This is a genomic window from Pseudomonas sp. NPDC090201, from assembly GCF_044746825.1.
Lineage (GTDB): Bacteria > Pseudomonadota > Gammaproteobacteria > Pseudomonadales > Pseudomonadaceae > Aquipseudomonas > Aquipseudomonas putida_AD.
In genome coordinates this window covers 548897-739005 of record NZ_JBIVCX010000001.1, presented here as the reverse complement: position 1 = coordinate 739005, position 190109 = coordinate 548897, and the positions used below count along the sequence as shown (strand labels likewise).

180 protein-coding genes, 2 tRNA genes, 3 pseudogenes and 1 riboswitch (1 of these 186 cut by a window edge) are annotated in these 190109 nt (G+C 61.2%); of the genes and pseudogenes, 106 read left to right on the top strand and 79 right to left on the bottom strand.

Translation table 11 applies throughout. The annotated features are described in order from the left end of the window. Positions 1 to 214: 214 nt before the first annotated feature. Entirely contained in the window at positions 215 to 1840 is a 1626-nt protein-coding gene (locus ACIPOO_RS03410) for a methyl-accepting chemotaxis protein (protein ID WP_400604423.1), read from the bottom strand. A 514-nt stretch (positions 1841 to 2354) separates the two neighbouring features. After that, positions 2355 to 5828 carry a NahK/ErcS family hybrid sensor histidine kinase/response regulator gene (locus tag ACIPOO_RS03405; protein WP_400604421.1) on the bottom strand — a complete coding sequence of 1158 codons (3474 nt, stop codon included), beginning with the start codon at positions 5826 to 5828 and terminating at the stop codon, positions 2355 to 2357. Between the two features lie 346 nt (positions 5829 to 6174). Here ACIPOO_RS03405 and ACIPOO_RS03400 point away from each other — a divergent pair, with 346 nt between their 5' ends. Together ACIPOO_RS03400 and ACIPOO_RS03395 are read left to right on the top strand one after the other, a co-directional pair. After that, the gene (locus ACIPOO_RS03400) at positions 6175 to 7320 is read left to right on the top strand and encodes a TDT family transporter (RefSeq protein WP_400604419.1); all 1146 of its coding nucleotides are present in this window, start codon (positions 6175 to 6177) and stop codon (positions 7318 to 7320) included. 111 nt (positions 7321 to 7431) lie between these two features. After that, positions 7432 to 9303: an MFS transporter gene (locus tag ACIPOO_RS03395; RefSeq protein ID WP_400604417.1), complete on the top strand. Its 1872-nt coding sequence runs from the start codon at positions 7432 to 7434 to the stop codon at positions 9301 to 9303. A 104-nt stretch (positions 9304 to 9407) separates the two neighbouring features. Here the strand turns inward: ACIPOO_RS03395 and ACIPOO_RS03390 are convergent, their stop codons facing one another. After that, positions 9408 to 10361, bottom strand: a complete 954-nt coding sequence (locus ACIPOO_RS03390) for a bile acid:sodium symporter family protein (protein WP_400604415.1) — start codon at positions 10359 to 10361, stop codon at positions 9408 to 9410. 263 nt (positions 10362 to 10624) lie between these two features. Next, on the bottom strand, positions 10625 to 11545 hold the full coding sequence (gene rdgC, locus ACIPOO_RS03385) for a recombination-associated protein RdgC (RefSeq protein ID WP_400604413.1): 921 nt from the start codon (positions 11543 to 11545) through the stop codon (positions 10625 to 10627). Between the two features lie 160 nt (positions 11546 to 11705). On the opposite strand from rdgC, the gene ACIPOO_RS03380 reads away from it, so the two are divergent. Continuing rightward, positions 11706 to 11781, top strand: a tRNA-Val gene (locus ACIPOO_RS03380). A gap of 20 nt (positions 11782 to 11801) precedes the next feature. Beyond that, positions 11802 to 11878, top strand: a tRNA-Asp gene (locus ACIPOO_RS03375). A 134-nt stretch (positions 11879 to 12012) separates the two neighbouring features. On the opposite strand, the gene ACIPOO_RS03370 is transcribed toward ACIPOO_RS03375, so the two are convergent. Beyond that, the gene (locus tag ACIPOO_RS03370; protein WP_400604411.1) at positions 12013 to 12483 is read right to left on the bottom strand and encodes a MaoC family dehydratase; all 471 of its coding nucleotides are present in this window, start codon (positions 12481 to 12483) and stop codon (positions 12013 to 12015) included. 50 nt (positions 12484 to 12533) lie between these two features. After that, positions 12534 to 13478, bottom strand: a complete 945-nt coding sequence (locus ACIPOO_RS03365) for a lysophospholipase (protein WP_400604409.1) — start codon at positions 13476 to 13478, stop codon at positions 12534 to 12536. Positions 13479 to 13686: 208 nt separating this feature from the next. On the opposite strand from ACIPOO_RS03365, the gene fadD2 reads away from it, so the two are divergent. The 4 genes from fadD2 (at position 13687) to ACIPOO_RS03345 (ending at position 23064) form a co-directional block, all read left to right on the top strand. Then, complete coding sequence (gene fadD2 / locus ACIPOO_RS03360; RefSeq protein ID WP_274134305.1) at positions 13687 to 15375, top strand: long-chain-fatty-acid--CoA ligase FadD2; 1689 nt, start codon at positions 13687 to 13689, stop codon at positions 15373 to 15375. A gap of 386 nt (positions 15376 to 15761) precedes the next feature. Then, positions 15762 to 17459, top strand: a complete 1698-nt coding sequence (gene fadD1 / locus ACIPOO_RS03355; RefSeq protein WP_274134306.1) for a long-chain-fatty-acid--CoA ligase FadD1 — start codon at positions 15762 to 15764, stop codon at positions 17457 to 17459. Between the two features lie 274 nt (positions 17460 to 17733). Further along, positions 17734 to 21645, top strand: coding sequence for an ATP-dependent RNA helicase HrpA (hrpA, locus tag ACIPOO_RS03350; RefSeq protein WP_400604406.1), 3912 nt, complete (start codon positions 17734 to 17736; stop codon positions 21643 to 21645). Between the two features lie 297 nt (positions 21646 to 21942). After that, entirely contained in the window at positions 21943 to 23064 is a 1122-nt protein-coding gene (locus ACIPOO_RS03345; RefSeq protein WP_400604404.1) for a beta-ketoacyl-ACP synthase III, read from the top strand. 298 nt (positions 23065 to 23362) lie between these two features. Here ACIPOO_RS03345 and ACIPOO_RS03340 read toward each other — a convergent pair whose 3' ends face one another. Beyond that, positions 23363 to 24679, bottom strand: a complete 1317-nt coding sequence (locus ACIPOO_RS03340; RefSeq protein WP_274134309.1) for a putative porin — start codon at positions 24677 to 24679, stop codon at positions 23363 to 23365. 279 nt (positions 24680 to 24958) lie between these two features. Here ACIPOO_RS03340 and ACIPOO_RS03335 point away from each other — a divergent pair, with 279 nt between their 5' ends. Then, positions 24959 to 26083 carry a GNAT family N-acetyltransferase gene (locus ACIPOO_RS03335; RefSeq protein WP_400604402.1) on the top strand — a complete coding sequence of 375 codons (1125 nt, stop codon included), beginning with the start codon at positions 24959 to 24961 and terminating at the stop codon, positions 26081 to 26083. A 137-nt stretch (positions 26084 to 26220) separates the two neighbouring features. Here the strand turns inward: ACIPOO_RS03335 and ACIPOO_RS03330 are convergent, their stop codons facing one another. The 4 genes from ACIPOO_RS03330 to ACIPOO_RS03315 form a co-directional block, all read right to left on the bottom strand. After that, complete coding sequence (locus ACIPOO_RS03330) at positions 26221 to 28080, bottom strand: ABC transporter ATP-binding protein (RefSeq protein ID WP_400604400.1); 1860 nt, start codon at positions 28078 to 28080, stop codon at positions 26221 to 26223. A 180-nt stretch (positions 28081 to 28260) separates the two neighbouring features. Continuing rightward, entirely contained in the window at positions 28261 to 28818 is a 558-nt protein-coding gene (locus ACIPOO_RS03325; RefSeq protein ID WP_274134312.1) for a peptidylprolyl isomerase, read from the bottom strand. A 180-nt stretch (positions 28819 to 28998) separates the two neighbouring features. Then, complete coding sequence (locus ACIPOO_RS03320) at positions 28999 to 29796, bottom strand: alpha/beta fold hydrolase (RefSeq protein WP_400604397.1); 798 nt, start codon at positions 29794 to 29796, stop codon at positions 28999 to 29001. 24 nt (positions 29797 to 29820) lie between these two features. Next, positions 29821 to 30747 carry a LysR family transcriptional regulator gene (locus ACIPOO_RS03315; protein WP_400604395.1) on the bottom strand — a complete coding sequence of 309 codons (927 nt, stop codon included), beginning with the start codon at positions 30745 to 30747 and terminating at the stop codon, positions 29821 to 29823. A gap of 51 nt (positions 30748 to 30798) precedes the next feature. On the opposite strand from ACIPOO_RS03315, the gene ACIPOO_RS03310 reads away from it, so the two are divergent. The 6 genes from ACIPOO_RS03310 (at position 30799) to ACIPOO_RS03285 (ending at position 34463) form a co-directional block, all read left to right on the top strand. Further along, positions 30799 to 31113: a 3-phosphoglycerate kinase gene (locus ACIPOO_RS03310; protein WP_274134315.1), complete on the top strand. Its 315-nt coding sequence runs from the start codon at positions 30799 to 30801 to the stop codon at positions 31111 to 31113. 153 nt (positions 31114 to 31266) lie between these two features. After that, positions 31267 to 31866: an FMN-dependent NADH-azoreductase gene (locus ACIPOO_RS03305; RefSeq protein WP_400604393.1), complete on the top strand. Its 600-nt coding sequence runs from the start codon at positions 31267 to 31269 to the stop codon at positions 31864 to 31866. A 315-nt stretch (positions 31867 to 32181) separates the two neighbouring features. After that, positions 32182 to 33048, top strand: coding sequence for a carboxylate/amino acid/amine transporter (locus tag ACIPOO_RS03300; RefSeq protein WP_400604391.1), 867 nt, complete (start codon positions 32182 to 32184; stop codon positions 33046 to 33048). A gap of 152 nt (positions 33049 to 33200) precedes the next feature. After that, positions 33201 to 33437: a hypothetical protein gene (locus ACIPOO_RS03295; RefSeq protein ID WP_400604389.1), complete on the top strand. Its 237-nt coding sequence runs from the start codon at positions 33201 to 33203 to the stop codon at positions 33435 to 33437. Between the two features lie 3 nt (positions 33438 to 33440). Further along, a complete protein-coding gene (locus ACIPOO_RS03290) occupies positions 33441 to 34007 on the top strand; it encodes a hypothetical protein (protein ID WP_400604387.1) in 567 nt (188 codons plus the stop codon). Between the two features lie 228 nt (positions 34008 to 34235). Next, the gene (locus tag ACIPOO_RS03285; RefSeq protein WP_400604385.1) at positions 34236 to 34463 is read left to right on the top strand and encodes a hypothetical protein; all 228 of its coding nucleotides are present in this window, start codon (positions 34236 to 34238) and stop codon (positions 34461 to 34463) included. 203 nt (positions 34464 to 34666) lie between these two features. On the opposite strand, the gene ACIPOO_RS03280 is transcribed toward ACIPOO_RS03285, so the two are convergent. Genes ACIPOO_RS03280 through ACIPOO_RS03265 form a run of 4 tightly spaced genes read right to left on the bottom strand, consistent with a single transcriptional unit; the run spans position 34667 to position 39802 of the window. After that, complete coding sequence (locus ACIPOO_RS03280) at positions 34667 to 34888, bottom strand: formate dehydrogenase subunit delta (RefSeq protein WP_274134321.1); 222 nt, start codon at positions 34886 to 34888, stop codon at positions 34667 to 34669. Further along, positions 34885 to 37770 (bottom strand): formate dehydrogenase subunit alpha, encoded by a 2886-nt coding sequence (gene fdhF, locus ACIPOO_RS03275; RefSeq protein WP_400604382.1) that lies wholly within the window; start codon positions 37768 to 37770, stop codon positions 34885 to 34887. Before fdhF ends, ACIPOO_RS03280 begins: the two co-directional genes overlap by 4 nt. Further along, entirely contained in the window at positions 37767 to 39326 is a 1560-nt protein-coding gene (locus tag ACIPOO_RS03270) for a formate dehydrogenase beta subunit (RefSeq protein ID WP_400604380.1), read from the bottom strand. Before ACIPOO_RS03270 ends, fdhF begins: the two co-directional genes overlap by 4 nt. Next, positions 39326 to 39802, bottom strand: coding sequence for a formate dehydrogenase subunit gamma (locus ACIPOO_RS03265; protein ID WP_274134324.1), 477 nt, complete (start codon positions 39800 to 39802; stop codon positions 39326 to 39328). Before ACIPOO_RS03265 ends, ACIPOO_RS03270 begins: the two co-directional genes overlap by 1 nt. Positions 39803 to 40194: 392 nt before the next feature. Here ACIPOO_RS03265 and ACIPOO_RS03260 point away from each other — a divergent pair, with 392 nt between their 5' ends. Further along, on the top strand, positions 40195 to 41547 hold the full coding sequence (locus ACIPOO_RS03260; protein WP_274134325.1) for a DEAD/DEAH box helicase: 1353 nt from the start codon (positions 40195 to 40197) through the stop codon (positions 41545 to 41547). Between the two features lie 112 nt (positions 41548 to 41659). Here the strand turns inward: ACIPOO_RS03260 and ACIPOO_RS03255 are convergent, their stop codons facing one another. Continuing rightward, complete coding sequence (locus tag ACIPOO_RS03255; RefSeq protein ID WP_400604377.1) at positions 41660 to 41935, bottom strand: hypothetical protein; 276 nt, start codon at positions 41933 to 41935, stop codon at positions 41660 to 41662. 181 nt (positions 41936 to 42116) lie between these two features. Between ACIPOO_RS03255 and ACIPOO_RS03250 the strand changes: the two genes are divergently transcribed. Further along, positions 42117 to 42512 (top strand): transcriptional regulator, encoded by a 396-nt coding sequence (locus tag ACIPOO_RS03250; protein ID WP_274134327.1) that lies wholly within the window; start codon positions 42117 to 42119, stop codon positions 42510 to 42512. A gap of 116 nt (positions 42513 to 42628) precedes the next feature. Here the strand turns inward: ACIPOO_RS03250 and ACIPOO_RS03245 are convergent, their stop codons facing one another. From ACIPOO_RS03245 to ACIPOO_RS03230, 4 genes are all read right to left on the bottom strand, one after another. After that, positions 42629 to 43498 (bottom strand): DUF6279 family lipoprotein, encoded by an 870-nt coding sequence (locus ACIPOO_RS03245; RefSeq protein ID WP_400604374.1) that lies wholly within the window; start codon positions 43496 to 43498, stop codon positions 42629 to 42631. 63 nt (positions 43499 to 43561) lie between these two features. Further along, a complete protein-coding gene (locus tag ACIPOO_RS03240; protein WP_400604372.1) occupies positions 43562 to 44305 on the bottom strand; it encodes a TorF family putative porin in 744 nt (247 codons plus the stop codon). Between the two features lie 170 nt (positions 44306 to 44475). After that, on the bottom strand, positions 44476 to 44961 hold the full coding sequence (locus tag ACIPOO_RS03235) for a hypothetical protein (protein WP_400604370.1): 486 nt from the start codon (positions 44959 to 44961) through the stop codon (positions 44476 to 44478). A 181-nt stretch (positions 44962 to 45142) separates the two neighbouring features. Further along, a complete protein-coding gene (locus ACIPOO_RS03230) occupies positions 45143 to 45322 on the bottom strand; it encodes a hypothetical protein (RefSeq protein ID WP_274134331.1) in 180 nt (59 codons plus the stop codon). 368 nt (positions 45323 to 45690) lie between these two features. Between ACIPOO_RS03230 and ACIPOO_RS03225 the strand changes: the two genes are divergently transcribed. Together ACIPOO_RS03225 and ACIPOO_RS03220 are read left to right on the top strand one after the other, a co-directional pair. Next, a complete protein-coding gene (locus ACIPOO_RS03225) occupies positions 45691 to 46527 on the top strand; it encodes a S1 RNA-binding domain-containing protein (protein ID WP_400604368.1) in 837 nt (278 codons plus the stop codon). Between the two features lie 27 nt (positions 46528 to 46554). Next, positions 46555 to 46962 carry a DUF2177 family protein gene (locus ACIPOO_RS03220; protein WP_400604366.1) on the top strand — a complete coding sequence of 136 codons (408 nt, stop codon included), beginning with the start codon at positions 46555 to 46557 and terminating at the stop codon, positions 46960 to 46962. Between the two features lie 133 nt (positions 46963 to 47095). On the opposite strand, the gene ACIPOO_RS03215 is transcribed toward ACIPOO_RS03220, so the two are convergent. Then, complete coding sequence (locus ACIPOO_RS03215; RefSeq protein ID WP_400604364.1) at positions 47096 to 47476, bottom strand: hypothetical protein; 381 nt, start codon at positions 47474 to 47476, stop codon at positions 47096 to 47098. 241 nt (positions 47477 to 47717) lie between these two features. On the opposite strand from ACIPOO_RS03215, the gene ACIPOO_RS03210 reads away from it, so the two are divergent. The 3 genes from ACIPOO_RS03210 to def all read left to right on the top strand — a co-directional run bounded on the left by ACIPOO_RS03210 (position 47718) and on the right by def (position 49738). Beyond that, positions 47718 to 47909: a CsbD family protein gene (locus ACIPOO_RS03210; protein WP_274134337.1), complete on the top strand. Its 192-nt coding sequence runs from the start codon at positions 47718 to 47720 to the stop codon at positions 47907 to 47909. 244 nt (positions 47910 to 48153) lie between these two features. Continuing rightward, positions 48154 to 49140 carry a YihY/virulence factor BrkB family protein gene (locus ACIPOO_RS03205; protein ID WP_274134339.1) on the top strand — a complete coding sequence of 329 codons (987 nt, stop codon included), beginning with the start codon at positions 48154 to 48156 and terminating at the stop codon, positions 49138 to 49140. A 58-nt stretch (positions 49141 to 49198) separates the two neighbouring features. Next, positions 49199 to 49738, top strand: coding sequence for a peptide deformylase (gene def / locus ACIPOO_RS03200; protein ID WP_274134341.1), 540 nt, complete (start codon positions 49199 to 49201; stop codon positions 49736 to 49738). 184 nt (positions 49739 to 49922) lie between these two features. Here def and ACIPOO_RS03195 read toward each other — a convergent pair whose 3' ends face one another. Next, entirely contained in the window at positions 49923 to 50753 is an 831-nt protein-coding gene (locus ACIPOO_RS03195; RefSeq protein ID WP_400604361.1) for a class I SAM-dependent methyltransferase, read from the bottom strand. A gap of 155 nt (positions 50754 to 50908) precedes the next feature. Here ACIPOO_RS03195 and ACIPOO_RS03190 point away from each other — a divergent pair, with 155 nt between their 5' ends. From ACIPOO_RS03190 to ACIPOO_RS03160, 7 genes are all read left to right on the top strand, one after another. Continuing rightward, positions 50909 to 51850, top strand: coding sequence for a fatty acid desaturase (locus ACIPOO_RS03190; protein ID WP_400604359.1), 942 nt, complete (start codon positions 50909 to 50911; stop codon positions 51848 to 51850). Between the two features lie 8 nt (positions 51851 to 51858). Further along, positions 51859 to 52638, top strand: a complete 780-nt coding sequence (locus tag ACIPOO_RS03185) for a phosphate/phosphite/phosphonate ABC transporter substrate-binding protein (protein WP_400604357.1) — start codon at positions 51859 to 51861, stop codon at positions 52636 to 52638. Between the two features lie 214 nt (positions 52639 to 52852). After that, positions 52853 to 53359 (top strand): sigma-70 family RNA polymerase sigma factor, encoded by a 507-nt coding sequence (locus ACIPOO_RS03180; RefSeq protein ID WP_400604355.1) that lies wholly within the window; start codon positions 52853 to 52855, stop codon positions 53357 to 53359. 65 nt (positions 53360 to 53424) lie between these two features. Continuing rightward, positions 53425 to 54438, top strand: a complete 1014-nt coding sequence (locus ACIPOO_RS03175) for an ABC transporter substrate-binding protein (RefSeq protein WP_274134272.1) — start codon at positions 53425 to 53427, stop codon at positions 54436 to 54438. Between the two features lie 97 nt (positions 54439 to 54535). After that, positions 54536 to 55084, top strand: coding sequence for a GNAT family N-acetyltransferase (locus ACIPOO_RS03170; RefSeq protein ID WP_400604352.1), 549 nt, complete (start codon positions 54536 to 54538; stop codon positions 55082 to 55084). A gap of 82 nt (positions 55085 to 55166) precedes the next feature. Further along, on the top strand, positions 55167 to 55667 hold the full coding sequence (locus tag ACIPOO_RS03165; protein ID WP_400604350.1) for a hypothetical protein: 501 nt from the start codon (positions 55167 to 55169) through the stop codon (positions 55665 to 55667). A gap of 26 nt (positions 55668 to 55693) precedes the next feature. Continuing rightward, positions 55694 to 56131 (top strand): nucleoside deaminase, encoded by a 438-nt coding sequence (locus ACIPOO_RS03160; RefSeq protein WP_274134270.1) that lies wholly within the window; start codon positions 55694 to 55696, stop codon positions 56129 to 56131. A 111-nt stretch (positions 56132 to 56242) separates the two neighbouring features. On the opposite strand, the pseudogene ACIPOO_RS03155 reads toward ACIPOO_RS03160, so the two are convergent. From ACIPOO_RS03155 to ACIPOO_RS03135, 5 genes and pseudogenes are all read right to left on the bottom strand, one after another. Next, positions 56243 to 56680 (bottom strand): annotated as a pseudogene (locus ACIPOO_RS03155) (methyl-accepting chemotaxis protein); the annotation flags it as partial. A 99-nt stretch (positions 56681 to 56779) separates the two neighbouring features. Beyond that, positions 56780 to 57562, bottom strand: a pseudogene (locus tag ACIPOO_RS03150) (PAS domain-containing protein); the annotation flags it as partial. Positions 57563 to 57997: 435 nt separating this feature from the next. Beyond that, a complete protein-coding gene (locus tag ACIPOO_RS03145) occupies positions 57998 to 58999 on the bottom strand; it encodes a diaminopimelate epimerase (RefSeq protein ID WP_400604348.1) in 1002 nt (333 codons plus the stop codon). A 55-nt stretch (positions 59000 to 59054) separates the two neighbouring features. Further along, on the bottom strand, positions 59055 to 59657 hold the full coding sequence (locus tag ACIPOO_RS03140) for a LysE family translocator (protein WP_400605175.1): 603 nt from the start codon (positions 59655 to 59657) through the stop codon (positions 59055 to 59057). Between the two features lie 63 nt (positions 59658 to 59720). Continuing rightward, a complete protein-coding gene (locus ACIPOO_RS03135; protein WP_400604346.1) occupies positions 59721 to 60557 on the bottom strand; it encodes an AraC family ligand binding domain-containing protein in 837 nt (278 codons plus the stop codon). A gap of 350 nt (positions 60558 to 60907) precedes the next feature. Between ACIPOO_RS03135 and ACIPOO_RS03130 the strand changes: the two genes are divergently transcribed. Both ACIPOO_RS03130 and ACIPOO_RS03125 read left to right on the top strand, forming a co-directional pair. Further along, positions 60908 to 61243: a hypothetical protein gene (locus tag ACIPOO_RS03130; RefSeq protein ID WP_274134265.1), complete on the top strand. Its 336-nt coding sequence runs from the start codon at positions 60908 to 60910 to the stop codon at positions 61241 to 61243. Positions 61244 to 61302: 59 nt separating this feature from the next. Next, the gene (locus ACIPOO_RS03125) at positions 61303 to 62463 is read left to right on the top strand and encodes a PQQ-dependent sugar dehydrogenase (RefSeq protein WP_400604343.1); all 1161 of its coding nucleotides are present in this window, start codon (positions 61303 to 61305) and stop codon (positions 62461 to 62463) included. A gap of 19 nt (positions 62464 to 62482) precedes the next feature. On the opposite strand, the gene ACIPOO_RS03120 is transcribed toward ACIPOO_RS03125, so the two are convergent. Next, on the bottom strand, positions 62483 to 62914 hold the full coding sequence (locus tag ACIPOO_RS03120; protein ID WP_400604341.1) for a PACE efflux transporter: 432 nt from the start codon (positions 62912 to 62914) through the stop codon (positions 62483 to 62485). Positions 62915 to 63028: 114 nt separating this feature from the next. Here ACIPOO_RS03120 and ACIPOO_RS03115 point away from each other — a divergent pair, with 114 nt between their 5' ends. Beyond that, on the top strand, positions 63029 to 63928 hold the full coding sequence (locus ACIPOO_RS03115; protein ID WP_400604339.1) for a LysR substrate-binding domain-containing protein: 900 nt from the start codon (positions 63029 to 63031) through the stop codon (positions 63926 to 63928). Positions 63929 to 64055: 127 nt separating this feature from the next. Here ACIPOO_RS03115 and ACIPOO_RS03110 read toward each other — a convergent pair whose 3' ends face one another. After that, entirely contained in the window at positions 64056 to 64694 is a 639-nt protein-coding gene (locus ACIPOO_RS03110) for a LysE family translocator (RefSeq protein WP_400604337.1), read from the bottom strand. A 171-nt stretch (positions 64695 to 64865) separates the two neighbouring features. Between ACIPOO_RS03110 and ACIPOO_RS03105 the strand changes: the two genes are divergently transcribed. After that, positions 64866 to 67037, top strand: a complete 2172-nt coding sequence (locus ACIPOO_RS03105) for a TonB-dependent siderophore receptor (RefSeq protein ID WP_400604335.1) — start codon at positions 64866 to 64868, stop codon at positions 67035 to 67037. A gap of 248 nt (positions 67038 to 67285) precedes the next feature. Beyond that, entirely contained in the window at positions 67286 to 67762 is a 477-nt protein-coding gene (locus tag ACIPOO_RS03100) for a GNAT family N-acetyltransferase (RefSeq protein WP_400604333.1), read from the top strand. Between the two features lie 120 nt (positions 67763 to 67882). Here ACIPOO_RS03100 and ACIPOO_RS03095 read toward each other — a convergent pair whose 3' ends face one another. Beyond that, a complete protein-coding gene (locus ACIPOO_RS03095; RefSeq protein ID WP_400604331.1) occupies positions 67883 to 68350 on the bottom strand; it encodes an REP-associated tyrosine transposase in 468 nt (155 codons plus the stop codon). A 245-nt stretch (positions 68351 to 68595) separates the two neighbouring features. On the opposite strand from ACIPOO_RS03095, the gene ACIPOO_RS03090 reads away from it, so the two are divergent. From ACIPOO_RS03090 to ACIPOO_RS03025, 14 genes are all read left to right on the top strand, one after another. Continuing rightward, entirely contained in the window at positions 68596 to 69366 is a 771-nt protein-coding gene (locus ACIPOO_RS03090; RefSeq protein ID WP_400604329.1) for an AraC family transcriptional regulator, read from the top strand. A 110-nt stretch (positions 69367 to 69476) separates the two neighbouring features. After that, a complete protein-coding gene (locus ACIPOO_RS03085; RefSeq protein WP_400604327.1) occupies positions 69477 to 70796 on the top strand; it encodes an MFS transporter in 1320 nt (439 codons plus the stop codon). Positions 70797 to 70879: 83 nt separating this feature from the next. Beyond that, positions 70880 to 72157: an RNA polymerase sigma factor gene (locus ACIPOO_RS03080; RefSeq protein WP_400604325.1), complete on the top strand. Its 1278-nt coding sequence runs from the start codon at positions 70880 to 70882 to the stop codon at positions 72155 to 72157. Between the two features lie 328 nt (positions 72158 to 72485). Next, entirely contained in the window at positions 72486 to 72887 is a 402-nt protein-coding gene (locus tag ACIPOO_RS03075) for a YciI family protein (protein WP_274134254.1), read from the top strand. Continuing rightward, on the top strand, positions 72884 to 73321 hold the full coding sequence (locus ACIPOO_RS03070) for a YybH family protein (protein WP_400604323.1): 438 nt from the start codon (positions 72884 to 72886) through the stop codon (positions 73319 to 73321). Before ACIPOO_RS03075 ends, ACIPOO_RS03070 begins: the two co-directional genes overlap by 4 nt. Before the next feature lie 35 nt (positions 73322 to 73356). Further along, a complete protein-coding gene (locus ACIPOO_RS03065; RefSeq protein ID WP_400604321.1) occupies positions 73357 to 73827 on the top strand; it encodes a VOC family protein in 471 nt (156 codons plus the stop codon). A gap of 403 nt (positions 73828 to 74230) precedes the next feature. Then, positions 74231 to 74524 (top strand): LuxR C-terminal-related transcriptional regulator, encoded by a 294-nt coding sequence (locus tag ACIPOO_RS03060; RefSeq protein ID WP_400604320.1) that lies wholly within the window; start codon positions 74231 to 74233, stop codon positions 74522 to 74524. 127 nt (positions 74525 to 74651) lie between these two features. Beyond that, positions 74652 to 75371, top strand: coding sequence for an ABC transporter ATP-binding protein (locus ACIPOO_RS03055; protein WP_400604319.1), 720 nt, complete (start codon positions 74652 to 74654; stop codon positions 75369 to 75371). Beyond that, positions 75358 to 76566 (top strand): ABC transporter permease, encoded by a 1209-nt coding sequence (locus tag ACIPOO_RS03050; protein WP_400604318.1) that lies wholly within the window; start codon positions 75358 to 75360, stop codon positions 76564 to 76566. The genes ACIPOO_RS03055 and ACIPOO_RS03050 overlap by 14 nt, the downstream gene beginning before the upstream one ends. A gap of 59 nt (positions 76567 to 76625) precedes the next feature. Further along, positions 76626 to 77348 carry a hypothetical protein gene (locus ACIPOO_RS03045; RefSeq protein ID WP_400604317.1) on the top strand — a complete coding sequence of 241 codons (723 nt, stop codon included), beginning with the start codon at positions 76626 to 76628 and terminating at the stop codon, positions 77346 to 77348. Between the two features lie 50 nt (positions 77349 to 77398). Beyond that, positions 77399 to 77707 carry a hypothetical protein gene (locus tag ACIPOO_RS03040; protein WP_400604316.1) on the top strand — a complete coding sequence of 103 codons (309 nt, stop codon included), beginning with the start codon at positions 77399 to 77401 and terminating at the stop codon, positions 77705 to 77707. Beyond that, on the top strand, positions 77708 to 78865 hold the full coding sequence (locus tag ACIPOO_RS03035; protein WP_400604314.1) for a TolC family protein: 1158 nt from the start codon (positions 77708 to 77710) through the stop codon (positions 78863 to 78865). It begins immediately after the preceding gene. Next, on the top strand, positions 78858 to 80111 hold the full coding sequence (locus tag ACIPOO_RS03030) for an efflux RND transporter periplasmic adaptor subunit (protein ID WP_400604312.1): 1254 nt from the start codon (positions 78858 to 78860) through the stop codon (positions 80109 to 80111). Before ACIPOO_RS03035 ends, ACIPOO_RS03030 begins: the two co-directional genes overlap by 8 nt. Before the next feature lie 598 nt (positions 80112 to 80709). Beyond that, a complete protein-coding gene (locus ACIPOO_RS03025) occupies positions 80710 to 81582 on the top strand; it encodes a hypothetical protein (protein WP_400604310.1) in 873 nt (290 codons plus the stop codon). Between the two features lies 1 nt (position 81583). Here ACIPOO_RS03025 and ACIPOO_RS03020 read toward each other — a convergent pair whose 3' ends face one another. Further along, positions 81584 to 82651: a diguanylate cyclase gene (locus tag ACIPOO_RS03020; RefSeq protein WP_400604308.1), complete on the bottom strand. Its 1068-nt coding sequence runs from the start codon at positions 82649 to 82651 to the stop codon at positions 81584 to 81586. A gap of 287 nt (positions 82652 to 82938) precedes the next feature. Between ACIPOO_RS03020 and ACIPOO_RS03015 the strand changes: the two genes are divergently transcribed. The 3 genes from ACIPOO_RS03015 to ACIPOO_RS03005 all read left to right on the top strand — a co-directional run bounded on the left by ACIPOO_RS03015 (position 82939) and on the right by ACIPOO_RS03005 (position 84686). After that, positions 82939 to 83574, top strand: a complete 636-nt coding sequence (locus tag ACIPOO_RS03015; protein WP_400604306.1) for a LysE family translocator — start codon at positions 82939 to 82941, stop codon at positions 83572 to 83574. An 83-nt stretch (positions 83575 to 83657) separates the two neighbouring features. Beyond that, positions 83658 to 84248, top strand: a complete 591-nt coding sequence (locus ACIPOO_RS03010; protein WP_400604304.1) for a nucleotidyltransferase domain-containing protein — start codon at positions 83658 to 83660, stop codon at positions 84246 to 84248. A gap of 3 nt (positions 84249 to 84251) precedes the next feature. Continuing rightward, complete coding sequence (locus tag ACIPOO_RS03005) at positions 84252 to 84686, top strand: DNA-binding protein (protein WP_274134246.1); 435 nt, start codon at positions 84252 to 84254, stop codon at positions 84684 to 84686. Between the two features lie 117 nt (positions 84687 to 84803). Here ACIPOO_RS03005 and ACIPOO_RS03000 read toward each other — a convergent pair whose 3' ends face one another. Together ACIPOO_RS03000 and ACIPOO_RS02995 are read right to left on the bottom strand one after the other, a co-directional pair. Next, positions 84804 to 85439, bottom strand: coding sequence for a polyribonucleotide nucleotidyltransferase (locus ACIPOO_RS03000; RefSeq protein ID WP_400604302.1), 636 nt, complete (start codon positions 85437 to 85439; stop codon positions 84804 to 84806). A 376-nt stretch (positions 85440 to 85815) separates the two neighbouring features. Further along, entirely contained in the window at positions 85816 to 86748 is a 933-nt protein-coding gene (locus ACIPOO_RS02995) for a restriction endonuclease (RefSeq protein ID WP_400604300.1), read from the bottom strand. A 116-nt stretch (positions 86749 to 86864) separates the two neighbouring features. On the opposite strand from ACIPOO_RS02995, the gene ACIPOO_RS02990 reads away from it, so the two are divergent. Next, positions 86865 to 87155 carry a hypothetical protein gene (locus ACIPOO_RS02990; RefSeq protein ID WP_400604298.1) on the top strand — a complete coding sequence of 97 codons (291 nt, stop codon included), beginning with the start codon at positions 86865 to 86867 and terminating at the stop codon, positions 87153 to 87155. Between the two features lie 139 nt (positions 87156 to 87294). Here the strand turns inward: ACIPOO_RS02990 and ACIPOO_RS02985 are convergent, their stop codons facing one another. Continuing rightward, positions 87295 to 87579, bottom strand: coding sequence for a pentapeptide MXKDX repeat protein (locus tag ACIPOO_RS02985; RefSeq protein WP_337993900.1), 285 nt, complete (start codon positions 87577 to 87579; stop codon positions 87295 to 87297). 342 nt (positions 87580 to 87921) lie between these two features. Here ACIPOO_RS02985 and ACIPOO_RS02980 point away from each other — a divergent pair, with 342 nt between their 5' ends. Genes ACIPOO_RS02980 through ACIPOO_RS02970 form a run of 3 tightly spaced genes read left to right on the top strand, consistent with a single transcriptional unit; the run spans position 87922 to position 88886 of the window. Further along, entirely contained in the window at positions 87922 to 88410 is a 489-nt protein-coding gene (locus ACIPOO_RS02980; protein ID WP_400604296.1) for a hypothetical protein, read from the top strand. Continuing rightward, entirely contained in the window at positions 88407 to 88643 is a 237-nt protein-coding gene (locus ACIPOO_RS02975) for a hypothetical protein (protein WP_400604294.1), read from the top strand. The genes ACIPOO_RS02980 and ACIPOO_RS02975 overlap by 4 nt, the downstream gene beginning before the upstream one ends. Positions 88644 to 88646: 3 nt before the next feature. After that, positions 88647 to 88886, top strand: a complete 240-nt coding sequence (locus ACIPOO_RS02970; protein ID WP_400604292.1) for a hypothetical protein — start codon at positions 88647 to 88649, stop codon at positions 88884 to 88886. Between the two features lie 113 nt (positions 88887 to 88999). Here ACIPOO_RS02970 and ACIPOO_RS02965 read toward each other — a convergent pair whose 3' ends face one another. Together ACIPOO_RS02965 and ACIPOO_RS02960 are read right to left on the bottom strand one after the other, a co-directional pair. After that, a complete protein-coding gene (locus tag ACIPOO_RS02965) occupies positions 89000 to 89407 on the bottom strand; it encodes a type VI secretion system amidase immunity protein Tai4 (protein ID WP_400605173.1) in 408 nt (135 codons plus the stop codon). 57 nt (positions 89408 to 89464) lie between these two features. Then, complete coding sequence (locus ACIPOO_RS02960; RefSeq protein WP_400604290.1) at positions 89465 to 89992, bottom strand: Bro-N domain-containing protein; 528 nt, start codon at positions 89990 to 89992, stop codon at positions 89465 to 89467. Between the two features lie 392 nt (positions 89993 to 90384). Here ACIPOO_RS02960 and ACIPOO_RS02955 point away from each other — a divergent pair, with 392 nt between their 5' ends. The 4 genes from ACIPOO_RS02955 to ACIPOO_RS02940 all read left to right on the top strand — a co-directional run bounded on the left by ACIPOO_RS02955 (position 90385) and on the right by ACIPOO_RS02940 (position 95339). Next, a complete protein-coding gene (locus ACIPOO_RS02955) occupies positions 90385 to 91860 on the top strand; it encodes a type II restriction endonuclease (RefSeq protein ID WP_400604288.1) in 1476 nt (491 codons plus the stop codon). 267 nt (positions 91861 to 92127) lie between these two features. Next, on the top strand, positions 92128 to 93555 hold the full coding sequence (dcm, locus tag ACIPOO_RS02950) for a DNA (cytosine-5-)-methyltransferase (protein ID WP_400604286.1): 1428 nt from the start codon (positions 92128 to 92130) through the stop codon (positions 93553 to 93555). A gap of 35 nt (positions 93556 to 93590) precedes the next feature. Then, complete coding sequence (locus tag ACIPOO_RS02945) at positions 93591 to 94061, top strand: very short patch repair endonuclease (RefSeq protein WP_400604284.1); 471 nt, start codon at positions 93591 to 93593, stop codon at positions 94059 to 94061. A 201-nt stretch (positions 94062 to 94262) separates the two neighbouring features. After that, positions 94263 to 95339 (top strand): hypothetical protein, encoded by a 1077-nt coding sequence (locus ACIPOO_RS02940; RefSeq protein WP_400604279.1) that lies wholly within the window; start codon positions 94263 to 94265, stop codon positions 95337 to 95339. Positions 95340 to 95422: 83 nt separating this feature from the next. Here the strand turns inward: ACIPOO_RS02940 and ACIPOO_RS02935 are convergent. The 4 genes and pseudogenes from ACIPOO_RS02935 to ACIPOO_RS02920 all read right to left on the bottom strand — a co-directional run. After that, a pseudogene (locus ACIPOO_RS02935) lies at positions 95423 to 95803 on the bottom strand (transposase); the annotation flags it as partial. Between the two features lie 352 nt (positions 95804 to 96155). After that, positions 96156 to 97175 carry a hypothetical protein gene (locus ACIPOO_RS02930; RefSeq protein ID WP_400604277.1) on the bottom strand — a complete coding sequence of 340 codons (1020 nt, stop codon included), beginning with the start codon at positions 97173 to 97175 and terminating at the stop codon, positions 96156 to 96158. Positions 97176 to 97256: 81 nt separating this feature from the next. Further along, the gene (locus ACIPOO_RS02925) at positions 97257 to 98507 is read right to left on the bottom strand and encodes a ribonucleotide-diphosphate reductase subunit beta (protein ID WP_274134241.1); all 1251 of its coding nucleotides are present in this window, start codon (positions 98505 to 98507) and stop codon (positions 97257 to 97259) included. Positions 98508 to 98869: 362 nt separating this feature from the next. After that, entirely contained in the window at positions 98870 to 101791 is a 2922-nt protein-coding gene (locus tag ACIPOO_RS02920) for a ribonucleoside-diphosphate reductase subunit alpha (protein ID WP_400604275.1), read from the bottom strand. Between the two features lie 705 nt (positions 101792 to 102496). Here ACIPOO_RS02920 and ACIPOO_RS02915 point away from each other — a divergent pair. From ACIPOO_RS02915 to fhuF, 3 genes are read left to right on the top strand one after another with little or no spacing between them, the layout of a single operon-like run. After that, entirely contained in the window at positions 102497 to 103234 is a 738-nt protein-coding gene (locus tag ACIPOO_RS02915) for a response regulator (protein ID WP_274134239.1), read from the top strand. A 16-nt stretch (positions 103235 to 103250) separates the two neighbouring features. After that, a complete protein-coding gene (locus ACIPOO_RS02910; protein ID WP_400604272.1) occupies positions 103251 to 104879 on the top strand; it encodes an ATP-binding protein in 1629 nt (542 codons plus the stop codon). Then, the gene (gene fhuF, locus ACIPOO_RS02905; RefSeq protein ID WP_400604270.1) at positions 104876 to 105571 is read left to right on the top strand and encodes a siderophore-iron reductase FhuF; all 696 of its coding nucleotides are present in this window, start codon (positions 104876 to 104878) and stop codon (positions 105569 to 105571) included. Before ACIPOO_RS02910 ends, fhuF begins: the two co-directional genes overlap by 4 nt. Positions 105572 to 105649: 78 nt before the next feature. On the opposite strand, the gene ACIPOO_RS02900 is transcribed toward fhuF, so the two are convergent. Both ACIPOO_RS02900 and ACIPOO_RS02895 read right to left on the bottom strand, forming a co-directional pair. Beyond that, positions 105650 to 106384: a 4'-phosphopantetheinyl transferase gene (locus ACIPOO_RS02900; RefSeq protein ID WP_400604268.1), complete on the bottom strand. Its 735-nt coding sequence runs from the start codon at positions 106382 to 106384 to the stop codon at positions 105650 to 105652. Between the two features lie 152 nt (positions 106385 to 106536). Continuing rightward, complete coding sequence (locus ACIPOO_RS02895; RefSeq protein ID WP_274134236.1) at positions 106537 to 107343, bottom strand: dienelactone hydrolase family protein; 807 nt, start codon at positions 107341 to 107343, stop codon at positions 106537 to 106539. Positions 107344 to 107535: 192 nt separating this feature from the next. On the opposite strand from ACIPOO_RS02895, the gene ACIPOO_RS02890 reads away from it, so the two are divergent. From ACIPOO_RS02890 to ACIPOO_RS02880, 3 genes are all read left to right on the top strand, one after another. After that, on the top strand, positions 107536 to 108144 hold the full coding sequence (locus ACIPOO_RS02890) for a hypothetical protein (RefSeq protein ID WP_274134235.1): 609 nt from the start codon (positions 107536 to 107538) through the stop codon (positions 108142 to 108144). A 103-nt stretch (positions 108145 to 108247) separates the two neighbouring features. Continuing rightward, positions 108248 to 108925, top strand: a complete 678-nt coding sequence (locus tag ACIPOO_RS02885) for a response regulator (RefSeq protein WP_274134234.1) — start codon at positions 108248 to 108250, stop codon at positions 108923 to 108925. Continuing rightward, the gene (locus tag ACIPOO_RS02880) at positions 108922 to 110265 is read left to right on the top strand and encodes an ATP-binding protein (RefSeq protein ID WP_274134233.1); all 1344 of its coding nucleotides are present in this window, start codon (positions 108922 to 108924) and stop codon (positions 110263 to 110265) included. The genes ACIPOO_RS02885 and ACIPOO_RS02880 overlap by 4 nt, the downstream gene beginning before the upstream one ends. Before the next feature lie 10 nt (positions 110266 to 110275). Here ACIPOO_RS02880 and ACIPOO_RS02875 read toward each other — a convergent pair whose 3' ends face one another. After that, positions 110276 to 111274 carry an AraC family transcriptional regulator gene (locus ACIPOO_RS02875; RefSeq protein WP_274134232.1) on the bottom strand — a complete coding sequence of 333 codons (999 nt, stop codon included), beginning with the start codon at positions 111272 to 111274 and terminating at the stop codon, positions 110276 to 110278. Positions 111275 to 111615: 341 nt separating this feature from the next. Here ACIPOO_RS02875 and ACIPOO_RS02870 point away from each other — a divergent pair, with 341 nt between their 5' ends. Continuing rightward, positions 111616 to 112950, top strand: coding sequence for a dicarboxylate/amino acid:cation symporter (locus ACIPOO_RS02870; protein ID WP_274134231.1), 1335 nt, complete (start codon positions 111616 to 111618; stop codon positions 112948 to 112950). 269 nt (positions 112951 to 113219) lie between these two features. Next, positions 113220 to 114416 (top strand): CaiB/BaiF CoA transferase family protein, encoded by a 1197-nt coding sequence (locus ACIPOO_RS02865; RefSeq protein ID WP_400604263.1) that lies wholly within the window; start codon positions 113220 to 113222, stop codon positions 114414 to 114416. Here ACIPOO_RS02865 and ACIPOO_RS02860 read toward each other — a convergent pair. Both ACIPOO_RS02860 and ACIPOO_RS02855 read right to left on the bottom strand, forming a co-directional pair. Next, complete coding sequence (locus ACIPOO_RS02860) at positions 114391 to 114885, bottom strand: SprT family zinc-dependent metalloprotease (RefSeq protein WP_274134229.1); 495 nt, start codon at positions 114883 to 114885, stop codon at positions 114391 to 114393. The two genes, ACIPOO_RS02865 and ACIPOO_RS02860, sit on opposite strands and share 26 nt — an antisense overlap. 196 nt (positions 114886 to 115081) lie before the next feature. After that, positions 115082 to 115684, bottom strand: a complete 603-nt coding sequence (locus tag ACIPOO_RS02855) for a Yip1 family protein (RefSeq protein ID WP_274134228.1) — start codon at positions 115682 to 115684, stop codon at positions 115082 to 115084. Positions 115685 to 116110: 426 nt separating this feature from the next. Here ACIPOO_RS02855 and ttcA point away from each other — a divergent pair, with 426 nt between their 5' ends. Next, the gene (ttcA, locus tag ACIPOO_RS02850) at positions 116111 to 116935 is read left to right on the top strand and encodes a tRNA 2-thiocytidine(32) synthetase TtcA (protein ID WP_274134227.1); all 825 of its coding nucleotides are present in this window, start codon (positions 116111 to 116113) and stop codon (positions 116933 to 116935) included. Between the two features lie 147 nt (positions 116936 to 117082). Here ttcA and ACIPOO_RS02845 read toward each other — a convergent pair whose 3' ends face one another. The 11 genes from ACIPOO_RS02845 to arsC all read right to left on the bottom strand — a co-directional run bounded on the left by ACIPOO_RS02845 (position 117083) and on the right by arsC (position 126294). Next, positions 117083 to 118120, bottom strand: coding sequence for a proline racemase family protein (locus ACIPOO_RS02845; protein ID WP_400604260.1), 1038 nt, complete (start codon positions 118118 to 118120; stop codon positions 117083 to 117085). 152 nt (positions 118121 to 118272) lie between these two features. Continuing rightward, positions 118273 to 118995: an amino acid ABC transporter ATP-binding protein gene (locus ACIPOO_RS02840; protein WP_274134225.1), complete on the bottom strand. Its 723-nt coding sequence runs from the start codon at positions 118993 to 118995 to the stop codon at positions 118273 to 118275. Beyond that, positions 118988 to 119638: an amino acid ABC transporter permease gene (locus ACIPOO_RS02835; protein WP_274134224.1), complete on the bottom strand. Its 651-nt coding sequence runs from the start codon at positions 119636 to 119638 to the stop codon at positions 118988 to 118990. The genes ACIPOO_RS02840 and ACIPOO_RS02835 overlap by 8 nt, the downstream gene beginning before the upstream one ends. Positions 119639 to 119648: 10 nt before the next feature. Beyond that, positions 119649 to 120314, bottom strand: a complete 666-nt coding sequence (locus ACIPOO_RS02830) for an amino acid ABC transporter permease (RefSeq protein ID WP_274134223.1) — start codon at positions 120312 to 120314, stop codon at positions 119649 to 119651. Beyond that, positions 120307 to 122082, bottom strand: coding sequence for an aconitase X (locus ACIPOO_RS02825; protein WP_400604257.1), 1776 nt, complete (start codon positions 122080 to 122082; stop codon positions 120307 to 120309). The genes ACIPOO_RS02830 and ACIPOO_RS02825 overlap by 8 nt, the downstream gene beginning before the upstream one ends. Before the next feature lie 147 nt (positions 122083 to 122229). Next, a complete protein-coding gene (locus ACIPOO_RS02820) occupies positions 122230 to 123048 on the bottom strand; it encodes a transporter substrate-binding domain-containing protein (RefSeq protein WP_400604255.1) in 819 nt (272 codons plus the stop codon). Positions 123049 to 123366: 318 nt separating this feature from the next. After that, a complete protein-coding gene (locus tag ACIPOO_RS02815) occupies positions 123367 to 124050 on the bottom strand; it encodes a GntR family transcriptional regulator (protein WP_274134220.1) in 684 nt (227 codons plus the stop codon). A 92-nt stretch (positions 124051 to 124142) separates the two neighbouring features. Continuing rightward, entirely contained in the window at positions 124143 to 124814 is a 672-nt protein-coding gene (locus ACIPOO_RS02810; RefSeq protein WP_400604252.1) for a DNA-3-methyladenine glycosylase I, read from the bottom strand. A gap of 124 nt (positions 124815 to 124938) precedes the next feature. Then, on the bottom strand, positions 124939 to 125346 hold the full coding sequence (locus tag ACIPOO_RS02805) for a DUF2069 domain-containing protein (protein WP_400604250.1): 408 nt from the start codon (positions 125344 to 125346) through the stop codon (positions 124939 to 124941). Then, entirely contained in the window at positions 125339 to 125944 is a 606-nt protein-coding gene (wrbA, locus tag ACIPOO_RS02800) for an NAD(P)H:quinone oxidoreductase (protein WP_400604248.1), read from the bottom strand. Before wrbA ends, ACIPOO_RS02805 begins: the two co-directional genes overlap by 8 nt. Continuing rightward, entirely contained in the window at positions 125941 to 126294 is a 354-nt protein-coding gene (arsC, locus tag ACIPOO_RS02795; RefSeq protein ID WP_274134216.1) for an arsenate reductase (glutaredoxin), read from the bottom strand. The genes wrbA and arsC overlap by 4 nt, the downstream gene beginning before the upstream one ends. Positions 126295 to 126394: 100 nt before the next feature. On the opposite strand from arsC, the gene ACIPOO_RS02790 reads away from it, so the two are divergent. Further along, entirely contained in the window at positions 126395 to 126862 is a 468-nt protein-coding gene (locus ACIPOO_RS02790; protein WP_274134215.1) for a TlpA disulfide reductase family protein, read from the top strand. A gap of 133 nt (positions 126863 to 126995) precedes the next feature. Here the strand turns inward: ACIPOO_RS02790 and ACIPOO_RS02785 are convergent, their stop codons facing one another. The 3 genes from ACIPOO_RS02785 to ACIPOO_RS02775 all read right to left on the bottom strand — a co-directional run bounded on the left by ACIPOO_RS02785 (position 126996) and on the right by ACIPOO_RS02775 (position 130892). Further along, entirely contained in the window at positions 126996 to 127400 is a 405-nt protein-coding gene (locus ACIPOO_RS02785; protein WP_400604245.1) for an META domain-containing protein, read from the bottom strand. Continuing rightward, the gene (locus tag ACIPOO_RS02780) at positions 127397 to 127834 is read right to left on the bottom strand and encodes a hypothetical protein (RefSeq protein ID WP_274134213.1); all 438 of its coding nucleotides are present in this window, start codon (positions 127832 to 127834) and stop codon (positions 127397 to 127399) included. Before ACIPOO_RS02780 ends, ACIPOO_RS02785 begins: the two co-directional genes overlap by 4 nt. 304 nt (positions 127835 to 128138) lie before the next feature. Then, positions 128139 to 130892 carry a response regulator gene (locus ACIPOO_RS02775; RefSeq protein WP_400604242.1) on the bottom strand — a complete coding sequence of 918 codons (2754 nt, stop codon included), beginning with the start codon at positions 130890 to 130892 and terminating at the stop codon, positions 128139 to 128141. Positions 130893 to 131139: 247 nt separating this feature from the next. Here ACIPOO_RS02775 and ACIPOO_RS02770 point away from each other — a divergent pair, with 247 nt between their 5' ends. The 7 genes from ACIPOO_RS02770 to ACIPOO_RS02740 all read left to right on the top strand — a co-directional run bounded on the left by ACIPOO_RS02770 (position 131140) and on the right by ACIPOO_RS02740 (position 139723). Beyond that, a complete protein-coding gene (locus ACIPOO_RS02770) occupies positions 131140 to 131871 on the top strand; it encodes a response regulator transcription factor (RefSeq protein ID WP_400604240.1) in 732 nt (243 codons plus the stop codon). Continuing rightward, the gene (locus tag ACIPOO_RS02765; RefSeq protein ID WP_400604238.1) at positions 131864 to 133243 is read left to right on the top strand and encodes a histidine kinase sensor domain-containing protein; all 1380 of its coding nucleotides are present in this window, start codon (positions 131864 to 131866) and stop codon (positions 133241 to 133243) included. Before ACIPOO_RS02770 ends, ACIPOO_RS02765 begins: the two co-directional genes overlap by 8 nt. A 217-nt stretch (positions 133244 to 133460) precedes the next feature. Beyond that, positions 133461 to 134363 carry a cysteine synthase CysM gene (cysM, locus tag ACIPOO_RS02760; protein ID WP_400604236.1) on the top strand — a complete coding sequence of 301 codons (903 nt, stop codon included), beginning with the start codon at positions 133461 to 133463 and terminating at the stop codon, positions 134361 to 134363. Beyond that, positions 134363 to 135718, top strand: coding sequence for a 23S rRNA (uracil(1939)-C(5))-methyltransferase RlmD (gene rlmD / locus ACIPOO_RS02755; RefSeq protein ID WP_400604234.1), 1356 nt, complete (start codon positions 134363 to 134365; stop codon positions 135716 to 135718). The genes cysM and rlmD overlap by 1 nt, the downstream gene beginning before the upstream one ends. A 158-nt stretch (positions 135719 to 135876) precedes the next feature. Continuing rightward, a complete protein-coding gene (gene relA, locus ACIPOO_RS02750) occupies positions 135877 to 138120 on the top strand; it encodes a GTP diphosphokinase (protein WP_274134207.1) in 2244 nt (747 codons plus the stop codon). A 187-nt stretch (positions 138121 to 138307) separates the two neighbouring features. Continuing rightward, a complete protein-coding gene (mazG, locus tag ACIPOO_RS02745; RefSeq protein ID WP_400604232.1) occupies positions 138308 to 139141 on the top strand; it encodes a nucleoside triphosphate pyrophosphohydrolase in 834 nt (277 codons plus the stop codon). A 39-nt stretch (positions 139142 to 139180) separates the two neighbouring features. After that, positions 139181 to 139723: a DUF2058 domain-containing protein gene (locus ACIPOO_RS02740; protein ID WP_274134205.1), complete on the top strand. Its 543-nt coding sequence runs from the start codon at positions 139181 to 139183 to the stop codon at positions 139721 to 139723. Between the two features lie 54 nt (positions 139724 to 139777). Here ACIPOO_RS02740 and ACIPOO_RS02735 read toward each other — a convergent pair whose 3' ends face one another. From ACIPOO_RS02735 to purM, 4 genes are all read right to left on the bottom strand, one after another. Then, a complete protein-coding gene (locus ACIPOO_RS02735) occupies positions 139778 to 139969 on the bottom strand; it encodes a hypothetical protein (protein ID WP_274134204.1) in 192 nt (63 codons plus the stop codon). Between the two features lie 467 nt (positions 139970 to 140436). Next, positions 140437 to 141153, bottom strand: coding sequence for a DUF3108 domain-containing protein (locus ACIPOO_RS02730; RefSeq protein WP_274135353.1), 717 nt, complete (start codon positions 141151 to 141153; stop codon positions 140437 to 140439). 32 nt (positions 141154 to 141185) lie between these two features. Beyond that, positions 141186 to 141839 carry a phosphoribosylglycinamide formyltransferase gene (gene purN, locus ACIPOO_RS02725; RefSeq protein WP_400604229.1) on the bottom strand — a complete coding sequence of 218 codons (654 nt, stop codon included), beginning with the start codon at positions 141837 to 141839 and terminating at the stop codon, positions 141186 to 141188. Between the two features lie 8 nt (positions 141840 to 141847). Beyond that, entirely contained in the window at positions 141848 to 142906 is a 1059-nt protein-coding gene (gene purM, locus ACIPOO_RS02720) for a phosphoribosylformylglycinamidine cyclo-ligase (RefSeq protein WP_274135355.1), read from the bottom strand. 302 nt (positions 142907 to 143208) lie between these two features. Here purM and ACIPOO_RS02715 point away from each other — a divergent pair, with 302 nt between their 5' ends. The 6 genes from ACIPOO_RS02715 to ACIPOO_RS02690 all read left to right on the top strand — a co-directional run bounded on the left by ACIPOO_RS02715 (position 143209) and on the right by ACIPOO_RS02690 (position 148548). After that, entirely contained in the window at positions 143209 to 144270 is a 1062-nt protein-coding gene (locus ACIPOO_RS02715; RefSeq protein WP_400604227.1) for a DUF2066 domain-containing protein, read from the top strand. Between the two features lie 55 nt (positions 144271 to 144325). Beyond that, positions 144326 to 145399, top strand: coding sequence for an AI-2E family transporter (locus ACIPOO_RS02710; protein WP_274135358.1), 1074 nt, complete (start codon positions 144326 to 144328; stop codon positions 145397 to 145399). Between the two features lie 277 nt (positions 145400 to 145676). Continuing rightward, complete coding sequence (gene hda, locus ACIPOO_RS02705) at positions 145677 to 146381, top strand: DnaA regulatory inactivator Hda (protein WP_274135360.1); 705 nt, start codon at positions 145677 to 145679, stop codon at positions 146379 to 146381. Then, positions 146378 to 147163: an NAD-dependent deacylase gene (locus ACIPOO_RS02700; RefSeq protein WP_400604224.1), complete on the top strand. Its 786-nt coding sequence runs from the start codon at positions 146378 to 146380 to the stop codon at positions 147161 to 147163. Before hda ends, ACIPOO_RS02700 begins: the two co-directional genes overlap by 4 nt. A 67-nt stretch (positions 147164 to 147230) precedes the next feature. Next, a complete protein-coding gene (locus ACIPOO_RS02695) occupies positions 147231 to 147920 on the top strand; it encodes a C40 family peptidase (RefSeq protein WP_400604222.1) in 690 nt (229 codons plus the stop codon). 91 nt (positions 147921 to 148011) lie between these two features. Beyond that, positions 148012 to 148548, top strand: coding sequence for a C40 family peptidase (locus tag ACIPOO_RS02690; protein ID WP_274135364.1), 537 nt, complete (start codon positions 148012 to 148014; stop codon positions 148546 to 148548). A 177-nt stretch (positions 148549 to 148725) separates the two neighbouring features. Here ACIPOO_RS02690 and ACIPOO_RS02685 read toward each other — a convergent pair whose 3' ends face one another. Further along, positions 148726 to 150072, bottom strand: a complete 1347-nt coding sequence (locus ACIPOO_RS02685) for a PQQ-dependent sugar dehydrogenase (RefSeq protein WP_400604219.1) — start codon at positions 150070 to 150072, stop codon at positions 148726 to 148728. 122 nt (positions 150073 to 150194) lie between these two features. Continuing rightward, positions 150195 to 150413, top strand: a riboswitch (cobalamin riboswitch). Between the two features lie 108 nt (positions 150414 to 150521). Between ACIPOO_RS02685 and cobO the strand changes: the two genes are divergently transcribed. From cobO to ACIPOO_RS02635, 10 genes are all read left to right on the top strand, one after another. Further along, the gene (gene cobO / locus ACIPOO_RS02680; RefSeq protein ID WP_400604217.1) at positions 150522 to 151133 is read left to right on the top strand and encodes a cob(I)yrinic acid a,c-diamide adenosyltransferase; all 612 of its coding nucleotides are present in this window, start codon (positions 150522 to 150524) and stop codon (positions 151131 to 151133) included. Continuing rightward, entirely contained in the window at positions 151130 to 152425 is a 1296-nt protein-coding gene (locus tag ACIPOO_RS02675) for a cobyrinate a,c-diamide synthase (protein ID WP_400604215.1), read from the top strand. The genes cobO and ACIPOO_RS02675 overlap by 4 nt, the downstream gene beginning before the upstream one ends. 160 nt (positions 152426 to 152585) lie before the next feature. Then, complete coding sequence (bluB, locus tag ACIPOO_RS02670; RefSeq protein WP_400604213.1) at positions 152586 to 153236, top strand: 5,6-dimethylbenzimidazole synthase; 651 nt, start codon at positions 152586 to 152588, stop codon at positions 153234 to 153236. Positions 153237 to 153246: 10 nt separating this feature from the next. Next, a complete protein-coding gene (cbiB, locus tag ACIPOO_RS02665; protein ID WP_400604211.1) occupies positions 153247 to 154155 on the top strand; it encodes an adenosylcobinamide-phosphate synthase CbiB in 909 nt (302 codons plus the stop codon). Then, complete coding sequence (cobD, locus tag ACIPOO_RS02660) at positions 154148 to 155140, top strand: threonine-phosphate decarboxylase CobD (RefSeq protein ID WP_400604209.1); 993 nt, start codon at positions 154148 to 154150, stop codon at positions 155138 to 155140. The genes cbiB and cobD overlap by 8 nt, the downstream gene beginning before the upstream one ends. 20 nt (positions 155141 to 155160) lie before the next feature. Next, complete coding sequence (locus ACIPOO_RS02655; RefSeq protein ID WP_400605171.1) at positions 155161 to 156630, top strand: cobyric acid synthase; 1470 nt, start codon at positions 155161 to 155163, stop codon at positions 156628 to 156630. Continuing rightward, positions 156630 to 157151, top strand: coding sequence for a bifunctional adenosylcobinamide kinase/adenosylcobinamide-phosphate guanylyltransferase (cobU, locus tag ACIPOO_RS02650; protein WP_274135374.1), 522 nt, complete (start codon positions 156630 to 156632; stop codon positions 157149 to 157151). The genes ACIPOO_RS02655 and cobU overlap by 1 nt, the downstream gene beginning before the upstream one ends. Next, positions 157148 to 158200: a nicotinate-nucleotide--dimethylbenzimidazole phosphoribosyltransferase gene (cobT, locus tag ACIPOO_RS02645; RefSeq protein WP_400604207.1), complete on the top strand. Its 1053-nt coding sequence runs from the start codon at positions 157148 to 157150 to the stop codon at positions 158198 to 158200. Before cobU ends, cobT begins: the two co-directional genes overlap by 4 nt. Continuing rightward, a complete protein-coding gene (gene cobC, locus ACIPOO_RS02640; protein WP_400604205.1) occupies positions 158197 to 158778 on the top strand; it encodes an alpha-ribazole phosphatase family protein in 582 nt (193 codons plus the stop codon). Before cobT ends, cobC begins: the two co-directional genes overlap by 4 nt. Further along, positions 158779 to 159516, top strand: a complete 738-nt coding sequence (locus tag ACIPOO_RS02635; RefSeq protein WP_400604203.1) for an adenosylcobinamide-GDP ribazoletransferase — start codon at positions 158779 to 158781, stop codon at positions 159514 to 159516. A gap of 130 nt (positions 159517 to 159646) precedes the next feature. Here ACIPOO_RS02635 and ACIPOO_RS02630 read toward each other — a convergent pair whose 3' ends face one another. After that, positions 159647 to 160324 (bottom strand): type 1 glutamine amidotransferase domain-containing protein, encoded by a 678-nt coding sequence (locus ACIPOO_RS02630; RefSeq protein WP_400604201.1) that lies wholly within the window; start codon positions 160322 to 160324, stop codon positions 159647 to 159649. 159 nt (positions 160325 to 160483) lie between these two features. Between ACIPOO_RS02630 and ACIPOO_RS02625 the strand changes: the two genes are divergently transcribed. Continuing rightward, positions 160484 to 161035: a glutathione peroxidase gene (locus ACIPOO_RS02625; RefSeq protein ID WP_400604199.1), complete on the top strand. Its 552-nt coding sequence runs from the start codon at positions 160484 to 160486 to the stop codon at positions 161033 to 161035. Between the two features lie 277 nt (positions 161036 to 161312). Here ACIPOO_RS02625 and ACIPOO_RS02620 read toward each other — a convergent pair whose 3' ends face one another. The 3 genes from ACIPOO_RS02620 to ACIPOO_RS02610 form a co-directional block, all read right to left on the bottom strand. Continuing rightward, on the bottom strand, positions 161313 to 162611 hold the full coding sequence (locus tag ACIPOO_RS02620; RefSeq protein ID WP_274135383.1) for an OmpP1/FadL family transporter: 1299 nt from the start codon (positions 162609 to 162611) through the stop codon (positions 161313 to 161315). A 139-nt stretch (positions 162612 to 162750) separates the two neighbouring features. Further along, a complete protein-coding gene (locus tag ACIPOO_RS02615) occupies positions 162751 to 163242 on the bottom strand; it encodes a hypothetical protein (RefSeq protein ID WP_400604196.1) in 492 nt (163 codons plus the stop codon). Positions 163243 to 163521: 279 nt separating this feature from the next. Then, a complete protein-coding gene (locus ACIPOO_RS02610) occupies positions 163522 to 163746 on the bottom strand; it encodes a hypothetical protein (protein ID WP_274135385.1) in 225 nt (74 codons plus the stop codon). A gap of 1102 nt (positions 163747 to 164848) precedes the next feature. On the opposite strand from ACIPOO_RS02610, the gene rmuC reads away from it, so the two are divergent. The 3 genes from rmuC (at position 164849) to ACIPOO_RS02595 (ending at position 168341) form a co-directional block, all read left to right on the top strand. Continuing rightward, positions 164849 to 166210 carry a DNA recombination protein RmuC gene (rmuC, locus tag ACIPOO_RS02605; RefSeq protein ID WP_400605169.1) on the top strand — a complete coding sequence of 454 codons (1362 nt, stop codon included), beginning with the start codon at positions 164849 to 164851 and terminating at the stop codon, positions 166208 to 166210. A 359-nt stretch (positions 166211 to 166569) separates the two neighbouring features. Then, on the top strand, positions 166570 to 168021 hold the full coding sequence (locus ACIPOO_RS02600; RefSeq protein ID WP_400604194.1) for an NCS1 family nucleobase:cation symporter-1: 1452 nt from the start codon (positions 166570 to 166572) through the stop codon (positions 168019 to 168021). 194 nt (positions 168022 to 168215) lie between these two features. Continuing rightward, a complete protein-coding gene (locus tag ACIPOO_RS02595) occupies positions 168216 to 168341 on the top strand; it encodes a PA1414 family protein (protein WP_256601618.1) in 126 nt (41 codons plus the stop codon). A 159-nt stretch (positions 168342 to 168500) separates the two neighbouring features. On the opposite strand, the gene ACIPOO_RS02590 is transcribed toward ACIPOO_RS02595, so the two are convergent. The 3 genes from ACIPOO_RS02590 to speB form a co-directional block, all read right to left on the bottom strand. Continuing rightward, positions 168501 to 168785 carry a hypothetical protein gene (locus tag ACIPOO_RS02590; protein ID WP_400604192.1) on the bottom strand — a complete coding sequence of 95 codons (285 nt, stop codon included), beginning with the start codon at positions 168783 to 168785 and terminating at the stop codon, positions 168501 to 168503. A gap of 255 nt (positions 168786 to 169040) precedes the next feature. Continuing rightward, positions 169041 to 170420 carry a sodium:solute symporter gene (locus ACIPOO_RS02585; protein WP_400604190.1) on the bottom strand — a complete coding sequence of 460 codons (1380 nt, stop codon included), beginning with the start codon at positions 170418 to 170420 and terminating at the stop codon, positions 169041 to 169043. 250 nt (positions 170421 to 170670) lie between these two features. Next, positions 170671 to 171621 (bottom strand): agmatinase, encoded by a 951-nt coding sequence (speB, locus tag ACIPOO_RS02580; protein ID WP_274135393.1) that lies wholly within the window; start codon positions 171619 to 171621, stop codon positions 170671 to 170673. A gap of 164 nt (positions 171622 to 171785) precedes the next feature. On the opposite strand from speB, the gene ACIPOO_RS02575 reads away from it, so the two are divergent. Together ACIPOO_RS02575 and ACIPOO_RS02570 are read left to right on the top strand one after the other, a co-directional pair. Continuing rightward, positions 171786 to 172679, top strand: a complete 894-nt coding sequence (locus ACIPOO_RS02575; protein WP_274135395.1) for a LysR family transcriptional regulator — start codon at positions 171786 to 171788, stop codon at positions 172677 to 172679. 13 nt (positions 172680 to 172692) lie between these two features. Beyond that, entirely contained in the window at positions 172693 to 173283 is a 591-nt protein-coding gene (locus ACIPOO_RS02570; protein ID WP_274135397.1) for a tRNA-uridine aminocarboxypropyltransferase, read from the top strand. 3 nt (positions 173284 to 173286) lie between these two features. Here ACIPOO_RS02570 and ACIPOO_RS02565 read toward each other — a convergent pair whose 3' ends face one another. From ACIPOO_RS02565 to ACIPOO_RS02555, 3 genes are all read right to left on the bottom strand, one after another. Beyond that, positions 173287 to 173505, bottom strand: a complete 219-nt coding sequence (locus ACIPOO_RS02565) for a DUF6316 family protein (protein ID WP_274135398.1) — start codon at positions 173503 to 173505, stop codon at positions 173287 to 173289. 291 nt (positions 173506 to 173796) lie between these two features. After that, positions 173797 to 174411 (bottom strand): NAD(P)H-dependent oxidoreductase, encoded by a 615-nt coding sequence (locus ACIPOO_RS02560; protein WP_274135400.1) that lies wholly within the window; start codon positions 174409 to 174411, stop codon positions 173797 to 173799. Then, positions 174404 to 175798 carry a class II fumarate hydratase gene (locus tag ACIPOO_RS02555; RefSeq protein WP_400604186.1) on the bottom strand — a complete coding sequence of 465 codons (1395 nt, stop codon included), beginning with the start codon at positions 175796 to 175798 and terminating at the stop codon, positions 174404 to 174406. The genes ACIPOO_RS02560 and ACIPOO_RS02555 overlap by 8 nt, the downstream gene beginning before the upstream one ends. 261 nt (positions 175799 to 176059) lie before the next feature. Here ACIPOO_RS02555 and ACIPOO_RS02550 point away from each other — a divergent pair, with 261 nt between their 5' ends. The 7 genes from ACIPOO_RS02550 to ACIPOO_RS02520 all read left to right on the top strand — a co-directional run bounded on the left by ACIPOO_RS02550 (position 176060) and on the right by ACIPOO_RS02520 (position 184236). Beyond that, positions 176060 to 176593 carry a DUF2059 domain-containing protein gene (locus tag ACIPOO_RS02550; RefSeq protein WP_274135404.1) on the top strand — a complete coding sequence of 178 codons (534 nt, stop codon included), beginning with the start codon at positions 176060 to 176062 and terminating at the stop codon, positions 176591 to 176593. A 12-nt stretch (positions 176594 to 176605) separates the two neighbouring features. After that, positions 176606 to 176902: a BolA family transcriptional regulator gene (locus ACIPOO_RS02545; protein ID WP_274135406.1), complete on the top strand. Its 297-nt coding sequence runs from the start codon at positions 176606 to 176608 to the stop codon at positions 176900 to 176902. Positions 176903 to 177205: 303 nt separating this feature from the next. Further along, positions 177206 to 178192, top strand: coding sequence for a rhodanese-related sulfurtransferase (locus tag ACIPOO_RS02540; RefSeq protein ID WP_400604184.1), 987 nt, complete (start codon positions 177206 to 177208; stop codon positions 178190 to 178192). 36 nt (positions 178193 to 178228) lie between these two features. After that, on the top strand, positions 178229 to 178831 hold the full coding sequence (locus tag ACIPOO_RS02535; RefSeq protein ID WP_400605167.1) for a DsbA family protein: 603 nt from the start codon (positions 178229 to 178231) through the stop codon (positions 178829 to 178831). Between the two features lie 10 nt (positions 178832 to 178841). Beyond that, positions 178842 to 180665, top strand: coding sequence for an ABC transporter ATP-binding protein (locus tag ACIPOO_RS02530; RefSeq protein WP_400605165.1), 1824 nt, complete (start codon positions 178842 to 178844; stop codon positions 180663 to 180665). Positions 180666 to 180936: 271 nt separating this feature from the next. After that, the gene (locus tag ACIPOO_RS02525) at positions 180937 to 183402 is read left to right on the top strand and encodes an EAL domain-containing protein (protein WP_274135408.1); all 2466 of its coding nucleotides are present in this window, start codon (positions 180937 to 180939) and stop codon (positions 183400 to 183402) included. A gap of 36 nt (positions 183403 to 183438) precedes the next feature. Beyond that, entirely contained in the window at positions 183439 to 184236 is a 798-nt protein-coding gene (locus ACIPOO_RS02520) for a TenA family transcriptional regulator (protein WP_400604181.1), read from the top strand. A gap of 6 nt (positions 184237 to 184242) precedes the next feature. Here the strand turns inward: ACIPOO_RS02520 and ACIPOO_RS02515 are convergent, their stop codons facing one another. From ACIPOO_RS02515 to ACIPOO_RS02495, 5 genes are all read right to left on the bottom strand, one after another. Then, positions 184243 to 185169, bottom strand: a complete 927-nt coding sequence (locus ACIPOO_RS02515) for a GGDEF domain-containing protein (protein WP_274135410.1) — start codon at positions 185167 to 185169, stop codon at positions 184243 to 184245. Between the two features lie 860 nt (positions 185170 to 186029). After that, complete coding sequence (locus ACIPOO_RS02510; RefSeq protein ID WP_400604179.1) at positions 186030 to 186776, bottom strand: YciK family oxidoreductase; 747 nt, start codon at positions 186774 to 186776, stop codon at positions 186030 to 186032. A 129-nt stretch (positions 186777 to 186905) separates the two neighbouring features. Further along, positions 186906 to 187577 carry an N-acetylmuramic acid 6-phosphate phosphatase MupP gene (mupP, locus tag ACIPOO_RS02505; protein ID WP_400604177.1) on the bottom strand — a complete coding sequence of 224 codons (672 nt, stop codon included), beginning with the start codon at positions 187575 to 187577 and terminating at the stop codon, positions 186906 to 186908. A gap of 3 nt (positions 187578 to 187580) precedes the next feature. Further along, positions 187581 to 188279: a bifunctional 2-polyprenyl-6-hydroxyphenol methylase/3-demethylubiquinol 3-O-methyltransferase UbiG gene (gene ubiG / locus ACIPOO_RS02500; RefSeq protein WP_274132325.1), complete on the bottom strand. Its 699-nt coding sequence runs from the start codon at positions 188277 to 188279 to the stop codon at positions 187581 to 187583. Positions 188280 to 188362: 83 nt separating this feature from the next. After that, entirely contained in the window at positions 188363 to 189691 is a 1329-nt protein-coding gene (locus ACIPOO_RS02495) for a TRZ/ATZ family hydrolase (protein WP_400604174.1), read from the bottom strand. Between the two features lie 135 nt (positions 189692 to 189826). Here ACIPOO_RS02495 and mtnA point away from each other — a divergent pair, with 135 nt between their 5' ends. Continuing rightward, positions 189827 to 190109: the 5' portion of an S-methyl-5-thioribose-1-phosphate isomerase gene (gene mtnA, locus ACIPOO_RS02490; protein WP_400604172.1), read on the top strand. 794 nt of this gene lie beyond the right edge of the window; only the first 283 of its 1077 coding nucleotides appear in the window; its start codon is at positions 189827 to 189829; the stop codon falls past the right edge of the window.

The window sequence follows — 190109 nt, the reverse complement described above, 5'->3', positions numbered from 1 at the left end:
TCTCCTTTCTTGTCCTCACTTCCCCCCCGCCGGGGGGGGGCGCCGCGCCCCCCGCCCCCCCCCACACCCCCCCCCCGCCGCCCCCCCCCCCCCCCCCCCCCCCCCCCCCCGTCGCTTGTAGGAGCGCGCTTGCCCGCGATTTGCGGTGTGTCTGTATCAACGAGGTTGATGTGCAGACGCCGTCGCGGGCAAGCGCGCTCCTACAGGCTATGCGCTACAACACAAACCTCGTCACCAACCCATTCAAATCCACGGCCAGTCGCGACAATTCCTGGCTGGCTGCCGAGGTCTGGGTGGCGCCCGCTGCGGTTTGCGTCGACAGGTCGCGGATGCTCACCAGGCTGCGGTCCACTTCCCGCGCCACCAGAGACTGCTGCTCCGCCGCGCTGGCGATCACCAGGTTGCGCTGGTTGATCTGCGAGATCGCCGCCGTGATCTTCTCCAGTGCCTGACCAGCGCCGCTGGCCCGTTGCAGGGTCTGCTCGGCCTGGTTCGCACTGTTCTGCATGGCCCCGACCGTGTCCTGGGTGCCAGTCTGGATGCTGCTGATCATCTGCTCGATTTCCTGGGTCGAATCCTGGGTGCGCTGCGCCAGTGAGCGAACCTCATCGGCGACCACCGCAAACCCGCGTCCCGCCTCGCCAGCCCGCGCCGCCTCGATGGCAGCGTTCAGTGCCAGCAGGTTGGTCTGCCCGGCGATGCCACGAATCACCTCCAGCACCTTGCTGATGTCCTGCGCCTGAGTGGCCAGGCCCTGGGCCTGCGCCGATGCGCTCATGACTTCTCCCACCAGCCCCTGAATCGACTCGATGGTCTGGGCGACCTGCAGATGGCCGTGCTGGCTGTCGGCATCGGACGCCCGTGAGGCCTCGGAGGTGGACACCGCATTACTCGCCACCTCATCCACCGCCGCGCTCATTTGCGTGACCGCCGTGGCGGCCAGTTCGATCTCGTCGTTCTGTGCCTGCAGGCTTCGGGTGCTTTGCTCCATCACCGAACTCATTTCTTCGGCGGCCGAAGCCAGTTGCTGCGACGATTCGCTGATGCCCTGAATGGTCGAGCGCAGGTTCTGTTGCATGCTCGACAGCGCCGCCAGCAGTTGTGCAGGCTCATCCTGACCTTCCTGGGTGATGCGCGCGGTGAGGTTGCCACCGGCGATGGTCTGCGCCACCTCCAGTGCCTGGCGGATGGGCTGGACGATACTGCGAGTCAGCAGCCAGGCCAGAATCAGGGTCAGGATCAAGGACGACACGATGATCGACGCGACGATCGTCCACGATCGCTCATACAGCTCGGTGGCGTCGCGGGCCGCAGTGTCCGCGCCTTGCTGGTTCAAAGTGATGAGGCCTTCCAGCGCCGCGTCCAGCTTTCTGCCGATGCCGGCCAGTTCGCTGTTGATGCGGGCGCCGGCCTGTTCGACTTGCCCGGCATCGATGCTGACGATGACGGCGTCCAGCACCCGCTGATAGTCAGTGAACAGATTCTGCACTTCGGAGAGCTGCGCCAGATCCTGCGGCTCGTTGGTCAGGGCCTTGTAGGCGCTGAGGTGACCGTTCCAGGCGCTGCGCTCTTCGGCGATCACGCCCTGGCTCTTGCGATGGCTGCCCGGATCATTGTTGGCGATCAGGCGCAGCGCCTCCATGCGAATGGTCATGACGTTGTCGGCGGCGTCGTGGATGGCTTCGATCTTGGGCATCCAGTTCTGCTCCAGGACTTCGGCACTGGCGCGCAACCACGACATCTTGGCCAGGCAGAACACGCCGACCACTGCCAACAGCAGGCCCACGACTCCAAAACCCAATCCCGCCCTGATCCCGATACGCATGTTTCTGATGAACATCTACAACTCCTTTGGCATTCGAATTTGAGGTTCTCCAAGCCTTTTTTGTAGTTTTGTGCGATGGCTCTCCAGCCTGTATATCAAATAGCTATCACATTGATAAAGGCGGGTTTTTTCGCGTGGGAGTGGGTTTTGAAGGGGGAGGAGGGGCTGAAATTCGCGGATGCAGATCTGTAACAAATCTGAGACACGCGGCCGACCCCAGCAATCGCGGGAAGGTGAAGTGTTGGTTTTTGTTAAATGTTGACCGAACGGCCGTTCTGATTCTGACTAAACGGCCGAGTTAAAATAAATGTGTGGAAACACAAAAGGTTCGGTGAACTGTAGGAGCGCGCTTGCCCGCGACCTGCGGTGTTGCGGCTACGATGCGTGTACCTGACACACCGCAAATCGCGGGCAAGCGCGCTCCTACAAGAGCGGATGATGGTGTATCAATGTTGCGGCTGCGATGCGTGTACCTGACACACCGCAGGTCGCGGGCAAGCGCGCTCCTACAAGAGCAGACGATGGTGTATCAATTCAAGCTCACATGCCGGCTCAACAACGCCCGCAGCGCCGCTGGCTTCACCGGTTTTGCCAGATATTCCAACCCCGCCGCATGCACTTGGGCCAGCAGTTCCGGGCGGCCGTCGGCGCTGATGAGCACGCCGGGCACCGGCTCGCCCAGTTGCGTGCGCAACCAGGCCATGACCTCCGTGCCGGTTTCGCCGTGGTCCAGGTGATAGTCCACCAGCGCCAGGTGCGGGCGGATGCCGTCGTCCAGCAGGGCCTGGCATTCCTCGCGGTTGCGTGCGGTCCAGACCTGACACCCCCAACGGCTCAACAGGCTGTTCATGCCGATCAGGATGCTGTCTTCGTTGTCGATGCACAGCACCTGCGTGCCGTTGAGGGCTGCACGTTTGGGCTCGGCGCTGGGCTGCGGTGCGAGGGTCGGGGTCCGCGCCAGCGGCACGGTGACGCTGAACACGCTGCCCTTGCCCGGCCATGAACGCACTTCAAGGCTGTGACCCAGGACGCGACACAGGCCGTCGGCAATCGCCAGCCCCAAGCCCAGGCCCTTCTCGGCGCGGGTCTGGTGGCTGTCCAGGCGCTTGAACTCTTCGAAAATCACTTGGCGCTTGTCTTCGGGAATGCCCGGCCCGCGATCCCACACTTCAAGGCTCAGATGCTGGCCCTTGCGTCGAACGCCCAGCAGGATCGGCCCCTTGGCGTAGCGGAAGGCGTTGGTCAGGAAGTTCTGCAGGACCCGGCGCAGCAGCTTCACGTCACTGGCGATGCGCAGGTCGCTGCCGCGCACCCGGAAGCTCAAACCCTGCTCCTGGGCCAACGCCTTGAACTCGGCACCCAGGGTGTCGAACAGGTTGCTGAGGGGAAAGGGCGCAATGGTCGGTGCGAACTTGCCGTTTTCCAGGCGGGAAATATCCAGCAGGTCGCTGATGAGGTCTTCGGCCGAACGCAGCGAACTGTCCAGATGGTGAATCAGCTTGCGCGCCTCATCCGGCACATTGTCGTCGGTGTGCAGCAGGGCCGCGGAAAACAACCGCGCGGCGTTCATCGGCTGCATCAGGTCATGGCTGAAGGCAGCGAGAAAACGGGTTTTCGACTGGCTCGCCGCTTCGGCGTGGGCCTTGGCTTCGGTCAGCGCCAGGTTCAGTTGCGACAGCTCGCGGGTACGCTCGGCGACCCGCTGCTCAAGGCTTTCATTGACGCCCTTGAGTGCCTGCTCGGCTTCGCGGAACGCGGTGATGTCAGTGAAACTCATGACGAAGCCCCCGCCGGGCATCGGGTTGCCGATCAGCTCGATCACCCGGCCGTTGGGGAACAACCGTTCGGAGGTGTGGGCACGGCCCTGGCGCATCCAGTGCAGGCGCCGCGCCACATGCACCTGTGCCTCGCCGGGCCCCAGCAAACCGCGCTCGGCGTTGTAGCGGATGATGTCGGCGATGGGCCGCCCGACGCTGATGAGGCCGTCGGGGTAGTTGAACAACTCAAGATATCGGTCGTTCCAGGCCACCAGCCGCAGGGACTGATCCACCACGCTGATGCCCTGGGTGATGTTCTCGATGGCGCCTTGCAGCAGCGCCCGGTTGAACTGCAAGACTTCGGACGCTTCGTCGGCGATGCGCACCACGTCTTCGAGCTGCATGTCGCGGCCTTCGATGGCCGCCTTGACCACCGCACGGGTCGACGAGGCACCAAGCACGCCCGCCAGTAGCCGTTCGGTGTGGGCGATCCATTCGCCGTTGGCGTTCTGGTTGGGGTTGAAGCCCTTGCCTTGGCGGTAGGCGAAGCGGATGAAACTCTGCTGCGCACGCTCTTCACCGACAAAGCGCGCCGAGAGCTTGAGCAAGTCCTCGATCTGCACCGCCAGCAGCGAGCGGCTATTGGACCTGGCTTGCAGTTCCTGGCCGATGAATCGCCCGGCCTGCCAATGCTCCGACACCCGCGTGCGGGACAGCAACGACACCCAGGCGAATAGGATGAAGTTGCCCGCCATCGACAGCAGCACGCCTTGGGTCAGCGGGCTGATCGGCAGGTTGAACGGGTTGCTGTGCAGCCAGGCCAGCAGTGGAAAACTGTTCAGCGACCAGCCCATGCTGTGGGCGGTCATGGGCAGTACCAGGGTGTAGAACCAGATGAACACGCCAGCCGCCAAGCCCGCGAACACCCCGCGGCGGTTGGCCTGCTTCCAGTACAACGCGCCGATCATGGCCGGCGCCAGTTGCGTGATGGCGGCGAACGCCACCTGGCCGATGGTCGCCAGGCTCGCCGTCGAACCCAGCAGGCGATAGCTGACGTAGGCCAGCAGCAGAATGGCCACGATGCTGACCCGGCGGACCGAAAGCATCCAGTAGCGGAACACTTCGAAGGGGCGCTCGGCGGTCTTGCGGCGCAATAGCCAGGGCAGAAGCATGTCGTTGGACACCATGGTCGACAGCGCCACACTGGCGACGATCACCATGCCGGTGGCCGCCGAGGCGCCACCGATGAACGCCAGCATCGCCAGCGCCGGGTGGGCGTGGGCCAGCGGCACGCTGATGACGAAGGAGTCGGGCAGTACCGAGCTTGGCAGCAGCATCTGCCCGGCCAGTGCGATGGGCACCACGAACAGCCCGGCCAGTAGCAGGTACATCGGGAACACCCACTTGGCCAGGCGCAGGTCCTGGGGCTCGATGTTCTCGACCACCGTCACATGAAACTGTCGGGGCAGGCAGACGATGGCCATCATCGCCACGCCGGTCTGCACCACCATCGACGGCCAGTTGACCGTCTCTTTCCAGTATTCCTCAAGGCGCGGCGCCAGCATCGCCTGGTTGAACAGGTCGTCCACGCCGTCATACAGGCCGAAGGTCACGAAGATGCCCACGGCCATGAAGGCGAACAGCTTGACCAGTGATTCGAAGGCAATCGCCAGCACCATGCCACGGTGGTGCTCGGTGGCGTCAAGGTTGCGGGTGCCGAACACGATGGTGAACAGCGCCAGCACCAGCGAGACGATCAGCGCCGTGTCCTGGGCGCGGGTGCCGGTGGCGTCGGCCCCGGCGCCGATCAGGATGTTCACGCCCAACACGATACCCTTGAGTTGCAGGGCGATGTAGGGCAAGACGCCAATCAGACAGATCAGCGCCACCACCACCGCCAGCGTTTGGGATTTGCCGTAGCGGGCGGCGATGAAGTCGGCAATCGAGGTGATGTTTTCCTGCTTGCTGATGAGCACCATTTTCTGCAGCACCCAGGGCGCCAGCAACAGCAGCAGGATCGGCCCCAGGTAGATCGGCAGGAATGACCACAACTGTTCTGCGGCCTGGCCGACGGCGCCAAAGAAAGTCCAACTGGTGCAGTACACCGCCAGCGACAGGCTGTATACCCAGGCGCGCAGCCTAGGGGGCAGGGCGGCGCTGCGCCGGTCGCCGTAGAAGGCGATGGCGAACATGATGGCCATATAGGCCAGGGCGACGGCGGCGATCAGTCCGCTGGACAGCGACATGGGGAACTCCAGACTCAAGCAAATATCGTTTCAGCGGCGATCCATCACCGCCCGGACAGTCTCGCACGCCCGGTGGCGTTCGTCTGTCTCGACCAAGGTCTGAGCGGCAGGGTGTCGCAGGACAGACGCCACCGTTGTAGGAGCGCGCTTGCCCGCGATAGCGGTCCTCCAGATACATATTCATGGCGGGCAGGACGCGGTCGTCCGAATGCGGCGCAGAGCAAGCGCGCTCCTACAGTGGGTTATATCTGTTTTATCTATGACATATACAGAAATTACCCGCTTAGTAGATATGCACCCCGGACGTACCATGAATCCCACCTCACACGAGGACAGGAGACCCTTCATGACCTACGCCACCTTTACCCCCGGCAAGCCTTTCAGCCAACTGAGCCACCCCCGGGAAGTCATTCGCCAGTTCACCCCGAACTGGTTCGCCGCCACCATGGGCACCGGGATTCTCTCGGCCGTCCTGACGCAACTCCCGGTGCAGGTGCCCGGCCTGTTCCAGCTGGCCGAAGCGCTGTGGATGCTCAACATCGTGATGTTCGTGACCTTTGCGCTGCTCTACATCGCGCGCTGGGTGATGTTTTTCGAGCAGGCGCGCCGAGTGTTCGGGCATTCCACGGTGTCGATGTTCTTCGGCACCATTCCCATGGGCATGGCGACCATCATCAATGGCCTGTTCACCTTTGGCCTGCCGCGTTGGGGCGATGGCGTGCTGCCGCTGGCTGAAGCGCTGTGGTGGCTGGATGTGGCGATGTCGCTGGCCTGTGGCGCGCTGATCCCGTTCATGATGTTCACCCGCCAGGAACACCGCATCGATCAGATGACCGCAGTCTGGCTGTTGCCGGTGGTGGCGGCGGAGGTTGCGGCGGTCAGCGGTGCCCTGCTGGCGCCGCATCTGGCGAGCAGCCACAGCCAGTTCAGCGTGCTGATTACCAGCTATGTGCTATGGGCGCTGTCGGTGCCGGTGGCGTTCAGCATCCTGACCATCCTGCTGTTGCGCATGGCCCTGCACAAATTGCCCCACGAAAGCATGGCGTCGTCGAGCTGGCTGGCGCTGGGACCGATCAGCACTGGCGCCTACGGCCTGATCGTGCTGGGTGCCGACTCGCCTGCCATCTTCGCCGCCAATGGCCTGCCGGGTGTGGGCGAGATTGCCGCGGGCCTGGGGCTGCTGGCCGGGATCATCCTGTGGGGCGTGGGGGTGTGGTGGCTGTTGATGGCGACACTGATCACTGCGCGCTACCTGCGCAACGGCATGCCGTTCAACCTGGGGTGGTGGGGGTTCACCTTTCCCATCGGGGTCTTCGCCCTGACCACCCTCAAGCTGGGCGCCTTGCTGCACCTGGGATTCTTCTCGGCATTCGGCACGCTACTGGTGGCGGGTCTTGCGGCGCTGTGGCTGGTCATCATGCGGCGCACGGTCATCGGCGCCTATCGCGGCGAACTGTTCGTCTCGCCCTGTATCGCAGGCGTGAAACCATGATCCCGGGCGCTATCGACAATTAACGGTTGAACGTCTTCAATGTGGCTCGGATTGGTTCGCCGGCGTTCCAATCCTGTAAGCCGATTCCGGCGCCACTCAGGATCGAGATCGATGAGTCAGTCGCAGTTCAGTCTGTTGGGTAAGCGGCGTTTCCTGCCGTTTTTCGTGACGCAGTCCCTCGGGGCCTTCAACGACAACATCTTCAAGCAGTCGCTGATCCTCGCCATCCTCTACAAGCTGGCCATCGACGGCGACCGGTCGATCTACGTCAACCTCTGCGCCTTGCTGTTCATCCTGCCGTTTTTCCTGTTTTCGGCGCTGGCCGGGCAGTTCGGCGAAAAATACCCCAAGGATCGCCTGATCCGCATGATCAAGGTGCTGGAGATCGCCATCATGGTGGTCGGTGCCGTGGGCTTTCTGTTCGATCACCTGTCGCTGATGCTGGCCGCGCTGTTCGCCATGGGCACTCACTCGGCGCTGTTCGGGCCGGTCAAATACTCGATCCTGCCGCAGCACCTGCATGAGAACGAGCTGGTGGGCGGCAATGGCCTGGTGGAGATGGGCACATTTCTGGCGATTCTGGCGGGCACCATCGGCGCCGGGATCATGATGTCGACCACCCACTACGCGCCCGTGGTGTCGGTGGCCATGGTCAGCATCGCCTGTCTGGGTTACCTGGCCAGTCGCGGCATTCCTCCGGCGCCTGCGGCGAGCCCGGAGATGCGCCTGAACTGGAACATCTTCAGCGAGTCCTGGGCCACGCTCAAACTCGGCCTGGGGCAGACCAAGGCGGTGTCGCGCTCCATCGTCGGCAACTCGTGGTTCTGGTTTGTCGGTGCGATCTACCTGACCCAGATCCCGGCCTACGCCAAGGAATTCCTCTACGGCGATGAAACCGTCGTCACGCTGATTCTCACCGTGTTTTCCATCGGCATCGCTGCAGGCTCGATGCTGTGCGAGCGGTTGTCGGGGCGCAAGGTGGAAATCGGCCTGGTGCCATTCGGTTCGATGGGCCTGACAGTGTTCGGCCTGTTGCTGTGGTGGCATTCCGGAAACTTCCCGCAGAACGTCCAGGCCAACGACTGGCTGGCGATTCTGGGCTACGGCCAGGCGTGGTGGGTGTTGCTGGACATTCTGGGCATCGGGATCTTTGGCGGCTTTTACATCGTGCCGCTGTATGCGTTGATCCAGTCCCGCACGCCGGAGAAAGAGCGCTCGCGGGTCATTGCCTCGAACAACATCCTCAATGCGCTGTTCATGGTGGTGTCGGCGATTGTCTCGATCATCTTCCTGAGCGTCGTCAAGCTGTCGATCCCGCAACTGTTTCTCGTGGTGTCGCTGATGAACATCGCGGTCAATACCTACATCTTCAAGATCGTCCCGGAATTCACCATGCGTTTCATGATCTGGCTGCTCAGCCATTCCATGTACCGCGTCGAGCACCGTGATCTGGAGCAGATCCCAGAGGAGGGCGCGGCGCTGCTGGTGTGCAACCATGTGTCGTTCGTCGATGCGCTGCTGATTGCAGGCTCGGTGCGTCGGCCGATCCGGTTCGTCATGTATTACAAGATCTTCAACATCCCGGTGCTCAACTTCATTTTCCGCACCGCCGGTGCGATCCCGATTGCCGGGCGTGGCGAGGATCTGCTGATCTACGACCAGGCATTCAAGCGCATTGCCGAGTATTTAAAGGAAGGTGAGCTGGTGTGCATCTTCCCAGAAGGGAAATTGACCACCAACGGCGAGATTGACGAGTTCAAGGGCGGCATGACCCGCGTGCTGGAGGAGACGAATGTGCCAGTGATTCCGCTGGCGTTGCAGGGGTTGTGGGGCAGCTTTTTCAGCCGCGATCCGGACAAGGGCGTGTTTCGCCGCTTGTGGTCGCGGGTGACCCTGGTGGCGGGGCCTGCATTGGCGGGCGATCAATCTGAGCCCGCGCTGGTGCGCGAGCGGGTGGCGCAGTTGCGTGGGGAGATGCGCTAACCCCCCCCTTGTAGGAGCGCGCTTGCCCGCGATTGCGCTGTGTCAGATTTGATATTGCTGACTGACACGACGCTGTCGCGGGCAAGCGCGCTCCTACAGGTGCGTTATTCGGTGGCGGTTTCGCCGGCGGGCTCCGGCTCCATCTTGCGGAAATACGTCGAAAGCAACGCGCCGCTGATGTTGTGCCACACGCTGAACAGCGCACTCGGCACGGCCGCCAGTGGCGAGAAGTGCGCGCTGGCCAGTGCGGCGCCCAGGCCTGAGTTCTGCATGCCGACTTCCAGCGACAGCGACTTGCGCTGCGCCAGTGGCAGTTTGAACAGCTTGCCGGTGAAGTAACCCAGCAGGAAGCCGAAGCTGTTGTGCAGGATCACCACGGCCATGATCAACAGGCCCGATTCTGCGATCTTCGCCTGGCTGGCCGCGACCACCGCGCAGACGATCATCACGATACTCACCACCGAAATCAGCGGCAGCACGTCGACGGCGAATTGCACCCTGGCGCCGAGCAGACGCTGGGCAACGACGCCGAGCACGATCGGCAGCATCACCAGTTGCAGGATCGACCAGAACATTTCCATGAAAGACACCGGCAGCCAGGCAGAGGCCAGCAGCCAGATCAGCGCAGGGGTCAGCAGCGGGGCGAGGAGGGTGGTGACGGCGGCGATGGCCACCGACAGCGCCAGATCGCCTTTGGCCAGCCAGGTCATGACGTTGGACGAAGTGCCGCTCGGGCAGCAGCCGACCAGGATCACACCCACGGCGATTTCCGCCGGCAGGTGAAACACCTGGCACAACAGCCACGCCACACCCGGCATGATCACGAAATGCGCGACCACACCCAGGGCCACACGCCACGGATGGCGCACGACCTCGGAAAAATCTTCAAGCTTGAGCGTCAGGCCCATGCCGAACATGACCAGGCCCAACAAAGGCACGATCAGGGTCTTGAGGCTGATGAACCAGCTGGGGAACAGAAACGCCAGCACGGCGAACAACAGCACCCAGTATGCAAAGGTATTACCGACAAAACGACTCAATGCAGCCAGGGCACGCATGGCTTGCTCCTTTTATTGTTTGGTTCTACATGCTGTAGGAGCGCGCTTGCCCGCGACTGCGGTGTGCCAGACAACATCTACATTGCTGACCCACCGACATCGCGAGCAAGCTCACTCCTACAGGATTTCGATTGGCGCAGAATTCACAGACGACATGAATCATGTAGGAGTGAGCTTGCTCGCGATGGCTATTCCCTAGGCGCCATCTCTGTATCTGACCCACCGCCATCGCGGGCAAGCGCGCTCCTACAAGGCGTGGTGAATCAGATCCCCTGCGGAATCTCTTCACCGCCCAGGGCGTTGAACAGGTCAGGCAGGAACTCGCCGAAGGTCAGCATCATCAGGGTGAAGCTGGCGTCCTGCTGGCCCAGGGCATCGTCGCCGCCGTCCTGTTCGGCCTGATCCTGCAACAGGTCTTCGAACTTCAGGCGCTTAACGCCCAGTTTGTCGTCCAGCACGAAAGACAGCTTGTCCTGCCAGGCCAGCGACAGTTGAGTCACGACCTTGCCGGTGCTCAGGTGCAGCTGGATTTCGTCGCTGGTCAGGTCCTGACGCTTGCATTTGACGATGCCGCCGTCTTCGTGGGTGTCGCGCAGTTCGCACTCGTCCAGCACAAAGAAGTTCTCGGCAGTCTCGCCGCTCTTGACCCAGTCGGTCATGACGGCGGTCGGTGCGGTCTTCACGGTCACCGGACGAACCGGCAGCGAGCCAACCACTTCACGCAGGGTCGAGAGCAGGTCTTCGGCGCGTTTCGGGCTGGAGGCGTTGACCAGAATGACGCCTTGTTTAGGGGCGATGGCGGCGAAGGTCATCGAGCGACGGATGAACGCGCGCGGCAGGAAGGCCTGGATGATTTCATCCTTGAGCTGGTCGCGTTCTTTCTTGTAGACCTTGCGCATCTGCTCGGTCTCGATCTCTTCGACTTTCTCTTTAAGTGCATCGTTGACCACGCTGCCCGGCAGGATGCGTTCTTCCTTGCGCGCGCTGATCAGCATGAAATCGCCACTGACGTGCACCAGCGGCGCGTCTTCGCCCTTGCCGAACGGGGCGATGAAACCGTAAGTGGTCAACTCCTGGCTGGCACAAGCACGTGCAGGCTTGGTCGCCAATGCGGTTTCCAGCGCCTCTGCGTCAAATGGCAGGTCCTGGGTCAGGCGGTACACAAGCAGGTTTTTGAACCACATGGGGTACATCTCTCCTTTATACAAAGGGGGGCATTATTCGCTGCCGGGCCCTCGCGGCCAACCCTGATGTAACCCTTTGGTTGGATTATAAAAATTTTTTAAAAAAGTGCTTGCCAGAGGTTGGATCGCTCCGTAGAATGCGCGCCACACCGAGAGACAAGGGTGATTAGCTCAGCCGGGAGAGCATCTGCCTTACAAGCAGAGGGTCGGCGGTTCGATCCCGTCATCACCCACCACTCGTTGAAAGGTGTTACGCGCAGCGGTAGTTCAGTCGGTTAGAATACCGGCCTGTCACGCCGGGGGTCGCGGGTTCGAGTCCCGTCCGCTGCGCCATATTGAGTTACGAGGCCCTTGAACTCCTCGTAACGACAGAGAAAGCGACCTTAGGGTCGCTTTTTTTGTGCCTGCGATTTGGTCAATGCCAGGTTTGCAGAAGCCGGCATGCCGGCCCCTGCCATGTCGGCTCGTCAGCCCACGGTAATGGTTGGCAATTCAGCCAGACTCACCGTCTGCTCTTTGCGCGGCGCCAGAATCTCTGCTTCGCCTTCCACCACCAGATCACCGTTCTGATTGAACACGTTGGTGGCGATGCGCACCTTGAACTTGGGCAGCTTTTCGAGAATTTCCAGGCGTACGGTGAGGGTGTCACCGATTTTTACCGGCTTCTGAAAGCTCATCTGCTGACCCAGGTAGATGGTGCCTGGCCCAGGCAGCTCGCAGGCGACCGCTGCGCTGATGAGTGCGCCACTGAACATGCCGTGGGCGATGCGATCCTTGAACATGGTCTTGGCCGCGAACTCCTGGTCCAGATGCACCGGGTTGCGGTCACCGGACATTTCGGCGAACAACTGAATGTGGCGCTCTTCGACAGTCTTGGTGTATTCGGCTTTCTGGCCGACTTCAAGGGCTTCGTAGGGCGTATTGGTGACTTGAGACATGTTGCGGTCCTGTGACGTTATAAGGAAATAAGAGGCTTTAACCTGATCGGTCATTCGCTGCGGCGGGGTCTTGGCCGTGCCAGCGCGTCCTCAAGCCAGGCGAGTAAATCACGGGTGACTTCCTCACGGTGGGTTTCATTGAAGACTTCATGCCGCGCTTGGGGGTAGATCTTCAGCGTGACGGACTGATGATCGGTGCCGGTCAAGGCGTCTGCCAGATCCTTGAGACGCTTGCCTTCACTCACCGGATCACATTCGCCGCCCATAATCAGGATCGGCAGGCTCTTGTCGATCTGCGAGAGGTTGGAGGTCTTGCTGATCTGCTGCAAGCCACCGAGCATGTCCAGCCAGAACTGGTTGGTGCAGCGAAACCCGCAGAGCGGGTCCTTGACGTACTTGTTGACTTCTTCGGGATCGCGGCTGAGCCAGTCGAATGGCGTGCGAACCGGCTTGAACCTGTTGTTGAATGAGCCAAATGACAGGTATTCGATCAGCGCACTGCGCCCGGTAGCCCCTTGACGCCAGCGCTCCATGCGCGCCACCACGGCGGCGCTTCGATAAAGTGCAACCGGCTGGAAATTCGAACCGCTGAGCACCGCGCCCTGGACGCTGGCGCTGTGGTGCAGCAGATAGGCCTGGGCAATGTAGCTGCCCATGCTGTGGCCCAGCACGAAAACCGGCGCCCCGGGATGACGCTGGGTCGCGCAGGCCTGCAGGATCGCCAGGTCACCCACCACCTTGTTCCAGCCATCCTGGTCGGCGTAGTGGCCCAGGACGCCATTGGCTGCGGTGCGGCCATGGCCGCGCTGGTCGTGGGCATACAGGGCAAAGCCGACTTCGGCCAGCGCTGCGCCCAGGCGCTCATAGCGCCCACTGTGTTCGGCCATCCCGTGTGACAGCACCACCACCGCCCTGGGGCCTGTCATCGGCAGCCAGGCGTTGACGTACAGGCGATTGTGATCACTGGTGTCCAGCCAAAAGGCATCGTGTTTCATGGCGTTTCCTTACGTGGTATCGAATGACCTTGTAAAAAATTGTCTCGAATTAGCGCGCTGACACTCATCTAGAACCAGTGTATAGCTCTTGCCAGATGGCATGCCGTTCACCCACAAGATTCACGACGCTGATGACGATTTGCCTTCTGTACGCCAACTGCTAACGTCCGGCAGCAACGGCATTCTCAGGTAAGAGGATAAAAACAACATGCAACCTGATTTCTGGAACGACAAACGCCCGGCCGGGGTTCTCCCCGATGTGGACCTTGCGGCATACAAATCTGTGGTGGAGGTCTTCGAGCTCAGTTGCAGGAAGTTCGCCGATCGCCCGGCCTACAGCAACATGGGCGTGACCCTCAGCTATGCCGAGCTTGAGCGCCAGTCGGCGGCGTTCGCCGGTTACCTGCAGCAGCGCACCGATCTCAAGCCCGGTGATCGCATTGCCGTGCAGATGCCCAACCTGATCCAGTACCCCATCGCCGTGTTCGGCGCCATGCGCGCCGGGTTGATCGTGGTCAACACCAACCCGCTGTACACCGCCCGCGAGATGCGTCACCAGTTCAAGGATTCCGGTGCCCGCGCGCTGGTGTACCTGAATGTGTTCGGCAAGAACGTCCAGGAAGTGCTGCCCGATACCGACATCCAGTACCTGATCGAAGTGAAGATGGGCGACATGCAGTCCCCGGCCAAGGGCTGGCTGGTCAACACGGTCGTTGAAAAGGTCAAGAAACTCGTCCCGGAATATCACCTGCCCCAGGCGGTGCCGTTCAAGAGTGTCCTCAAGCAGGGGCGCGGCGTGCAGTTGCAGCCGGTGGCGCTGGATCTGGAAGACATCGCAGTGCTGCAATACACCGGCGGCACCACCGGCTCGCCCAAGGGCGCGATGCTGACCCATGGCAACCTGGTGGCGAACATGCAGCAGGTTTACGCCTGCATGTTGCAGCACGGGCCGGACGGCAGCCCGATCTTCAAGCAGGGCGGCGAGATCATGGTCGCGCCGCTGCCGATGTACCACATCTATGCCTTCACCTGTAACTGCATGTGCATGATGGTCAGCGGCAACCACAACCTGCTCATCACCAACCCTCGGGACATCGGCGGCTTCATCAAGGAGCTGAAGAAGTGGAAGTTCTCGGCGATGGTCGGGCTCAACACCCTGTTCGTGGCGCTGATGGATCATCCGGAGTTCAAAAGCCTGGATTTCTCCAGCCTGCGCCTGACCAACTCGGGTGGCACGGCGCTGGTCAAATCCACCGCCGAGCGCTGGCTCAAGCTGACCGGCTGCCCCATCGTCGAGGGCTACGGCCTGACTGAAACCGCGCCGGTGGCGACGGCCAATCCTTATGGCGACAAGTCGAAGCTGGGCACCGTCGGCATGCCGGTACCGGGGACCACAGCCAAGGTCATCAGTGACGACGGCGCCGAATTGCCATTGGGCGAGCGGGGCGAGCTGTGCCTGAAAGGGCCGCAGATCATGCTCGGCTACTGGCACCGCCCGGAGGCCACCGCTGAAGTGCTGGACAGCGAGGGTTGGCTCAAGACCGGTGATATCGCCGTGATCGACCCGGACGGTTTCATCCGCATCGTCGACCGCAAGAAGGACATGATTATCGTCTCCGGCTTCAACGTGTACCCCAACGAGGTGGAAGACGTGGTGTCGCGCCATCCGAAGGTCGCCAATTGCGCGGTGATCGGCGTGCCGGACGAGCGTTCCGGGGAAGCGGTCAAGCTGTTCGTCGTGCCTCGGGAGGCCAGCCTCACCGTTGAGGAACTCAAGGCGTACTGCAAGGAGAACTTCACCGGCTACAAGATTCCCAAGCAGATTGTGTTGCGCGAATCGTTGCCCATGACGCCGGTGGGCAAGATCCTCAGGCGAGAGCTACGCGATATCGCCTGAGCCAGCTATATAAAGAAGCGGCGTGTTGAAAAACACGCCGTTTTTTATTGAGCGCCTGTAGGAGCGCGCTTGCCCGTGATGGCGGTGTGTCTGATATCGCATCGTCAGCCGACGGGACGCCGTCGCGGGCAAGCGCGCTCCTACAGAGATTTGTGGAATTCTGGTGATTAGGTTCATTGCTCTAAACGTGACTTAAACATATTCAAGAGTCATGTTTATGACTTTAGGGGCCACTATTGGCTCTAGTCGGCCTCAGACAAAGCTGCTACGCTCGGCCCGCTTTTTGTTCAGTCGATAAGCAAAAAGCAGTTGCTACGAATTCCAAACACAAGAAATCATCGCACAAAGCGGTGTGTAGAAACGTCGTCGCTGAGGAGTCGGCTTCCATGATAGAAAACTTCTGGAAGGATAAATATCCGTCTGGTATCGCTGCCGATATCGACCCGGACGAATATCCAAACGTTCAGGCGGTATTGAAACAGTCCTGCGAGCGTTTCGCCAACAAACCTGCGTTCAGCAACCTGGGCAAGACACTCACCTATGGTGAGATGTACGAGTTGTCCGGGGCGTTTGCCGCTTACCTGCAGCAGCACACCGACCTGCAGCCGGGCGACCGCATCGCCGTGCAGCTGCCCAACGTGCTGCAATACCCGATTGCCGTGTTCGGTGCCATTCGCGCCGGCCTGATCGTGGTCAACACCAACCCGCTGTACACCGCGCGGGAAATGGAACACCAGTTCAATGACTCCGGTGCCAAGGCGCTGGTGTGCCTGGCGAACATGGCGCACCTGGCCGAAAAGGTCGTGCCTAAAACCGGCGTCAAGCACGTCATCGTCACCGAAGTCGCGGACCTGTTGCCGCCGCTCAAGCGCCTGCTGGTCAACAGCGTCATCAAGTACGTGAAGAAGATGGTGCCGCCGTTTCATCTGCCGCGAGCCGTCAAGTTCAACGACGTGCTGGCCATGGGGCAGGGCAAGGCCGTGCAGGATGTTTCGCCGAAAAGCAGCGACGTTGCCGTGCTGCAATACACCGGCGGCACCACGGGCGTTGCCAAGGGCGCGATGCTGACCCACCGGAACCTGATCGCCAACATGCTGCAATGCAAGGCGTTGATGGGCTCCAACCTCAATGAAGGCTGCGAGATCCTCATCACCCCGCTGCCGCTGTACCACATCTACGCGTTCACCTTTCACTGCATGTCGATGATGCTGATCGGCAACCACAACATCCTGATCAGCAACCCGCGCGACCTGTCGGCGATGGTCAAGGAGTTGTCGAAGTGGAAGTTCAGCGGCTTCGTCGGCCTCAATACGCTGTTCGTGGCGCTGTGCAACAACGCCGATTTCCGCAACCTGGATTTCTCGGCGCTGAAAGTCACCCTGTCCGGCGGCATGGCGCTGCAACAGGCCGCTGCCGAGCGTTGGAAGGAAGTCACCGGCTGTTCGATCTGTGAAGGTTACGGCATGACCGAAACCAGCCCGGTGGCCACGGTCAACCCGATCCAGAAGATCCAGATGGGCACCATCGGCATTCCCGTGCCCTCGACCCTGTGCAAGACCGTCAACGACGCCGGCGAAGAACTGCCGCTGGGCGAAGTGGGCGAGCTGTGCGTCAAGGGCCCGCAAGTGATGAAAGGCTACTGGCAGCGCCAGGAAGCCACCGACGAAATGCTCGACGCCGAAGGCTGGCTCAAGACCGGCGACATCGCGGTGATTCAGCCCGACGGCTACATGCGCATCGTCGACCGCAAGAAGGACATGATTCTGGTGTCCGGCTTCAACGTCTATCCCAATGAACTGGAAGACGTGCTCGCGACCCTGCCGGGCGTGCTGCAATGCGCGGCCATTGGCGTGCCGGATGAAAAATCGGGCGAGGCGATCAAGATCTTCGTGGTGGTCAAGCCGGGCGCGACCCTGACCAAGGAACAGGTGATGGAGCACATGCGCGCCAACGTCACCGCCTACAAGGTGCCACGCAGCGTGGAATTCCGCGACGCGCTGCCGACCACCAACGTCGGCAAGATCCTGCGCCGCGAGTTGCGTGATGAAGAGCTGAAGAAGCTAGCGCTGAAAAAACCGGCGTGATGTTTTTTCTCTGACAAACCCCGCTCCGTGCGGGGTTTGTTGTTTTACGCGGGTTGCCCCGACAACGCAGGACCTGTAGGAGCGCGCTTGCCCGCGACCGCGGTGTCCCTGATACACATTTGCCGACTGGCACGCCGCCGTCGCGGGCAAGCGCGCTCCTACAGGGTTCGTGTCGCGCCAAACATCGATGGCTCTTCACCGGCAATGTGTCGTCCGCGAGCAAATCTGCGACAATCCGCGCCCTGAATTCAGACAGAAAAGACTTCGCGCCCTGATGACCGACGAATCGACCTCCATCGACCAACTGTTCAAGAACCTCGACCACGCGATGACCAGTGACCGTCATCGCCTGCGTCGCCAGTTGCACGAACTGCGCAAGAAGCCCGACGAGGCTAAGCTTGCGCAGTGGGTCGAGCGTGTCCAGGCGTCGTGCGCGCAAGTGGTCAGCCGTCAGCAGAGCGTGCCGGCGATCCGCTATGACGACAACCTGCCCATCGCCGCCAAGCGCGACGAGATCAAGGCTGCGCTGCTCAAGCACCAGGTGCTGATCATCGCCGGCGAAACCGGCTCGGGCAAAACCACCCAGTTGCCGAAGATCTGCCTGGAAATCGGCCGCGGTCAGCACGGCCTGATCGGCCACACCCAGCCTCGACGGATCGCCGCGCGCAGTGTCGCCAGCCGTGTCGCCGAAGAGATCGGCACCCCGCTGGGCGCGCTGGTCGGCTATCAGGTGCGGTTCGAGGACCAGAGCGACAGCAACACCCTGATCAAGCTGATGACCGACGGCATCCTGCTGGCCGAAACCCAGCACGACCGTTTCCTGGAACGCTACGACACGATCATCGTCGACGAAGCCCACGAACGCAGCCTGAACATCGACTTCCTGCTGGGCTTCCTGAAGACCTTGCTGCCTCGCCGGCCGGACCTGAAAGTCATCATCACCTCGGCGACCATCGACCTGGAGCGCTTCTCGGAACACTTCGACAAGGCGCCGATCATCGAAGTCTCGGGCCGGACCTTCCCGGTGGAAACCTGGTATCGCCCGATGACCGCCGAGCAGGACGAAGAGGGCAACAGCGTCGAGGAAGACCTGACCGTCGATCAGGCGATCCTCGCCACACTGGACGAGTTGGCCGCATTCGAACGCAGCGAGCGCAAGTCCCCGGGTGACGTGCTGGTGTTCCTGCCGGGCGAGCGGGAGATTCGCGATGCCGCCGAGGTGCTGCGCAAGGCCCAGCTCAAACACACGGAAATCCTGCCGCTGTATGCGCGACTGACTCCGGCTGAGCAGCAGAAGATTTTCCAGTCCCATCCGGGGCGCCGCGTGGTGCTGGCGACCAACGTCGCGGAAACCTCGCTGACGGTGCCGGGCATTCGCTATGTGATTGACACCGGCACTGCGCGCATCAGCCGTTACAGCTATCGGGCCAAGGTTCAGCGCTTGCCCATCGAGGCGATTTCCCAGGCCAGCGCCAACCAGCGCAAGGGCCGTTGCGGCCGGGTCGAGCCGGGGCTGTGCGTGCGGTTGTACAGCGAGGAAGATTTCCTCTCGCGCCCTGAATTCACCGACCCTGAGATCCTGCGCACCAACCTTGCGGCGGTCATCCTGCAGATGCTGCATTTGCGCCTGGGGCAGATCAACGATTTCCCGTTCATCGAGCCGCCAGATGGCAAGGCGATCAGCGACGGTTTCAACCTGTTGCAGGAACTGTCGGCGGTCTCCCGCGAGAACCAGTTGACGCCTCTGGGCCGTCAACTGGCGCGCCTGCCGGTCGACCCGCGCATGGGCCGCATGCTGCTGGAAGCGGCAAAACAGGGCAGCTTGCAGGAAGTGCTGATCGTCGCGAGCGCCATGTCGATCCAGGACCCCCGCGAGCGTCCGCCGGAGCGTCAGCAGGCCGCCGACCAGGCCCATGCACAATGGAAGGATCAGGATTCGGACTTCGCCGGGCTGGTCAATCTCTGGCGTGGCTTCGAGGAGCAGCGCCAGGCGTTGACCTCAAGCCCGCTGCGCAACTGGTGCCGGCGCAACTTCCTCAACTACCTGCGCCTGCGTGAGTGGCGCGATTCCCATCGCCAGCTCAGCCTGATCTGCCGCGAGCTGCAATTGACGGTCAACAAGGAGCCGGCTGACTTCGCCAAATTCCACAAGGCGGTGCTCTCGGGCTTGCTGAGCCAGATCGGCCAGAAAACCGAAGAAGGCGACTACCTTGGTGCCCGTCAGCGCCGCTTCTGGGTGCACCCGTCTTCTGGGCCGGGCAGAAAACGCCCGCAATGGATCATGGCCGCAGAACTTGTGGAAACCACCAAGCTGTACGCGCGGATGGTGGCCAAGATCGAGCCCGACTGGATCGAGCCGCTGGCCGGCCATCTGCTCAAGAAGAACCACTTTGAACCGCACTGGGAGAAGAAGCGCGGCCAGGTCGTGGCCTTCGAGCAGATCACCCTGTTCGGCCTGATCGTGGTCGGGCGCCGGCCTGTGCACTTCGGGCCGATCGATCCGGTGGTGTCCCGCGAGTTCTTCATTCGCGAAGGTCTGGTGCGCGGCGAAATCCACTCCAGGGCCAAATGCCTGAGCGCCAATACCAAGCTGTTGGAACAGCTCGACGAACTGGAAGCCAAGGCCCGGCGGCGCGACATTCTGGCGGATGAGGAAACCCTGTTCGCCTTCTATGACGAGCGCCTGCCGGACGAAATCCACCAGACCGCGACCTTCGATGCCTGGTACCGGATGGAGAGCCAGAAAAACCCGCAACTGCTCATCATGCGAGAAGAGGACGTGCTGGCCCGCGAAGCCAGTGAAGTCACCGCCAACCTTTACCCGGACACCCTGCGCCTGGGCGATTTGACCCTGCCACTGAGCTACCACTTCGAGCCCAACCATCCACGTGATGGCGTGACCCTGCGCGTACCGGCGCCGCTGTTGTTGTCGCTGCCGGCCGAGCGACTGGAGTGGCTGGTGCCGGGCTTGCTGGAAACCAAGTGCGTGGCGCTGGTGCGCAACCTGCCCAAGGCGCTGCGCAAGAACTTCGTGCCGGTGCCGGATTTCGTCAAGGCGGCGCTGCAACGCATGGTCTTCGCCGAGGGCTCGCTGCCCCAGGCGCTGGGCCGTGAACTGCTGCGCATGACCGGCGCCCGCGTGCCGGACGAGGCCTGGACCGAAGCCGCCCAGCAGGTGGAAAGCCACCTGAAGATGAACCTGGAAGTGGTCGACGCCAACGGCAAGTTCCTCGGCGAAGGCCGCGATCTGGACGAGCTGACCGCACGCTTCGCCGAAGCCGGACAGGCCGCCCTGGCCGTGCCGCAAACGGCGAAAAGCCAGCAGCCGGTAGAGGCCAAGGGCTTCGCGGCGGTGGCCGAGAAGACCCAGCAGAAGATCGCCGGGCTTTCCATGACGGTCTACCCGGCGCTGGTGGAAGAGGGTGGCGCGGTCAAGGAAGGGCGTTTCTCGACCGCGGCCGAAGCGGAGTACCAACACCGCCGCGCCTTGCAGCGCCTGTTGCTGCAACAGTTGGCCGAACCTGCGAAATTCCTGCGCAGCAAACTGCCGGGGCAGACTGAGCTGGCGTTGTTGTACCGCGACATGGGCCGGGTCGATGCCTTGATCGAAGACATTCTGCTGGCAAGCCTGGACACCTGCATTCTCGAAGGCGAAGCCACCTTGCCGCGGGATGGCGCGGGGCTGATGTCGCTGGCCGAACGCAAGCGCGGCAGCCTCACCGAACACGCCGAGCGCCTGGCGCGGCTGACGCTGGAGATTCTCAAGCTCTGGCATGGCCTGCAAAAGCGCTTCAAGGGCAAGATCGACCTGGCCCAGGCGGTGGCGTTGAACGACATCAAGGCGCAACTCGGCAAGCTGGTGTACCCAGGTTTCGTGCGCGAGACGCCGGCGCAGTGGCTCAAGGAGCTGCCGCGCTATTTGAAGGCCATTGAACTGCGCCTTGAGAAACTCGGCTCGCAAGTGCAGAAGGACCGGGTGTGGAGCATCGAGCTGGGCAACCTCTGGGCGCAGTACCAGACCCGCGCCGACAAACACGCCCAGGAAGGCAAGCGCGACCCGGAACTGGCGGTCTACCGCTGGTGGCTGGAGGAATACCGCGTGTCACTGTTCGGCCAGCAATTGGGGACCAAGGTGCCGATTTCGGACAAGCGCCTGAGCAAGCAGTGGAGTGCGGTGGAGGGCTGAGGTGCAGCACCGGCCCGTAGGAGCGCGCTTGCCCGCGAGGCGGTTGTCAGGCGCCCAATGTGTGGCAGACCTGGCGCAATCGCGGGCAAGCGCGCTCCTACGGGGATCGTGCATGCCTAGCGCCAAATCCCGGCCGTTATGGCAAACTTCACGGCTAAAACCTCAAGTGTTACTAATAGCAATCCTCCGTATAACGGGGGATTTTACCGTTGCATTGGTACTGTCGTTCCAGAAATGGCCAGCACCATGCTTGCGCAGGCGCTTTGTCTGCTGCCATCCAAAAAGAGAGGAACGACCGTGTACGACGTCGTGATCAGTGGCACCGGGCTCTATACCCCCTCCAACAGCATTTCCAATGAAGAGCTGGTTCATTCCTTCAACACCTACGTCGCGCAATTCAACGCCGACAACGCCGCCGCCATCGAGGCGGGCCAGGTCCAGGCGCTGACCGAATCCAGCGCGGCCTTCATCGAGAAAGCCAGTGGCATCAAGAGCCGTTTCGTCATGGACAAGGACGGCATTCTCGACCCGCAGCGCATGAAGCCACGCCTGCCCGAGCGCTCCAACGACGAATGGTCGATCCTCTGCCAGATGGGCACAGCGGCCGCCGAACAGGCCTTGCAGCGCGCCGGCAAGACCGCCGCCGACATCGACGGCGTCATCGTCGCCTGCTCCAACCTGCAACGCGCCTACCCTGCGATTTCCATCGAAATCCAGGCGGCATTGGGTGTGCAGGGGTTCGGTTTCGACATGAACGTTGCCTGCTCTTCGGCCACCTTCGGCATCCAGACCGCCTGCAACAGCATCAAACTGGGCCAGGCGCGGGCATTGCTGGTCATCAGCCCTGAGATCTGCTCGGCACACCTGAACTTCCGTGACCGCGACAGCCACTTCATCTTCGGCGACGCCGCCACGGCTGTAGTAGTCGAGCGCGCAGACCTTGCGACCTCAGCCGAACAGTTCGACATCGTCAGCACCAAGCTGCTGACCACCTTCTCAAACAACATTCGCAACAACTTCGGCTTCCTCAACCGCACCGCCGAAGAAGGCGAGGGCAAGGCGGACAAGCTGTTCGTGCAGGAAGGCCGCAAGGTGTTCCGTGACGTCTGCCCGATGGTCGCGGAGCTTGTGGGCGCTCACCTTGAAGAAAACAATCTGAACGTCAGCGACGTGAAACGCTTCTGGCTGCATCAGGCCAACCTGAGCATGAACCACCTGATCGTCAAGAAACTGCTGGGCCGCGACGCCACGGTCGAAGAAGCGCCGGTGATCCTCGACACCTACGCCAACACAAGCTCAGCGGGCTCGGTCATCGCCTTCCACAAATACCAGGCCGACCTGCCAAGCGGCGCGCTGGGCGTGCTCAGCTCGTTTGGTGCGGGGTATTCGATCGGCAGCGTGATCTTGCGCAAGAAGTAAAGCCGCCTGCGTTCCCGTAGCAGCACGGCTTGCCGGCGGGGCGTTGTGTCAGACAGCACATCAGTCACAGACACACCGCTCCCGCCGGCAAGCCGTGCTGCTACAGGTTTTTTTTGCGTTCAGAAAAATGTGTTCGCAGCCCAAACAAAAACAGCCCGGCACTGACCTGTCGGAACGGATGATGGGGATCCGACAGGGCAACGGCGGGCTGTGAGACTCACATCAAGCCTGGAGGGAGCGCTCAAGGCTTGATGCTTTTAGCTTGAAGCTTGCCGCTTGAAGCTTACGGCTGCTCCTCTTAGAACTTGGCAATCACATCCAGTTGCAGGGTGTTGGCATCCTGGTCACGCGCAGCACCTGCGAACGCGAAGTCTGCCTTGGTCAGGAAGTACGTGGCGCCCAGGGTGAAGTTCTTGTCAACATCGTAGGAAACGCTCAGCTTGTGACCGCGCGAACCGGTGGTGCCGTTGGCGAAGTCCGAGTCGGTGAAGGCGCCAACCACTGCGTTACGCTGAGTATCGCGATAGTTGTAGTCCAGGCCGAAACCGAACACCTTGGTCTTCACGCCAGCCAGCCATGCAGTGTCCTGGTCGCTGTCGGTGGCGCTGTTGACCACGTACTGGCCGTACAGGCCCACTGGAACGACCAGGCCGGTCAGGTCGAGTTGACCGAAGCCTTCATACAGACGGAAGTCGTTGGTGTTGTTGCCGTTGATGCCCAGGCCACAGAACGTGGTGCTGGTGCTCGCTGCGGCAGGGTTGCAGTCGTTGGAGTGCTGGTACTGGTAAACGGAACCGCCCAGGGTCATCTTGACGTTGTCGGTGACCGCGATACGTGTACCCAGCTGACCGGCGTTCAGACGCAGGTCGTTCTTGAACTGAGTGCCGTCGCCGCTGATGTTGTCCTTGAGGGTGTAAGTACCGGCACTACCGAACAGCTCGAAGCCCTTGGTGACTGGCACGCTGTAAGTGGCTGCCAGACCTTCCGGGTTGATGTCGCTATCCCAGATCACGTCGCCTTCGCTGACCCATGGCTGGGCCATCTTGCCGCCGATCACGTGCAGGTTCTGGATGGCAGTCGGGTGGTAGTCGATATAGCCCTGATCCAGCCACAGGTCTTTCTTGGTGAAGTAATCGTTCTGGTCAACGTTGGTGGAGTTGGCCTTGTTGTCGCCGCCAGTGGCGATACGAATACCAGTGCTGACTTGTGGGTTGATGTCGGTGTAGGCGCCCAGACGAACACGGATACGCTGACGGTTCTTGTCCTGGCTGTTGTTTTGATCGTCGATCTTGACGGTCTCTTGGCGGACACGCACGTCACCCTTGAACTGGGTCTTGGCAGCCCATGCCACTTTCTGTTCGAAAGCCGACAGGTCGGAAGACTTGGCGGTGGCGGCGGCGATCTGGTCGGCTTGTGCCTTTTGTGCTTGAGCTTGAGCCTGCTGATCCTTGGCAAGTTCGGTTTGCAGTTCGCTGTACTGAGCCTGCGAAATCGAACCGTTGGCCTTGAGCATGTCGAGCAGTTTCGCGTCGACTGCGGCGCTGGCCGGAACACTCAGGGCCAGCAGCATACCGCCACACAGGGCTGCCGCAGTTTTCGTGGAAGCAAGACGCATATCAATCTCCGTAGATGAGAAGGGATGACAAAGGCCATCCAGGGAACAACCGACCCGGAGTGGGCGGAAAAAAGTCAGGTTTTAAGAACCGGGGGCTCTAAAAACAGGCGCCAGTATTGCGACGGATTATTACGAAACGATGGCTATGTGATGGCATGTCGATGACATGTGAAAATTTCGTGGAACCCGCGAGCTAGAGCGCTGTCATCGCAAATTTCATGTGCAATGGGTTTCAATAAGTGATAATGCGCAAACGTTGGCGCGGTTCTGGAGGGGGCGATGTCGTTACACCGTTTGGACAGGCTGTCGGATCTGGCACCCCAGGAGTGGGATGCGCTGATCCCCGGCGATTCACCGTTCCTGCGCCACGGTTTTCTCAGTTCGCTGGAAGACAGCGGCAGCCTGGGGCCGCGTTCGGGATGGCGTGCCGAGCATCTTCTACATTACGAAGATGAACGCCTGATTGCCGCGATGCCGACCTATCGCAAGTGGCATTCCTATGGCGAGTACGTGTTCGACCACGCCTGGGCCGACGCCTGTCGCCGGGCAGGGATCACCTACTATCCCAAGCTGCTGGTGGCCGTGCCGTTCAGCCCGGTCAGCGGGCCGAGGTTGCTGGCAAAAACGCCTGAGGACGGGCGCGAACTGCTGGCCTGCCTGCCCGGTTATGCCCAGGCCGAGGAGCTGTCCAGCGTTCACGTCAACTTCAACGACCCGGTGATCGATACGATGCTCGCCGGCCAGCCGGACTGGCTGCAGCGCATCGGCTGTCAGTACCACTGGCAGAACCGCGACTATCGCGACTTTCAGGATTTTCTCGACACCTTGAGTTCACGCAAGCGCAAACAGATGCGCAAGGAACGTGAACAGGTGGCGGGGCAGGGGTTTGATTTCCAGTGGCTGGAAGGGCATGAGCTGAGCGAGGCCCACTGGGATTTCGTCTACGCGTGCTATTCCAACACCTACGAAGTTCGTAGGCAGGCGCCGTATCTCACGCGGGAATTCTTCAGCCTGCTGGCCGAGCGCATGCCCCAGGCGATTCGCGTGGTGCTGGCCAGGCAAGGCGGGCGACCGGTGGCGATGGCGTTCAGCCTGATCGGTGGCGACAGCTTCTACGGGCGCTACTGGGGCTGCCTGGCCGAATTCGACCGGCTGCATTTCGAGACCTGTTTCTATCAGGGCATGGACTACGCCATCGCCAACGGCTTCAAGCGTTTCGATGCCGGGGCGCAGGGCGAGCACAAGTTGATTCGCGGGTTCGAACCGGTGATTACCCACTCATGGCACTACCTGGCCCACCCCGGATTGCGCGAAGCGGTGGCCGGCTTTCTGGAGCAGGAGCGGGCGGGGATTCTGGCCTACGCCGAGGAAGCGCGTTTGGCCTTGCCGTATCGGCAAGCCTGACCGAGACCATTCCTCACTTGCACAGGCATCCATTGTGGGAGTGAGCTTGCTCACGAAGAGGCCGGTACATCCGCTGAATCTCCAGCGCTTGAAATGCCTTTTTCGTGAGCAAGCTCACTCCCACAGGTTCGGTGTTGTTACAACGACTGGGGGGCCAGAGGAAAATCTTCCACGCCCACAAACCCACCGGTCTGGTGCGCCCACAACCGCGCATACAGCCCTTTTTGCGCCAGCAGTTCGGCGTGGGTGCCGCTCTCGGCGATGCGGCCGTTCTCCAGCACGATCAGCCGGTCCATCCGGGCAATTGTCGAGAGACGGTGGGCAATGGCGATGACGGTCTTGCCCTGCATCAGGGTCTCCAGGCTTTCCTGAATGGCGGCTTCCACTTCCGAGTCCAGCGCCGAGGTCGCTTCGTCCATGATCAGGATCGGCGCGTCCTTGAGCAGCACGCGAGTGATCGCGATGCGCTGACGTTGCCCGCCTGAAAGTTTCACCCCGCGTTCGCCCACATGGGCGTCGAGCCCGGTGCGGCCTTCGGAATCGGACAACAGCGGAATGAACTCGTCGGCCCGGGCCTTGCGCATCGCTTCCCACAACTCTGCATCGGTGGCGTTGGGCTTGCCGTACTGCAGGTTGTCGCGGATCGAGCGGTGCAGCAGCGACGTATCCTGAGTGATCATGCCGATGTGCGAGCGCAGGCTTTCCTGAGCGACGTGGGAGATGTCCTGATCGTCGATCAGAATTCGCCCGCCCTGCACGTCATACAAGCGCAGCAGCAGGTTCACCAACGTCGATTTGCCTGCCCCGGACGGTCCGATCAGGCCGATCTTCTCCCCAGGCTTGATGTCCAGGTTCAGGTCATGGATCACACCCTTGCCTTTACCGTACTGGAACTTCAGGTGTTCGAAGCGCACTTCGCCGCGGCTGACGTTCAGTTTCGGCGCGGCCTCGCGATCGGTGACGCCGACCGGCTGGGAAATGCTCTGCAGGCCGTCCTGCACCATGCCGATGTTCTCGAAGATGCCGTTGACCACCCACATGATCCAGCCGGACATGTTGACGATGCGGATCACCAGGCCCGTGGCCAGCGCAATCGCACCCACCGAGATCATCGACTGGGTCCACAGCCACAGCGCAAGGCCGGTGGTCCAGACGATCAGGATGCCGTTGAGGGTGGTGATCACCGTGTCCATTTCGGTAATGACGCGGCCCGCCAGCTGGGTCTTTTCGGTTTGTTCGCTGATCGCTTCCCGTGCGTATTGCTGCTCGGAGCTGGTGTGGGCGAACAGCTTGAGGGTAGTGATGTTGGTGTAGCCATCGACGATTCGCCCCATCAGTTTGGAGCGGGCGTCGGAGGACACCACCGAACGGGCCTTGACCCGTGGCACGAAGTACCACAGCGCGATCACGAACCCGGCGATCCAGCTCAGCAGCGGGATCATCAGCCGCCAGTCGGCCTCGGCAAACAGCACCAGTGCGCCAATCGAGTAGATCAGCACGTGCCACATGGCATCGACCGTCTGCACGGCGGAGTCGCGCAGGGCGTTACCGGTTTGCACGATGCGCTGGGCGATGCGGCCGGCGAAGTCGTTCTGGAAGAAATTGACGCTCTGCTTGAGCACGTAACTGTGGTTCTGCCAGTTGATCATGCTGGTCATGCCGGGGCTGATGGTCTGATGCACTAGCAGGTCGTGCAGGCCGACGAAGATCGGCCGCAGGATCAGCGCGACGATGACCATCCACGCCAGCTCGAAAGCGTGGTCGCTGAAGAAGTTCGGGTTGGGCGCACCCTGGGCCAGGTCGATGATGCGGCTCAGGTAGCTGAACAGTGACACCTCGATCAGCGCACCGATCAGGCCCACCACCAGCAACGCGAGGAAGCTGGGCCAGACCTGCTTGAGGTAATACACGTAGAACGCGACGACCTGGTTGGGGGGCGCGGCGGTCGGGGCGTCGCGGAAGATGTCGATCAGCTTTTCAAAACGACGATAGAGCATTGGCTATGACGCCCACGCTTGAGCGGGCTCTCCATTCTGAGGGGCGGGTCGGGCAGTGCGTTTTTTCAATCGCATGGGTTCTGACCGCATGAAATCACGAATGCTCGGACTCTTTCCCGTGACTGTGTCCCAGAAATGCAAAAGCCGGGCAGGCGCCCGGCTTTTGCGCACTCAGGTAGCTTAGTTCACGCGCTTGGCCGACTTGATCATGATCGGGTCCAGCGGCACGTTTTGCATGCCTTGCTTGTTGCCGGTCTGGACGTTGACGATCTGATCGACCACGTCCATGCCCTTGACCACCTTGCCGAACACCGCGTAGCCGTAGTCGCGGGCGCCGTGGTCGAGCATGGCGTTGTCGACCACGTTGATGAAGAACTGGCTGGTGGCCGAGTTCACGTCCGAGGTGCGGGCCATGGCGATGGTGCCGCGTACGTTATGCAGGCCGTTGTCGGCTTCGTTCTTGATCGGATCGTTGGTCGGCTTCTGCACCATCTGCGCGGTGAAACCGCCGCCCTGGACCATGAAGCCCGGGATCACACGGTGGAAAATGGTGTTGGAGTAGAAGTTGCTGTCCACGTACTTGAGGAAGTTGGCAGTGCTGACCGGCGCCTTGTCCTGGTTCAGCTCGATCTCGACCTGGCCGAAGCTGGTGTCCAGCACGACGTGTGGCGCGGGAGCGGCCATCAGGTTGGAAGCGAACAGCACGGCGGCGGCAGAGAGGGCGATTTTTTTCAGCATGGGGCACAAGTCCTGAATTGATTGTTCGACTGCAAACAGTTGGCAAGGGAAGCACGTTTGCGCAGGTTTGGACAGAGGCATGTGGCGCGATCCCACGTAGCAGCACGGCTTGCCGGCGGGAGCGTCCTGCCATGCAATACATCATTGACTGACACACCGCCCCGCCGGCAAGCCGTGCTGCTACGCGTGGGCGACCTCCTGCTCTTCAATGAATTCCAGTAGCAATTGATTGAACACTTTTGGCTGGTCCAGTGGCGTTGCATGCCGTGAATCTTCGATCACTATCATTTTCGCGCCAGGAATTAAATCGGTGTAGGCCTGTTTCAAAGCCACCGGCGTGTAGTCCCGATCCGCTGTAACGATCAGCGTCGGGCAACTGATTCGCGATAACTTCTCCTGCACACCCCACCCGACAATCGCGCTGAAGCTCGCAAGATAGGCGCGTTTCTCGTTCTGCGCCCAGCGTTTGGCGATCTTGTGCCGCAGGTCGGTTTGTTCGGGCTTGGGAAACAGGTTCTTGCCCAGCCCCTTGCCAATGGTTTCCATGGGAAGCAGCCGTGCCAGCAACCAGCGTTTGGCGAACTGTTTGAAGTCGTCCAGGCGTTTGATCTTCACCTCAGGGGCGCTGTTGACGATGGTCAGGCTCTTGAGCAATTGCGGCTGATCGACTGCCAGTTGAAAGCCGATCATCCCGCCCATGGAAAGCCCCACCAGGTGCACCGGGCCCAGGTGCAGGTGATCGATCAGGGCTTCGATGTCGGCGCTGAAACCGGGGATGCTGTAGCGCTTGCGGGGTTTGTCGGAGCGCCCGTGGCCGCGCACGTCAACGGCAATCACCCGATAATGCGCGGCCAGGGCCGGGATCTGGTATTCCCAGTCCTGGCAGCTCGAGCCCAGACCGTGGACCAGCAGCACCGGGCTGCCGTGGCCATATTCTTCGTAATGCAGGGAACAGCCGTCGTGTTCGAACCAGGGCATGGGTTACGTCCGTGTGTGTCAGTGTCACACCGCCTGCTGCGGCGCCGCGAAGGGCGCATCCAGCGGCGCGGTGTCGAAGGTCTGGATCAGCTCGATGAGGATCTGCGTTGCAGGCCCCAGCGGCTTGTCCTTGCTGGAATAAAGATAGAAGGTCGGGCTGCGGCTGCCACCTTTGTCCAGCGGCAGAATTTTCAGCACGCCTTCGCGCAGTTCTCGCTCGATCATGTGCCGCGGCAGCCAGGCGAAGCCCAGCCCGCTGCTGACAAAGGTCGCAGCAGTGGCCAGGCTGCCCACGGTCCAGCGCTGTTCGGCACCCAGCCAGCCTACGTCGCGAGGCTGATTGCGGCCGGAGTCGCGGATCACCACCTGCAGCTGGCTTTCCAGATCCTGGAACGTCAAATCACGCTGCACCAGATGCAAAGGGTGCTCGGGATGAGCCACGGCGACGAACTCGACGCTGCTCATTTCGGCACCCAGATAGCCCGGGATAGTGAAGCCGCTGATCGCCAGATCGGCCACGCCTTCAAGCAACGCTTCCTCGACGCCCGACAGCACCTCCTCGCGCAGCCGCACCCGGCAGCCACGGCTCTGCGGCATGAAGGCGGTCAGTGCGCGCACCAGTCGTGCATTGGGGTAGGCGGCGTCGACCACCAGTCGCACTTCGGCCTCCCAGCCCTGTTCCATGTGGTGGGCGAGGTCTTCCAGCTGGCTGGCGTTCTTCACCAGTTGCCGTGAGCGACGCAGCAGTACTTCACCGGCTTCGGTCAGCACCGCCTTGCGCCCGTCGATGCGCAGCAGGGGCACGCCGAGCTGGTCCTGCATCCGAGCTACCGTGTAGCTCACCGACGACTGGGACCGGTGCAGCGCCTCGGCCGCTTGGGCAAAGCCGCCATGATCGACAACGGCCTGCAGGGTGCGCCATTGATCAAGGGTTACGCGGGGCGCTTTCATGTGTGGATCCTTCTGTCCTAAGCTGGCAGCCTCATAAATGGAGACTGCCGCATGAAAAGATTCTGTTGTGTGCTGCTGACGATGTTGCCCCTGAGCGCCTTTGCCTACCCGATCGATGTGGAAAAACACCTCAACGGCATGCAGATCGACTACAACAGCCACGACACGGCCTACGACATCGGCAACATCACGATTAACAACTACGGCGACGTGCCTGCCAAGTGCACAGCGGTATTCAACAACGGGCCCGAAGCCCCTCGCACGCGCAGGGTGCAGATCGCGGCAAAGAGCAGCAGCAACGTCACTGTCAAATTCAGCCGGGAGATCATCAAGCTGCGGGTCAAGCTCAGTTGCGAGCCGCAGTAGACGTCAGGATCATGGCGAGAGAGTAAATCGCTCTCGCTTTTAAAACAAATTAATAGATATTTAGTAGCAGTTTTTTGCGCTTTTTTATCGAATTGTTGCTCGTTACTCTGGCCTCCATCGAATCCACACACTCATTCGCCAGAGGCCAAACCCATGTCCCGCGTACTCGTCATCGAAAGCAGCGCCCGTCAGCAAGACTCGGTATCCCGTCAGTTGACCCAGCAGTTCATCAGCCAATGGCGCGCTGCGCACCCGGCCGACGAGATCACCGTGCGCGATCTGGCGGTGAAACAGGTTCCGCACCTGGACAGCGAGCTGCTGGGTGGCTGGATGAAGCCGCAGGATCAGCGCAGCGCCGTTGAACAGGCTGCGCTGGAGCGCTCCAACGAGCTGACCGACGAACTGGTGGCCGCCGACGTGGTGGTGCTGGCAGCGCCGATGTACAACTTCGCGATCCCGAGCACGCTCAAATCCTGGTTCGACCACGTGCTGCGCGCCGGTGTGACCTTCAAGTACGGCGACACCGGCCCCCAGGGCCTGCTGACCGGCAAGCGCGCCTACGTACTGACCGCTCGCGGCGGTATCTACGCCGGCAGTTCGCTGGACCATCAGGAACCCTACCTGCGTCAGGTGCTGGGCTTTGTCGGGATCCACGATGTCACCTTCATTCATGCCGAAGGCCTGAACATGGGCGGCGACTTCTCGCAGAAAGGCCTGAACCAGGCCATCGCCAAACTCGCTCAGGTGGCTTGATGGGAAGGACTTAACGGTCGGTTAATCCTGGCCTGCGATTATCTTCACGTTCATCGACACTCCTTTGGCACTCGAACCGCTCCTGAGTGCATTGCCCGATAGACCCGCCTGATTGCGCCGGGTCATCGGGTTTTTTATTGCTTGCATGATCCACCCCCCCCCTGTAGGAGCGCGCTTGCCCGCGATGGCAGTGTGTCAGTCAAATTCATGTATCTGACCCGGCGCAATCGCGGGCAAGCGCGCTCCTACAATTGCTGCGCTTGAACTGCTCTGGCTGAACCCGCTAAGGTCGCCGCCTTCGAAAAAGGGGCAATCATGGGTTATCTACTCTTTGTGACGCTGATCCAGGCGTTTTCCTTCAGCTTGATCGGCGTTTATCTGGCAGGTCACGTCGACAGTTACCTGGCCGTGCTCATCCGCGTCGTGCTGGCCGGGCTTGTGTTCATCCCGTTGACCCGCTGGCGTCAGGTCGAGCCGCGTTTCATGCGCGGGATGCTGCTGATCGGCGCATTGCAGTTCGGCGTGACCTACGTCTGCCTGTACCTGAGTTTCCGGGTGCTGACGGTGCCGGAAGTGCTGCTGTTCACCATCCTCACGCCATTGCACGTGACCTTGATCGAGGATGCGCTCAATCGCCGTTTCAATCCCTGGGGCCTGCTGGCAGCCATCATCGCGGTACTGGGGGCGGTCATCATTCGTTATGACCGCATTGATTCGAACTTCCTCGGCGGTTTCCTGTTGTTGCAGCTGGCCAACTTCACCTACGCAGCAGGGCAGGTGCTGTACAAACACCTCGTGGCCCGCCACCCCAGCGATCTGCCGCACTACCGCCGCTTCGGCTACTTCTACCTCGGCGCACTGGCCGTGGCACTGCCCGCATTCCTGCTGTTCGGCAATCCCCAGCACCTGCCCGAGGGCCCGCAGCAGTGGGGCGTGTTGCTGTTTCTGGGGCTGATATCGACTGCACTGGGCATGTACTGGTGGAACAAGGGCGCGTGCCTGGTCAACGGCGGCACCCTGGCGGTGATGAACAACCTGCATGTGCCGGTGGGGCTGTTGATCAACCTGCTGATCTGGGGCCGCAACGAAGACCTGGGCAAGCTGTTTTTCGGTGGCCTGGTGATCGTTTTCTCGGTCTGGATCAGCCGCCGCGGTGCTGCGCAGCCGCAATCGATTCGCTGAAACACCGGTGCTAGACGCGCTGCTCGTCTGCATCATCGCGGCTGATGTTTGATATCTGCACGGGTGGTTTTTCATGTTGGGGCCGATCCAATAGATTGGCTCCAACGAAACGAATTACCCAACTTACCAACACTTCTGCGGAGATCAAGACCATGAAAAAATCCATCGCTATCGGCTTTGCACTTTCGGTTCTGGCAGCAGGTTCTGCTTTCGCCGCCCCACAAAAGACTTACCAGCGCGCTATCGTCGATGCTTCCAGCGCTACTGTTCTGGACAGCAAAGTGGCCAGCAAAGATGCGGTCAAACCTTTCGACAGCAAATCGATCAGCACTGTGATCGTGGCTGAAAACCGCAAAGAGTTCGGTTCGAGCTATCAGCGTTACGAGTAAGAAGTGCAAGTTCAGTCCGACCTGAACGCACATGAAAAAGCCCGGCAGATGCCGGGTTTTTTGTTTGCGCAATTACTTACGCCGCCTGTAGGAGCGCGCTTGCCCGCGACTGCGGTGTGTCATACACGCAAATGTAAACTGACACACCGCAGTCGCGGGCAAGCGCGCTCCTACAGGGGGAAAGCGTTGAGCCAGAGCCTTTGGTGGCACCCATCACCGCCAATGATGTTCAGTATGCCGACGCTTGGTTTTTCAATGACAGGCCGTTCGATTAACTTAGCTCCAACGAAACGAATTACCCAACTTACCAACAGTTCTGTGGAGATCAAGACCATGAAAAAATCCATCGCTATCGGCTTTGCACTTTCGGTTCTGGCAGCAGGTTCTGCATTCGCCGCTCCAGAGAAAACTTACCAACGCGCCATCGTCGATGCATCCAGCGCCACTGTTCTGGACAGCAAAGTGGCCAGCAAAGATGCGGTCAAGCCGTTCGACAGCAAATCGACCAGCACTGTAATCGTCGCTGAAAACCGCAAAGAGTTCGGTTCCAGCTACCAGCGTTACGAGTAAGGGTGCAAGTTCAGTCCGACCTGAACGCACATGAAAAAGCCCGGCAGATGCCGGGCTTTTTGTTGTTTGTGATTTGCCGATGTGCATCGTCTATCGGCCCGATAGTGTAAACACTATTATCAGCGCTCCTGATGTCTGGAATAAATAGCGGTGGTTTTTAATCTTTCGGTAACGAGCCTAAATTGGCTTCAACAAAACGATTCACCCCCACTTACCGGAGATACCATCATGAAAAAATCAATCGCCCTGGGCTTCGCACTTTCCTTCCTGGCCGCCGGCTCTGCCTTCGCCACGCCTCAGGCTGCCCGCCAGACTGTCGTACTGGAACCCACCTACATCCACGCCACCGCTGACGGCAAACAAGTCGCCAAGCCCTTCGCCAGCCAGTCGAGCGGCACAGTGATCGTCGCTGAGAACCGCAAGGAATTTGGCTCGCACTATCAGCGTTACGAGTAACAGGCGGCACCCGGTTCAGATCGAACCGACCCGATATCAAAAGCCCGGCGGATGCCGGGCTTTTTGTTTGCGCAATTACCTACGCCGCCTGTAGGAGCGCGCTTGCCCGCGACAGGGGTGTGTCAGGTACGCAACCATAGAATGACACACCGCCATCGTCCGAATGCGGCCCAGACCAAGCGCGCTCCTACAAAAGCGAAGGGCTATGACCCCCAACCCGCGCCGCTGACCGCCACCTGCGCCAGCGGGTGCAGCTGGGCGCCCTCATGGCCGCTCTGCAAGGCCAGCAGTTCCTTGCGCATGCCTGGCGTCCAGAACATCTGCATGTGATTACGAACGCCTTTTACCGCCACCTCCTCATCAGGTTCGGTGCTGAAGTACTGGGCAATCTGGTTGGCCATCTTGATCAGGCTTTCATTGCTCATCGGCGCACCTCGACTTTCGCGTCAGCGCGTGCCTGACGGCGTTCATCGAGCAGGCGTTGTTGCTCGTCGCTGAAGGCCTGGTAGCGTTTCTGCCATTCGGAAGGGTGGTAGACGCGGCTGACCTCCACAGCGGTGACCTTGTATTCCGGGCAGTTGGTGGCCCAGTCGGAGTTGTCGGTGGTGATCACGTTGGCGCCTGATTCCGGGAAGTGGAAGGTGGTGTACACCACGCCCGGTGCAACCCGTTCAGTCACCCGTGCACGCAACACGGTTTGCCCCGAGCGGCTGCCGATGCCGACCCAGTCGCCCTCGTTGATGCCACGGCTTTCGGCGTCGGTGGGGTGAATTTCCAGCCGGTCCTCCTCGTGCCAGGCGACGTTTTCCGTGCGTCGGGTCTGGGCGCCGACGTTGTACTGGCTGAGGATGCGGCCGGTGGTCAGCAGCAGTGGGTAGCGGGTGTTGACCTTTTCCTCGGTGGGCACGTAGCCGGTGAGCATGAAGCGCCCCTTGCCGCGTACGAATGCATCGATGTGCATGGTCGGCGTGCCGTCGGGCGCTGCTTCGTTGCATGGCCATTGCAGGCTGCCGTGTTGATCCAGGCTTGCGTAGCTGACGTTGGTGAAGGTCGGCGTCAGGCTGGCGATCTCATCCATGATCTGCGACGGATGGCTGTAGTTCATCGGGTAGCCCAGGGCGTTTGCCAGCGCCACCGTGCCTTCCCAGTCGGCCTTGCCACCCAGCGGGTCCATGACCTTGCGCACGCGGGAGATGCGGCGCTCGGCATTGGTGAAGGTGCCGTCCTTCTCCAGAAACGAGCTGCCCGGCAGGAACACGTGGGCGAACTTGGCGGTTTCATTGAGGAAGATGTCCTGCACCACCACGCACTCCATGGCTGACAGTGCTGCGGTCACGTGCTGGGTGTTCGGATCGCTCTGGGCGATGTCCTCACCTTGGCAATACAGGCCCTTGAAACTGCCCGCCAGCGCCGATTCGAACATGTTCGGGATGCGCAGGCCCGGGTCGGGTTGCAGGGTGACGTTCCACGCCTGCTCGAACTGCGCGCGCACCACTTCGTTGGAGATGTGCCGGTAGCCGGGCAATTCGTGGGGGAAGGAGCCCATGTCGCAGGAGCCCTGGACGTTGTTCTGCCCGCGCAAGGGGTTCACGCCCACGCCTTCACGGCCGATGTTGCCGGTGGCCATCGCAAGGTTGGCGATGCCCATGACCGAGGTGCTGCCCTGGCTGTGTTCGGTGACGCCCAGGCCGTAGTAGATCGCTGCGTTGCCGCCAGTGGCGTACAGGCGCGCTGCTGCGCGGATGTCTTCTGCCGGCACGCCACAGATCAGGCCCAGCACTTCAGGGGCGTTTTCAGGCTGGCTGACGAAGGCGCTCCAGCGGGCGAAATCGACGGTTTCGCAGCGCTCGTCGATGAACGCCTGGTCCAGCAGGCCTTCGGTCACGATGACGTGGGCCAGGGCGTTGAGCATGGCCACGTTGGTGCCCGGACGCAGGGCCAGGTGCAGCTCGGCGCGGGCATGGACCGAGTCCACCAGATCGATGCGCCGTGGGTCGATGACGATCAGCCGCGCGCCTTCACGCAGGCGGCGCTTGAGCTGGGAGCCGAACACCGGGTGGGCGTCGCTGGGGTTGGCGCCCATGACCAGGATCACGTCGGCTTTCATCACCGAATCGAAGCTCTGGGTCCCGGCGGATTCACCCAGGGTCTGTTTCAGGCCATAACCGGTGGGCGAGTGGCAGACGCGGGCGCAGGTGTCGACGTTGTTGTTGCCAAACGCGGTGCGCACCAGTTTCTGCACCAGATAGGTTTCCTCGTTGGTGCAGCGGCTGGAAGTGATGCCGCCGATGGAGTCGCGACCGTATTGCTGTTGCAGGCGGCGGAATTCGCTGGCGGCGTAGGTCACGGCCTCATCCCAGCTGACTTCCTGCCACGGGTCGTTGATGTGCTTGCGGATCATCGGCTTGGTGATGCGATCCGGGTGGGTGGCGTAACCCCAGGCGAAGCGACCCTTGACGCAGGAGTGGCCGTGGTTGGCCTGGCCGTTCTTGTCCGGAACCATGCGCACCAGTTGGTCGCCCTTCATCTCGGCGCGGAACGAGCAGCCGACGCCGCAATAGGCGCAGGTGGTGATCACGCTGCGCTCGGGCTGGCCCATCTGCACCACGCTTTTTTCCATCAGCGTGGCGGTCGGGCAGGCCTGCACGCAGGCACCGCAGGACACGCATTCGGAGTCCAGGAAGTTGTCGCCACCGGCGGCCGAAATACGCGATTCGAAACCGCGCCCGGACACGGTCAGGGCGAAGGTGCCCTGGGTTTCTTCACAGGCACGCACGCAGCGGTTGCAGACGATGCACTTGCTCGGGTCGTAGTCGAAATAGGGGTTGGAGGTGTCTTTGGCATCGCTCAGATGGTTCTCGCCCTCATAGCCGTAGCGCACTTCGCGCAGGCCCACCTGGCCGGCCACGGTCTGCAGCTCGCAGTTGCCGTTGGCCGAGCAGGTCAGGCAGTCCAGCGGGTGGTCGGAGATGTACAGCTCCATGACGTTGCGGCGCAGGGTGGCGAGCTTGGGCGTGTGGGTGTGCACGCTCATGCCTTCGCTGACCGGTGTGGTGCAGGACGCGGGATAGCCGCGCATGCCGTCGATTTCCACCAGGCACATGCGGCACGAGCCGAACGCTTCCAGGCTGTCGGTGGCACAGAGTTTGGGGATGGTGGTGCCCATCAGCGCCGCGGCGCGCATGACCGAGGTGCCTTCGGGCACGGTGATGCTGCGCCCGTCGATGTTGAGGGTGACCTGCACCTGACTTTCCCGCGCCGGTGTGCCCAGATCGATGTCGGTTTTCGGATCGAAAATAGTGATCATTGTTCGGCCTCCGAGGCTTGCAGACCGAAGTCGGCGGGGAAGTATTTGAGTGCGCTGGCGACCGGGAAGGCACTCATGCCGCCCAACGCGCAAAGCGAGCCGTACTGCAGGGTGTCGCACAGATCCTTGAGGACGATGGCCTGTTCCGTGCGCTTGCCCTGGTCGGGCGCGGCGAGAATGCGGTCGATGACCTCCATGCCGCGGGTCGAGCCGATGCGGCAGGGCGTGCACTTGCCGCAGGATTCTTCGGCGCAGAACTGCATGGCGAAGCGCGCCATGTGGGCCATGTCCAGCGTGTCGTCGGCGACCACCACACCGCCGTGGCCGAGCATTGCGCCAATGGCGGCGAAGGCTTCGTAATCCAGCGGGGTGTCGAAATGTTCAGGCGGCACCCAGGTGCCCAGCGGGCCGCCGACCTGGGCGGCTTTCAAGGGCCGGCCACTGGCCGTGCCGCCGCCGTAGTCTTCCACCAGCTCGCGCAGGGTCAGGCCGAACGCCCGCTCCACCAGCCCGCCATGGCGAATGTTGCCGGCCAGCTGGAAGGGCATGGTGCCGGTGGAGCGGCCCATGCCGTAGTCGCGATAGAACTGCGCGCCCTTGGCCAGGATGATGGGCACTGAGGCCAGGGTCAGCACGTTGTGCACCAGGGTTGGCTGGCCGAACAGGCCTTGCAATGCGGGGATCGGCGGCTTGGCGCGAACGATGCCGCGTTTGCCTTCCAGGGAATCCAGCAGGGCGGTTTCCTCGCCGCAGATGTAGGCGCCGGCGCCGACTCGCACTTCCATGTCGAACGCCAGGCCGCTGCCGCCGACATCGGCGCCCAGGTAGCCAGCGGTGCGGGCGATGTCCAGCGCTTCGCGCAGGGTGGCGATGGCTTGCGGGTATTCGGAGCGCACGTAGATGTAGCCGTAATTCGCCCCCACTGTAATGCCGGCGATGGCCATGCCTTCGATCAGCAGGAAGGGGTCGCCTTCCATCAGCATGCGGTCGGCGAAAGTGCCGGAGTCGCCTTCGTCGGCGTTGCACACAATGTATTTCTGCGCAGCCTGGGTGCCGCGCACCGTGCGCCATTTGATCCCGGCAGGGAACGCCGCACCGCCGCGTCCGCGCAGGCCCGAATCGAACACTTCGGTGGCGGTCTGTTCGCCGCCGACGGCGATGGCCCGGGTCAGGCCCTCGAAGCCGCCGTGGCTGCGGTAGTCATCCAGCGACAGCGGCTGGGTAATGCCCGCGCGGGCAAACAGCAGGCGTTGCTGGGATTTGAGATAGGGCAGCTCTTCCACCAGGCCCAGGGCCAGCGGATGGCTTGAAGGTTCACCTTGCAGGGCGTCGAGCACGCCGGGCACGTCTTCGGCGGTCAGCGGGCCGAAGCCGATGCGGCCTTGCGGGGTGTCCATTTCCAGCAGCGGTTCGAGCCAGTACAGGCCCCGGGAGCTGGTGTGGTGCAGGTCCAGCGGCAGGTTGCGTTTGCGCGCCTCGCTGGCCAGGGCCACGGCCACCTCATCGGAGCCCACGGCGCGGGCCAGTGAATCGACAGGCAGGTAGAGATGGGTCATCACGCACCCTCCTGACACGCGTCGATCAGCCTGTTCAGGCGCTCGGCGCTCAGGCGCGCATGAATCTTGCCGTCCAGTTCCAGCGCCGGCGAGCAGGCGCAGGCTCCCAGGCAATAGACCGGGCGCAGGCTGATGTTGCCGTCGGCGCTGCTGCCGTGGTCGTCCAGATGCAGGCGTTCGCGCAATTGCGCGGCCAGTTGCTCGGCGCCGCGGCTCTTGCAGGACTCGGCACGGCACAGGCGCAGGATGTGGCGCGCGGGCGGCGCAGTGCGAAAGTCATGGTAGAAGCTGATCACCCCGCGCACTTCGGCCTGGCTCAGGTTGAGGGCGTGGGCTATTTCGGGGACGGTGACATCGGGGATGTAGCCGATGCCCTCCTGAATCTCGTGGAGTATGGGCAGCAGCGCGCCGGGGGAGCCTTTGTGGCGCTCCAGCACGTGGTTGACCATCGGCAGGTACGACATCTCATCAGGCATACAGCATTCCTCACGGTCACGGACATACCAGGGGTAGTCGGTTGTCCGAAAGTGTCGGCTGCGGCCGCGCCACGTCACGGCTTCGTGGCAGTTCAGGCCGTTGGCCAGGGCACCCTTGTCGGGCGTCTTGTTTTGCCCGGTGCGGTCTGCGCCACACCTCATCAAGGGCTAAAGGGCAGCTTGCCATGGCGCTTTGGCCGATCGCGCACCAAAGCGACCTGTTCGGTTCTCTCTGCGACCACCCCTTGAGTGTAGAAGGGAACCGCCACAAGCCAGTGCACAGGCGAAATCCTGTAACAAAATCGGCCGTTGGCGCTAAAGAGGCTCGGCTAAGGCGCCTTAAACCGGTAACCTATGCGACTGTTTTTTCGCATTCCGCCGAGGTAACACCCGTGTTCTCCCAATTCGCCCTGCACGAACGCCTGCTCAAAGCCGTGGCCGAACTCAATTTCGTCGAGCCTACGCCTGTGCAAACAGCGGCCATTCCGCTGGCACTGGAAGGACGCGACCTGCGGGTGACGGCGCAAACCGGCAGCGGCAAGACCGCCGCGTTCGTGCTGCCGATGCTCAACCGCCTGATCGGCCCGGCCAAGGTGCGCGTCGACATTCGCGCACTGATCCTGCTGCCGACCCGCGAGCTTGCGCAGCAGACCCTCAAGGAAGTCGAGCGTTTTTCCCAGTTCACCTTCATCAAGGCAGGCCTGATCACCGGCGGCGAGGACTTCAAGGTCCAGGCCGCCATGCTGCGCAAGGTCCCGGACATCCTGATCGGCACCCCTGGCCGTCTGCTGGAGCAACTGAACGCGGGCAACCTGGACCTCAAGCACGTTGAGCTGCTGGTGCTGGACGAAGCCGACCGCATGCTTGACATGGGCTTTGCCGAAGACGTCGAGCGTCTGGCCGGCGAATGCGCCAACCGCCAGCAGACCATGCTGTTCTCGGCCACCACCGGTGGTTCGGGCCTGCGCGAGATGATCGCCAAGGTGCTCAAGGATCCGCAGCACCTGCAGGTCAACAACGTCAGCGAACTGGCCGAAGGCACCCGTCAGCAGATCATTACCGCTGACCACAACGTGCACAAGGAACAGGTCCTGCACTGGCTGCTGGCCAACGAGACGTACAAGAAGGCGATCATCTTCACCAACACCCGCGCCATGGCCGACCGCATCTATGGCCGTCTGGTCGCGCTGGAGTACAAGACCTTCGTGCTGCACGGCGAGAAGGACCAGAAAGACCGCAAGCTGGCGATCGACCGCCTCAAGCAAGGCGGGGTGAAGATCCTGGTGGCCACTGACGTCGCGGCCCGTGGCCTGGACGTCGAGGGCCTGGACATGGTCATCAACTTCGACATGCCGCGCACCGGCGACGACTACGTGCACCGCATCGGCCGTACTGGCCGTGCCGGCGCCGAGGGTCTGGCGATCTCGCTGATCACCCACGGTGACTGGAACCTGATGTCCAGCATCGAGCGTTACCTGAAGCAGAAGTTCGAGCGCCGCACGATCAAGGAAGTCAAAGGCACCTATACAGGGCCGAAGAAGGTCAAGGCGTCGGGCAAAGCCGTGGGCGTGAAGAAGAAAAAGACCGACGGCAAGGGTGACAAGAAGGGCGACAAGAAAAAAGCCGTCGCCAAGGGCCCGACCAAGCGCAAGACGGTGAATCGTCCGAAAGCCGAGTCGCTGGTCAGCCAGGACGGCATGGCGCCCCTGAAAAAGCGCGTGACCCGCCCGGCGGTCAGCGAGTAACCCACGCCTTACACTGTAGGAGCGCGCTTGCCCGCGATTACTGTGTCTCTATGACGCTTGTATCGTCTGACACACCGCCGTCGCGGGCAAGCGCGCTCCTACAGGGGCTGATCTATCCGTCGGCTTTTTTTGCGGCTTCATCCATCTCCTTCAACCGCTGATCGATCAACTGGCATTTGTCCGGCAGATCCTTGGATGCGGTTTCCAGTTGCATGTCCTTGATCTCCTGATTCAGCTCCTTGGCCTTGGCCGGGTTCTGCTGAGTCAGTTTCTCGACTTCCTGCGCCAGTTGTTCGCGCTTGGCTTGTGCCTCTTCGGGCGTGCAGGCCCAGAGGGGCGTGGCCGCCAGCAGCATGAGCGCAGCGGTAATGCTTGTCAGGGTTTTCATGGGTGGCCTCTGTATCCAGTGCGGGCTTACTTGAATGGAGGCGCAAGGGCAGGGGAAAGTTCAGGCATTGACCGCTGGGCCAGCCGGCTGAACGGCTACCGCTACGCCCGGTCACAATTCTGAGCACCAAGCCCGCTGGCCGGACGTCACGGGTTTTCATCCCTGCTCCTGGAGGTTGGATATGTCTGACAAATACGACTGGGATCTGATCGAACGTCTGCTGCATGAGGTGCAAAACAGCGCCGACAAGCCGTTTGCTCCCCGCAAATACGCCGAGGAACACGCCGCCGCCAAGGCCGCCGAGGGTGAAAGCACCGGTGACCTGGACGCCCTGAAAATGCGCGCTGCCGACTTTGAGGCGTTGCTGTTCAAACGCGGATTCATCGAATCGCGTCCGGAAGAAGAGGGCGGCAACGGCGAGAATTTCGTCCTGACTCCGCGCGGTGCGAGCCTGCTGGCGATGATCGACAGCAGCATCCCCGGCAACGACCACCCACGCCAGGTGCTCGATGAGCAGGCCGACGCGCTGGACCCCGATACCTTTGACGAGGTGTCGTCCAAGGCGCAGGTGGCATAGCGGGAGACCGTTGTAGGAGCGCGCTTGCCCGCGACGGCGGTGTGTATGTGACGCATTCATCGTCTGACACACCCCCGTCGTCCGGATGCGGCCCAGGCCAAGCGCGCTCCTACGGGTTATGTGTTTTTGGCGGCCTTCAAGCAACTCAGATTATTGAAATCCTGCCGCACGTCCGCGATCTTCTCCATCAACTTCTGACGCTGCTCCGGTGAGCTTTGCGCCATCAGGTCGCTGATCAACGCTATCGCCGCTTGCTCGGTATGGTCGTAGGCCGCGCGATATTCAGGCGTCCAGAACGTTTCGCGATCCTGCAGCAGTTTGGCAATCTTCTGATCGAAATCCGGCGCCTGACGCTGTTTGACCGCCGTCACCAGCAATGACTGCCAGTGGGCGCGGTTGTCGATCCACAGGCGGTTCTGCTCGCCCAGCGAAGTTGACCACTGCATCACCCGCTCGCGTTGCACCGGGCTGAGTTTGCCGATCCACGGGTTCAGACGTTTTTCCATGCGCTGTGCGCGGTCGGCGACCTGGCGGTCCAGTGGCTGGTCCACGTATTCGGATTCGTGCTTGCGCATGTCCTTGGCAAAGGCCGCTTCCATCTCCGCCACTTGCTGGTCATTAAGCTGACGCAACAATTCGACCGCCGACGGCGTGATCTCCCGCGAAACGGTGGCAATGGCCTGACGCGCTTCGGCGGTGCGCGCCTTGAGTTGGGCTTCGTTGACCTGATTGCTCTGCACCATCCCCTCAAGGCGATCGAGCCAGGCCAGGTAGTCGGGAATCTGCGTGGTGCAGTGCCAGCTCAGGTGCTCCTTGAGGCGCTCGTCGAGCCAGTCCTTTTGCGTGGCATTCATGTCCAGGTAGTCGTTGAGCGACCAGGGAATGATGAGGTCCAGATGCCGGTACGTCAGACCGATCTGACTGCAGCCCGCCAGCAGCATCAGGCTCAGCCACAACGCAATGCAGGTCTTGAACAGGGTACGCATGACAGCTCCTTGCCGTTTCGTCTCCCAGTTATAGAGCAAGCCGGGCCGTGGCGGTTCAGCCCATCAGAAGAATGAGCGCACCACTTTGAGCGTCACCGTGCTTTCGCACTGGCTGTTATGCCCGCTGTAGGCGGTGCAGCTCGCGCCGCTCAGGCTCGAACCGCTGTACATCAGGTTCATGTCCATGCCGAGCCAGGGACGGGAGACGTTGAACGACCAGTCGTTATAAGCGCTGACCATGCCACCACCGTCGATGATGGCCGGAGAGTCGAGCTGGTGATTGCCGTATTGCATGCGCATGTCCAGGCCCAGCGGCACGATCCCGCCAAGGTCCAGGAACAGAGTGCTGTCCTGGCGCCCGGCGTCGGTGCTGAAAGCGGTGCCGATGCGGCTGTCGAAGATGCGAAACCCGGCGTACAGCTCGTGGCTGTCGATCTGGTCGGTGTTGGGGTAGCTGTAGCGGATGACGCCCAGCTCGTAGCCCAGGGTCTTGTCGAACGGCTTCTTGAAGCCCATGTATGAATCGACTTCCAGCGTGGTGTCCGGCGTCAGCCCTGCGCTGGGGGACCATTGGCCGAAGTAGAAGCCGCTCTCGTGGGTCAGGTCCAGGCCGCCATGAAACGCCGAATCCCCCGCGCTGGGCGTCACCAGCCCCTGGGCCATGCTGCGGCTGGGCGTGGTGCCGAGCTTGAGGCTGAAGTCGCCAAGATCGCGCTCCATCACCTGGGCGCTGGCGTGCGTGTGCACCAGCAGGGCACAGACGAGCAGGGCAGTGGTCTGCCGGTTGAAAAGGCGAGCATGAGGCATGCTTCACTCCTTGGGATTGCGAGGAGTGGATCGAAAATGTCCTGTCGGCGTTGTGGCAAAACCCCGATGATACGACAGGAACCGCGAGCTAGAGCCTCGCAAGCATACCGGCGAATGCCGCGATGTTTCGACCGCTGGTCGATTCATCGCAGAAAATCCGAACTTCGCGATCAGTTGTTCTGGGAAATCAGCTTGTTGACCACCACGAGCGCCTGGGCAAATGACGGATAGCCGCTTTTGGCGACGTCCAGTTCATCGTACTTGAGGCGGTACATGTGGGCCTTTTCCTGGTCCACCGATCCCGACAGCTGCGCCAGCAATGCGATGGACAGCGGGTACTTGCGATCGGCCGATTCCTGGAGCATGTCGTGGACCTGAGAGCCCGAGGCGTTCAGGCGCAGCAGCAGCACGGCCTGATAAAACTCGGCCTCGCCGGTCTTGTCCTGGCGAGCCGCGCGGGCCAGCAGCGCATTGGCCAGCTCGTAGCTCTCCTGGCGGCGTTCGTTGATGATCCACTTCGCCTGGAGCATGTCATTCTGGAAAAGGAGATAGTCCGTGCGGCAGTTGCTGCCTACGGTGGCGGTGTCACAACCGTGTGTCGCACATCCACCCAGGCCAACGCATAGCAGTGCGCCGAGAAACATCCATTTTTTCATGTAGGGGTTCCGCAGAGATGTCTGGTGATCAGGGCATCGTCCAGCCTGTACGCCTGGGTCGTTCAGGACGAACGCATCATGACGTGACAGTAAAGCAGAGCTTTTTCGGAACAGCAGGGCGATGGACCTGGCGCCCTGGAATCAAGGCGCCTGGATGTCGACCGCGCAGGCGGGGAAAAATTTACTTTTTACCCAGGGAGATCTGCTTCGAGGTGGTGTAGGTCTGGCCGCTGACGCCTTTGGCAATCTGCTGGATTTCACCGCCGGATTTCAGGAAAGCTGCGATCTGAGCGTTGATCGAGTCGCTGGTTTCAACGGCGGGAGCAGGCTTGGCTTTCGACTGGGATGCTTTTACGCGCATGGCTGTAATTAACCTATTAAAAATTAATACGGCCGGCCATCTTATCTCACTGGCCGCAAAATAGCCCGGTAAATATAGCCTTGACAGCCAGTGGCCCGAATTTCACGAGGCTATTCATTTCCCGGAACAATCGTCTAACTGCCTGTTTTAATTGCCGGCTTGCCGGATTTTTGCGAGCCCATTGGGCTGCGATATTTTCGCCGCAACCTGACGAGTGGCCCGATTTCCGAACCGGCCAAGCTGCCCGGTGCTGCCAATACCTTGATTTTCAAGGCGTGGCGAAGGCTTCGAGGCGGCTCGTTCGCAGGACCGCGAATGTGCTGCCAAACTCGGGTAGAATGCCGCCCACGTTATGAGGGTATCTGCACATGGCTTTAATCGGGCGTTACAACAGTTTGCAAGTGGTTAAACATACAAACTTCGGTCTGTATCTTGATGGGGCACAAGATGGCGAGATATTGCTGCCCAATCGATATATTCCCAAGGACACGCCCAGTGAAGATGAAGACTGGCTTAATGTGTTCATTTACATGGACAGCGATGACAAATTAATCGCAACGACCGAAAAGCCGAAAGTGCAAGTCGGTGAATTCGCCAGCCTCAAAGTGGTTGAAGTCAACAGCATCGGTATCTTCCTGGACTGGGGCCTGCCCAAGGATCTGCTGCTGCCGTATTCCGAGGAAAAACGCCCGCTCAAGGCCGGTGACTACTGCGTGGTGCACGTCTACCTCGACAAGCACACCCGCCGCATCACTGCCACCACGCGTCTTGACCGCTACCTGGACAAGACGCCTGCCAACTACAGCGCAGGCCAGGAAGTGGACCTGCTGGTGGTGGAAGAAACCGCGATGGGTTTCAAGGCCATCATCAACAACCGGCACTGGGGCCTGATCCACAAGAACGAAGTGTTCAAGTTCCTGCGTTCGGGCAAACAGGAGAAAGGCTTCATCAAGGAAGTGCGCAGCGATGGCAAGATCAGCCTGAGCCTGCAACCGGTGGGCGAACAACTGGCCACGGGCCTGAATGCCAAGATCATCGGCAAGTTGCGTGAAAACAACGGTATGTTGCCGGTCAGCGACAAGAGCGATCCGGCGGTCATCAGTGACCTGTTCGGCGTGAGCAAGGGCAACTTCAAGAAGGCCATTGGCGCGTTGTACAAACAGGGCCAGATCGTGATTCACCCAGACCGCATCGAGCTGGTCTGACCACGCGGTTCACCAGAGGATGGTCCCATGAAACGACTGCTCGGCGCGTACCTGTCCACTCTCGCAGCGTTCCTGCTGCTCGACGGACTCTGGCTTGGACTGTTGATGGGGCCGACCTACCGCGACTGGCTCGGACCCTTGATGCTGGCGCAGCCGGTGATATTGCCGGCGGTGCTGTTCTATCTGATCTACGTCGTCGGCATCGTGGTGTTTGGCGTGTTGCCCGGGGTGCGCGCGTCGAGCCTTGGGCATGCGGCGGGCCACAGTGCGCTGCTGGGGTTGATGGCATACGGCACCTATGACCTGACCAACTGGGCAACGCTCAGCGGCTGGCCCGCGCAACTGGCGCTGATCGACTGGGCCTGGGGCACTTTTGCCTCGGGAGTGGCAGGCGCGGCGGGCTACCTGGTGGTACGCCGATTTGGTTCTCTGTAGGAGTGAGCTTGCTCGCGATGGCGGCTTGTCAGGCACTCATGCAATAACTGACACACCGTCATCGCGAGCAAGCTCACTCCTACAGGAACGTGGTCTACGCGCAATCCCGATATAACCGGGCGTCCCTGAAGCGTTACTTCTGCACAAACCCCGCAAAACTCAGGTTCGCGCCATTGGGACGCATGTCCTTGAGGTACGAGTCCTTGTCCGCCGACAACTCCAGGCTCACCGTGGACTTGCGCTTGCCTTCGTTGCGAATCACCACGCCTTCCTTGTGTTCGCGCAGGAATTTGGTGGTCACTTTCAGGTGGATCAGCTCATCGGTGCTGGGGGTGTGCAGCAGCAGGTGCAGCCATTCGTACTGACCCACCGCCAGGCGGCTCACTGGGAGGTCGAACCACCAGATGTTGCGCTTGTGGTCCAGTACCGCGAAGTGGGTGTTGTTGGTGCCCAGCACGGCACCGCCCAGTTGCTCATTGCGGCGCGCGATGGCCTGCTGTTTGTCGAGTTTCATAATGTTCCCGGGATCTGATGTTTCGTGAACCTGACGCTGCATGATAGGCGCAGGTCGGCTCGGCCGCGCATTCTCCGGGGTTGCGGGGCAAACATAAAGTCAAAACTCATCTCGCGTCGTGAAAAGCGCCGTTACATCTGCTCGCGAACCGCTGGGAAAAATAATTGAAACTCTGCGCGACACAGGCCAGTCAACCGTTGCGTCGAGGTGATGACACCTTTCAAGCCCAGGAGAAATTCCCATGAGCAGCACTACCGATAAAGTAAAAGGCATGGCCAACGAAGCAGCCGGTAACGTCAAGCAGGGTGTAGGCAAGGCGACCGACAACGACAAACTGCGCGCAGAAGGCAAGGCGCAAGAACTCAAGGGCGAAGCGCAACAAGCGGTTGGCAAGACCAAGGACGCCGTGAAAAAAGGCGTCGACAAGGCCTGACGGCCATCGCGCTTGCAGGGTCATGACCTCAAGCGGAACAAGTGAATGAACGATGACGGCCATCCCTTGATGGCCGTCATCGCATCCGGTGAAAGATGTTCTGAAACCAATCAGACATGGCAAAAGTGCTTAACTCTATGTAAAAACCCGGTCCGTAAAGGCGGCCGCACGGAATTTCAGAGCGTTTGCTCGCTCGTATAGGTGAATGTGTTTCAGATACGTCTACGTCGCGAAAGGAGACGCCATGATATTCCCGGATTTGCGCCAGTTACGTCTGTCGACGGTGCTGGTCAGAACGGTCAAAGAGTTTCTCGACGACGAGATGTCGACCTACGCCTCGGCGCTGGCCTACCAGATGCTGTTCTCGCTGTTTCCGTTCCTGCTGTTCCTGATTGCCCTGATCGGTTTCCTCCACCTCCCTGATTTTTTCAGCTGGCTGCGCTTGCAGTCCGAGCTGGTGCTGCCGCCCATGGCCCTGGAGCAGGTCAATCCGGTGATTGACCAGCTGCAGCAGTCCAAGGGTGGATTGCTGTCGATCGGTATCGTCATCGCGTTGTGGAGTGCCTCGGCGGGCGTGCGCCTGATGATGAGCGCCATGAACGCGGCGTATGACGTGGTCGAAGAGCGCCCGGTGTGGAAGCGCATTCCACTGTCGGTGCTGTACACCGTGGGCTTTGCCGGGATGTTGCTGGCGGCTGCTGCGCTGATGGTTACAGGTCCTGTGGTCATGAACTGGCTGGCTGCGCAGATCGGCATGGAAGATTTCATCGTCACCTTGTGGACCATCCTGCGCTGGCCGGTGATCATTCTGCTGCTGATGATTTCGGTGGCGACCATGTATTACGTCATGCCCGACGTGGAGCAGGAGTTCCGCTTCATTTCTCCCGGGTCGGTGCTGGCGGTGGTGGTGTGGATTCTTGCGTCTCTGGGCTTTGCCTACTACGTGAAGACGTTCGCCAACTATGACGCCATGTACGGCAGCATCGGGGCGATCATCGTGCTGTTGCTGTATTTCTACATCTCGGCCTCGGTATTGCTGCTGGGCGCGGAGATGAATGCGGTAATCGAGCATATGTCCGCGGAAGGCAAGGACAAGGGCGAGAAGGTCGCCGGCGACGGCGGGGTCGATTCGACCTACACCAAGCAGCATGTCTCGGGCCTTGGCCGTGATCACTCCCTTGATCACGACGATCTGCAGCCTGACCCGGTGTTGCGGACCGACAAGCACTGACCGGTTTTGTGGCAGGATGTGTCTGAACGGCGCATCCGCCCACTGACAAGGTTCTCTCATGATCCATGAAATTCTGAAGATGGGCGATGAGCGTCTGCTGCGCATCGCCCCGCCCGTACCCCAATCGATGTTCGGCTCCAAAGAGCTGAAGACGCTGATCGACGACATGTTCGAAACCATGCGCAGCGTCGGCGGAGTGGGGCTGGCGGCGCCGCAGATCGGCGTCGATCTGCAGCTGGTGATCTTCGGTTTCGAGCGCAGCGAGCGCTATCCGGATGCCGAAGCGGTGCCCCAGACCATCCTGCTCAATCCCCTCATCACGCCGCTGGAACAGACCCTCGAAGAGGGCTGGGAGGGTTGCCTGTCGGTGCCGGGGCTGCGCGGCGTGGTCGACCGTTACGAGCACATTCGCTACGAAGGCTTCGACCCCGACGGCAAGGCGATCCAGCGCGTTGCCCGGGGCTTTCACGCGCGGGTAGTGCAGCACGAATGCGACCACCTGATCGGCCGCCTGTACCCGTCACGCATTACCGATTTCAGCCGCTTCGGGTTCACCGAAGTGCTGTTCCCGGACATGGACCCGAATGCGGATGATTGATCGTTGATCGCCCCCGGTGTACGTACCTGATCTCAGGTTTCCGATACGACGGCGAATTCCTGTGGGAGCGAGCTTGCTCGCGAAAGCGGCGCGTCAGGAGCAGACTCGCTGACTGGCACACCGCATTCGCGAGCAAGCTCGCTCCCACAGGGGTTATGTGCATGCCGCGAGGGTTACGACAGGCTCATTTGCCCGGCTTGATAAACCGCAACGTCATGCGATCCGACTCGCCGATGGCCAGGTATTTGTCCTTGTCCACGTCACCCTTGACCAGCGCTGGCGGCAGTGTCCAGACGCCGTCTGGATAGTCCTTGGTGTCCTTGGGGTTGGCGTTGACTTCGCTTTCGCCGGCCAGGGTGAAACCTGCGGTCTTGGCCAGGCTGATCACGTAGTCGGTGGGCAGGTAGCCGTTCTTCTCGTTGTCCTTGGCGGTGGTGCCTGGCTTGGCCCGGTGGTCGACCACGCCCAGGGTGCCGCCCGGTTTGAGCACTGTGTAGAACGCCTTGAAGGTCGCTGCTTCGTTGCCGGCATCCACCCAGTTGTGCACGTTGCGGAATGTCAGCACGGTATCGGCCGAGCCCGGCTTGCCGAACACCGGCGCCTTGGGCAGGTACTGGACCACCTCGACCTTGCCGTAATGCGCAGGGTCGGCTGCGTATTTCTGCTTGAGGCTCTCAGCGGATTTCTTCGCGTAGTCGCTCACGGTCGGGTCGACAATCGCCGCAACATAGTGCCCCTTGTCCTTGAGCAACGGCGCCAGCAACTCGCTGTACCAGCCGTTGCCAGGGGTGATTTCGATGACGGTCTGATCGCTGCGCAAACCAAAGAATTGCAGCGTCTGCTCGGGATGACGGTACTGATCGCGGGCCGCGTTTTGCGGCACGCGCCAGTCGCCCTTGAGCACTTGGGCGAACTGTTCGTGGCTGACGTTGGACGTGGGGGCGGGGGTTGCGGCAGAGGCATGTGTCGCGGCAAAAAGCGCCGCCAGAGAGAAAGCCAGAAGCGTCGGTTTCATGTGCGTCCCGTTCAACTGCGTAAGGTGATGGGCGAGGCTAGCACGCGCCACCGGGCAGCGGATGGCACATTTGGTTTGGTCGAGATAACCAATTGATCTACAGGATTTTCATCGCTCGTTGCACCTAGTGATATGACTCAGGTGCAGGAGTGAAAATGCCCAATTATCTCGACGACGCCCAGCGTGACGACATCACCCGTCTGCGCGCGTCCTTTACCGGCCGGACCGAGTGGCCGACCTGGTTGCTGTTGATCGGCGTCTACAGCGCCTGGCCTGGGTTGCTGCTGCTCAGCCCGCAACTGGGTCTCTGGCCGACCACCCTGCTGATGATTCCTCTGCTGGTGCTGTGGATGTCGTTGCAGCACGAGCTGCTCCACGGCCACCCGACGCGCTGGCTATGGCTGAACAAGGTGCTGGGCTACGCGCCTTTCGCGGTCTGGTACCCCTACACGCTGTATCGTGACACCCACATGCAGCACCACCGGGACGAGGACCTGACCGTGCCGGGGCTGGATCCGGAAAGCCGCTATCTCAGTCAGTCGGGCTGGCAGCGCACGGGCCCGGTGATGCGCCTGCTGCGCTGGCTCGACAAGACCCCGCCCGGACGTCTGGTGTTCGGTGTTCCCCTGGCGCTGGGCAGTCTGGTCGTCGAGCAATCCGAACGACTGGTGCGTGGCGAGGACAAGGCCTGGTTCATGTGGTCGACCCACGGCTTCTTTCTGTTGTTGATGTTCAGTTTCATCGAGCGCGTCAGCATTATGTCCGGCTGGCACTACCTGGTGTTCATCACGATTCCTGCGCTGGCGATTTCCATGGTGCGCTCCTACTACGAGCACCGCCCCGACGAGCAGCCGCAGCAACGCACGGTGATCAACGAGGCCGGCTGGCCGTGGCGCTGGCTGTTCCTGAACCTCAACCTGCATCTGGTGCACCACGACTTGCCGGGGTTGGCCTGGTATCACATTCCCACTGTGTACCGCGCCCGTCGCGAGCAGTGGCTGGCGCGCAGCGGTGGTTTTCTGCTGCCGGGGTATGCTGAACTCTTTCGACGCCACAGTTTCAACCCTGTGGACAGCCCCCAACATCCTCACGTCTAGAGTCGAACATGGCCCAGGGTTTCGCCGAATTATTGATGTACGTCAGCCCTGAGCGGGTGGAGCAGGCCCAAGGTCGCTGGCTGGCGCGCGTGCTTGAAATTCTCAGAGTTGAGCGCCTGGATGCTGCTGGTCTGGACCTTCACGCGCTCTGGCTCTCGCCGCAATTGCTGCTGACCCAGACCTGCGGCTATCCGCTGATGACGGCACTGCGCGGGCAGGTGCAGGTGGTGGGACGGCCGGTGTACGAGCTGCCCCATGCCAGCGAGGGTTTTCATTGCAGCCTGCTGGTGGCCCGCGCCGATGACCCGCGCGAGCAACTAGTGGATTTTCGCGGCAGTCGCGGTCTCATCAACTCAACCGACTCCAACTCGGGGATGAACCTGTTGCGCCATGCCTTGGCGCCGTTGCAGCAGAGCGGCCGGTTCTTCGAAACGGTGTCGGTCACCGGTGGGCATCGCAACAGCCTTGCGGCGATCAAGCAAGGGCGGGGCGATCTGGCGGCCATCGACAGCGTGACCTTTGACTACCTGGCGCGGGATGCCAGTGACGAAGTCGCGGGGTTGAAGGTGATAGGCCGCACGGCGGCGGGGCCCTGCCTGCCATACATCACCCGGCTGGAGGCGGATGGGGAAGGGATTCGCCGGGCAATGAACCAGGCGCTCAGGGATTTGCCTGAGGTGGCGGCGGTGTTGGCGATCCGGGAAGTGTTGCCAGCGAGCGAGGCGGATTATCAGGTGCTTCTGGACTATCAGCGCCAGGCGCGTGAGGCGGGTTTCGAATTTCCTTAGCAGCGCGGCTTGCCGGCGGGGGCGGTGGGTCAGTTACAGATGTATTGCTGACACACCGCCCCCGCCGGCAAGCCGTGCTGCTACTGGTTAGTGTGTTATTCAAATTGGATCTATAAGAATTATTTTTAGGTATTTTTAGCGCATAAGCGTCCCTTGCTAGGATGGCCTCACCGGAACACCGGACAGAACCATCATCCATGCCAAGGGAAGTCCCATGTCCGGCGCCGAATTCGCCCATCGCCACACGCTTGGCGAGCTGTTCAAGTCGCATTACCGCTGGTTGTGCGAGCGTCTGAGCCGTCTCGACGGCCATGACAGCGCCCAAGACATTGCCAGCGAAACCTTTGCCCAGTTGCTGGCCTCGCCCAGCGTGGTGCCGATCCGCGAGCCCCGTGCACTGCTGATTACCATCGCCCGGCGCCTGGTCTGGCAGCGCTGGCGGCGGCGCGATCTTGAGCGCGATTTCCTGCAAGCCCTGGCGATAGACGACCTGCAGCCGGGCGATTCTCCGGAAGAACTCGCCGCCACCCTGCAAGGCCTGGCGCTGATCGAGCGGCGCCTCAATCGCCTGCCCGCCAAGGTCAGGACCACCTTCATGCTCGCCCGCGGCGATGGCCTGACCTACCCCGAAATCGCACGGCACCTGGGCATTTCCATGCGTTCGGTCAGCAGCTACATGCAGAAAGCTGAAACCTGTTGCCTGCGCGCAGGTCTGGAATGAAACGGGTGCTGTGCTAAACCCAACGCAACCCTCCCTTATCAAGAGCCTCACCACGAGAGACAACAATGACATCGATCAAACAATGGCTGGGCGGTTCGCTGCTGGCGCTCTCTGTGCTGGCGCATTCGGCGTACGGGGCGGACAAGGCCGCGCCGATCCACTTCGGGGACATCACCTGGGAAAGCGGCAGCCTGATCACCGAGATCCTGCGCACCATCGTCGAGAAGGGCTACGGCTACCCCACCGACAAACTGCCGGGCAGCACCGTGAGCCTGGAGGCCGCGCTGGCCAAGAACGACATTCAGGTGATCGGCGAAGAGTGGGCCGGACGCAGCCCCGCGTGGGTCAAGGCCGAGGCCGAAGGCAAGGTGCATGGCCTGGGCGACATCGTCAAAGGGGCGACCGAAGGCTGGTGGGTGCCGGAATACGTCATCAAGGGCGACCCTGAGCGCGGCATCAAGCCCCTGGCGCCGGACCTGAAATCGGTGGCGGACCTGCCGCGCTACAAGGACGTGTTCAAAGACCCGGAATCCCCGGACAAAGGCCGCTTCCTCAACAGCCCGACCGGCTGGACCTCGGAAATCGTCAACACCCAGAAGCTCAAGGCCTACAAGCTCAACGACAGCTTCGTGAACTTCCGCACCGGCTCCGGTGCTGCGCTGGACGCCGAGGTGGCCGCGTCGATCCGCCGTGGCAAGCCGGTGCTTTTCTATTACTGGTCGCCGACGCCGCTGCTGGGCCGCTTCAAGCTGATCAAGCTCGAAGAGCCGCCGTTCAACGAGGCTGCATGGAAAACCCTGTCCGATGCCAGCAACCCCAACCCTATCGGCTCAAGCTCCCTGGCGGCGCACCTGGCAATCGGCGTTTCCGAGCCTTTCGCCAAGCAGTACCCGGATTTGGTGACCTTCTTCAAGAAAGTCGACCTGCCCATCGATCAGCTCAACAAGACCTTGGGCGAGATGAGCGAAAAGCGCCTGGAACCGGACGCCGTGGCCAAATCCTTCCTCAAGGATCACCCGGAGATCTGGACACCGTGGGTGCCTGGGGACGTCGCGAAGAAAGTGACCGCCGGGTTGTAATGGCGATTAACGCGGGTTTGAATTTCAAACTGGCGACCCCAGCAACCATGCGCCATGCTCATGGGTGGTCATCGATCCACCCGTGAGACCCGCCATCATGAACACTCCACGATCCCCCCTCGATACCCCACGTCTGATCCTGCGCGAACTCACCCCCGACGACACACCGGCACTGGCGAGGATTCTGGGCGATGCCCAGGTCATGCGCCATTCGGTGCGCGGCGTGATGAGCGAGCAGGCCACCGGCGAGTTCATCGACTGGTGCCGCCGGTCCTATCGCGTCCACGGTTTTGGCCCGTGGGCGGTGCAAGACAAATCCTCCTCAACCTTGGCCGGATTCTGCGGTCTGAATGCCGAGCGCGTAGATGATGCCGATGAAATCGAGCTCGGCTACCGCCTTGCGCCGGTGTTCTGGGGCAAGGGACTGGGTACGGAGGCGGCACGCCGTGCGCTGAGCCACGGTTTTGACAAACTCAGGATTGACTCGCTGATCGCCATTGTCGAGCCGGCCAACGTCGCCTCGGTCAAGGTCATTCAGAAGCTTGGCTTCAGCGGCTTCATCCATAGCCAGTATCACCGCCACGGCGTGCGGATCTACCGCATGAACGCCCGGCAATGGTCATCGCGACCCACGCGGGAGGAGTGACTGGAAAACCGTTGTTCAGCTGCTAGCGTCACCGTGCAGTCAATGCGTTGATCACATCGATAAAAGTCGCCGGGGAGAGGACATGGGATATAGCAGATCGACTGCGTTGACGACTGTTCATGGGCTGCTGTTGGGGATGTTGCTCATCGCGCCGGGCGTGGCGCTGGCGGCCGAGGCTGCGCCGGTGCCGCCGAGCGCCCTGGCGTTCGTCCAGGATCGGCATCTGGGGGAAAGCCTGGGCTGGCTGGGGTACCAGGTCGCCTCGCGCACACCGACCTTCGCCACCATTGTCGAGACCGTGGGGCGCACCAAGGCCCAGGAGATCGTCCAGGACGAGTTGCAGTACCTGCAGCCGCAATACCAGCAGGAATGGGACCGCAACCTGGCGGCCGCCTACGCGGCGTCTTTTACCGCCGAAGAGCTCACGGCGCTGGATGTGGGCGATCCGCCGCCGGACGTCGCCAAGAAATTCCGCGACAAACAGCGCGACGTCGGCACCGACATGAAAGCCCGCTCAAGCAAGCTGCTTGAAGTCTATGTGTCCACTTCACTGGACAACGCGCTGAAAAAAGCCAAGCCTTAGCATTCGTTTTCAATCAGGGGGAAACCATGGACCCATTCATGCAGGCGGCCATCGATGAAGCGCAAAAGGGCTTGGCCGAGGGCGGCATTCCGATTGGCTCGGTGATTGTGCACGACGGCAAGATCATCGGCCGCGGCCACAATCGCAGGGTTCAGGAAGGCAGCGCGATCAAGCACGGCGAAATGGATGCCTTCGAGAACGCCGGACGCCAGCCGGCCCGTGTCTATCGCGAGGCGACGCTGTACACCACGCTGTCACCCTGCGCCATGTGCAGCGGGGCGATCCTGCTGTACGGCATTCGCAAGGTGATCGTCGGCGAAAACCAGACGTTCATGGGCGAGGAAGAATTGCTGCGCGGTCGCGGCGTGCAGGTGGACGTGGTGCACAACCCGACCTGCATCGGCCTGATGAAGCAGTTCATCGCCGACAAGCCCGAGTTGTGGAATGAGGATATCGGCGAGTAACACTCTGCCCCCGTAGCAGCACGGCTTGCCGGCGGGGGCGGTGTGTCAGTTACAGATGAATTGCCTGACACGACGCCCCCGCCGGCAAGCCGTGCTGCTACGGGGTGTGGGCTATTCCAATTGCAACGTCGAACTGAACTGGCTGATCGCATCCACCACATGCCGTGAACCCTGCTGAATCTCCAGGATCACCTCGCCCGCTTCATTGGCCAGCTCGACCCCGGTGCCGGTGCGGCTCAGGCTCGACTGCATGCTCGACACCGCGCTCCTGGCCAGCTCGTTGTTCTGCCGCACCACGTCGACAATCTCCACCGTCGCCTTGCTGGTGCGCGCCGCAAGCCCTCGCACCTCATCGGCCACCACCGCAAAACCACGGCCATGTTCGCCGGCGCGGGCCGCTTCGATGGCGGCGTTGAGCGCCAGCAGGTTGGTCTGGTCGGCGATGCCGCGAATGGTCTGGACGATGGTGGCGATGATTTCCGACTGCTTGTTCACCGCGTCGATGCTGCGTGCGGCCTCGTTCAGGTCGCAGGAAATCTGCTCGATCACCTCGACCGTCTGCTGCACCACGCTCGAACCCTTCTGGGCGCAGGCGTCGGTGCGCACCGAGGTGTCGTGGGCGGTGGTGGCGGCGCTGCGCTGGATGGTGACCTGATCGGTGATGTCGCTGGCGAACTTGACCACCTTGTACAAGCGGCCCTTGGCGTCGAACAGCGGGTTGTAAGTGGCCTCCAGATACACCGACTGGCCGTGCTTGTTCACCCGTTCGAAACGATGGGAATGGTACTCGCCGCGATTGAGCGACGCCCAGAATGCCTTGTACTGCGGCGAATCGACTTCGGCGCGGGTGCAGAACATGCTGTGGTGCTGGCCGACCACCTCGCCCAGCGAATAATGCATGGTGGTCAGGAAGTTATCGTTGGCGGTAATCACCCGCCCGTCCGGCGAGAACTCGATCACCGCCATGGAGCGGCCGATGGCGTTGATCATGCTCTGGTTTTCATGGTCCTTGTAGGCGCGCGCGGTGATGTCCGACGCCACCTTGATCACGCTCTGCACATTGCCGTCGTTGTCGTGCACTGGCATGTAGCTGGCTTCCAGCCAGATCTCGCGGCCGGATTTATCCAGGCGCATGAAGGTGCCGCACAACGGTTCGCCGCGAGCCAGGTCACGCCACAGTTTGCGATAGGCGTCGCTGTCGCAGAACGCTTTCTCACAGAAGATGCGGTGGTGTTTGCCCACCAGCTCGCCAGGCTCGTAGCCCATGGTCCGGCAGAAGTTTTCGTTGGCTTCGAGAATGATGCCATCGGGGGTGAACTCGATCATCGCCATGGAACGGCCAATCGCGGCGAGCTTGGCCCGGGACTGGCACAGTGCGGCGGTGGATACCTGCAACTCGGCTTCGACGGCCTTGCGGTGTGAATTGAACATCTGCCACCTACCTCGATAATGACGAAACGGCGGCCTGAATGACCGTCTTCCTTGATGGGCTACACGGGAATCGACACCGGAGATGCCGGCTTGAGTCATGGCGGGATGACATCAGTAATCAGGGAGCATTGCAGCAGACGGCTGAAAGCCGCGGGCCAGAGCGTCAGGTGGGGGATTGGACAGAGGGATGCCGACCGTCTGATCGCGGTCGAAGCGATCAGTGGTCGTCGAGCGGGGGAGAATTTTGCCGGATGCGACGGACAATCCATATGCGCGACCCACTTCCTGTGCCGGAAACCGCTGCAACCCTTGCCAGGCCGTTCATGGGGTGGTCAGCGGCGGTTGCTCGAAGCATAGACAAGGGCTCAGCGGATGCAATCCGGATGGTGGCATTTTCGTATCCGAATGCGTGGGCGTTCGCATTGCGCGCTGCGATCAGCGTTGCAAGTGCGCGGCCCCGAACAATTGCACTTGCTGCAGCGCGCCTTCCTGTTCGATCAGGCGCACCGGCGCCGTGCCGCCGGGCATCACCACCTCGACCATCCCGGCACTGACCCAACCCGCCAGCCAAGCGGCCGAAGCCACGGCGCTGGCGCTGGTGCCGGAAGAGGCCGTCGGGCCTTCGCCACGCTCGAACACCCGCGCCATGATGCGGTTTTCTCCTTCTTTCGCCGCCCATTGCAGGTTGACCCCGGCAGGGCACGGATCGCCCTTGCCGACCTCGCCCGCCGCGAAGGCAACACGCGTGAGTGCCGGATTGAGCGGCGCCTGGTGCAGTTGTTCGAAACCGGGCAGGGCGTCGATGGCTGGCACCAGCGTCACGCAGTGAGGATTGCCGACGCGCACGAACACGCTGCTGTGCCAGTCGGGGTGTAATTCGGCCAGGCGTTCGACGCGGCTGACGCGCACCTCCTCGAGCAACGCACCACGCACGCCCGGCCCTTTGGCGCCCACCGCGTCAGGGCCGAAACCCGGGGTGCCGATGTCCAACCAGAAGCCTGGGGTGCCATCGATCTCGGCGGGAACGACCTGGGTGGGCACGGGGCTTTCGCTGTCGTGGTTGTCGTGATGCACGCGCAGGGTGAAGCCTTCGCCATCGGGTGCGCGACCGGTGTCGGTCAGGGACTGGGCAAAAATGGTCAGGCCATTGCCGCTGCGCTCGGCCAAAGTGCCGTCAGTGTTGATGATCAGCACGTCGAAGGGCGCCGCGTCCTGAAACGGCCCTACCAGCAGACCGTCCGAACGGTGGGACTTGCTGCCGGCCGGGCGCTGGCCCTCGGGCCAGTCACAGATGGCGCTGACCGCGTGTGCGCTCCAGTTCTGTCGGGTCAGCGCCGCCTGGGCGGCAGCATCAGGAAGATCAACGCCCAGCGCACGTAGCGCCTGGGGAGAAATCACGGCGTAGATGTTGCCGCGTGCATCGTAGAAAGGGGCCATGGCAGGTCCGCAGGCAGAATCGGAAGCTGCATTAAATCATGGCCGCCGTGGGGCCTCACACCACCAGCGTGCCCCAGGCCGAGAGCAGCAACAGTATCGCCATCGCCTGGTTGAAACGCTGCATGCTGCGGGCCGTGCGAAAGACTTTCCCCGCGCTCACGCCCAGATAGGCCCAGGCGCACATGCAAGGAATCGCCACCAGAAAGAACACCAGCGACAGCCACGCCACCCGCGTCAGCCGGTCGCTTTCGTGCCCGGCGAAGACGCTGACCACCGCCAGCGCCATCATCCAGGTCTTGGGGTTGACCAGTTGCAGAGTGGCCGCGCCCCACAGGCCGAGCCTGGGCCCGCTGGTTTCGGCTGCCGGGTCGATGGCCTGCGCAGGCGCGCTGAAAATCTGCCACGCCAGCCAAGTGAGCCAGCCGATACCGGCCCACGCCATCACAGTCTGGACCTGCATGTGCCGCGCCAGTGCATCGCCGAGCCCGGTGCCCACCAGCAGCACCAGCAAAGCCGCCCCAGCGCAGGCGCCGAAGACGATGGGCGCGGTGCGCAGCATGCCGTAGCGCGAGCTGTTGGTCAGCACCAGAATATTGGTCGGCCCCGGGGTGATGGAGGCGACGAAGGCGAACAGCAGGAACGGCAGAAAGCTTTGCAAAGTTTGCATGAGAAGGCTCGGCAGCAGTGGATCATGGGGCGATGATCGCTGCGAGGGCGGGGGTCAGTCTGGAAGATTTGAGCAGCGGCGGCGGTAGTCCGCAGGCGTCATCCGGTAGGCACGCTGGAACCAGCGGCCCATGTGGCTCTGGTCGGCGAAACCCAGCGCTGCGGCGACGTTCACCGGCAGTTCGCCGCGGGCCAGCAGATGGCGGGCACGGGTCAGGCGCAGTTGAATCAGGTAGGCGTGGGGCGCAAGCCCAAAGGCGCTCTTGAAGGCACGGCTCAGGCGAAAACGGTCGACGCCGGTGGCCAGCGCCAGATCGTCCAGGCCGATGTCCTGATGCAAGTGGCTGTGTAGAAAGTCCCGTGCCCGTTGCGCCACCAGTGGCAGGCGAGGGTCGGGGCTGACCCGCGCGCGCCAGTGCAAGTGACCGGTCAGGTTGATCAGCAGGTTGTCCAGCGCGGTCTGACGCACGATGCGCAATTCGTTGCTGTGCATGGCCTCGAAGGCATTGGCCGTGGCAATCGCCAGGCGCGGGTCATCGGCCAGGGTCGCGGCGAAACTCAATTGCGCATTGTCCGGCGCCTCCTCGAACTGCGCGCGCAACTCGCGCTCCAGCCAGTGTGGGTCCAGGTACAGGGTGCGGTAGGTGAAGCCGTCCACTTCCGGGGCGTTGCCGTCGTGGATGTCCCCCGGCTCCAGCAGGAATACGTGGCCGGGCGTGCTGTTGTACTGCTGGCGCCGGCAGTTGAACTGCTGCACCCCTTGCTCGGTGATGCCGACCAGGTAGCTGTCGTGCCAGTGCGGATCGTAGGCATGCCCCTCGAAATGCGCGCGCATCGTCTCGATGCCGGACGTAGCGTCCTGCTTGAGATCGATCCAGTTGCGCTCGGGCATGGGGGTTCCTTTCAAGGTTTGAGACCGCTGTCGCCGGCAAGCCGGACTGCTACGGTTGCAGCTCTGTGCACGAATCATCTGACCGGAGAATATTCACGTAGCAGTCCGGCTTGCCGGCGACAGCGCCAAGCCAGCCAACCCCTGCATCACAGGCCATCACCGCCTAGCTTATCGGCACCATAACTCGAGGTCTGGAACATTTGTGCATCCACCGACCAGATGCAAGCCAGACTATTCTTGTTACAAACCCAACCCCCCTGCGCATTGCTCCGTCATGCGCTTGGGGCGAACCTACGCCTTCGATCGCCATCAAACACCGCATGTGTCACCCAATCGACAGCAGGTAAATGATGAACAGTTTTCTGCGAGGCTTCGCGATCTTCCTGCTCGGCGGCTTCCTGAGCGTCGGGCTGTTGAGCATCGGGCTGGTCCAGGCCGGTGAGTTCGCGCCGTTCCAGTTGGCCGCAAGCTCCAACAATCAGCCGGACAACGGCGCCATCCGCCGCGCCAACCCCAACAGCCGTCAAGGCACCGAATCCATTTCACCGACGATGCGTGGTCCCAACCTTGGGCCTTCCCAGGCGCGCCCGCCAACCCTTGAGAACGGCGGCATCCGCAACGGCTACCCGACCCGGGAGCAGTCTCCCCGGCCCACGAACGGCGGGACCCAGCGGCCCTCCAACTGAATCGGCAACACCCTTTTTTCGACAGCCAGAGTCAATTTTCCAGCCAAAAGGAATCGCCCATGTTGCGTAAGAACTTCTTCCCGGGGACCCTGCTTGCCAGTGTTTGCGCATCGGCGTTGCTGAGCCTTTCGCTCAACGCCACTGCCGCCACCTATCAGAGCGAGGAGGGCACGCTGACCGTCGATGAGGTAGTCGGCGGCCTGCAGCATCCCTGGGCCGTGGCCTTTCTGCCGGGTAACAAGGGCATGCTGGTGACCGAACGCACCGGCGCCCTGCGGCGGGTGACGCCCGAGGGCAAGCTTTCGGCGCCGATCTCAGGCGTGCCAAAGGTCTGGGTGCAGGGGCAGGGCGGGTTGCTGGATGTTGAGCTGTCACCGGATTTTGCCAAGGACCGCATGGTCTATCTGACCTACGCCGAGGCGGCCAGCGATGGCAAGACCGGCGGTACGGCGGCCGGCCGCGGACGCCTGTCGGATGACATGACCAGGCTCGAAGGCTTCACCCGCATCTTCCAGCAGCAGCCCAAGCTGTCGGTGGGCAACCACTTCGGCTCGCGCATCGTCTTCGACCGTGACGGCTACCTGTTCATCGCCCTGGGCGAAAACAACAACCGGCCCACGTCTCAGGATCTGGACAAGCTGCAAGGCAAGGTCGTGCGTCTTTACCCTGATGGCTCGGTGCCCAAGGATAACCCCTTCGTCGGCCAGAAAAACGTGCGCCCGGAAATCTGGAGCTACGGCCACCGCAATCAGCAAGGCGCCGCGCTCAACCCCTGGACCGGCACCCTCTGGACCAACGAACACGGCCCGATGGGCGGCGACGAAATCAATATCATCGAACGCGGGGCCAACTATGGCTGGCCCATTTCCACCTTCGGCATCGACTACAACGGCCAGCCTATTCCCGAATCCAAAGGCAAGATCGTCGAAGGCGTGAAAAACCCTTTCCATGTGTGGGAGAAGTCCCCGGCCATCAGCGGCATGGCTTTCTACAACTCGGACACCTTCAAGCAGTGGGACCATAACGTGTTCATCGGCGCACTGGCCGCCGAGGTGCTGATCCGCCTCGAACTCAAGGATGACAAGGTGGTGCACGAGGAGCGCTTGCTGGGCGAGCTCAAAGCCCGCATTCGCGACGTGCGTCAGGGGCCGGATGGCTACCTGTACGTGCTGACCGATGATGACAGCGGCAAGCTGTTGAAGGTCGGGTTGGCGAAGTAGCACCCAGGCCCGAATGATGTCAGTCGGCGCACGCCTGCGCCGACGCTGGCACATCGAACACCCGGTCAAAACCCCACTGAAACACCAGCGCGTAGAAAAAGAAGAACACGAACAGCCCAAGGTCGGTCACCAGTGCGGCCCACCAGGAAATGTCCAGCCACCAGGCCACCAGTGGCACCAGCAGCACCACCAGTCCGCCTTCGAATCCGAACGAGTGCAGCAAGCGCCGCGAAAGGGTGCGGGTGCGGCTTTGTTGCCGGGCTTCCCAGAATTCGAACAGGTAGTTGTAGAGTACATTCCAGATCAGCGCGCTGGCCGACAGCATCACTGACAGGGCGCCGGCGTGGGCGAGCCCGTCGTCGTAGATCAGCAAAAGGGTCGGCGACAGCACCGCAATCGCGATGGCTTCGTACAGCACTGCCTGGACCAGCTTTCGGGTGGGGCCTTGCATGGTTGACTCCTGAGGGTGAGGGTTTGCATGTCGGCCACGCTACCGATCGGTCGGGCGTTCGAAAAATGAGATAAATTGAACCCGCTTCAATTCATTTCATGCAGGGAGCTTGCTGTGTTTTCCAACCTTCCCCTCAACGCGCTGCGCACCTTTGAGGCGGCCGCGCGGCTGGGCAGTTTCAAGGCGGCTGCCGAGGAGTTGTCAGTCACGCCGGCGGCCATTTCCCATCAGGTCAAAACCCTTGAGGCGTGGCTGGGCGCGATGCTGTTCGAGCGTTCCGGCCAGGGCGTGGCGCTGACGGAGGAGGGCGAGCAGTTGTACCGCCAGACCCACCGTGCGCTGCTGGAAATCAGCCGCAGCCTGGAAAGCTTCTGCCCGGAAACAGCCTCGCAGACCCTGACGATATCGACCACGCCGGGCCTGGCGGCGCTGTGGCTGATTCCCCGGTTGAGCCGCTTCTATCGGGCGTTTCCCCAGTTCAATGTGCGGATCGACACCCGTAATGAACTGGTGGACCTGCTACGTGATTCCAGCATCGACCTGGCGATTCGTGCGGTGAGCCGCGACGACCCGAACCTGTATCGTGCGGAATTGATGAGCGAGCGCTTTGCGGTCTATGGCGCGCCCGATCTTCTGGCCTCGCTCAACGGCGCCGAAGTCGAGTTGATCGACCTGCGCTGGCAGATTCCCGGGGCCTACGGGGTGAACTGGCGAAGCTGGTGTGCGGCGGCTGGTTGTGAGCAGTGGCTTGCGACGGCGCGAATGCGCGAGTTCGACGACGAACACTACGCCCTTAGCGCGGCGGTCGCCGGCCACGGGCTGGTGCTGGCGAGCAACGTGCTGGTGGCGGACAGCTTGCAGCGTGGCGAGCTGGTGGGGTATCGACCTGACATCAGCCTGCCAGGCCCGCGCTACATCGCCGTATGCGTGCCGGGGCGCGAGCGCGATCCGCAGGTCAAGGCGTTTCTGGCGTGGCTGGGCGAGGAAGCGGCCGCCACCCCCCTCAACACCTGACCTGTAGGAGCGCGCTTGCCCGCGACGGCGTCATATCTGACACATTTGCGGCGCCTGACACGCCGCATTCGCGGGCAAGCGCGCTCCTACAGGCAGACCGTGGCGATCATTCAATAGGCGGTAGTCTTCAGGGCCTGCGCGGCAGCAGGCTCGGCACCGCATGCATCAGCGCATTGATCGCAAACCCGATGAACATCACCCCGCACAACCGCGTGATCGTCAGTTCATGCCGTTGATACACCGCCCTTACATGGCGGGCGCCGACCACGCCGACGATGATCCCGTACGCCGCGATCCCGCCCAGGGTGCTGATCAGGATCAGCAACGGCAGCATCGACCAGTTGAGCAGGTCGGCGCGGCTGGAGAGCAGGGCGGTGAAGGTCGCCACGGCCACCGGATACGCCTTGGGGTTGGTCAGGCCGAACATGATTCCGTGCCAGAACGGATGCCGCGACGGCGCCTTTTCCTCCGTCTCGCTGCTGCGCTTGGCGCGAATGGCACGCCAGCCGAGCCAGAACAGAAACAGCCCGCTGATGATCCCCAAGACATCAAACGCCGTGGTGCCGATCACCCGCGCTCCGATGATCGCGGCCAGCGCCGTACTGCACCAGATCACATCCCCCAGCAGATGCCCGCAGAGAAAAGCCGCGCCCGCGCGCCTGCCTCTGGACGCACCGATGCCGAACACCGCCAACACGCCGGGCCCCGGCGAGATGGCATAGATGAAACCAGAAGCGAGTACGGCAAGCAGCAGCGACGGGGTCATGGCAGGCGTTCCTGATGGCGGGCATGCGAGGTCAATTCCCGAGTGTAGATGAGCGGATGACTAATTTTCGAGATGTTTCATACGTTTATGAAGGTTGTATCGCAGTTGTAAAAAGTCGGTGCAGAACGTAAAACATGCGCCCACAAAAATCCTGCCGGAGCTGTACCTCAGATGACCACCCCACACCGACCTGCCGCAGGCTTCACGCGCCGCTTGCTGCCCCTGAGCATCGCCTTCGCCTCGCCGTGGCTCGCCGCTCAGGAGGCCGAGCCGCTGACCCTGGATGCGGTCAAGGTGTCGGGGGAACAGGCGTCGGTCGATCAGGCCGAAAATGCCTCGGTGGGAGGGTTCGCTCCGGCGCCATTACTCGACACGCCGGCGTCGATTTCGGTGTTCACCGAGCAGCGCTTGAAGGATCAGCAGGCCAAATTGTTGAGCGAAGTGCTGCGCAACGACGCCTCGGTAGGCGACAGTTATGCGCCGATTGGCTACTACGAAAACTTCGTGGTGCGCGGGTTCTCGCTCAATGCCGCCAACAGCTACCGGATCAACGGCCGCAGCATCACCGGCGAGCAGAACGTGGCGCTGGAAAACAAGGAACAGGTCGAGCTGCTCAAAGGCTTGTCAGGCCTTTCCAGCGGCGTGTCGGAGCCTGCGGGCGTGGTCAACTACCAGACCAAACGACCGGCCGATGTGCGCTCGGTGACGGTGTCCACCAATGAGCACGGCGAGCGCTATCTCGCCACCGACGTGGGCGGCTGGTTCGGCAGCGAGAAACAGTTCGGCCTGCGCGCCAACGTCGCCCATGAGGACATCCGCTCCTACGTCGAGCACGCCGACGGCAAGCGCGATTTCGCCTCCCTGGCCTTCGACTGGAATATCAACGAGCAGTCGACCTTGCAACTGGACGCCGAATACCAGACCCGCGAACAGCGCTCGGTCCCGGGCTATCAACTGCTGGGCGGCAGCGAACTGCCCCACGACGCCTCGCCGCGCAAACTGCTGGGCTACCAGAGCTGGTCGAACCCGGTGGGCATCGATTCCCTGAACCTGAACGGTCGCTATGAGTACCGCTACAGCGATGCCTGGAAAGCCAGCCTCAGCGCCTCGCGCAGCCGCGTGGTGATCGACGACTACAGCGCGTTCGCCTACGGCTGCTATTTCCAGGGCAACTGCCCGACGACCCCCATCACCGGGCATTTCACTCCGGACGGCGGGTACGACATCTACGACTTCCGCAGCCCTGACGACACACGCCGCAACGATGAAGTCGAGGCGTCCATGACGGGGTTGTTCAACACCGGCTGGCTCAAGCACGAGCTGACCTTCGGCACCAGCGCGTTTCGCCGCACGGTGGATACGCGGCCGTATTTCAGCGAGTTTGTGGGCACCGGCAATATCCATGAAACGCCGCCGGCCTTCGCCCCGTCGGATTTGCCGGTGGGCCATACCGAGCGGCGTCTGGATAGCCGCCAGTACGGCCTGTTCGCCACCGACCGGATCAGCTTCAACGAGCATTGGCAGACGGTTTTGGGTGGTCGTCAGGTGCGCCTCGATGAAAGGGCCTACAACGAAGACGGCAGCGACAATCGCCACACCCAGCGCTCGATCTTCCTGCCCCAGGCGGCGCTGATCTACAAACCGGTGGACAATGTTTCGCTCTACACCAGCTACAGCAAAGGCCTGTCGCTGGGCGGCACGGCGTCGGTGTTCGACACCAATATCGGTGAAATCCTCGCGCCGACGATCTCCCGTCAACTGGAGGCCGGGGTCAAGTACGACTGGCAGCGCATGAGCTTCACAGCGGCGCTGTTCCAGACTCGGCAGGCCTATCAGTACTCCAGACCCAATGACGACGGCAGCCTGACCTTCGTGCAGCAGGGCGAGCAGAAGAACACCGGGCTTGAGTTGAGCGCCAACGGCTGGCTGACCTCGCAATTGCAGGTGTCAGCCAGTGTTGCCGCCATCCGCGCGCGGGTGGAAGGCAGTGGCACCGCAGCCTATGAAGACCATCAGGCGATCAACGTGCCCAAGTACCGGGCCAGCCTGTCGGCTGACTACAGCCTGCCGATCCCGGGCCTCGCGCTGCTGGGCGGCATGCAGTACAGCTCCAGCAAATACGCCAACCGCGAGGGCTCGGTGAAGGTCGACGACTACGCCGTGTTCAACGCCGGAAGCCGCTACAGCACCAAGCTCGATGGCTACGACACGGTGTTCCGGCTGACTATCGACAACCTGTTCGACAAACGCTACTGGCGCGACGCAGGCGAGTACCTGGGCGACGACTACCTGTTCCTCGGCGCACCGCGCACGGCAAGGCTTTCAGCGACTGTGAGTTTTTGACCTACCCGGATGCATCACCGCCTGACACAACGCCCCGCCGGCAAGCCGTGCTGCTACGGACTTCGGGCGTACCCATTATCCGGGTTCACCTTGGACCCGTAGCAGCACGGCTTGCCGGCGGGGGCGTCGGCCCAGACGATACATTCCCACCCCTTCCCACCGCCCCATCCAGAGAGCATCATTTCCAGACGCTCGAAGGCTGTGCAGGGACAGGCCGTCCCTGGTGTTCTTTCTGATGGAGCAGCAAGATGATCGAACTCAAACCCGCGCAAATCCCCGACATTCCCCTGTTATGGTCCTTGCGCACCCGCGCCGTGCGGCAGGTTTGCGCCAGCCATTATTCCCCCGAACAGATCGAAGTCTGGAGCGATTCACCGCCCCCTGAATCCTACCTGCGCCTGCTCGCCACCGGCTGCGGCCTGGTGGCGCAAGAAGACGGCCAGTTGCTCGGCTACGCCATCCTTGACCGGCAAAGCGGCGAAGTCATGGCGCTCTTCGTGGAGCCCGACCAGCTAGGGCGGGGCATCGGCAAGCGCCTGATGCAAGGGCTGGAAGCGATCGCCGAAGAGGAGCATTTCACCCGGCTCTACCTTTATTCCTCCCTCAACGCCGCCGACTTCTACCGCGCCATGGGCTTCGTCGCCGTGCGCGACGAGCCTTACGCACACCCCAGCGGCATCACCTTGCGTAGTTTGTATATGGAGCGGGTGCGAACTACTGGCTAACGCAAGCCTCGTAGCAGCCCGGCCGGGCGGCGCTCCGCTTGCCGGCGGGAGCGGTGTGTCAGCAAGTGATGAGTCGCCTGATACGACGCCCCCGCCGGCAAGCCGTGCTGCTACGAGGGGTTATGAATTCAACCAGATGGCATCCCAGAGTGGATATTGCCGCACGCTGGCAACCAATCCTGCCCTCACGGGATTCATCACGATATAGCGCGAGTGGCTTCGAAGATCTTCCTCCTCGCGCAAGGCGTGTTCATGGAATCCCTTCTGCCAAAATTGCCCGCTTCGTCCCATTCGGCGATTGATGCCCAAGGTTGACCTCGACTTGAAACGTGCCACCGCCGATGACAAATCGCCTCTCTGCAACTCCATAAGCCAATGAATGTGATCGGGCATCACCACCCAGCACAAGGATCGCGCGGTGCCTTCCTCCTCGGTTTGCCGCAATGCTTGAACCACGGGGCGGCCGCTGGGCCAATCCTTGAATACTGGTTGCCGGTCGTTTACCACGACGGTGACCATGTAAATCCGCCCCGGCTCCGAATATCGGTTCGTACGAAGAAAATGGCGCCGTCTCGCTGGTGTCTGCATCCCTTTGCCCCTGAAACGCAAAAAGTCACCCTATCCACCCCTGCAACTGACTGCACGCCTGACTATTTCACAACATATGTCCCCCGTAGCAGCACGGCTTGCCGGCGGGAGCGGTGTGTCAGCAAGTGATGAGTCGCCTGACACGACGCCCCCGCCGGCAAGCCGTGCTGCTACGTTATTCGGTGCTATACGCATGCGTGCTGGCTTGCTACCGTCGGCACGTCTCTTCGCAGGGAAATCGGGCCATGCCAGTCGAGTACCCGTTGCACCGCTTCATCCAGGATGGACGGCCGCTGCAGATCAACGCCCAGCCGTTGCAGGCGAGCACTGATGACGTGCTGCACCGGTATCGCGAAGGGCAGTTGTGGGCGGTGAAGCAGGGGGTGATCACTGCTGAGCTGGACACCGGCAGTTGGGTGGTGCCCGCCCGGCGTATCGGCTGGATCCCGCCCGGCGTCGCCCATGCGGCGCGGGTTCACGAGGCCGCCAGGGGCTGGATGATCTACCTGCGCCCTGACCTGTGCCCACTGTTCCCGAACACGCCGACGGTGTTCGACATGACCCCGCTGGCCGCCGCGCTGCTGGAACGCATCGACGGCTGGCAGAAAGGCCCGGCCGAGCTTGCGCCGCCACAGCACCGGCTGCTCGATGTGCTGTTCGATGAACTGAAGATTTCCCCTGCCAACCCGCTGTTCCTGCCTATGCCCAGCAGTCCGCATCTGGTGGGCATGACCCTGACCATCGTCGCCGACCCCGCCAACAAGCTCGGCCTGGATGACTGGGCCCGGCGAACGGGCATGTCTCGGCGAGGCCTGACCCGGCACTTCCGGGCCGAAACCGGCATGTCACTGGTGCAATGGCGCATCGTCGCGCGGATGAAACGGGCGCTGGAACTGCTGGCCCAGGGCGACACCGTCAGTCGCGTCGCCCAGCGCCTGGGCTACGACAGTGTCAGCACCTTTATCAGTGCCTTCAGTGCGCAATTCGGCATGACCCCCGGCGCTTATGCCCTGTGATGTGACGCAAGTCCGGTTGTCTGCCAGCCGCCCCAATGGCGCAAGCTTTGTTATCCTGCGCGCCTTTGTCGCACCTAACTGCCGATTCAACCTGCCAAATGGGGTCTTTCATGACAGCCATTCTTCGACCACGTCCACAACCGATCAGCCGGGGCGACTATAAGACCCTGGGCCTGGCGGCGCTGGGCGGGGCACTGGAAATCTACGATTTCATCATCTTCGTGTTCTTCGCCCTGACGTTGAGCCAGCTGTTCTTCCCGCCGGAAATGCCCGAGTGGCTGCGTCTGCTGCAAAGCTTCGGGATTTTCGTCACCGGCTATCTGGCGCGCCCGCTGGGCGGCATCCTGATGGCGCACTTTGCCGACAAACTGGGGCGCAAGCGCGTCTTCAGCCTGAGCATCATGATGATGGCGCTGCCGTGCCTGCTGATCGGCGTGATGCCGACCTACGCCGACATCGGTTACTGGGCGCCGCTGATCCTGCTGGCACTGCGCATCCTCCAGGGCGCGGCGGTGGGTGGCGAAGTGCCCAGTGCCTGGGTGTTCGTCGCCGAGCACGCGCCCAAGGGCCATCGCGGCTATGCGCTGGGGGTGCTTCAGGCCGGGCTGACGTTCGGCTACCTGATCGGCGCACTGACCGCGACCTGGCTGGCCAAGGTCTACAGCCACGCGGAGATCCTCGATTTCGCCTGGCGCATCCCGTTCCTGCTGGGCGGGGTGTTCGGCGTGATCGGCGTCTGGCTGCGTCGCTGGCTGAGCGAAACCCCGGTGTTCATGGCCTTGCACGCCCAGCGCGAAGGCATGACCGAGCTGCCACTGCGCTCGGTGCTGCGTGAACACCGCGAGTCTCTGCTGCCTGCGGCGCTGCTGACCTGCGTGCTGACGTCCGCCGTGGTGACCCTGGTGGTCATCACGCCCACCGTGATGCAGCAGCGTTTCGGCATGAGCCCCAGCGACACCTTCGGCCTGAGCAGCGTCGGTATCGTGTTCCTGAACATTGGCTGCGTGCTGGCCGGCATGCTGGTGGACCGCATCGGCGCCTGGCGCGGGGTGGTGCTCTACAGCCTGTTGCTGCCGGTCGGCGTTGGGCTGCTGTACGCAAGCCTGGTCATCCAGTGGCTGCCGGTAGGCCTGGCCTACGCGGTGGCGGGGCTGGCCTGCGGCATCGTCGGCGTAGTGCCGTCGGTCATGGTCGGACTGTTCCCGGCGAATATTCGGGTGTCCGGCATCTCCCTGACCTACAACATCAGCTACGCACTCTGGGCCAGCACCACGCCGCTGGCGTTGATCGCGCTCATGCCGTGGAGCCCGTGGGTGTGCGTCGGCTACTGCGCGATCATGGGCGCCGTTGGCCTGTTGACCGCGATGTTCTTCGGCATGCGCCGTGGCATGCAGGTGGATGACGTACTGGCTGTCTGCCCGGACAACTGACCGTCGGGGCGTCATGGAGCGACGCCCGATCCGCAACTACGCTTGGCCGACCGCTACCTCAATAGTCGTCGGCGAGTGTGGGAATGAGCGACAACTCCAATAAGAAAGATCTCGACACCGCGTCAGCCACACGCCAGGTGGTCGAAACCCTCTACCGCCAGGAATCCCGTCGGGTGCTGGCGACACTTATTCGTCTGCTGGGCAATTTCGAACTGGCCGAAGAAGCCCTGCAAGACGCCTTCATCGCGGCGGTCGAGCAGTGGCCGCGTTCCGGTATTCCGGAGAGCCCACGGGCCTGGCTGGTGTCGGCCGGGCGCTTCAAGGCCATCGACAGCCTGCGCCGCCGGGCGCGTTTCGACGCCTCGCTCAATGAAATGGCCCGGCAACTGGAGCAGCGTTTCGGCGACGATCGCAGCGAAGTCGACGAGGTCGAGGATGATCGGCTGCGGCTGATTTTCGTCTGTTGTCACCCGGCCTTGAGCCCCGACGCCCAGGTTGCGCTGACGCTGCGTGAAGTCTGCGACCTGACCACAGAAGAAATCGCCAAGGCGTTCCTCATCACCGCCACCACCGTGGCCCAGCGCATCGTGCGCGCCAAGAACAAGATTCGTGATGCCCATATTCCGTACGAAGTCCCGTCGCTGAAAGAGTTGCCCGAGCGGCTCGATGCTGTGTTGCGGGTGATCTACCTGGTGTTCAACGAGGGCTATTTCGCATCGAGCGGTGAACAACTGACCCGCAGCGACCTGTCGGCCGAAGCCATTCGCCTGGGACGCCTGTTGCTCGATCTGCTACCTGAACCGGAAGTCGCGGGCTTGTTGGCCTTGATGCTGCTGAGCGAGTCCCGCCGTGGTGCGCGGCTGTCGGCGCAGGGCGAGCCGATCATGCTCGACCAGCAGGATCGCAGCCTGTGGCTCCGGTCCTTGATCGAGGAAGGCGAGATGCTGGTGGAACAGGCCCTACGCTCAGGCAAGACAGGGCCCTACGGCGTTCAAGCGGCCATCGCAGCCATGCACGCCGAAGCCGCACGGCCAGAGGACACCGACTGGCGGCAGATTCTCGGGCTCTATGACGTGCTGCTGCGCCTGGATGATTCCCCGGTGGTGCGGCTCAACCGGGCGATGGCCCTGGCCATGGTGCAAGGGGAGGCGGCGGGGCTGGCGCTGGTCGATCAGTTGCTGGACGACGGTGAATTGTCCGATTACCACCTGGCCTGGGCGGCGCGTGCTGATTTGTGTCGCCGCCTGGGGCGTTACGAAGATGCGCGCAGCGCTTACGGCAGGGCCATCGAGCAGGCGAACCAGGCGGTTGACCGGGCCTTCTTGCAGCGGCGGCTTGATGAATTGCCCAAGAGCGAATGACCGTTCGTCCGTTCGCTTGCGAGTGTGTCGATCTGCCGATACGTCATTCGACTAATTCACAAATGCCCCCGCCGGGGGGGCCGGGGGGGGGGGGGGGGGGGGGGGGGGGGGGGGGGGGCCCCGCGCCGCCGGCGGGGGGGGGGGGGGCCCCCGGCCCCCCCCCCCCCCCCACCGGCCCCCCAAACACCCCCCCCCCCCCCCCGCCCGCCGGGGGGGGGGGGGGGGGGGGGGGGGGGGCGCCCGCCCCCCCCCCCCCCCCCCCCCCCCGGGCCCCCCGGCGGGAGCGGTCTATCAGGCAACGCACGACCATCAGCCCAAGGAGATCACCATGAAATACCTGTGTCTGATCTACAGCAACGAGCAAACCCTGCATTCACATCCCGACAGCCCCCGGGACGACGAATGCCTGGCCTACGCGCAATCAGTACAGGCCAGCGGGCGGATGCTGGCGGCCGAGCCATTGGAGTCGGTGGAAACCGCCACCACGGTCAGAATGCGCAACGGCAAGGTGTCGATTACCGATGGTCCGTTCGCGGAAACCAAAGAGCAACTGGCAGGGTTCTACCTCATAGAGGCGCGGGATCTGAACGATGCCCTACAAGTTGCGGCGCACATTCCTGCAGCGCGGGTCGGCAGCGTGGAAGTACGACCCGTCCGCGAACTGAACCTGCAACAGGGCCAGTCCCAGGACTACCAACACCGGCCCGTCGCCTCGGGAGCCGCATCATGACCACTGCATCCAGCGTCCACGCCGAAATCAAGACCCTGCTCGAAGGCTGGTGCACGGGCGTGCGCGAGAAAAATCTCGACGCGATCATGGCCTACTACGATCCAGAAATCGTCGCCTACGACGCCATCATCCAGTTGCAGTTTCGCGGCATCGACGCCTACCGCCAGCACTGGCAGTTCTGCCTGGGGATGTGCGAAGGCGCGATGCTGTTCGAAACCCATCAGTTAGTGGTTCACGGTAACGACGACGTCGCCTTCGCCCACTGGCTCAACAAATGCGGCGGCACTGACGAGAAAGGCGAGGAAAAGTCCTCGTGGATGCGCGCCAGCGCCGGCTACCGCAAGACCGCCGATGGCTGGAAAGCGGTTCACGAGCACTTTTCCGCACCCTTCGACATGGCCAGCGGCAAGGCGCTGTTCGACTTGCAGCCCTGATTTTTCTACAACAAGAACCCCTGAGGAGAATTCCCATGAGCGTCAAACCCATACCCGAGGGCCAACACAGCCTCACCGTGTACATGGGCGTTTCGCCCGCAGACCAGGCCATCGAGTTCTACAAGAATGCCTTTGGTGCCAAGGAAATGTTCCGCCTGGATGCGCCGGGTGGCCGGGTTGGCCATGCCGAGCTGCAAATCGGCGATTCACGCATGATGCTGTCCGAGCCCTGTGACCAGGGCGGTTTCGGTAGCCCCGAGCCGGGCAGCAAAACCTCGTTTGCCATGCACCTGTACGTGCCTGACGTCGATGAACAATTCAAACGCGCCGTCGATGCCGGTGCCACCGTAGTCTCCGAAGTTCAAGACATGTTCTACGGCGATCGCAGCGGCAGTGTGCGTGATCCATTCGGTCACCTATGGTTCATCGGCACCCACAAGGAAGATCTCACTCCCGATGAAATCCGTGAGCGCGCAATGAAGATGTTCGGTCAGGCGCCGTCCTGATCGCCGGTAGTCCAACTACTTTCTCTTCGCAGGGCGATTGGCGTTGCCATGACTCAGATCGCCCTGCAACGTGACAGACCATTGCCCGGCGCCTGCCGAGCCCATCAGGTCATTTGTAACCGATGATTGTAATTCGCATTTGCAGCGTTTATTGTCGCGGGCACTAACACTTTCCCCCCATGAAACGTGCATACGGAGTTTGCACGGGCGTTCCGTTATTTCCAATTTACAACTTTGTAAGACCTTGGCAGAGAAAAGTCGCCTGCCCTTGTAGGAATATTTACCTTTATTGCTTTGCGGGCCCCAGCGCAGTCGCTTGAAAATAACCTCAATAAAAGTCGGTTCAAGCCGATGGAATGTTTGACGCCACGGATGGCAATTGATTTAAGGATAATGCCAGCGTATGACGGAACGAAAACGTAAATACAAACGCCCCAATCGCACCACCCCCAGAGAACAGGAAGTGCTGCAGCTGCTGCTGGCCGGCTACACCAACAAGGGCATCGCCCAGGCGCTGGGGATCAGTGATTACACGGCCCGGGACCACGTCTCGGCGCTGCTCAAGAAGAATGAAGTCCACAACCGCGCACAACTGATGGCCCTGCACGTGAGTCCCAGGGTCCGTAAACAATTCGAATACCCCCTACATCTGACGGATTGTATTGGTGAGCCGGCTGCGCATAATGAGGGCTCTTGAAAGTTGTTTTCAAAGTGATGATGCAGGCAGTGATAAGCCTGCTCTTTATATTTTTTATTTGTTGTTCAGAGGTGCTGAAAGATAACAGGCAGCCAAGTTCAGCCTGCCTTGTAGACGGGGAGTGGTTATGCGCGAAGTGATGGGTGGTTCTATATCGACATTGTTCGAGCTGCACAACGTTTATCAACATTATGAACACAAACGTTCGAACGTTTGCGTGCTCGATAAAATCGATTTCATCCTTCGTCGTGGTGACACCTGTGCAATTACAGGGGCGTCGGGCTCGGGGAAGAGTACCCTGCTGAACATCCTCGGTTTGCTGGAGCGACCCGCATCCGGGCGGGTCATGTTCGCGGGCCACGATGCCATGCGGGCATGCCCGGACACCCTGGCGGATTGGCGCAACCGGCACATGGGGTTCGTATTCCAGGCGTTCAACCTGCTGCCGCGCCTGAGTGCGCTGGATAATGTCGCGCTACCGCTGATGTATCGCAACGAGCGCCGCTCGGTCGCCCGCGAACGTGCGGCGCGTCAGTTGCATGCGGTGGGGCTGTCGGACAAAGCCTTGCATTTGCCCGCCGACCTATCGGGAGGACAGCGTCAGCGGGTGGCCATTGCCAGGGCGCTTGTCGGGCGACCGTCGCTGATTCTTGCAGATGAGCCGACCGGCAATCTCGATCAGCAGTGCGCAGACGACATCATCGACCTGCTGCTCGACCTCAATCGTCAGCATCAGGTAACGCTGGTGATGGTGACTCACGATACTCGCCTGGCTTTGCGCTTTGCGCGGCAGATCGAGGTGGCGGGCGGTCAGTTACACGAGAACGCCGGGCATGTCGGCGCCTGAGTCCGTCGCTAGATGTGGGTGGCAGCTGCGCCTCAATGAGTCGCTTGAAAACCTGCGTGCTCTGGGGCTGCGCTCCTGGCTGGCGCTGCTGGGAATCATGGTGGGCAGTGCCTCGGTGGTGGCGCTGCTCGATATCGGCCACAGCTCTCGCGAAGATGCATTGCGCACCTTTATGGGGCTGGGAGCTGAGACGTTGGTGGTGAACTTTCCGGCGCTAGCGGGGCGCGCCCCATCCCCGCCCAGAACCCTGGACACTGATTCTATAAGGGCCAGATTGCCCCAACTGGCGTGCGTCGCGCCGATCAGTCAGTTCTCTACGCGGGTTTATCGTGGGAGCGCTAGGCACGATGCCTCGCTGATAGGCACCACGGCTGCGCTGGCGGTGGTCATGGACCTGACAGTTGGGAGTGGCCGATTCATCTCACCTCTGGATGGCAACGGATTGTTTGTGGTGCTGGGGGCCGAGGTCGCCACGGCTCTTGGTGATGGAAGAGGGGCGGTGAGGCCTGGCGATTTTTTACGTATAGGCAGTTATCAGTTTGAGGTCATAGGCGTCCTGTCGCCTGTCACCCATAACCCGTTGCTGCCGGTCTCTGCTGACACCTCAGTCTTCATGCCTGCACGCAGCATGGCCCGGATTTCATCGGCCGCGAGCATTGGCAACGTGATCGCCAGAGTGGTGCCCGGCACGGACCTTCCGAGCACCGCGCAATCCCTGAAGACCTTGCTCAGTCGCTCTCTCGATGACCGCGAGGTCGAAGTCCAGGTGCCGCAGCAGTTGCTTGATGGCTTGGAACGCCAGGCTCAGACCTTCACATGGCTGCTTGCGGGGCTGGGGGGAATTTCCCTTCTGGTTGCCGGTGTCGGTGTGATGAACGTGATGCTAATGAGCGTTCGCGAGCGTCGCCGCGAGATCGGTGTACGCATGGCGCTCGGCGCACGGCGGCGCGACATTCGCCTGCTGTTCCTTCTGGAAGCTGCCCATCTGTCGGTCCTGGGTGCCGTGCTCGGCGCAGTGATGGGCAGCGCCATCGCCTTTTTCTTCGCCCGTTTCAGTGGCTGGCCGCTGAGCCTTTCTCCTGACACCCGCTTGCTGGGTATCGGCAGCTCGTTGCTGATCGGTTTGTTCTTCGGCTGCTACCCCGCGGCGGTGGCCGCGCGGCTCTCACCAGCGGCAGCGCTTCGGGACGATTGATCAAGCTGTTGATGCCACAGATTCACGCAGAACATTGATAACAAGAAAGGAAGCATTCAATGAACACATGCAATTCCATCCAGGGCGCGATGAGCGGCTTTCACATGCAGCCTGAAAATCAGACGTCGGTGCACGACAGCGTGACCGTGCATTTCAACCGGCTGGTAGAGCGCCAGGGGGCGATGTGCACGCAGATGCTTGGCGAACTGCACAGGGAGTGGCTCGGTCCTCGGGGGCTATTTGCCACATTCGGACGGGAGATCGAACACCTCGGACGACAGGCGCCCTCACTCGACGAACTGGACGAAATCGTCGATGACGTGCGCCTGCAGCAGGCTGAGGCGGCGGTGGCCTTCGTCCTGGGACAGAGCCATCGCCGCGTGGCTGCGAAAAACCCTTTTACCGGCCAGCGTCGTGAAGCGCTGTGCTGCGTGGCATTCGATGACTGTGCAGGGCTCACACTGGTGGAGCGCTACGCCGCCTATGAGGCGCTTCGCCAGAACGATTCGACCTTCTTCATCAAACTCATCGCCACTACCCGGGGCGTGTCCGAGCGACGAATCGTGTTCCGCGGCTTGCTCGAACACTACGACAGCCTGATGCCGCTGGAGAGGTGTATCTACCCCGAAGGCTATCGAGGCATTCAACAGGGGCATCTGGATCGGGAGGAGGCGCTCCATGGACCTCTGTCCCTCGACGGGAGCCTGATGAAGTTGCTGGAAAAGATGACGCCGTTGAGCTTGCTCAAACAGGTTCAGCCCCAGCCCGACCCGCTGCGGTGAACAGCAAGTCTGCCGTTCGTAGCCGTCTCAGAGGCCACGCCAAGCGGCTGATGATTCTGTTCAGCGTCATGACCGCCAGCCAGGCTCGGGGCGATCAAGGGTCGGTTTACGGTGTGAGCGCGCCGACGATGGCCCACGGTCGTGCGCTGTCTTCGCCATCGTCGGTCAGCCACTTGAATCTGAGCCTGGCTGACGCTGTGGCGCTGGGATTGCGGGGCAACCGGGAGATTCGCCGTTCGTATCTGCAACGGGTGGCGCAGAAATTCGATCTGCAGGTGGCTGAGGCGTTCTTCTCTCCACGCCTCTTGTTGGGGAGTCAGCTCACGACACGGCGCGGGTCCCGGGATCGTGAGCAATAGATGAACCTCGCGCCCAAGGTCACGTTGAACAGTGAATGGGGCACCCGGTTCAGTCTGTCCTGGGCCCAGCGCCTGGATCATGCCGAGAAAGGGGGACGCAAGAATCAGCGTGATCTGGGGCTGGAAATCGTGCAGCCGCTGCTCAGGAACGCCGGGCGCGACGTGGTGACTGCCCCCAGGCGCCGCGCCCGGCTGAGTGAGCAGAGTCAACGCCTCGGGCTGCAAGCCACCGTGGCACAGAGCGTGACGCAGATTGCGTCTGCCTATCGAGAGTTGCTCAAGGCGCAGGAGCAGCTGCGCATCGTCAGCCAGGCACTGGATCGATCCCGCAAGCAGATGCGGGTCAACGATGCGCTGATTGCCGCTGGTCGAATGGCTCAGGTGGATCGCCTGCAAAACGAGGCCGACCTGGCTTATCAGGAGCTCAATGCCGAGCAGGCCGTCCATCAGCTGGAAGCCCGCCGCCGAGATTTGTTGCAGTTGCTGGCGCTGGATCTTTCCACACCTTTGCGCGCCAGCGACGAGTTGCGGGTCGAGCGCGTCGAGATGGATGATCAGGATGCACTCGCCATCGCCAGGCAGAGACAGCCCCGCTACCTGCAACAGCGCATCGCGCAGGAGCTTGCTGACATTGATCTGCTGGAGGCGAAAAATCAGCAGTTGTGGGATCTGTCGCTGGTGGCCGGTGCCGGGCAGGATCGGCACGCTTACTCATCGAGCACAGGGAACGGCGTCGACCGGCGCTGGAGTTCCTACGCAGGCGTGCAACTGGAAATACCCATCGGCGACCCGCTGCAGCGCCAACGCCTGGTCACGGCGCAGGTGGCAGTGGACAGCCAGGCGATGCAACAGGCCCAGGCGCAGCAGGCGCTTGAGCGCGATGTCAGCGACGCGATCCGCACCATGCAGACCCATTGGCGGCAATACGAAATCGCCCTGCGCAGCCTGCGCCTGTCGCAGATGAAACTTGCGGCCGAGCAGCAAAAGTTGCAGGTCGGACGCACCAGCAATTTTCAGGTGCTCAGTTTCGAGGAGGATTTGCGCCGTTCGGAAAATGCCGTGCTCAACGCCCAGGTCACTTATCTCAATGCGCAGACGCAGCTCGACGAGCGCTTGGGGATGACGCTCGACAGTTGGGAGATTGCCCTCAATGACTGACACCAGAGCGATGTTTTTCAAGGTGGGCATATTAGCCGCGACCCTGACTGCCGGCGCTGCACTCGTGCACTGGACATGGCGAGAATCTGGGGCGTCGACAGTGCGCTGGTCGCCCGTCGAGAGAGGTCCGCTTGAACAGCGGATTAGTCTGGTCGGACGCATTGTGTCGGGCTCGTCCGTCACCCTGACCGCGCCTTTTGAAGGGCTGGTTCAGCAGAAGCTGTTCACAGACGATCAGCGCGTGTCACGAGGCCAATTGCTGCTGACGATCAATCCCGATGTGTTGCACATGCAGATGCGCAATGCGTTGGCCGAGCGGCTCAAGGCCGAGAGCGCGGTGCAGGCATTGGAAGAGTGGGCCAACAGTGACGAAATGGCGAGGGCGCGCAGAGCCGTTGGCAGCGCCCAGTCGGGTGCGGCCGAAAGCCGACGCAAACTGACCGAGACCCGGATGTTGCTGGAGCAGGGCATAGTCCCACGCATGGAAGTTGACAGCCTGACACTGCAGCTACAGGCGCAAATGCAGGATTTGGCGGCTGCGCAGGCAGAATTGGAGAAAGTCCGCAGGCGTGGACAGGGCGAACACCGGCAGATCGCCGACATGGAACTGCTCAACGCCCGTGCGCGCTTCGATGCGCTGCAGGCGCTGGAGGCGCGAGGCGAAATCCGCGCCCCGTTCCCCGGCATCATTCAGCGTCTGCCGGACACCTCCTCCAGCGGCGCCGTGAATACCGTCGAGCCAGGTGTACGCCTCACCCAAGGCCAACCGTTGTTCTCGCTGGCCAGTCTCGAACGTTTACACGTGCAGGCCAAGGTCGATGAATCCGACATCAATCAACTGCGCGAAGGCATGTCGGCCCAGATCAGCGGCGACGGTTTCGAAGACGTGCTGCAAGGCCATGTCACCTCCGTCGGTGCCCAGGCCATCGCCTCTGAGATGCACCGCGACAGCGCTTCATACCACGTCATCGTGGCCATGCCTGGCTTGGGCGCCTCTACCCAGTCCGCGTTGCGGCTGGGCATGAGTGCGAAGCTGTCGATTCTCATCGATAACAATCCTCACGCCGTGGTGCTTCCTCTTGATGCGGTGGGCGAGGAGGGTGGCAAACATTTCGTCATTCACCGGGCCGCCATGGATCAACCGGCAACTCGACGATTCGTGAGCCTGGGCCAAACCACGGTGAGTGGGGTGCAAGTGTCAGGTCTTGACAATGGATTCGTACAAAGGGAGGTGGGTATGGACTAATTAATCGCGATTGTTTTTTTACCGGGAATAAACAGGTTTGAGATTTTTCAGTGAGTTTGGCTCACGGGAATCGTTCGGCCTGAAGAAAGATAAAACGATAAATAAGGATGTGAAAGATGAATAAAAAACTATTACCCCTGGGGTTGATGTTTGTGTCGTTGTCGGGTGTGGCTGCGGACTTTGCCATTACCAAGACTGTTACGCCCTATTCGATGCTTGGAACGGCAAGAGGGCATTCCATGCATAGAATCATGGGGCACGAGTACCCTCGTGGGTACACCGCCAGACCTGCTTTGGTCGGCGTTTCATGGAGGGCAACTTCGTTTCCGCAAAGTGTTGGAGAGAAGGCAGAGCTTTGTATGAACAGATCAGGTGGGGGCAAGATTGTATCCCGATTACTGCTGGTTCGAGTGGCCACACGGAGTATTTCAATACTCAATCTTTGGTCTACACAGACAACATGATCATCCGGCACAGCCATGAGTCAGGACCTATGAGAAGCCAGCCTGCCGGAAGCAATTCGGTAACGTTTCATATTCGCTACTAACTGATATTCCTCCTGTCGAGGAATCGGCAGGAGGATCCAGGAGATGTGATCATGCGTATAGATATTTCGCCAACAATCGCTGCGCCCGTAAGCGCTCCTTCGACATCGCTTTCGCAGGGCAGAGCTGTAACGGTTGACAAGCCATCACCTACAACTTCATCGGTTTCAGTTTCCATCAGCGGCCAGACTTTGTTGAGGCAGCGACTGTTTTTTTGCTTTCCGGATCTAGAACCGCCCATTGGGAATTTCGAGCGTGACCCTTACGCCATTCAACCCGCTCTTTTTCTGGATATGCAGGATCGCCAGTTGCTGGGGGAAATGTACGAATTTGCTCAGTCAGAAGGTATTGATCTGAGATATGTAGATAATATAGGGCAGGGGCTAGCTGACTACCGCAGCAGTGAAAATGGGCAGCGAATGGGGGCGCATAATCGAGGGAATTTCTTTGATCTGCAAGGGCATATGCTTTCCTACAGTTTTACCGAAATCGACACGCTGGCTGCCCGAAAGATTCGAGAAAATCCGTCCTTGGCCACAACGCGGTTGGATAAAGGATTCATCAACTTCCAGACAGACAAGGACTACAGTTCGTTGTCTCACGTTGATTTCAAGTTTCTCGACTTCATGATCAACCGTTTTTCGGCTACATCAGAACCTGAGCCTGTTAACGCTCGCTTCCAGCGCTTTGAGTTTTTAGAAAAAAACTGGATCGAGCATGTCTCGAAGGAGGTATATGACATTCTTCCTCTTCGAGGTAAATCAACGTCCATCGATCCCAATGCAGCTGACAAGCAGTCGCCTGCAGCGGCACAGGGGGCATCAACCGTCGACCTCTCAACTACCATTCGCGAAATTGTTCACAAGTATCTACGAGAGTCCGGCCTGCCCACGCTCTTCGATACCTTCATGCGCCTGAAAAAATGACTCACCGCACCATCAACGCCGTCTTCACCCCGGGTTGCGCCGATGTCACGCGGTTGCGCCCGGTGCTTTTCGCGTCGTAGAGCGCCATGTCGGCTTCGTGCAGCCACATGCCAGCGTCGGTGAGGTGCGGGCCGTAGGCGGCGATGCCGATGCTCAGGCTCAATTTCAGGTTGGGCAGGGCGCTGTGGGTGTGTTCGTGGACGGTGCGGCGCAGGCGTTCGAGGATTTCGCCGGCCTGAGCCAGTGTGGTGTCGGGCAGGATCACGCAGAATTCGTCACCGCCGTAGCGGCCGGCCAGGTCGGTCTCGCGCAGGCTTGCGGTCAGGGCGCCGCCCAGTTGCTTGAGCACGTTGTCGCCGATGATGTGACCGTAGGTGTCGTTGATCGATTTGAAGTGATCGATGTCGATCAACGCAACGCTGTCCTGCCGGTTGAGGGTCTGGCAGTTGTTGAACTCGACTGTCAGCAGATCCTTCCAGGCGCCGTGATTCATCAGGCCCGTCAGGCTGTCGGTGGTGCTGAGTTTCTCCAGCGCCTTCTTGCTCCGTGACAGCTGCACCGCCACCCGATAGCACACCAAGCCAATGGCCAGCGGGTAGATGACCAGCATTGGCAGGCAGGCGTAGATCTGAATCTGGGTGACGTCCGGAAACAGCACAGGCGTGAGAATCCAATACCCCACCGCAGAGCCGGCCAACTGCGCGATACAGCCGAGAACAAAAAGGCGCGGGCCGCCGGCCGCGATGTTGTTCATGGCCATCATCGACAGCGCCGTCACGGTCGGCAGTGGATTGAATCCCATGGCGCCGGCCCAGAAGCCGCCTGCCAGCGAGTCATAAATCAGCGTGCGCCGCTCGGCCTGATACGGCTGGCTCGAAAAACGCGCCAGTTGGTAGGCAACATGGGGCCAGCCGTAGCCATGAAACAGCATCAACGCCCAGACCCACGCGGGCGGATGCGAGGGGTATACAGCGGCCGCGACGGAAAAGAACCCGATGCCCAGACCGACCGTGCGCGGCAGGTACATGCGTCGGGCGTAGGAAAGACCCTTGTGGATGGAGTTGTTCATAGCTCTTCACCGGGTTGTGTAATGCAGCATCCCGACTGAAACATCAGCCACGACGAACACCCATGAGTGTCGCCTGCCTGTCAGGGGCTGGGAAGAGCAAAATGCCACTATTCGTCCGAATCACACCGCCGACTGTCGGCCAGGCTTTGCAGCGTAGCACCTGGCGTCTGTATGGCCTGACTTGACCCCGATCTGTGTATTTACCGCACCCTGCGATTGGGCTGGAATGCAGGTGCTGCGTCGAGCTGTTTTCGACATCCCACCTCAACCCGTTGGCGGAAGTCGTCATGCCTGAACTTTCAAACCTGTTGGCTTTTTCTCTCATCGCGCTGGGCATGGTTCTGACGCCTGGGCCGAACATGATCTACGTGATTTCCCGATCCATCTCACAGGGTCGCAAGGCAGGACTGATCTCTCTGGGCGGCGTGGGCATCGGTTTTCTGTTCTACATGCTATGCGCGGCCTTCGGCATCACCGGCCTGCTCATGGCAGTACCCTACGCCTATGACGCCCTGCGTCTGGCGGGGGCTGCATACCTGGCCTACCTGGCCTGGCAAGCCGTCCGGCCGGGCGGGCGCTCGCCGTTCCAGATCAAGGACCTGCCCCAGGACAGCAACCGCCAGCTGTTTTTCATGGGCATGATCACCAACCTGTTCAATCCCAAGGTCGCCATGATCTACCTGTCGCTGCTGCCACAATTCATCAGCGTCGATAATGGCACCAGCGTGCTGGGCCAGTCCCTGGTGCTGGGCAGCGTGCAGATCGGCATCAGCCTGATGGTCAACGCCACCATCGCCATGGCGGCCGGCTCCATCGCCTTCTTCCTCACCCAACGCCCGAGCTGGGCGATGATGCAGCGCTGGCTGATGGGCACGGTGTTGTTCGGGTTTGCGGTGCGGATGGCGGTGGAGAGCAAGAGATAATACTGTTGCGGGCATTAGTGACTTGAAAAGTGCTGCTTTTAAGGCTTCAATTGCTGCCTTTAAAGCAGCAATATGGTTGCGTTATGTCGCTCGCTTCTTTTTTGTTCTCCGAGTACCGCAGAAAGGTGCTGGTTCTGATGCTTTTGAATCCGGACCGGCAATACCATCAAAGGGAAATCGCTCGCTTGACCCAGACGATTTCCGGCACGTTGAGCCGGGAGCTGAGCAAGATGGTAGAGGCGGGAGTGCTGCTCAAGGTGCCTGTCGGCAACCAGATGCAGTATCGGGCAAATCGTCAATGCCCCATTTTTTCCGAGCTCGTCAGTATCCTGCACAAAACAGATGGTCTGGCTGACAGCATTGCCTTGGCACTCGAACCACTGTCGGATCGGATAAGGACCGCTTTTGTCTTCGGCTCCATCGCCAGCGGCAAAGCCTCCCCACGTAGCGACGTAGATCTGATGGTGATTGGCAGCGTCAGCTTCAGTGAGCTGATTGAGCACTTGTATCCGTTGCAGGAAATACTCGGTCGGGAGATCAATGCCAAGCAGTATCCTGAGAAAGAGTGGTTCCAATTGTTAACCGCACAGGGTGGGTTCGTGCGGGATTTAATGGCCAAGCCTAAGCTGTTCGTCATTGGGTCGGAGGAGGGTCTGGCCAAGCATCAGGAGTGACGAATGACGCTGGATAATCTGTTAGGCAGAGCCCTGGAGGCCGTCCCAAAGGATGCGGTGAATGTGGAGCGGTTGATGGCTGCGGCGCGTAGAAGTCTTGAGGACGCGCAGTTGCCAGGAATGAGTAGCGAAGGCCGGTTCGACATGGCCTACAAGTCGATCATGCAAGCGGCCAACGCGGTACTGCAGGCTAACGGATTTCGTACCTTGACCAGCACACCCGGTCACCATCAGACGATGATTCAGACACTCCCGCTGACGATGGGGCTGGACCGGATTCGAATGATCACGCTGGACGGTCTTCGCAAACAGCGCAATCTGAGCGATTACTCAGGAGATCCTGTTAGCGAAGCGATGGCACAGGATGCGGTGAATCAGGCGGTCGATCTGCTCCTGGATATCGATAACTGGTTTATCGATCGTCTACGTCATGGATAGCCCGTAGCAGCACGGCTTGCCGGCGGGAGCGGTGTGTCAGACAACTTATTTCAATCTGACCCACCGCTCCCGCCGGCAAGCCGTGCTGCTACGAGGCCTGTGTCTGAAAGCCTGTCCTTATTTCGACCCCGTCACACCCTTGACCACCGCCGTATGCGCCTTGGCATCCTTGGCCAACGAGATCACGTTCACCATCGCCGTGCGGGTGCCGGAGGCGGCGGTGATGGTGGTGCTCAGCACGTTGCCGCCATCGACACTGCCCGACGCATCCAACTGACGCAGGCCGAGGCCTTTTCGCACGATCTTCTTCTCACCGAGCTTCTTGAAGTCCTTGTAGCTGGACTGCTGCTGCACCAGGGTTTCGGCAATGATGTTGTCCAGGGTCTTGGCGTCGTTGGGCGTGACCTTCTGGCCATCGGGCAGCGGCGTTTCGGTGATGATCACCACACGCCGCGCCGGTTTGTTCATGTACAGCGCCCCGGTCACGCCTGCCGCCTTGGCCTTGTCGTCAATTTCCTCCATCGGCCCTTTGACGTAGTCCTTGGGCAGGGTGAAGACAAACTTGCCGCTGAGCATCGAGACTTTCTGGCCAACGGGTTTGGCGGGCGCCGCTTTTGAAGGTTTGGTTGTGTGGGTGGTCTTGGACGACTTGGCAGGGTGCTTCGTCTCGGTTGCAGCCTGCGCGCCGCAAGCCACCAGGCCGAAGGCCAGTGCGGAGCAGAGCAGGGCGGATCTCAAGGTGAACAGACGCATTCCTACCTCTTTAAAAGCTGATACTTACAGAGGGTTGGCATTTTGCCTGACGTGTACCGGGCATTGGTAGGAAAGCGATGGGGTGACGTGCGGGGGCTTATCCGCAGCCAAAAAAGCCGCTAGAGGCAGCGGCTGAAATTTTGGAGCTTGGGGCATCGCGCCACGAGCAATGACGCGAACAAACACAATGAAAAAAACTTCAGGCTTGGTCCGGGTTGTAACCTCCTTGCTGGTGCAAGTCCGATCAGGTGCCCCCACTGTAAAAAGCTGACGCCCCGGGATCAAATGAAACCCGGGTAACTATTTTTTAGAGAAATTGTTATGTGAAAGGCCGGGAATTTTTCGCAACAGAGGTTTGCGGCAGCTTGAACCGACCTTAAACCTTCATCGCCGGAAAAATCGCCCTGATCCCCCGGCACTTCGGATAATCCGTGCAGCCCCAGAAACTGCCCCCGGCATTGGCACCGGTGCGCGCCACCCGCATCACCATCGTCTTGCGGCAATGGGGGCACGCCGGCGCTGGCGGCGCAACTGGCCCAGCCGGCGGCTCTGGCACCGGATCCTTTACAACAGGCAGCACCACCTTCGGCACTTCAACCACCGGCTCAACCCGATCCCGTAATACCTCGGTAGTGGGCCCTGGCATCGGCTTCTTCGCCTCGGCAATCCACTGCTTCAACATCGCGCCATCGATCAGCTGCAGATTGCGCCCCGATGCAAATTCCCGCGCCGGTTTGCTGAACTTCCCACTGGTAATCACGAAACCGCCGACAGCCCCCTCGGCCGCCATCGCGCCATACAGCTCCCGCACCACTGGCACCCCCACCTGCACCGCACGCCATTGCTTGCACTGCACCAGATAGATTTCGCCATCCTTGCGGGCAATCAGATCTACGCCACCGTCCGGGCCCTTGCCGCCGGTTTCCTGCACCGCATAACCCCGACGTCGCAAAGCTTCGCCTACCAGCAACTCGAAGTCCTGCCAGGTGATGCCGAGAAGGGAGTTGCCCTTGGCGTTGGCTGCGGAGTCGAGAAGGTTGCGGCGCTTGCGCCGGCCAACGATCGAGGCGATTGCGCCCAAGGTAAAAATAAGCGGCAAGAGATACTGGAAGAAACTCGCCGCCATATGCGCCATGTTGGTCAACACCGTGGCTTGCAGATGATGCATATCCGACGCGCTCGCCAATGGCTGACTGGCAACTGAATGCAGATAAAGCCACGAGCCCAGCGCAATAGCGAGGCTGAGCCACCACGGCAGTCTTGCGGCGATATAAAAGAGATCGTCAAACAGTGAAGTTTTCCTGGCCATATCCCTGGTCCATTACAAAAAAAGCCAATTCTACAGAGAAAAGCCTCTGTAATGGCTCAATGATGTCATGGTAAAAAGCTATCCGGAATATTCATCCGTACCGCTAGGGAATGGCCATGAACAGGGTAGGAACCAGCTTCATCGCAACACTCGCATTGCTGTGCGCCTTCAATGCATCCGGCAGGGAAGCAACGCCCGCCGACGCCGTCATCGTCCAGCGCATCATCGAAAACTCCATCGCCGGCTACCCTGGCAACTGCCCATGCCCCTACAACACCGCCCTCAACGGCAGCCGCTGCGGCAAACGCAGCGCCTATAACCGTGCGGGTGGCTACGCGCCGCTGTGCTTCAAGGAAGATGTGTCCCGCGACATGGTTCAGGAATACCGCCAACGCAACAAAGGCTAACGCCCTGCTCAATCACAAAATCCGCCCCCGTCGGAGCGCGCTTGCCCGCGACGGTGCCAGGACATTCAACACTGCGTCACCCGCCCGTCAAAAACAGCAAAACACCGGGCATCGTCATCATGCCCGGCTATGCGACAGATCACTGACTCATGTCGCCCTTCTTCATGCTGTCCTTGGACATGGCATCTTTCTTCATGCCGTCGTTAGACATGGCATCTTTCTTCATCGAATCCTTCTTCATCGCGTCACCCTTGGTGGCAGGCTTCGCCATCTTGTCCTTGCTCATCGCGTCATGAGACATCCCGCTCTGATTGCTCATGCTGTCATTGCTCATGGCATCCTTGGACATGGTGTCTGCCGCATAGGCGCCAGAAACCGCCAACAGCAAAGCACCGGAAAAAACAGTTGCGATCATCTTGTTCATTTTTGAATTCCTTCGGAAGTGTCCGGAAATGATTGTTTTGACTTCAAACTGCACAATCACTGTGCAAGAAACCCGGTCACCAAATCCTCCCGGAAGGTTAAACAATTCGTGATGTTTGCCTGCCGTCACCCCTAGATCCTGTAGGAGTGAGCTTGCTCGCGATCAGGCAGCAGATTCACCACACTTCCCCAGCCAGTCCTCGGCTTCACCGTCGCTAAGCCCGCAGAACGTAGGACCGATCTGCAAGTCCCGTAAGCCCCGTCTCTTTCGACTCTCGCCACGTTTCTGAACCGGATTCACTCGATCAGAATCCGACGACTCACCATTGCAGGGGCGCATCTGATGGAACAGGAACGGACTCAGTATTACGGGCATTTCAACGTGCGGTTTCAAGCCACGCGGGTGGTGGTCACGAAGGGCGATCATCTAGAGCTTCGGTCTCTTCGGCTTCACGATGACGGTAAGGTCAACTGGAGAATCCACGATCTGCTCATCCAGATTTATGACCGCATGCTTGCTAAGGATCGCCCATGCGAGATGGTCGTTGCTGTATCCGACCCCTTGACGCGCGCGCAGGCTGAACTATTCAACGACCAAAACGCCTCTGTTGCCAACGCAGTTGGAAGCGGTGCCGCGCTCGGATTCCCGGTAGGTTGGCTGAAGGCAAGATCCACTGTGGGATTCGCCGCAAAATTCGCAGTGGATAGGGTGCTGGAGTCACGACACGCAGGCGACGTAATTGTCAGCGTCAACGCATGGGTGTCAGGCGGTATTGGGCCGCAACACACCTCAAAGGCTTTGCTTATCAAAGCGCAAGGAGGCCGCCGATGACGTTGCCGCTCATCCTCGGTTTCGGCATGACGATCGCTTACTGGATTGTTTACGGGCTCAGACCCAGACGCTGGCGAAAGTGGGGCGGAGTGTTGTTTACCGCTGTGGGAGGATGGGCGCTTTTTGAAACTTCAGGTATGAACGCTGAACTGTCTCTGGCCTTGGCGATCACCAGCTACACCGGCCTATGGCTGTTTGAAAAGCGTGACCTGTTTTCAGAGGGTGAGGCCTGAACCATGTTATTCCTGTTCGGGTTATGCCTCGCCGTCGTTTCGTTTTCCCTGATCGACCACAAGGTCCGCTACAAAAAACAGCGTAGGAGGACAGGGTTTGCTCTCATCATGATCGGCGCAAGCGCCACCGTTGTGTTCGACCAGAGACTCCACGATTTCATCATTTGGGGATTCGTCGTTGCCTGGATCACAGGTTTGCAACTCTGGTTCAACTGCGAGAAATATGGTGGGAGCTACCCCTAGCGCCATACAGCTTCAAATACGGGACAAGTTGTTCCCTGCGGCGAAGCTTGAGAGCACAAAAGCCAGAAGCGTACGCCTCTGGCTTTTCTCATCCCTTATCCCTCATCACCCGGTCAGGGCAGCGGATTATTTTGCCGATAGGTCCGCTCAGGATGAATCACCAACTGCTTCACCTGCTGATCCAGCTCCGCACTGTGATACAGATCCAGGCATTTCAAGAAATCGAACCGAACACCTTTGACCTCCGATTCAACCAGCGGATTGTGATAAACGCGCGCCAGGTAGCTGCCTACCAGCGCCCTGATCTCATCCGGCGCCTGCTCCAGATCGTAGAGCGCCCAGTCCCGCAACGCGCCAACGCTGCTGCCGGCATCGACAGCCGCATTCTTGTCGTCTTTGTAGGCGTTGGCAATGCAGATCGCCAGCACCATGTCCTTGTAGTTTTGCGCGTAGGTGCGAGTTCCTGCTTGTGGCGAATCACCTTGTTCACCGGCCTCAAGACCCGTCGCAGACAAGCCCATCAAAGCAGCAAGGAAAAAGCGCTGCAATGATCGCAGTCATCCCGCCCACCTTGGCATTCACGGAAAACGCCACCCTGTCCGCCCCCCTCGAAATACGTACCGCCACCACGGCACCCGCACCTCACCCCGAGCCTCATCCACTGCCAATACTCGCGGCATATCCCGCAACCGAATCCACGCCTCACTGCGCCAATGCAGCATGCTCACCGACAACCCTGGCCACTGCAGGAAACTCAAACAAGGACTGCACCCCTGCGGCTGCACCCACTCATCACGCAAACACGGCACCACCTCATGGGTGATCCACTGCCGGAGTCCGCGATTCTCAACGTGATAGTGATGCACCAACAGCACATAGACCGCCGACTCACTCACCATCAGCTCATCCTCCTCCCCACGCGAATCCACCAACCGCACCACACGCCGCTGATCGGCATCCAGCTTGCGAGTGGTGCGCTCGTTCAAAGGCCAGCCTACGAGACGGCCAAGGTCCTTGGCACAGAACCAGACCTGGGATTCGAGGAGGAGAGTGCGTAGGGGGCGGTTGTGGCGATGGAAGGTGGTGGAGTGCAAGGCTGTTGGCATGATCCGTATCTCTTCTGTACGCCTTCCATGGCAAGGGTGTCGGGAGCTAAGAAACCTCCAACGTAGAAAAGGCCGGGCTAATTTCCCTTTCGGGTCTTGTATTCGCCCACTCCCGACATAACAGAGAAATTTTGGACGCGCAGCCGAGGGCCGCAGGCGCAAAAAATCCGCATCTATCGGGAGCGGACGGGCCGCTACGTTGGCTTTGTGTGCGTTTCTTAGGCGCCGAGGCAGGGTAGGGCGTGAAAGCCTATGCAGCAAGAGCCAATGTTGTAGGGCATTTCTGAAAAAACTAGCGAGGCGTTCATCCCGGACTTCGAAGAACCTACGCGGCGGCGCGAGGACTGGTCTGTTCGAGGCGAAGGGGAGTGCGAGAGGCATGGTGCCATCGTTTGCTTGCTTTCAATCCCATTGTTCGCAGAAGATCGCGACCGGATAGCCAGCTCGAAATCGCGATGTCGCCTTATTTCGATGCTTATTCGGTTAACCCCGTTAGAAGCGGCGGTGGCACAGTCAAAATTCAAAAATGGAGCATGGTGATGGGGTTCCATCCTGCATGGAGTGAGATTTCTACGTGGATTGAACGTAGTGAGCGTCTCTTCATCAAGAAGCTTTCACGTAACGACACCTCTTGGGCGGACAGCTCGAAAAATGGGCATCAGAATGGATTTTTTATTCCTCGCCCGGTCGCTGAATCTGATTTTTTCCCCGAGTTGAAGAACACCAATTCAGCCAAACCTCACATTCTGGATGCGGAGTACCCTGCGTTCTGGCCTGCCTCAGGTGAGATCAGAACAGCGACGATCAAATACTTCTCGATGCGGAATCCCGACAATAAGGAGAAAGCCAAACCTAGATATGAATGGCAGCACACCGGGATTCCCAAGGATCAATTCCGCTCACTTTCTCCTGCTTCTTTGCTGATTGTTGGGAAGCTCAGGCAACCGTTATCTGGTTCCAGGTACTGGTACATTGTCGTGGACTCGGTAAGTGATGAGGCCGAGATCATCGAGACCCGTTTCGAGCTGGATGCAACTTTTCATTACGGCATATTTGACCCTGCCCTGTCCGCAGTGCCTGTGTCTGACTCCGATCAGCTAATTGCAGAGCTCACGAAGGCAATTAAAGACGGGACGCTTGAGCAGTTCATCAAGGAGCAGACGCTTCCGTCGCCAAGTGTCCTGGCTGCGCGTGCCCAGACCGCATGGCTAGATAAGAATGGCTTTGCAGATTTGAGTCCATTCTCGATCCAGCATCCGGGCGATGCCGTTATGAGCATCAGTCGAGACATTGAGTATTCGATATACAAGCAGGCCGAGGTCCGGTTCCGAGCTGCTCAAGTAGCCCGGCTGCTTCTTCACGGTGGTGGCGATCCGGTCGTAAACCTTGTCAGAAGCTTCTCTGAACTGGATTCAGTCTTTCTCAGCGCAGCTCAAACGAGAAAAAGTCGAGCTGGCCTTTCTTTCGAATTGCATGTAGAGCGGCTTTTTAAGGACGGGCGAATACGCTATGGCGCCCAAGCTGTATTCGGAGGTCGTCGCCCAGATTTTGTGCTGCCTGATGTGGGCGCGCTCAATGAAAAAGGCGACGCCGTCATTGTCTCCTTAAAAACCACGCTTCGTGAGCGCTGGAAGCAACTGGCACTGGAAAAGCCATTCGGGACAATTTTTCTGGCGACAGTCGATGACCGGGTCTCTCCGGAGGCCATCGACGAGATGGCGAACAACGCGATTTCGCTGGTCGTGCCTGAGTCATTGAAGAAGGCAAAGGAGTCGGCATACGCCGATTACGACAATGTCCTTACCTTCAGGCAGTTCTTTGACGATGAGCTGCGGCAGAAACGCCCCGCTTTCATTCTCCCCCTCTAGGGCTGCAGCTTTCGCAGCTCAAGCCTGTAGGACGTTTCCGATTTTGTGGGAAGAGTCGCCACTTCTTTCACAGAGCGAGCCCCAGAGCCGTCTTCCAGGTTGGAAGACGGGAGGTTTCTGGTGTACTGTATATATATCCAGTTTTCTGCAGAGGAAATCCCGCAGCGCATCTAGCGTGGCGCAGAAATGAGCAATTTACTTCCAGCAGGATAGGAATAGAATGGTGACCATTCGTCACAGGTTTGACCCAGAGAGAAAATAGGGCCCATGAATCTTTTTGAAACCTCAACACCTGAAGCAAACTCCCCGGGGCAGCCAGTTTCTCTTCCTGATCCGCACCCTGCGGAGGACATGGCTCTGCTTCAGAAGCTCCTCGAGATCTACGATCAAGGTCAGCTTGCCGCAAAACTGAATGAGATCGGATCGCCCCACTGCCGTGAGACGGTGAATCGCTGGATCAAAGGTAAAGCTTCGCCTCGCCTTACCTTCCGGGAATACAAACATCTTGAGTCGCTTCTCCCGAAAAAGCCGGCGTATAAACCTTCTTTCACCTTCATTGATCTTTTTGCAGGCATCGGAGGCATCCGAAAAGGGTTCGAAGCGATTGGCGGAGAATGCGTGTTCACGTCCGAGTGGAATGAGCATGCGGTAAGGACATATAAAGCAAATCACTACTGTGATCCTGATCGCCACCATTTCAACCAAGATATCCGGACAGTAACTCTCTCAGACAAACTTGATGTTAGTGAAGAAGAGGCGTATCGGAATATCAGCCTGGAAATTCCAGATCATGATGTGTTGCTGGCAGGATTTCCATGCCAGCCGTTTTCTCTTGCTGGTGTATCCAAAAAGAATTCTTTGGGTCGCAAGCACGGGTTTGAATGCGAAACTCAAGGTACTCTTTTCTTTGATGTGGCTCGGATTATTAAAGCAAAGAGGCCAGCCGCTTTCTTGCTTGAGAACGTCAAGAATCTGAAAAGTCATGATAAAGGAAATACCTTTCGTATTATCTGTGAGGCTTTAGACGAGCTGGGCTACGAAGTCGCGGATGTAAACGCTCCCAAAGGCTCAGATCCGAAGATCATTGACGCAAAGCACTTCGTACCACAACATCGTGAGCGAATCGTGATTGTAGGTTTCCGCCGCGATTTAAACGTTCACAATGGGTTCACGTTGCGTGATATAGATAAGCTCATACCAAAGAGTCGTCCTAGCTTCGGAGACCTGCTGGACAAGGAAGTAGATAGCAAATATATACTGACGCCGAAGCTCTGGGAGTATCTCTATCAATACGCCGAAAAGCACCGGCAAAAAGGTAATGGTTTTGGTTTTGGATTAACACGATCTGATGATGTTGCTCGTACGTTATCTGCTAGGTACCACAAGGATGGGTCGGAAATCTTGGTGGATAGAGGATTTGACGAGCGTCTGGATTTTCACGGTGAGCTGAATCAACTTCACCGTCCTCGAAGGCTCACCCCTCACGAGTGCTCGCGTTTGATGGGGTTTGACAAGCCTGGAGAAAGTAAATTTGTGATTCCGGTATCGGATACCCAAGCATACAGACAGTTTGGTAACTCGGTTGCAGTCCCTGTATTTGAAGCTGTCGCACGGTTGATGAAGAGCCGGATTCTCTTGGCGAAAGAAAAAGCGGCAAGTAATCAACCTCAGTTGGAATTTTTACTGCCATCCTGAGGTCGTTAGAGAGTCTTTGATTAGCGGAGGCTCCCATGACTGACGTTGTTGACGCGGCCACTAGGTCCCGGATGATGTCCGGTATCAAAAGCAAAAACACCTCCCCCGAAATCCTGATTCGAAAAGCCTTGCACGCGCGAGGCTTTCGATTTCGCATTCATGTAAGCGATCTCCCCGGTACACCCGATCTCGTGTTGCCAAAATATAAGGCAGTAGTGTTTGTTCATGGTTGTTTTTGGCATGGGCATGGCTGCCGTTATTTCAAAATCCCTCAGACTCGCCCAAAGTTTTGGGAAGAAAAAATCCATAAAAACCAAGCTAGAGACTATGCACATCTGCAAAAGCTTCTGTCGGATGGCTGGCGTCCCCTCATCGTCTGGGAATGTGCAGTAAGGATGATGAGAAAGCAAAAGACGGAAGTTTTGGTTGATATGATGGCATTTTGGTTGCACAATGGCATGCCAGACGGTCAGATCGACGAAGAAGGCCTAAAATCCTGCTTGTAGTTAAGAGCCAAATCTCTGAGTCTTAACTTCGTATTCCTTAAGTTTACGAAGTATCAACTGTCAATAGCACCTTTGCTGGTGTTGCTGTCACGTGAGCTTCCGTCTCCTGGAGTGCTCGGCTTGCTCGGATAATTTATCTTATTGAGTCGTGATGAGTGTGGCGTAATTGGATCGCTGGCTTGGAAGTTTCTAGGAGGGGATGTGTTTGACTACGGTTTTTACACTAGGATGATGCACCTGTTGGATGAGGATAAGAAATCAGGTGAGGATAAGCGTCTGGAAGGACATTTGACGGAAGCAGTATTTCGTCGTTTGTATGGCTCAAAGTTTTTTAGCTCGGAAGCCGTTTTCGGTGTTATAAAGTTTAAAAGGGAGTGGGATGGTAATAAATTTGCGAATCATTGGCTTTTTCCTTCCGATAACGGCTGGGAGGTACCTGCTCCTTTAAAGGCTTTGATGCATATTAGAAAATACGATAACTACTACATGTACTCTGGTAGCGTTTTGGATTGTGATGTTGGTTTCATCAAATTGGTTGTGCGTAAGGTAACTGTTTCGGCGGGCGGGATGCATACTTTAGAATCCGCTCTGAGCCTTGAAGATTTGCAGGAAACTATTAATAACAAACTATTAAAATTGGTTGGTAAGAGCCCGTCGAGATCTTGGTTTGGCGATTTTTTGCCAGCAATGTATCCTAGTGAAATTCAGGCGTTGTATATTTCCCGATGTATTATGAATTTTGGTGATGTGTACGCTGTAGATGTTGATGCCCTTGATGTCGATGCGAATAAATGGGTCCGGGTTTACGAATTCAAAAGAAAACTGCCTGCTGAAAGCCTTCTGTATCCACATAAAAGCTACAAAATTTCCGATTATCACAAACTTGCAAAAGCGGTGGGCGGGATTCGGTTGCAGGGTGTAGGTACTCCTCGTGAAGAATTGCTTAAGAAAATTTTATTAATAGAACCGTACAAGCTGCGTTTTGAGCCTTGCTATGGTCTGGACTGGCGATCTCATACCTCTAATTATATGGATGTAGTGTTTTCTCGGGGTGCCTACTCTTATATTGTTTGGCGAAGAAAGCGTTGTAGTATTTATGAGATGATATCGTTGGACCTTGAGGTAAAAGGTAGCTTTGATTTATATTTTTGTGATGTCGTGCCTAATGACTTTTGTGGGTTTAATGTGACCGATCCACGTAATTCCGGTACTTTTAGCAATAAACCACGTATCCAAAATATGATTCCTGAGTCTAGGTTCAAACCAGTGGTCATGTAGCTAATCTGCCAAGCTTGGATTCGCGCTCTCACAATTACCCGGGAGGGCGCAGCCCTGACGCTCTGCGTCAACTGCTGCTAACATCACCACTGAACCTCAATCAGCCCTGGCTCCCGCTGATAATCCCGAGCGCTCGAATTCCTCCAATGCTCGCCCAGATCCATATACTCACGCTTTACCGGATTGTGGTGAATGTAATCAAGCTTCTGCCGCATCACGCTGTCGCTATACACCAATCCTGCGTGCATGCCTTCTTGCCAGATCTGATAAACGCGGTGGACCTTACGCGCGTAGTTGGCGAAGCGCAGCCGTTTGAGCGTGCTTTCTGCGTGCGCGGTTTTGAGGTGGTCGATGATGTGTGAGGCTGTGAAGGATTTGAAGCTGACGACTGGTTTGGCGAGATTGGGAGATTGGGCGCGGTAGTGCAGGTGGTTTTCCAAGACTATGTAACCGTAAAGCCTTAGCGATGAGGCCCAGCATTTTGAAAAAAAGCGACCAGTGATCGTTGGCTCGAGGCCAAGATCTAATGAACGCTCACTGCCAAGACGTGCAGCGCTTAACGTACCGATCCGTTTAATGCTTGTCGGTGGACTGCCGAAAGAATCGGCGTGAGTTTGCGCTGAGCAGATGGGCAAAGCAGGTGCCGGCGAACATGGTAAGGATCCAGTCTGAAAACTCCGAATATGACCGAGCGTCGCTACAAACAATGGGAGAGCTAGCTCCCCCATTAATTTACACGTGCACTAGTGGCGTATAAAGTGGAATTGATCTGAAGTAATGCTGTTCTGGGAGTGGCAGAAATTGTTAGGTAATTTTTTAGCCAAACCATGTAAGTGAGTTTACAAAAAGTATGGCGCTAGTGATCAAGGATTTGACATTTTCAGTGACTTTCACTGCTTTGTCTGTTCCTGACTGAATGGCATCCAATACCTCAACGCTTTGCGCGAGAACTCTTTTAGCATCTGTAGTTGAGTCAGTCTCCTTTAACTGGTCGATGTTTTCGGCAATCTGCGACAGCTCAGGAATGTTATTAGGGAGATGAGTTGTGATTTCGTTGATTAGAGCCTTGAATTGTTCAAGTTGTACGGGGTTTACTATGGCTTGGTCACGGCTGGAGTAGTTTGGGCAGTTGCAAGGGTTGCTGCTGCAAACTGGACATCCAGTGTAGTAATATTCAATGAAAGCATTGGAGAGACGTTTCGCTGGAGACGCAATACCCCAAGCGGAAAGAAGCCATGCCAATACATCGGCCAGTTCTTCTCTAATGAGATCAATACTTCTGTTTTTCTGGACGTGGGCGCCGTACGCCTCATGAACTTCGCCCAGCTCCTCAAATAGGCGGGAAAAGTGGTACGAGCTACCGTAGACTGACCAAATTGCTCGGTTCCCCGGGTAGATTTCATTTATTTTTGTCACCGCGCCATCGATGACTAAGTGTCGTGTATTTGCATTGTTAATCAAGAGTTGATATGCGGTGGCTAACTCTTCTTTTATCTCCCATTCAGATTTGTGGGCAGGGGGAGCTTTACCCGTTGTTGCACATACGCACTGCAAGGATACGCAGTAAGGACATTTTTCAGGGAATTTTTTTCTGAACGCTTCTTCTATGTTTATTTCAAGTTTTGACGCTAGAGCGAACAGCCATGAAAATGACTTTACAAAGTAGTCACTATCATCTTTTTTTCTAAGAATTGCTCTTGATAAGTATGAGCAGTTTCTTGTCAAGTAGCCGTAGATGTATTCGAAGCTATGATTGTTGTTGCTAACGCTATAAAGGTTGCCCAGATAGCTTTGTAATTCGCTAATTGTGGTGGGTTTGAATTCCATCGCTTTCAATTTAAATCCCTTTCAGTTGTTTGTATTGATTCTTATGACAGTTGGTGAAATGAAAAGCCGCCTTAAAAAGGCGGCGAAATTTTAATCCCAGCTCAACGCCCCACCCGTCTGGTACTCAATCACTCGCGTCTCAAAGAAATTCTTCTCTTTCTTCAAGTCCATGATCTCGCTCATCCATGGGAACGGGTTAGTGGTCCCTGGGTACTCTTCTTTCAAGCCAATCTGCGACAGGCGACGGTTGGCGATGAATTTGAGGTAGTCCTCCATCATCGCGGCGTTCATGCCCAGTACGCCGCGTGGCATGGTGTCGCGGGCGTATTCGATTTCCAGTTGGGTGCCTTGCAGAATCATCTGGCTGGCTTCTTCCTTCAGTTCAGCGTCCCACAGGTGCGGGTTTTCGATTTTGATCTGGTTGATCACGTCGATGCCGAAGTTCAGGTGCATGGATTCGTCGCGCAGGATGTACTGGAACTGTTCTGCGACGCCGGTCATCTTGTTGCGGCGGCCCATGGAGAGGATCTGGGTGAAGCCGCAGTAGAAGAAGATGCCTTCCAGGACGCAGTAGTAGGCGATCAGGTTGCGCAGCAGCTCTTTGTCGGTTTCGACGGTGCCGGTGTTGAATTCCGGGTCGGAGATGGCGCGGGTGTATTTGAGGCCCCAGGCGGCTTTTTTCGCGACCGACGGGATCTCGTGGTACATGTTGAAGATTTCACCTTCGTCCATGCCCAGCGATTCGATGCAGTATTGGTAGGCGTGGGTGTGGATCGCTTCCTCGAAGGCCTGGCGCAGGATGTACTGGCGGCATTCAGGGTTGGTGATCAGGCGATACACGGCCAGCGCGAGGTTGTTGGCAACCAGGGAGTCGGCGGTGGAGAAGAAGCCCAGGTTGCGCATGACGATGCGGCGTTCGTCGTCGGTCAGGCCTTCCGGGTTTTTCCAGAGGGCGATGTCGGCGGTCATGTTGACTTCTTGCGGCATCCAGTGGTTTGCGCAGCCGTCCAGGTACTTCTGCCAGGCCCAGTCGTACTTGAAAGGTACGAGTTGGTTGAGGTCGGCGCGGCAGTTGATCATGCGCTTTTCGTCGACGGCAACGCGTGCGGCGGAGCCTTCGAGTTCGGCCAGACCTTCGGCGATGTCGAGTTTGTCCAGCGCGGCTTTGGCGCGGGCGACGGCGGCGGAGTCACTGGTGTTGACGGCGCGTGCTTCGCGAGCGGCGGCACCACCGGCGCTGTCGAGTTTGTCCATGGCGGCTTCCGAAGCGTGGCCGGCGTTGGCGCCTTTCACGGGTTCAGCGACGGCGTCTTCTTTGTCGAATTCGTCCCAGCTCAGCATGACGTTGAGTCTCCTGCTTGAGGGTCAGTGGTAATGACTGACCGGATGGATCTTGAGTGTTGGTTGCGTATCAGGCGTTGCACGCAAAGAACATGAATAGGTGAGGGGTGGCCCTCGGTGTTTCTTTTCATGAGCGGTTGGACGGGATGCGTCGGCGACTGGGCTGACGTGATCGCGAGCAAGCTCACTCCTACAGGTTTGCGGTGTAGGGCCGTTTGCAGTGGTCCGGTTTGCGGGCGGTGGCGCGGTTGAGGACGTCACCGCCGGCGAGCCGGACTGCTACAGGTTTTGTGTCGTGTCAGCGATTCCAGGGTGTCTGGTTCGCGGGCAAGCGCGCTCCTACAGGAGGAGCGCGTTTTGCCTTACTGGCAAGCCTCGCAATCCGGCTCGTCAATGGCGCAGGCTTTCGGCACGGGTGCCGGACCTGCCGGACCTGCCGGCGCTGCTTCGGCTGGACGTGGGGCGGTGATCGCCGAGTCGTCCGGGCCGTGGCCGCCGCTGGATACTGCGTTGAGCTTGCCGGTGTTGATGGTCGATTTCTCGGTGCTGGTCGCGGCCAGGGCACGGAGGTAGTAGGTGGTTTTCAGACCACGGTACCAGGCCATGCGGTAGGTCACGTCCAGCTTCTTGCCCGAGGCGCCGGCGATGTACAGGTTCAGGGACTGAGCCTGGTCGATCCACTTCTGGCGACGGCTTGCTGCGTCGACGATCCAGCGGGCATCGACTTCGAACGCGGTGGCGTAGAGGTCTTTGAGTTCCTGCGGGATGCGCTCGATCTGTTGTACCGAACCGTCGTAGTACTTCAGGTCGTTGATCATGACCGAGTCCCACAGGTCGCGGGCCTTAAGGTCGCGAACCAGGTACGGGTTGATCACGGTGAATTCGCCCGAGAGGTTCGATTTCACGTACAGGTTCTGGTAGGTCGGTTCGATCGACTGCGATACGCCAGTGATGTTGGCGATGGTGGCGGTCGGTGCGATGGCCATGATGTTCGAGTTACGAATGCCTTTCTGAACGCGGGCACGGACAGGCGCCCAGTCCAGGGTTTCGTTCAGGTCGACGTCGATGTACTTCTGGCCGCGAGCCTCGATCAGGATCTGTTGCGAATCCAGCGGCAGGATGCCTTTGGACCACAGCGAGCCCTGGAACGTCTCGTAGGCGCCGCGCTCGTCGGCCAGGTCGCAGGAAGCCTGGATGGCGTAGTAGCTGACGGCTTCCATGGAGCGGTCGGCGAACTCGACGGCAGCGTCGGAGCCGTAGGCGATGTGCTGCAGGTACAGAGCGTCCTGGAAGCCCATGATGCCCAGGCCGACCGGACGGTGACGGAAGTTGGAGTTCTTCGCCTGTGGCACGGAGTAGTAGTTGATGTCGATGACGTTATCGAGCATGCGAACGGCTACGTCGACGGTGCGCTTGAGCTTGTCGGTGTCCAGTTTGCCGTTGACGATGTGGTTCGGCAGGTTGATCGAGCCCAGGTTGCAGACCGCGATCTCGTCCTTGTTGGTGTTCAGGGTGATCTCGGTGCACAGGTTCGAGCTGTGGACCACGCCCACGTGCTGCTGCGGCGAGCGCAGGTTGCACGGGTCCTTGAAGGTCAGCCATGGGTGGCCGGTTTCAAACAGCATGGATAGCATCTTGCGCCACAGGTCTTTGGCCTGGATGGTCTTGAACAGCTTGACCTTGCCTGGGTACTCGGTCAGCGCTTCGTAGTACTCGTAGCGCTCTTCGAAGGCTTTACCGGTCAGGTCGTGCAGGTCCGGGACTTCGGATGGCGAGAACAGGGTCCACTTGCCGTCGTCGAAGACGCGCTTCATGAACAGGTCAGGGATCCAGTTGGCGGTGTTCATGTCGTGGGTACGACGACGATCGTCACCGGTGTTCTTGCGCAGCTCGATGAACTCTTCGATGTCCATGTGCCAGGTTTCCAGGTAGGCACAGACAGCGCCCTTGCGCTTGCCGCCCTGGTTCACTGCAACAGCGGTGTCGTTGACCACTTTCAGGAAGGGTACGACGCCCTGGGATTTGCCGTTGGTGCCCTTGATGTACGAGCCCAGCGCGCGAACCGGAGTCCAGTCGTTGCCCAGGCCGCCTGCGAATTTGGACAGCATGGCGTTGTCGTGGATGGCGTGGTAAATGCCCGACAGGTCATCCGGAACGGTGGTCAGGTAGCAGCTCGACAGCTGCGGACGCAGGGTGCCGGCGTTGAACAGGGTTGGAGTCGAGGCCATGTAGTCGAAGGACGACAACAGGTTGTAGAACTCGATGGCGCGGTCTTCACGGGCTTTCTCTTCGATTGCCAGGCCCATGGCCACACGCATGAAGAAGATCTGCGGCAGTTCGAAACGCACGCCATCCTTATGGATGAAGTAACGGTCGTACAGGGTCTGCAGGCCCAGGTAGGTGAATTGCTGGTCGCGCTCGTGGTTGATCGCCTTGCCCAGTTTTTCCAGGTCGAATTCGGCCAGCACAGGGTTCAGCAGTTCGAACTCGATACCCTTGGCAACGTACGCGGGCAGCGCCTTGGCGTAGAGGTCGGCCATTTCGTGGTGGGTCGCGCTCTCGGCGACGCCCAGGAAGCCCAGGCCTTCGGCACGCAGGGTGTCCATCAGCAGGCGCGCGGTGACGAACGAGTAGTTCGGCTCGCGTTCAACGAGGGTACGCGCTGTCATCACCAGGGCGGTGTTGACGTCGGTCAGCGCTACGCCGTCGTAGAGGTTCTTCAGGGTTTCGTTCTGGATCAGGTTGGCGTCGACTTCGGCCAGGCCTTCGCACGCTTCGGTGACGATGGTGTTCAGACGGCCCATGTCCAGTGGCACCAGGCTGCCGTCTTTGGCAGTGATGCGGATCGACGGGTGAGCCTGGACCGGCGCTTCGCCGCCACGACCGGCACGCTCTTTGGAGCGGTCGTTACGGTAGATCACGTAGTCGCGAGCCACTTTTTGCTCGCCAGCGCGCATCAGCGCCAGTTCTACCTGATCCTGGATTTCTTCGATGTGGATGGTGCCGCCCGAAGGCATGCGACGCTTGAAGGTCGCGGTGACCTGTTCGGTCAGGCGCGCAACGGTGTCGTGGATGCGCGAAGACGCAGCGGCAGTGCCGCCTTCAACTGCGAGGAAAGCCTTGGTGATGGCGACGGTGATCTTGTCATCGGTGTACGCAACGACGGTGCCGTTACGCTTGATCACGCGAAGCTGACCCGGAGCGGTGGCGGACAGGTCCTGCTGGGTCGCACCTGTCTGCGGCGCAATGGCCTGCGGATTCTCGCGAGTTGTGTCTGTTTGCATGGGTGTCTCCACGTTCTCTATGTTTATTTGGGCACGGGTTGCGTACCCACCGTTCCGTCTTGAAGCAGTTGACCGACGAGTGTCGATCCAATGACTTCAAAACGGATGGGAAGGCTGAAGGATTGCCGACCCTGGCTTTGAAGTCCAAAAGGGCGCGGCTCTGTGGCTGGCACCCTGTAAAAGCTTGTTCAATATGCAGTTTTTATGTTGCAACACTTGTACCGTAACGCGCAGATCATGAAGCGTGGTGTCTGCCATTCGCGTGTGAGCGGTCAGGCGGTGAAACAGAGGGTAAGTCAACCCGTTTGGCGCGAGAAAAAGGCTTGAAATCTCTCGGTCATTTGTGTTTGGTTTTTCGGCCTAAACCCTACATGTAGGGGCTGGCTGAGCAACGAGGTACTAGATTATGTGCTCGTGACACTAAATGCAATGTACGAGCTGTGGATAAGTCTGTGTGTAATTTGTGTGGGAATTGGGGAAATCCCACGTAGGCCGCGTAACCACTGGGATGGGCCGCCGGTCACTGTTTTTTCAGCCTGCAAAAAGAGTCGCCCGGTTTTTTGCGGGCGCGAACCCTATCACAGAAAGTGGGGTTGGCAAGGCTGGTTGTGGGGCGTTTTGAATGAGGTGTGTCATGTTGGGGCAGTGGGTAGAATGACCCGCAGTGTCGGGTATCGATAAGAACAACATCAGGAGACACGGATCGTGCAGCAAGAGCCCTGGCAGGTGCTGATCGTCGAGGACGACCTTCGGCTGGCCGAACTGACCCGCGATTACCTGGAAAGCAACGGCCTGCGCGTGAGCCTTGAGGGCAACGGTGCGCGGGCGGTGCAGCGGATCGTCGACGAGCAGCCGGCACTGGTGATTCTCGACCTGATGCTGCCCGGTGAGGATGGCCTGAGCATCTGCCGCAAGGTGCGCGGGCGCTATGACGGCCCCATCCTGATGCTCACCGCGCGCACCGACGACAGCGATCAGATTCAGGGCCTGGACACCGGTGCCGACGATTACGTCTGCAAACCGGTGCATCCGCGGGTGTTGCTGGCGCGGGTACACGCCCTGCTGCGCCGCAGCGACACCCCCGACGAACCAGCCCGTGAGGAGCGGCGCCTGACCTTCGGCCCGCTGATCGTCGACAACGCCCTGCGCGAGGCCTGGCTCAGCGGGCGCAGCATCGACCTGACCAGCGCCGAATTCGACCTGTTGTGGCTCTTGGTGGCCAATGCCGGGCGTATCCTGTCCCGCGAGGAAATCTTCACCGCCCTGCGTGGCGTGGGCTACGACGGGCAGGACCGCTCCATCGACGTGCGCATCTCGAAGATTCGCCCGCGCATCGGCGACGACCCCGTCCACCCGCGTCTGATAAAGACCGTGCGCAACAAGGGCTACCTGTTCGTGCCCGAAGCGGCCCGGGACGTGACCAACTTCATGCTGAACGGTTGAGTCAGGTGACTACGGCATGAATTCCATTTTCCTGCGTATCTATGGCGGCATGCTCGGCGTACTGGTGCTGGTCGCGCTGCTGGGCGTCCTGACGCTGCACCTGGTCAACAAGGTGCGCGCCGAGCAATACCGCGAACAACTGGCCCACGGCACCTTCGCCTTGATGGGCGACAACCTTGCGCCGATGAACGATATCGAACGCATCCGGGCCTTGGCGGTGTGGGAGCGCCTGATGGGCATTCCGCTGTCGCTGCAGACCTCCGAGCAGGCGCATCTGGACGGCGGCGTGCGCAATCGCCTGAGCCGCGGGCAGGTGGTGGTCGAGAAGACCGGCCCCCATGCCGCGCGGGTGTTTCGCGAGGTGATACCGGCGACGGCAGGCAAGCCCGGCAGCGCGTTGCTGTTGACCGGCGAGGTGCAGCAGATCAGCGAGCAACTGGCACGGGCGACGATTTTCCTGTTACTCGACGAACTGGTGCGGTTCCCGGTGGATGAGCAGCCGATTCGTCTGGAAACCCTGCGCCTGAGCAAAGGTTTCGGCTTCGACATGCACCTGATCCGGCTCGAACAGGCGGACGTTGACGACGACCAGCGCCGGCGCATCGACGAAGGCGACACGGTGATGGCGCTGGGCAAGGGCGGCGACTCGATCCGCGTGCTGTCGGGCGTCGGCGAAACGCAATGGGTGCTGGAAATCGGCCCGCTGTACCAGATGAACCCGTACCCGCCTGAGCTGCTGGTGCTGATCGCCTTTCTCGGCCTGTGCCTGATCGGGCTGGTGGTGTATCTGCTGGTGCGGCGGCTGGAGCATCGCTTGCGCGGACTGGAAGCGGCCGCCACGCAGATCGCCCAGGGCAGTCTGGAAACCCGCGTGCCTGAGTCAGGCGCGGACTCGGTGGGCCGGCTGGCCTCGGCGTTCAACGGCATGGCCGAGCACCTGCAGCGTTCGTTGACCATCCAGCGCGAGCTGGTGCGGGCGGTGTCCCACGAGCTGCGCACCCCGGTGGCGCGCCTGCGCTTCGGGCTTGAGATGATCGGCGATGCCAGCACCCCCGAGGCGCGCCACAAGTACATGATCGGCATGGACAACGACATCCAGGACCTGGACAAGCTCGTGGACGAGATGCTGACCTACGCGCGGCTTGAGCAGGGCTCGCCGACGCTCAATTACCAGCGCATCGATCTGGCGGCGTTGATCGATCAAGTCGTCGCTGAACTGGCGCCATTGCGGGCCAATGTGCGGGTCAGTCGCGGGCAATCGGTGGCGGTGGGCGATGACGCCCAGGCCTGGGTCGAGGCTGAGCCGCGGTATCTGCATCGTGCGTTGCAGAATCTGGTGAGCAATGCGATGCGTCACGCCGAATCCCAGGTGCGGGTCGGTTTTCAGTTGAGTCAGGAGCGCTGCCGCATCGATGTCGAGGACGATGGCCCCGGCGTCCCGGAAAGCGCCTGGGAGCGGATCTTCACGCCCTTCATGCGCCTGGACGACAGCCGTACCCGGGCATCCGGCGGTCATGGGCTGGGGCTGTCGATTGTGCGGAGGATCATCTACTGGCACGGCGGCCGGGCGCTGATCGGTCGCAGCCAGGGGCTGGGCGGGGCGTGCTTCAGCCTGACCTGGCCGCGCCAGCAGGGTGAGCCGTGAGTTCCGGATTGTTCGCGGGGGCGCTCGCACCTTTTGCCGAGACGGTGGTTGTCGATGAACAGCGTGCCGTCATTGCGGTGCCTGAACTGTTGCAGCCTGTGACGCTGGATTGGCTGTTGCTGCGCGTCTATGGCCCGGAGTTGATGCCCGACAAGCGCCCGGTGCTGGTGTCGCAGTTTGCCAAGTATTACTTCATGCAGATTATTCCACCTGTCGTGGTGGCAAGCCTGGTGGATGACGTCAGTTGGCCGCTGGGGCTCGATGAGGTGGCTTTTGCGCTGAGCGAGCGCGGGGTGCTCGATGGAGTGAGGTTTTTCGGGGACCGAGTTTCGCTGGGGCCGTCATCTGACCCGTTCACGCGATTTGGGCCGTTGCTGGTTCATTTGCACAGGGTGATCGATGCATTGAGCGCCTACGGTGGCGTGAAGGCTTCAGTGTTCTGGAGCAGTGCCGGGGATTATCTGGAGACCTGCCTGCGGCGGCTGGCGTTGGTCAGTGACGTTTCGCTGGAGCCGGCTCATCGACTGCTGCGTGAGCGTTTGCAGACCGATGGGCAGCCCAATCCGCTGTTCAATACCATCACCTATATAGAACGACCACCCCGCAGGCAGCGGCGCAGTTGCTGTTTGAGTTATCAGGTGGAGTGGGTGGGACGGTGTGAGCATTGCCCATCAAAAAACACGGACCTGTAGGAGTGAGCTTGCTCGCGATTGCGGTATGTCAGATCCGTAGGTGTATTGGATAGATGGCAATCGCGAGCAAGCTCACTCCTACAGGGGAGGTGGTGTAGCTGGGATTGCTACAAGGCTCAACAACTGCCCATCCTGCACGCTGAATTGTGCGTCCAGTTCCTTGCCGCTGTGCCATTCCTCAGACAGGTCGACCTTCAGCCGCAAGCGGGCGCTGCCGTCCTCTGCCCACTGCAACAATTCGGCATCCTCGAAATAGAAGCGCTTGAGCACGATGGGGTAGAGCGCCTTGAACAGCGCTTCTTTGAGCGAGAAGGTCAGGGTGACCCGCAGCGCCACTTGATGCTCAGGCCCTTGGGCCATGCGTTGCAGTTCGTCGGCGGTGAGGATTTCCCCGGCCAGGCGGGCGGCGCGTTCGCTGCTCATTACCTGCTCGACATCCAGCCCCAAGCCGCGCCAGTGGCGTTTATGGGCCACCAGCGCCGCAGCCCAGCCGGTGCTGTGGGTGATCGAGCCGCACAGATCGGCGGGCCAGGTCGGTGCACGGTCATCGCCGATCGGTGGCACATGAACGCGGCCGTCCAGCTGACGCATCGCCTCCCGCGCGCACAGCCGGCCGGCGAGAAACTCCGCCTGACGCTTGGCCACCGAGCGCTGGATGCTCGCGGGCGGCTCGATCAGGCAGCGCGAAAAATCGCCGTCGGTGAGTTGCTGTGGATCGAACCGGCCGCTGACTAGCACCACATTGGCCAGCGGGTGGGGCAGGGGCCAATGAGTGGTGAGGGTGGGGCAGCAGGGGGGGAGTGTCTGGGTCATGGGTCGGCATTTTGCCGGAAAGCAAATGGCATTGAATACACCCCCTGTAGCAGCACGGCTTGCCGGCGGGAGCGTAGTGTCAGACGACTCATCACTCACTGACACTACGCTCCCGCCGGCAAGCCGGACTGCTACGGGAGATGTGGTGGGCTTCAGAGCGTCGAGTTCTTCGCGAACTGCTCCTTGAGGAACGCCTTCATGTCGGCCCACGAGCTCATGTCCGCAGCCTGGTTGTAGCCGATGTCCGGGCCGCCGTGGTCGCCGTGGCTGAGCTTGTCGGCGTCGGGGTTGGTGAAGCCGTGCTTGGCGCCGTCGATGCCGACGAACTTGTAGTCAGCCTTGGCCGCGTCCATTTCCTTCTTGAAGTCCGCGACGTTCTGCGCGGTGACCATGGTGTCGCCGTTGCCGTGTTCGACCAGCATCGGCGTTTTGGTCACGCCTGCCTTGGCCGGGGTCTTGGTCGCCAGCGCGCCGTGGAAGCTCACCACCGCCGCCAGTGGCTCGCCGCGACGGGCCGCATCCAGCACAACGCCGCCGCCAAAGCAGTAGCCGATGGCGGCGATTTTCTGCGGGTTGGTCTCGGGCTGCTTCTTCAATTGCTCAAGGCCTGCATCGAAGCGCTTGGCCGAGGCGGCAGCGTCCTTGGTCGCGGCGGTCATGAAGGCCATGGCGTCCTTGGGGTGCTCGGTGTTCTTGCCTTCGCCATACATATCGATGGCCATGGCGCTGTAGCCCAGCGCGGCCAGATCACGAGCCCGGCGCTTGGCGTAATCATTCAGGCCCCACCATTCGTGAACCACCACGACACCCGGGCGCGGGCCCTTGATCGCGTCGTCGTAGGCGTAATAGCCCACGAGCCTGGTGCCATCGGCGGCCTGGTAGTCGAGGGTGCGGGTCTTGATCTCGGCCTGGGCCAGGCCTGCAAGGCACATGAGGGTCAGGGCAATCAGCAATCGCATGGTCATCTCTCCTGGGGTCTTAGAGGGGTACGGGGCGACAGTGCACAAGCAGTGGACTGATCAGGCGCCGGATCGATCCATTGGCGAACGTTCAGCGCAGGTTCAGTGCACGTTCAGTGGGAGTTCAGCGATGGCGCATTACCTTGAGTCCCGTATTCACAGCAAGCGCCAAGCGCTTATAAGGACATAACCATGCTCAAGATCAATCAGCTCATCATGGCCCTGGCATTCGTAGGCGGCAGCGCAGTCGCTCAAGCCTCTGAGGGTAGCAGCACATTCGGCGGTGTCACCTACGGCAACACCAGCGACAAGATTTCCAAATCCAACGGCATCAACCGCAACCTGAATGCTCCCCACGCGGACCACATCATCCACAAGAACAGCACCTGGGGTGTCCGGCTGGGCCAGCAGAACGCTGACAGCCGCTACTACGCCACCTACGACAACGTTTCCGCCAGCCACAACGGCCTGAAACTGCGTCAGGAAAACCTGCTGGGCAGCTATGACCTGTTCTCTCCGATCGGCGCCAGCACCAAGCTGTTCGGCGGCGCCACCCTGGGCGTCACCAAGCTGTCCCAGGAAAGCAGCGGCATGAGCCGTGATACCGGCATGGGCTATGCCGCGGGCCTGCAGGCAGGTGTGTTGCAGCAAGTTGCACAGAACGCGTCGGTAGAGTTGGGTTATCGTTACCTGCGCAGCAATGCCAGCGTCGAGGTCGCGCCGCACCACGCCGCGAAGGTTGGCTCGCTGAAGCTCGACAGCAGCGCCCAGACTTACCTGGCCGCCAACTACAATTTCTGAAGCGCGGATGGCGGGAACACTGCCGGGTTCATGCGATGCGTGACCCCGGCAGCACTATTTTCAGGTTTTGCCGGGTTCGGCAGGACATTGAGGGGAGATATGCATGAAGTTGCTGGTTGTCGAAGATGAAGCCCTGTTGCGCCACCACCTGCAGACCCGCCTGACCGAAAGCGGCCACGTGGTCGAAGCGGTGGGCAATGCCGACGAGGCGCTGTACCAGGCGGCCCAGTTCAATCACGACCTGGCGGTGATTGACCTCGGCCTGCCGGGCATGGGCGGCCTCGATCTGATCCGTCAACTGCGCGCCCAGAACAAGGCGTTTCCAATTCTGATCCTCACCGCCCGTGGCAACTGGCAGGACAAGGTCGAAGGCCTGGCCGCCGGTGCCGACGACTATGTGGTCAAGCCGTTCCAGTTCGAAGAGCTGGAAGCGCGGATGAACGCACTGCTGCGCCGCTCCAGCGGTTTCACCCAGTCCACCATCACCGCTGGCCCCTTGCTGCTTGACCTGAACCGCAAGCAGGCGTCACTGGATGAGCAGCCGCTGGCACTCACCGCCTACGAATACCGGATCCTGGAATACCTCATGCGCCACCATCAGCAGGTGGTGCCCAAGGAACGCCTGATGGAGCAGTTGTACCCCGATGACGACGAGCGCGATCCGAACGTGATCGAAGTGCTGGTCGGGCGTCTGCGTCGCAAGCTCGAAGGGCCGGCAGGGTTCAAGCCGATCGATACTGTGCGCGGCCTGGGTTACCTCTTCACCGAGCGCTGCCGATGATTCGATCGCTTCGCGTTCGCCTGATGCTGGCCGCCGCCACCCTGGCGGTCATTTTCATGTTGCTGATGTTGCCGGCGTTGCAGAGCGCTTTCAGCCTGGCGCTGGAAAGCTCCATCGAGAAACGCCTGGCGTCCGATGTCACCACGCTGATTTCTGCCGCACGGGTCGAGGATGACCGGCTATTGATGCCTACCTTGCTGCCCGGCGAGCAGTTCAGCCTGCCTGACAGCCGCCTGCTGGGCTACATCTATAACCGCTCCGGCAAGCTGGTGTGGCGCTCCCGTGCCACCGAAGACGAAGAGATCGACTACCAGCCGCGCTATGACGGGCGCGGAACCGAGTTCGCGAAGATTCGCCAGCCCAATGGCGAAGAGTTTTTCGTCTATGACGTCGAGATCAAGCTGTTGGGTGGGCGCAACGCAGCATTCAGCATCGTGGCGCTGCAGCCGGTGCGCGAATATCAGGAAACCATTTCCGGCCTGCGCGAGAAGCTTTACCTGGGTTTCGGCGCGGCCTTGCTGGTGCTGCTGACGCTGCTCTGGGGCGGGCTGACCTGGGGCTTGCGGGCGCTCAAGGGCATGAGCCAGGAACTAGATCAGGTCGAGACTGGCTCCAGGGAAAGCCTCAGCGAGGAACACCCCAGCGAACTGCTGCGCCTGACCGGCTCGCTCAACCGCTTGCTGCGCAGCGAGCGTGAGCAGCGCATTCGTTATCGTGACTCGTTGGGCGACCTGGCCCACAGCCTGAAAACCCCGCTGGCGGTGCTGCAGGGTGTGAGTGAAACCATCGCCAAACGCCCCGAGGATCTGGAGCAGGCGCGCATCCTGCAATCGCAGATCGAGCGCATGAGCCAGCAGATCGGCTATCAGTTGCAGCGCGCCAGCCTGCGCAAGAGCGGGCTGGTGCGGCATCACGTCAGCCTCAAGCCCGTGGTCGAGAGCCTGTGCAACACGCTGGAGAAGGTCTATCGCGACAAACGGGTGCAGGTGGTACTCGACCTGCCCGACGACTGCCAGGTGCAGATGGAGGAGGGAGCCTTGCTGGAAATGCTTGGCAACCTGCTGGAAAACGCCTATCGCCTGTGCATCGGCCAGGTGCGGGTCAGTTGGCGGCCGTCGATGATGGGCGATGAGTTGTGCATCGAGGATGACGGGCCTGGCGTGCCCCAGAGCCAGCGGGCGCGAATCCTCGAACGTGGCGAACGCCTGGACCGGCAGAACCCGGGGCAGGGGATCGGGCTGGCGGTGGTGAAGGACATCATCGAAAGCTACGGCGCGCAGTTGACTCTGGGCGATTCGGACCTGGGTGGTGCAGCTTTCAGGATCAAGTTCGCGATTTGAAGGGGCGCCGTCAGGCTTCCTTCTCGCGATACGCGCCCGGCGTCAATCCGGTCCATTTCTTGAACGCCCGGTGGAACGCCGAAGGCTCCGAAAACCCCAATTGCTCGGCAATCTGCTGCAACGACAGATCCGCCTGGCCCAGATGAAAAATCGCCATGTCCCGCCGCAGTTCGTCCTTTAACCCCTGAAAACTCGTGCCTTCGTCGCGCAGATGCCGGCGCAGGGTCTGGGGGCTGATATGCAGGTGATCGGCCACGGTTTCCAGGTCCGGCCACTGGGTGCAGTCACGGCTGAGCAGGCGGCGCAACTGGCTGGTGAGACTGTCGCCCTCGTCCGGGCGCGCCAGCAGGTCGGCGGGCGAGCGTTCCAGAAAGCGCTTCAACGTACGTTCGTCCTGCAGCAGCGGCATGCTCAGGTAGCGGGCGTGAAAGGTCAGTGCGGTCTGGCCGGCGTCGAAGGTCATCGGGCAATAGAACAGCAGGTCGTACTCGGCGCTGTGGGCAGGTTTCGGATACGCGAAGGTGGCGTGATCCAGGCGGATGCGCTGGCCAATCAGCCAACTGGCCAGGCGATGCCAGATCACCAGCAGCGATTCGCTTAAAAAGTGCTCCGGATCGCGCAGGCTGCTTTCATCCAGGCATAAACGCACCCAGTCGCCCTCCCGTTCAAGGCTCAGGCGTGGCGAATCGGCAAACAGCCCGTAGAACCTGAAGCCGCGCTGCAGGGCCTTGTCCAGCGTGCGGCAGTGGATCAGCGCGTGGCACATCATGGCAAAGGTGCCGCGTTTGCTGGGCGCCAGGCCAAACCCCATGTATTCGTCGTCCAGCGCCCGCCACACCAACTGGATCAACAGCGCGAACTGTTCCGGCGCGATGCGTGCGCGGGGTTCGTTGAGCAATTCAGGGGTGATGCCGGCCTGCGCCAGGATCGGCTGGCAGTCCAGATCATAGCGGCGGGCGCCCTGCAGCACGGCGCGGGCAAAGTGGCTGGCAATGGTTCGATGGCGCATGGCGGGGCAGGTCGTCGCACCGAGAATGAAAGTGACTGATGGTAGGCAGGCATGCAGGCCCCGGACAAGGCGGATACCCGCCAATACCAGCGCTTATTTTTCGAGAGTTGGCGGAAATCCGCCATCGCGATGGGGCTTTTTTAGCTAGGGTTAACCAGACAGTCCATGCCGCACGGGGCTTTCGGGGAATTTTCCAATAGTGGCACGGGGCTTGCGATACAACGAGCAGAGACCTGCCTCGCGCAGCTCGACAAAAACAAATCCCTCCGAGCAGGAGGGTTCGTACTTTAGGTGTCGGTGTATCAGGAATGATTCAGCCCGATGCTCTTGAGGAAACTGCAATGACGACTCGTCAGCCACTCTACAAATCCCTGTATTTCCAGGTAATCGTTGCAATCATCATCGGTATTGCAATCGGTCACTGGTACCCCGATGCCGGCAAGGCCCTCAAGCCGCTGGGTGACGGGTTCATCAAACTGATCAAAATGGTCATCGCCCCCATCATCTTCTGCACCGTGGTCAGCGGCATCGCTGGCATGCAGAGCATGAAATCCGTGGGCAAGACCGGCGGCTACGCGCTGCTGTACTTCGAAATCGTCTCCACCATCTCGCTGATCATCGGCCTGGTCGTGGTCAACGTGGTTCAGCCGGGTGCCGGCATGAACGTCGACGTCTCGACCCTCGACGCTTCCAAGATCGCTGCCTACGTCACCGCAGGCCAGGATCAGAGCGTGATCGGCTTCATCCTGAACGTGATCCCGAACACCATCGTCGGCGCCTTCGCCAACGGTGACATCCTGCAAGTGCTGATGTTCTCGGTGATCTTCGGTTTCGCCCTGCACCGCCTGGGTGCCTACGGCAAGCCGGTTCTGGACTTCATCGATCGCTTCGCCCACGTGATGTTCAACATCATCAACATGATCATGAAGCTGGCGCCACTGGGTGCGCTGGGTGCCATGGCCTTCACCATCGGCGCCTACGGCGTGAGCACCCTGGTGCAACTGGGCCAACTGATGCTGTGCTTCTACATCACCTGCCTGCTGTTCGTGCTGGTGGTACTGGGCGGTATCGCTCGCGCCCACGGTTTCAGCGTCATCAAGCTCATCAAGTACATCCGTGAAGAACTGCTGATCGTGCTGGGTACTTCCTCTTCGGAATCGGCCCTGCCACGCATGCTGATCAAGATGGAGCGCCTGGGCGCGAAGAAATCCGTCGTGGGTCTGGTGATCCCGACCGGTTACTCGTTCAACCTGGACGGTACTTCGATCTACCTGACCATGGCGGCCGTGTTCATCGCTCAAGCGACCAACACCCACATGGACATCACCCACCAGATCACCCTGCTGCTGGTGCTGCTGCTGTCCTCCAAGGGCGCGGCTGGCGTGACCGGTTCCGGCTTCATCGTACTGGCGGCCACCCTGTCGGCGGTAGGTCACCTGCCGGTCGCGGGCCTGGCGCTGATCCTGGGTATCGACCGCTTCATGTCCGAAGCCCGCGCCTTGACCAACCTGGTCGGTAACGCTGTTGCCACCCTGGTTGTCGCCAAGTGGGTCAAGGAACTGGACGTGCCGCAAATGCAGGCCGAACTGGCCTCGGGCGGTCGTGCCATCGAAGACATGCGTCCGCAGGACGACCTGGGCGTTGCCGAAGGCACTCCTCAGGCAACTCGCTCGTAATACGCCTGGCGTGTTGAAAAAAAGCCTGTCTTCGGACAGGCTTTTTTGTGGCCACTAGAAAACCCTGTGTGGCCAACACAAAACCCTGTGGGAGCGGGCTTGCCCGCGAATGCCGTGGGCCAGTCAAAGACGTGTTGCCAGGCCTGACGCCTTCGCGGGCGAGCCCGCTCCCACAGAGAATGCGTCAGCCCTGATGTCGGCTTGGGTCATTGCCGACATCCAACGCCCTGCCTACTCTGACCTCAGCCACCATTCAGGGAAGCCCGCGCATGCAAGGTCCGCTGTCGTCGCTCAAGGTTCTCGATTTCTCCACGCTGTTGCCCGGCCCTTTCGCCTCGCTTTTGCTGGCGGACATGGGGGCGCAGGTGCTGCGGATCGAGTCGCCCACCCGGCTGGACCTTTTGCGTGAGCTGCCGCCCTTCGATCAGGGTGTTTCGGCAAGCCACGCGTACCTCAATCGCAACAAGCGCAGCCTGGCGCTGGACCTCAAGCAGCCCCAGGCGGTGGAAGTCATCAAGCGGCTGGTGGCGGACCACGACATCGTGCTGGAGCAGTTCAGGCCCGGAGTGATGGACCGGCTGGGAATCGGCTATGAGGCGCTCAAGGCGATCAACCCGCGGCTGATCTACGTCGCCATCACCGGATACGGCCAGACCGGGCCGTATCGCGAGCGTGCAGGCCACGACATCAACTACCTGGCCCTGGCCGGGGTCGCCAGCCATACCGGACGCAAGGACTCAGGCCCTTCGCCTTCGGGTGTACAGGTGGCGGACGTGGCGGGCGGTTCGCTGCATGGCGTGGTCGGCCTGCTCGCGGCCGTGGTTGCACGCCAGCAGACCGGGCAGGGCCAGTATGTGGACGTGAGCATGACCGACTGCGCCTTCAGCCTGAATGCGCTGGCGGGGGCGGGGTATCTGGCGGCCGGTGTCGAACCGCAGCCTGAGGGCCAGATGCTCAATGGCGGCAGCTACTACGACTATTACCGCAGCCGCGACGGGCGCTGGTTTTCCGTGGGCAGTCTGGAGCCGGTGTTCATGCAGGCGTTGTGCACCGCCCTAGAACGGCCCGAGCTGGCCACGAAAGGGTTATCCGCCGAGGCAGCTGACCAGGCCTTCATCAAGCAAGCGCTGCAAATGGAATTCGAACGCCGCAGTTTCGACGAGCTTCAAGGGCTTTTCTCAACGATAAATGCCTGTGTCGAACCGGTGCTGAGCCTGTCGCAGGCCGTCAGCCATCCTCAGTTGCAGGCCCGCGGAGTGGTGACCCAGGTTCCAAGGCCCGATGGCAGCCTGCAAGCGCAGATGGCCTGCCCGCTGAAGTTCTCGCAAGGGTTGCCCGCGCCACGATTCATCGGCGCGGCGGCAGGTGCGCACAGCGAGCAGGTGTTGCTGGAGGCAGGGTTCGATCAGCAGCAGATCGACGCGATGCGCAATGCGGGTGTCATTCCACCCGCGTCTCACCACTGAACACCAGGATCTCCCGGCACCGCCGGCACAGGTAACGCCGGCCCTTGTGCACCAGCTTGTGCCTTTGCGTTGAAAACGCAAAATCGCTCTCGGGGCACGGGCAGCGGTAGATGTAGCGGGTCACGCGGCGGCGCTGGATTTCGTAGGTGTGGCAGCGGTTGGGCGGCAGTTCGTACACGCCGCGCATTATCAGTTGCCACTCTTCGCCGTGGGGCGCGATGCTGTCGCCGAACAGTTGATGGGCGACCAGGTGCGCGACTTCGTGGGCCACGGTCTGGCGCAGGAAGTCTTCGCTGTTTTCGCGGTACAGCTGCGGATTGAAGCGCAGCAGGTTTTCGTGCAGGTGCGCGACACCGGCCTTCTGGCCGCGCAGCTTGAGGCTCACGACCGGGCGTTTGAAAGGGCGTTTGAAAAAGTCTTCAGCGAGTTGGTAACAGGATTCGACGCGGGAATTGAGTTGCTCGAGCATGCTTCATCGGTCTCCAGAGGAGGCGAGTATGCCGCAAAGCGTGTGCTGGCCGAAAACTCAAGCTGCCGAATGGTCACGAATCCACCGCGGACCCCTGTAGGAGCGCGCTTGCCCGCGACGGCGGCGTGTCAGATACGAAGATGTATCAGAAAGACCGCGGTCGCGGGCAAGCGCGCTCCTACAGTGAGGTGTCGCATCAGTTGGTGTACTCAGGCCCCACGCCGATGCCCCAGAGCACCACGGTGAACGCCATGATCGCCACCAGCACCACCAGGCCCACCGCCAACACCGAGCTTGAGAACATGAAGCCTTCGTCCGGGTGAATGTTCATGAACACCGGCAAGCCCACGTACAACAGGTAAACCGTGTAGCAGACCGCCGCCAGGCCCACCATCATGCCCAGCCACATGTGCGGGTACAGCGCTGCCAGCCCGCCAAGGAACAAGGGCGTTGCCGTGTAGGTCGCGAACGCCACGCAGCGGGCAAGGCTGGGTGAGGCGTCGTAGGTGCGCGCCATCCAGTGAATGAAGCCGCCCATGACGCCGACGCCTGCGAGCATGGCGATGTAGGACATGATCGTCATCCAGATCGCGCTTTCGCTGGTCAGCATGACCGGCGCGCGGCTGCCGATGACCCAGCCGACCTGCGTGGTGCCGATGTAGGCTGAAATGGCCGGTATCGCCGCTAGAACCAGCGTGTGGGTGAGGTACATGTGGCCGATGGTTTCTTCCTTATCGCCACGTATCTGTTGCCATTCCTGATCGGGGTGGGTGAACAACCCCCAAACGTGATGGATCATGCCCGTTACTCCTCGTGGTGGACGCCGTCGCGCCTGACCGGCCATATGCCGCCAGGGCAAGGCCACAATCTCAACAAGGAAAACGGCTGCGACCTCATTTGCCAGTATAGAAAGCTGCAAGCCACGGAAACCGTGGGCTTTAGAGTAATTGGGTCATTCAAGAGGGTTGTTAATAGCCGTTGGCGATCAGCAGCCTGTTTCAGCCGGATGAACGGCATATTTCACCTAGGAGCGCGCTTGGTCTGGGCCGCATCCGGACGATTGCGGTGTGTCTGACACATCTATGTCGCTGACTCACCGCTATCGCGGGCAAGCGCGCTCCTACAGACGGTTGTGCGTTCGAGCGGGCCGGGCATTACCACTGGCAAGGTTTATGCGTAAAATACCGCCCCTTTCCTCAAGTTACAGCGAGCGGACATCAGCGCCATGGGCACCCTTTCAGTCAATCAGAACAAACTGCAGAAGCGTCTGCGCAGGCTCGCAGGCGAAGCGGTGGCCGATTTCAACATGATTGAAGAGGGCGACAAGGTCATGGTCTGCCTGTCCGGCGGCAAGGACAGCTACACCATGCTCGACGTGCTGATGCACCTGCAGAAGGTCGCGCCGATCAAGTTCGACATCGTCGCCGTGAATATGGACCAGAAACAACCTGGCTTCCCCGAGCACGTGCTGCCGGCCTACCTCAAAGAGCTGGGCGTGGAGTACCACATCGTCGAGAAAGACACCTATTCGGTGGTCAAGGAGCTGATTCCGGAAGGCAAGACCACCTGTTCGCTGTGCTCGCGCCTGCGTCGCGGCACGCTGTACACCTTTGCCGATGAAATCGGCGCGACCAAAATGGCGCTTGGGCACCACCGCGACGACATCGTCGAGACCTTCTTCCTGAACATGTTCTTCAACGGCACCATCAAGGCCATGCCGCCCAAGCTGCGTGCCGACGACGGCCGCAACGTGGTGATCCGCCCGCTGGCGTACTGCGCCGAGAAGGACATCCAGGCCTATTCGGACATGAAGCAGTTCCCGATCATCCCGTGCAACCTCTGCGGTTCCCAGGAGAACCTGCAGCGCCAGGTGGTCAAGGACATGCTCCAGGAGTGGGACCGCAAGACGCCGGGCCGCTCGGAAATGATCTTCCGCAGTTTGCAGAACGTCGTGCCGTCGCAATTGGCCGACCGCAACCTGTTCGACTTCGCCAGCCTGACCATCGACGAAACCGCCGCTTCGCGCTTCGTCAATGTGGTGAATCTCTAAGTCGTAGACACACACAACCCCGTAGCAGCACGGCTTGCCGGCGGGAGCGATCTTGAGGACGCCCCCGCCGGCAAGCCGTGCTGCTACGGGCGGTGTGTCAGATACGAAGATGTGTCTGACCCACCGCCATCGCGGGCAAGCGCGCTCCTACAGCGTCAGCCCGATCGGCCAGGTGTCGGTCAGCTTGTAGCCTTCAGGCCACGGGTCGCTGGGGTCGAGCATGTGCTGGTGGGTACCGGTGATCCAGGCGCGGCCCGACAGGCTCGGCACGATGGCCTTGCGCCCGGCGATTTCGGTTTCGCTCTGGATCTTGCAGTGAAACTCGGAGCCGATGATCGAGCGCCCGATAAACCGATCGCCGACCTTCAACTGCCCCTTGGCATGCAACACCGCCAAACGCGCCGAGCAGCCGGTGCCGCAGGGTGAGCGGTCGATCTTGCCTGGGCGGATCACCACCGCATTCGCCGCGTTCGCCACGCCGCCGTCGTAATTGACCGGTGCGGCGATCTGGCAGAAGGAAATGTGGTTCCAGTCCTTGTTCTGCGGATGGGTGAAGCCCAGCTGCTCGTTGGCCGCCTTGGTGATCTTGAGGCCCGTCTCGACCAGATCTTTCGCCTCGTCGGCTTTCAACGAAAAGCCCAGTTTCGTCGAGTCGACGATGGCAAAGCTGTCGCCGCCATACGCTGTGTCGACCTGAATCGAACCCAGGCCCGGCACTTCGATCCACACATCCAGCTGGTCGGCGAAGGAGGGGTGGTTGTGCACTTCCACGCTCTGCACTTTGCCGTCGCGGCACTGGGCGATGGCCTCGATCAGGCCGCCCGGCGCTTCGAGAATCAGGCGGGTTTCCGGTTCGGTCATGGGCAGGATGCCGCTGTCGAGCAGCACCGTGGCCACGCACAGGGAGTTGGAACCGGACATGGGCGGCACGTCGGCAGGCTCCATGATGATCCAGCCCATCTGCGCCCTGGGGTTCTTGGGCGGCACCAGCAGGTTGACGTGGCGGAACACCCCGCCGCGCGGTTCGTTGAGCACGAAGTTGCGCAGCACGTTGTCCTTCTCGATCCAGCGCGACTGCTCCCAGATCGTATCGCCCGGCGGCGGCGCGACCCCGCCGACGATGACATCGCCGACTTCGCCTTCGGCATGACAACTGACCACATGAATCACTTTCGATGAGCGCATTGCCAGGAACCCTCCAGTAAAAGGTGATACCGCACCCGTAGCAGCCCGGCCGGGCGGCGTTCCGCTTGCCGGCGGGACCGGTCTTGAGGTGGACGGCGACCTTAAGGACGCCCCCGCCGGCAAGCCGTGCTGCTACGGTTGGAGTTTGGGTGTTACTTGATCGACTTGAGGAAATCCGCCGTCTCCGGACGTTGCGGGTTGCCGATGACCTGGTCCGGCGAGCCGATCTCGTGTACCAGGCCGTTGCGGAAGAACGCCACGCGGTCGGACACATCGCGGGCGAAGCGGATTTCGTGGGTCACCAGGATCATGGTCATGCCGTCTTCGGCCAGCATGCGCATGGTGTCCAGCACTTCGCCCACCAGTTGCGGGTCAAGCGCCGAGGTGGCTTCGTCGAACAGCATGTAGTTGGGTGACATCGCCAGCGCCCGGGCAATCGCCATGCGTTGCTGCTGGCCGCCGGAGAGCTTGCCGGGGAACACCTTGAGCTTGTCGCCCAGGCCCACGTGGGTCAGTTGCTTGACGGCAATGGCTTCGGCTTCCTGCTTGCTCTTGCCCAGCACCGTGCGTGGCGCCAGCATCACGTTTTCCAGCACTGTCAGGTGAGGAAAGGCGTTCCACTGCTGGAACACGATGCCGATCTTCTGCCGCAGCTTATTGATGTCGGTGCTCTTGGCGTGCACCTCGGTGCCGTCCACGCGGATGCTGCCGCTCTTGATCGACTCAAGGCCGTTGATGCACATCAGCAGCGTCGACTTGCCCGAGCCCGAACCGCCGATGATCGACACCACTTCGCCTTTCTCGACCTGCAGGCTGACGCCCTTGATGACTTCAAGCTCGCCGAATGATTTGTGTACGTTGTCGATCTCAATCATTTTCTTGCCACCTTGTTTCCAGCCGGGCGCCGATACGGGCGATTACCAGACTCATGACGTAGTAGATGAGGCCTGCGATGCACAGCACCAGCAGCGGTTCTTGAATGCGCGTGACGATGGTCTGCGAGGCGCGCAGCAGCTCGACGATGCCGATCCACATCACCAGCGCCGTGTCCTTCATCACCGACAACAGCAGGTTGACCCAGCCGGGGAAGGCGACGCGGGTGGCCATCGGCATGACGATCTGGCGCAGATCCTGCCAGTAGCTCAGGCCCAGCGAACGGCTGGCGCGGCGCAGGTTCAACGGCACCGAGAGCACGCCGCTGCGCACGATTTCCGTGCCGTAGGCGGTCACGTACAGGCCCAGCACGATGCAGGCCACGGTGAAGGCGCTCCAGTCCAGGCCCGCGATGCTCTTGAGGGCGTTGAACAGCACGAATTGAATCAGCAGCGGCACACTGCGAAACACATCCAGCACCCAGGCCAGCGGGATGGTGCTGCGCGGCAGGAGGGCGCGTGCCATGCCGCAGATCACGCCGGCAATGGTGCCGATAATCATCGAAATGACAGTTAATAGGATGGTGACCCAAGCCCCTTGAAGCATGTACTGCAGGTCGCCCCAACTGAAAGTGGTCTCGAACATGGTCAACTCCTCAGTACCGGAACAGGCGCCAGGACAGCAGGCGCGCAAGGCCCACGATCAGCTTGGCGATCAGGTAATAGAGCACCGCCGCAATGGCAAAGAACTCGAAGGTACGGAAAGTCATGACGTTGTAGTTCTGCGTCACGCCAGTGAGGTCGTTGTTCAGGCCCACGACCACGCCCATGGAAGTCATCAGCACCGCCCAGACCATCTGGTTGGTCATCGGGTAGAAGACGATGCGCAGCAATTGCGGAATGACGATCAGCCGATAGGCCTGCGGTGCGCTCATGCCCAGGGAGCGGGCTGCGCGCAACTGGGTGTCGGGCACGGCCTTGAGGCCGCCACGGAAGTTTTCTGCCAGGTACCCTGCGTTGTTGATGGTGATCCCGGCCAGCAACGCCACCCAGGAGTTGATGTGGATACCGAAGGAGCCCAGGCCGAAGTACAGGATGTACACCTGGAACAGTGACGGTGTGTTGCGCGCGATGGAAATCCAGGTGGCGGCGAAGCCCTTGAGGATCAGGTTCTTGCCCTGGCGCATGAACACCAGGCACAGCGCGATGATGACCCCAAGGATCATCGACAGCGCAGCGGTTTCGAACGTCACCCAGGCGCCCTGCAGCATGTCCGGCAACGCCTTGAACGCGGCGCGCCATTGGAAGGTGTAATCAAACATGAACGAGCGCCTCTTTTTGTTCTGCAGCGTGTAACCAGACCGGCAGGCGACCGCTGGCAAGGCCGGTGCAGGCACTGTCGACGCATTCGGCAAGGCTTGCGAAATGCACGTTGCGCCCCACCAGGCCCGGTGCGTAGTGGGCGTATTTGCCGGAATTGGTCATCAGCGTTTTCGCCGCGGGCGGAATCACCGGTTCCGCGAGCATGCACCAGCAGGTGTCGGTGACGAACTGCACGCCAAAGGCTTCCAGCGTCGCGACATAGCCGGCCCGTTGCGCACTTTCCAGCGTGGCCCGGCCGCAGGTGATCACCACCGCCACCTTCGAGTGCTTGCGCAGGCCGTGGCATAGCTGGGCGAGGGTTGCGCATTCGCTCACTGAAAAGTGCGGATTGCCCAGGGTCACGGCATCCACTTGCGGGGTTTGCGCGCTGTTGAGTTCACGCCAGCTGTGCAGCAGGTCGATCTCTTCAATGCGCAACGTCTTGGCTGGCGGATGTCCGCCAAGGGCCAGTTCGGCGTTGGTGGCTTCCGGAGTCACGCCTGCGATATGAAACATTGGCGCGGCCGAGGTGGTGGCAAATGCCGCACCGAAGGCCTTCAAGTCATCGAGGGTCGGCGCCCTGTGTTCCAGGCCGCAGACCACCGGGATCTCGGCGCCGCACAGCAGGCCGATATGGTAGCCCAGCAGCGGGTAGAAACTGTCGTCCAGCTCGGCCATGTAAGGCACGTCGATGCGCAAGGTCGCGTGACGCTGGGGCGCCAGGTGGCAGCCGATTTTCGGTGCGCGGCCGGTGAGGGCGATGCAGATGTCCAGGTAGTCGGGGTACTTCAGCGTCCGCGCGCCGATCACGCTGTTGGCATAGACCACGGCGTTGGATTCGGCCCAGACGATCTGCTCGCCCAGTTGCGGCGCGCTGTCGAGCAGGTAAGGCGCGCAGGTGAAACTGACCTTCGCGCCCATGTCCAGATAGGCGTCCCCCAACTGGCTGGCGGGTTCGCCCAGGGCCGGGTCCACGCCCAGTTCACGCCAGCGGCGTTTGTCCACGGAGATCGAGTTCAGCGTGGTCGGCACCCGTACCCGGGCGCCCCAGTCCACCAGTTGCCGGGCGAAGCGCAGGCTCGCGGGGCCGGTGTAGATGCAGCCGTCGATGTGCGCCTGGGTGATGTCCAGCAACTCGGTCGCGCCTTGCAGCTCGGCCATGCGCAGGATGATGCCCATGGCGACCTGCGCGGCCTTGCCATAGGCGCCATCGAGAAAACCGCGGTCCATCTCGGTCAGGGTGATCCGGCTCTGGATGGCGGTGTTCGAGCGGGTGGGGCTGATGGTTGCGTGCAATTGCGGCGGCAGGCTGTCGAAACAGGTGACGCGGCCGTCTTCGACCCGGGCGAACTGCACATCGCGCAGCGCGGCAAAACCGGCTTCGCCGAGGCTGACGACAGGGATCGAATGGCCAAACATCTGTTCGGCGATCAGCACACCAAGGGTCAGGATGTCTTCGACCCGCTCGAACACCAGCGCCGCCGGGGCGTGGCCGTTGAGGATCAGTTCCAGCAGCACGCTGCTGCCGGTGCATGAGCCGCGCCCGCTGGGAATCGCGAGGACGCAGCCGGTAATGATTTGCCCGCTCAGGGGGTGGTGGCGGTCGATGACCTCACCGGTGAACGGCTCGACCCCGCCCCAGAAGCTGAGGCCGATATCGGCATAGAGCAATGAGCCCTGGGCACTGCCAGCGACCAGGCAACGCCCGTTCAACGAAATTTCAGACATCAAAGGCTCCTGAAAATGAGGGCCAGGTCAGAATCCGATTCCCGTAGGAGCGCGCTTGCCCGCGATGGCGGTGTGTCGGACGCGAAGATGCGTCAGACACACCTCGGTCGCGGGCAAGCGCGCTCCTACAGGCGAAGTTGCCTCAACTCAGTAGTAGACGCCCGGTACGGTCAGGCTGGCTGGTGGAATCTCGTCGCCGACCCATTTCTTCCACAGCTCGTCATAGCGGCCGGAGCGCACTTGCTGGTTCACGAACAGGTTCAGGTAGTGGATCAGGCCGTACTCGTTGCGCTTGGCGGCCAGGGACACGTAGTCGATGACATACGGCGCGTTGCCGGCGACTTTCAGGCCCTTGTACTTGCCGGACTTGATCGAGGCCGCGGCCACGGTGTTGGTCACCACGGACGCTTCGATCTGGCCCTGGGCGACGGCCAGGATGGTGTCGTTCTGGGTCTGGTAGGCGCGGAAGCTGCCGCTGCCCCATTTCTTCTGGTCCTTCTCCAGGGCGATGGCTTCATAGGTGCCGCTGGTGTTGCCGACGTTCTTGCCCTTGAGGTCTTCGTACTTGGTGATGCCGGTCTTGTCGGTGGTCAGCACCACCATCTGGAAGGCGAAGTAGGGGATGGTCATGGCCACGGTCTTGGCGCGTTCCAGGGTGTCGGAGGTAGAGGCGACGATCACGTCTGCGCGGCCCGACATCAGCGCGGGAATACGATCAGGGAACGGGGTTTCCACTACCTCGGCGGTCACTCCCAGCACTTTTGCCAGGTCGTTGCAGTAATCGACGTCGAATCCGACCGGGTTATTCTTGTCATCGCGCGAGCCCATCGGCGGGAAGTCCAGGGTGACCGCGCAACGCAGCTTGCCGGAGCCAATGATGTCATCGAGCTTGTCGGCAAATGCCGTACTGATGAAAGAAGTACTCATTACAGCGAGGAGGGCTACAGCAATGCCATGCTTTTTCATAAGAGCCTCTAATGGTGCAAGTAATGGAACACAGTCGGATAAGTAATTTCGTATACGATATTTTCTAAGCACAGTTTGTGCCTGCTTTGCCACTATAGCTGCAGGACGACGACTCGGCGGGTTTCAAGGTTTTCCCGGGCGGCTGGCGACCGGGCGGTGTTACATAAAGGAGCAAAATGGTGTGCGGTGCTTCATACATGCACGTCTTCTAGTTAGGTGTGCGCCGTGGGTGGCGCTGCGTCAGAGTGGCAGTAAAGCAGGGGCGGGTCTTGACCGATTTCGCCCTCACGGATGACGAAATCGGCACAGTGCCCGGATTCAGATTTCGCTGGTGGACGCGTTGGGCAGGTGGGTGTACAGCGAGCGGCATACGCTCATGATGTGATGCTCGATCAGTTCGCAGGCTTTCTCGACGTCGCGTTCGGCACAGGCCTTGAGGATGCCGCGATGCTCCTGGTCGGCGCGCTCCTTGCCTTCTTCGAAGCTCATCTGCACCCGCAGGTAGCGCTCGATCTTGTCGTGGATGGAGCGAATCATGTTCAGCAGGAATGGCCGTTGCGCCGCCTCGTACAGGCAGGTGTGAAAGGCCCAGTTCAACTCGGCCCAGCGGCCAATGTCATCGTCGGCAACGAACTCGTCACAGATGGCCGTGGCCCGGCGGATGTGGGCTGCCGTCAACCTCGGCACGGCCAGGCGAATGGCCTGGACCTCCAGCAACACCCGCACTTCGAAGATCTGCGCCAGCTCAGGCTCCGAGATCCGCGTGACCACCGCACCCTTGTTGCGATGAAACTGCACCAGGCCCTCGGCCTCCAGCCGCTTGAGCGCCTCGCGCACGGGAATCTTGCTGACGTTGAAAATGCGCGCGATGTCGTCCTGGCGAATCGGCTCATCTTCGGCGAACTGGCCGGAAATGATCGACTCGCGCAGGTACCTGGAGATCACCTCGGACGCGGACGGCGCGACGCCGAGGTTGGGGGCGTCGGATAGGAGAAGAGGCACGCGCAAGACTCAGGCAATGAGTGGGTGACGGATATTGTATACGACCTTCGATTTGTTACATCTGATGTCGTAAGACTTCGTATGAAAAAAGATCAGTGGTTCACGGTATACGACAGCATCATCGAGATCTGGCACAGCGGACGGCCGCTTTCGGCGTGCCACTGGTTGAACGCCGCTTGTACCGCCGCCTGGTCACGCTGGCTGCTGGGCACCTTGTCGACGATGTTCTGGGCGTTGAGCGCGGCGACCACGTCCTGAGAGGGAATGAAGGTGTCCTTGCCGACCATGCGCAGGAAGCGCGGCGCAGAAAGGCCGCCCATCTGGTTGCCGTGTTTGGCCAGGTAGCGCCACAGGCCGACGATGTCGGTCACCGGCCACTGGGCGATGAAGTTGCCGAAGCTGCCGTGCTCGTGGGCGATGTCGAGGATCAACTGGGCGTTGCGCGGTACGCTCTTGAGCTTGCCCAGATGGCGGATGATGCGGGCGTCCTGCATCAGGCGCTCCAGGTGATCGGCGCCCATGAGCACTACTTTCTCCGGATCGAAGCCGAAGAACACTTGCTCGAACGCCGGCCACTTGGCATCGACCAGGCTGTGCTTCAAACCGGCACGAAACACCCGCAGGGCCAGGGTCGACAAGTAGCGGTCGTCGCTGATGGCCTTGAGTTGTTTCGGGGTGGCGGGAGTCGGCAGGTGCGCTTCGAGCGCGGCGGCGGAGCCAAAGCGGTTGAGGCAGTATTCATTGAGCCATTTGTAGTCTTGCATGCCCTCTCCAGAACAAAAAATATGTACCACACGCATCCCCTGTAGGAGCGCGCTTGCCCGCGACGGCGGTGTGTCTGAGACAGATCGTGCGTCTGACCCACTGCAATCGCGGGCAAGCGCGCTCCTACACGGCAGCGAGCTTGCGGTTGAGCTGAAACCGCCAGCGCACATACAGCAACGCGCTGGTGAACACCGCCAGGCTCGCCAGCATTTCCAGCACGCCGAACAGCGAGCGGCTCGGGTCATAGGCGGCCAGAGCGCCTTTGATGAAATACAGGTTCACCACAAAGCAGGTCCAGGCATGCCCGCGAGCGCTGCCGGTCAGCATGCCGGGCGCCAGCAGCAGCAACGGCACCAGCTCGATCGACAGGATCACCCAAGGCCGTGCGCCGTGCAGGTCGGCGAAGATCAGGTAATAGATCACCAACAACGCGATCAGGCCCAGAAAACACAGCAAGGCGCCAACCCGGCTCCAGCGAACCCGAGGTTCCAGCCATTGCAGCGCGGGCAGCACCTTGGGTTTTCTAGCCACGGGAAGGTTCCAGCGCCCGTGCGGTTTTTGCCAGGCGCTGGCCCAGTGCGCGGCACAGCGTGGTTTCGTGCGGGTCCAGCGGGCGCTTGCCGTCTGCGCCGGCGTGGTGGCTGGCGCCGTAGGGCGTGCCGCCGCCGCTGGTCTCGATCAGCGCCGCTTCGCTGTAAGGCAGGCCGGTGATCAGCATGCCGTGGTGCAGCAACGGCAGCAGCATCGACATCAGCGTGGTTTCCTGGCCGCCGTGCAGGCTGGCGGTGGAGGTGAAGACCGCAGCGGGTTTGTCCACCAGCGCGCCGGTCAGCCACAGGCTGCTGGTGCCGTCGAGGAAATACTTCAGCGGCGCGGCCATGTTGCCGAAGCGGGTCGGGCTGCCCAGCGCAAGGCCGGCGCAGTTCTTCAGGTCGTCGAGGGTGGCGTAGAGAGCACCGGTTTCCGGGATGCTCGGGGCAACGGCTTCGCATTCGGTGGAAATCGCCGGCACCGTGCGCAGGCGCGCTTCCATGCCGCCCATCTCGATACCGCGGGCGATCTGCCGGGCCATTTCGCTGGTCGAGCCGTTGCGGCTGTAGAACAGCACCAGGATGTACGGCGCGCTCACGGCAGGATCTCCAGGATTTTTTCCGGCGGACGACCAATCATGGCCCTGTCGCCGGCGATCAGGATCGGGCGCTCGATCAGCTTGGGATGGGCGGTCATGGCGGCGATCAGTTGCTCATCGGTGAGGCTCGCATCGGCCAGGTTCAGCGTCTTGTATTCGTCTTCGCCGGTACGCAGCAGGTCGCGGGCGCCGATGCCCAGCTTGCCCAGCAGCTCACGCAACTGGCCGGCGTCAGGCGGAGTTTCCAGGTAGCGCACGATGGTCGGGGTCAGGCCGCGCGCTTCAAGCAGTTCCAGCGCGCCACGGGATTTTGAGCAGCGAGGGTTGTGATAAAGCGTCAGATCGGTCATTTGCGGTCGCATCTTTCGTGAGGTGGCGGCTATTCTACAGCTGTGACGACAAAGGCCAAGATGGGGCCCGGTTACGTTTTCTCTTAAAGGAACAGGCATCATGGCAAGGCGGTTGGCAGCAGCAGTAGCACTTATCGGCAGCATGTTGCTCAGCGGGTGCGGGGTGGATCTGGGTACCGATCAGAACGGCCAGAAAGTGGCCAGTGAACGGGTCGACAAACATTGGCTGGTGGTCAATTACTGGGCCGAATGGTGTGGCCCGTGTCGCACCGAGATTCCCGAGCTGAACAAGCTGTCCGAGCAGATGAACGGGCAGAAGGTCAGCGTGTTCGGGGTCAACTTCGATAATTTGCAGGGCGACGAGCTGAAAAACGCCAGCAATGCGCTGGGCATCAAGTTCACGGTGCTGGCGAACGATCCAGCCGACCAGTACGACCTGCCCAAGAGCGAAGCGTTGCCGGTGACCTACATCATCGATGACAAGGGCAAGGTGCGTGAGCAGTTGATGGGCGAACAGACCGCAGCCGGCGTGGCGCAGAAGCTGGCGGAGTTGAAGGGCAAGGGTTGAGCGAGCGGTGGGCTAATCGCCGCCAATGGTAGGAGCGCGCTTGCCCGCGATTGCGCCCTGTCAGACACCTTCTCGTTGTCTGGCACACTGCGGTCGCGGGCAAGCGCGCTCCTACGGGAGTTGTCGGTAGCAATCAGCCTTTCTCGGGCCAGAAGCGCAGCGGCAGGCCCTGCGCGGGCCACAGCTCCAGTTGCTGCACGTCTGATACATCCCAATGCTCGACCTTGCCCATGGCTTCCAGGAAGCGGTGTTCCTGTTCCATCAGCGCCGGGGCGCACATTTTTCGGGTGCTGCCCACGGGGCCGAAACTGATCGAGTCGCCGTCCAGCCGGTAGGACGCAAACCAGTGGTTGCAGCCCGCATTGCCATAGGCGCGGCCATCCTCGCCCAGGGTCATGGTCAGGTGACTGTTGTCGATCAGCGGGCGTTCCCCGATCCACTCCAGCACATAGCCATGGTCACGCTGGAGCGCGCCGGTATCGCTGGCACAGCCGGTCAGCAGGGCGCTGGCGAGCAGCGGCAGGGCAAGCCATTTCATGCGGCGTTCTTCGCGCAGGCCGGGCACAGGTGGTTCTCGCCGACGGTTTTCCAGCCCAGTTCGGCGATACGCGCGGTGGCAGCCGGTTTCAGGGCCTTCTTGCCTTCCTTGCCATCGACCATGAATTCGATGTCCTGCTCCTTGCCGCAGCCGTTGCAATTGACCTTCCACTGATGGATCGCCAGCTCCGTGAACGCCGGGCCATTGGCGACCGCGACCCATTGGCCGGGCGGGTTGATCAGGTGGCGGACCTTTTCCACGTTCAGGCGCATGTAAAGGTCTTTGCTGCCTTTGACGGTGACGAGCAGCACGTCGTCGTGCTTGATCGAGCCACCGTTGCCGGTCACTTGATAGCGGCCCAGCGCCAGGCTGCGGCATTCGATCAGGGTGTGGTGCGGGGTGAGCATGCTGTAGCGAAAATCGTGTTCGGCCATGGGGGTCTCCAAATAGGCGCGCATGCTAACACTTTAGAAGACGGATGCCCGCTGCAGGGCGACGGCCTGGCACCTGGCACCTGGCACCTGGCACCTGACACCTGACACCTGACACCTGACACCTGTAGGAGCGCGCTTGCCCGCGATAGCGGTGTGTCAGGCACATCCCGGGTATCTGACCCACCGCGGTCGCGGGCAAGCGCGCTCCTACAGGGCGGTACGCTACCCCGTAGCAGCACGGCTTGCCGGCGGGGGCGATCTTGAGTACGCCCCCGCCGGCAAGCCGTGCTGCTACGGGACTGCATCAAGCGCTCACCCGTGCCTCGACTTCCAGCCGGGCGATGGCGGTTTCCAGGTCGTCCAGGGCCTTGTCGCTGTCAGGGGAATCCTGCTTGAGCAAGGTTTCGCTGCGTTGACAGGCGGCGCGCAGTTGCGGCACGCCGCAGTAGCGGGTGGCACCGTGCAGGCGGTGGACCCGCTCGATCAAGGCCACCTGATCATCGGCCTCGCGCGCGGCGCGGATGGCCTCGCGGTCAGTCTCAAGGGAGGCCAGCAGCATCGCCAGCATGTCGGCCGCCAGATCGACCTTGCCTGCCGCCAGTCGCAGGCCTTCCTCATGATCGAGCACCTGCAGGCTGACGCCGCCATGACTGATTTCCGGGTGTCGCTCCGGCGCCTGGTTGCGCAGCGCAAGGCCGGTCCACTTGAGCACCACCTGCGCCAGTTGCCGTTCGCTGATCGGCTTGGTCAGGTAGTCGTCCATGCCGCTTTGCAGCAGCGCGCGTTTTTCGTTGGCCATGGCGTGCGCCGTGAGGGCGACGATGGGCAGGGACGTCGACTGGCGTTCGGTCTCCCAGCCGCGAATCGCCTCGGTGGCCTGGCGCCCGTCCATGCCCGGCATCTGCACGTCCATCAGCACCAGGTCGAAGGGTTCGTCCTGCACGGCCTGAACCGCCGCGTAGCCGCTGTCGACGGCCAGCACCTTGGCGCCCATGTCTTCGAGCAGCGTCTGCACCAACAACAGGTTGGCCGGGTTGTCGTCGACGCAGAGGATGCGCGGCGGGCGGCTGGACACCGGCTCCGGCAGCTCGTTGCGCAGCTGTTTGGGGTTTATCAGCTCCGACAGGCTACGCCGCAGTTTGCGCGTGCATGCAGGCTTGGCCTGCAACTGGGTGTAGGCGTCAGGCACCGAAGCCTGGTACAGCGCCTGCTCGGTGGTCGGGCACAGCACCAGGACCTTGCAGTCGAGATTTTCCAGATCCCAGATCTGCTGGCGCAGGCGCTCGGGCGGCAACTGGTGGGCGGTCACGCCGAGCACCGCCATGTCGATGGCGTGGGGCGTCTGGTGCACCACGGTGACGCCGTTGATGAGGTTCTCCAGATTGTTGAACACCATCGGCTGCAGGCCACAGTCTTCCAGTTGATGCTCCAGCGCCTGGCGCGCCAGGTCGTGATGCTCCAGCACCGCCACCCGGCGTCCCATCAGCGGAGGGGCAGGGAGGTCTTCCAGGTCGTCGCGGGTCTTGGGCAGGGTCAGGCTGATCCAGAACACCGAGCCTTCGCCGGGGTTGCTCTCGACGCCGATTTCCCCGCCCATCTGCTCGATCAGCCGCTTGGAAATCACCAGCCCCAGGCCCGTGCCGCCTGAGTGTCGCGACAGCGAGTTATCGGCCTGGCTGAACGCCTGGAACAGCGCGCGCACGTCCTGGCTGGACAGGCCGATGCCGGTGTCCTGGACGCTGATGCGCAACTGCACCTGGTCGTTTTCCTCTTCCTCAAGCATGGCCCGGGCGACGATGGTGCCTTCGCGGGTGAACTTGATCGCGTTGCTCACAAGGTTGGTCAGGATCTGCTTGAGCCGCAGCGGGTCACCCACCAGCGACAGGGGCGTGTCGCGGTAGACTAGGCTCACCAGCTCCAGCTGCTTGGCATGGGCGGCGGGGGCGAGGATGGTCAGGGTGTCCTGCAGCAGGTCGCGCAGGTTGAACGGGATGGCGTCGAGCACCAGCTTGCCGGCCTCGATCTTCGAGAAGTCGAGGATCTCGTTGATGATGCTCAGCAGGTTGTCGGCGGATTTCTCGATGGTGCCCAGGTAATCGTACTGGCGCGGGGTCAGTTCGCTCTTCTGCAACAGATGGGTGAAGCCCAGGATGCCGTTGAGCGGGGTGCGGATCTCGTGGCTCATGTTGGCCAGGAATTCGGACTTGATGCGGCTGGCCTCCAGCGCCTCCTTGCGCGCCAGATCCAGTTCGATGTTCTGGATCTCGATGGTTTCAAGGTTCTGGCGCACGTCTTCGGTGGCCTGCTCGATGCTGTGCTGCAATTCTTCCTGGGCGTTCTGCAGGGTCGCGGCCATGCGGTTGATGCCCGAGCCCAGTTCGTCCAGTTCGTGGCTGCCCATGGGCGGCAGTCGCGCTTCGAGATTGCCGTCCTTGAGTTGCGCCACCACCTGCTTGATCTGGGAGATCGGGCCGTTGATGGTGCGGCTCATGCGCAGCGCGAGCATGGCGGTCAGGCCCAGGCCCGCGGCAATCAGCAGCAGACTGGCGAACAGGCTGCGATACCCGCGCAGCAGCGTGCCGCTGTGGGACAGTTCCAGTTCCACCCAGCCCAGCAGGCGGTCGGCCTCGGCGGGAATCACTTCGCCGGTCAGGTGCCGGTTACGCCCGAAAACGGGCATCAGGTAGCGGGTGGCGTCGTTTTCCGAGCGCTGCAGCATGTGCGTGCTGTTGCCGACCGGCGCCTGGTTGATCATGCTCGGGCCGGCGTGTGCCAGGGGATTGCGGTTGGCATCCAGGAAAGATACCGCGCGTACGTCGGCCTGTTCCAGCACCTGGCCGGCGATGCGGTCCAGTTGGCCCTTGTCGTTGTTGGCCAGGGCGGTGGCCGACAGCGGGGCCAGTTCGTTGGCGATCATTTCGCCACGCTTGAGCAACTGGGTCTGCAACTCCGAAAGCTGCATCCAGGTGAAATAACCGCCCAGGAGCGCCGCCATCAGGCAGGTCGGCAGCAGGGTCAGCAGCAATACGCGGCCTTTGATGCCCAGTTTGTTCAGCACACTTGTTCTCCGGCAATCCTGTTACGTCGTCATGCCGTTTCATGAAGGCAAGACGCGGACCATGGTTGCCTGTGATTGGGACGTACAGCACCTTTGGTAGTTTGCGCAGTGTAGCCAGTTGCGTGCGGGGAATCTCGGCTGATTGGCGATCACCGAAGGCTCCTACAGAACGTTCGGATCAATCGCCATTGCCGATACTCAAGCAATCTTGAATAATCGTCGCCTTGAGAATCACTCGCAGACGCCAATGAATCCCGCCATCATTCATCGCCCCAGCATACTCGCCATCGAGGACGATCCGGTGCTGGGCGCATTCGTGCACGACCAACTGGATCGCTGCGGCTTCCACGTCACCTGGTGCCAGAACGGCAGCGAAGGGCTGGCCCGTGCGCAACAGCAGCCGTTCGACGTGGTGCTGATGGACATCCTGCTGCCCGGCATGAACGGCCTGGACGTGCTGATCCACCTGCGTCGCCAGCATTCGATGCCGATCATCCTGATGTCGGCGCTGGGAGCCGAGGCCGACCGCATCACCGGTTTTCGCAATGGCGCGGACGATTACCTGCCCAAGCCGTTCAGCGTCGATGAACTGAAGGTGCGTATCGAGGCGATCCTGCGCCGGGTGGAACTGGAGCGGCGGTTCAACATGGCGGCGCCGGTGCCTGCGATGCCCGCCCAAGACGAACTGACCTTCGATGAAGGCCTGTGCGACGTCGGCTTCGCTGGCAAGTCGGCGCAACTGACCCGCAGCGAATACCGCCTGCTGGAAACCCTGTGGCGCAGCCCCGAGGACGTGCTGAGCAAGCCCTTCCTTTATCAGCATGTGCTGCAGCGGGGCTATTCCCAGCATGATCGCAGCCTGGACATGCACATCAGCCAGATCCGTCGCAAGCTCAAGGCCATCGGCTACGAGGCGCGGCAGGTGCGTACCGTGTGGGGCAAGGGCTACGTGCTGACGGCGGCTGACCTGGATGGCTGAACAACGCTTTCGACTGCCGGGCAGGCACTCGCTGTTCTGGCGGCTGGCCATTTTGCTGGTGGGTTTCTGCCTGCTGATGATCTGGCTCAGTTGGTACTGGGGCCGCTACATCGAAACCCAGAATGCCTTTCTTTCGCCTGATGCGCGGCGGGTCCTCAACAGCTACGCAGCCGAGGCCGAGCAGGCCTGGGAAGTGGGCAAGGAGCAGGGCGTCGATGACTGGCTCAGAGAGGTGCGCCAGCACGAATCCGGCTGGGTCGGGGTGATCGGCAGCGACCTGCAATCATTGGGCAGCCTGCCCCTCAGCGACGCTCAGGTGCAGCGCCTGACTTTCATGCGCGGGGTCGACTGGCCCATGAGCCGCCGGCAGAAGACCGCGCCCTGGCTGAAAATCCCGTTCCCCCGGGACGCCAGCGTCGGTAGCCTGATTATCGAGCTGCCCGAGCGCTTCAAGCCGGGGCGGCATGCCCTGATCTGGCAGATGCTGACCAACGTCATCATCCCGGCGCTGTTCACACTCTTGTTGTGTGTGGGTTTGTACCGGCTACTGATCCGCCCGCTCAACCAGTTGCGCGAGCACGCCAATGCCTGGCGCGCCGACCGCTTGTCCAGCGGGTTGTCGTCGCAGATGACTTCGCGTCAGGACGAGCTGGGCGAACTCAACCGCGCCTTCGATCACATGGCCACGCGCTTGCAATCTACCGTAACGATCCAGCAGCAACTGTTGCGCGATCTTTCCCATGAGCTGCGCACGCCGCTGAGCCGCCTGCGCGTGGCCTGCGACACCGAGCAGAGCCTGCCCGAATTGCGGGAGCGCCTGGGGCGCGAGGTGGAAGGCATGCGCCGGCTGGTGGACGACACCCTGCACCTGGCCTGGCTCGACGCCGAGCGCGAGAAACTCCCCGATGAAGACATTCAGGTGCAGGCGCTGTGGGACATGCTGGTGGACAACGCCTGTTTCGAAAGCTGCTGGCCGTCGCGGCAACTGGTCTGCGACCTGGGCAGCGAATGCTGGGTGCGCGGGCATCTGAATACCCTGGCCCAGGCGCTGGAGAACATCCTGCGCAACGCGATCCGGCATTCGCCCCCTGAAGGCATCGTGCGCCTGGGCGGGCGTCTGGATGGCGATGGCTGGCTGCTGTGGCTGGAGGATCAAGGCGGCGGCGTTGATGACAGCGATCTGGAGCGCATCTTCGCCCCGTTCATTCGCCTGGACGGCGCCCGGCCGGGGGACGGCGGTTTCGGTCTGGGCCTGAGCATCGCGCGTAATTCGCTGCGTTTGCAGGGTGGTGACATGTGGGCGGAAAACACCGCGCAGGGGTTGCGGATGATCATGCGCCTTCCCGCCGCAGAAATCCTCGCGGTCACCTGACCCGTAGGAGCGCGCTTGCCCGCGACAGGGGTGCGTCAGACGATGCATTTTTTTCAGACCCACCGCGGTCGTCCGGATGCGGCCCAGACCAAGCGCGCTCCTACAAGAATCTGCGTCTTATTCCTTTTCGAAATATCCAACTCACTTTGCGTGATATGGGGTTGAGGCGATTGCCGGTATGATAGGCGACCCCCGCACGTCTGGACCGCGAAACGCCATGACCCTGCAGTATCCAACCATCGCCGATTGCATCGGCAACACCCCGCTGGTGCGTCTGCAACGCATGGCCGGGAATACCAGCAACACGTTGCTGCTCAAGCTCGAGGGCAACAACCCAGCCGGTTCCGTGAAGGACCGCCCGGCGCTGTCGATGATTACCCGTGCAGAGTTGCGCGGGCAGATCCATCAGGGCGACACCCTGATCGAAGCGACCTCCGGCAACACCGGCATCGCCCTGGCCATGGCCGCGGCGATCAAGGGTTACCGCATGATTCTCATCATGCCGGACAATTCCAGCGCCGAACGCAAGGCCGCGATGACCGCCTATGGCGCCGAGCTGATTCTCGTCAGCAAGGAAGAGGGCATGGAAGGCGCCCGTGACCTGGCCGATCGCATGCAGGCCGAAGGCCGTGGCAAGGTATTGGACCAGTTCGCCAATGGTGACAACCCCGAGGCCCACTACACCGGCACCGGGCCGGAAATCTGGCGGCAGACCGAAGGCACCATCACTCACTTCGTCAGCTCCATGGGCACCACCGGCACCATCATGGGCACCTCGCGCTTCCTCAAGGAGCAAAACCCCGAAATTCAAATCGTCGGCCTGCAACCCATGGACGGCGCCTCGATTCCCGGCATTCGTCGCTGGCCGCAGGAATACCTGCCAAAGATCTACCAGGCCGACCGTGTCGATCGCATCGTCGACATGGCCCAGGCCGAAGCCGAGGACGTCATGCGTCGCCTGGCCCGCGAGGAAGGCATCTTCTGTGGCGTCTCCTCGGGCGGTGCCGTCGCCGGGATGCTGCGTATCTCGAAAGAAGTCGAGAACGCGGTGATCGTCGCGATCATCTGTGACCGGGGCGACCGTTACCTGTCGACCGGCATCTACGATGCACCCAACTGATGGCCAAGCGTGATTCAGGACTGCGCTTCCAGCCCAGTGGCGGCACACGGACCGCGCAGGTGCCTACGGGCAAGAAACAGCGTCTGACCATCGAGCGCCTGGCCAATGACGGCCGTGGCGTCGGTTTTGTCGACGGTCGTACCTGGTTCGTCGCGGGCAGCCTGGCTGGCGAGGAGGTCGAGGCACGGGTGCTCGGCGCCCACGGCAAGGTGGTCGAAGCGCGCACCGAACGGGTGTTTCAGGCAAGCGACCTGCGTCGCCCGGCGCCGTGCCCGCATTTCGGTCGATGCGGCGGTTGCAGCGTGCAGCAGATGCCCCATGCCGAACAGCTTGCCCTCAAACAGCGCATGCTCGCCGAGCAGTTGAGCCGCGTGGCCGGTGTCGAGCCTGAAGAATGGGCGGCACCGCTGACCGGTGACGAATACGCCTACCGCCGCCGCGCCCGTATCGCCGTGCGCTGGGACGCCAGGGCCAAGCGCCTGGACGTGGGTTTTCGCGCAGCCTCCAGCCAGGACATCATCGCCATCGACCAATGCCCGGTGCTGGTACAGGCCTTGCAGCCGATCATGACGGCACTGCCGGCCATGCTTGCAAGCTTGAGCAAGCCGCAGGCGCTGGGGCATGTCGAGTTGTTCAGCGGTTCGGCCAATGCCGTGCTGTTGCGCCATACCGCGCCGCTGGCCGAGCAGGATTTGGCAACCCTCAAGGCATTTTGTGAAACCCACGACGCGCAGCTCTGGTTGCACGGTGAGGGGGAGCCACAGCCGGTGGACCCTTCGGCGCAGTTGGGTTACGAGCTTGCGCCGTGGAATCTGCAACTGGCGTATCGTCCTGGCGACTTTGTGCAGGTCAATGCCCAAGTCAACGTCGCGATGATTCAACAGGCGCTGGCCTGGCTTGCGCCACGTCCGGACGAACGAGTACTGGACTTGTTCTGCGGGCTTGGTAACTTCGCTCTACCGCTGGCGCAGAATGTGCGCGAAGTGGTGGCGGTGGAAGGCGTTGATACCATGGTTCAACGTGCAACCGACAACGCATTGAGCAATGATTTGCAGAATGTGAAATTTTACCGGGCGGATCTGTCGCAGCCGCTGGACAAGGCGGCCTGGGTGGCGGAAGGTTTCAGCGCGGTCCTGCTCGATCCTCCCCGTGACGGGGCGTTCGAGGTGGTCGGCAAGCTCAAGTCACTGGGCGCCGAACGGTTGGTGTATGTGTCGTGCAACCCGGCAACTCTGGCGCGCGACACGGTCGAATTGAAGAAGCAGGGCTACCGTTTAAGACGTGCCGGAATTCTCGACATGTTTCCGCAGACAGCGCATGTCGAGGCGATGGCGTTATTTGAAGCGAGTAAGTGAAGCGCCGACTTAAGGACACAAGTCAGCGCCTCACACGGAGTCTCGTTTAATCCGACTGGCCCGCGCACGTGAACCTTGCAAGGCCCGCAAGGCAGGTGCGCTGTAGAAGGCTGGCGACTGATGGCGCATTTCATCGCGCCGTAGGGAAGGTAAGCAACATGGTACAGGTGAGAGCACACCAGCCGATAAACACAGACGGCAGTATCAATCTCGACGCTTGGCTTGATCACGTGGTCAGCGTCGACCTGGCGGTAGACCGGCAGGCATTGAAAGAAGCCTGCGAATTTGCCCGACAGGCCGAGCAACAGGACAACGCCGCCAAGAACCTCTGGGCGGAAGGCACGTCGAGTTTTCAGACGGGTCTTGAAATCGCTGAAATCCTGGCCGACCTCAAGCTCGACCAGGACTCGCTCATTGCCGCCGTGATTTATCGCGCGGTGCGTGAAGGCAAGATCCCGCTGCCGGATGTCAGCCAGCGGTTCGGCCCCACGGTGGCCAAGCTGATCGACGGCGTGCTGCGCATGGCGGCCATCAGCGCCAGTCTCAGCCCGCGCCAGTCGCTGGTGCTGGGCACTCAGGCGCAGGTGGAAAACCTGCGCAAGATGCTGGTGGCCATGGTCGATGACGTGCGCGTCGCGCTGATCAAGCTGGCCGAACGGACCTGCGCCATCCGCGCGGTCAAGAACACCACCGACGAGAAGCGCAACCGGGTTGCCCGGGAAGTCTTCGACATCTACGCGCCGCTGGCCCACCGCCTCGGCATCGGCCATATCAAGTGGGAGCTGGAGGACCTGTCCTTCCGCTATCTGGAGCCTGAGCAGTACAAACAGATCGCCAAGCTGTTGCACGAGCGCCGGCTGGATCGCGAGCGTTTCATCACCGACGTGATGTCGCAGCTGGAAAACGAACTGCTGGCCACCGGCGTCACCGCCGACATCAGTGGCCGGGCGAAACACATCTATTCGATCTGGCGCAAGATGCAGCGCAAGGGTCTGGAGTTCAGCCAGATCTACGACGTGCGCGCCGTGCGCGTGCTGGTGCCGGAGATGCGCGACTGCTACACCGCGCTCGGTATCGTCCACACCCTGTGGCGGCACATTCCCAAGGAGTTCGACGACTACATCGCCAACCCCAAGGAAAACGGCTATCGCTCGCTGCACACTGCGGTGATCGGCCCCGAAGGCAAGGTGCTGGAGGTGCAGATCCGCACCCACGCCATGCACGAAGAGGCCGAGCTTGGCGTCTGCGCCCACTGGAAGTACAAGGGCACCGACGTCAAATCCAGCTCCAACCATTACGAAGAGAAAATCTCCTGGCTGCGTCAGGTGCTCGAATGGCATGAAGAACTGGGCGATATCGGCGGCCTGGCCGAACAATTGCGCGTGGATATCGAGCCAGACCGGGTCTACGTGTTCACCCCGGACGGTCACGCCATCGACCTGCCCAAGGGCGCGACGCCGCTGGACTTCGCCTACCGCGTGCACACCGAGATCGGCCACAACTGCCGTGGCGCCAAGATCAACGGCCGCATCGTGCCGCTCAACTACAGCCTGCAGACCGGCGAGCAGGTCGAGATCATCACCAGCAAGCACGGCACGCCGAGCCGCGACTGGCTGAACTCGAACCTGGGCTACATCACCACCTCCCGGGCGCGGGCCAAGATCGTGCACTGGTTCAAGCTCCAGGCCCGCGATCAGAACGTCGCGGCGGGCAAGGTCCAGCTCGAACGCGAGCTGCTGCGCCTGGCCTTGCCGCAGGTGGACTTCGACAAGTTGGCGGACAAGGCCAACATGAAGACCGCCGAAGACATGTTCGCGTCTCTGGGTGCCGGTGACTTGCGCCTGGCGCAACTGGTCAACCTGGCGCAGCAACTGGTCGAGCCCGAGCGTGGCAACGAACAGTTGGAACTGATTCCGCGCAAGGCCTCCGGTTACAAGCCGGGCAAGCGTGGCGACATCCAGATCCAGGGCGTGGGCAACCTGATGACGCAGATGGCCGGCTGCTGCCAGCCGCTGCCGGGGGATGCCATCGTCGGCTATATCACCCAGGGTCGTGGCGTGAGCATTCACCGCCAGGACTGCGCCTCGGTGCTGCAACTGGGCGGGCGCGAGCCGGAGCGGATCATCCAGGTCAGTTGGGGGCCGGTGCCGGTGCTCACGTATCCTGTGGACATCATCATTCGTGCCTACGACCGTTCAGGATTGTTGCGTGACGTGTCCCAGGTGCTGCTCAACGAGCGCATCAACGTGCTGGCGGTCAACACCCGCTCGAACAAGGAAGACAACACCGCGCTGATGTCCCTGACCATCGAGATTCCGGGGCTGGATGCACTGGGCCGGTTGCTGGGGCGCATCTCGCAGTTGCCGAACATCATCGAGACGCGGCGTAACCGTACGCCTTGAGGTTTGCAGCGTTTGTGATGACGTCTTCGCGGGCGAGCCCGCTCCCACAGGGTTCAACGGGTTCATCTGTGGAGGTGCGAGCCCGCTCCCACAGGGTTCAACGGGTTCATCTGTGGGAGCGGGCTTGCCCGCGAAGGCGTCGGGTCAGGCGCGCGATGCCTTGAGTTGAAATGCCAACAGGATTTCCATGTACACACTCCAAGACCTCATCAACCTCATGGCCCGCCTGCGCGATCCGCAGTACGGTTGCCCGTGGGACGTGAAGCAGAATTACGCGACCATCGTGCCGCACACCCTCGAAGAGGCCTATGAAGTCGCCGACGCCATCGAGCGCGGGGATTTCGATGACCTGCGGGGCGAGCTGGGCGATCTGTTGTTCCAGGTGGTGTACTACTGCCAACTGGCGCGGGAGGAGGGGCGGTTCGAGTTCGACGGCGTGGTCGATGGCATCACCCGCAAGCTGATCCGTCGTCACCCTCACGTGTTCCCCACGGGCGATCTGTACGCACCGCTGGAGACGCCACGCCTGAGCGAAGATCAGGTCAAGCATCGCTGGGAAGAGATCAAGGCCGAGGAGCGCGCCGAGAAGGCCCATGTGCCCGAGCAGTTGTCGCTGCTCGACGACGTGCCGACGGTACTTCCGGCCTTGTCCCGCGCCGCCAAGTTGCAGAAACGTGCCGCCCAGGTCGGTTTCGACTGGCCCGAGGCGCTGCCGGTGATCGACAAGGTGCGCGAGGAGCTCGATGAAGTCCTCGAAGCCATGGCCGACAACGACCGTGAAGGCATCAACGAAGAAATCGGCGACCTGCTGTTTGTCGTGGTCAATCTGGCCCGGCATCTGAAGGTCGATCCGGAGAGCGCATTGCGCGCCGCCAACGGCAAGTTCGAGCGGCGCTTCCGATTTATCGAACAGGCCTTGCGCGAAGCCCGGCGCCCCATCGAAGATTGCAGCCTCGAAGAGATGGATGCGCTCTGGGGCGAAGCCAAGCGCCAGGAAAAGAACTCGCCAGACTGCGGTTGAGCTGACGATTTAGGAATAGAAGGCAGAGAGAGAAGACAGATGGCGGGTATTTCCCTTCGTGACCAGTTGCTCAAGGCAGGTCTGGTCAACGAGAAGCAGGCCAAGCAGGTCACCAAGAGCAAACAGAAAGAACAGCGTCTGGTGCACAAGGGCCAGGCTGTCGCCGACGATGCCGCCCAGCGTGCCGCTCAGGAAGCCATGGCCGAAAAAGCCAAACGCGACCAGGAGCTGAACCGCCAGCAGCAGGAGAAAGCCGAGCAGAAAGCCCGTGCCGCGCAGGTCAAGCAATTGATCGAGGCTACGCGCCTGCCGAAGCTGACCACCGAGGATTACTACAACTTCGTCGACGACAAGAAGGTCAAGCGTCTGTCGGTCAACTCGCTGATGCGCAGCAAGCTGAGCAACGGCTCGCTGGCCATCGTGCACCATGGCGGCGGTTACGAGGTGATTCCCCGTGAGGCCGCGCTCAAGGTCCAGGAACGTGACCCGCGTCGTATCGTGCTGCTCAGCGAGCCGACCGAAGAGCCAGATGGCGACGATCCGTATGCGGCGTACAAGATCCCTGACGACCTGATGTGGTAAGCCCATGACGACAAAACCCGCCTGGGCGGGTTTTGTCTTGCTGCGATCCTGTAATCACGTACGGCTCGCTGCCGCCTTCCTGGCTTCCAGTTCCGCGAGCTCTGCTGCGTAACGCTGAGCGTCCGATTCGTGGTGGAACATCCCTACCAATTGATCTTGTTGGCGTACATCCCAGATCTGAATGCCATCCGCGATGCTCTCATGGGATTTGTGCGCTTCGTCGCGTTCAGTAACCGTTACCGTCATATTGAAAACTCCTGACTCTTTGATATCTGCGGCAGGACGTCGCAGTAGGTTCTTTATAGAATTTGGTAGCTTGCTAAGTAAACCGACGATTCTGGAAAGAGTTTTTTACCAATCAGGCAAGAGTACGGAAGTGCTTGTTTTTGTAGGGTGTGTGGCGTTTTGTCGCACCTCGGGGCAGGCAATGAAGAAAGTTTCATGTAGCCGTGGGGAACAACAGACGCCACGAATCTGGCGGTTCATGCAGGTGTTTGTAGGAGCGCGCTTACCCGCGATTGCGTCATCCCGGAGCATGGGTGTGGATCTGGCGCGCGGCTATCGCGGGCAAGCGCGCTCCTACAAGGTGTCAGGGGCCGCAAGATCGCCCCCGCCGGCAAGCCGTGCTGCTACGGATGCAGGATACGTTTGCATCGGGCATAAAAAAACCCGCCAAAGGGCGGGGTTTTCTGTACAGCGTTCGATCAGCGCAATCAGCTGCCCTTGACCGACTTGCCGTTCACCGTGCCGTCTTGCAGCATGATGTTGTATTCCTTGCCGTCAGTCTCGACCTGTTGCAGGCGAACCAGCAGGTAGTCAAAGTCCTTGGCGAACCACATCACGGTGATGCGTTTGTTCTGCGTCGGGTCACGTACGCGCTCGACCTTGATGGCATCGACCGACCCGACCTTGGTCTCGACCTTTTCCGGGCCCAGCACGCGGAAGTCATAGGTGTCGACTTCGTCGCCATCGACCACCTGATAGCTCATGCTCTTCTTGCCGGCGGCCACGTCGTGCTGCAGGGCGAGCTGGTAAGTGGATTTGTCCAGCACGCCGGTGTTCAGCGGGATTTTCACCGCATCGTTACGGTCGGTGCCGGTGATGAACTTGGTCGGCCAGTCGAACACGAGGTCAACGGTCTTGCTCTTGCCCAGGCCGCCACGTTCGAAGTGGTAGGTCTGTGGCAGCAGCGTGTCCTTTTCGGATTTCAGGGTGCTGACTTCGGTCAGGCTGGCGATCATCATCGACGCCTTGAAACTCAGGGTCCAGCTGCCGTTGGCGTTCTTTTCCAGGCTGCGGGTAGCGCTGCCGCCGCCGACAGGGAGCTGTTTGAAATCAGCGGTGTAGCTGGCGGAGAAGGGTTGAAGGTCTGCCGCGTTGACCGCAGGAAGTGCGAACAGTGCGAAAGCGAAGAGCAAAGCGCGACGCATAATATCTCCTGACTTTAATTTAAAGGGCCAATTCAATTGGCCTGAATCACGTGGCCGCTGGGCCCCAGTGGCTGGCCGTCCAGCAGTGCGCCATCTTCGCCCAAAGCCAATCGGCCCTCGGCGAACCAGCGAATTGCCAGCGGGTAGATCAGGTGTTCCTGGGTGTGAACCCTTTGCGCCAAGGTCGCAGGCGTGTCGTGCAACTCTACCGAAATAACTGCTTGTACGACCAGAGGCCCCCCATCGAGTTCCTCGGTGACGAAGTGCACGCTGCAACCATGCGCCACATCGCCAGCCTCGATCACCCGCTGATGGGTGTGCAGGCCTTTATACCGTGGAAGCAGTGACGGATGTATGTTCAGCAGGCGGCCGTGGTAATGGCGCACGAACGCAGGGGTGAGAATACGCATGAAGCCGGCGAGCACCACCAGCTTCGGCGCGAAGGCATCGATCGCTTCGATCAGCGCCGCATCGAAGGCTTCGCGACCTTCATAGGCGGTGTGGTCGAGAACGCGGGTGTCGATCCCCGCGTTTCTGGCGCGCTCGAGCCCGTAGGCATCGGCGCGGTTGGAAATCACCGCGCGAATGCGAGCCGGGCCCGAACTGTTCTGGAGGCTGTCGATCATCGCCTGCAGGTTGCCACCGGTGCCGGACAGCAGCACCACTACGTCACAAGGTTGGGGCATGTCAGGCATCAATGTGCCTTGACGTTCTTCAGCTCGACTTGTGCAGCGCCTTCGGCAGCAACGCCGATCTGGCCGATGACCCAAGGCTGTTCGCCGGTTTCACGCAGCACTTTCAGGGACGCCTCGACGTGCTCCTGGGCCACGCAGATGACCATGCCGACGCCGCAGTTCAGGACGCGGTGCATTTCGTGCTCGTCGACGTTGCCTTTCTCTTGCAGCCAGTCGAACACTGCCGGGCGGGTCCAGCTTGCCACGTCGACCACCGCCTGCGCGCCTTCCGGCAGCACGCGCGGGATGTTGTCCAGCAGGCCGCCGCCGGTGATGTGGGCCATGGCCTTGACCGCGCCGGTGTCCTTGATGAGCTTGAGCAGTTGCTTGACGTAGATGCGGGTCGGCGCCATCAACAGGTCAGTCAGTGGCTTGCCGTCCAGCTGGATGGATTCGATGTCGGCACCGGAGACTTCGATGATCTTGCGGATCAGCGAGTAACCGTTGGAGTGCGGGCCCGAAGATGGCAGGGCGATCAGGGCGTCACCGGCAACGACCTTGGAGCCGTCGATGATCTCGGCCTTTTCCACGACGCCGACGCAGAAGCCGGCCAGGTCGTAGTCTTCGCCTTCGTACATGCCAGGCATCTCAGCGGTTTCGCCGCCGACCAGCGAGCAGCCGGCCAGTTCGCAGCCAGCGCCGATGCCGGTCACGACCTGGGCGGCAGTGTCGACGTTCAGCTTGCCGGTGGCGTAGTAGTCCAGGAAGAACAGCGGCTCGGCGCCGCAGACCACCAGGTCGTTCACGCACATGGCCACCAGGTCGATGCCGATGCTGTCATGCTTGTTCAGGTTCAGTGCCAGGCGCAGCTTGGTGCCGACGCCGTCGGTGCCGCTGACCAGGACCGGTTGCTTGTAGCCAGCCGGGATTTCGCACAGCGCGCCGAAGCCCCCCAGGCCACCCATCACTTCCGGGCGCTTGGTGCGCTTGGCGACGCTCTTGATGCGTTCGACCAATGCTTCACCGGCGTCGATGTCTACACCGGCGTCTTTGTAGCTCAGGGAGGGTTGCTTGCTCATTATCCAGGCCTTTAGGGGGGATTCGGGGTAACGACCGAGGTCGACGGCTCATGGCCGTGTCATCGCCGGTCTGCGAAGGCGCGCGATTTTATCAGGATTGGACCCAAGCGGCCATCCTTGGGCCGACGGGCAGGGCCATAGATGAAGAAAAAATAACGCGTCTGTTCAGGGTTTTGCCGTTCGTCGGCAGCTATAAAGGGTGTAACTTCATCTTCAGAGTGAGCGATTCGCGCCGTGCTGCGGTCAGAGTCGAGCCAGTCATTTTTATGCAGCTATTTATAAGCATCGTTTGGGAATTTTCTATGCGCCTGAAAAACTGTCTGTTCGCGGGCTGTCTGTCCCTCTTGAGCCTCCCGGCCCTGGCCGAGACGGTGAACAATCTTTATCAGGTGCGCGAGCCGGTCAGCGGGCAAACGCCGGACGAAAGAACCCGCGCGACCCAGGCTGCGCTGGAGACGCTGGTGATTCGCCTGACCGGTGATGCCAAGGCCGCGCAGAGCCCGGCCCTTGCCGAAGTGCGCAAGGATCCGCAGCAGATCATCAGTCAGTACGGCTATGACGCAGGTCCGCCGGAGTCGTTGCAGGTGGATTTCGATCCGGCCAGCACCGAGCGCGCGCTGCGGCAGGCCGGGCTTTCGCTGTGGGGCTCCAATCGCCCGGTGATCATGGCCTGGTGGCTCAATGATGCGACCGACGGCGCCAACCTGGTGGGCGACGGTCAGGCCTCGGCCGAGCCCCTGCGCCGCGCCGCCCGTCATCGCGGCCTGCCGCTGCGTCTGCCGCTGGCAGACTTGAGCGAGCAGGGTATCGGCAACGCCAAGACCCTGGACGGCAACGACGTCGCCCCGCTCAAGCAGGCCTCCGAACGTTACGGCTCCGATGCGATTCTGGCGGTGCACGCCCAGGAAAACGGCGGTCAATGGCAGGGTAAATGGCACCTGTGGCTGGGTGACAAATCCGAGCAGGGCAGCGCCACCGGTGCCGGCCAGGCGGAACTGGCCGATGCTGTGTTGCTGGCGGTGAGTCAGCGCCTGGCCCCGCGTTTCGTGGTCAAGCCGGGCGCCTCGTCGAGCATGGCGCTGGAAGTGCAGGGCATGAACCTTGAGCGTTATGCGCAACTGGGGCGCCTGCTGGAACCCTTTGGCGGTCGTCTGAAATCGGTCGATGCCGATCGCGTGGTATTTGATGTCAGTGGCAGCCCGGATCAGTTGCGTTCGCAACTGTCCCTGGCCAAGTTGCAGGAAGTGCCTGCCGGTGAAGTGGCCAGCGCGCCGGTCGATGCCGGGCAAGTGCCTGCCGGGCCTGGTGCGGCGCCGGTGCCTGCTCCGGCTCCTGCCGCGCAAACATTGCACTTCCGCTGGTGAGCGGGTTCATAACGACGTTGCATGAAGCAATTCATTTCGGGTTCAAGGGGCAGTAATGACTGATACGCGTCGTTGGTTCTGGCTGGGCGGGGTCGTCCTGCTGTGCCTGTTCGTCTGGCTGCTGCACGCCATCCTCACGCCGTTTCTGGTGGCGTTGTTGTTGGCGTACATGGGCGATCCGCTGGCGGACCGGCTGGAAAAGCTCAAGATGTCGCGCACCTGGGCCGTGGTCACGGTATTCGTGTTCTTCACCCTGATCTTCATGGGCCTGCTGCTGGTGCTGGTGCCGATGCTCGCCAAGCAGCTGTATCGCCTGTATGAACTGGCGCCGCAGATCCTCGACTGGCTGCAGCACACCGCGCTGCCGTGGACCCAGGCCAAGCTTGGGCTGGCGGATGGCTTCTGGAAGTTCGACAAGGTCAAGGCGGCGATTTCCGAGCACATGGGGCAGACCGGCGACATCGTCGGCATCGTGCTGGCCCAGGCCACCACGTCAACGCTTGCGCTGATTGGCTGGCTGACCAACCTGGTGCTGATCCCGGTGGTGTGCTTCTACCTGCTGCGGGACTGGGACGTGATGATGGCCAAGGTGCGCAGCCTGCTGCCACGCCATCGCGAGAAGAAAATCGTCGCGCTGGCCGATGAGTGCCACGAAGTATTGGGCGCATTCATTCGCGGGCAGTTGCTGGTGATGGTGGCGCTGGGCGTGATCTACGCCGCAGGCCTGATGCTGGTGGGCCTGGAACTGGGGCTGTTGATCGGTGTGATCGCGGGGCTGGCGGCCATCGTGCCATATATGGGCTTCGTGATCGGTATCGGTTCGGCGATTCTGGCGGGGTTCTTCCAGTTCGGCGGCGATCTGTATCCGATGCTGGCCATTGTCGGGGTGTTCATGGTCGGTCAGGCGCTGGAAGGCATGGTCCTGACGCCGCTGCTGGTGGGCGACCGGATCGGCCTGCACCCGGTGGCGGTGATCTTCGCGATCCTGGCCGGCGGCGAGCTGTTCGGCTTCACCGGCATCCTGCTGGCGCTGCCGGTGGCGGCGGTGATCATGGTCCTGGTGCGTCATGTGCACGATCTGTACAAGGATTCGGACATCTACGGCGGGATGGAAGATCCTGATCTTTGAGATCCCCCCTGTAGGAGCGCGCTTGGCCTGGGCCGCATTCGGACGACGGGGCCGTCTCAGGCGGTATTTATTAACCTGACACAGCCCTATCGCGGGCAAGCGCGCTCCTACAATGCACCTGCGTTAGCCCTATAATCCACGGCCTGGCCCGAGACAGACGCAACCCTTTGATTTTGCAGGTCGTCTGGCGCATTGTGCGGTCCGCTTTGCGGGTATAAACTTTGCACACTTTACACAGAGGCCCCTTGGCGGTTTGTTTTCGAACCGTTTAGCCAGCATGAAACCAGTTCAGCTGCCCCTGAGTGTGCGTCTGCGTGACGACGCCACCTTCATCAATTACTACCCAGGCGCCAATGCCGCTGCACTCGGCTATGTGGAGCGCCTGTGCGAGGCCGACGCCGGCTGGACTGAGAGCCTGATCTACCTCTGGGGCAAGAACGGGGTAGGGCGCACCCATCTTCTGCAGGCCGCCTGCCTGCGCCTTACCCAACTGGGCGAACCTGCCGTCTACCTGCCCATGGCCGAACTGCTCGAAGAGGGCGTCGAACTATTTGACCATCTCGAACAATACGAGTTGGTGTGCCTGGATGACCTGCAAGCGGTCGTCGGCAAGCCCGAGTGGGAAGAAGCGCTGTTCCACCTGTTCAACCGCCTGCGTGACAGCGGCCGCCGCCTGCTGATCGCCGCCTCCTGCTCGCCTCGTGAATTGCCGGTCAAGCTGGCCGACCTCAAGTCGCGTCTGACCATGGCCCTGGTGTTCCAGATGCGGCTGTTGTCCGACGAAGAAAAACTCCGCGCCCTGCAATTGCGCGCCTCGCGTCGCGGCTTGCACCTGACCGATGAAGTCGGCCATTTCATCCTGACCCGTGGCAAGCGCAGCATGAGCGCCTTGTTCGACCTGCTCGAACAACTCGACCAGGCCTCCTTGCAGGCCCAGCGCAAACTGACCATTCCCTTCCTCAAAGAGACGCTGGGCTGGTGAACACGCCTGCCGTCGATCCAGCCCTGGTGCTGCAGACGGCCGCTGCGCTGCGTCATGCCAAACGCATCTTGATCATCACCGGTGCCGGGCTTTCAGCCGATTCGGGGTTGCCGACCTATCGCGGGGTGGGTGGCCTGTACAACGGCCACACCGACGACGGCCTGCCGATCGAGATGGCCCTGTCCGGGCCGATGCTGCGCCGTGATCCGGCACTGTGCTGGAAGTACATTGCACAATTAGGCAGCGCTTGCCTGGGCGGACAGCCCAATGCGGCGCATTATGCGATCGCTCAATTGCAGCGCCACAAGCCCGAGTGCTGGGTGCTGACGCAGAATGTCGACGGCTACCATCGCGCTGCGGGCAGCCCGCCGGAGCGTCTGATTGAAATCCATGGCAACCTCGCACCGCTCTATTGCCAGTCCTGCGGCGCCGAGGACCCTCAATTGAGTGAACACCTGCAGCGACCGCTGCCGCCTTTGTGCAGGCAATGCCAGGGCGTGTTGCGCCCGCCGGTGGTGTTGTTCGAGGAAATGTTGCCAGAACTGGCATTGAACGTGCTGTACGAAGAGATGGCGAAAGGCTTCGATGCAGTATTGAGCATTGGAACCACAGCCAGCTTCCCGTATATTCACGAGCCGATGCTGCGCACGCGGGTCGCGGGAGGCTTTACCGCCGAGATAAATCCCTCGTCGACCGACCACTCCATGCAGATGGACGCTTTTCTGAGGTGTAAAGCCTTAGATGTCATGGAGTCACTGGTAAGTCACATTTGTGTCGATTGAATTTGCAAATGATGACGATAGAGGGCATAGTCTCGCCTTCTTTACAAAATACGCCACGGTCGTGCCCATGCTGAATCGCTTCGCACCCCTCGTGCCTCTCGCACTCGTTACGCTGCTGTTCGGCTGCGCGGCCCAGATGCCAGCGTCGCAACAGCCGCAGAATCCTCAGATGAAGGATTCGGTCACTGCTCAAACTGCTGCCAAGCGTGCCGATTATTCGGGCTCCGTACTGGACGACGAAATCGCCACCGAAGACGAACTGGCCCAGTTCTCGGACAACAAGCCGTATCAGTTGCCAGTGCTGGCTGACAGCATCCTGGAACGTGGCAAATCGCTGATCGGTACGCGCTACCGTTTCGGCGGCACCTCGACCACTTCCGGTTTCGATTGCAGCGGTTTCATCGGCTACCTGTTCCGCGAAGAGGCTGGCATGAGCCTGCCGCGTTCCTCGCGTGAAATGATCAACATCGATGCCCCTCTGGTCAAACGCAACGACCTCAAGCCTGGCGACCTGCTGTTCTTCAGCACCGCTGGCCGTGGTCGCGTCAGCCATGCCGGTATCTACCTGGGCGATGACCAGTTCATCCACTCCAGCAGCCGCCGCAGCGGTGGTGTGCGTGTCGACAGCCTCGACGACGCCTACTGGGCCCGGACATTCATCGAAGCCAAGCGCGCGTTGGCCATGGCACCTTCCAAGGATGCGGAAACGACGACTGCGATGACTTCGACTACAATCAAGCGCCAACACCGCAAATAACCGTTCTACCGGGCGTGCAGTCAGGGAAACCCTGATTGCACGCAGTCCCGGCTCACGGCACAGTAAGCATCCTATAAAGGTTGTTGTGTTTATGTCGTTTACGGTTCGCCTGGCTGTTGCTTCACTGGCTGTATTGCTGGCCGCTTGTTCCAGCAATCCACCGCCAGCCCCTCCCAAGGTCGTTTCCAGGCCTGTGGTATCCGCTCCTTCGCAGTTTTCTTCGCCTCTGGCTGATGACGTGCTTTTGCGTGCCATCGGGCTGGTCGGTACGCCCTATCGTTGGGGCGGGAACACGCCTGACTCAGGTTTCGATTGCAGTGGATTGATCGGTTATGTCTACCAGGGCGCTGCGGGCATCAGCCTGCCGCGTTCGACCCGCGAGATGATCAATCTGCGCGGCCCGGACATTGATCGTAGCCAGTTGCAGACGGGGGATCTGGTGTTCTTCGCTACCAGTGGTGGCTCGAACGTCAGCCATGCCGGGATCTACGTGGGAGAAGGGCGTTTCGTGCATGCGCCAGCCACGGGTGGCACCGTCAAGCTCGACAGCCTGGACAAACCGTATTGGCAGAAAGCCTGGCTCAATGCCAAGCGGGTGATCCAGCCTTCGAATCTGGCGCAGCAGTAGCGCCACAAACCCTGTAAGAGCGCGCTTGCCCGCGACGGCGGCGTGCCTGCTACGAATCAATCGTCTGGTACACCGATGTCGCGGGCAAGCGCGCTCCTACAGGGGCGTGGGCGTTTCAGCAGACTCGTAGGTGGCAGGCACATCGCAATCGCGGGCAAGCGCGCTCCTACAGAGGTGTCAGGGATTGGTGTTGGATGCCTGCACCGTCCGCGCTGCGGTGACCCGCCAGATCTTGTTGCCGACGTCATCGGCCACCAACACCCCGCCTTTGTGGTCGTTAACCACACCCACCGGCCGCCCTTGGGCTTTTTCGTCGGCATTGAGGAAACCTGTCAGCAGGTCCACCGGGGTGCCGGTTGGCTTGCCGTCCTTGAATGGCACGAACAGCACTTTATAGCCGCTGTGGGGCTTGCGGTTCCACGAGCCGTGCTGGCCGATGAACAAGCCCTCGTTGAACGGCGCCGGCAATGATTTGCCATCGGCGAACGCCAGGCCCAGTGAGGCGGTGTGCGGTCCGACGGCAAAATCAGGGGCGATTGCCTTCTGCACCAGTTCGGGATTTTGCGGCGACACGCGAACGTCCACGTGCTGGCCGTAGTAGCTGAACGGCCAGCCGTAGAAGGCGCCGTCCTGCACCGAGGTGACGTAGTCGGGCACCAGGTCGCTGCCGATCTCGTCACGCTCGTTGACCGCCGTCCACAGTTTGCCGGTTACCGGGTCCCAGTCCATGCCGTTGGGGTTGCGCAGCCCGGAGGCGAAGATGCGGTGATTGCCCGTCGCGGCGTCCACTTCCCAGATCGCCGCGCGGCCCTTTTCGGCCTCAAGCCCGTTTTCGCCGACATTGCTGTTGGAGCCCACGGTCACGTAGAGCTTTGTGCCGTCCTTGCTGGCGATGACGTTCTTGGTCCAGTGGTGGTTGAGCGTGCCGCCGGGCAGGTCGGTGACTTTCAGCGGTTCGCCCTTGATCGAGGTTTCGCCCGCTACATAGTTGAAGCGCAGCAGGCGGTCGGTGTCAGCAACGTAGAAATCATTGCCCACCAGCACCATGCCGAAAGGCGAATTCAGGTGATCGATGAACACCGTGCGGGTTTCGGCGACGCCATCATGATCCTTGTCCCGCAGCAGAGTGATGCGGTTCGCGCTGGGCACACCGGCGCCAGCGCGGCCCATGACTTTCTCCATGACCCAGCCGCGAATGCCCTTGCTGTCGTCAGGTTTGGGCGGCGCATTGGTTTCGGCCACCAGCACATCGCCATTGGGCAGCACATACAGCCAGCGTGGATGGTCGAGGTTTTCGGCGAAGGCCGCGACTTGTGTGCCCGGCGCGGCTACCGGTCTGGCACCGGCAGGCCAACCGACGGCCGGGGCGATGTTCACGGTGGGAAACAGGGTTTTGTTCGGTGCCGGCAACTGGGGCGAGGGGCCCGTGCCGTCCGACACCTGCAGGGTGGACGTCTCGCCGCAGGCGCTGAGCCCTGCGACCACCACCAGCACCATCACAACCTGGGGTTTGAGCGTGAACATGGTCTGTCTCCATTTGCGGGCAGTCATGCAAGGGCATGTAATGAATAGAGGCGCTGTGCGGCGCGGGGTTCAACTGCACAACAAACGCCTGTTCGATTGACGCTCCGGGGTCAACCCTCTAACCTTCGCCGATTGTTTCAGGTGCCCGCGATCTTGATCGGTCGACCGGGTGAAACAGGGAAGCCGGTGCGAACGTTCTGCGATCAATTCCGGCACTGCCTCCGCAACGGTAAATGAGTCAAGGCTGCGCACGATGCCACTGTGTCCACGGGCATGGGAAGGCGCGTAGCCCCGGTTGTCGCTCATGAGTCCGGAGACCGGCCTGATCCATCCAAACAGCATCACGGAGGGCGATGCTCTGCGCAGGCCCGGCCCGTTCCGGTGCCTGCTGTCAGTCCTTGCCTGCGTCCTTCGTCTGTCCTATCTGCCCCTCAAAGCGGAGAGCCGAGATGAGCGAATCCCCCGAACGTGACGAACGCCACCTGGCGCGCATGCTGCGCAAGAAAGCGATCATCGATGAGCGCATCGCCAGCGCACCCAATGAATGCGGCCTGCTGGTGGTCCTGACCGGCAACGGCAAAGGCAAGAGCAGTTCGGCCTTCGGCATGCTGGCCCGGGCCATGGGCCACGGCATGCAGTGCGGTGTGGTGCAGTTCATCAAGGGGCGCAACGCCACGGGCGAGGAACTGTTCTTCCGCCGCTTCCCGGAACAGGTGCGTTACCACGTCATGGGCGAAGGTTTCACCTGGGAAACCCAGGATCGTCAGCGTGATATCGCCGCCGCCGAAGCCGCCTGGGTGGTGACTCGGGAATTGCTGCGCGACCCGGACATCGGTCTGGTGATCCTCGACGAGCTGAACATCGCCCTCAAGCACGGCTATCTGGACCTGGACAGGGTGCTCAGCGACCTGCAAGCCCGTCCGCCCATGCAGCATGTGGTGGTCACCGGGCGTGGCGCCAAGCAGGAACTCATCGACCTGTCGGATACCGTTTCCGAGATCGCCGTGGTCAAGCATGCGTTCCAGGCCGGAATCAAGGCACAGAAGGGCATCGAGTTGTGAGTGAGCCGCGTCGCTGTCCTGCGGTGCTGATCGCCGCGCCTGCTTCGGGGCAGGGCAAGACCACCGTCACCGCCGCACTGGCCCGGTTGCATCGCAACCAGGGGCGCAAGGTGCGGGTGTTCAAGTGCGGGCCGGATTTCCTCGACCCGATGATTCTGGAGCGCGCCAGCGGCCACCCGGTCTACCAACTGGACATGTGGATGGTCGGCGAGGACGAGAGCCGGCGCCTGCTGTGGGAAGCGGCGGGCGAGGCCGATCTGATTCTGATCGAAGGCGTGATGGGGCTGTTCGACGGGACTCCGTCCAGCGCCGATCTGGCGCGCCACTTCGGCGTGCCGGTGCTGGGTGTGATAGACGGCACGGCCATGGCCCAGACCTTCGGTGCCCTGGCGCTGGGCCTGGCGCGCTATCAGCCGGACCTGCCGTTTGCCGGTGTACTGGCCAACCGCGTGGGCACCGTGCGTCATGCGCAACTGCTAGAAGGCAGCCTGACCGAAGGTTTGCGCTGGTACGGCGCGCTCTCCCGGGAAACCGGGATCGAGCTGCCGAGCCGCCACCTGGGGTTGGTTCAGGCCAGCGAGCTGAACGATCTGGACGTGCGCCTGGATGCGGCCGCAGCCGCCTTGGCCAGCACCTGCGACGCGACCCTGCCGCCTGCCGTGACCTTTGCCGCTCCTGACGTCAAACCCGTTGAGCGTCTGCTCGACGGCGTGCGCATCGCCATCGCCCATGACGAAGCCTTCGCCTTTACCTACGGCGCCAGCCTGGATCTGTTGCGGGCGATGGGCGCCGAACTGTCATTCTTCTCGCCGATCCGCGACCGGCAATTGCCCGAGGCGGACAGCCTGTACCTGCCCGGTGGCTACCCTGAATTGCATCACCTGGCGCTGGGGCAGAACGTTTCGATGCTCAATGCCATTCGCGCGCACCACCGCGCCGGCAAACCCTTGCTGGCCGAGTGTGGCGGGATGCTCTATCTGCTCGATGCCTTGACCGATGTCGACGGGCAGCGCGCCGAACTGGTGGGCCTGCTGGCGGGTGAGGCGATGATGCAGAAGCGCCTGGCGGCACTGGCGCTGCAGTCGGTGGAGCTGCCGGAAGGCACATTGCGCGGGCACACCTATCATCATTCGCTGACCAGCACCGAACTGGCCCCGATTGCCCGCGGCGTGAGCCCCAACGGCGGGCGCGGCGCGGAGGCGGTGTACCGGGACGGACGGATGACAGCCTCCTATGTGCACTTCTATTTCCCGTCCAACCCCCAGGCGATGGCGGCGCTTTTGTTGCCATGAATAGCCCGGAATGCCAATCCGCCTTATCGCGATCCTGTGGGAGCGAGCTTGCTCGCGAAAGCGGCGCGTCAGGCGAAGTAGAGGGTTGGGTGTGCGGGCCTCTTCGCGGGCAAGCCCGCTCCCACAGGTTTAGCGTATGCCTGGATATGGAGAGCGTCCCATGACTGACCACGCCTTCAGCCCCGATGAGCGCGCCGCGGTTTACCGGGCCATCGCCGAGCGGCGGGACATGCGCCACTTCAGCGGCGGTTCGGTCTCCCCCGAATTGCTCGCCCGGCTGCTGGAGGCTGCCCATCAAGCGCCCAGCGTCGGCCTGATGCAGCCCTGGCGCTTCATCCGCATCAGCGACCGGGCCCTGCGCGGGCAGATTCAGGAGCAGGTGGAAGCCGAGCGCGTTCGCACGGCCGAGGCACTGGGTGAGCGTTCCGATGACTTCATGAAGCTCAAGGTCGAGGGCATCGGCGACTGCGCCGAGGTGCTGGTCGCCGCCTTGATGGACGATCGCGAGAAACACATCTTCGGGCGCAGGACCCTGCCGGAAATGGACATGGCGTCTTTGTCCTGCGCCATCCAGAATCTATGGCTGGCCGCCCGCGCCGAAGGGCTGGGCATGGGCTGGGTGTCGCTGTTCGAGCCGCAGGCACTGGCGGATCTGTTGAAAATGCCCGAAGGCTCCAAGCCGCTGGCGATTCTTTGCCTGGGCCCGGTGGAAGGATTTTACCCGGCACCGATGCTGGTGCTGGAGGGCTGGGCCCAGGCCCGCCCGCTGCAAGAGCTGGTATTCGAGAACACATGGGGAGTGGCTACATGAGTGTGGCGGTATGAGCGTGGCGTTGTTGAGCGTCGCCGGGGTTGCGCTGGATGCGCTGCTGGGCGAGCCAAAACGAAACCACCCGCTGGTGGCGTTCGGCCGGTTTGGTGAGCGCATCGAGCAACGTTTCAACGGCGCCGGTCGTGGCTGGCGCAGTCATGGCGTCACGGCCTGGTTCATCGCGGTGATTCCGCTGACGCTGTTGGCGACGCTTCTCAGTTGGCTGCCCTACATCGGCTGGCTGATCGAAGTGCTGGCGCTTTACTGCGCGCTGGGCCTGCGCAGCCTGGGCGAACACGTCGAGCCAGTGGCCCAGGCGCTGCGCGGCGACAATCTGGATGAGGCGCGCCGGCGCGTGGGTTATCTGGTCAGCCGCCAGACCTCTGAGCTGGACGCCACCGAAGTCGCCCGGGCGGCCACCGAGTCAGTGCTGGAAAACGGCAGCGATGCGGTGTTTGCCGCGATCTTCTGGTTTGCCGTGCTCGGCGCGCCGGGCGTGGTGCTGTATCGCCTGAGCAATACGCTGGACGCCATGTGGGGCTATCGCAACGAGCGCTTCGAGCGTTTTGGCTGGGCGGCGGCGAAGATCGACGATCTGCTGAATTACATTCCTGCACGCCTGGTGGCACTGACCTACGCGCTGCTGGGCAAAACCCGACTGGCCCTGCGCTGCTGGCGCACGCAGGCGCCGAAGTGGGACAGTCCCAATGCCGGCCCCGTGATGGCGGCCGGGGCCGGTGCGCTGGGCGTTGAGCTGGGCGGCGCGGCGATTTATCACGGTGAACTGCATCAGCGTCCGCAACTGGGTGAAGGCCAGCCTGCGGACGCCAATTCCATCGATCGCGGCTGGCAACTGGTGCAGCGCGGCGTGTGGCTGTGGCTGCTGATTCTGTGTCTGGGGGTTGAGTTCTATGCTTGAGCACGGCGGACGTTTGCGGGGTGCAATCGCGAAGTACGGAATCGACGAGGCCGACTGGCTGGACCTTTCCAGCGGCATCTCACCGTGGCCGTGGCCGATTCCGCCGATCCCTGAATCGGCCTGGGCGCGGCTGCCGGAAACCGATGACGGCCTTGAGCAGTCCGCGCGCCTGTACTACGGCGCGCCCGACGTGCTGCCCGTGGCCGGCTCCCAGGCGGCGATTCAGGCGCTGCCGCGTTTGCGTCAGGCGGGCAAGGTCGGGGTGCTGTCTCCCTGTTACGCCGAGCACGCCGAAGCCTGGCGCAGCAACGGGTTCCTGGTGCGTGAGGTGCTGGAGCACGAGGTCGAGCGGTTTATCGACGTGCTCGACGTGCTGGTCGTCGTCAACCCCAACAACCCCACCGGCTTGAGCCTGAAACCGACGCTGTTGCTGGAATGGCATGCGCGGCTGGCCGAGCGCGGCGGCTGGCTGGTGGTGGACGAGGCGTTCATGGACAACACTCCGGCGCAGAGCCTGGCGGCTGAAACCCAGCGGCCGGGATTGATCGTGCTGCGCTCGTTCGGCAAGTTCTTTGGCCTTGCGGGTGTGCGCCTTGGGTTCGTGCTGGCCGAATCGCGGTTTTTGAAGTTGCTGGCGCGGCAGATCGGCCCCTGGTCGGTCAGCGGCCCGACGCGCATCCTCGGCCAGGTGTGCCTTGACGATGCAGAGGGCCATCGCCTGCAACGCCAGCGCACCGGCCAGGCCAGCCAGCGACTGGTCGAACTGCTGACCCGCCATGGCCTGGCGCCCCAAGGTGGTTGCGCGTTGTTCCAGTGGCTGATCACACCACGGGCGGCCGAGCTGCACGAGTTCTGCGCCCAGCGCGGTATTCTGCTGCGCATCTTCACCAGTAACAGCAGCCTGCGTTTCGGCCTGCCTCGCGACGAAGTCCATTGGCAACGCCTTGAGCAGGTGCTCGGCGAATTTCCACGGGAGGAGGCATGACCGTACAAGGCGCGACTCCCATGGCGCAAGGCGCGACCCTTATGGTGCAGGGCACGACCTCCGACGCCGGCAAAAGCACGCTGGTGACGGCGCTGTGCCGCTGGCTGACCCGCCAGGGCGTGCGCACGGTGCCGTTCAAGCCGCAGAACATGGCGCTCAACAGCGCCGTCACCGCCGACGGTGGCGAGATTGGCCGTGCCCAGGCGGTGCAGGCCCAGGCCTGCGGGCTGGAACCCCACACCGACATGAACCCGGTGCTGCTCAAACCCAACAGCGACACCGGCGCTCAAGTCATCATTCATGGCCGCGCGGTCACCACCATGAACGCAGTGGCCTATCACGACTACAAGGCCATCGCCATGCAGGCCGTGCTCGCGTCACACAAGCGGCTCAGCGAAGGCTGGCCAGTGGTGATGGTCGAGGGCGCGGGCTCTCCTGCGGAAATCAACCTGCGCGCCGGCGACATCGCCAACATGGGCTTTGCCGAAGCCGTGGACTGCCCGGTGCTGCTGGTGGCCGATATCAATCGCGGCGGGGTGTTTGCGCATCTGGTGGGTACGCTGGAGTTGTTGTCGCCCAGCGAACAGGCGCGGGTGAAGGGCTTCATCATCAACCGTTTCCGCGGCGACATCGCCTTGCTGCAACCAGGCCTGGACTGGCTGGAGGCGCGCACCGGCAAACCGGTGGTGGGCGTGCTGCCCTACGTGATGGACCTGCATCTGGAGGCCGAAGACGGTCTCGATCAGCGCCAGACTGACAAGGCCGAGCAGGTGCTCAACGTGGTGGTGCCGGTGCTGCCGCGCATCAGCAATCACACCGATTTCGACCCGCTGCGCCTGCACCCACAGGTGAACCTGCAATTCATCGGGCCGGGCCAGCCGATTCCGCCTGCTGACCTGATCATCCTGCCGGGTTCCAAGAGCGTACGCAGCGACCTCGCGTACCTGCGCGCCAATGGCTGGGACACGGCCATCCAGCGCCACCTGCGCTACGGCGGCAAGCTGCTGGGGATTTGCGGTGGCCTGCAGATGCTCGGCGAAAGCCTGCACGATCCGCTGGGGCTCGAAGGCGCGGCAGGCTCGAGTGCCGGGTTGGGGCTGCTGGCCATGAGCACGGTGCTGGAGAAAGAAAAGCAGCTGCGCAATGTCAGCGGCCGCCTGACCCTGGAAGACGCTGACGTCATGGGCTACGAGATTCACGCGGGCGTGACCACCGGCCCTGCGCTGGAGCATCCGCTGGTGCAGCTCAGCGATGGCCGTTGCGATGGCGCGCGCAGTGCCGACGGCCAGGTGCTGGGCACCTATTTGCACGGGCTGTTCGAGAACCCGGCGTCGAGCAGCGCATTGCTGCGTTGGGCGGGGCTGGAAAACGTGCAGCAGGTGGATTACCACGCCCTGCGTGAGCGCGATATCGAACGTTTGGCGGACCTGGTGGAGAAGCACCTGGACGGCAAGCTGCTGCGTGAACTCTGCGGGCTGGAGAGCGCCTGATGCTGCAATTGATCCTGGGGGGCGCGCGCTCCGGCAAAAGCCGGCTGGCTGAAAAGCTGGCGAGCGAAAGCGCCCTTGATGTCATCTACATCGCCACCAGCCAGCCGCTGGATGGCGAAATGAACGAGCGGGTGGCGCTGCACCGAGAGCGTCGCCCGGCCAGTTGGGGCCTGGTCGAGGAACCGCTGGAACTTGCCCGCGTCTTGAAGCAAAACGCAGCACAGGGCCGCTGCCTGTTGGTGGACTGCCTGACCCTGTGGCTGACCAATCTGCTGATGCTGGACGATCAGCCGCGACTGGCGCAGGAGCGCGACGCCTTACTCCAATGCCTGGCGACACTGCCGGGTGAAATCATTTTCGTCAGCAACGAAACCGGGCTGGGCGTGGTGCCCCTCGGCGAGCTGACCCGTCGGTATGTCGATGAAGCCGGCTGGCTGCATCAGGCGCTGGCCGAACGCTGCCAGCGCGTGGTGTTCACGGTCGCCGGACTGCCCATGACCCTCAAAGGATCCGCACTATGAGCAATGCCTGGTGGCTCGCGCCTGCCCGTGAAATCAACCCTGAGATCAGCGAGCAAGCGCTGGCCCGACAGCAGCAACTGACCAAGCCCGCCGGTTCTTTGGGCCAACTGGAAGCCGTTGCCGTGCAACTGGCGGCGCTGCAAGGGCGGGTCAAGCCCAAGGTGGATAAGGTCTGGATCGCGATCTTCGCCGGTGACCATGGCGTGGTGGCCGAAGGGGTTTCAGCCTATCCGCAGGCCGTCACCGGGCAGATGCTGCACAACTTCATCATGGGCGGCGCGGCGATCAGCGTGCTGGCGCGGCAACTGTCGGCGCAACTGGATGTGGTGGATCTGGGCACTGTGTCGCCGCTCAATCTGGCAGGGGTGCGCCACCTCAACCTGGGCGCAGGCACCGCCAACTTCGCCAAAGGCGAGGCGATGACCCCTGAGCAACTGGAAGGCGCACTGGCCGGTGGGCGCGACAGCGTGCTGCGGGCCAAGGCTGCGGACACCGAGCTGTTCATCGGTGGCGAGATGGGCATCGGCAATACCACCGCCGCCAGTGCGGTGGCCTGCTCGCTGCTGAACTGCCCGGCGCCGTTGCTGGTCGGGCCCGGTACCGGGCTGGATGCACAAGGGATCAACCACAAGGCTCAGGTCATCGAGCAGGCGCTGGCGCTGCACGCGCAGGTGTCGGGTGATGCGCTGGGCAGCCTGCGCGCCCTTGGCGGTTTCGAAATTGCGGCGCTGGCGGGGGCTTATCTGGCCTGTGCCCAGGAAGGCATCCCGGCGCTGGTCGACGGTTTCATCTGCACCGTCGCCGCGCTGGTGGCGGTGCGACTCAATCCATCGTGCCGCCCGTGGCTGTTCTTCGGCCATCGCGGCGCCGAACCGGGCCATCGCCACGTGCTGGAAACCCTGCAGGCCGAGCCGCTGCTGGAACTGGGCCTGCGCCTGGGCGAGGGCAGCGGCGCGGCGCTGGCGGTGCCACTGCTGCGCCTGGCGTGCGAGCTGCACAACGGCATGGCGACATTTGCCGAAGCGGCTGTGGCGGATCGCCCGGCATGACCTTGCGTCTGGACTTGCTGCGCCATGGCGAGACCGAACTTGGCGGCGGCCTGCGCGGCAGTCTCGATGACCCACTGACCGACCTGGGCTGGCAGCAGATGCGCTCGTCGGTGGCCGAGCTTGCCCTTGAATCACCCTGGGATCGCATCGTCAGCTCGCCTTTGCAGCGCTGTGCGCGGTTTGCCGAGGAGCTGGCCTTGAAACTGTCCCTGCCGTTGCAACTGGAGGCCGGGATTCAGGAGCTGCACTTTGGTGACTGGGAAGGGATTGGCACCGCGCAATTGATGGAAACCGACGCCGAAGGCCTGGGGCGGTTCTGGGAAGACCCGTACAGCTTCACCCCGCCCAAGGGTGAGCCGGTGCTGGCGTTTGCCTCCCGCGTGCTTGGCGTGATTGAACGTTTGCAGCAGACGTGCGACGGCGAGCGAATCCTGCTGATCAGCCATGGCGGGGTGATGCGGCTGTTATTGGCCCAGGCCCGTGGGCTGCCCCGCGAGCAACTGCTGCAGGTGGTGGTCGGCCATGGCGGGCTGTTCGGTCTGGCGGTCGAAGCCGATGGCCGACTGACGGAGGTGTAGATGCTGCCGTTCTGGATCGCCTTGCAATTTCTCGGCAGCCTGCCGGTTCGTCTGCCCGGCATGCCGTCGCCTCAGGAACTGGGGCGTTCGCTGCTGTTTTATCCGCTGGTGGGGGTGCTGTTCGGCTCGGTGCTGATGGCGTTGAACCTGCTGCTCGAAGGCACGCCGCAGTTCCTCCATGCCGCGCTGTTGCTGGCGGCCTGGGTGTTGCTCAGCGGCGGCTTGCACCTGGATGGCCTGGCTGACAGTGCCGACGCCTGGCTGGGCGGTTTTGGTGATCGCGAGCGCACGCTGACCATCATGAAAGATCCACGCAGCGGGCCGATTGCCGTGGTGACGCTGGTCATCGTGCTGTTGCTCAAGTTCACGGCCTTGCTGGCATTGATCGAAACCCGGCACGGCATCGGGCTGCTGCTGGCGCCGGTGATTGGTCGTGCGGCGATGCTGGGGTTGTTCATCAACACGCCCTACGTGCGCGCTGGCGGGCTGGGGCAGGCGCTGGCGGACCATTTGCCACGTACCCTGGGTGTTCAGGTGCTGGGCGTGACCGCACTGGGTTGCGTGCTGGTGTCGGGCTGGCCTGGGCTGTGGGCCGTACTGATGGCGACGGTAGGCTTTTTCTGGCTGCGGCAGGTGATGATCCGCCGCCTGGGCGGCTGCACCGGCGATACGGCCGGGGCGATGCTGGAGTTGCTCGAAGTGCTGGTGTTGGTGGGGTTGGCGCTGATCCAGCGTTGAATCCATATAGATGATTCGGTCTCGGTACGAACTGTGGGAGCGAGCTTGCTCGCGAAAGCGGACCATCAGTTATTGATGCTGTGTCTGACACGACGCTTTCGCGAGCAAGCTCGCTCCCACAGAAGCTCCGTCACTTCAATCGGGCGATCAGTGCCTTGGCTGCTGCTTCCGACGAGGCCGGGTTCTGGCCGGTGATCAGCAGGCCGTCTTCGCGCACGTAGGAGGCCCAGTCGGGGCCTTTTGAATAGTTGGCGCCTTTTTCCTTGAGCATGTCTTCCACCAGAAACGGCACGACGTCTGTCAGGCCGACGGCATCTTCCTCGCCATTGGTAAACCCCGTAACGTCCTTGCCCGCCACCAGCGGCTTGCCATCGGCGCCTTTGACGTCACGCAGCACCCCCGGCGCGTGGCACACCAGGGTCACCGGTTTGCCAGCTGCATAGGTGGTTTCGATCAGGCGGATGGAGTGGGCATCGCTGGCCAGGTCCCACATCGGGCCATGGCCGCCGGGATAAAAGATGGCGTCGAAGCCTTCGTGCGTCACCTCGCTCAGCTTGCGAGTGGCAGCCAGTTGCGCGGTGGCGGCGCTGTCCTTTTCAAAGCGGCGCGTGGCCTCGGTCTGAAAGTCAGGCTCGTTGCTCTTGGGGTCCAGCGGCGGTTGTCCGCCCTTGGGGGAAGCCAGTACCAGTTCGGCACCGGCGTCCTTGAACACGTAATAGGGCGCGGCCAGTTCTTCGAGCCAGAAACCGGTTTTCTTGCCGGTGTTGCCCAGTTGATCGTGAGATGTCAGCACTATCAGGATTTTCATCGCGTGGCCTCCTGTCGGTGGGGCGTTGCTTTGGGACGTTTGACTATAGTTGCCCCGCGTGGCCGCGACGGACTATCTGCTGTGCGGCTAGGCATCCGTCGTGGCAGGGAGTAGCGTGTGTGGCTATCAACCGATTTCCTGCATTGAATGGATGCCGCCATGAGAACTCGCTGGATCTGTCTTCCTCTGCTTCTGCTCGCCGCCAGTGGCGTGGCCATGGCGGCCGATTGCCCACCGTTGCTTGAGGGGCAACTGCCCAAGCTTCGCGCCAAGCAGGATATCGACCTGTGCAAGCAGTTCGCGGGCAAGCCGATGCTGGTGGTCAACACGGCCAGCTTCTGTGGTTTCGCGCCGCAGTTCAAAGGGCTGGAAGCGCTAAACCAGCGGTTCAAGGGGCAGGGCCTGGAGGTGTTGGGCGTGCCTTCCGATGACTTCAAGCAGGAATCCAACGATGCGGCCGAGACGGCCAAGGTCTGTTATGTGAATTACGGCGTGACCTTCACCATGACCGAACCGCAGCCGGTGCGCGGTTCGGATGCGATTCATCTGTTCCGGGTGCTGGCCGAGCAGAGCAATGCACCGCGCTGGAATTTCTATAAATATGTGGTGGATCGCAAGGGCAATGTGATTGCCAGCTTCAACAGCAGGACCACGCCGGACGATCCCGAGCTGATTTCGGCGGTAGAGAAGGCGATTGCGTCGAAGCCTTGATCACAAGTACACCAACGCCCCGTAGCAGCACCGCTTGCCGGCGGGAGCGGCCGCAAGATCGCCGACGCCGGCAAGCCGGACTGCTACGGGACTGTGGTGTCTATTTCTGTAGGAGCGCGCTTGCCCGCGATGGCGTCCTCAAGATCGCTCCCGCCGGCAAGCCGTGCTGCTACGGGGCGATGCTGTACGCGATGCATAAACGAAAAACCCCGCATCCATCGCTGGCTGCGGGGTCTTCTGTCTGGCGAACCGGTGTTTGCCGGCTCCGCCAACTGCATCAGAAGCGGTAGGTCAGGCCCAGGCCGAAGCCGTTGGCGCTGTTTTCGTACTTGGCGTTGTACGTTTGACCCAGTGCACTTGCGTTGCGAACCTTGACGTCTTCTTCTTTCAGGTACGAGTACGCCACGTCGATGGTGATGTCTTCGGTCGGGCTGTAGCCGGCACCCAGGGAGAAGATGGTGCGGTCGCCAGTCGGGATACGTGGCGAGCGGTTTTCGTTGTTGGTTGGCGACTGGTCGAAGGTCAGGCCGGTACGCAGTACCCACTGCTTGTTCAACTGGTACGAAGTACCCAGGGCGTAGGCCCAGGTGTCGTGCCAGTTCTGCTCTTCAGTGATGGTGCCGAACAGGCGAGGGGCCAGGGCACCGCCGCTGACGCCGGAGTTCTTCACGGTGATGTCTTCCAGACGGCTCCAGCGGGTCCAGGTAGCGCCTGCGTAGACTTTCCACGCATCGTTCATCGCCTGGGTGACCGAGAAGTCCACCGACTCAGGGGTGTCCAGGTTCAGCTTGGCGTCGTAACGGCCGGCGCTCAGCAGGGCAGGTGGAACGCCCGAGCCTGGGTTGATCTCGGTGTGGCCCTCGAGCTTGTAGGTCACTTTGGAGTGGTAGGTCAGGCCGACGGAGGTGCTGTCGGTGGCCTGGACGAGGATGCCGGCGTTGAAGCCGTAGCCCACGTCGTCGCCCTTGACCTGAACGCGGCCGTCACCGGCGCCACGGCCTGTGATCGGGGCGGTCACGCCGCTAAGGTTCAGGGTCGATTCCAGCGCACCGGAAATACGGTTGATGGTCGGACCGAAACCGATCGAAACCTTGTCGTTGAAGGCATAGCTGACGGTCGGCTGGAAGGTCACGACCTTGACGATGCTCTTGCTGCCGAAGTTGCGGCCCTGGAAGCCGTTCTCGTAGTCGGTGACCAGGCCGTACGGCGCATAGACGCCCAGGCCGAATGCCCAGTGCTCATCGACCGGGTTGACGTAGAAACCCATAGGCACGGCGGTGAAAGGCACCATGTCGCCTTTGTTGGAACCGCTGCTCCGGCCGCTGGTGTCGGAGATGTCAGTCTTGGCGTCAATCGCAGCCACGCCCACAGTCACTTGCTGGCGTTTGAGGCGCGACATGCCCGCCGGGTTGCCATAGACCGTGCTTGCGTCGTCGGCGGCAGAAGAACGACCCGCATAACCGGTACCCATGCCGCTGATGCTTTGCTCGTTAAGGGCAAAACCGGAAGCGAAGATTTGGGTGGAGGCGAGAGTGATGGCGAGACTGAGGCTGGATTTGATCATTGTTTTTTTCATTGTTAGAACTCCTTGTTGATCACCGCGCGAAAATTACCAACATTTTTCATAACGCGCTATAGGCTGGATCACCCGAGATAGAGCAGTTTTTGTAGGACAATCCGGGAAAAGTGTCGCGATCTCCAGCGAAACCGCCGGGTCACAAAATGGCTGGTTCGGCCTGATACAAAGGGCGAACCGAGGTTTGCCAGGCGGTGGTGAATTGCTGCAGGTTGCCACCGGGTTGAAATATCCTGCGCCAAATGCGGGCCATGCCCAGCAGGTCGTCTTCAGCCGGCAGGGTGAGGTGGCTGGCTTCGACCATCAGCCAGGCGATTGCAGTGGAGTAACGCAGGTTCACGGTCAGTTCCAGATCAGGCCCGCTGAGGAACGCATGCTGGCTGGCGAGCCCGCGGACCATGCTGGCCAGGTCGGGGTCTCGCGCCAGGTAGCTGTCCCAGAGTTTGTAATGGAGCGTGTCGGAGATGCTGTAGAGGCCGTGGCCGCGCTGGCTGTCGAGTTCGGCGCCCAGGGCAGACTGGCTGGCGGCCACGGCGAGCAGGAAGAACTCCGCGCCTGGCGTATGGCGGCCGAGATAGACCAGCGTGGGGCGGATCACATATCGGCACAGTTCACTGGCAGCAATTCCCATGACACCCTCGGGAAGTAAATGAGCCGGCGGACCCTGGTGCTTGGCAGCGGTGATGGAATCGGGCCCACCGGAAGCGGCTCAGACCGCTTGACTTGAAGTGTAGTGTCATATTTGCGGTGTAAAGGGCTGTTTTTACAATATTTCCCGATTTCGACCTGTGCCCATATAGCGGACAGCGATTAGCCGTGACAGATTTTCATAAGGAAAACAGACACAAAAAAGCCCCACCGTTTGAGGGTGAGGCTGGGGGGGCGTCTGGATTTTCGCCGACGAACGGTATCAGGCGGTCAGTGCCTGGCGCGTCCGGTCAATCACGGCCTGCAGCGGTTCTGCGCTGGAGTACTGATCCGGGTACAGGCGTTCGCTGTGCCGGGCGATGCCGTGTTCATTGACGATGGTGAAGCTGAAGCAGCCTTTGCGCGCGGCCATGATCAGGCAGTTCATTGGAGCAAAAGCATTGGTGAGGGTGCGGATGGCATCCTGAGTCTGGATATGAGTAGTCATGTAAGTGTTCCTGAATCGACACGCAATAGAGGCGTGCAAAATGAAAACGTTCCAGTAAACGCGGGCCGATGCTCGAATGCGAGTCAGGGCAGGGCGCAGAACCTGTCTGGAACAAAAACAGCGAGTTAAGGCGCGCTTGTCATATGGCGCCGGGCTAGCTGGTAGGTACTTCGGAGGGCAGGCGACACAACAGGAGCAAAGGTTCGATGCTCGGGGTGAGGATCCTGATCAATTTGCAGGCTGGTTTGAGCAGGCCACGTTGAACTCGACGCCTGCAATCAGAAGGCAGTGCGTGAGTGAGTGTCTGGAAACCATCGAGGTGGTCGATCCCTTTTTTTGACCCGTTGGCTCAACCGGCAAAGCGTGATCGGGGATTTGTTCGACCAGAATTGACTTTCAGCTTGGTACTAACGGGGCGCACTTTATCCACCCGCTGACACAATTGCAAGCTTTAATTGGAACCGTTTGTCAACCCGGGCATGGCAATTGTGTCGTTCAGTTGTGATTCAACGCCCAGGTCGTATCTTCATTTTGAAGCGCCAGCGGCAGGTTGGGATGGCGTTTTGCCGGTTTTTCGCTGCACAAGAGCTGAAACGCACTTTTTTCCACAGGCTTTATAGCGATTGGAAATTGACTTGTGCACATTAACGCGATTAGCTGCCATCTCACTGTCACATTCTGTCCTAACAGCTTGATTTCAAGCGGCGAAATATTAAGTCAATGAAAATCATCGCTTTTTTTTGTTGGTGAAAAAATCGTCAGTTTGAACGCAGGCCCCATTCTGCCTGCGTTTGCGGGGGTTAAAGGGGCGTTGTCCACTGAGTTATCCACAGCTTCTGTGGATTGTCCCAAGCGCTTGCTCTAGTACGCACCTTTGCGCAGTTGTACTAAGCTTTTTTCCTTCCTCCCAAGATCATCAATCAGAATCTGACGCCAACGCAGCTTCTGCGCATAATGCCGCCAGCGTAATCGTGAGTTGGGGAATTTTATGGCTTTGGACCTCACCAGCCTGTTGCTGGGATTGGGGGCAGCGGCGTTGCCGTTGCTGGGGTTGGCGTGGCAACTGCAGCGCAGGGTAGCGCAACGCGAGGCAGAGGCTGCGCTGCTAGACGAGCGCTTGAGCAATGCGCAGATGGCCCAGGATGGGCTCAACGCCCAACTGGACGCCTGCCGCGACGAGATCAGCGACCTGGGCCAGGCCAATGCGGTGAAGCAGGCCGATCTTGCGGCGCTGCGCCGGGAGGCCGAATTGCTGCGTCAGCAGCACGAACACGCGCGCCAGGCCCAGGAAGACTGGGCGCAGGAGCGCAGCCACAAGGAAGCGGAACTGCGGCGGCTGGACGCCCAATGCGCCTCTCTGGGGGCCGAGTTGCGCGAGCAGCAGGAAAGTCACCAACAGCGCCTCAATGACCTGCAGGGCTCTCGCGACGAGTTGCGTGCCCAGTTCGCGGAGCTTGCGGGGAAAATCTTTGACGAGCGCGAGCAGCGCTTCGCCGAAACCAGCCAGCAGCAATTGGGTCAGTTGCTCAATCCATTGAAAGAACGCATCCAGTCTTTCGAAAAGCGCGTCGAGGAAAGCTATCAGCAGGAAGCCCGTGAACGCTTCTCGCTGGGCAAGGAGCTTGAGCGTCTGCAACAGCTCAACCAGCGCTTGAGCGATGAGGCGACCAACCTCACTCGCGCGCTGAAAGGCCAGAAGACACAAGGCAACTGGGGCGAGCTGATCCTGGAGCGTGTGCTCGAGCATGCAGGGCTGGAAAAAGGCCGCGAGTATCAAACTCAGGTCAGCCTCAAGGGCCCCGATGGCGAGCGTTTCCAGCCCGATGTGCTGATCATGCTGCCCGGCGACAAACAGGTGGTGGTGGACGCCAAGGTCAGCCTGACTGCCTACCAGCAGTACGTTTCGAGCGATGACACGCTGATCGCCCAGAATGCGCTCAAGCAGCATGTGCAGTCGTTGCGCAGCCATGTCAAAGGCTTGTCCGGGAAGGATTACAAACGCCTGGAAGGGCTGCACAGCCTGGATTTCGTGTTGTTGTTCGTGCCTATCGAGGCGGCGTTTTCGGCGGCGTTGCAGGCTGAGCCGACGCTGTTTCAGGAGGCCTTCGACCGCAACATCGTGATCGTCAGCCCGACTACCCTGCTGGCGACCCTGCGGGTGATCGACAGCCTGTGGAAGCAGGAGCGCCAGAGCCAGAACGCCCGGGAAATTGCCGAGCGGGCAGGGTGGCTGTACGACAAGTTCGTGCTGTTCATCCAGGACCTTGACGAGGTGGGCAACCGTTTGCAGCAACTGGACAAGGCCTATGGCGCGGCGCGCAACAAGCTGGTCGAAGGGCGTGGCAATCTGGTGAGCCGCAGCGAACAACTCAAGTTGCTGGGTGCGCGAGCGAGCAAGAACCTGCCTGCGGATCTGCTGGAACGGGCGCTGACGGATGAGGAAGGGGCTGGTTCAGTTGCCTGAGTGAACCCCCACCCCTGTAGCAGCACGGCTTGCCGGCGGGAGCGGTATATCAGTCACTGATGAGGTGCCTGACACGACGCTCCCGCCGGCAAGCCGTGCTGCTACGGTTCACGGGTTTGTATACATTTCTGTAATGCACCTTGATCAGGCATTCGTGCACTGTCAGTGAGCATTTGCCCTGTTATTCGCCGTGTTCTGATCCTCTTAAGTCCTTATCCGAGGCCGGTTTGCGGCTGATGAAATAACGATGGCACGCATTCTGCCTATTGGTTCGTATACAACCCATACCTGCTCCCGTACGCAGTGTGGTCAGCCAGTACGCTTCGGGAGCCGGTTTCGTCCGATCAGGGAGAAATGCGATGACCGAGCCATTGCCCAAGGGATACAGCCCGCGCCTCTATAACCGGGATCTGGGGCCGCTGCCGCAGAAGTGGAGCTGGTACAACATCTTTGCCTTCTGGATGAGCGACGTGCACAGCGTCGGCGGCTATGTGTTCGCCGCCAGCCTGTTCGCCCTGGGACTGGCGAGCTGGCAGGTGTTGATCGCCTTGCTGGTGGGCATCTGCATCATCCAGGTGATCGCCAACCTGCTGGCAAAACCGAGTCAGCAGGCCGCCGTTCCGTATCCGGTGATCTGCCGCCTGGCGTTTGGGGTGTTCGGGGCAAACATTCCTGCGGTGATCCGCGGGCTGATTGCCGTCGCCTGGTACGGGGTGCAGACCTACCTGGCTTCCAGCGCGCTGATCATCGTGGTGCTGCGATTCTTCCCACAGATGTCGGTGTATGCCGAGCCGCATTTTGCAGGTTTGTCCTACCTTGGCTGGTTCGGTTTCCTCGCATTGTGGCTGGTGCAGGCGGCGGTGTTCTGGACCGGTATGGACTCGATCCGCCGCTTCATCGATTGGGCAGGGCCGGTTGTGTATGCGGTGATGTTCCTGCTGGCAGGCTGGATTGTCTGGAAAGCCGGTTGGGCCAATATCAGCTTCACCCTGTCGGAAAAGTCGCTGACAGGCTGGGAAGCGGTGTCCCAGGTCATCATGGCAACGGCTCTCGTGGTGTCGTATTTTTCCGGCCCTACGCTCAACTTCGGCGATTTCAGCCGTTACTGCCGCAGCATGTCCGAGGTGCGTCGCGGCAATTTCTGGGGGTTGCCGGTCAACTTTCTGGCTTTCTCCCTGGTGACGGTGGTCATCGTCTCGGGCACCTTGCCGGTGTTCGGCGAGATGCTGCACGACCCGATTGCCACCGTGGCCCGCATCGACAATAACGTCGCGGTGCTGCTGGGGGCATTCGCCTTCGTCACGGCCACCATTGGCATCAACATCGTCGCCAACTTCGTTTCCCCGGCCTTCGACTTCGCCAACGTGGCGCCGAGCAAGATCAGTTGGCGGGTGGGCGGAATGATCGCCGCCGTGGCCTCGATCTTCATCACGCCGTGGAACCTGTTCAACAACCCGGCCGTGATCCATTACACCCTCGATGTGCTGGCGGCTTTCATCGGCCCGCTGTTCGGGATTCTGCTGGTGGATTACTACCTCATCAAAAAGCAGCAGATCGACGTCGATGCGCTGTTCAACGACGGCCCCACCGGGCGCTACTGGTACAGCGGCGGGGTCAATTACACCGCCGTCAAGGCGCTGGTGCTGGCAACTCTGGCCGGAATCGCGATCACCTTCGTTCCGGCGTTGCAGTCCATGGCCAATTTCGCCTGGTTTACCGGGTGTTTCCTGGGTGGTGCGTTGTTCTATCTGTTTGCCCGTCGCAGCCAGGCCCATGAAGGCAGCGTGCTGACGCCTGCGGTTTCGGGATAAACAAAGCGTTACAAATACACCGCCGTTGGTCGGGTAAAACCACGGTTAACGGCGGTTTGAAATGTCTGTTCATAAAGAAGGAAAAATTTTCTGCCGCGACACTCGGTAGCAGGCGTAAAGTGCGACTTAGCACTATGATCTGCCTTAAGCGGACCAGAAGTTGGCTGCCGGCATTTCCCTGAAGGGGGCGTTATATGAACAGCAAACTGCAAGAATGGCTTCACGATGTGGGCGTTGCATTGGGTCTGATCGAGCGGCCGAAGCTGCAACCCATTCCCGTGCGAACCGATGATGACGAGCGTCGTCGCCCTCGCCGCTAACGCTGGACGGCTTTCGCCCTGAGCCGGATGAAAGTCCAGTCGTAAAAATAGCGGTGCTATCGCCCGATAGCCCGCTTTGTCGTTTACCGCCTCGATGCCCGCCCGGCAACGAGACATCCGCGCAACCACGTCCCGGACAGTAATCGAACGCATCTGCGTTCAATGTTGCTTGCGTCCTTTCATCTGCACCAGAATCAGGTCTACCAGGCCTTGCAACGTCAGTTGCTGATAGGGCGATGGGCCCGGCAGGTGGGATATCTGACTTTTGATCTTGCCCGGCACCACGATGCCGAATTCCGATTGCAGGTGGCTGAAGAACTCGCTGAAGTCTTCTTCGTCCAGTTCAAGATCGGTGAGCAGGGCATCGTCCTGGATCGGATCCTTGTCTACCAGAATGATCCCGAGTGTATCGAAAACGTGCTGCTGGATTTCATGACGGTCCATGACAAGCCTCGGCTGTGACGTGTTCGAAAATCACCCCGACGGCATGAAACCAGAGGATTGTCGTAAGACAGCCGGCTGCAACTCACTCCCTGAAATACATCGCCATTGCGGCCTCTTGGCGCGGTGCTGTCCTGATTAAGGCTAGCCCAACTTTGTCCTGGGCGATTGCTTCCCCGCTGGCGATTATTTGTAACCGGACACAAAAAAGAGCGCCCGAAGGCGCCCTTGATCTGTTGCGACAGCGTTACAGCCGGATCAGGCGGCGCTGGTGGCGACCGCGCGCTGTGGCGACACCAGGCTGACCACCACGAAGCTCACCAAGCCAACGGCCAGGCTGTAGTAGATCGGCGTGTTGGCGTCCAGGCCGTCCTTGAACATGAACACCAGGGCAGTGATGAAACCCAGTGCCATGCTGCTGATGGCGCCAGCGGTGGTCGCGCGTTTCCAGTAGATCGCACCGATCAGCGGAATCAGCATGCCGCCGACCAACAGGTTGTACGCCAGGGTCAGGGCGCTGATCACGTCGTTGACCACCAGGGCGATGGCCAGCACCACGATGCCGGTCAGGGCAGTGAACAGGCGGTTGATGCCCAGGCTCGACTGCTTGCCGCCGCGCAGCTTGGGCAGCAGGTCTTCGGTCAGGGTGGTCGAGGCGGCCAGCAGACCGGCGCTGGCGGTGGACATCATGGCGGCCAGGGCGGCGGCGATGACCAGCCCACGAATGCCGTCCGGCAGCGACGCTTTGACGATTGCGGCGAAGGCGGTGTTGGGGTTGGCCAGGTCAGGCAGCAACACGTGAGCGGCCATGCCGATCAGCGCACAGGCCAGGCCATAGATGATGCAGTAGATGCCGGCAACGGAACCTGCCACCTGCGCGACTTTATCGGTGCGGGCGGTGAAGACGCGCTGCCAGATGTCCTGACCGATCAGGATGCCGAAGAAGTAGATCAGGAAGTAGGTGATGATGGTGTCCCAGCCGATGGTGGTCCAGCTGAAGCTCGTCGCTGGCAGCTTGGCGACCAGTTCGTCCCAGCCACCGACGCGGTACAGGCAGATCGGCAACAGGATGAACATCAGGCCGACAGTCTTGATGATGAACTGCACGATGTCGGTCAGGGTCAGCGACCACATGCCGCCGATGGCCGAATACACCACCACGACACCACCGCCCAGCAGCACCGACACCCAGAATGGCAGGTCGAACAGCACTTGCATGACGGTGCCGATGGCCAGGATCGAGGTCACGCCGATCATCAGCGCATAGGCGAGCATGATCACCGCGCTGGCCTGGCGGGCCATCGGGTTGTAGCGGCGTTCGAGGATCTGGGTGACGGTGAAGATGCGCAGCTTGAGCAGCGGTTTGGCGAGGAACAGGTTCAGGGCAATGATGCCCAGGCCCAGCGCGGCGCAGAGCCAGAAGCCCGAGATGCCGTGCACATAGCCCAGGCGCACGGTGCCTACGGTCGAGGCGCCGCCCAGTACGGTGGCAGCCATGGTGCCCATGTACAGGCTCGGGCCCAGGTTGCGGCCGGCGACCAGGTAGTCTTCGTGGGTCTTGGCCTTGCGCATGCCGTACCAGCCCAGCACCAGCATGCCGGCTGCGTAGATCAGCACGACGAAAATATCTAAAGCCATGGAGTGTCTCCAATCATTGTTTTTATAGTGAGTCGCGAATCATCCGGCTGAAATCACGCAGGCGGTCAGCGGTGATGGCTGTTTCTTGTGTTGTGTGCAGATCTGTAGGAGCGCGCTTGCCCGCGACGGCCATCTACCTGTGACATCTCTGGTAGCTGACACATCGCGATCGCGGGCAAGCTTGCTCCTACAGGGTCGGGGGTTGCCAGCGAGCTCCGGTTGATCCCGGAGCGGGCGGCGGGTTTGGTGTCTAGCGGTGGGTAACCCCCGGCAGTACGCAGAGCATCTCGTACAGCAGGTTGGCGCCCAGCAGCGAGGTGTTGCCGGTGGTGTCGTAAGGCGGGGAGACTTCCACCAGGTCGCAGCCGATCAGGTCCAGGCCCTGGCAGCCGCGGATGATTTCGATCGCCTGAATGGTGGTCAGGCCGCCGATTTCCGGGGTGCCGGTGCCAGGTGCCCAGGCCGGGTCAATGCCGTCGATGTCGAAGCTCAGGTACACCGGGCCGCCACCAACTTTCTCGCGCACTTCAGCCATCAGCGGCGCCAGCGACTGGTGCCAGCACTCTTCGGCCTGGACCACACGGAAGCCCTGCTTGCGGCTCCAGTTGAAGTCTTCGGCGGTGTAGCCCTGGGCGCGCAGGCCGATCTGCACCACGCGGTCGCAGTCCAGCAGGCCTTCTTCGACGGCGCGGCGGAAGGTGGTGCCGTGGGCGATTTTCTCGCCGAACATGTGATCGTTGACGTCAGCGTGGGCGTCGATGTGGATCAGCCCGACCTTGCCGTGCTTCTTCTTGATCGCCCGCAGGATCGGCAGGGTGATGGTGTGATCGCCGCCCAGGGTCAGCGGGATGATGCCGTGCTCAAGAAAGCCGTCGTAGGCCTCTTCGATGATGCGCACGGCATCCAGCAGGTTGAAGGTGTTGATGGCGACGTCGCCGATGTCGGCAACCGACAGCGAGTCGAAGGGCGCGGCGCCCGTGGCCATGTTGTAAGGACGGATCATCACCGATTCGGCGCGGATTTCACGTGGGCCGAAACGGGTGCCAGCCCGCAGCGAGGTGCCGATGTCCAGTGGCACGCCAATGAAGGCGGCATCAAGGCCCGCGGCCGATTGCAGGTGTGGCAGACGCATCATGGTTGCGATGCCGGCGAAGCGCGGCATTTCGTTGCCGCCCAGTGGTTGGTGGAAAATCTTGTCCACGGGATTGCCTCATCGGTTGATTATTAATATGAGTAGACCTGTGGCGATTCTGCGAACCGGGCGGCCTGCAAAGAATCGCTGGGGCAAAATACTTAGTTCAGAGATTTCTGAACTATCGTGAAAATCAGGTTAAGCTTTCGCCGATCCCGTTTTCCGGATGCACCATGGCCAACGCACTGCCCGATCTGAAACTGCTGAGAATCTTCGTCTGTGTGGTCCGCCACCAGGGGTTTGCCAGCGCCCAGCAGGAGCTGAACCTCTCGACCTCGGCGATCAGCACCTACATGAGCCAGCTTGAGGCGGCGCTGGGCATCGTGCTGTGCCACCGTGGCCGTGGTGGTTTCAGCCTGACCAGCAAAGGCGAGCTGTTTCATCAGGAAACCCTGCGCCTGCTGGGCGAGCTGGAAGGCTTCGAATTATACGCAGCAGCGCTCAAAGGCGAACTGCGCGGCACCCTGAACCTGGGCGTGCTCGACTCGACGGTCAGCGACCGCGCGCTGCCGTTCGCCGAAGTGATTGGCGCCTACAGCGAAGAGCACCCGGCGGTGCATCTGCATCTGTCGGTCATGAGCCCTTACGAATTGCAGTTGGGCGTGCTGGACAACCGCCTGGACCTGGCCATCGGCTCGTTCTCCACGCGCATGAACGGCCTGCTCTACCAGCCGCTGTACCGCGAACAGCACTGGCTGTATTGCAGCAGCCGGCACCCACTGTTCGCCGAGCGGCGCATTCCGGAACCGGTGATTACCCAGCAGCGCATGGTCGGCCGCGGCTACTGGAGTCAGGCGGAACTGGCGCGCCATGGCTTCAAGCACAGCGCGGCAACGGTGGAAAGTATGGAAGCGCAGCTGATTCTGGTGCTCTCCGGTGCCTATATCGGCTACCTGCCAGAGCACTACGCACAGTCCTGGGTGGACTCCGGGCACCTGCGGGTACTGTTGCCGGCCACCTTCGGCTATCAGGCGCCGTTTTCGATGATCCTGCGCCGGGGTCGCAGTCGCGAGCCGCTGATTCAGACTTTCCGCGACCTGCTCAAAGCCCAGTTGAACCCGCTCTAGGAGGGCGCTCGCCATGTCCCGTGCCCGCTGCGAACGCTGCCATCGCCCGGAAAACCACTGCTTGTGCGGGCTGATTCCGCAACTGGACAGCCGCACCCGCGTGCTGATTCTGCAGCACCCCAGTGAAGTCAATCATGCGCTGAACACTGCTCGCCTTGCCGCGCTGGGGCTGACCAACGCACAGCTGGTAGTGGGCGAGGTGTTCGAGGATCTGGCCGATCTGCTCGATGAGCCGGGCTATCAGCCAAGGCTGTTGTTTCCGGGAGAAGAGGCGCAAGCCCTGGTCAGCCAAAGCGCTGATGATCGTCCGATCCTGCTGGTGGTGCCTGACGGAACGTGGCGCAAGGCGCGCAAGCTGCTGCACCTGAACCCGCTGCTGGCGGCGTTGCCTCGGGTGACGCTGGATAACGCCCCAGGCTCGCGCTATCGGCTGCGCAAGGCGCCGGGGCCGGATGCGTTATCCACCCTTGAGGCCATCGTCCATGCGCTGCACACCCTTGAGCCGCAGCACTCATTCGACGCACTGTTGCGTCCCTTCGATGCCCTGATCGATGGGCAGATCAAGGCCATGGGCGAGGAAACCTTTCGCCGCAATCATTCCTGAGGGTCAGCCGTTGTGGGAGGAGGGGGTGTGTGCGGCGAACTTGCCCGCCTGCATGCGGCGGATGTACGCCTCGGTTTCCCGCTCGGCGTCTTCCTTGGTGAAGAAGGGGCCTTCGAGGGTGTTTTCCCGGGTGCTGAAGAAATACATGCCATTGACGCGTGAGACGCGGTCACTGCGAAAATGCACGGCGGTTTCGGGGTCTTTCTCACGCTTGCTCAACATAGCCTGCTCCGGACGGGGAGTCGGGTGGGACGATTCAGGACGGCTAAACCTGGTTGGGGCCAGCGCGGTCGGCTTTCCACAGCGTGAGACGGAAAGATGGACTGGCTGATTGATACTGTACTCCAAATGAACGCACGAGGCAGGAGGATTTCGCAGCTGCAGGCCGCCACACAATCCTCGTAGCAGCACGGCTTGCCGGCGGGAGCGTCGTGTCAGGCAACGCAAGGTCAACTGATCCACCGCTCCCGCCGGCAAGCCGTGCTGCTACGGGGAAATAGTTGCGTGAGCCTGTCAGCGCTTACCCAGATCCTGCGCCTGGTGAATCCACTGCTGGCGTTGCTCTTCGGTCGAACCACGCACCGGCGAGAACTCCGTCAGGCGGCTCACTTTGATCCCGCAAAACTCCAGGATCGTGTGGGTCATCTGTCGATGCGCCGGTGCCTTGAACACCCAGCGGAAATACCGCGAAGGCGTGTCCATGGTCACCAGAAGCTCGGCGGTGCGGCCCTTGAGCAGTTCGTTGGAGGGATGATGCCGACCGTGGGCCTTGAAGGCGAAACCGGGCATGAACACCCGGTCGAAGAAACCACCGAGCAGGCTCGGCAGCCCGCCCCACCAGACCGGGTACACGAACACCAGATGCTGCGCCCAGTGGATTTCCCGTTGGGCTTGCAACAGGTCGTGTTCCAGCGTCTGGCTTGATTCATAACCGCCGCGCAGCACCGGGTCGAAGTCCAGTTCTTCAAGCTTGAGCACACGCACCACATGGCCCTGGCTGCGCGCGCCCTGGGCGTACGCATCGCCCAGTGCGTGGCAGAAGCTGATGGTCTTGGGCGAGCCGATGACCATCAGGATGCGTTTGCCGTACCCTTCCAGTGGGGTGGCGCCGCTGATCGGCTCAGCCATTGCTGCCGGCCTCGAGCATTTTTTCCGGCCGTACCCAGGCGTCGAACTCGGCATCGGTCAAAAAGCCCAGTTGCAACGCCGCTTCACGCAAGGTCAGGCCTTCGCTGTAGGCCTTCTTGGCGATCTGCGCGGACTTGTCGTAGCCAATATGCGGGTTCAGCGCGGTCACCAGCATCAGGCCGCGTTCCAGATGCTCGGCCATCTTGCCGGCATCCGGTTCCATGCCCGCGATGCAGTGCTCGTTGAAGTTGCGGCAGCCATCGCCCAGCAAGCGGATCGATTGCAACAGGTTATGAATGATCACCGGCTTGAACACGTTCAGTTGCAGATGACCCTGGCTTGCCGCGAAGGAGATGGTGGTGTCGTTGCCCATGACCTGGCACGCCAGCATCGACAAGGCTTCGCACTGGGTCGGGTTGACCTTGCCCGGCATGATCGAACTGCCCGGCTCGTTGGCGGGCAGCTTGACCTCGGCCAGGCCTGCGCGGGGGCCGGAACCCAGCAGGCGCAGGTCGTTGGCGATCTTCATCAGGGTCACGGCCAGCGTCTTCAGCCCGCCAGACAGCGCCGTCAACGGCTCATGCCCGGCCAGTGCGGCAAATTTGTTGTGGGCCGTGACGAAGGGCAGGCCAGACAGCGCGGCCAGTTCCGCAGCCACAGCTTCCGCGAAACCGTGGGGCGAATTGAGGCCGGTGCCGACCGCGGTGCCGCCCTGGGCCAGCTCACACACCGCAGGCAGGGCTGCGCGGATGCTCTTCTCGGCGTAATCGAGCTGGGCGACGTAGGCCGAGAGTTCCTGGCCGAAAGTGATGGGCGTGGCATCCATCATGTGGGTGCGCCCGGTTTTCACCAGCTTCATGTGACGCGAAGATTGCTCGGCGATGCCGGCGGACAGCTCGGCGATGGCCGGCAGCAGGTGTTCCTTGACCGCCTGGGCTGCGGCGATGTGCATCGCCGTGGGGAAGCAGTCGTTGGAACTCTGCGAGCGGTTGACGTGATCGTTGGGGTGCACCGGCGTCTTGCCGCCGCGGCCCTTGCCGGACAGCTCGTTGGCGCGGCCTGCAATCACTTCGTTGACGTTCATGTTGCTCTGGGTGCCGCTGCCGGTCTGCCACACCACCAGCGGGAACTGGTCGTCGAGCTTGCCGCTGAGCACTTCATCGGCGGACTGTTCGATCAGGCGGGCGATTTCGGCTGGCAAATCGCCGTTACGGTCGTTGACCCTGGCTGCGGCCTTCTTGATCAGCGCCAGGGCATGCAGCACCGGTAGCGGCATGTGTTCCTGGCCGATGGCGAAGTTGATGAGCGAACGCTGGGTCTGCGCCCCCCAGTAAGCGTCTTCGGGGACTTCGATCGGACCAATGCTATCGGTTTCGGTACGGCTCACTGGACTCACTCCTTAAACGTCGTTTAGCGCAGTTTAGTACCCAGAGAACCGATCCGGTTCCCGGGAACCGCTGCCAGGGATGAACATGTCCCCACAGTGTGCGACAAAATGTACGAGGCGGTCGTGCGAAACATTCAAGACAGCCCGTCAAACAGCCCCCCGTGCAACCGCTCGTAGGGTCGGGGGTTGAGCGCGAGGTGAAAAGGAGCGCAGAATGTTCGGCCTTGGGGTTCAGCCTCGCTTGCTAGATAAGGAAACTCGATGACCCGTCTTCGCGCCATCTGTGCTGCGGTCGCTCTGGTATGCGCCAGCGGCCAGGCTCTCGCCGCCACCCCCAGCCATGAGGCCAGTGCCGTAGCCTTCCTCAAACTGGCTCACGCCGATCAATTGGGCGCACCGATCTACATGCAGGCGCAGCAGATGTTTGCCCAGCGTTTTGCCGAAACCAAAGCCCCGGATTCCAAGAAAGCCGTTCTGGAAAAGTACCAGGCCCAGGCCAACGCCGCGCTGGACAAGGCCATTGGCTGGGACAAGCTGCAGCCTGACATGGTCAAGCTGTACACCGACAACTTCAGCGAGCAGGAGCTCAAGGACCTGGTCGCGTTCTACCAGTCGCCGCTGGGCAAGAAAGTCCAGTCCAAGATGCCGCAGATCAGCCAGCAATCGTTCCAGATGACTCAGGAAAAACTGCAGCCTGCAGTGCCTGTGGTCACCAAGCTGCTGGCCGACATGACCGACGAGCTGGCCCCGGCCGCCAAGAAAGGCGCGGCGCCTGCCCCGGCCAAGAAGCCATAAGCGAAGCCTGACATGAGCATGCAACAGCGTATCGAATCCGCGTTGGCGGTCTTTCAGCCCGAGTACCTGCAGGTGCTCAATGAAAGCCACATGCACAGTCGCGGCACGGATACTCACTACAAGGCCGTGGTGGTCAGCGAGCAATTCGCCGGCCTTAACGCCGTCAAGCGCCACCAGAAGGTCTATGGCCTGCTCGGTGGCCTGATGGGTGAGTTCCATGCCCTGGCGCTGCACACCTATACCCCGGACGAGTGGGCGAAACTGGGCGCAGCGCCTGCTTCGCCGACCTGCGCCGGGGGGCATGACTGAATTCCCGCCCGGGAATGATGTTGCCCTGATCGCGAGCAAGCTCACTCCTACAGGATCGCGTAACCCCTGTAGGAGCGCGCTTGCCCGCGACGCGATCTGCCTGCGCCATCGTTGTTGACTGACACCCCGCCATCGCGGGCAAGCGCGCTCCTACAGGCCGATGCCGTAGCGAATTCGACACCAGCCCGCCTGCACCCCGCCGATTTTTGCTAGAATCCGCGCCGCGTTGCCTGGTCGGCACGCTTTTATCTGAAATTTTCATCCGGTAGGCCCTTTGCGAGGGTCACCACCTGGAGACGCAACATGACCCAAACCGCACCCATCGTTGTCGCGGCGCTGTACAAATTCGTCACCCTTTCGGACTACGTCGAGCTGCGCGAGCCGCTGCTTCAGGCCATGGTCGAAAACGGCATCAAGGGCACGCTGCTGATCGCCGAAGAGGGCATCAACGGTACCGTTTCCGGCACTCGCGAGGGCATCGACGGCCTGCTGGCGTGGCTGCGCAACGACCCGCGCATGATCGACATCGATCACAAGGAATCGTACTGCGACGAGCAGCCGTTCTACCGCACCAAGGTCAAGCTCAAGAAGGAGATCGTCACCCTGGGCGTGCCGGGCGTGGACCCGAACAAAAAGGTCGGCACCTACGTCGAGCCGCAGGACTGGAACGCCCTGATCACCGACCCCGAAGTGCTGCTGATCGACACCCGCAACGACTACGAAGTGTCCATCGGCACCTTCGAAGGCGCCATCGACCCGAAGACCACGACCTTCCGCGAGTTCCCTGATTACATCAAGGCCAACTTCGACCCGTCGAAACACAAGAAAGTGGCGATGTTCTGCACCGGCGGGATTCGCTGCGAAAAAGCCTCGAGCTACATGCTCGGCGAGGGTTTCGAGGAGGTGTATCACCTCAAGGGCGGCATTCTCAAATACCTCGAAGAAGTCCCCCAGGAAGAAAGCCAGTGGCGTGGCGACTGCTTCGTGTTCGACAATCGCGTGACCGTGCGCCACGACCTCACCGAAGGCGACTACGATCAATGTCATGCATGCCGCACGCCGATCAGCGTTGAAGACCGCGCCAGCGAGCACTACTCGCCGGGTGTCAGCTGCCCGCATTGCTGGGAGACGCTGAGCGAGAAGACCCGCCGCAGCGCCATCGATCGCCAGAAGCAGATCGAACTGGCCAGGGAGCGCAACCAGCCGCATCCGATCGGGCGCAACTACCGTCTGCTCGATGGCCAGAAGAACGAGCAGGCTGACACCGACACGCACACCCACGAGGCCTGAACCATGAACGCCCGCCTGCTTTATGTAATGGACCCGATGTGTTCCTGGTGCTGGGGATTCGCCCCGGTGGCGGATGCACTGGTCGAGCAGGCGAGGGCGGCGGGCGTCGAGCTGCACCTGGTGGTGGGCGGTTTGCGCACCGGCAGTGGCGCGGCGCTCGAGCCTTCCACCAAACGCTACATTCTCGAACACTGGCACGCGGTGCAGGACACCACGGGCCAGGCGTTCAGGTTCGAAGATGCCTTGCCGGACGGTTTCGTCTACGACACCGAGCCTGCCTGCCGCGCCATCGTGGCCGCGCGCAGCCTGGCGCCGGACGTCGCCTGGAAGCTGGTCCGGGAAATCCAGCAGGCGTTCTACCTGCATGGCCGCGACGTGACCCAGGCCCAGGTGCTGGCCGAACTGGCCGAGCGCGCAGGCTTGCCGCGCATCGAGTTCGCCGAGGCGTTCGACAGCCCCGAGCAGCACGCGGCCACTGCTTCGGACTTCTCCTGGGTCCAGGACCTGGGCATCGCCGGCTTTCCGACCTTGCTTGCCGAGCGCAACGGCCAACTGGCCCTGCTGACCAACGGCTATCAGCCTCTGGAAGAACTCGCGCCGTTGCTCAGCCGCTGGCTGGAGCGCGCGGCCTGTGCGTGATTCCGTCGACATCGAAACCCCGGGCAAACGCGCTGCCGACGACCACCTTGCCCATGTCGATCGCCTGGACTGGACGCAAATCCGCCGTCTGGCCCTGACCCACAAGAAAGCCCTGTGGATCGCCAATGGCGTCGCGTTCCTCGCGGTGCTGTGTTCGGTGCCGATCCCGTTGCTGCTGCCGTTGCTGGTCGACGAAGTGCTGCTGGGCAAGGGCGATGCGGCATTGCTGTTCATGAACCACTTTCTGCCTGAAAGCCTGCACAAGCCGGTGGGCTACATCGCCCTGATGCTGATGGCCACCTTGTGCCTGCGCCTGGGCGCCTTGCTCTTCAACGTGATTCAGGCGCGGCTGTTCGCCGGGCTGTCCAAGGACATCGTCTATCGCATCCGTGTCCGGCTCATCGAACGGCTCAAGCGCATCTCGCTGGGTGAATACGAAAGCCTGGGCAGCGGCACGGTGACCGCGCATCTGGTCACGGACCTGGACACGCTGGACAAGTTTGTCGGCGAGACCCTGAGCAAATTCCTGGTCGCCATGCTTACGCTGACCGGCACCGCCGCGATTCTGGTGTGGATGCACTGGCAACTGGCGCTGCTGATCCTGCTGTTCAACCCGCTGGTGATCTACGCCACGGTCAAGCTGGGCAAGCGAGTCAAACACCTGAAGAAGCTGGAAAACGACAGTACTTCGCGTTTTACCCAGGCGCTGACCGAAACCCTGGACGCCATTCAGGAAATCCGCGCGGGCAATCGTCAGGGTTACTTTCTGGGTCTGCTCGGCGGGCGTGCCAAAGAAGTGCGCGACTACGCCGTGGCTTCGCAGTGGAAGAGTGACGCGTCGGGCCGTGCCAGCGGGCTGCTGTTCCAGTTCGGCATCGATATCTTCCGCGCGGCAGCGATGCTCACGGTGCTGTTCTCCGACCTGTCCATCGGCCACATGCTCGCAGTGTTCAGCTACCTGTGGTTCATGATCGGCCCGGTGGAGCAGCTGTTGAACCTGCAATACGCCTTCTATGCGGCCGGCGGCGCGCTGACCCGTATCAATGAGCTGCTGGCCCGCGCCGACGAGCCGCAATATGAAGGCCGTCTCAACCCGTTTCTGGGCCGCGAAACCGTCGGCATCGATGTACGCGGCCTGTGCTTCGGCTACAACGAAGAGCCGGTGCTCGATCACCTTGACCTGTCGATCACGCCGGGCGAGAAAGTCGCCATCGTCGGTGCCAGCGGCGGCGGCAAGAGCACCCTCGTGCAGCTGCTGCTCGGGCTGTACAGCCCCAAGGCGGGCAGCATCCGCTTCGGCGGCGCTACCCTCGAAGAGATCGGCCTGGAAACGGTTCGTGAAAATGTCGCGGTGGTGCTGCAACACCCGGCATTGTTCAACGATACCGTGCGGGCCAACCTGTCGATGGGCCGCGAGCGCAGTGACGAGGCCTGCTGGCAGGCACTGGAAATCGCGCAACTGGACGCCACCATCCACGCCTTGCCGCAAGGGCTGGACAGTGTGGTGGGCCGCTCTGGCGTGCGCCTGTCAGGAGGCCAGCGCCAGCGGCTGGCAATCGCGCGCATGATCCTGGCCGATCCCCGGGTGGTGATTCTCGACGAGGCCACCTCGGCGCTGGACGCCGCCACCGAGTACAACCTGCACCAGGCCCTGAACCGGTTTCTCACGGGCCGGACCACGCTCATCATCGCCCACCGTCTGTCGGCGGTGAAGCAGGCTGACCGGGTGCTGGTGTTCGACGGTGGCAGCATTGCCGAGGATGGCGATCACCAGCAACTGATTGCTGACGGTGGCCTGTACGCGCGCCTCTACGGGCATCTGCAACAACTCTGATACAGCTTGTCGGTTTTTTTCGCGACAACCCCTAAATGGCGTTTCGCCAGTGGAACACGTCAATTCTTGGGCTATGCTTGAGCCGTGAAATACCGGATTCTGTGAAAAGCGTCATATTTACGTCTCGACTTTCCCGTATTAACACTCAAGGTCGTGTACAAGGTGTGAGAAGCAACCCGCTGCATCGTGGAAATTAGCCGAGTCCCTATAGGCCAGGAAGGTCGCCTGCGCTTGGGGAGCGAGTACTGGCAGTGCTGATGAAAGGGACACCATGAAGCAAAAGCGGATTCTCGAGAAGCCTCGTCTTCTCGGCATCGTCTGGCCGTTTATCGCGGTGGTGCTGTTACAGGCACTGCTGGGTTGCATCAGCCTTTATATGATGTCGGCCGTGCGCAGTTACGTAGGCGGGGAAAGCCTCTGGTCCAAAGGCCAGAAAGACGCTATTTATTATCTGAATCTGTACGCCAACAGCCGCGACGAGATCGACTACCTGAAGTACCAGCAGGCGATTGCCATCCCCCAGGGCGGCCATGACCTGCGCATCGCCATGGATCAGCCGGTCCCGGACATTCCACGCGCCACTGCGGGCATCCTGCAGGGTGGTAACCATCCCGACGATGCCCGGGGCATCATCTGGCTCTACCTCAATTTCCGTCATTTCAGCTACCTGGAAAAGGCCATCGACCTGTGGAAGATCGGTGACAACTACCTGGTGCAGCTCGACGAAGTCGCCCGGGACATGCACAAGCGGATCCTCGACGGCAGCGCCACCAATGGCGACGTACTGGGCTGGCGGCAGCGAATCAACGCTATCAACGAAGGGGTGACGCCGGCGGCCATGGCGTTCAGCGATGCCTTGGGCGAAGGCTCGCGCGTCATCCTGCGGATTCTGTTGGTGGTCAACCTGACCACCGCCGTGCTGCTGATCATCCTGGCGCTGCTGCGTACCCATAAATTACTGGAACAGCGCCACGCCTTCGCCACCGCCCTGCAAATGGAGAAGGAGCGGGCGCAGATCACCCTGGAATCCATCGGGGACGGCGTGATCACCACCGATGTCGACGGCTCGATTGCCTACATGAACCCGGCCGCCGAGCAGATGACCCACTGGAAGAACGAGCAGGCGTCCGGCCTGCCGCTGGCGGCGCTGTTCAACCTGCTGGACGAGAACGACCAGCGCGACAGCTCGACCCTGATCGAACATGTGCTGAGCGGCAAGCTTGGTGGCGGCAGCGAGAATTCCAAGCTGATCCAGCGCCTGGACGGCAGTACGGTGTCGGTGGCCCTGGTGGGATCGCCGATCCGCACCGAAGGCAAGGTCAGTGGCGCGGTTCTGGTGTTGCACGACATGACCCAGGAGCGCCAGTACATCGCCAACCTGTCATGGCAGGCGACCCATGACGCGCTGACCGGCCTGGCCAACCGCCGGGAATTCGAGTATCGGCTGGAGCTGGCGCTCAACGGCCTTGGCCATCAGCCGGGGCGCCATGCGGTGATGTTCCTGGATCTGGACCAGTTCAAGCTGGTCAACGACACCAGTGGGCATGCCGCAGGCGATGAGCTGCTGCGGCACATCTGCGCCCTGTTGCAGCAGGGTATTCGCGAGGGCGACACCCTGGCGCGGCTGGGGGGCGACGAGTTCGGCATCCTGCTGGAGCACTGCTCGCCCGAGGCTGCGGAGAAGATCGCCGAAGGCTTGCGTCAGACCGTCGAAACCCTGCATTTCGTCTGGAAGGGCAGGCCGTTCGTGACCACCGTCAGTATCGGCCTGGTGCACGTTTCCACATCGCCTACCACTCTTGAGGCCTCGCTGCGGGCCGCCGACATGGCCTGCTACATGGCCAAGGAGAAGGGCCGCAACCGGGTGCAGGTCTATCACGACAACGACTCGGAACTGTCCACCCGCTTCGGCGAAATGGCCTGGATCCAGCGCCTGCACATGGCCCTGGAAGACAACCGCTTCTGCCTGTACTCCCAGGAAATCGCCTCGCTGGGCCGCGATCCGGAGAAACACCACGGGCATGTGGAAATCCTGCTGCGCCTGCGCGACGAGTCCGGCCGGCTGATCCTGCCCGACAGTTTCATCCCCGCCGCCGAGCGCTACGGGATGATGACCACCCTGGACCGCTGGGTGGTGCAGAACGTCTTCAAGATCATTGCCGACTGCCTGAACGACAACCACGCGCCAGGGCCGCTGGCGGTCTGTGCGATCAATCTGTCGGGCAGCAGCATCGGTGACGATGCTTTTCTCGAATATTTGCGACAGCAGTTCCAAATCTACGCAATACCTCCTGAACTTATCTGTTTCGAGATCACCGAAACCAGTGCGATCGCCAATTTGGGCAGCGCCATTCGTTTCATCAACGAACTCAAAAGTCTGGGATGCCGCTTTTCACTGGATGACTTCTGTGCAGGCATGTCGTCATTCGCTTACTTGAAACACTTGCCTGTGGATTTCCTCAAGATTGACGGCAGTTTCGTCAAAGACATGCTCGACGACCCGGTCAACCGGGCAATGGTGGAAGTGATCAACCATATCGGGCACGTCATGGGCAAACAGACGATCGCCGAGTTCGTCGAAAGCCCCCAGATAGAGCAGGCGTTATTGGAAATCGGTGTGGACTACGCTCAGGGGTACGTTATCGAGCGACCGCAATTATTCACCTGTGAATGTCTGCACGCACGGCCCGCGAGGCAGACCCCAATGCTGTTCAGCGCACCTGGGACTTTTCGCTGAACGGCCCCATGGCAACACAACTTAAGGAGCTACACAGTGATCGATATGTTCATAAGAACCGGTCCGCTGATGGATGCCAGCAGTTACCCCGCTTGGGCACAGCAATTGATCAAGGATTGCAGTGAGGCCAAAGCACGCGTGGTAGGGCATGAACTGTATCAACGTATGCGTGATGGGCGACTCAGTACCAAAACCATGCGCCAGTATCTGATTGGCGGATGGCCTGTGGTCGAACAGTTTGCAGTCTATATGGCGCATAACCTGACCAAGACCCGTTTCGCCCGTCATCCGGGTGAAGACATGGCGCGTCGCTGGCTGATGCGCAACATTCGAGTAGAACTCAATCATGCCGATTACTGGGTAAACTGGAGCGCGGCCCATGGGGTCACGCTGGAAGACCTGCAGGCGCAGCGGGTACCGTCAGAGTTGCACGCACTGAATCACTGGTGCTGGCACAGTTGTTCGTCGGAGCCTCTGGTCGTCGCCATCGCAGCCACCAACTACGCCATTGAAGGGGCGACCGGCGAGTGGTCGGCAGTCGTGTGCTCGCAAGAGACATACGCGGACATGTTCCCGCCGGATATCCGCAAGCGCGCCATGAAGTGGCTCAAGATGCATGCGCAGTACGATGACTCGCACCCTTGGGAAGCCCTGGAAATCATCTGCACGCTGGCGGGCAACAACCCCAGCGAGCAGTTGCAGGCTGACCTGCGAATGGCGGTGTGCAAGAGTTACGAGTACATGTATCTGTTTCTGGAACGCTGTATGGTTCTGGAGCGGCCTCAGGAAGCCAACGCACCGCTGCGCGAGCATCGGTTTGCGGCTCGCGCCTGAGTTCGCTCAGCCGGCCATTTCCAGACGGTTGCGGCCCTGGCGCTTGGCGGCGTACAGGGCCGAATCGGCGCGACGCAACAGGCTGTCGGGGGATTCCCCCGGCAGCAGCGTCGAGCAACCGAGGCTGACGGTCAGTTCCACCGCCCGTCCGTTGACCGGATAGGTGAGCTGCAGTGCCGCATTGCGCAGGCGCTCGCCGACGAGTGCGGCCGGGTCCCGTGCCGTGTTGGTCAGCACGATCAGAAATTCCTCACCGCCAAACCTGAACACCTGGTCGATGTTGCGCAAACGATCCTTGATCGAATCGGCCACCATCCGCAGTACTTCATCGCCCGTGGCATGGCCGTGGGTGTCATTGATGCTTTTGAAATGATCGATGTCGAGCATCAGCACCGATAGCGGCTGCTGCTGGCGTCGGGCAATTTCGATTTCCCGGGTCAGGGACTGTTCCATCGCGATGCGATTGCCCGCGCCGGTCAGGGGATCGCGCAGTGCGCTGAGGTTCGCCTGACGGTAAAGCAGGGCGTTGCGAAGCGGGTACAGCAGGCTGACCAGCAGGGATTCGAGCTGTGAAAGCTCTTCTTCGCTGAAGCGTCGGTCACGCTGGAACTCCAGTTCGCCGACCTGGACGCCTTCGTGGGTCATCGAGTAGCTGGCGTGGTGGCGCGAGCGCTCGCCCAGTTCCAGTTTCAGGTCGGTGCCGGCGTGCTGGTAGTGCAGGGCTCTGAGCGGGATCAGGTGTTGTACGTAGTTGAAGAACATCCCCAGGATCTTTTCGGCTTCCAGGCTGGTCTGCAGGTGCAGGCCGAGTCTGCGCTGCAGTTGCTCGAAGTCCATGGGTTGTTGCGCGCAGCTGTCAGCCTTGGCGAAGCCAAAGCGCTGCAGTCGTGCGGTGTCGAATTCAAAGGCATTGGCCCGTGTCGGAAAACTCATGTTTTCGCTCCTTCGCCTCTCATCGGGCTTGTGTAGGACAAAGCGAAAGATGTGCCAACTTGGTCATTTGAATGGATGGTCATAGGAATCAAGCAGTTAGCGCACGCAGGTGAGTGATCGGTGGCGGGTGGTGCCTTGGAATTGACTAACGTACCGTTTTGCAGGCCAAGGGGCTACAAAGAAGCGACGGAAAACCGCCGAGGGGACGGGAGGCTTGGGTTTCAATGATCGTTCCCACGCTCCGCGTGGTAACGGCTGTCTTGACGCTCCGCGTCTTTGGGTGACGCCGTTGTTGTGTGCATATCCGTTTTCGCGGTGGTTTTAGCTTAGGGTTTCGCCCCTTACGGGCGACCTACTTTCCTTACGGGGAAAGTAGGCAAAGCCATTGCGACAGGCTGGGGCCCTTCGGGCTTCCCTCGACTCCGGCGCCGTTCCGGGGGCACGCCGTCCCGTCCATCTGAGCGCCGTCCCTGGCCAGCACGGCTAGCGGCATCCCTGCCGCTCATCCCCCTCCACGACACCTGCGCTCGGCCTGGCGCCTTAACGTCGCGCTCTGCGGCGCCTGTGCCATCGCGCACGAAGATCAAAAGCTCACCACCGAACCGTAGCAGCACGGCTTGCCGGCGTCGGCGATCTTGAGTGCGCCATCGCGGGCAAGCGCGCTCCTACAGATGCGAACACCGTCCCGTAGCAGCACGGCTTGCCGGCGGGGGCGATTTTGAGGACGCCATCGTCCGAATGCGGCCCAGGCCAACCGCGCTCCTACAGATGCGAACACCGCCCCGTAGCAGTCCGGCTTGCCGGCGTCGGCGATCTTGAAGACGCCCCCGCCGGCAAGCCGTGCTGCTACGGGGTTGTGGTCATTTTTTCTGGGCGTCGAATGCCTGGCCGTTGATGCCGCTGCTGTCGGGGCCCATCAGGTAGAGGTAGACCGGCATGATTTCTTCGGGTGTCGGGTTGTTCAGCGGGTTTTCCGCCGGGTACGCCTGGGCGCGCATGTCGGTTCGGGTGGCGCCGGGGTTGATGCTGTTGGCGCGTACCGAGGCGACATCTTCGAGTTCGTCGGCCAGGGTCTGCATCAGGCCTTCGGTGGCGAATTTCGAGACGCCGTAGGCGCCCCAGTAGGCCCGGCCCTTGCGGCCCACGCTGCTGGAGGTGAACACCACCGAGGCGTCTGCGGACAGCTTGAGCAGCGGCAGAAGGGTTGCGGTGAGCATGAAGGTCGCGTTGACGTTGATGTGCATCACGCGCATGAAATTCACGCCCGACAGCTGCTCGACCGGGGTGCGCGGGCCGATGATCGAGGCGTTGTGCAGCAGCCCGTCCAGGCGGCCGAACTCGGCTTCGATCATCGCTGCCAGTTCGTCGTACTGGTGGGGCAGGGCGGTTTCCAGGTTGAACGGAATCACCACCGGTTGCGGGTGCCCGGCGGCTTCGATCTCATCGTAGAGCGCGGACAGGCTGGCTTCGGTCTTGCCGAGCAGCAGCACGGTTGCGCCGTGGGCGGCGTAGGTTCTGGCGGCTGCGGCGCCAATGCCGCGGCCTGCGCCGGTCACCAGAATGACGCGATCCTTGAGCAGTTCGGGGCGGGCGGAGTAGTTGAACATTGTGAGCCTCTTCAGTTCTTGAACAGTCTCTGTAGGAGCGCGCTTGCCCGCGATGTCGTGGGGTCAGCCACCACCGATGTCACAGGTATACCGTCATCGCGGGCAAGCGCGCTCCTACAGGCGTTGCATTCAGCAACTGCACAGCGCGTTATCGAGCACCCGGCGCAATTCCAGCGGGTGATCCACCACCACGTCGGCGCCCCAGTGATCGGGGTTGTCGTGGGGATGAATATAGCCGTAGCGCACGGCGGCGGTGCGAGTGCCGGCATCGCGGCCGGATTCGATATCCCGCAGGTCATCGCCGACGAACAGCACGCTGGCCGGGTCCAGGTCGAGCATCTTGCAGGCCAGCAGCAGTGGCTCGGGGTCCGGCTTGCTTTTGGTCACGTGGTCCGGGCAGATCAGCACGGCCGAGCGTGTGTCCAGGCCAAGCTGCTCCATGATGGGCTGGGCGTAACGCACCGGCTTGTTGGTCACCACCCCCCAGACCAGCTTCGCCTTCTCGATGTCATCGAGCAGCTCTTCCATGCCTTCGAAGAGCTTGCTGTGAACGGCGCAGTCCTGCTGATAACGCTCCAGGAACTCCTGGCGCAGGGCCTCGAATTCCGGCTCGTTTGGCGAAATGGCAAATGCCGCCGAGACCATGGCCTTGGCGCCGCCGGAAATCTCGTCACGAATCAGTTTGTCATCGATGGGCGGGAAGCCACGCTCGGCCAGCATGGCCTGGCAGATGGCGATGAAATCCGGCGCGGTGTCGAGCAGCGTGCCGTCCATGTCGAAAAGAACTGCCCTCAAGCGCATGATTCAGGCCCCCTTGAGCGTCTGGATCATGTAGTTGACGTCGACGTCCGAGGCCAGCTTGTAGTGCTTGGTCAGCGGGTTGTAGGTCAGCCCGATGATGTCCTTGACCTCGAGCCCCGCCTGGCGGCTCCATGCACCCAGCTCGGACGGGCGGATGAATTTCTTGAAGTCATGGGTGCCGCGCGGCAGCAGATTCATGATGTATTCGGCGCCGATGATGGCGAACAGGTACGCCTTCGGGTTGCGGTTGATGGTGGAGAAAAACACCTGGCCGCCCGGCTTGACCATGCGGTAGCAGGCGCGGATCACCGAGGACGGGTCAGGCACGTGCTCCAGCATCTCAAGGCAGGTGACCACATCGAACTGCTCGGGCATCTCCTCGGCCAGGGCCTCGGCGGTGATCTGCCGGTATTCCACGCTGACCCCGGATTCGAGCTGGTGCAACTGGGCCACGGCCAGCGGCGCCTCGCCCATGTCGATGCCGGTCACCGTCGCGCCGCGCAAGGCCATGGCCTCGCTGAGGATGCCGCCGCCGCAGCCGACGTCCAGCACCTTCTTGCCCGCAAGGCTGACGCGCTCGTCGATCCAGTTCACCCGCAGCGGGTTGATGTCGTGCAGCGGCTTGAATTCGCTGTTGCGATCCCACCAGCGATGGGCCAGGGCTTCGAATTTGGCGATTTCGGCGTGGTCGACGTTGCTCATGTGTGATCCCTCTAAACTTGAATTTCGGTGGCCGGTCATGGGTCTGGCCATGATCGCGCGGCAATGTGACGATGCTGTTCGGTTCAGGTGCTGGCGGCGATGCGATTGCCCCAGGCCCTGGCGGTTCGGGTCAGGGCCTGTTCATCCATGCGCGTCAGGCGCTTGTCCTGCAGGAGTTGCTTGCCCGCGACCCAGACGTGACTGACACAGTCCCGGCCGCTGGCATAAATGAGTTGTGACACCGGGTCGTAGATCGGCTGCTGCGCCAGGCCCGACAGGTCGAACGCGACGATGTCGGCGGCCTTGCCCAGTTGCAGGGACCCTGTGACGGCTTCGATGCCCAGCGCCCGGGCGCCATTGAGCGTGGCCATGCGCAGGGCGCGATGGGCGTCCAGGGCAGTGGCCGAGCCTGCGACGGCCTTGGCCAGCAAGGCGGCGGTGCGGGTTTCGCCCAGCAGGTCCAGGTCATTGTTGCTGGCGGCGCCGTCGGTGCCCACCGCCACGTTGACCCCGGCCTGCCACAGGCGCTCCACGGGGCAGAAACCGCTGGCCAGCTTGAGGTTCGACTCGGGACAGTGAATCACGCTGGAGTTGCTTTCCACCAGTATCGCCAGGTCTTCGTCGCTGATCTGGGTCATGTGCACGGCCTGGAAACGCGGCCCCAGCAAGCCCAGGCGCTGAAGGCGGGCGAGGGGGCGTTCCTGGCACTGTTGCACGGCGTCGTGCACTTCAAAGGCGGTTTCATGGACATGCATGTGAATCATCGCGTCCAACTCGTCGGCAATCACCCGGATCTTCTCCAGGTTCTCGTCACTGACGGTGTACGGCGCGTGCGGGCCCATGGCGATGGAAATGCGCTCGTGGTGCGCCAGATCGTTGAACAGTTCGACGCCGATGTGCAGCGATTCATCGGCGTTGCGCGCGCCGGGAATCGGGAAGTCCAGTACCGGAACGGTGATCTGGGCGCGCATTCCACTGTTATGCACGCGTTCGGCGGCGACCTTTGGGAAGAAATACATGTCAGAGAAACAGGTGATGCCGCCCTTGAGCTGTTCGGCGATGGCGATATCGGTGCCGTCGCGAACGAAATCCTCATCCACCCACTTGGCTTCGGCGGGCCAGATATGGTCCTTGAGCCAGGTCATCAGCGGCAGATCGTCCGCAAGCCCCCGGAACAGGGTCATCGCGGCGTGGCCGTGGGCATTGATCAGGCCCGGGGCGAGCAACATGCCGGGCAGTTCGCGCACTTCTATGGCATTTTGCCGTAAGGCCTCGGCTTTCGGGCCGATGTAGACAATCATGCCGTCACGGATGCCGATACCGTGCTGCTTCAGGACCACGCCGGCGGGTTCGACCGGCACCAGCCAGTCTGGCAGCAGCAACAGGTCGAGCGGTGCAGCGGAGTGGGGCATGGGGCGGCATCCATTGGCTTATTACGGGGAGGGCGAAGTATACCCGAGCGTCCGGACGGACGGCTCGCTATAATCCGCGGCTTTTTTCATCTGCTGGCTTGTGTTTCGATTTCAAAATCATATGTGGGGTGTGCAATGCGCGATCGATTACTGGCTGCGGAAAAAGTGAAGGCCATCGATTGGCGGGACGGCACGCTGTACCTGCTGGATCAGCGGGTCCTGCCGCACGAGCAGACCTGGCAAGCCTGTGACACGGCCCTCAGTGTGGCCCAGGCTATCAGCAACATGGTCGTGCGCGGCGCGCCGGCCATCGGCATCGCGGCAGCCTATGGCCTGGTGCTGGCGGTCATCGAGCGTTACGCCGCAGGCGGCGACTGGCAGATGGCGCTGGAAGAAGACTTCGACCTGCTGGTCAACG

Bases quoted from the DNA above. Each gene is read 5' to 3' on its own strand.
- ACIPOO_RS02895 (WP_274134236.1), bottom strand. From the start codon at position 107,343: ATGCGATTGCTGATTGCCCTGACCCTCATGTGCCTTGCAGGCCTGGCC.
- cobC (WP_400604205.1), top strand. From the start codon at position 158,197: ATGACCTTGCGTCTGGACTTGCTGCGCCATGGCGAGACCGAACTTGGC.
- ACIPOO_RS03285 (WP_400604385.1), top strand. From the start codon at position 34,236: ATGAAAAAATCAATCGCCCTGGGCTTCGCACTTTCCTTCCTGGCCGCC.
- ACIPOO_RS02710 (WP_274135358.1), top strand. From the start codon at position 144,326: ATGACTGATACGCGTCGTTGGTTCTGGCTGGGCGGGGTCGTCCTGCTG.
- ACIPOO_RS03065 (WP_400604321.1), top strand. From the start codon at position 73,357: ATGAGCGTCAAACCCATACCCGAGGGCCAACACAGCCTCACCGTGTAC.
- ACIPOO_RS02990 (WP_400604298.1), top strand. From the start codon at position 86,865: ATGAACAGGGTAGGAACCAGCTTCATCGCAACACTCGCATTGCTGTGC.
- ACIPOO_RS02565 (WP_274135398.1), bottom strand. From the start codon at position 173,505: ATGTTGAGCAAGCGTGAGAAAGACCCCGAAACCGCCGTGCATTTTCGC.
- ACIPOO_RS03265 (WP_274134324.1), bottom strand. From the start codon at position 39,802: ATGCCTGATGAGATGTCGTACCTGCCGATGGTCAACCACGTGCTGGAG.
- ACIPOO_RS02845 (WP_400604260.1), bottom strand. From the start codon at position 118,120: ATGCGCTCATCGAAAGTGATTCATGTGGTCAGTTGTCATGCCGAAGGC.
- ACIPOO_RS03160 (WP_274134270.1), top strand. From the start codon at position 55,694: ATGGACCCATTCATGCAGGCGGCCATCGATGAAGCGCAAAAGGGCTTG.
- ACIPOO_RS02870 (WP_274134231.1), top strand. From the start codon at position 111,616: ATGACGACTCGTCAGCCACTCTACAAATCCCTGTATTTCCAGGTAATC.
- ACIPOO_RS02600 (WP_400604194.1), top strand. From the start codon at position 166,570: ATGACCGAGCCATTGCCCAAGGGATACAGCCCGCGCCTCTATAACCGG.
- cobD (WP_400604209.1), top strand. From the start codon at position 154,148: ATGCTTGAGCACGGCGGACGTTTGCGGGGTGCAATCGCGAAGTACGGA.
- hrpA (WP_400604406.1), top strand. From the start codon at position 17,734: ATGACCGACGAATCGACCTCCATCGACCAACTGTTCAAGAACCTCGAC.
- ACIPOO_RS03005 (WP_274134246.1), top strand. From the start codon at position 84,252: ATGACGCTGGATAATCTGTTAGGCAGAGCCCTGGAGGCCGTCCCAAAG.
- ACIPOO_RS02945 (WP_400604284.1), top strand. From the start codon at position 93,591: ATGACTGACGTTGTTGACGCGGCCACTAGGTCCCGGATGATGTCCGGT.
- ACIPOO_RS02625 (WP_400604199.1), top strand. From the start codon at position 160,484: ATGAGAACTCGCTGGATCTGTCTTCCTCTGCTTCTGCTCGCCGCCAGT.
- ACIPOO_RS02570 (WP_274135397.1), top strand. From the start codon at position 172,693: ATGTCCCGTGCCCGCTGCGAACGCTGCCATCGCCCGGAAAACCACTGC.
- ACIPOO_RS02970 (WP_400604292.1), top strand. From the start codon at position 88,647: ATGTTATTCCTGTTCGGGTTATGCCTCGCCGTCGTTTCGTTTTCCCTG.
- ACIPOO_RS02855 (WP_274134228.1), bottom strand. From the start codon at position 115,684: ATGATCCATCACGTTTGGGGGTTGTTCACCCACCCCGATCAGGAATGG.
- ACIPOO_RS02735 (WP_274134204.1), bottom strand. From the start codon at position 139,969: ATGACGGTAACGGTTACTGAACGCGACGAAGCGCACAAATCCCATGAG.
- ACIPOO_RS02825 (WP_400604257.1), bottom strand. From the start codon at position 122,082: ATGTCTGAAATTTCGTTGAACGGGCGTTGCCTGGTCGCTGGCAGTGCC.
- ACIPOO_RS03195 (WP_400604361.1), bottom strand. From the start codon at position 50,753: ATGAAACCGACGCTTCTGGCTTTCTCTCTGGCGGCGCTTTTTGCCGCG.
- ACIPOO_RS03325 (WP_274134312.1), bottom strand. From the start codon at position 28,818: ATGCTGAAAAAAATCGCCCTCTCTGCCGCCGCCGTGCTGTTCGCTTCC.
- ACIPOO_RS02535 (WP_400605167.1), top strand. From the start codon at position 178,229: ATGTGTTCCTGGTGCTGGGGATTCGCCCCGGTGGCGGATGCACTGGTC.
- ACIPOO_RS02920 (WP_400604275.1), bottom strand. From the start codon at position 101,791: ATGCAAACAGACACAACTCGCGAGAATCCGCAGGCCATTGCGCCGCAG.
- ACIPOO_RS03080 (WP_400604325.1), top strand. From the start codon at position 70,880: ATGAGCGACAACTCCAATAAGAAAGATCTCGACACCGCGTCAGCCACA.
- ACIPOO_RS03120 (WP_400604341.1), bottom strand. From the start codon at position 62,914: ATGCAAGGCCCCACCCGAAAGCTGGTCCAGGCAGTGCTGTACGAAGCC.
- relA (WP_274134207.1), top strand. From the start codon at position 135,877: ATGGTACAGGTGAGAGCACACCAGCCGATAAACACAGACGGCAGTATC.
- ACIPOO_RS02835 (WP_274134224.1), bottom strand. From the start codon at position 119,638: ATGTTCGAGACCACTTTCAGTTGGGGCGACCTGCAGTACATGCTTCAA.
- ACIPOO_RS02740 (WP_274134205.1), top strand. From the start codon at position 139,181: ATGGCGGGTATTTCCCTTCGTGACCAGTTGCTCAAGGCAGGTCTGGTC.
- purM (WP_274135355.1), bottom strand. From the start codon at position 142,906: ATGAGCAAGCAACCCTCCCTGAGCTACAAAGACGCCGGTGTAGACATC.
- ACIPOO_RS03300 (WP_400604391.1), top strand. From the start codon at position 32,182: ATGGGTTATCTACTCTTTGTGACGCTGATCCAGGCGTTTTCCTTCAGC.
- fdhF (WP_400604382.1), bottom strand. From the start codon at position 37,770: ATGATCACTATTTTCGATCCGAAAACCGACATCGATCTGGGCACACCG.
- bluB (WP_400604213.1), top strand. From the start codon at position 152,586: ATGACTGACCACGCCTTCAGCCCCGATGAGCGCGCCGCGGTTTACCGG.
- ACIPOO_RS03090 (WP_400604329.1), top strand. From the start codon at position 68,596: ATGCCAGTCGAGTACCCGTTGCACCGCTTCATCCAGGATGGACGGCCG.
- ACIPOO_RS03280 (WP_274134321.1), bottom strand. From the start codon at position 34,888: ATGAGCAATGAAAGCCTGATCAAGATGGCCAACCAGATTGCCCAGTAC.
- ACIPOO_RS03010 (WP_400604304.1), top strand. From the start codon at position 83,658: ATGTCGCTCGCTTCTTTTTTGTTCTCCGAGTACCGCAGAAAGGTGCTG.
- ACIPOO_RS03060 (WP_400604320.1), top strand. From the start codon at position 74,231: ATGACGGAACGAAAACGTAAATACAAACGCCCCAATCGCACCACCCCC.
- ACIPOO_RS03185 (WP_400604357.1), top strand. From the start codon at position 51,859: ATGGCCCAGGGTTTCGCCGAATTATTGATGTACGTCAGCCCTGAGCGG.
- ACIPOO_RS03255 (WP_400604377.1), bottom strand. From the start codon at position 41,935: ATGAAAACCCTGACAAGCATTACCGCTGCGCTCATGCTGCTGGCGGCC.
- ACIPOO_RS02840 (WP_274134225.1), bottom strand. From the start codon at position 118,995: ATGATTGAGATCGACAACGTACACAAATCATTCGGCGAGCTTGAAGTC.
- hda (WP_274135360.1), top strand. From the start codon at position 145,677: ATGAAACCAGTTCAGCTGCCCCTGAGTGTGCGTCTGCGTGACGACGCC.
- ACIPOO_RS02525 (WP_274135408.1), top strand. From the start codon at position 180,937: ATGAAGCAAAAGCGGATTCTCGAGAAGCCTCGTCTTCTCGGCATCGTC.
- ACIPOO_RS03410 (WP_400604423.1), bottom strand. From the start codon at position 1,840: ATGTTCATCAGAAACATGCGTATCGGGATCAGGGCGGGATTGGGTTTT.
- cysM (WP_400604236.1), top strand. From the start codon at position 133,461: ATGACCCTGCAGTATCCAACCATCGCCGATTGCATCGGCAACACCCCG.
- ACIPOO_RS02770 (WP_400604240.1), top strand. From the start codon at position 131,140: ATGAATCCCGCCATCATTCATCGCCCCAGCATACTCGCCATCGAGGAC.
- dcm (WP_400604286.1), top strand. From the start codon at position 92,128: ATGAATCTTTTTGAAACCTCAACACCTGAAGCAAACTCCCCGGGGCAG.
- ACIPOO_RS03125 (WP_400604343.1), top strand. From the start codon at position 61,303: ATGTTGCGTAAGAACTTCTTCCCGGGGACCCTGCTTGCCAGTGTTTGC.
- ACIPOO_RS02860 (WP_274134229.1), bottom strand. From the start codon at position 114,885: ATGCTCGAGCAACTCAATTCCCGCGTCGAATCCTGTTACCAACTCGCT.
- ACIPOO_RS03250 (WP_274134327.1), top strand. From the start codon at position 42,117: ATGTCTGACAAATACGACTGGGATCTGATCGAACGTCTGCTGCATGAG.
- ACIPOO_RS02960 (WP_400604290.1), bottom strand. From the start codon at position 89,992: ATGCCAACAGCCTTGCACTCCACCACCTTCCATCGCCACAACCGCCCC.
- ttcA (WP_274134227.1), top strand. From the start codon at position 116,111: ATGGGCACCCTTTCAGTCAATCAGAACAAACTGCAGAAGCGTCTGCGC.
- ACIPOO_RS02975 (WP_400604294.1), top strand. From the start codon at position 88,407: ATGACGTTGCCGCTCATCCTCGGTTTCGGCATGACGATCGCTTACTGG.
- ACIPOO_RS02630 (WP_400604201.1), bottom strand. From the start codon at position 160,324: ATGAAAATCCTGATAGTGCTGACATCTCACGATCAACTGGGCAACACC.
- ACIPOO_RS02985 (WP_337993900.1), bottom strand. From the start codon at position 87,579: ATGAACAAGATGATCGCAACTGTTTTTTCCGGTGCTTTGCTGTTGGCG.
- ACIPOO_RS03015 (WP_400604306.1), top strand. From the start codon at position 82,939: ATGCCTGAACTTTCAAACCTGTTGGCTTTTTCTCTCATCGCGCTGGGC.
- ACIPOO_RS02865 (WP_400604263.1), top strand. From the start codon at position 113,220: ATGCAAGGTCCGCTGTCGTCGCTCAAGGTTCTCGATTTCTCCACGCTG.
- mupP (WP_400604177.1), bottom strand. From the start codon at position 187,577: ATGCGCTTGAGGGCAGTTCTTTTCGACATGGACGGCACGCTGCTCGAC.
- ACIPOO_RS02595 (WP_256601618.1), top strand. From the start codon at position 168,216: ATGAACAGCAAACTGCAAGAATGGCTTCACGATGTGGGCGTTGCATTG.
- ACIPOO_RS03230 (WP_274134331.1), bottom strand. From the start codon at position 45,322: ATGCGCGTAAAAGCATCCCAGTCGAAAGCCAAGCCTGCTCCCGCCGTT.
- ACIPOO_RS02655 (WP_400605171.1), top strand. From the start codon at position 155,161: ATGGCGCAAGGCGCGACCCTTATGGTGCAGGGCACGACCTCCGACGCC.
- ACIPOO_RS03045 (WP_400604317.1), top strand. From the start codon at position 76,626: ATGAACACATGCAATTCCATCCAGGGCGCGATGAGCGGCTTTCACATG.
- ACIPOO_RS03205 (WP_274134339.1), top strand. From the start codon at position 48,154: ATGATATTCCCGGATTTGCGCCAGTTACGTCTGTCGACGGTGCTGGTC.
- ACIPOO_RS02575 (WP_274135395.1), top strand. From the start codon at position 171,786: ATGGCCAACGCACTGCCCGATCTGAAACTGCTGAGAATCTTCGTCTGT.
- ACIPOO_RS02890 (WP_274134235.1), top strand. From the start codon at position 107,536: ATGCTCAAGATCAATCAGCTCATCATGGCCCTGGCATTCGTAGGCGGC.
- ACIPOO_RS03110 (WP_400604337.1), bottom strand. From the start codon at position 64,694: ATGACCCCGTCGCTGCTGCTTGCCGTACTCGCTTCTGGTTTCATCTAT.
- ACIPOO_RS03340 (WP_274134309.1), bottom strand. From the start codon at position 24,679: ATGCGTCTTGCTTCCACGAAAACTGCGGCAGCCCTGTGTGGCGGTATG.
- ACIPOO_RS03170 (WP_400604352.1), top strand. From the start codon at position 54,536: ATGAACACTCCACGATCCCCCCTCGATACCCCACGTCTGATCCTGCGC.
- ACIPOO_RS03310 (WP_274134315.1), top strand. From the start codon at position 30,799: ATGAAAAGATTCTGTTGTGTGCTGCTGACGATGTTGCCCCTGAGCGCC.
- ACIPOO_RS02830 (WP_274134223.1), bottom strand. From the start codon at position 120,314: ATGTTTGATTACACCTTCCAATGGCGCGCCGCGTTCAAGGCGTTGCCG.
- ACIPOO_RS03030 (WP_400604312.1), top strand. From the start codon at position 78,858: ATGACTGACACCAGAGCGATGTTTTTCAAGGTGGGCATATTAGCCGCG.
- ACIPOO_RS02620 (WP_274135383.1), bottom strand. From the start codon at position 162,611: ATGAAAAAAACAATGATCAAATCCAGCCTCAGTCTCGCCATCACTCTC.
- ACIPOO_RS02925 (WP_274134241.1), bottom strand. From the start codon at position 98,507: ATGCTGAGCTGGGACGAATTCGACAAAGAAGACGCCGTCGCTGAACCC.
- ACIPOO_RS03320 (WP_400604397.1), bottom strand. From the start codon at position 29,796: ATGCCCTGGTTCGAACACGACGGCTGTTCCCTGCATTACGAAGAATAT.
- ACIPOO_RS03305 (WP_400604393.1), top strand. From the start codon at position 31,267: ATGTCCCGCGTACTCGTCATCGAAAGCAGCGCCCGTCAGCAAGACTCG.
- ACIPOO_RS02875 (WP_274134232.1), bottom strand. From the start codon at position 111,274: ATGCGCCATCGAACCATTGCCAGCCACTTTGCCCGCGCCGTGCTGCAG.
- cobU (WP_274135374.1), top strand. From the start codon at position 156,630: ATGCTGCAATTGATCCTGGGGGGCGCGCGCTCCGGCAAAAGCCGGCTG.
- cobT (WP_400604207.1), top strand. From the start codon at position 157,148: ATGAGCAATGCCTGGTGGCTCGCGCCTGCCCGTGAAATCAACCCTGAG.
- ACIPOO_RS03165 (WP_400604350.1), top strand. From the start codon at position 55,167: ATGGGATATAGCAGATCGACTGCGTTGACGACTGTTCATGGGCTGCTG.
- ACIPOO_RS02590 (WP_400604192.1), bottom strand. From the start codon at position 168,785: ATGGACCGTCATGAAATCCAGCAGCACGTTTTCGATACACTCGGGATC.
- ACIPOO_RS03190 (WP_400604359.1), top strand. From the start codon at position 50,909: ATGCCCAATTATCTCGACGACGCCCAGCGTGACGACATCACCCGTCTG.
- ACIPOO_RS02510 (WP_400604179.1), bottom strand. From the start codon at position 186,776: ATGTTCAACTACTCCGCCCGCCCCGAACTGCTCAAGGATCGCGTCATT.
- ACIPOO_RS03405 (WP_400604421.1), bottom strand. From the start codon at position 5,828: ATGTCGCTGTCCAGCGGACTGATCGCCGCCGTCGCCCTGGCCTATATG.
- ACIPOO_RS03245 (WP_400604374.1), bottom strand. From the start codon at position 43,498: ATGCGTACCCTGTTCAAGACCTGCATTGCGTTGTGGCTGAGCCTGATG.
- ACIPOO_RS02810 (WP_400604252.1), bottom strand. From the start codon at position 124,814: ATGCAAGACTACAAATGGCTCAATGAATACTGCCTCAACCGCTTTGGC.
- ACIPOO_RS02965 (WP_400605173.1), bottom strand. From the start codon at position 89,407: ATGGGCTTGTCTGCGACGGGTCTTGAGGCCGGTGAACAAGGTGATTCG.
- ACIPOO_RS03050 (WP_400604318.1), top strand. From the start codon at position 75,358: ATGTCGGCGCCTGAGTCCGTCGCTAGATGTGGGTGGCAGCTGCGCCTC.
- ACIPOO_RS02820 (WP_400604255.1), bottom strand. From the start codon at position 123,048: ATGAAAAAGCATGGCATTGCTGTAGCCCTCCTCGCTGTAATGAGTACT.
- ACIPOO_RS03335 (WP_400604402.1), top strand. From the start codon at position 24,959: ATGTCGTTACACCGTTTGGACAGGCTGTCGGATCTGGCACCCCAGGAG.
- ACIPOO_RS02515 (WP_274135410.1), bottom strand. From the start codon at position 185,169: ATGAGTTTTCCGACACGGGCCAATGCCTTTGAATTCGACACCGCACGA.
- ACIPOO_RS02885 (WP_274134234.1), top strand. From the start codon at position 108,248: ATGAAGTTGCTGGTTGTCGAAGATGAAGCCCTGTTGCGCCACCACCTG.
- ACIPOO_RS03100 (WP_400604333.1), top strand. From the start codon at position 67,286: ATGATCGAACTCAAACCCGCGCAAATCCCCGACATTCCCCTGTTATGG.
- ACIPOO_RS03075 (WP_274134254.1), top strand. From the start codon at position 72,486: ATGAAATACCTGTGTCTGATCTACAGCAACGAGCAAACCCTGCATTCA.
- cbiB (WP_400604211.1), top strand. From the start codon at position 153,247: ATGAGCGTGGCGTTGTTGAGCGTCGCCGGGGTTGCGCTGGATGCGCTG.
- ACIPOO_RS02900 (WP_400604268.1), bottom strand. From the start codon at position 106,384: ATGACCCAGACACTCCCCCCCTGCTGCCCCACCCTCACCACTCATTGG.
- ACIPOO_RS03390 (WP_400604415.1), bottom strand. From the start codon at position 10,361: ATGCGTGCCCTGGCTGCATTGAGTCGTTTTGTCGGTAATACCTTTGCA.
- ACIPOO_RS02495 (WP_400604174.1), bottom strand. From the start codon at position 189,691: ATGCCCCACTCCGCTGCACCGCTCGACCTGTTGCTGCTGCCAGACTGG.
- mazG (WP_400604232.1), top strand. From the start codon at position 138,308: ATGTACACACTCCAAGACCTCATCAACCTCATGGCCCGCCTGCGCGAT.
- ACIPOO_RS03295 (WP_400604389.1), top strand. From the start codon at position 33,201: ATGAAAAAATCCATCGCTATCGGCTTTGCACTTTCGGTTCTGGCAGCA.
- rlmD (WP_400604234.1), top strand. From the start codon at position 134,363: ATGGCCAAGCGTGATTCAGGACTGCGCTTCCAGCCCAGTGGCGGCACA.
- ACIPOO_RS02730 (WP_274135353.1), bottom strand. From the start codon at position 141,153: ATGCGTCGCGCTTTGCTCTTCGCTTTCGCACTGTTCGCACTTCCTGCG.
- fadD2 (WP_274134305.1), top strand. From the start codon at position 13,687: ATGCAACCTGATTTCTGGAACGACAAACGCCCGGCCGGGGTTCTCCCC.
- fadD1 (WP_274134306.1), top strand. From the start codon at position 15,762: ATGATAGAAAACTTCTGGAAGGATAAATATCCGTCTGGTATCGCTGCC.
- ACIPOO_RS03055 (WP_400604319.1), top strand. From the start codon at position 74,652: ATGCGCGAAGTGATGGGTGGTTCTATATCGACATTGTTCGAGCTGCAC.
- ACIPOO_RS03240 (WP_400604372.1), bottom strand. From the start codon at position 44,305: ATGCCTCATGCTCGCCTTTTCAACCGGCAGACCACTGCCCTGCTCGTC.
- ACIPOO_RS02995 (WP_400604300.1), bottom strand. From the start codon at position 86,748: ATGGCCAGGAAAACTTCACTGTTTGACGATCTCTTTTATATCGCCGCA.
- ACIPOO_RS03020 (WP_400604308.1), bottom strand. From the start codon at position 82,651: ATGAACAACTCCATCCACAAGGGTCTTTCCTACGCCCGACGCATGTAC.
- ACIPOO_RS02545 (WP_274135406.1), top strand. From the start codon at position 176,606: ATGAGCATGCAACAGCGTATCGAATCCGCGTTGGCGGTCTTTCAGCCC.
- ACIPOO_RS02765 (WP_400604238.1), top strand. From the start codon at position 131,864: ATGGCTGAACAACGCTTTCGACTGCCGGGCAGGCACTCGCTGTTCTGG.
- ACIPOO_RS03400 (WP_400604419.1), top strand. From the start codon at position 6,175: ATGACCTACGCCACCTTTACCCCCGGCAAGCCTTTCAGCCAACTGAGC.
- ACIPOO_RS03105 (WP_400604335.1), top strand. From the start codon at position 64,866: ATGACCACCCCACACCGACCTGCCGCAGGCTTCACGCGCCGCTTGCTG.
- purN (WP_400604229.1), bottom strand. From the start codon at position 141,839: ATGCCCCAACCTTGTGACGTAGTGGTGCTGCTGTCCGGCACCGGTGGC.
- ACIPOO_RS02550 (WP_274135404.1), top strand. From the start codon at position 176,060: ATGACCCGTCTTCGCGCCATCTGTGCTGCGGTCGCTCTGGTATGCGCC.
- ACIPOO_RS03365 (WP_400604409.1), bottom strand. From the start codon at position 13,478: ATGAAACACGATGCCTTTTGGCTGGACACCAGTGATCACAATCGCCTG.
- ACIPOO_RS03085 (WP_400604327.1), top strand. From the start codon at position 69,477: ATGACAGCCATTCTTCGACCACGTCCACAACCGATCAGCCGGGGCGAC.
- ACIPOO_RS02980 (WP_400604296.1), top strand. From the start codon at position 87,922: ATGGAACAGGAACGGACTCAGTATTACGGGCATTTCAACGTGCGGTTT.
- ACIPOO_RS02615 (WP_400604196.1), bottom strand. From the start codon at position 163,242: ATGGGAATTGCTGCCAGTGAACTGTGCCGATATGTGATCCGCCCCACG.
- def (WP_274134341.1), top strand. From the start codon at position 49,199: ATGATCCATGAAATTCTGAAGATGGGCGATGAGCGTCTGCTGCGCATC.
- ACIPOO_RS02585 (WP_400604190.1), bottom strand. From the start codon at position 170,420: ATGGCTTTAGATATTTTCGTCGTGCTGATCTACGCAGCCGGCATGCTG.
- ACIPOO_RS02880 (WP_274134233.1), top strand. From the start codon at position 108,922: ATGATTCGATCGCTTCGCGTTCGCCTGATGCTGGCCGCCGCCACCCTG.
- ACIPOO_RS02910 (WP_400604272.1), top strand. From the start codon at position 103,251: ATGAATTCCATTTTCCTGCGTATCTATGGCGGCATGCTCGGCGTACTG.
- ACIPOO_RS03135 (WP_400604346.1), bottom strand. From the start codon at position 60,557: ATGCCCGAGCGCAACTGGATCGATCTCAAGCAGGACGCTACGTCCGGC.
- ACIPOO_RS02540 (WP_400604184.1), top strand. From the start codon at position 177,206: ATGACCCAAACCGCACCCATCGTTGTCGCGGCGCTGTACAAATTCGTC.
- ACIPOO_RS03130 (WP_274134265.1), top strand. From the start codon at position 60,908: ATGAACAGTTTTCTGCGAGGCTTCGCGATCTTCCTGCTCGGCGGCTTC.
- arsC (WP_274134216.1), bottom strand. From the start codon at position 126,294: ATGACCGATCTGACGCTTTATCACAACCCTCGCTGCTCAAAATCCCGT.
- ACIPOO_RS03235 (WP_400604370.1), bottom strand. From the start codon at position 44,961: ATGAAAAAATGGATGTTTCTCGGCGCACTGCTATGCGTTGGCCTGGGT.
- ACIPOO_RS03095 (WP_400604331.1), bottom strand. From the start codon at position 68,350: ATGCAGACACCAGCGAGACGGCGCCATTTTCTTCGTACGAACCGATAT.
- ubiG (WP_274132325.1), bottom strand. From the start codon at position 188,279: ATGAGCAACGTCGACCACGCCGAAATCGCCAAATTCGAAGCCCTGGCC.
- ACIPOO_RS02560 (WP_274135400.1), bottom strand. From the start codon at position 174,411: ATGGCTGAGCCGATCAGCGGCGCCACCCCACTGGAAGGGTACGGCAAA.
- ACIPOO_RS02715 (WP_400604227.1), top strand. From the start codon at position 143,209: ATGCGCCTGAAAAACTGTCTGTTCGCGGGCTGTCTGTCCCTCTTGAGC.
- ACIPOO_RS03000 (WP_400604302.1), bottom strand. From the start codon at position 85,439: ATGCGTCTGTTCACCTTGAGATCCGCCCTGCTCTGCTCCGCACTGGCC.
- ACIPOO_RS03220 (WP_400604366.1), top strand. From the start codon at position 46,555: ATGAAACGACTGCTCGGCGCGTACCTGTCCACTCTCGCAGCGTTCCTG.
- ACIPOO_RS02690 (WP_274135364.1), top strand. From the start codon at position 148,012: ATGTCGTTTACGGTTCGCCTGGCTGTTGCTTCACTGGCTGTATTGCTG.
- ACIPOO_RS03025 (WP_400604310.1), top strand. From the start codon at position 80,710: ATGCGTATAGATATTTCGCCAACAATCGCTGCGCCCGTAAGCGCTCCT.
- ACIPOO_RS02780 (WP_274134213.1), bottom strand. From the start codon at position 127,834: ATGGCCGAACACGATTTTCGCTACAGCATGCTCACCCCGCACCACACC.
- ACIPOO_RS03180 (WP_400604355.1), top strand. From the start codon at position 52,853: ATGTCCGGCGCCGAATTCGCCCATCGCCACACGCTTGGCGAGCTGTTC.
- ACIPOO_RS03315 (WP_400604395.1), bottom strand. From the start codon at position 30,747: ATGAAAGCGCCCCGCGTAACCCTTGATCAATGGCGCACCCTGCAGGCC.
- ACIPOO_RS02790 (WP_274134215.1), top strand. From the start codon at position 126,395: ATGGCAAGGCGGTTGGCAGCAGCAGTAGCACTTATCGGCAGCATGTTG.
- ACIPOO_RS03175 (WP_274134272.1), top strand. From the start codon at position 53,425: ATGACATCGATCAAACAATGGCTGGGCGGTTCGCTGCTGGCGCTCTCT.
- ACIPOO_RS03395 (WP_400604417.1), top strand. From the start codon at position 7,432: ATGAGTCAGTCGCAGTTCAGTCTGTTGGGTAAGCGGCGTTTCCTGCCG.
- ACIPOO_RS03040 (WP_400604316.1), top strand. From the start codon at position 77,399: ATGATTCTGTTCAGCGTCATGACCGCCAGCCAGGCTCGGGGCGATCAA.
- ACIPOO_RS03070 (WP_400604323.1), top strand. From the start codon at position 72,884: ATGACCACTGCATCCAGCGTCCACGCCGAAATCAAGACCCTGCTCGAA.
- ACIPOO_RS03035 (WP_400604314.1), top strand. From the start codon at position 77,708: ATGAACCTCGCGCCCAAGGTCACGTTGAACAGTGAATGGGGCACCCGG.
- ACIPOO_RS03215 (WP_400604364.1), bottom strand. From the start codon at position 47,476: ATGAAACTCGACAAACAGCAGGCCATCGCGCGCCGCAATGAGCAACTG.
- ACIPOO_RS03210 (WP_274134337.1), top strand. From the start codon at position 47,718: ATGAGCAGCACTACCGATAAAGTAAAAGGCATGGCCAACGAAGCAGCC.
- ACIPOO_RS02610 (WP_274135385.1), bottom strand. From the start codon at position 163,746: ATGACTACTCATATCCAGACTCAGGATGCCATCCGCACCCTCACCAAT.
- ACIPOO_RS03270 (WP_400604380.1), bottom strand. From the start codon at position 39,326: ATGACCCATCTCTACCTGCCTGTCGATTCACTGGCCCGCGCCGTGGGC.
- rdgC (WP_400604413.1), bottom strand. From the start codon at position 11,545: ATGTGGTTCAAAAACCTGCTTGTGTACCGCCTGACCCAGGACCTGCCA.
- ACIPOO_RS02685 (WP_400604219.1), bottom strand. From the start codon at position 150,072: ATGTTCACGCTCAAACCCCAGGTTGTGATGGTGCTGGTGGTGGTCGCA.
- ACIPOO_RS02635 (WP_400604203.1), top strand. From the start codon at position 158,779: ATGCTGCCGTTCTGGATCGCCTTGCAATTTCTCGGCAGCCTGCCGGTT.
- ACIPOO_RS03370 (WP_400604411.1), bottom strand. From the start codon at position 12,483: ATGTCTCAAGTCACCAATACGCCCTACGAAGCCCTTGAAGTCGGCCAG.
- ACIPOO_RS03330 (WP_400604400.1), bottom strand. From the start codon at position 28,080: ATGCTCTATCGTCGTTTTGAAAAGCTGATCGACATCTTCCGCGACGCC.
- ACIPOO_RS02695 (WP_400604222.1), top strand. From the start codon at position 147,231: ATGCTGAATCGCTTCGCACCCCTCGTGCCTCTCGCACTCGTTACGCTG.
- ACIPOO_RS03225 (WP_400604368.1), top strand. From the start codon at position 45,691: ATGGCTTTAATCGGGCGTTACAACAGTTTGCAAGTGGTTAAACATACA.
- ACIPOO_RS02785 (WP_400604245.1), bottom strand. From the start codon at position 127,400: ATGAAATGGCTTGCCCTGCCGCTGCTCGCCAGCGCCCTGCTGACCGGC.
- ACIPOO_RS03145 (WP_400604348.1), bottom strand. From the start codon at position 58,999: ATGGCCCCTTTCTACGATGCACGCGGCAACATCTACGCCGTGATTTCT.
- cobO (WP_400604217.1), top strand. From the start codon at position 150,522: ATGAGCGAATCCCCCGAACGTGACGAACGCCACCTGGCGCGCATGCTG.